Genomic DNA, 230,686 nt, shown 5'->3' with positions numbered 1-230,686 from the left:
TGTCATCCAGCTCGGTTCGATTTTAGCCGTCATCGTCGTCTTTTGGAAACGGCTGTTCAGCTTAATCGGTCTTTACAAAATTGAAGGCGAACACGATGCGTCGGGTACACACAAATTAAAGTTACGCCACGTCCTGATCGGTTTACTTCCGGCAGCCGTTCTCGGTCTGTTGTTCGAAGACTTCATCGATGAAAACCTCTTCTCGATCGATACCGTCATCATCGGTCTTGCAGCCGGCGCTATCTTGATGATTGCGGCTGATAAATTCGGACCAAAAGAACCGAAAACAACGACGCTTGATCAAATTTCGTACCGCCAGGCAGCCCTTGTCGGCCTGTTCCAGTGCATCTCGCTTTGGCCGGGATTCTCACGGTCCGGTTCGACGATTTCCGGAGGGGTCTTCCTCGGGATGAATCACCGGACGGCAGCAGACTTTACGTTCATCATGGCTGTTCCGATCATGTTCGGAGCAAGCTCCTTGTCACTCGTTAAAAACTGGCAATACATCGAAATGGCACATCTCAGTTTCTATGCCGTTGGTTTCATCGCTTCGTTCGGTTTTGCGTTACTGTCGATTCGTTTCTTCCTGAAACTGATCAACAAAATCAAACTTGTTCCGTTTGCGATTTACCGCCTTGTCCTGGCAGCCGTTCTTGCCGTTATTGTCTACCTGTAATTTCAAAAACCATCAGGCCTTCGCTGATGGTTTTTTTATTTCTTGAAACTTATTGCGACAGATTAGGGTATAGATAGTTGAGATACAGAAAAAAGGAGTGGTCATCGGTATGGCTCGTAGAAATCGTGGAGGTTCTAAGTTACCTCTCATCATCGGGATTGCAGTCGTCGTCCTGATTGCCTTTTTAGCAATCGGACAATACAACAGTCTCGTCAATGTCGAAGAAGATGTTTCAAATAAGTGGTCGCAAGTCGATAATCAAATCAAACGCCGGGCGGATTTAATTCCGAATCTCGTCGAAACCGTCAAAGGTGTCGCCGGTCAGGAACAAAAAGTCTACGGTGATATCGCTGAGGCGCAAGCAGGTCTTGCCCGTGCCGCGTCAACCGAACAACGGATTGAAGCCGATCAACAGGTCACGTCTTCGCTTCGCGGATTGATTGCCTTGCAAACGACGTATCCGGAACTGAAATCAAGTGAACGCTTCCAATCGTTGATGGATACACTTGAAGGAACGGAAAATCGTCTCGGTATTGCCCGTAAAGATTATAACGATGCCGTGACAGTCTACAATAAAAAACGTCGCAGTTTCCCAACTTCGCTTTATGCTTCGGCGTTTGGTTTCGAGAAAAAACCATATTATGAAATCTCAGAAAGTGACCGTGAAAATCCAACGGTCGACTTCAATAGTGACTCGAAATGATTTGGCGACGAACGCGCCTGCTTTTTACCGCGTTCCTCGTCTTCTTCCTTCTGACTCCGACTGCCGAAGCCGTGTCAGAACGCACGGGCGCAGCGTTCTTCATCCAAGATGATGCACAGCTGCTGACCGCGTCGGAAGAAGCGGAACTCGCTCGTCTCGGGCAAGAACTCGAACAATATACGACAGCACAGGTTGTGCTCAAGACTGTCCCTGATTTAAAAGGACAAGATTTAAGCACGTATGCCAATGAAACGTTCCGTGCTCAAGGTATCGGGCAGGCCGGAAAAGATAACGGGATTCTCGTCGTCGTAGCTCCAAACGAAAAAGACCGGAATTTCCGGATTGAAGTCGGCTATAAGCTCGAAGGCATTCTGACCGATATCACAGCCGGACGAATTCTCGACAAGTACGCTGTCCCCTACCGTGATCAAGGTGATTATGGGAAGGCAGCGTCAGAAACCTATAAAGCGGTCGTCAGTGTCGTTTCAAAAGAACAGTCGCTTGAATCGCAGGATCCGGTTAAGAAAAGTGCGGACGGCGGTTTGAGTACATGGGCAAAAGTCCTGATTGGTGCCGGTCTTGTTCTCTTATTATTCCTCGACATGAAGTTCACCGGCGGCATGTTCTTCTTTGCCATCATCAACATCTTTTCTGCCATCATGCGTGGTGGTGGAGGCGGTGGCGGTGGGAGCCGGGGTGGAGGCGGAAGTTCCGGCGGCGGCGGCGCGGAAAGGTAAGGACTGACATGACTATTTTTTCAACTATCGTCGTATTTTACGGCATCATGACCGTCATTGGATTTGTTTCGATGTGGCGGGATAAACGCAAGGCGCAGCAACATGCCTGGCGGACTCCGGAAGCCACCTTGTTGACGATTGCTTTTTTAGGCGGTGCACTCGGGACGCTTCTCGCGATGCAACTGGTCCGGCATAAAACAAGGACTGCCAAATTCCAACTTTTTGTCCCACTCGCGATTTTACTCCATGCGACAATCTGGATAGTATCGCTACGGTCTTAATGCTTTAGAATATGTAACAAACAGCCGATAAAAGAGACAGAGGGATTCGTTATTAAACGAATTTGCCTGCCTCTTTTTTTACTTTGGTCAATGGAGAGGTAAATGGTTGATATCAGGTTTATAGATAGATTATCTTTGGGTAAAGATTTTAACTAATTTAATAAATACATCTTTTTCCCGTGTATTTGAAATAAGAGAGGTGGACACCTATTCATGTGGCATCCTTGCGCCGAATGTACAACAACAATCCGTTTTATCGAGACTGGTTCTCTACATATCCAGTCACCTGCATCCGAAGTGTTTTCCTACGCTTCTTTTGAAGAACTGGAACAATTACTGACAGCAACTTTACGAATCGCTGACTTCCCGGTAACATGTCGGGCAGTTGGATCACGCCTTACCACACCGGTTCTCGCTGCTTCTGCTTTACTGGAACAGTTACAGAACCGGCAAACGATCGATTTTATTCAAAATGGAATCATGACGAGTCATCTGCAACCGATTTTTAACATTCAGGACAACACCCTGTTTGCCAACGAAGCTCTGCTTCGGGCGGCGGATGAAAATGTCTCGATGTCACCCGGTCTGCTTTTTTCGACCGCTTCGAAGATGGGACTTCACTCGAGACTCGATCAACGGGCGCGCGAGGAAGCCATCCGCGCTACTCATTTGGTTGGCGGAACGGAGAAGACGTTCATCAACTTCCTTCCCTCGACCATCTACAATCCGGAATATTGTCTGCGCCATACGTTCGAAATCGTCGAACGATACAATGTCGACCCTAGCCGACTGGTGTTCGAAGTTGTTGAGACGGAAAAAATCGAAGACGTCAATCACTTGAAACACGTTTTCGAACAGTATAAAAAACAAGGTATTCAAGTTGCACTTGACGATGTCGGTGCCGGGTTCTCGACGCTTGATATGTTATCGTTGCTTCAACCGGATTACATTAAAATTGACCGTGCTTTCATCTCCCACTGTGATACGGTGGCGGAAAATGAAGCCTTCTTACGAAAAGCACGTCATCTGACAAAAGAGATGGGCATTCAAATTCTTGCAGAAGGCATCGAGCGCCAGGAGGAACTGGATCTCTGCCGTGAACTTGGATTTGACTTAGGACAAGGTTATCTTCTTGGTCGCCCTGCCCCGTATCAACAACTTGCTAAAGCACAATAACAAATCCTGCCCCGACAATCCGGGTGCAGGATTTTTTTAGCGTTTACTCAATGCGAGCGGACAGCTTGTTGATCGTTTTTCATTAAAGTGGCCAGAATCGTACTAGGCGATAAGTCTGTCTCAATCAATTGACAAAGGGGTTCTTGACCAATTCGTTGCGCCAAGTCGGCCCCCTCCGCTTCCGTCAAGCCGAGTTGTACACTTGTCGTCGGTTGTCCGTTCTCAATCAGATATTGTCGCAACTCTTCATAGGACGCTGTTTCACCCAACAGTGATTCCTGAATCAGCAAGCCATATCCGACTTTGCTTCCATGGAGAATTGTTTTGGTTGAAGGGAACGGTGACAATGCGTTGTGGACACCATGCCCAATCGCTCCGCGTGTCGCTGCGTCACCGAATCCACCGACACTTCCGGCAAGGGGAATGACCGTCTCCACCAGATATTGAATCGATGACGGATAGTCCTTAAATTGTTCCGGACTGATCGGCGTCCGCAAAATCAGCTCTTTACAGTGTTCGGCCATCCGCAGTGCGGACTCGACAACGGGGTCATCTGCCGATGTGCCACTGAGAGCGCGTGCCTCATACCACTTGGCTAACGTATCAACGAGTCCGGCAACAAAATAATCATATGGACTGGCTGCTAAAATCCGGTGATCGAGCAATAATGCTTCGATGACGACAGGAATCGTATCGAAACGAAGATATTGCCCCCGTTCGTCGTACATGACACTAAGGGGTGTCCATGGGGCACAGTTCGAGACGATCGTCGGAATGACAATCAACGGACAATTTCGTTTAACAGCAACTTGTTTTGCCGTATCAATGATGGAACCGCCACCGAGAGCAATGATGATTTCATATGCTGCACATCGTTCTGTCAGCTCTGCTACCTGCTGATCGGTACAGTGTCCCGAAAACAACAGCTTCGGCAGTTCCGGCAAATACTGTTCGGACGACTTTAATGCCTGTTCGCCGTGAATCAGCACAGCTTTTCTTCCCCGTAACAATTCCGAAAGTCGATCGACGGCTTGTTCTTCGTGTATGTATTGTAAAACGGCTTGACGAATCATCCTGATCCCTCCCATTATTTGTTAACGCTCAGTATACGGATTTCCATGTACCAATTCAACCCCTCCTGTGATTCGATTTTCGAAAGGGAAAAGCGTAAACTGGGTAAGACAGGACTATCATTTTAAGGGGGAGTTCAAATGGAGTTTGTTACATTGAACAACGGACTGGTCATGCCGCAACTCGGGTATGGTGTGTTTAAAGTCCCGGAACAGGAAGTGTATGAAGCAGTACGGGAGGCTTTACGGGTCGGCTACCGTTCCATTGATACGGCGATGATTTATGAAAACGAAGCTGGTGTCGGACGTGCCTTAAAAGATTCGGGGATTCCACGGGAAGACATCTTTTTGACGACGAAGGTCTGGAACAAGGATCAGGGCTACGACCAGACACTTGCCGCATTTGAAACCAGTCTCCAAAAGCTCGGTGTCGATTATGTCGATTTGTACTTGATTCATTGGCCGATGCCGGACGAGGATTTGTATATCGAGACGTGGCGTGCTTTAGAACAGCTGTATCGAGACGGCAAAACGAAAGCCATCGGTGTATCGAATTTCCACATTCCGCATTTACAACGAGTACTGGAAGAGGGAACAATTGTCCCTGCCGTCAATCAAATCGAGTTGCATCCGTTTTTGAGTCAGGAAGCCATCCGCGAATTTTGTCAAACGAACGGGATTGTCGTCGAAGCGTGGAGTCCGTTGATGAAGGGACGCGATGCCTTAACGGAACCGGTCATCACGGACATCGCAGCACATCACGGCAAGACGCCGGCTCAAGTCGTTCTCCGCTGGCATCTGCAGCATGACATCATTGCGATTCCAAAATCCGTCACACCAAACCGGATTCAGGAAAACTTGGACATCTTTGATTTTGCCTTATCATCGGATGAGATGCGACAAATCGATCAGCTCAATCGGAATGAACGGACCGGATCGAATCCGGATGAAATGCATAAAAAATAAGACGAGGCTCACGTCAACGTGAACATCGTCTTATGTAAAGGTCTGACAATCATGTCAGCCTTTTTTTGTTGATTAACGATCCAAATCATTTCCATGATCTTGTTTCGCTAAATCATCGGAATAGTCCGCTGAACGGTTCGGACGGTGGATTTCGTCTTTTTTCTCGTCATTCTGTTCCTCGTGACGCGCCTTTTGTTCTTCCCACTCCGGACGTTTAAAATCATCATCCCGGCGCATCGCAATATCGGGTTCACGGTTACCGTCCAGTTTGGCGTGATTGATTGCTTTCTCGTCTTGCGGCATCTTGTCAGTGCCAGCACGGTGCAAATCAATCTCCGCGTGTTCTTCTTTAGAGTCTTTATCCACATCGAGCGGGTTGCCCGATCCAAGTTGCGCATTTGAATTGGCATCATCTGATGTATGCGTCTCTTCATAGCTGCCGTAACGTACTTTGACGTCCGGATGTGTATTGTCTGTATTTAGATGGGGATCAAACTGGATGTCCTGAACTTCCAGTAACAGAACGAATCCGCCGCCTTCCACTTCCGTTTTATGGACTTCGACTTGATCCGCTGGTAAATCGAGCGAACCAAACAAATCATTCACTTCTTGATCGCGTCCTTGATTCCCACGAATCCGGTCGATCCATGAAGGTTTTGTCGTCGCAATTTCCGCATCCATTTGACTGCGGACAAGTTGAAGGTTCGATTTCTCTTTAACGATGATATAAAAATCTTCTTCGCGATGACCTTGCTGATGCAACTCATCCATTTTCGAAATCAGCTCTTCTTCTTTATAAAACGTTCCGATATACTGTTTTGTCTTCATACCGATCCATCCCCTTATGCACGATTTTTATGACGTACTTGTCTTATAAGGAGTATTTCCTTTTTTCGGATAAAGTATGCCAACAAGTCGGCTCCGACAGGAAAAGTAATCTAAATGATATGTTTATTCTCCCGTCAGCTTTAAACCGATCGTCGCACTGAGAATTAAACCAATACAGACAATCCGCTTCCAGTCCTTTGCCTCGTTGTAAAAAATCATGCTGAGAATCGTACCGCCGGCTGCTCCAATTCCTGTCCAAACCGCATAGGCTGTTCCCATCGGTAGCCCATTCATCGCCAAGGTCAGGAATAAAAAACTGAGACCAAAACCGGCGAACATTAACAGCAGATTTTTAGCGTTTTTTTGCTGGTTAAACGTATTGATCAAGACGACACCCAGCATTTCAAACAGTCCTGCCAGAATTAAATACAACCAACTCATTGTTTTTCACCCTCCCCACTGACTAACTTCAGACCGATCACACCGATCAGCAGCACTGCAATCAACATCAACTTGATGATCGACGCGGATTGACCAAACAACAGGATGTCGGTCAACACCGTACCGGCTGTCCCCAGTCCGACGAAAACGGCATAGACGGTCCCAACCGGCAGATGATTACTGACCTTGATCAAAACAGTGAAACTGACGATGATGCTGATAATCGTCGCTCCCCACTCGAGTGGTGTCGCGGCATGTTTTAATCCGATGACCCAACCGACCTCAAAAAATGATGCCAAGATGATACTTAACCAATATTTTGTCATGTCACTTCCTCCTCACAGATGCTGGTTCAAACAAAAAAGCCCGGGAGTAAGCGTTAAAAACGCTTTACTCCCGGGCTTTTATCCCTCCGTTGCATGAGGTTCCCCTCATGTTCCTCCCTTGGTCCAGCCGAACGGAACCCTAGAGGATTACTCTTCTTTTCATTCGATACCCCGACTTTAGCACGCTTGATTTTACCTGTCAAACAGGAAAATCGCCAAAAGTAGCTAATAGGTATAGAGAGTCAACCATAGAGGAGGAGTCCATCATGCGCTATAAAATCAATGAGCAACTACGGATCCGTCGTTTCACTCCAGAAGATTTAGAAGCTGTCCATGCCTATGCCTCAAAACCCATCGTCAGTCAGTATCAATCGTGGGGACCCAACTCCGAAAGTGACAGTAAACAATTTATTCATGATGCACTTGAAAGCGAACTTGAAAATCCGCGCCGCCGGTATGTCTTCGCTGTCACCTTCCCAGATGATCGTGTCATCGGAGCCGGTGAACTGGTCATTACCGATACGGAACACAAAACGGCGGAGATCGGCTATATCCTGTCGCCGGATGAATGGGGAAACGGTTATGCGACATCCGTTGCCGCGTTTTTACTTGAATTCGGATTCGAGAAACTGGAGTTACACCGGATTACAGCAACGTGTGATCCGCGAAACGTCGCTTCCGAACGTGTCCTGCAGAAAGTCGGAATGACAAAAGAAGGACAACTTCGGGAAACGGTGTATCTCGAAGATCATTGGCGTGATTCCCTCATTTACGGCATGCTCGATTGGGAATGGCAAGTTGACCATGAAGATAATCCAAATTGAACTACTTCCATCTACGTTTCGCTTAGAGGTGGGAGTATTCAGATAAACCAGACCGGTGCCTCTCACAAAGGAGGGACCGGTTTTTGCGTTTCCACGCTCCTTGTATCATTTGGGTGATGATTGACTTTTTTTGATATCTTTTTACACCATTAAAAATGAACATGGTAAACTTAGTTTTAATTGGATCAAAAATTAATTTTCTATAGAAATGGAGTTTTATATACGATGCCTCTTTCAAAAAAATGGTTCACGACACTTGCCGCTTCCGTCATGCTGTTCAGTTCTTTCCCGATCAATACGCTTGCAGAGGGTAATGTTTCGCAAACAGTCATCAATGAGCAAACGGAAGTTGCGACCGGCAAACAGTTTACCCAAACCGATACTCCGGTCTTCGAAACGACTGAAAGTACAGAAGCGGTCACTACCCTGCCTGCAACAACCGAAGTCGAGACGTTTGGAGTCGAAGGTCTCTTCACGCGGATTTTGCTGGATGGAGTCTATCGCTTTGTAAAGACAGACCAATTGGCAGATACCCCTACCTATCCGAAAATCGACAGTCAGTATACGAATAAGGTTACAGTCCTTTATTCAACGGCGGATTCGTCAACGGCGACAGCTCAGACATTCGCTCAAAATAAGAAGATTGATACGTATGGTCAAGTGGGTCTCTTCACCCGCATCAAACAGGATACCGGCTATCTGTTCGTCCTGACGGCAGATTTGAGTCCAACTCCTGTTTACTCGGCGACAGGAGAACGGTTCGCCCAACAAAAAACGTCTGTTTATCCAACCGCTGATGCAATCGGAACACCGCTTGCCACGTTAAAACAAAATGATTCCATCAAGACGTTCGGGACGTCAGGTGACTTCACCCGGATCGAGTTGAACGGCTCATATGCTTTCGTCTTAACGGCTCACCTTGGAACGAAACCAGTCGTCGCGTATGCAGCAACCGGCAAAAAGTATATTCAACAGCTTGCGACTGTCTACCCAACCGCTGCGACGACCGGGAAACCGCTTGGAACATTGTCACAAAATCAATTAGTCGATATCTACGGCGTATCCGGTGCCTATACACGCGTCCGGTTAAATGACGTCTACGGATTCGTCTTGACAACCCAGTTAGGAGACGTGGAATTTTTTGCACAAACAGCCCGGCTGTATGTCCAGTCCCCTACTCCAATCCGCCAAGCGCCAAACATGTCCAGTCCCGTCTTAAAAGAGCACCAGACGAATACCTTACTGACCGTATACGGAACGAACGGCGCGTACAGCCGGATTTTATTCCGTGGACAATACGCGTACGTCTTGACGAGTACGCTCGCTCCTTTAAAGGTCTATCCACAGACGGCCCGTTTATATGTTCAGACACCGACGGCGATCCGTTCAGCACCTGACACTTCAAGCTCCGTCTTAACACAGCACCAGACGAACACCCTGCTGACGGTCTATGGAACGAGCGGTGCGTACAGCCGGATTTTGTTCCGCGGACAATATGCGTACGTCTTAACGAATACGCTCGCTACAACAAAAGTTTATGCAAAGACAGGCCTCCGGTATGCGAGTAAACCGACATCGATTTTTAAAGACACGACGGCAAAAACGATTGTCCGCACTATGAAACGAGCAGAACAGATTGACATCTATGGAACAAGCGGCTCGTACACACGGGTCAAAACCGGATCGGTATATGGCTACGTCAAGACAACGGATCTCGTGACGAAAAAGCCGGATTTGTATGATATCACCGGAATCCGTTATGTGCTCGATGATAAAGTGGTCGTTCATCCAAAGGCCAGTCTGACGGGAAAAATCGGTACACTCAAAAAGAATACCCAGCTGTCGGTTTACGGCAAAAGCGGCTACTACACCCGGGTCAAGATCGGGACGACGTTTGGCTTTGTCGACTCGAGCAGACTCGGCTTAAACAAACCGGTCGCACCGTCTAAAGTCGGAACGGTCTTTTATGTTCATTTTGATCAGACCCCGCTGTTTTCAGCTGATGTCGCGTACAGCCGTCCTGCCGGCTACTTAAGCAAAGGAACAAAGTTGATTGGTCTGAAGGCGATTGACGATGATTTCTGGCACGTCCGCCTGCCGAACGGGACGACAGGTTATGTCATCAATCCCTACATCGGAACGACAAAACCGGATATGCGCTACACCCAACAAACAATTAACCGTCAAAAAATCTACACAGTCAAAACAACGACGTCTTATTTTGCGACACCGGTCAGTCCGAAAAGTTCCGGGTTGATCGAGCAGGGAAAACGGGTCTATCCCCGGTACCGGGTCGGCAATTTTTATGTCATTCAGTCCGGCTGGTCCCCTGTCTATCTGCCGGTCAGTGCCGTCACGGTAAAAACGGATACACGGATTGCACAGAAAAACACATCGCGCGGTGAAAAGTTGATTCAAGCAGCGGCCAAACACTTAGGAACACCGTATACATGGGGTTCGCAAACAGCAGCCAACGGCGGGTTTGATTGTTCCGGACTGATTCATTACGCTACGAATGAAGCCGGGAAATACGGCGGGCGGACGAATGTCAGTGGCTACTGGTACGGTGCATTCTTTACGAATCGCCGGACGACGATCAGCAGTGGGAAACGGTCGGATATCGTCTTCTTCGAAAATACGTACACAGATGGACCATCACATATCGGTATCATGCTCGACAATGAATATTTCATTCATGCCGGCGGCTCACAGCTGCAAATCAACTCGATTTATGAACCACGCTGGCGGGAACACTTCCTCGGCTTTAAATCGATGTAAAAACGAAAAGAGGCGTATGGAATCCGAGAGGATCCCATACGCCCTTCTTTCCTTGTTTCAGAATGTCATCTCGACGTATTTCGTCACTTGACGGTCCTCAAGGTATAATTCGATTTGTTCGCGATAGGCTTTATAGTGGTCCGATGCAATGTGGGCCTCAAGTGCTGCCTCATCTTGGTAGACTTCATAGAGCATGAACTGATGTTCATTTTCAATTGATTGATGTAATGTATAACGCAAGCAACCCGGCTCGTTTTGCGCTGCTTTGTAGACCGTACTTAGAATCGGAAAGACTTGATCTGCTAACCCTGCTTTGACTGTAAGAACGGCATTGACGATGATTTCACCCATATGTTGATTCCTCCTCTAATTGATTACCTCTATCTGTACCCGTTTTTACTCAAGACATACCGAAAAGGATGATTTCGATGCAAGAAAATTTATTTACTGCTCTTGATCACTACGAATCCGAGATGATTCGTTTACGCCGTGACTTTCACCGCCATCCGGAACTATCGTTTCAAGAAGTCCGGACGCCTGCTAAAATCGCTGCTTTTTACGATGGACTCGGTATTCCTTACCGTACAAACGTCGGTGGCAGCGGCATCGTCGCCACGCTGACCGGCACCCGTCCCGGAAAAACAATCGCCGTTCGGGCCGATTTTGACGCGTTGCCGTTACAGGAAGAAACAGAATTGTCGTTTCGTTCAATCCATCCCGGTGTCATGCATGCCTGCGGACACGACGGGCATACCGCCATCGTTCTTGGACTCGCCGCTGCTTTTCAGGGCATTCAAGATGAATTAACAGGAACTGTCGTCTTTATCCATCAACACGGCGAAGAAGTCTTTCCAGGTGGTGCCATTCAAATGATCGAGGACGGCTGTCTCGACGGCGTTGATGCGATTTTCGGTACTCACCTCGAAAACGAGCTGCCAGTCGGCTCAATCGGTTATCACAGCGGTCATACGTTATGTGCCATCGATGAATTTGAAATCGTTGTTCATGGTCAAGGCGGTCATGCCCAAGCCCCGCACCGGACGCAGGACGCGCTCGTCGCCGGTGCACAGCTTGTCTGCAATCTTCAGCACCTCGTCAGCCGACGTGTTGACCCGTTCGAACCGGCCATCGTTGCGATCGGTTCTTTCCATGCCGGAACAGCACCAAACATCGTGACCGGTGAAGCCCGGATTGTCGGAGAGATCCGGACGTTCAACGAACAACTCCGTCATCAGTTGCGTCAACAGGTGGATCTCGTCGCCCGGACGACCTGCGCCGGCATCGGCGCTGATTATTCGATTGATTTCACGACCGGTTATCCGTCGCTTTGGAATCATCCGGATGAAACACAGCTCGTCCGGGAAGCGGCCAGCTTTTTACCCGAAGCACAGGTTCGTGAGATGAAACCGATGATGGCAGCGGATGATTTTGCCTATTACCTCGAGCAGATCCCGGGCAGTTACTTCTTCACCGGATCTGCGAAAACAGATGGCCGAACAATTTACCCGCAACACCATCCGAAGTACGAAATCGATGAGCGGGCCTTACTGATTGGAGCGAAAACATTAGGAGCCACGGTTCTTCGCGCTCTACAAACATAAGGATTGACTTTCCACTTTTATGAATGGTATTATCATCCCAATGATAACGAACTTACATCAACTTCATATAACACTTATCAAGAGTGGACCGAGAGATCTGGATCGATGACGTCCCAGCAACCTGCGCACAGCAAGGTGCTACGACCAGCAAAGCGAAAGCTTTGGTTGATAAAAAGCGGCGACTCCTTTTGCAACCAAGCAAAGGAGTCGTTTTCGTTTTCTCGCTGTCAGAAATGAGAGCACTACGGTTCAAGGAACCAAGGGAAAGGGAGAGATGACATGGAAAAAGCAACATTTGCAGGAGGATGTTTCTGGTGCATGGTGACACCATTTGAGGAATTACCGGGGATTCACAGTATCGTATCCGGTTATACAGGAGGACACGTCGACAACCCGACATATGAGCAGGTCAAAACAGGAACGACCGGACATTCCGAAGTCGTCGAGATTACATTTGATCCGGCACTGTTTTCGTACGAACGGTTACTCGAACTGTACTGGCCGCAGACGGATCCGACCGATGCCGGCGGACAATTCCAGGACCGCGGTACACAGTATGCACCGGCGATTTTTTATCATACGGAAGAACAGCGACTTGCAGCGATTGCATCACGTGATGCATTAGCCGCGACAAACCGTTTCAAACAACCAATCGTCACACGAATCGAACCGGCACATGCCTTCTATCCGGCGGAAGAGTACCATCAAAACTTCCACAAAAAAAATCCGGCGCACTACAAAAAAGACCGGAAAGCTTCCGGTCGCGACGCCTTTATTGATGTCGCCTGGAAAGAAGAAGTATCCGTCTGATTCAGCTTCAAAAAGAGATCACCCTTTCACGCACTTTACTAGTAGAAGTGGCGTGAAAGAAATGATCTCTTTTTTTAATACCTTTTTTTCTTCAGGAAATGGCTTTAATGCCTTTCTCTTCCTCCACATCCTCCACGACTTGATACCGTTTCAAGACAAAAATGCCACTCAGCATGACGACCAGGCCGATGATCTGACCGAACGACAAATCGACTTTCGGTAAACCGAACCAGCCAAAGACGTCGACACAGAGCGCAAAACTGAGTTGCGAAATCAAGACGACGGAAATCGCAATTGACGGCCCCAGCAGTTGAATGCCGCGCATGACACAAAACACGACGCCGACGCCGACGAACCCGCCAAACAAATAAAGCGGTTTGACCTCGGTAAGTGCCGAGAGCTCCCCGCCCCGAAAGAAGACCAGTGCAAGCAACGAACCGAGCAATCCTACCAAAAAAACTAACGTCGTCGTCGCCCAGGCACCAAACGCATGACTCATCCGTGCATTCAAAACCGTTTGCAAACTGATCATCATCCCTGCGACGATAGCACAAAACATACCTAATCCCATTCTATTTCCTCCTCACAAGTTCGACTCAGGCAAACGAAAAGATCAAGACGCCCGTCAACATCAAACCGATACCGATCCACTGTCCTTTATTACTGCTCTTTTTAATGACTCCAAACCAGCCGTTCAGATCAATCACAAAAGCGCACAAAATCTGTGCGACGAGCAATAGCGACATCGCCCATGTCATCCCGAGCAATTGAATCGACGTCAGTTCCGTGACGACGACTAAGACGCCGAGTAATCCGCCGCTTGCATACACAAGTGGCAACGTGCGAAACCCGCCGATTTTCCGGTCCCGAACAAATCCGTAAATCAATAAACAGCCGATTAAACCGACGAAATGGACGATGGTCACGGATAACCACGGACCTACCGCGTCACCGAGACGGGCATTAAAGATGCCTTGCAGCGCGATGAATAGTCCGCTAAATAAAGCAAAAATGATTCCTTGCATCTTCATCCTCCTTTTTCTCTAGTTATGAGTAGACCCTATTCTGCCATCTTTTTAAAGGACAAATGTCCTGAAATCAAAAAAAGCCGACCTCATCGGTCAGCTATGCTTGCATTCAAGCTACTGAAGTGCCCGGTACGTCCGTTCGATCCGTCCAAAGGCATCGTCCATCATCCGGTTAAACAGTTCCGCAACGGTCGGAACATCATCAATCAAACCGGAAATGAGACCGGCATTGACATATCCTGCTGTTTCGTCGCCTTCGAGTGCCCCTTTGATATGAAACGATTCGTTCGTCTGTTCCTGAAAGGCAACGAGTGATGTCGGCTGCAGCGCAGCGACATACGGCCCGTTCAACACCCGCCGGACTTGTCCGATTTCTCGGCCAATGATTCGTGTCTCGAGGTCATCTGCCTGCACAAGATGTCTTTTATAGTGCTCATGTACACGAGATTCTTGTGTCGCAATCAACCGGGTTCCGAGTTGCACCCCTTCTGCTCCGAGCATCCAGGCAGCCGCAAGACCACGCCCGTCGCCGATACCACCGGCGGCAAGGACGGGGATCGTGACATGATCCGTGATTTGCGGAATCAAGGTCATCGTCGTCAACTCAAGTGGTGAATTGATACCTGCGGCTTCGACTCCTTCCGCTACCAGCACATCCACTCCGGCCTGCTCGGCTTTAATCGCTTGTTTAACGGACGCGACGACACCAATCGTCTGGATTCCCGCCTCCCGTAACTTCGATAAAAAAGGAGCCGGATTACCGGCTGACAAGGACACGACCGAAATGCGTTCCTCAATTGCTAACTCAATCAACTGTTCGGTATGAGGTGAGACCCGGATGGCGATATTCAAAGCAAAAGGACGCGACGTCAACCGGCGTGTCGCTTCAATCAATCGTTTGACTTCAGCAGGCGTCATCGTCCCGCATCCAATCGTTCCGAGTCCCCCGGCATTCGAGACCGCTCCCGTCAGTTCGGCATGGCTGATGTTTCCCATACCACCCTGAATGATCGGCACATCGATCTGTAATTTGGTACATAGACGAGACATGGTCTCCCTCCGTTTCCGTTGTTAAGAATGGTATACTAAGTAAGACTGAATTTTAATTCATTTCCAGAAAAGAGGCGTTTTCATGAATATCCCGTACCGCGATATCTCCCCAAGCTTAGCAGCACATGTTTTTGTCGCCCCCGGTGCTTTTTTGATCGGTGACGTGACAGTCGGCGAAGAATCGACGATTTGGTTCAATGCCGTCCTGCGTGGTGATGAAGGTCCGATTACAATCGGCAAACGTTGCAGTATCCAGGATAATGCGACCATCCATCTCTACGAAGGTGCACCGGTCATTGTCGAAGATGAAGTGACGGTTGGTCACAATGCCATCCTGCACGGTTGTAAAATCGGTCGGCGTTCCATCGTCGGTATGGGTGCGACTGTTCTCGATCATGCTGAAATCGGGGAAGAATGTATCATCGGTGCCAACACATTAATCCCGTCCGGCAAAAAATTCCCGCCTCGTTCGCTCATCATCGGATCACCGGGCAAGGTCGTGCGTGAACTCACGGCAGCGGACCTCGAGATGATTCAAGAATCCATCGATTCATATGTCGATAAAGGATACGCTTTCCGGAAACAACTTGCCGAGAATTGATTCCCGGCATAAAAACGCTCATCTCGCTTCTTCGGGATGAGCGTTTTTGTTTATCGTTCTGCGAATAATGGATGTTCCGATGCATCATAATCAGCACTTTTTTGGGTCACATCATGTGTTTCACGGAAGATGGATTCAAAAAACCGACTCGCCGGTTCTGCGAGCAAGCGGTAGTATTGTTCAAACAATAAGGCCGCATGATGACCGCTCCACTCATCCGGTAACAACTCTTGCGGCAGACCGGGATCGGTGAATAAAAATTTCCGGTATTCATGGACAAGGGTCGTCCGTTCGACAAAACACTGCTCCTCGTCCATCTCGCCAAGCTGAATCCGGCTTTGATGGACGATATAACGCCGGCTGTATTCGGCGATGAACCGTTCATACCGTTCTTGCAGTTCGTCCAGGGGAAAAGCGCGTTCGACCAGCGATTGATCCGGTTGCGGTCCATGGTATTCGCCGACGAAAAAATCGACATACTCGGTGATACCGTACGCGTCAATCAACCGTTCCGCTTCTTTTTCAAGAGGGTTCGGTGAAATCCAGACGCCGTTCGATAAATTACCGAAACCACTCCACGACAACTCTTTCCGTAATTCATCGCGGATTTGCCGTTTGTCTTCCGGAATTGTATACATCAAGGTCCGCCATTTTCCGTCCCAGACATGAGGCGTCGACTTGTAGATTCGTCGTGCGGCTTCTTCCATCCGCTCGACACCACGCGGGGTCAACGAATAAAAACTTTTCGTCCCTTGTTTTTGCGACGTCAACCAACCTTGTTTGACCATCCGGGAAACGGCAACCCGGACGGCCTGTTCATTATGGCCGAATTCTTTGAGCAGACGAATCAGACTGCCGACCCAGATTTGATTGCCGTAATGGCGGATGTAATCTCCGTATACTGTAAAAATCATCGATTGTGTATTCGCACTCATGTCATTCACTCTCTCTTTAATATAACGTTTTTTTGTGTACCGTTAGTATACGTGTTATTTCAGAAGACGACCATCCTCATTTCCCTTGAAACTGCGGTGTCCGTTTTTCAGCGAAGGCACGTAACGCCTCCAGCCGGTCTTCCGTCGGGATGACCACTTCGTAAGCCGTCGTCTCAATTTCCAATCCTTGCGCGAGCGTATGATCCAGTCCTTGATCAATCGCCATTTTCGCCTGCCGGATCGCGACCGGTCCGTTTTGTAGCATCTCGTCAGCGAAAGCCAGACAGACTTCCATCAATTCTTCCCCCGTCGAGACGACACGCGAGACGATTCCGTACTGTTCAGCGGTCTCCGCATCAATTTTCTTAGCGGTGAAAATCAATTCCTTCGCCCGGGTCTCTCCAATCAACCGCGGCAACCGTTGCGTCCCGCCGGCACCGGGAATGATACCGAAGCTCGTTTCTGTCAATCCGACCAGTGCGCCTTTGACGATCACCCGGAAATCACAGGCGAGCATCCATTCGAAGCCGCCACCGAGCGCATGACCATTGACGGCAGCAATCGTCGGTTGCGGAAGACGCGCGATATCGGTGAAGACGTCACGAATCGCTTCAACGTTTCGTCGTACTTCCGTTTCGTTTAACGTCATCCGTTCCTTCAAGTCAGCACCAGCGCTGAACGCCTTACCTGTTCCGGTAAAGACGGCAACCCGGATAGTCGGATCGTGACGGACAGTCGTGACCAGCTGTTGCAGCTCGACCAGCGTCGGATAATCAAAACAATTCATCCGTTCCGGCCGGTCAATCCGAATGATGGCGACATAGCCCACTCGTTCCAAATGAATCATGCGAGTCCCTCCCGTTCGACCACGAGAGCAATGCCTTGTCCGACCCCGACACACATCGTCGCGAGACCATATGTCTGATTCGTACGGCACATCTCGTGGATTAATGTCGTTAAAATCCGTGCCCCGCTTGCGCCCAGTGGATGACCAAACGCGATGGCTCCTCCGTTGACGTTGACTTTTTCCGGCGGTAATCCGAGTTCTTTCATACAGGCGACACTTTGCGCCGCGAACGCTTCGTTCAATTCAATCAAATCCAGTTGCTCCATCGTCAATTTTGCTCGTTCCAGCGCTTTCCGCGTCGCATCGACTGGTCCGATTCCCATGACAGCGGGTTCGACGCCGGCAACGGCACTGGCCCGATAATAGGCAAGCGGCGTCAATCCGAGACGTTCCGCCGTTTCTTCACTCATCAATAACAAGGCGGCTGCCCCGTCGTTGACACCGGAAGCATTTCCCGCCGTGACGGTGCCATTCGGAAACAGGCTTTTGAGCGTTCCGAGTTTTTCCCGGCTGGTGTCGGGACGCGGATGCTCATCCGTATTAACTTCGACGATTTGCCCTTTTCGTGTCGTATACTGCACCGGAATAAGTTCGGATTGAAAACGATGTGTCTCCATCGCCTGTTTGGCCCGTTGCTGACTCAAATAGGCAAAATCATCCTGTGCTTCCCGAGAAATCCCGTAACGGACGGCTACATGTTCCGCCGTTTCCGGCATCGAGTCCGTTCCGTATTTGGCATTTAGTTTTTCATTGACGAATCGCCAGCCGATCGTTGTGTCATAGATCGTCGTGTTCCCGCGGGCGAAACCCGTTTCCGTTTTTCCCATGACGAGTGGTGCCCGGGTCATGCTTTCCGTTCCGCCGGCAATATAGATGTCCCCTTCGTTCATCGCGATTGCCCGAGCCGCCGCAATGACGGCATCAAGTCCGGAACCGCACAGCCGGTTGACCGTTGTTCCGGCGACTTCGACCGGTAGACCGGCAAGCAAGCCGGACATCCGGGCGACATTCCGGTTGTCTTCCCCTGCCTGATTGGCATTTCCAAAAATCACTTCTTCGATTTGCTTCGGATCGACATCCGGATTCCGGTCAATGAGCGCTTGAATGACACATGCTCCTAAATCATCCGGACGGACATCTTTCAAGGCTCCGTTATACCGGCCAATCGGTGTACGGACGGCATCAATGATCGCCACACGTCTCATCGTGTCTTCACCCCGCTGTCGGAATACTCATAGACACCGCGCCCAGTTTTCCGTCCGAGACGTCCTGCTTTGACATACTGTTCAAGCAGTGGTGCCGGACGATATTTTTCACCCAGTTTTTCATGAAGATAACGCAAATTGTTGAGACGGGTATCGAGCCCGACAAGATCGCCAAGTTCAAACGGTCCCATCGGATAGTTCAGTCCGAGCTTGATCGCCTTATCGATTTCTTCCGGTGTTCCGAGTCCTTCCTGTAACATATAAAAAGCCTCGTTTCCGACGAGTGCACTGATTCGTGACGTGACGAACCCGGGAAACTCTTTGATGACGACCGTCTCTTTCCCCATTTGTTGCGCAACGGTTTCGCATATCATTACCGTTTCGTCAGATGTTTCAAGACCCCGCGCCAGTTCGACGAGCGGCATCCGATGCACCGGATTAAAGAAGTGCATCGCCATGACCCGTTCCGGACGCTTCGTAAAGGATGCAATCTCGGTCGGACTCATCGTCGACGTATTGGTCGCAAAAACACAATCGGCCGGCGAAAAGCGGTCCAGTGTCTCAAACACTGCCCGTTTGATCTCGAGCCGTTCCGGAACGGCCTCAATCACAAGATCCGCTCCTTTGGCAGCTTCCCCTAAATCCGTTGAATAACGTAAACGCCCGAACAGTTGCTCGACTTCTTCCGTCGTCATTTTCCCGCGGATGATGGCTTTATCGGCAATTCTTTCTAATTCCTGTTGCGCGGACGTCAGCAACTGTTGCTCGACGTCCACCAATGTCACGTCAAATCCGCTCGCCGCTGCCACGTAAGCAATTCCTCTTCCCATGACCCCCGACCCTACGACAACCATCTGTTGAACCATCATCTGATTTTCCCCCTTTAAAAAAGCGTGCGGACGAACGTCCGCACGCTTGGTTTTTACAGTCCGAACGGATTAAGTGGACGACTGCCGTAATACGACAGGATACTTTTCGTTTCCGTATATAAATCAAGTGTTTCGATACACAGTTCACGACCGAAACCAGATTGTTTGTATCCGCCAAACGGTGTTCCCGGGAAGGCTGAAAACGGACAGTTGATCATGACGATACCAGCTTTGATTTGATTGGCAATCCGTGTCGCCCGTGCCCCGTCTTTTGTCCAAATCGCTGACCCGAGCCCGAATTCCGTATCGTTCGCAAGACGGACAGCTTCTTTTTCATCCTTGAACTTCATCACGACGACGACCGGTCCGAAGATTTCTTCCTGGACAACTTTCATCTCGTGTGTGACATCGGCAATGATGGTTGGTGCATACCAGAAACCTTCTTCAAAACCGGCTACTTTCTCGACTTGACCCCCAGTCAAAATCGTTGCCCCGTCCGCTTTCGCCGACTGGACATAGCCGTCGATGACATCGAGCTGTTGTTGATCGATGATTGCCCCGACGTGTGTGCCCTTGTCAAATGGATTCCCGAGCACCAGTTGTTTCGTTTTTGCGACGAATTGTTCCATGAACGTTTCGTAAATATCTTCATGGACGTACAGGCGCGACCGCGCTTCACACGACTGACCACTGTTGTAAAAGATGCCGAACAGCGAACCGTCGACAGCTGCCGTGATATCGGCATCCTCAAACACGAGGTTCGGTGATTTGCCGCCGAGTTCCAATGTGACGCGTTTTAAGCTTTCCGATGCCCGCCCCATGATGTCTTTTCCGACTGGTGTCGAACCGGTAAAGGCGACTTTATCGACATTCGGGTGTTCCACCAAGTGGTTGCCGATTTCGCGGCCCGATCCCGGAATGACGTTGACGACACCCGCCGGTACACCGGCTTCCAGACAAATCTCGCCAAGGATGATGGCTGTCAAAGGTGTCAGGGTCGCCGGTTTAACGACGACCGAACAACCGACCGCAATCGCTGGTGCGACTTTCCAAGCCGCCATCATCAACGGATAGTTCCACGGAATGATTTGGGCGCAGACGCCGACCGGTTCTTTTTCTGTGTAGTTATGGAACTGCCCCGGCACATTATTGACGGTACCACGGTGACCGACGATCGCACCGGCATAAAATTCAAAGTCTTCAATTGCTTGCGTGATTTGCCCTTGTGCTGCGGCAAGTGATTTTCCCGTATCGAGAATCTCGAGTTCCACGAGTTCATTGAATCGTGAACGCATGATGCCGGCGATTTTGTTCAAAACTTGCGCCCGGCGACCGACCGGCCACATTTTCCATTTCCCGTGATCAAACGCTTCTCGTGCCGCCTGTACCGCACGATCGGCATCGGCTTTTGAAGCTTTCGCGACTTCCGCAATGACTTCGCCCGTTGCCGGATTATAGGTCTTGAATGTCTCCCCTGATGCCCCTTCGACTTGCTCGCCGTTGATGACCAGATGATAAACGGAACGTTTCATCTCGATTGTTTTTTCATGTACCGTTGACATAGCTCCCACTCCTTTTAGTTTCCTTTGAATGTCGGTTGACGTTTGTCTAGAAAGGCTTGCATACCTTCCGTCTGATCACTCGTGCCGAATAGTAAGTAGAAATTTCTTCGTTCATGGTCCATGCCGTCTTGCAGTGACAGATCGCCTGCCTTATCGACGGCATCTTTGATCAGTCGCACGGACATCACGGGTTGTGCCGCAATCCGTCCGGCAACCGCCAAAACGTCTGCTTCGAGTTGGTCCGCTTCCACGATCCGGTTGATGATTCCGAGATGGTGTGCTTCCGACGCCGGCATCCGGTCCCCCGTCCACAACCACTCGAGTGCCCGGGTCCGCCCGATCCGTTTCGTCAATCGTTGGGTCCCGCCAGCTCCCGGCATGACACCGAGTCCAACCTCCGGAAACGCGAACTGGGTCTCGGGTGTCGCATAGATCAAGTCGCAGGCCAGTGCCAGTTCAAATCCGCCGCCGAGTACAAATCCGTGGACAGCCGCAATCAGCGGTTTATGCAGCCGGCTGATCCGGTCCCAATCAGCAAACGGATCAAGAAGTTCCATCGAAATCGGTGTCGCGTCGACCATCTCATCGATGTCTGCTCCGGCTGAAAAGGACTTTCCTTCACCGTTCAGGACGATGACTGCGACCGCCTCATCCTGATCGAATCGTTCCATCGCTTCGACGATTTCCCGAATCATCGTCCGGTTCAGGGCATTGTAACGTTCCGGCCGATTCAGTCGAATCCGGCCGATTCGCCCCTCGATACTTGTCTTAACGTACTGTGGCGTCGGCATGGACTTCCTCACCAATCATTAACGTCACGAGATTTCCTGCAAAGCCCATCAAATCTTTACCGGATGCCTTTCCTTCAAGCGAACGCATGCCGGCTTTCATCGTTTCATGGCTTTCGTAGACCATTTCGCACATCAGATAATATTTACCGTCTCCGCCCATTGGTGAACCGACGATCTTCGTGACCGTCATCTGTTGCAGACCGGGAATCTTTGCCGTCAGTGGACCGTGGACGTTGAAGTAATGCTCGTCAAACTGTTCCTTGTTCTCCGGATGTGTATAAAGCGCGATTAGTTTTACCATGATGATTACCTTCCTTCACATGAGAGTAGAGACGGGTTTCATCGCCTCGAATGGATTTTTGCATGATTTACAATATAAAATGCTGCGACAAGCCGTCGGACCAAACAGATTTTCAATCGAGACGAACGTCGATTCACAGTACGGGCAGTCGATTTCCCAACGACCGTCGACGACCCGCGGCGGAGCGATTCCAAAGGACTTCAGACCGGCAATCCCTTGTTCCGTGATCCGGTCCGATGTCCAAGGCGGATCAAACAGGAAGACGACGTCGACCGTATTGACCCGAGGTACTTGTAACAATGCGGATTCGGTGTTTTTTTGGATGATATCAAGCGCAGGACATCCTAAAAATGTCGGGAGTAATGTAACCCGGACATCATATCCGAACGGTGTCTCTGTCCAGTCCGTCGCTTCGACCATCCCAAGATCGAGGATACTGACCGCATCGATTTCCGGATCCTTGACCGTATCGAGTGCCTGCCGAATCTCCTGTTCTAAACTTGTCGTCATCTGCCGTTCCCCCTTCACCATACCGCTGACTGATCGAGTAGATACACTTCCCCGAGAGTCGATAAGGCATCGTTCAAATCAGAAGAATGTTCTCCGTTTCGTCCGTTATATGCCATTTTCATTTCCGGCAGCGTGACGTTCAGATCGACGAGGACCGGCGTCAGCGCCTGATACCAGCGATCCAGTAAAATCCCCTGTCCTTCAATCAAGCGCATCTCATCAATCGTTTCTGACGCTTCCCCGTAATCAAACAAATCACCGAAATCAGCCAGCACCCGTTCCAGGGCGGCGTCCATTTTTTGACGTGCTGTTTCTGTCGATTGATACAACTGGGTGAACCACGTCTGCCAGTGCAACAGATGGTAATACAACTCCATGTTGACCTTGACGGCGAGTGCTGCGAGTGGTGCATAACTGCTTTTTTTCAACGAATCGACCCGTACCTTTTTCGCGAGTGTATAACAATAATTGCGCACGACGGCATACGCCCAGTCATATTCGGGATTCTCCATATAGTATCCCGGTCCGTTGACCCGTTCGACGAGGACGGAGTTTTTTCGTTCATGGGCGAGTCGTACGTGAGCCAGAGCATCGGCCTTTCCTTCACCGATTTCTTCGAGCAGCTGATAGTACATCGCTGCATGTCCCATCGAATCCTGAGCAATCGAGGACGATGCGACATCTTCTTCGATATGCGGGGCGAGTCCGAGCCACTCCGATCCCCGGTACGCGTATAAAAAGTCGTCATCCGCCAGTTGATAGAGCAGTGAGGCCAAAGCCAACCGTTCTGTTTCCGTCATTTGGAATCGCCTCCTTGCCAGGACATGATTTCTTTTTCGTCGAGCATCTGCTGCTCATAATGACGCCATTTTTTCTTCAGGTAGCCGTACCCTTTCGTCGTTCGGTAATCTTTGTTGTCGAGCCGTTGCAACATCTGCTTTTCATCGGGTGTCATCCCCCGGATATCTTCCCGCTTGACGACCCAGATGTCGACGACCGGCTCGCGGCGCATGAAGTTTTCCTGCGCCATCATTAAGGCCATCTCTTTATTCGGTGCCAGTAGACTGAACTGATGTGTAAAGGCAGCATTCGGCGTCCGTTTACTGAACACCTCGAACTCTTGATAAAACGTTTCCGTCATGGTGGTTCCTCCTTCAGCCGATCGTCTCAGCAAGTGCCTCGCGCACCCACGCATTGTTTTGATACGAAGTTTGACGTAAGGCGAGTCGTTCCTTCGAACGGGGACCGCCGCCTTGAATGATTTTCTTGAATTCCGTCCAGTCCGGCTGGGCGTAAATCCATTGTCCTGTTTCCTCATCAAACCGTAATGTCGGATCCGGAATGACGAGACCAAGCGAGCGGATCCGGGGCACGTATTTCGTAAAGAAGTTTTGACGCAGTTCTTCGTTCGTCTTCGTCCGGATTTTATAAGCGATTGTCACGTCTTGTTTGGACGTCCCTGTCGTCTCTTTTGACGCCGGTCCGAAGAACATCAACAGAGATTCCCACCACTCGTCAAGTGATTCCTGAATCATCGCTTTTTGTTCCGGTGTCCCTTCGGCTAGTGCCATGATGATGGATTCGCCGTGCTGGGCATGGAACACTTCTTCCGCACAAATCCGTTGCAACGCCCGTGCATATGGTCCGTAGGAAGCCCCGAGCATGTTCGTCTGGGTAATGATTGCTGCTCCATCGACGAGCCAGCCGATCGTCCCGGCATCTGCCCAGGAACGGGTCGGCATGTGGAAGACGTTATGGAATTTGAGACGTCCCGTAAACAAGTCGTCCATCAAGTCTGCCCGCGTTTTTCCGTACGGTTTCATCAAGTCCTCGACGACCCGCAGCAGGAGTTGACCGTGACCCATCTCATCCTGGACTTTTGCCATGATGCCGAGCTTCCGGCGTAACGATGGGGCTTTGGGTACCCACTCTTTTTCCGGTAAAGCGCCCATGATTTCACTTATTCCGTGCATCGAAATCAACTTGATCAGCGTGTCGCGATAAAAATCAGGCATCCAGTCGTCAGCTTCGATTTTTTCTCCATTTTCGATTCGTTCTTTAAATCGTTCCAATTTTTCTTCTTCTGTCATGACCGGTGGTTCAAAAAGATGCGTTGCATCGTACATGTCAGTTCCTCCTCTGCTTAAACAAACTTCTTCTCAGACTCTGTGCGACGGTCAATGATCCGGACAGCTTTTCCTTCCGATCGCGGAAGTCCATATGGCGGGTGACAAATCAGATCCACTGATATCAGACATTCTGTTTTCATGGCATGGCAGATGACTCGCTTAATATCTTCAGCAGCTGTCCCCACTTCGAGCTCGATGTGCAGTTCCAGTGCTTCAAGCCCGGCCCGTTGAATCCGGTGAATTTGATAGTGCGGTGTGACACCCGGTTGTTGCAGCAACACCCGTTCAATCTCGGACGGGAAGACATTGACGCCACGGATGATCATCATGTCATCCGTCCGCCCTTTGACCCGCGACATCCGGGTCGTCGTCCGGCCGCAGGCACATACTTTTGTTGTGACGGATGCCAAGTCTCCGGTACGATACCGAATGATTGGAAGCGCTTTCTTTTTTAAACTTGTAAAAACGAGTTCCCCGACCATTCCTTCTGGTAGCGGTTCCCCCGTTACGGGATCAATGACTTCTGTGATGAACAAATCATCCATCAGATGCAATCCATCCTGTTCCTGACACTCCATCGCGACACCGGGACCCATGATTTCGCTGAGACCGTAGATGTCAAACGCCCGGATTCCCCACTTGTCTTCGAGGGTTTGCCGTAATTCTTCCGACCACGGCTCGGCTCCGAAAATCCCGTACTGCAGGCTGCTCGTCTTCGGATTTAGACCCTTTTCTTCCATCCGTTCCGCGAGATGCAACATATAAGAAGGTGTTCCGCAAATTCCACGCGGCTGAAAATCTTCGATCAATGTGATCTGCCGGTCCGTATTGCCGCCGGACACGGGGACAATCGTCATGCCGAGTCGTTCGGCTCCGCTGTGCAGACCCAGTCCGCCGGTGAATAATCCGTAGCCGTAAGCATTGTGCAACAAGTCGGTTTTTTGCGCGCCGATGGCGACCAGACCACGTGCGACAGCTTTCGACCAATCATCCAGATCGCTTTGTGTATAACCGACGACGGTTGGCTTTCCGCTTGTTCCGGAGGAAGCATGGATCCGGACCGCTTCCTGTGGCGGAACCGCAAACAAGCCAAACGGATACTGTTCCCGCAAATCACTTTTGTATGTGAACGGTAGCTTTTGAATATCCGCCATCGTTTGGAACGCCTCCGGATTAAGTCCCCGTTTCATGAAGCGGGTGTGATAAAACGGGACATGTTCCATCACATGGCGAACGGTCTCACGTAAACTTGCAAGCTGTAAGCGGGATCGTTCTTCCGCTTCCATCGTTTCCAGGATTTCGTTATACAAGTGGCACCCCTTCCCGCGTTTATATAACACAATAAATAAACGTCCGTTTTAAAATGGTTATACCCTTAAACTACGATACGTTCACAATGTTGTCAATCCTTCATTTTGTTAAAAGCTCCCAACTTTCTTGTTATCAGGTCTTTATTCGATTAAAAGTCTGAATAAAGAGCCTTCCTATAGAGAAAGTCAGAAAACGATATTTCTTTTTGGAAAATATTCCTGAAAATGTTTGCTCATTTTGTAACTGATTGATAAAATATCGTGTGACAAGTGTTATACTATTTTTGGTAAGACCAGCTGTGGTCACAGGCAAGGGGGAATTGGTGTGAAAAACGGTTTATCGCTCGGAGATTCTGCTGTCATCGAAGCGATCGTAACAGAAGAAATGTTCGCTCAGTTTGAAGGTGTGGTTGTCCATCCGGCCTATTCAACCGTCTCGATGGTCTATCATATGGAATGGGCCGCTCGAAAACTCATCCTCCCCTACCTGGAACAAGAGGAAGAAGGAGTCGGTGGTGCCGTTTCCTTGAAGCATTTAGGAATGGCAACACTTGGATCAAACATCCGGATCGAAGCCACCGTCATCGAACTCACACCTGACCGCGTATTGACAAAAGTAGAAGTCAGACACGGCGACCGTGTCATCGGTCTCGGTGAAGTCAAACAAATCATCTTAACTAAGCAGCGGATTCAGGACAAGTTAACGCCGCGTGTTTTCTAAAGATTAAAATGAAAGCGCTTACTATACGTCAGGAGGATGTTTACTATGAATATGTTGAACCCATCCACGGATCCATCACCATCAATCATGGAGAAAATTTCCGGTCACGAACAAGTCGTTTTTTGTAACGATCCGGTGTCCGGTTTGCAGGCGATCATCGCCATTCACGATACGACACTCGGACCAGCCCTCGGTGGTTGCCGAATGGCACCGTATTCGACTGTCGACGAAGCACTCGATGATGTCTTGCGGCTGTCACGTGGCATGACGTATAAATGTGCAGCAGCTGACGTCGATTTCGGCGGCGGTAAAGCCGTCATCATCGGTAATCCGGCGACGGATAAAACCCCCGAATTGTTCCGGGCCTTCGGACGCTTCGTCGACTCACTCGGCGGACGTTTCTATACCGGGACGGACATGGGAACGACGATGGACGATTTCGTTCATGCCAGCCGGGAAACGTCACGGATCGTCGGAATTCCGGAAGCCTTCGGCGGTAGTGGGGATTCATCAATTCCTACGGCGGAAGGCGTCATTTACGGATTACGGGCAACGGTCGAAACGTTATACGGATCGGATGATTTAAGCCGGGCCAGTTACGCTGTCCAAGGACTGGGAAAGGTCGGCTATAAAGTCGCAGAACAGTTATTGTCTGCCGGTGCCAACCTGTACGTGTCCGATTTGAGCGAATCCGTTCTCGCTTCTCTCGTCGAGCAAGCGGAAAAAACACCTGGAACGGTTCGTGTCATTTCCGCTCATGAAATTCATCTGACGGATGCCGACATCTTTGTCCCTTGTGCCTATGGTGGTGTCATCCAATCGACGAACATCGGACAGCTCCAGTGTAAGGCAATCTGTGGATCGGCCAACAATCAACTCGCCGACGATGCACTTGCGCTCGAATTAAAGCAACGCGGCATTTTATATGCGCCCGATTATATCGTCAACGGTGGCGGTCTGATTCAAGTTGCCGACGAATTATACGGTGCGAATCATGAACGTGTCTTATTAAAAACAAAACATATCTATGATGCCGTCCTCGAAGTATTCCACGAGTCTCATGCGGAATCGATCACGACACTCGAAGCAGCCAATCGGATGTGTAACAAACGGATTCAAATCCGCTCTCGTCATAACAACATCTTTACGAATACGATCAAACCGAAATGGAACATCCGTAACGACTAATGGAGGTGACACTGATGGAAACTGAATTTCCGATTTACCGGATCCTTGATGATGCGGGACACGTAATCGATACATCTAAAACCGATTTGCTGACAAAAGACTTGAGCCTCGCGCTATTCACACATATGAACCGGATCCGGACGTTTGACCGGAAGGCGATCAATCTGCAACGTCAAGGACGGCTCGGTACCTATGCCCCGTTCGAAGGACAGGAAGCGGCACAGGTCGGCAGTGCGTATGCGTTGCAGGACAAAGACTGGGTCTTCCCGACCTACCGGGATCACGGGGCGACGCTGACGTTTGGCGCCGACATGGTCCGGACGTTTTTGTATTGGAATGGCCGCGTCGAAGGCTGTGTCCCGACCGATGAGCTGCATATCTTCCCACCCGCTGTTCCGATTGCCACACAAATCCCGCATGCGGTCGGTGCGGCCTGGGCGGAAAAACGAAAAGGATCGACCCAAGTCGCTGTCGCTTACTTCGGCGACGGGGCAACATCGGAAGGTGATTTCCACGAAGGCATGAACTTTGCCAGCGTCTTCCAGGCTCCGGTCATCTTGTTTAATCAAAACAACGGGTATGCGATTTCCGTCCCGATTCAAAAACAGATGCATTCGGAAACGATTGCTCAAAAAGCATTAGCTTATGGTATGCCGAGCGTCCGGATTGACGGGAATGACGTTTTCGCCGTCTACTTCACGATGCAAAAGGCACTTGAAAGAGCCCGCTCCGGCGGCGGTCCGACCTTAATCGAAGCGGTCACATGGCGATTCGGTGCCCACACGACAGCGGATGATCCATCGAAATACCGGGATCAGGAACGCTCCCGGGACCGGATTGATCCCCTCACCCGCCTGGAAGATTTCATGAAAGAACAGGGATTCTATGACGAGCAGGAAATCGAAGCAATCCGGACCCGTCATCAAGAAGAGGTCGAAGCCGCCGTCAAGACGATGGAAGCCTTCCCGCCTCCTGACGTCAATGATTTATTCGACCATACGTACGCAACATTACCGGACGATTTAGTCCGTCAAAAAACGGACTATCTGACCGCAAGGGGGAATTGACATGGCGACACCTATCAATCGACAAACGGAGATGACGCTCGTCCAGGCTGTCACCGATGCCTTACGGACAAAACTGACGGACGATGAGACGACGCTTGTACTAGGCGAGGATGTCGGAAAAAACGGTGGTGTCTTTCGGGCAACGGACGGTCTACAGGAAGAGTTCGGTGAGAACCGGATCATCGATACGCCGCTGAGCGAAGCGGGAATCGTCGGAACGTCGATCGGTCTCGCGGTCAACGGGTTTAAGCCGATCGTCGAAATCCAATTTCTCGGTTTCATCTACCCTGCTTACGAACAAATCATGACCCACGTCTCCCGCATCCGGATGCGGACGATGGGGCGTTACGGCGTGCCGATGGTCATTCGGGCGCCTTATGGGGCCGGCATTCGGGCGCCGGAAATTCACTCGGACAGTACGGAAGCCCTCTTCACCTCGATGCCCGGCTTGAAAGTCGTCTGCCCCTCCACGCCGTATGATGCCAAAGGTTTATTGATTGCAGCGATTGAAGATCCGGATCCGGTCTTATTCCTTGAGTCGATGCGGAGCTACCGGGCCTTTAAGGAACCGGTTCCGAGTGAAGCGTATACGGTTGAAATCGGGAAAGCGAACTGTGTCACGGAAGGTCAGGACGTGACGCTGATCGCATGGGGCGCGATGGTGCAGGTTGCACAAAAAGCCGCGACGGAAGCTGCAACCCGCGGCATTTCCTGTGAAGTGATTGATTTACGGACTCTCTATCCGCTTGACCGGACGACGATTGCGGCATCCGTCCAAAAAACAGGACGGGCTGTCATCATCCATGAAGCACAAGCCATGGGTGGTCTTGGCAATGATTTGCTTGCGCTGATCAACGATACCTCGTTCTTATATTTACGGGCACCGATTGCCCGGGTCACCGGGTTCGACGTGCCGGTTCCATTATTCGCCCTCGAGGACCATTACATCCCGACGCCGACGCGTGTGCTTGAAGCGGTCCAGCGTACGGTCGATTTTTAAGGAGTGAACGTGATGATTGAAGTAAAGCTGCATGACGTCGGTGAAGGGATGACGGAAGGTGAAATCGCGAACTATCTGGTCCAGGTCGGGGATCGGGTCACGATTGATCAGCCGGTCGTCGAAGTCTCGACGGACAAGATGGTCGCTGAACTGCCGGCTCCGGTATCCGGTGTCGTCACCGACCTGTTAATTCCTGTAGGACAAACGGTTGGCGTCGGAACGGTCTTATTATTGATTGAAGCCCTTGAAACAGAGGCGGCTGTGACGGTGGAACAGACAACCCGGCAGACGCCTGAACGGATTAAAGTACAACCGTCTGTCCTAACACCACCAGTTCCACCGAGTAGTCGACGTGTCTTGGCTACCCCCTACACCCGAAAAATCGCGCGCGAACACGGGATTGATCTGGAACAAGTTCCACCTTCCGATCCGTCCGGTCGCGTGACGGAGGAGGATGTCCGGCGGTTCCTCGATAAAACTGCTTCTGTCGAGAAGGCAGTGGTCGTCGAACAAACAAGTACACCTTCTGTTAAACCGGTCGAAACGATTCAGTTCCGCGGCATCCGGAAACAGATTGCGAAAAAAATGACGCAATCCCTCTTTACGATTCCGCACGTCACGCATTTTGAAGAAGTGGATATGACTCGATTGCTCGCCTTGCGCGAAGAATTAAAGGCGGCCGGTAAACCAATCAGCGTCAATGCCTTTTTCATCAAAGCCTTGATCGTCGCGCTCCAAGACTTCCCGGTCTTTAACGCAAAACTCGATGAAGCAAACGAACAGATTATCCTCGAGCAACAGTATCATATCGGTGTTGCGACCGAGACGACGGATGGACTGATTGTCCCGGTCGTCCGGGACGCCGACCAACTGACGATGCAACAGTTGCATACGCGTGTCGCGGAACTGTCTTCCCGCGCTAAGACGGGAGACTTGCGCGCTGCGGATCTGAAACCAAGCACCTTTACGATGAGTAATGTCGGCCCTCTTGGCAGTACGGGAGCGACCCCGATCATCAATTATCCGGAAACGGCGCTGATCGCCTTCCACAAAACGAAAAAACGGGTCTGTGTCGACGACCAGGATCAAATTGTCATCCGCTCGATGATGAATCTGTCGATGTCCTTTGATCATCGTGTGGCGGACGGCGCGACCGCCGTCGCCTTTACGAACCGGTTTGCCGGACTGATCGAACACCCCACTACTTTATTGATGGAGTTGATCTAAATGGTTGTTGGTGAACTGACCCAAGAACGTGATCTGTTGATTCTCGGCGGCGGTCCGGCCGGCTATACAGCTGCGATTCGCGCCAGTCAATTGGGACGAAAAGTGACCTTAATTGAACAAGCACAGCTCGGAGGACTTTGTCTGAACAAAGGCTGTATCCCGTCCAAAGTTGTCGCGCATGCGGCGGAAGTGAAACAACAAATGAACCATTTGACTGCACTCGGTTTTTCGATCGAACCGACGCATGACTTCAACCAATTGGTAAAGTACCGGGACGGGATCGTCCATCAGTTACGCACCGGCGTCGAAGCTTTATGCCAGGCAAACGCCATCGAATACATCCAAGGGACCGCCTCGTTCTTGGCGGACGACCGGATCGGTGTCGAACAGGGACATCAGTTCGACACGTACCGGTTCAATGATGTCGTGATCGCAACTGGAAGCCATAGTCTTCAGCAGACGTCCCCTCTCATCTTAAATGCAGAACAACTCTACCAGCTGACCGACTTGCCGGACCGGCTCGTCATCATCGGTCAGGACTATATCACGATTGAAGCAGCAATGAGTTTTCAGGCACTCGGCACACAAGTCACATTGATCGCCGACGCGTTTCAGCTCGATCCGAGCCTCGACAAAGAACTGCGGCGGCTCTTTAAAAAACAAAAAATCCGACTCGTAACGGGCATCGTGACCGCCATCGAGACAACGGATGAAGTGACGGTCACCGTCGTCAAAGAAGGACAGGAAACGACCTGGACCGCTCCATTTTTATTCCACTCGTTACCACGGATTCCAAACACACTGGAGTTGGGTCTCGAACGCATCGGTGTGACGATGGCAGAAGACGGCACGATTCCTGTCGATCCGTTCGGGCAAACGAGCCGGCCCCATATTTATGCGCTTGGTGACGTTACACCCGGTCCGCCACTGGCAATCCGGGCCATTCATGAAGCCAAACGAACCGCCGAACAGTTGGCAGGACAATCCCCTGATCCGACGATGCCCTATTATCCAACGGTCATCCGCTCCCTTCCACCGATCGTCTCGATCGGATTGACGGAGCAAGCGGCGACGGATGCCGGTCATGCCGTCCGGGTTGGTCAATTCTCCTTAAACGCCAATGGTGCAACGACGATTGAAGCCGGCAGTGGATTTGTCAAAGTCGTCACGGATGCCACGACGAGTCTGTTATTAGGTGTTCATATGATTGGCGAAGGATCGGTTGAACTCGCCGGCACCTTTGCCCAAGCGCTTGAAATGGCGGCCAAGGAAGAAGATGTCCGTTTCCCGGTCATGCCGCATCCGAGCCGGAATGAAGCCTGGACGGAAGCCATCGAATCTTTGGTTGGACAAGCTATCCACTTATCCCCCCGGCAACAAGCTATCTTGACGAAGTCGTAATCCAAAAACCGGTCAACTGAACAGTGACCGGTTTGTTGTATGAATTTTTTTAGTTGAAGGAGGGACAACGATGGACTTGTACTTTACGATGCTGAACTGGAACGGTACATCATTCCCGATTGCTGCGACGACGGATGGACTGTGTTACGTCGGCGCCTTAAACGAACCGGCTGACCTGTTTCCCGACTGGGCTCGGAAACAGTTGCCGCGTGCGGATCTCATCGAAGACACCCGGATGATGCAACCGTATCAGGAACAGTTGATGGAATACTTAAACGGCACACGGACCCATTTTTCGTTTCCGCTGCACTTGATCGGAACCCCTTTTCAACTGGAGGTCTGGAACGCCTTACGTCACGTGCCATATGGCGTGACGGCGACCTATTCGGATATCGCGGAACGGATTTACCGACCGAATGCGACACGCGCCGTCGGTACGGCAATCGGCAAGAATCGTGTCTTGATCGTCGTCCCCTGTCATCGAATCATCGGCAAAAAAGGTGGTTTGACCGGCTACTGGGGTGGATTGAATATGAAGCGGCAACTATTAGCATTGGAACAGTTAACCGGCTGATTCGCGTCCGTTTTCGGAGTACTCCAAAACGAAAGTGACCCCAAAAGGATCCGTCACTTGAGCATATAACCCACCGAAACTCGGCACGCCCAACGCTTCCATGATCTGACCGTCTTCTGCCAGTGCCGTGTAGGCGGCTGAAATTTCTTCGGTCGTCTCAAATGACAGCAGCAGCAGGATGTGCGAAGCCGCCGGAAGCGCTGACGAGACGTCCCACAGCATCAATTCAAAAGCACCATTCGCCAAATGGGCATGAAAGATTTCCTGTTGACCTAGCGCATTTGTTTCCGATAAGATGCGGCGTGGTTTTAACCCCAATGTCCGGTCATAATACGCAATGGCCTCTGCCGCTGTGCCATTCAAGGTAATGCAAGGTGTCGCTGGGTAACGCATATTCTCTCCTCCTCTTCGTGTCCATCCCTTTCTCTAATCCGACGGTCGTTCCCTGCTTGATGCTCCGGAATAATTAGTTCTGATAAGCGGGTTCAAAAATCGCTGATAAACAAACAAGAGGCTGACTCAAAAGTCAGTCTCTACAAAGATAAGGGTGGCAGAATGATAATCTGCCACCCTTATCTCGTAAAAAAAGAATTACTCGCTACACACGGTTCACGGTTCTTGTTTGACTGGTCCCCATGTTGCCTGAAATCCATCTGTCCGTCCTTTACGAACCATCTGTCCCGAAGCGATATGTCGTTTCCCAGCGGTATGTCTCGCCCGGTCGTACTAACACGTCCGGGAAAGATGCCTCTTTGACGGCATTCGGATGGACCTGTGTCTCAAGACACAGACCGAGTGACGGACGTGAAGCGACACCGCGAATCGTATAGTTTGTTTCGAGTTGTGTCCCCGTATAGAGGATGACGACCGGTTGATTCGTCGTCACTTCTACATAGCGGCCATTTAACGCGTCTTCCAACCGGATTGGCTGCCCTGATAAGAGAAACGGATGATCATATCCATTTCCAGCGGCTACCGTTTCCGGATGATCGGATTCTGCTCCGCTTCGAATCCGTCGCCCGGTTTGAAAATCAAGAGGTGTTCCTGACACGTCCTGCAATTTACCGGTCGGCAGCAAATCGTCTCCAACAGGTAAATACGTTTTACTCGGGATCGTCAATTGATGATCAAGTATATCCCGTTGTAAGTTCCCGGACAGGTTCCAGTACGTATGATTCGTCAGATTCAACGGCGTCGTCTGATCCGTCGTCGCATGCATCGTCAACTTCAAGGCAAGACCGTCGAGTTGATAAATCGCATCCAGCGTGACAGTACCGGGATAACCTTCCGCTCCATCCGGACTGACGTGCCGTAAATGGAGCTGCGTTTCCGTCATCTCCATGACTTCAAACAGTGCTTGATCAAATCCGTGAATCCCGCCATGAAGATGGTGCTCTCCGTCATTGGCTGCCAACGGATAAACGGTGCCCTCGACTTCCATCCGCGCTTGGCCGATGCGTCCGGCGACCCGTCCGACGATTGCCCCGAAGTACGGGGAATGATCCTGGTATTCCTTTAATGTATCAAAACCCAAGACGACACTCTCGATCCGGCCGTCCCGATCCGCAACACGGATATCATTGATAATACCGCCATAGTTCCAAATCTCGACTTCAATTCCCGGTTGCGTCAGCGTATGACGAATGAGATCCGTTTCCTGAATCAACTGCGTCTGTTCCGTCATCGCCGATCACCTGCCACTTGGCGGCTGACTGTCTCAAGAAACCGACCGAGTCCGGCTTGTCCGTGCTCCGTCTGCTTGAAGACACCACAATCTTCGAGACCGCGAACGAATTTTGCTGCGACAGCCTGGCGGACATAGTCTGATACGTCTTGTCCGGCATAGGTTGCCTTCAGTTCTTCCGCCCAAGCTTGGTGCGACGGAGCGACCTGGCTTGTGCCGGTGATGAACTGTTCGACTTCTTTCAGTTCACTGAGCAGACGGGCCGGCAGAACAGCGAGTCCCATCACTTCAATCAAACCGATGTTCTCGCGTTTAATATGGTGAATATCCGCATGCGTATGGAAAATGCCGTCCGGATGTTCCGCCGACGTTCGGTTATTGCGCAAAACCAAATCCAGTTCAAATCGTTCTCCGCGCATCCGGGCAATCGGTGTCACCGTGTTATGGCGGACACCGTCCGTTGCCGCAATGATCTCATGCTCGGTATCTTCGTACGTCAACCAAGTCTGATACACCTCGTCTGCTGCATCGAGCAAGGCCGACGCATCGGAACTGCTCAAGCGCACGACCGTCAGCGGCCAGTGCAGCGTTTCGCCGGTGACATCCGGATGATCCGGTAAAACAAACTCGTGCAACGCCTGTGCCCGGTCCATCGCAAATTCATAACGACCACCCTGATAATGGTCATGCGTCAAAATCGAACCGCCGACGATCGGCAAGTCGGCATTCGACCCGGCAAAATAATGCGGAAACTGAGCAACGAATTCAAGCAACCGCGCAAAGGCTTGACGGTTAATCACCATGTCCCGGTGCTCCTGCGACAAGATGATGCTGTGTTCGTTGTAATAGACGTATGGGGAGTATTGCAACGCCCACGCTTCGCCTTCAAGGGAAAGCGGAACAATCCGGTGGTTGGCTCGGGCCGGATGATTGATGCGGCCGGCATAACCGACGTTTTCAACACATAGCAGACACGTCGGATAGCTCGAATCAACGATTTCCATTTGCGCCGCCGCAATTTCACGCGGATCTTTTTCCGGTTTCGAGAGATTGATCGTAATATCGATTTCACCATACACCGTATCCGCCTGGTATTGAATATTCTTAGCGATTCGTTTTGTTTGAATATAGTTGTTCGCTTGACTGAGTTGATAGAAGTAATCGGTCGCCTGTTGCGGACTTTCCGCATACAACCGACGGAAGGTCGAAGTGATGGTCGACGGACGATCGACGAACACATCCATCAGTTCCGCTGCCAACCGTTCTTTCTCGTCAAGACGCGCTGCCAATTGTCCGGCAGCAATCTGTTGTTCAATCATCGCATCCAGGATGTCGGGAATCGACGCGGTGTCGACAGTACCCGGATCCGTGTAAGCTGCTTCGCCCAGCAACGCCAATAATCGGTTTCGTGCATACACCGCGTCTTCCGGTTGAATTAACTGGTGACGGATTGCCTGCTCTACTAATTGTTTGATGAGTTCGTTCATCGCCTTCACTCCCCTAAATCCATTCTCTCTTTATCGTACCGGTGTCTTGTAGCCTTGCGGACGTTGTTCGTGCCAGCGCCACGCATCTTGAATGATCGTTTCGATGTCCGTCCGGCTTGGCTTCCAGCCTAAGACTGTTTTCGCCTTATCCGATCCGGCAATCAACGTACTTGGATCGCCGGCACGTCTTGCGACGACTTGTTCCGGAATCGCATGTCCCGTCACGCGGCGTGCGGCTTCAATGATTTCCCGGACTGAAAAACCGCGGCTTGAGCCAAGATTAAAGACATCACTCGGATTGCCCTGTTTTAAATACTCAAGCGCAAGCAGATGGGCATTGATTAAATCCTCGACATGGATATAGTCACGGATACATGTCCCGTCCTCCGTCGCATAATCATCGCCGTAAATCGAAATCACCGGACGTTGATTGTTTGCAACTTCGAGAACGAGCGGGACAAGGTGGGTTTCCGGTGTATGGTCTTCCCCGATTTCACCCGTCGCGCGTGCTCCTGCAACATTAAAGTAGCGGAGTGCGACATAGTTCAGACCATATGCCGTTTCACACCAACGCATCATCTTCTCCATCATCAGCTTCGTTTCACCGTAAGCATTCGTCGGATTTGTCGTGGCCGTCTCAAGAATCGGCATCTGTTCCTGCTCCCCGTACGTGGCGGCGGTCGATGAGAAGACAATCTGTTTGACATCATGCGCCATCATCGCTTCGAGCAATACCTGTGTACCGTAGACGTTGTTATCAAAATAAGCGAGCGGATGCTCCATCGATTCACCGACTAACGAGAAGGCGGCGAAATGGACGACCTGATCGATTGTTTCCGTCTCAAACACCGTATCAAGGAAGGCACGATCCCGGATATCCCCTTCGTAAAAACGGGCTTCCGGATGAACGGCTTCCCGGTGACCGGATTTTAAATGATCGATGACGACAACTTCCTGTCCGGCATCCACCAGTTGATAAACTGCATGTGATCCGATATATCCTGCTCCACCTACTACGAGTACTGCCATTTAGATGACCTCCTGTTCGACTTCTCGTGCTCCATCACCAACCGTTGCCGTGTAGAACGATGCCGGATAACCGATTGCGGTCTCGTATGCTTGACCGACTGCCGTCATGAATGTATCGACCGTTTCGGCTTTAACGATTGCAATCGCACAACCACCAAAACCGGCACCCGTCATTCGGGCGCCAAGGACTCCCGGTTGCGCCCAAGCTGCTTCGACCAATGTATCCAGTTCTTTCCCCGTCACTTCGTAATCCACTCGCAAAGAATGATGTGAGGCATTCATCAGTTGACCGAATGCTTCGAGTCTCTCTTCTTTTAGCGCATCGAGCGCCTGCAATGTCCGCTCGTTTTCAGAAATCGCGTGACGCGCCCGGCGTTGTAATCGTTCGTCCTCAAAAGACACTGTTTCGAATTCATCCATCGACCATTGGCCGAGTGACGCATACGGTCGGTACTGTTGCAGATACGTCAGTGCCGCTTCACATTCCGAGCGGCGCTCGTTGTATTTCGAATCCGCCAGCTCACGGCGCTTATTCGTATTCATGATGATGATCGTATAACCGGACAAATCAAGTGGGGCATACGTATAGTCAAGCGTCTCACAATCAAGTAACAGACCGGATCCCGCTTTGCCCATCCCGATTGCAAATTGATCCATGATGCCGCTGTTGACACCGATGTACTGGTTTTCGACCTGTTGACCATATTTGACGAGTTCGATCCGATTAACATTCAGATTGTACAGTTTGTCGAGCAAAACACCGATGACCAGTTCAAGCGAAGCGGACGAAGACAGTCCGGCACCATTCGGGATATCACCTTTGATCAAGATGTCGCATCCTGTATCAATCCGGTAACCGGCTTCCCGTAAGATATGAATCATCCCTTTGGCATAGTTGGCCCAGCCATCGGCAGATCGATGCGTTAAGTCATCCCCTGCGACTTCGATGATGCCGTCGGCTTCAAAGTTCAGCGAATAAAACCGGAACACCGCATCGTCCCGCTTGCGGACGACCGCATGAGTTCCAAGCGTCAAGGCACACGGAAAGACATGTCCACCGTTGTAGTCTGTATGTTCTCCGATCAAATTGATCCGCCCCGGCGCAAAAAAGCGGTGGGTCGACGGTTGACCGAATTGTTGTTCAAAAATATGTTCTAATGTCTGGTCTGTCATGCGATCGGCTCCTTTGACTCTGATGTAGGGATGCTGCGGTGAACCGGCTGAATGTGTAGACAACAAGCTTCATAATCTGTCGTATAGGTGATCGTCAATCCTTGTTGCATCAAGTACGCACCGCTGAGCTGACGCCCGTCGACCTGATACACACCTGTTTTCTCAAGTCCGTGCAGACGGAAGTGGTACTGGTTTGAGCCGTGCTGACGCATCGGTGCTACTGCCAGGACAACCGTTTGATCGTTTGACGTATATTGCATGAGGGAAGACGCCACGTGGTCTGCCGACAGCCGGTACTGACGTCCGAATTGAACGGTTTCCCGAATTGTTTTATACGTCGCAATCCACTCGGTTGCTTCCTTTAACTCTTCAGCTGTCCATTCGCTTAAGTTGCCGCCGATGCCAAGTGTTCCTTGCATCGATGAGACGAAGCGGGTCGCAAGCGGTAAGTTCCGGCCGTTCAGCCAGTTTGGACCATCCGTCACCCAACAACTCATCATTTTCGCATTATAGGCAAACGAAAAATCATGTTGGATCGTCAAACGGTCCAGTGGATCCGTGTTATCACTCGTCCAGACCTGTTCCGTCCGTTTGAGAATCCCAAGATCAATCCGTCCGCCGCCTCCGGCACAGGCTTCAAAATCCACTTCCGGGTGACGTGTCCGCAACTCGTCAAAGATCCGGTACAATGCATCGACATGACGCTTCCATAATTCTTGCTGCGCTGCTGGTGTAGCGTCTTTTAGACCCGGTTCTGAAAAAGCGCGGTTCATGTCCCATTTGATGTAATCAATCGCGTGTGTCTCAAGCAACTCATCCATCATCTCGAACACGAATTGTTCGACTTGCGGTAAACCAAGGTTCAGAACAAACTGATTGCGCGATGTCGTCCGGCGTGCACCGGGACTATGGTAAATCCAGTCCGGATGTGTCCGGTAAAGATTTGAATCGGGATTAACCATTTCCGGTTCCACCCACAAGCCAAACTGCATGTTTTGTTGTTTCACGTACTCGATCAACGGTGTTAAACCGTTTGGGAATTTTTCCGGATTCACGACCCAGTCACCGAGACCGGCCTGATCGGAGTTTCGTTCACCGAACCAGCCGTCATCAACGACGAACAGTTCGCAGCCGATTGCGGCCGCTTGATCGACGAGCGCCCGTTGTCCGTGTTCCGTCACGTCAAAATAGGTCGCTTCCCAGGAATTATAGAGGACGGGCCGGACCTTGTTTCGGTCTGATTCCGGCATGATGACGTCACGCTGGAAATCATGCGCCCGGGCACTCATCCCGGCAAAGCCGTCTGCCGCGTATCCGATATAAAAGTCCGGTGTCGTCATCTGTTGACCGGCTTCGAGTTTCCAACTGAAATCAAATTCATTCATCCCGCCCGATATTTGAACAAATCCAAAGGCATCCTGTTCGAAGTGCATCGACCAGTTACCGGAATAGGCAAAATGTCCGTAAATGACTTCACCGGTTGATTCGGTCGCCCCTTGTTCAAGTGCAAACCAGGGATTCGCCTGATGACTCGTCACACCCCGGCGGCTGTCAATCGTCTTACGTCCCGACGTTAGTGGCGTCACCTGTTTTTGGAATTCACCGGTCCATGTCCCGGCGAAGTGGTGCACGTTCAAGTTCGGCCGTTGCAGAATTCCCATCGCAAAGGATTGGGCTGTCGTCAACCGGATTGATTGTGTTCCGGTATTCTCAATCACGAGGGACCGTCCGATCATATCGTACGCTTCGTACACGTCATATTTGATGCCGACCCGGAGTTCTTGTAACGAATCAAACAACCATAACGTCAATCCACTGTCGGATTGCTCGGCGCGTTCAAACACGAACTGACTGATTCGTTGTCCGTCCTCCCGTTCTGATTTCAAAGTCGGTTCTGTGTAGACCATCTCACCAAATGGAATGAAGTCGTAAACCGCGACACCATCCGGTGATTCAAATGAGCTATGCGCAAGAACCGGATTCGGTAATGCTTCATAGTCGGATGGATACGGCAGACGTGCTCCAAAATACGTATGCAACACCTTGCCGTGCTGTCCGATCGTCACGACATGCGCGACATGTTGTCCTTCGAGGACGAACCGCTGATTCGGCAGTTCAAGAATGGCCATGGTCGTTCTCCTCCTTACGTTGTCAGAATCAGCGTCTCGAGTGGGGCGAGTGTCACTGTTCCACTATATGTCTCGTTCGTATTCAACTCTTTATAGGAAGCATCGAGCACCACGTCCCGGCTTGCTTTTGTATCATGGTTCATGAAGAAGACGAAATCACGTGTTTCCCCGTGACGGCGGACGACCTCGACTTGATCCGGTGCTTCAAACATCTGAACGCCGGCATCAAGAAACGCTTGCCGGTAAATCGTATCGATCATCGCATCATCAATCGATGCACCAATGTACGTGATTGTTCCTTTATAGACATTCCGTGTCACGGCAGCGACTCCGTCATAAAACGTATCGCGGTAGACAGCAAGCGGTTCAGCGGTCGTCGGTGTAATCAAATCACACCAGAGCCGGGCCGGTGAACCTTGGCCTTCAAAGGCACCAATGCCTTCCACCCGGTTTTCCTGCACGGCTTGCAACGATTCGTACTCATCGATTTCGATTCCGGCATACGGTGCGAACTTGCCTGGTAACGTTAACGGCAAGACATTGTTGTGCGGGTCCTTGACGCCGGTCCGATACGTGAAGATGACGTGTCCGCCCTGCTCCATGTAATCAATCAGTGATTGGTCAAATGTCGGGTTCGTTAAAAAATAGAGTGGAACGATGATCAGTTTGTATTGATCGAGCCGGTCACCCGGGAAGACGATATCCGTCGACGCTTGACGCCGGACGGCACCGCCGTAGAAACGGACGAACTCGGTCCGGAAATCAAACGCATCACTGTGCGGCTGATGGGTCCAGGCCCAGACGTTCTCCTGATCAAAATAGACGCCGACTTCCGCTTGATAGCTGCTTGCGTTGATTTCGTCACCAAACGTATTCAGTTCGGTCATGATTTGTTTGACTTCGTTGAATTTACGCTTCGGTTTTCCATCGTGATCGATGATACCGTGGCAAAACTCTTCCGTTCCGAACAATGCTGCCCGGAAGCGGAAGTAGACGATGGCTTCCGCACCGCGTGCGACCGCCTGATACGTCCACAAACGGATATGACCGGGGCGCGGCAGGTAACCGATTTTACTCCAGCCCTGCGCTCCACTGAGTTGCTCCATCACCCAAAATCCTTTTCCTTGTTTCGAAGAGCGGCAGAGGTCATGATCGCTCGCCATTTTCTCGAAACGGTTCGGTTCCGGCAAACCGCCCCAGACCGGATAGTTATCAAAAGCAACGTAATCGAGATCCTGTGCCATCTGTTGTTGATTGACGGCCATATCACTGTACACGAGGTTATGTGTAATGAACGCATCCGGATGAATGTGTTCCCGGAGTGCATCGACCTGCAGTTTGTTGTAATAGTTGTAACCGTCGGCACAGAAGCGATCGAAGTCGACGAGTAATGACGGGTTATGTTCCTGATAGACTTTCCGCGGCACCGGGATCTGCTCCCACGCCGTGTAGGTCTGACTCCAGAAGATGGTTCCCCATGTTTCATTTAACGCATCGAGCGTGCCGTAACGGTTTTTGAGCCAAATCTGGAAAGCAGCCCGGTCGACGTCGCTGTATGAACGATCTGATTTTTCATGGCCGTATTCGTTGTCAGTCTGCCAACCGATCACACGCGGATGTTTCCCGTACCGTTTCGCCATCTCAGTCGTGATGGCAACCGAAAACTGTTGATACGTCTCGCTGTGAACTGTATAGTGGCGACGGGCTCCAAAGCTGATGGTCACGCCGTGTTCGTCTGCCGGAAGAATCTCCGGATACTTGTGACACATCCATGCCGGTGGTGTTGCGGTCGGTGTCCCGAGGACGATGTCAAAACCGGCGGCACTCAAGCGTTCGATGATATCGTCCCAAAACCGGAAATCGTAGATTCCTTCTTCCGGCTCCATCATCGTCCAGGCAAATTCCGCCAACCGAACGACGTTGACACCAAGTTCTTTCATCAATCGGAAGTCTTCCTCCCATAACGTACGTGGAGTTTGTTCCGGGTAATAATCGACGCCTAAATACATTGTGCTCCCCCTGACTCAAAACAAATTATTTTACTGCACCTGCCGTCATTCCTTTTTGGAAGAAACGTTGGAAGAAGATATAGAAGACCATTGTCGGTAAACTGATCAAGACGAGTGACGCATAGATTTTCCCCGGGTCACCGCCGAGCGCATCTTTGAAGAAGCTTGGTGCCATCGTGACCGTTTGATAAGCCGGATCCGTCATGAACGTCAAGACCATCAAATACTCATTCCACGAGTTGAGGAACGCATAGATCAACGCTGTCGCAAGGGCTGGTTTCGCAAGCGGCAACATGACTTTAAAGAAGACTTCAAGAATCGTCGCGCCGTCAATGTACGCGGCTTCCATTAATTCGTTTGGTAACTCGTCAAAATATCCTTTGATCAGCATCAGACCGAACGGGAGGAAAAAGGCGACCTCCGCCCCGATCAAGCCCCAGTGGTTGTTCAGACCGTCAAACGACCGTAATGTGAAGAACAACGGCACGATCATCGAAGCGACCGGTAACATCAGACCGGCGAGCACCATGTTGAACAGAAGACGTTTTCCGGCAAATTCGAGTTTCGAGAACGCGAATGCGGCAAACGCAAGAATCGTGATTGAGATGATGATCATGAAGAAAGCGACGAAGAAACTGTTAAAGACGAATGTCGGGAAATTCGGATTTTGCAGCGTTGCGATATAGTTTTCAAATCCGTTGACACGTAAGCTCTCCTTGAACATGACGAAGATCGGGAACAGCCAGACGATCGAAGCAAGCATCAGGACGAGGTTGATGACCCAACGGCTTTTTTTAGATTCTACATTCATGGGACGTTCCTCCTTAGTTATCCATTTTCTTTTGAACACGTAACTGGATGTACGTAATCAGTAAAGCGATTGTCAGCAAGATGATGGCAACAGCACTTGAAAAGCCGACTTCTTGTTGCAGCATTGATTTACGGAACAGGTACGTCGAGATGAATTCTGTTGAAGAACCGGGCCCGCCGGCTGTTGTGATCCAGACCAGGTCAAACGTCTTCAGACCACCGATTACACCGAGAATCGATAACGTGAACGTCGTTCCTTTTAAGTTCGGGAAGACGATGCTCCAAAGCGTCCGGAAGAATCCGGCACCATCGATTTTAGCGGCTTCAAAGATTTCTTTTTCAATCGTCAGCATCGCCATGTAGTACATGACCATCGATGAACCGGTCCACTGGAAGATGTTGATGGCAATGACCGAGTACAACGCGATATCCGGATCACCCAGCCAGTTTTGTTCTAAGCTGCCGAGACCAATCGCCCGGAGGAATTCGTTGATGTAACCGAATTGGAAGTCGTAAATTTGTGAGAATGCGGCACCAAGGACAACCGGACTCAGGACAACCGGGAAGAAGAAAACCGATTTCATGGCGGTCCGTAGCGGTCCCTGTGTGTGCAGGAAATACGCGAGAACAAGACCGATAAAGGCTTGAATCGTAACGGTTAAGATCGTGAAGATGAACGTATTTTTAAGCGAGAGGTAGAAATCCGGATCCCGGAACATTTCCGCGTAGTTTTCAAACCCGACGAAGACTTTATCAAATGAAATGCCGTCCCATGAGAAGAAGGAGTTATAGGCGTTATAGAAAATCCCGTAATAGATAAACGCGACGACAAACAGGACGATGGGTCCGACGAACGCCCAACCGACCATGTTTTGTTTCATTTTGCCTTTTCTTTTCTTTTTCGGAACATTTGAACGGGGTGCCGGTTTCAGCGGCTCGGCTTTTGGTTTGATCGGCAATTCTTGTTGCTCTGTCTGCATAACGATTTCCCCACTTTCTTGATCTTTAAAAATCAGGAAGTGGCACGCAGAGCGCACCACTTCACTGTATCGTTCTTATTTTTTCGATTGATCGGCTGCATCCTGAACACGTTGGAGTGCTTCTTTCGGATTTTGACCCGTCGCGATGTTTTGAAGTTCCTTACCGAGGATATCGTTAAGTTTTGTATCACGGATACCACGGCTTGCTACAGCTTTAGAAAGTGTTTCGTTCAGCATTTTGTATGACTCTTTTTCCCCTTCAGATGTGAAGGCTGCATCTGAATCAATTTTGACATCCTTGATTCCAGGTGCCATTTCGAACTCACCCATGTAGACTTCCTGTCCTTCACCTTGGCTCATGAAGGCAACAAACTCAGCTGCACCTTCTTGTTGTTTTGATTCTTTATTGACGGCAAGCGCCATATCGATTGATGCGATGATTGGTTGTTCTGTTCCACCTGCAAGGTTTGGAAGCGGTGTGAAGCCAAGCTCATCTTTGATTTTCCATTTGTCTTTTTTCTCAGCTGTCGTCATCGAGTGAGCTTCCCATGAACCGATAACCCACATCGCTGCTTTTTTATCGAAGAACTGGTTCATCCCGTCATTGTATGTCGCAAGTCCGAGTGCTCCTTCTTGGAAGACTTTATCTTTGAAGAGATCCTGCCAAACTTGAGCTGTCTTGACCATCTCGTCGTCTGTCCATTTCGCTTCGCCGGACAAGACTTTTTGAATGTAACCCGGTGCGACCTGGTGGCTTAAAACGTTGTAGACATCGATATCGATCCACGCATCTTTTGCTCCAAGCATCAATGGAATGACTTTATCGCCCGACGCTTTGATCTTTTTGACAGCGTCGACTGTTTCTTTGTAGTTCTTCGGTGGTGTGACACCGTATTTATCAAGCATCGTTTTGTTGTACATCAAGTAGGCTTGACCCGTAAAGCCGATTGGGACCGCATATTGTTTACCGTCAATCGTCGTTTGATCGATGCCGAGCTCGACGAATTTGTCTTTCCATCCTTTGCCGGCTGCTTTATCCATGTAAGAATCGACTGGCACGACACGGTCTTTGTACTGCTGGATCATTGGTTCTTTCAGACCGATGATGTCTGGTCCCTTACCAGATAACATCGCGACTTGAAGTTGTTTTTCATAGTCTTCGCTGTAACGTTTGAACTCGACGACATATTTGTCTTGTGATTTGTTGAAGGCATCGACGACTTCCTTACCGGCTTCAGGCTGAGGTGCCCAACCCCACCAGGAAATGACGGTTTTTCCGTCTTTTGTTGTCGCCTGTTTTTCATCTTCGCCACCACAAGCGGCAAGTAATGCCGATAATGTCAGAACTGATGCAGCTGCGAGTACTTTGGTTTTTTTGAATTTCATGTGAGTGATCCCCTTTGTATGTGAGTGGTCAAGCGTACTTTCTAAGCTGTTGCCCTTCAAGCTGTGCGTGTTGACACCATTGTTCGATGACTTCCATGCCAATCGGCATCCGTTGGAGTTGAATCAAGACTCGTGCAATCAGTCGCAGACGGTAGTCTAACGTGTCCACTTCCGGTGTCACGAACAGATAAAATTCTCCACCGAGCGTCAAACAACCGGCTGTGCGCATGTGTTGCATCAAAACCCGTAATTCAATGTATCCGTTCTCATTTTTTCGAAGATGAAGTTCTGAAGATCGAATCGTCAGTACCCCTTGTACGGACGACATTCGAAATTGAAAGACTCCATCTTGTCGTGGCCGAACGAGAACGCCGTCTTGATCTGCAGACCGCTTATCTCCCGGCTGTTGTTCCGTCATATCTCCTGTCAAACGGTTCACGTAAAAGCCACGGATTGCTCCGTAACGCCCGAAAGCTTCACGGTAGGAAACCCATAAATCCTCTGTTTCCATCTGCGCGACGCCCCCTTCTTTCTGTTTCAGCTTAACCGGTCCCTGCCGGTCTGCATCCACCTCCACTGGTTGATGAAAACTTAGTAAATTAAATTTATTATCTAACTTTAAGAAAACTATAGCACATGCTGTTTTGTTTTGTAAACGGTTTCAAAAAATATTTTTTCTTCGTTCTTTTCACACAAAAAGCTTGCCGGATCTGGTGAAAACACCATCATCCAGCAAGCTGCATTTTAAATGGTTTGAAAAATACTGTTTGTTGCGAGTGCCGCTGCACTGAGTGCCCCTTGTTTTTCACTCCAGGGAACCATCTTAACATCGGTTTCACGTGAAGCCGTCGTCAAGGCCGTGTGTTCGACCCGTTCTTTTATTTGATCGACGATGGAAGGAGCCAGTTCAAACATCGGTCCTCCAAGTAAAATCCGCTTCGGATTGATCAGATGAATCGTATTCAGGACACCGATTCCGATGTATTCACCCGCCCGGTGGTACGCGGCTTTCGCGTACGGATCCCCGTCCGTCAGACGTTTTCTCAGTTCCGCCAGTGTCTTGACTTGCGGGTCAATGGCTTCAAAATCACGCAACAACGCTTTTTCCCCAGCCAATGCTTCGAGACATCCCCGATTCCCGCAGGAGCAAATCGGGCCATCCAAATCAAGTCGCATATGCCCGACCTCACCTGTAATGTGATTTTCGCCGTCAATCAGCTTCCCGTCCAGGACATACGCCCCTCCGATTCCTTCTCCGGCATACAGATAGAAAAATTGGTCGACCCCGACGCCTTCTCCGAATAACAATTCGAATGAAGCGAGAGCCCGGACATCGTTTTCGATAAAAACAGGATACGCAAACCGATTTTCCAAATGTTCCTTTAATGCCACATCATGGAGATGAAAACGAGGGGCAAACAGAATCACTCCGGTCTCCGGATTGACCATCCCGTGAACGGATATTCCGATGCCGTGAATCGTTCCGACCTGCTCCGTCGCCTCAATCAGTTCTTCACACAACAGAACCACAGCCTGCATTAATTCTTCGTTTGTATCAAATTTACCCATCGTTTCCACTTCGTGAATCGTATTTCCGCTTAAATCCGCGATGACTCCGATGAAGCGGTGACTTGTCGCATCAATCCCGATGACATATTGTTCTTTCGCCACGAGTTCGAGCAGAATCGGCTTTCGTCCACCGTTTGAAACACCGAGTTCACGCTCTGTCACGAGTTGATCCGCAATCAGTTCTCCGACGATGTTCGAAACGGTCGGTTTCGTCAGTTTTGTTTGTTGTGCCAGTTCCACTCGTGAAATCGGTTGATGCATCCGAATCAAACGTAATACAAGTGCCCGATTGTAGGAACGCATCCACTTTGAATTTCGTGGCATCTCTTTAACCATGTTCGTCCCGCATCCCTTCCATTCTTGTCTCTATATCTATTCTCGCATATTTTGTAAGGGATTTCATGGTTACCCAAAGATTCGTTGCGATTTAACTTTTCCGAAAACGCTCGGTGAATTCACACGGCCTCATCCTGTTTTTAGTCACGCTTCATCATACGGCTGTTCAATGACTAAGACACGACTTCCGTCTGCATTTTCGGTCAGTTCCATTTCGATGATGGCTTCTCCGACCAACAGCACAATCGGTAATGCTGGATCGGTGTTCCGGAAAAAACCGACCCGTCCCTGATAAACATCCATATAGTCGGCAAATAAAAACGTTCCGTTGACATGCAGTTCATCTTGATTCGGTTTAAATTCAAGTCGCGGCACGCCAAACCATGCCTCACCGTTCAAATACAGCAATGGCTTTTTCCCCATCACTTCACTCGATTCCCGCCGCATCTCGATTGCTCCTTCGGTGTCATAATACAACCGGTCTGTTCCTCTGGTTGCAATGACGATTGGATTCCCTTGATACAACACAATTTCTAAAATTTCATCCGCCTGTTCCACGTAGTAACCGGATGCGTCAGAGATCGCAAAACTAATCGTGTACAGTTGCATCCACGATACGATATCTGCTACCTCGACCGGTTTTAAAAACAAAGCCGAAACGAGCCGGACCTCACTTTTTGTCATCGCTAAATTAACATAAATATCAGCCAGTTGAATCGTTCGGATCTCGTTTGACTGATACACCTCATCATAGTCGGGAACAAACATCGTTTCATAATAATCGTCCATTTCACGTAATTCAAGCGGCGGCATACGACGGTCAAAGTCGGCAATCTGGATGCGTTTCATGGGGAAGTGCCTCCTTTTCGTAAAGTTCATTTTGTCCTTTGTATTGAATTACCCAATATTTGGTTCCGTTGCACTCCCCTAAAACGAAAAAAATCACCCTGGGCTACAGGATGATCTGTCATTTCACAAAAAATTGATACAGCAGATATAAGGCAAAGCCAATCACTACAAGGACCGTGAAAATATTAGCTGTTCCAAAAAACACACGATTGGCCGTTTCATTCCGGTCTTCAGGCTTACGATCCATTACGAGAACTCCTTTGCTAAAATCCATTTTTTTCTATCTTGTACATAAGGAATTCTCGAATGATCTGTTCAGCACCTGCTGTTTTAATTATTTTTTCGCACCATTTGCAAAAAATACGAGTGTTTCTTCTTCGTCTGTCGTCAGTTCCCGTCCGACCAGCTCCCGGTACAGCTGCTGCATCTCCGGTAGATGCCCTGCTGCTCGTTGCGTCACTTCAATGATTTGGCGTAAGACGTGTACCTCTTGCTCAAACGCGGCTTTCGCCATCGCTTCGCCATGCGACCAGACGTAATAGTCAGCGTCGTACTCGGCGATGACATCCAGTAACCGGGTCGTCTGCCCCACCGTGTAGTTCCACTTGGCAGAAAAGATGTCGGCATACATCGCATCTCCTAAAAATAAAACCCGTTCTTCCGGAATATAGACAAGAGCACTCCCTGGTGAGTGGTCATTCTCGACCTGCCGTAACAGACACGTCACGCCTCCAAGGTCGATTTCAAGTTCTCCCGAGAAACGAATCGTCGGCAAGATGACTTCAATCTCCCGGTCCTTCCCGAACTCGAGTTTGATCGCATCGGCACAAAACGGAATTTCAATCCCCTGTTGGATCCGCTCCGCAAGCGCCTCGTCCGACCAGTCATAGTCCATCATCTTCCGCATCTCGTCGACTGTCCGGTTCGTCGCAATCGTCGGTACAGCCATCTGCTTCATCCCGAAAACATGATCCCAGTGCCAATGGGTCAACGCGACGAGATCCGGCCGTCTCAACCCGTGTTTCTCTATCTCGTCCAAAAAGAGTGTCGCGTGCTGACTGGAGTTACCGGCATCAATCACAAGACTCCGCTCGTCACCCGTAATGACGGCAACGATTGGCCGATCCGTTTCACTGACGGGCGTTTGATACCAAATCCGGCTCGTTAATTGTTTAAACTGTTGCATCTTGATCGCCTCCTGTTTGTAGTATAACGAAAAAGTCCATCCGGATGATGTCCGGATGGACCAGTCGAATCAACTTACTTCTTATTTTGCTTTTGACGGAACGGCCACCAGACACCTTTTCCGAACGATACCGTGATCGCTGGGATCAGGAGCGGTAAGACAATCAATCCGTACAGGAGCAGACCTGTGATGACGATCGTCGCAATTTGAACCAGACTCAGAACACCCGACGGCATCATCGCACCAAATGTTCCGGCAAGGATGATGGCAGCCGTAATGATGACGGAGCCCATTTTCTTCATCGAGACATACATCGCTTCATTTGTCTCGAGTCCATTAATCGTTTCTTCCCGGAACCGGTCGAGCAGGAAGATTGAATAATCGATTCCTAAGGCAACGAGCATGACGAATCCGAAGAATGGAACCGCCCAGCTGATGCCGTCATAACCGAGACCGTTGACGAAAATCAGTTCAGCAATCGATACCGACGTATAGTACGTCAACAGGAGCGAACCGATCATAAACAACGGCATGATCAATGAGCGGAACATGATTGCAAGAACGATGAACAAACTGATGATCATGATGACGACAGTCCGTGAGAAATCGGCTTTTGACGTATCATTTAAATCACTGTTGATGCTCGAGATACCGCCATACGCAACTTGTGCCTGTTCAAGCGGTGTATCTTTCAGTGTACTCGCTGTCGTTTTCTTGATGGCAGCGACCGTTTCGATTGCCTCCGGTGAATACGGATCATTGTCCAGGATGACTTCGAATTTCAGACCGGTTTTGTCATCAATCGTATAGCGTTCGATGACAGGCTCGAAGTCTTTACTCGATAAGGTGTCTTTTGGAATGAACATCCCGGTACCACGAATCGTTTTGGAGTTGCCCATCTCTTTTAGGAAATCGGCTGCTTCTTTCAAACCGTCTTCGATTTTACCAAGCCCATTATTAGCAGATCCGACACCATCAGCCAGTTGGGTTAATCCGCTACCGAGTTGACCGGCTTGTGCGCCTTGCGTTTCAATTCCGGTTGCCGCTTGTGCGATTCCCGTTTGAATTTGTGTCAATTGACCGGATAACGCTGTCAATGTTCCGACAGTTTGCGGAATGTTTTCTGCTGACTGCAATCCTTGGCCGACAAGCGCCAACTGCTGATTGATTTGACCAAGACCATCTGCAGCTTGTTGCAATTGTGCTGCACCCGCTGACGCCTGGTCACCGGCCGGAATCTGACCACTGATATTCTGTAAATTGTCTTCCACAGTCTGAAGACCTTGACCGACTTTACCAAGTCCATCTTTTGCATCCGTCAGACCAGATGCAACTTGTTTCAATTGTTGATCGACATATAAATCGTCAATGACATCGCCTGTCGGACGCGAAATCGACCGGACAGCTTTGACACCATCGAGTTTGACCAGTTCACGGCTCAACTGTTCTGCATACGGAACCGTTTTTTCAGTCACGATGTTTTGGTCGTCCTTCAGAATAATATTGACCGGTAACGACTCACCGGCACCAAATCCGTCTGAAATGGCATTTAATCCTTTAACCGTCTCATACTTTGCACCAATCTCATCGACGGTGTTGAACGATAGATCGTCATCGTATGTGAACAAGGTCGGGATTGTTACGACAGCGACGATGGCCATCGCAAGCAATGGACGACGAATCGATAAACCACCGTATCGGGCCCATAAACGACTGTCCTGATGACTTGCCGCATTTTTTGACGGCCAGAACAATTTCTCTTTTAACGTCGCCATGAAAAACGGGACGAGTGTAAAGAGAACCAGTAACAAGACCGCGATTCCGACTGCAACGGCGACCGACGATTTAAAGATCGGGAAATCAGCGAAACCAATCGCCGAGAAGCCGACGAGGACGGCAAGACCACTGATGAGAAGGGTCCGTCCCGCTGTTTTATAGGTATTGACGATGGCTGTCTCGACATCATGTCCGGCAGTCAATTCTTCTTTATACCGGCTCAGAAGCAGGATACAGTAATCCGTCCCGATCCCGAAGAGAATCGCTACCAGGAAAATCTGCGTGAAGTTCGAGACCGGGAATCCGAACCAATCAACGAAAAAGGCGACAAATGATTGACTCATTAAATAAGTTACACCAACCGCAAATAATGGAACGAATGGTGTGACGATCGAACGGAAGACAATCAACAACAGACCAAAAATCAGACCGACGGTGATTAATTCCGTTCGTTTCAATCCTTCTTGTGAACTTTTGTTCACATCGGCATTGATGAGTGATTCACCCGTCAGATAAATCGTCCGATCGTCCGGTAAGAGGTCACTTCGGATATCTTCAGCGAGTGCCGTGATTTCTTCTTGCGTACCATCAACGGTAATCGGAACGAGAACTGTTTTTTTGTCTTTTGAAATCAATTGTCCTTCCGTTTCCTTACTCTCAAACGGATTCAGGACTCCTGTCACCGGTTTATCCAGCTTCTCTAAATCTTTGACGATTTGACCGATTTCCGTCCGGTCTTCTTTCGTAACGGCTTCCTTTAATGGAATGACCAGCGAAATCGTTTCTTCACTTGCACCGGCTGCTTTTAAAATATCCGCTGCCCGTTGTGAATCTGTATCACTCGCGAGCTGAATGGCACCTGCATCTTCTGCTTGTTTCGATAAGTTTGGTGCTGCTAAAAATAATCCGACTGTCGCAAGCAACAAGACGATTACGATCGGCCAACGCCATTTGACGATTTGTCGCATTCCCGTTCCACCTCTTCTGTGTCTATTTTTCTAAATTAATCTTCAATCTTTAAAATGGCTTTGACTTTCCGGAATGTCTCGATGAATTGTTTGATTTCGTCATCATCGACCTTTCCATCAATCAATTGTTCCAAATAACTATAAATCGCTTGATCCGAGGCCTCGACGACTTCTTTTCCCGCTTCCGTCAAAATGATCCGTTTTGTCCGGTGATCATCTTCCGAACGTTCGACTTCGACCAAGCCGTGTTCATTTAACTTTTTCAGACGATTTGAAATCGCACTTTTGTGAACACCTTGGATGACGGCAATCCGTCCGGAAGCGATTGGTCCATATTTATCGACTAGCTTCAACAAATGCAGTTGTTCTGGTGAGTAGAGACGCCAAACCGGTGAATCCACTGATTTCAAGACACGTTCTGTCCCATGAATCATCACTTCTTCAAATAACTGAACGGCTTCCCGAAGATTTTCCTTCATGATTAGTTTACCCCCTAAACTCATACCAGTAGTTTAGCCCCTAAACCAGATAGCGTCAACTCCAAACTGTCACAAAATATCCTGACATACAATTCCAATCTTCGTTATGATGGAAGAGCATACATCATACCTAAAGGGGGACTGACACATGACCGCATTATTTTGGATTGCACTCGTGATCTGTGTACTTGGACTTATTTTTACAGTGATGGTCGGACAGAGTCGGAACGAAGAAACTTACAGCAACAGCCAAACGGCGAAAAACATGTCCTGGATGTACTTGGTATTGTTGCCCGTCATCTTGATTATTCTAGGCGTGTTTTATTATTTATTGACATAAGTCGAAAGAATGAACAAAAAAAAGCTGCCTCGATTAACCATCGAAGTAGCTTTTTGGCACTTATTTGAGTGTTTTCGGGCGAACGATATAGATGTCACATTTGGCGTAACGGGAGATGTTTTCAGAGACACTCCCAATCATGATTCGTTCCATCGCATTCATCCCGACGGCTCCACAAACGATCAGTCCCGCTCCGACACGCGGTGCGATAACTTTCGGAATCAAGGTCTTAGGTGACCCGCTTTCAATGACCAGTTCGACCTCTGCTACGCCTTCTTCAATCGCCCGTTTTTGATATTTATCAAGAAGTTCCTGTGCGTACTCCGTAACGTTTTGATCGATGAATCGTTGGTTGGCACGGACGTTGGCAAAGGTTTGGATATCAATGACATGTGCGATAACGAGCTTTGCTTGATCGAGTTTTGCGAACTGGACGGCTTTTTCGAAAGCTAAGTCTGCCGTCTTTGATCCATCGACCGCGACTAAAATTGTATGATAGTGACTCTCCATCGTTGTTCACCCTTTCCACTCAGGCACGTTTACAACATCCGATCGTTTTCATTCTCAAGTGCCCGGTTCTCGTGATCAAGCTTCCGCTCCGCCTCAATGCCTTCCGGTTCACTCTCTAAAATACTCTTCGGCTCAGGTGCCGGGCGTTTCGCCCCTTCTTCGTCCGCAAGCAGGACATAGGCACCGTTTTTAACGCTCGCCACATGCTTGTCGACCTCTCCGTCCGCTAAACCAAGTGAATCAAAAGCGGCACGTGTTTCCTCGTCCGTTACCGGTTTTCCGGTAAAGCGTTCGAACAATGTCCGTTTCCCGGCAACGAGTTGTGCGGCCGATTGCCCCCGTAACATCGCCATATCGGTTTTATCCTGCAGGACGACGTATAAATCTTCTTCTAAATATCCTGCAAAATGCAGATCTTCAATCTGGCGAATTAAATCCGTCTCATTTTCGTACGTACCGATCAACTGTTTTTTCCCCATTGGTCATTTCCCCCTTTTATACTTCTATAAGGGATATACCCCAAAAAACCAAAAGCAACGTCATCAACTGTTGTTTTCTTACGAAACCGGTCTTTTTTCTTCCGCAAACAATTTTTCACGTTTCCGAAAGACGATAATCACCGCTACAGTCACAATGATGACACTGAAGATCGTGATGCCCTGTTGAAAGTCTGTCAATCGTCCATTAAAGAACAGACCAATGTAATACCAGATCATGACGAGTCCGAATACCCAATCGGTATGAACGAAAATAAAGAATGCGGCTCCAAGCGCAAAAAGAATCAGCATCACCGTGACCCATTCCGACGTCGTCAATCCGAATAGATCGTCAAATCGAAAGTCCCGCAAAATCCGAAAGGGCAGAATTAAAATCTGAATGCTCGACCAGGCGAGAAAGACTGAAAACGGTGAGCGCATCCAGGGGGAACGGTTCGGGTGATGCTGAATTTTCATATAAATGATGCATAAAGCAATAAAAGAAATCGTCGTCAAGACAAGCTCCCATGGCGGACCGATGATGCTGCTGGCACCATAGCCGATCATCGTCAGCATGAACCACCCGCTCATATCAAAAATCAATGTCCGGTCGGCCGGGTAAGCCTGAACCGGTCGAATACACCAAATCAATAAGGTCGTATAGACAACGCCAAAAATCGCATCAATGAACGGTGCCGGCATGATTGCGAGACGTTCTCCTGCCGGTGCATCATACCAGACGACACGGGCCAAGAGGACAAATAAAAAACTGATCAAGTTCAACAAACGAAGTCCGGTTAACGGTTGCATGATCGGACACCTCCTCAGGTATTCATTTCCCGCCTGTCGAATGACGGAAACAAGGAAAATGTCGTTTTGACAAAAGAGATTCAGTGAATAGAGGACTACAAAGGAGCGATGTCATATGGAACCCTTCATTAAGCCGTTTCAATACAATTTCATCCGGAGCCAAGTCGATTTATTGACCCAACAGCTGACGACAGTCCATGATCCGGATGTGTTGGATGCTGTTATCTACAGTGCCGCCCAAAAGATTTTTGACCTGATTCCGGTTCTGACTGCGGAGCAAGAAGCATTGCTGATGCTCGTGCGAAATGTAAAGTCGGAAGCTGATTTAATCCGGTATATCGAGAAGATACAACCGCTCGTCGCGTCTTTTCCGTCCATTACGGAATCACAACTTCAACAACTATTTCGAAAAACAAAGAAGTTACGGCATCCGCCGCTTCATTCCTTCGATTTTTTCAAGACGACCTATTTAAGCTGGAATGATACCGGAAACAAAAAGAAGTTTTTTGTCTATCCTCTTCAAGGAGAATGGATCGGCGTCGAAGGTCATTACGTTCCCACCATAAAAAAAGGCATCTGTACGGTCTGTCATCAATATAGCGATGTCACTTTGGTCTCTGCTCGTACGCATCAGTCAGCTGACCACTACCGGGCTGTCGGCAACTATATTTGTATCGACAGTGACCATTGTAATGAGCAAGTGACGGATCCCACGTCTCTTGAAAAATTATTGGCTAAAATGAAGTAACAACAACAAAAGAGGAGCGGACCGAGTTGAATCGGCGCTCCTCTTTTGATGGATCAGACTTCCACATGAAACTGATTTTTCCCGCGGCGTTTTGCTTCATACATCGCGACATCTGCTTGCTCAATCAGGGCTGTGCGCGACGTGGCGTGGGTCGGATAAATCGCACCGCCGATGCTAGCGGTCATGAAGACCGGTGTCTCCTGGAGAATGAACGGCCGCTCGAACAAGTCAATCAACTGTTGACCGCATGCTTCGATGTCCGACTCCTCTTTCACATCAAATAATAACACCACAAATTCATCCCCACCCTGTCTCGAGATGACCGTGTTATGCGGTAATCGTTTTTCAAGACGGTTGGCAATGTCGATGATCAGTTGGTCTCCGACATGATGGCCGTATGTATCATTCACTTGTTTAAAATGATCGATATCAATGAAATACAAGCCGACGAAACGTTGATGGATTTCTGCCCGCCGCAACTCTTCCTTAAACAAACGGGCAAATAAATACCGGTTCGGTAAATTGGTCAGGGCATCATGGTAGGCCATATGCTCCATCTCTTCGAGCGCCTGTTCGAGAGCGGCCGTCCGCTCCTCGACCTTTGCCTCCAGATTTTCACGCAGACGCTGATTATCCATCACAATCCGTACCTGTCTTGAAATCAGCAACGGAACCGCAATCATCAGACCAATCGTCAACCCATTCCAACTGACGGCCTGCCGCGCCATTGTCACGAATAAAATCAAAAGGAAAACATAGGGCATAACGAGACGAATCCCATCGAGAATCTGACGATTGATCTTTAATCCAATTGACCGTTCATCGACATCAAACAGGATAGCCGCCCCGCCAATCAACAAGACCGTTGCTAACCAGATGGGATCGAGCCACATCACAGAAATCGGAAAACCTGACCGGTATAATGCGACATATAGTAAATCAGCAATGAGTTGTAGATGAAATCCAACTAAAATCATCAACAAGGGAATGCTGTTTCCACGTTTCATGACGCCAAAAAATAAGATGATCATTCCTCCGAGCAACAACAAGTCACCGAGTGGATACCGAAGCAACAAAAAGGTCTCAAAGCTGAGTAACTCCGCCTGTTCCAAGTAAGGAGTGACAAGATAATGCCAGGAAATCGCCCCCGTCACGATCAAGATAATCAATTCATCAAACAAAAAGAACCGTAAATTCACCTGCGAACGACGACTGATTAAAAAATAACAAAACGCCAGCAAATAAAAACCAATTTGCAGGCTGAATACTAAATCAATGCCGTCAAAAGATCCCGATCGTTCAAGGTTGCGCCTTTCAACAATCAATTGTGCTGTCTCACCAATTGCTAACGATACATTTCCGAACAACAACAGTAAAAACAGACGTTGCGTAAAGGGACGAGTCGGATGACGGCGCACCGCGATCACTAGCAAGACCGTCGAGACGACAGCACCCAAAATCATAAACAGGCTGTTGCCTATTTTTGAAAGTTCCGAAGACGTGCCGATGATTCCTAACCATAACGTATGAGACAAGACCCATCCGCCAATGATTCCAAAGATTAGTTTATACATCGTTCACGCCCTTCCCTTTTTTTTGACTAGTTCGTTTGTCCTATATGATTATCGGCAAAACTTTTGGTTTTTTAACTATCTTTCCATTATATTTAAATATTCTTGACCTGTCCTGTTTTTTCTTCGAAGCAGGGCACACGATTTTCACTTGATTAGAAAAAAAACAAGCACCGTTGCCGAAGCAAAGCGGTACTTGTTTTGACTTTAGACATTCTCGGTAATGTGTAACGGCAACTGGACCGTAAACGTACTGCCTTGTCCTTCTTTTGACTCGACATGAATCACACCGTCGTGTTCTTTGACGATTTCCTTGCAAATCGATAATCCAAGACCCGTTCCACCAATCCGGCGTGTATCTGAGTTATCGACCCGATAAAATTTATCGAACAGTTGGGAGAAGGCATAATGTGGAATGCCAATCCCGTGATCCGTGATCCGAATTGTGGCATTTTCTTCATCGGTGCCGATACTGACTTCAATTAATCCACCTTCTGGTGAATACTTAATCGCGTTATTCACCAAGTTGTTCAGTAATTGTTTAATGCGCGCTTCATCACCAATGATTGCCGGACGTTCCGTCCCTAACATTCGGACACGAATGTCATGTTGTCCATTCGACACATCATATAAGTCGACGACCTGCTGAACGATTGTACATAAATCAAGATGCGCCATTTGGTACAGTTGTCCTCCGGACTGCATCCGCTGAACATCCAAGAAATCGGTCACCAAATTCGACAACCGTTCCGTTTCCGTATGAATCGTCGCTAAATACTTCCGTTGCTTCATCGTATCGATCTCACGGTTCAACATCAGCTCCGTAAATCCATAAATCGACGAGAGTGGTGTGCGCAATTCATGCGATACGGTTGAGACCAGTTCAGTTTTTAATCGATCGGCCTCTGTTTCCCGGGTAATATCCCGAATGACCAGGATGACACCTTTCCAGCCACCCTCAATATCAATCCGCTCTGCATAGACTTCTAAATGGGCCGTATTGTTTCGAACATCAAATTGAACTTTATCCGGAGAGACATCTCCTGCCCGAATCAAGGTCAAATAATCATTAAAACGATCGACATCATCCACGATATTACGCATCACTTCAATCACATAACTGCCGGATGGTAACGTCCGGTCTTTCGTGAACTCTGACTGGAGTTCCGGTACAAGTTCAAACAAGGGACGGTTCACGTATAATTCATCATTTCCGTCTTCCAGATAAATGATGGCTTCTCGAATCGAATCAAGAACTTGTTCCGTTTTTTGTTTCTCTTGTTTCATCTCGTCATAAGAACGTGTCCGAAGCAATGATAACGTCATCTGTTGGGAAAACTCACGCATATCGGCTAATTGTTGCGCTTTATACGTCGACTGGTAACGTACCATGTAAACCGCCGCCATTAACTGATTTGTTGATGGATCGTAAATCGGCAGTGCGACTTCATGGGTACTGAAGCTGTAAGGAACATCATCCTTCCGGGAAACCCGTTTCTCTGACTGGACAACTTGATTGCGAAGCATCATCCGATTGAGGACAGATGTTTCATCTTCTAATAATGCCTCGACTTGTTGAATCTTCATCCCGTTTGTCGTAGCTCCGATATACTGTCCATCCTCATATAATAGTAAGGAACCATACTCAGAGGACGTGATTTCTAACATCTTCCGCACGATGGCCGGATACGACTCCACCGTCTCACGGACCGCAAGTGCTTCTGTCAACTCACTTCGCATTTTCAGCTTTTCCTCGTTTTGCTTGGTCGTTTGATATGCTTCTTCCAATTCTTCCTGTTGTGCTTGGAGCTCTTCCTGTTGTGCAAGCAATTCCTCACTTTGCGCCTGTAACTCTTCGTTTTTCCCTTGTATTGCTTCTGTATGGGAGCTGGTTGTCACTGCCATTTGATTAAAGGATGACCGAAGCATTCCAATTTCATCGGTGCGTTGCTCATTTAAGTCCATTTCAATCGGTTCGTTCCGCGATAACTTTTGATTGTCATCAATCAGACGCAACAGTTGTTTCGTCATACGTCGGATAAATGGATGCACGAACAATAAAATAAACCCAACCAACACTAAGATGCTCGAAATCCAAATCCACTGTGTTTTTGCGACTTCACTCCGCAGATTCATGACGGCATTTTCCTGTTGAGCTTGTAAATTATCTCGGTAATCCTCAAGTGCCACTGATGCCCGTTCGATATCCGGTGTAATATCAATTGATCCGTCCGCTGAAGGTTTCAATTGTCCCTGCTCGACAAGCCGTTTTGCAATCGGCAATGAAAACAGACTGTCACCTTGTAAAAAATCTTCATTAATCTTATTGTCTTTTTTTCCATTGACGTATGATTGCGTGACCGGGAAAAGCGCTCCGTAATACAAGTCATATAAATTCATCATCTGTGCAGCAAATTCTTCTTCTTCATCTGTTTTTGCTTTACGGGAAAACCAATCGGTCTCACTCTTGATTTCGGTTCGTAAATCCTCGACTTCATCAAACCGGTCTTGATCTCCGAAAATGACGAATCCCCGAAGCCCGAATTGAACGGTCTGCCAGTTATCCCACAGCGTATCTGCCCGTCGGTTTTGCTCGCTGATAATCTCCAGATTGTTACGCGATGACTCGATCCTGCCCTCCATATAATCGTAGACAAAAAACGAGGTGACTGAAACCAACACGAGTACGGTATAAAAAACTGCCAACAATTGCCTTCCGATCCGCCTCCGAATCCATTTGATCATGAAATATCCTCCTCATCATCCTCGTAGAATGATGCTTTTTTGAAATAAATGTAATCACTTAAAAGTATCATAATTCTAAAAAAAATACTTTAAAAATAAGATATCTGGTAAAAAAAACAAGCCTTTTCCGTTTTACCCGAAAAAGGCTTGTCTGAAGACTTATTTTTTAGCTTTTTTGACGACGATTGACGTGCTCGTACTTTTTTGTTTAAAGCTGTTTTCAACATAAACAGAGAGCTTTGCTCCTGCTTTTTGTTTGGCAATCTTGACTGTGAACGTACCTTTTGAAGTGACCGTTCCTTTACCGATTACTTTTTGCTTTGCGTTTTGAACATAGACACGCGCTTTTTTCTCACCTGTCCCGGTTACTTTCGTTTGACCGGCTGTGACTGTTTTGACTTTTGGTGCCACTGGAGGAGCAACAACTGTAATCACTGTCGCTTTACTCGAACGGTTCGCAATGTCTTTCACTGTGACAGCAAGGCGGGCATTCGGTGCTTGTTTTTTGACCTTCACCGTGAACTTCCCTTTGCTGTCGACAGTTGCTGTACCGACGACTTTATTTTTTGCATCTTTGATCGTGATTTTACCTTTGGCAATCGCTGTCCCTGTTACGGTTGTAGCACCGGCGAGGACACGATTGACTTTCGGAGCAGCCGGAGCCTTTCCTGGTAAAACTTCTGTCCGTTCCGATGTTACATCAAGACCATTCGCATAACGAATCGTCAAGACGGATGCTTTTTCCTGACGGGGAATCGTCACACTGTATTTACCGGCTGTTGCTGTTGTTTTTGCTAACATTTTTGCTGTGTCTTTTGTATCCGTCAACTTTTTCGTCGACCAGATTTCAACTTTTGTACCCGTTTTGACTTGTCCACTGACAACGAGTTTGTTGTCATAGACCGGATTTACTTTTCCGTTTAAGTGCAGTTGAGAGATGGCACGTGTGATGTTGACTTTTCCATATCCCGAGACCGGGCTGACGAATGCCGGGAAGTCCGGAGTGCTGTCCTTCTCGTATCCTGGTGGATATTCATCTTCCATATCTTCGTCTTCATCGTACCAATCATTCGGATTCTCAAAGGCGAGTGGTTCCGCACTCGTCCGTAAGATTGTCTCGATTTGTTTTGGTGTCAGTTTGGAATCGAGTGACGCAAGAATTCCAGCGACTGCTGCGACATGTGGTGACGCCATGCTTGTTCCGTCCATGTAGACTGTATTACCGTCCGGGACAAGACTTGCGATTTTCGAACCTGGTGCAACTACATCGAGTCCGATGCCGTAGTTCGAGTAATCGGCAACCATGCCGAGCGGGTTAGTTGCGCCGACCGAGATCGCATACTCAGAGCTCGCCGGGAAACCAACAGACATATCATATTCGTTACCTGACGCTGCGACGACCGTTACACCATGATTTGCCGCATATTTCATCATATACGCCATCGTCCGGCTTTCACCGCCGCCAAGACTCATGTTGATGATTTTCGCCCCGTGATCGACTGCATATTTAATTCCGAGTGCAATTGCATCGGTTTCACCTTCACCGTTAGCGTTCAAAACCTTAACGGGAAGAATTTTTGCTGACTGATGGATACCGCGAATCCCGTAATTATTTTCGAGAGCCGCTGCGATCACACCTGAGACGTGTGTTCCGTGACCGTTATCGTCGAGTGCATTTCCGTTACCATTCACATCGACGTAGTTCTTTTCCTGGGCAATATCAACTTTTCCTTGTAAGTCCTTGAGGCGATAATCGACCCCTGTATCAATAACTGCAATCGTGACTGGTTTTAACTTTTGACCTGCATTGTTTTTCAAGAATTTTTCGAATCCGATTCCCGCATCCGGGAACTGTTCGACGCTCGATTTTTGGTTGAGCGACCATTGATAGTCGTAGTTGATGTCTCCTGTTGCACGGTATGTCTGGACTTCTTCGACATACTCGACAGCATTTGATTTCTTTAACGATTGTTTGAGAACGGCTGCCGACTGATTTTTAACTGTCGGATCTTCCGTGACGATGACAAACTCACCGGTTTTACCAAGCGACAACTTCTCAACGTCTGTTGCCTGTGTGCCGGCGATTTTCATCGTCCGCTGCGTGTGACCCGGTTTCAACTTAACGATGAACCGTGTTTTCGCTTCTGACTTCACTCGAATCCCGAACGGTTTGAATGCTTCTGTTAAATCTGAACCGCCGATGCTTTCAATGTTCGCCGTTTTTGCGACTTGATTGATTTCCGTTGCGATGACTTCCGGTGACGCGTCACGTGTCAAGGCATATAAACGGTTGACCGCTGCTTGGTCGGTTTTCGTCAATGTGTACGCTGTCCCGTTGACAAGAGCTGTCATGGCCGGCTTCAGTGATTTTAAATCTTCGTAAGCTTGTGTCCGTTTATCCTTGTTAAATAATAATGTTTTAACGACATAAGGTGATGCCTTGTAATACAACGAGGTTAAGCTGCGTCCTTGTTCCGATTGGCTCAACACTTGTTTTTGAATCGCATGCATCAAGGCAAGCATCGGTTTTTCGTCCGACGTTTGTTTGAGTGCTTCTTCCGCCATACAGCTCATATCGCTGATCGGCTCGTATTCAACCGCCAGCTTAACATCGTTGTACGTCAACTTGACGTTTGCTGGTTTGACCGTTTTAACTTCTTCCGTCTCCGGATAATAATCGACTTTGACGTAGTACGGTCCGTCCCATGCATAAGGAACAGCCAGCTTCGTGATGTCTTTGTCACTTGGTTCCGCGTATGCGCGGTAACGGTCAAAGGTCTCATCCTTCGAAGCCATCTCTTCACTTGGGTAAGCCGTTACTTCAATCGGCTGATCCGTATCAATCGATAATTCAAAGTGTGTCGCCGTTTTTTCAATTCCGGCCTGGTGTTCGACCTTATACCAGTATGTATTCTTTTTCTCTACTCCGGTTTCAAGAACTGTTTCCTGTCCGGCTTTTAATAAGACAGCTTCCGACAATTCACTTGCCGCTGCCGTTTTCACAGCTGACGGTCCAATTCCGAGTGTCAGAATCAAACAGCTCAGCATGAGCCAAATCGTTAACTTTTTCACGACGTTCCTCCTCAAGATATGATCTTACATTGTTTATAGTATAAACAATATTTGGATAAAATGGATAGTTATTTTTAGAATGTCTACCTTACATTTTCGAAAGAAAAAGGATTTTTCACGAAAGTGAAAAATCCCATTTAGCTAATTATTTAAATTCAGAAACATACTGACCGTAACCTTCTTTTTTAAGATCGGCTTTCGGTACAAATCGTAAAGCGGCTGAGTTCATACAGTATCGTAAGCCTGTCGGTTCAGGACCATCGTTAAAGACATGACCAAGATGGGCATTCCCGTGCCGGCTTCTGACTTCCATCCGCTTCATCCCTAATGCAAAATCACTTTTCTCAATGATATTTCCTTTTTCTAACGGTCGAATGAAACTCGGCCATCCGGTTTTCGAATCAAATTTATCATTAGAAGAAAATAACGGTTCGCCGGAAATCAGATCGACGTAAATCCCGTCCGCCTTCAAATCATGGTACGGATTGTCGAATGCCGGTTCTGTCCCATCTTCCTGGGTCACTTTATACTGAATATCCGTCAACTTCGCTTTGATTTGTTCGTCGGTCAATTTCGAATACTTGGGTAAATCCAGTTTTGGTTGATCATTCCAATATCGATTGATGAAGTCATCACGTCCTGATGCAGCCCGGTAAAATTTATATTTCTTTTCGCTCTTCAAATAATAGTCTTGATGATACGCTTCTGCCTCATAGAACGGACCGGCTTCAATTAACGGCGTGACGATTTTTTTGTCAAAGATGCCGCTTGCTGCCAAATCTTTCTTCGATTGTTCCGCAATCTGCTTTTGTTCCGCATTCGTATAGAAAATCGCTGTCGTATAGGATTCGCCTTGATCGACAAACTGACCGTTTGGATCGGTCGGATCGATTTGACGCCAGTAGACATCAAGCAATTGTTTATACGAGATGACCGATGGATCAAACGTGATCAGGACTGCTTCCCGGTGACCGGTCGTCTCCGCCGACACTTGGTTATACGTCGGATTTTCAACATCTCCACCGGTATAACCGGAGATGACTGATTTGACTCCTTTTAACTCTTCAAACGGCGGTTCCATACACCAGAAACATCCTCCGGCAAGAATTGCCGTCTCTTCTTTTGTATACGACAGCTCTTTGCTTCCGCTCGATTTTGCCTGTTGTTGCTGGAAAATAAAGTAGCCGCCAATCATAATCGCAATCAATGCTACGACCGATAGAATCGTCAACATCCGTTTCTTCATCTCCCCTCACCCTCCTTTTTTAAGCTTACGTCCCCCACTGTCTGATGGATGTCTTTTTTCTAATGTACCTTGATTTCCCACAGTTTGTCGCCCAGTCTGCTTTCATTTGGCATATTCAAAAAATACGATTCATCCTCTTGAAAGAGGGAAATACATCTAAGACACTAAAAAACCGGGAGGGGTATTCATGTTTGACTATACAGTCAACTCGAATCATTCAACGGAGAAAACAATCGAACGTCTGAAGACAGAACTTGCCGAGATTTCGTTTGGCGTCTTATGGGAGTTTGATTTAGCGAAAAAATTTGCCGAAAAAGAGTTACCGTTTGACGACCAATATCATATCCTTGAAGTCTGCAATCCGAAAGAAGCCCACCGTGTCTTATCGGCTGAACGACGGGCCGGCTACTTTTTGCCGTGTAAGCTCGCTGTCTATACAGAAGGCGGACAAACGAAAATCGGAATGCCGCGCCCGACCTCACTGATCGGTTTGGTCGAAGACGACGAACTGAAGCAAGTCGCACTCGATGTCGAACGACAACTCGTTGACGTCATCGAAAAAAGTCGCCTGTAACTTCATCAGAAAAAGCGATACTTTGCTGACGTACAAGCAAAGTATCGCTTTTTTGAATTCTTTCATAAATCCCAATTTCTATCCAGTTCACTCCTTTAAAAAAAGAGGACTGTCGCCAGCCCTCCTTCAACTTGAATTACCCTTTTTGGATCCAGAATTTTAAGACGCTGGTCTCTTCTTCGTGTTTCACAAGCTCATGACCACCTGATTTTGCCCACGCTTGCAAATCATTTTTAGCCCCTTTGTCTGTTGCATGGATTTCAAGAACCTGTCCTGATTCAAGTTCTGCGATGGCTTTTTTTGTTTTGACAATGGGCATTGGGCAGGCAAGCCCTTTTGCGTCGAGTACGAGTTCTGATTTCATAATGATAATTCCTCCTGAAATAAGTTATTTTTTAATTTAACGAACGGCGCAACGGTTTGGTCCGACTTCCATTTCGCGTTGTGCTTCGAGACCCGGTGTCTGTTTCCCCATGTTTGTCTCACGAATTTCTTGATAGGCATTTGGTTGCGGTGGCAGATTTTCGGTCACCATCTTCCGGAATGTTTCTTCATCTTCGATGTTCAAGCCGTGATTGTTTGCGAGTAAGATATCGAGTTTTTCTGCGACACTGCCGTCTTCATTTAACTCTTCGATCAGCATGAAGTGGGCCGGTAACACGATGAGATCTTTTGAAAGTTCACGGTACGTCTTGTACAGCGACTCCCGCAGGTCGCCGACCCAGTCTTCTGCAAGACCGGCTAAATCCGGACGTCCGATTGAATCAATGAACAGAATGTCACCCGTTAAGAGATACCGATTGTCGACAACAAAAGACGTGGAGCCGATTGTATGTCCCGGGGAATAAAGAGCCCGGACATCAATTTTTGTATCGCCTACCTGAACGTGGCTCCCATCTTCGAGCGCAGCGTAGTCAAACGTGACATCCGTCGCGTCTTTTGGTGGCAACCAATATGTCGCACCTGTTTTTTCCGCAATCTCACGGCCACCTGAAATGTGATCAGCATGAAGATGTGTGTCGAAAACATGCGTGATTTCAAGCTGACGTTCTTTTGCATAGTCGAGATAGACATCTGTCATCCGTGTTGCATCCACGAGGACGGCTTCGCCTTCTGAGATGATCATGTAAGACAGGCAGCCTTTCCCGATCCGGACGAATTGAACGACTTCACCTTGATCGACTCCAGTTTCATTTAATGATCCAAGTGAAATCGGCTCCAAGTGTTCGCTCCAGGCTTTCATCCCGCCTGCAAGATATGAGACCGTCCGTCCTGCTTCTTCCAGTAAGTCCGCGACGAAAATTGAAGATCCTTCTTTTGCACAGACGACGAGAACAGGTTGATCTGTCGGTAGTTGATCTAAAATATCTTCGACACCGTCGAGTAAATCAAAGTACGGAACATTCAAATAAGAAAACTGTTCGCCTTCAATTTTCCAGTCTTGAAACGCGTCTTCATTCCGGACGTCCAAAATAAATAATTTTTCGCGGCGAATGATTTTTTGTGTCACTTCTTTTGTAGTCATTGCTTGTGCCATCTTTGTCTTTCCTCCTGACCGTAATTTACGGATTACACGTTTTTTTCTGTATCAAATGCCCAGTCACTCATACCGGGAACTACGTTTTTTACACTAAATCCTTTAGCCGCAAGTTGTTGGCAAGCTAAGTCACTCCGGCTTCCCGTCCGACAGACGACGTAAATCGTTTTCGACGAATCGAGTTCTTCACTTCGTGCATCCAGTTCACCTAACGGAATATGAAGAGCGTTCGGAATGTGCGCAAAAGCATACTCTGCAGTTTCCCGAACATCGAGAACAAGTGTATCCGCGTTCTGACGAACGGCTTCGACCGTCTCGTTATTGACGACTTGTTCGAACGCCGGCGCTTCTTGATCATTACCGGAAGCTTTCCGGACGTAATGACGCAGGACATCACCGTCTTCAATCGTTCCGAGGTATTGATTGCCTGTACTGTTCGCCCAGGCCCGTAAATCAGCCGTCGATCCCTTATCTGTCGCTTGAACTTCCACGACTTGGCCCGGCTCAAGCGTCTTCATCGTTTTTTTCGTCCGTACGATCGGCATCGGACAAGCTAAACCACGTGCATCAAGTACGATATCTGTTTTGATGGTCTGCAAAAGTATTCGCTCCTTTTACCTCTAGGGGTATAATTAAGATTAAAAAAATTAGTTTGTTTTACCTTCGTACGACATCATGCCGCCATCCATATTGATGACATCAAATCCTTGTCCTTCAAGATAGGTTGCTGCGCGGCCACTGCGGGCACCTGAACGGCAGACCATGACATACTGTTTTTTCTTATCCAGTTCATTCATTTTGAATTCGACGAGACCGAGTGGAATATGAATCGCTTCCGGAATTTTTCCTTCTTTGACTTCATCCACTTCACGGACGTCAATGATGTTCAACTGTTCCCCGTTCTCAAGCTTTTCCTGTACTTCTTTTGCTGTGAATCGTTTCATCTGTATTTCCTCCTCGTGTTTTATTTAACGCCACGCGTTCATTCCGCCTGACACTTCTGTAACGCGTGCATAACCCGCTTTTTTTAATTGTTTGACCGCCTGTTTACTGCGCATGCCGCTCTGACAGATTACGATGACTTCTTTGTCTTTCGGAATCTTGTCGAGTTGTGTCGTTAACGTCTGGAGCGGAATGTTTTTAAAACCTTTGATGTGATTCCCTTTAAATTCGCCCGGTGTCCGGACGTCTAAATAAAACCGGTTCCGGTCACCTAACTGCTGCTTCAAGTCGGACGTCGACAATTTGTTGACACCTTTCGTTGGCGCAAACATCCGGTAAGCAAGAAACGCAACGATGATCAGAAATACGATATTCAAGATATCCACTTGCATCATGCCTCCTTGAGATTAGATAAACAGGTTGACGTTTCCGTCTTCAGCATCAGCGAGATACGCGGCGACACCGGCATATTCAATCCCGTCATGCAATTCTTCTTGTTTTAAGCCGAGCAGATCCATTGTCATCGTACAAGCGACCAGTTTTACATCCTGCTCTTTCGCCAGTTCGATTAAATCGGGAAGCGACATCGCGTTGTGTTTTTTCATGACGTTTTTGATCATCTTTTGACCTGCACCACCGAAGTTCATTTTAGAGAGCGGCATTTTATCGGCACCGCGCGGCATGAATTTACCGAACATTTTTTCAAGGAATGTTTTATCCGGTTGAATCGGCTCGTCTTTACGCATCGCGTTTAATCCCCAGAATGTATGGAAAATCGTCACCTCATGGTCGTAGGCAGCTGCTCCGTTGGCGATGATATATGCTGCCATGACTTTATCGTAATCTCCACTGAACAATACAATCGTTGTTTTTTTAATCTCTGACATCTGAAAAATTCCTCCATCTATTTTACCCCAATGGGTATTAATCATTGTAAATTTTTTTATCTGCTCTTCAGTAACAGTTGAACAGCTTCTGCTACAGCCTGTTCATGGTTATCGGCTGTTTCGTCATTCGTGACACAGTCAATGAGATTTCCACTCACGACAAGTCCAATGACGCGATCAATCGCGCTCCGGGTCGCACTCAGTTGAGTGACAACATCTTTGCAGGACGCTTCTTCTTTCATCATCCGGGTAATACCGTGAAGCTGACCTTCAATCCGGTTCATCCGATGAATGATTTTGTCTTCGTATACTTTTTCCATGCGAAGAACACTCTCCTTTTTCTCCGTGTGACCTGTCTCATACCTAATGGCTACATTCCATACAATAATACCTATAGGGGTATATGTCAACGAAAAAGTTTTCCTGATTACCGTGTCTTAAAAAATTCATCCATCCACTTTTGAGAAAGACGAGGTACTTCTCCCTTTAATGTGATGAACTGAAATGTCCGTTCCTTCATAATGACACCTTCGTGGATTTTAAAATCAGTTGAATCCAGCAAAGGTCCTGCCAGGCGTTCCGAGAGGATTGAAATACCTGTCCCATTCAGGATTAATTGTTTGATCAATCGATTGGAATGAACCGTAATCACCCGCTTCGGAGTAATTTGCTGATGCTGTAACCAGGATTCCAATGCTAAGCGGGACACTGATCCCTCTTCTCTGTAAATCCACGTCGCTTGATCAAGTGTCAAATCACGATGGCCGATGATTTGTAAGCAATCCGAGGCAAACGGGGTTGGTTCAATTTGCGGCAGATGAATCGGTCCTTCTACTAAACCTAAATCAATTTCATAATGGAGCAAGGCCTGCTCGACCTGTTCCTGATTCATCACCTGCACATCGATTGAGACATCCGGATAAGCGGTCAGAAATCGATGAATCATCTCTTCTAACATCGTTTCGTAAATCGTATGCGTCGCAGCAATCCGTAACGTCCCTTTTGTGATTCCAATCCGTTCATCCATCTCCTGATCGAGCCGGGTTACCTGGTGCAGCAGTTCCTTGGCATGACGGTAAACGACTTCTCCGGCTTCTGAAACTTTGACGGTCTTGTTGAAAGAGTGCCGGTGAATCAGTTGTTGGCCAAATCGTTCCTCAAGATGCTTTAAATGAAGACTGACAGTTGGTTGTGAAATGTAGAGTTCCTCTGCGGTTTTTGTAAAATGTTTCGTTTCAACTAATGTGACAAACGTTTTCAGCTCGTTAAAGTTCATTTTTCCACCTCATCTATTTTTCTGATCGTTAATATCAGTATAATTCATTTTTCTAATGAATAGCTTTTCCATTACAGTCGGAAGTAGCCATTACGCTAGAAAGAAGGGTTTATTTTGACGATTGGATTATTTGTTTTACTTGGTGCCGTCATCGGTATCTTATCCGGATTTTTCGGAATTGGTGGTGGTATCATTTTGACACCCCTGTTATTGATTCTTGGTTATGCCCCCAGCACGGCGATTGTTTTAAGCCTGTTGTTAACACTTGCTTCTACGATGACAGGAACCGTTTCACATCTCCGGCTCAAAAATGTTCATCTGCGCGACGCCTTGACGGTCGGGATTTCCGGGATCATTGGCTCGGCCGTCATCACGCCGGTCATCTTTTGGATGGAACAGCATACTGGCGCAGATGCCGTCATTTCCGGTCTGTACATCGTATTGCTGGTTTGGTTCGCCATTCAGTTTTTAAAACCGGCTAAACGCACTGAAAGTGAACATCACGTACTCGATGCTCCCCTTTTGAAATTAGTTCTGATTGGTTTTGCTGCCGGGATTTTATCCTCATTGATGGGTGTCAGCGGTGGATTTTTACTGACACCGCTTTTGATTGGATGGGTCGGTTTCCCGCTCAAACAAGCGATTGGAACGAGTATCGCTTCTGCGACACTGATTGTGCTCGGTGGGGTCACCAGTTATTTTGTTTCAGGTACAGACGCCCCGCTTTATCTCGGTGGTGCTTTGATCATCGGTGCTTTCATTGGCTCTCCGATTGGCGCCTCGTTCCTCAATCTGTTTGACAATGCGTTTGTTCGAAAAAATCTGGGCCGTTTTTATGCCGTCGTCGCCCTGAGCGTCATCACAAAAGTATTCGGTTTTCCGACTCTCTCTTTGATTCTTTTAGGCGTATTCACGTTCAGCCTACTCGGAATGTTTCTTTATCGAAAACTGATTCAACGTCAAACAAAAGACTGCCCTTAACGGACAGTCTCCTGTTTGATTTTTTCAGGTTTTAAGACCTTCGCTTCTTTCTTTTGACGCATCCGTTCAGCGTTCATCAAGCCACCGAGCATCAGGACGACCGACGACAGATAAAACCATGTCATCAAAACGATAATTCCGGCCAACTGCCCATACAGGCGGTCGTAACTACCGAATTCCGCGTAGTAGGAGAAAAATTCCGATACCGCCTGCCAGGCAATCGTCGCAAATAAGGCACCCGGCAAGACTTGACGGACGGTCAGCCGAACACTCGGCAGGACACGGTACAACAGGATAAAGAAGACCAGCAGGAACAGTGATCCGAGTCCCCAACGGAATAAAAACCAGATCCATGAGTAGTTCGTGACGACATCATTGACGATGGCAAAATGCGTAATAAAACGCCGGGTTAATTTTTCGGCAACCGGAACGAGAAGCGACATCGGTAAGATGACCATCATGCCGACCGTAAAACCGAAGTCCTGCAGTAACCCTCTCCAAAACGGCACTTTCCGCGTGACTTCCAGCGCATCGTTCAATGAACGGACCAATGACTGGACCGACATCGAAGCAAGCCAAAAAGCTGCCAGGAAACTGATCGAGGCGAGTTTTAATCCACCATCATCAAAGATTCCGACGACGTTCTTTCGAATCAGATCATACGTTTCGGCTGGAGCAAACGGACGAATCAAATCGAGTACGTCACCCGATGTGAACGGTAAAAAGGAGACTAATCCAACTACAAATAATAAAAATGGAAATAAGGACAACATCAGATAATAGGCGAGTTGAGCCGATTTATCAAAAAAGGCTTCGCCGAAAAAACGGGCAAATACAGGTTTTAATAATGACATAACAATTTCCTCACTTTCAAATAGTTCTTTCCTCTATCCCCCTTTTAGTACATTTTCTAAACTTTTAACGTCTTTTGAACTCATAAGTAAGCGTTTAACGATTATCGATTGGCAGAAAGCTGAAGCAGGCGGTACACTGAAACAAGAACAATCGTCGTGTTGGATAAAAGAAAGGATTCTATGCCGTGCCCACTTTACTTGCCGAAGCCGAACGCTTCTTAACTGACTATATAGAACAATACCCGCAGGACAGTAATCGCCTGCATGAAGTCCGTGAAGAAGTTTCACGGACAGGGACATATGAACAAACGTCCCAAGAGTTAGCATACGGGGCAAAACTCGCCTGGCGTAACAGCAACCGCTGTATTGGCCGCCTCTTTTGGGATCAGCTCCATGTCATCGACGCACGCGATGCTTTAACCATCGAGACAATACGCGATGCTTTATTTGAGCATATCGAGTATGCGACGAATGATGGGCGTGTCCGTTCGACGATCACGATTTTTCACCCGGACCGTGTCCGCGTCTTGAATCATCAGTTGATTCGTTATGCCGGATATGAGACCGCGGAGGGCATCACCGGGGACCCGAACTCAATTATTTTCACTAAACAGTGCCAGTCACTCGGCTGGTCCGGTCAAGGAACTGCATTCGATATCTTACCGTTGTTGATTGAACTCGACGGGCAGGTCAGCCTGCATCCGCTGCCGGACGAGCTGGTGCTTGAAGTCACGATTCAACATCCTGACTATGATTTATTCGGCGAACAAATCGTCAAGTGGTACGCTGTTCCGATGATTTCAGATATGCGGCTCGAAATCGGCGGCATCTCCTATCCGTGTGCGCCGTTTAACGGCTGGTACATGGGAACGGAAATCGGCGCCCGTAATCTAGCGGATACCGATCGTTATGACCTCTTGCCCCTTGTTGCCAGACAACTCGGGCTCAATACGTCACGGGAACGTTCCTTATGGAAAGACCGTGCCCTCGTCGAGTTGAATCTGGCCGTTCTCGATTCGTTTGAACGGGCTGGAGTGACAATCGTCGATCACCATACGGCTGCCAAACAGTTTGCCCGATTCGAAAAAAATGAAGCCGCGTGTGAACGGGATGTCACCGGCGACTGGTCCTGGCTTGTACCGCCGATGAGCGGTGCCGCGACGCACCTGTTCCATAAAGACTTTGATCCGACAATTAAACGGCCTAACTTCTTTCCCGGTATTGCTCCGGTGGAAAAAACAACTGCCCCCACCGGTTGTCCGTTCCATCAGGAGGTCTCCCGATGAATTACGTTAAAACGCTCCGGGATCAAGTCGGACAAACGCCGTTGATCTTGGTCGGTGCCGTAGTGCTTGTCATCAACAATGGGCACATCCTGCTCGAACAACGCAATGAATCGCAGGCGCGGTTTGGACTGCCCGGCGGATTGATGGAATGGGCCGAATCCACGGAAGAAACAGCCCGTCGTGAGCTGTTAGAAGAGACCGGTCTCGTCGCGGAACAGCTGACATTGCTTGGTGTTTATTCCGGAAAAAATTACGTCACGACGCTTGCAAACGGGGATGTCTTTCAAAGCGTAACCCTCGCTTACGTGACAACTGAAACGTCCGGTACGTTACGGATCAGCGAGGAAAGTTTTGCGTTGACGTACTTCCCGTTAACGGAATTACCGGACAACATCGTCGGCTCGCATCGTGTGATGATTGAAGACTACTTACGCCTTCAACATGGAGCAATCACGCCATAACAGGCTTGTTCTTTTTAGTAAACGAAAGCAAAGCAACTTTGGTTTTACATTTTTTAATGATAGGCTAGAAAAAAAACGTAGTTTTCTACAGATTTGAGGCTGCTTTATGATGAACAAAATCATGCTAATCATGCTTGGTGGCACCGGAATCCTGTTTGTGATTTTTGCCATTATCGTCATGATCAGTTTATGGACCTGACAAAAAGCCGTGATGTGTGGCGTTCCCTCCGTGGGACTTCCACACATCATGGCTTTTTTGTATCAGATGGCTTGACTCATGACGAATTGCTTCAATTCCCGCTGCTTCCAACCGGCTTGCCGTAAATCTTCCCACACTTGTTGATTGGTCGACTGCAACTGATAGTGTTTGCCTGCCAACCGGCGTGTCGCTTCGGTCGCAACTCGGGCAACTTCTTCTTCATCCGTCAGAATCGCAAAAATTGATTCATTGGCTGTAGCAATAAAAGCGCCATCCAGTTCATAATAGTGGGCCTCTTTCTGCTTCATGACCGTATGATCCTGTTGCCAAATATATTCGCCCTGCTGTATGTACCGTCGTTCAAAAGCCACTTGATCAATTTCAACAAGCGGTTCGTCCTGTCCCGGTTCTTCTTTTAGAAAATATCCGAGTTCGCTTACAGTGTGGTACCCGAAGCTTTTGTATAAGGCAATCGCCGGCTCATTTCCCTGAATGACTTCAAGCATCAGACAGTCGACGTTCAAGGACTTGGCATAACTGAGTTGTGCTTCATACAAAGCTTTGGCAATTCCAAGTCGCCGGTACTGCGGATCAACCGCCAGTCCGCCGCAGCGCATGACAGATTGCTTTTTGATGTTTTTTAATCCATTGAGCCAAATCGCGACCGGCCGTTCACCGTGGTAAGCGATAAAGGAATGCTCCAGTTGGTTCCAATCCCGTTTTAGAATCCGTTCTTCGAATACTTCGCGTGACAAACCCAGTGGAATTATGTAATCGCTGAAACCTTCCTTCATGACTAAATATGCCGTCTCTGTATCAGGTGCCCGTTTAATATGGATCATCTCGGATCGCCCCTTTCCTTACAACCGTTCGCCTTTTCCGGTGTTCATTCCTGCCAGAAGTAAACAAAAAAGCCATCCAGAAACGGTCCTGGATGGCGTGAATGTTATTGGTGTAATTTCGAGCGTGTTCTTCCATATCCGAAATAGACGAGTAAGCCAATCCCTGTCCAGATGAAGAAAGCAATCCATGTGAAGGTTTGAAGGTTCAACATCAACATGATACAAGCGAGGACCGAAAGAATTGGTAAGAATGGGACCAATGGCACTTTGAATGCACGTTTTAGATCAGGACGTGTTTTCCGTAAGATGACGACGGCAATTGAAATCAGGGCGAATGCTGCGAGTGTCCCGATGTTGATCAATTCTGCCAGTGTACCGAGTGGAACAAATCCAGCAATCAAACCAGCTGTCGTTCCAAGAATCCATGTTGCTTTCACAGGCGTATGTGATTTCTCATTCACGTCTGAGAAGATTTTCGGCAATAATCCGTCACGGCTCATCGCGAACAAGAGACGAACTAGACCAAATGTCATGACGAGGATAACCGTCGTCATACCGACGATCGCACCTAAGTCAACGAAACCTGCGACCCAGTCTTGACCTGCTACTTTTAAGGCTAACGAAACCGGGCTGTCGACCCCTTCAAATTGTTTGAACGGGACGATTCCGACCATGATCGCCGATACGACAACGTATAATACTGTAACGATGGCAAGTGATCCTAAGATTCCAATCGGCAAGTTACGACCCGGATCTTTAACTTCTTCTGCGGCTGACGTAACAGCATCAAAACCGAGGTAGGCGAAGAAGGCAATCGCTGAAGCCTGTAAGACACCACTGATACCGAACGGTGCGAATGGCGTGTAGTTGCCCGGCTCGACATACCAGATGCCGACGACGATGAACAAGACAACGACGGCGACTTTAACAAGAACCATGATATTGTTGACACGTTTTGTTTCTTTAATACCCATTGAGAGCAACAGCGTGATGACCATCAAGATCAAGAACGCCGGTAAGTTGAAGAATGTTTCGCTTCCCGGTACAGCACCTGGTGCTGCCGTTAATGCTGTCGGCAAGCTGATGCCGAATCCGGATAATAATGACTGGAAATAACCGGACCACCCTGTGGCAACGGCACTTGAAGCTAAACCGTATTCCAAGATGAGACACCAACCGATGATCCAAGCCACCAGTTCCCCAATCGTGGCATACGTGTACGTGTAGACACTACCTGAGACGGGAATCATCGATGAAAACTCAGCGTAACAGAGCGCTGCTAATGCACAGACGATAGCAGAAATAATAAAGGCAACCGGTAATGCGGGTCCTGCATACAACGCTCCTGTTCCGGTCAGGACGAAGATCCCCGTCCCGATAATCGCACCAATCCCAAGTAAAACTAAATCAAAGCCTGATAAATGCCGCGCCAGTTTGGAATGGCTTTTTTGATCCATCATCACACTGACATCTTTCTTACGAAGCAAACTCATAAAACACCCTCCGAACTTTCTCTTTTTTCTGAATATTCAAATCATTTTTCTAATTGACCTTTTTATCATAACAAACGATGTCAGCTTTTATAAGCAAAAGTTTCTGTTTTTTTTCACAAATTGGTCAAACCAGCTTTGTTATTTTACTACAATACAAACACGTACATACGCGTTAATGCACTAAAAAAACTCCTCCACCGGCTGGTGAAGGAGTTTTACTGATGTTACGGACGATCATTTGGGTGATCTAAGTTCGGACCACGGTTTGCGTCCGGATCAATCGGATAATCGTCTTGCTGTGCTAAATCATTTTCAGGAAGTGCACCCTTTGGCGTACCATGTGTCGGGTTTACGTTCGTAGAAGATGATGGTTTAGAAGCTTTTGGTGCTTGATCTGGCGTGACATCATCTGCTGCTTTTGACGCTGCACCTTTTGCTGCTTCTTTTAAGCTTGGCTTCGTCGAAGCAGACGGTGTGTTGTTTGACGGCAGGTTCGATGTGTCGATATCTGTATTTTCGGCTTTTTTCTGGAGACGATCGAGGTAACGTGATGCATTATCACGGCCACCTAAACCAAACGCGAGTCCGAAAGCAAGAGCAACAGCACCAAGGATCAAGATGAACGCTGAGTTGACGATTGTAGCGGCAACACCAAGTTGATCAAGTGCCATGAAGACAGCAAGAGCAAGGATGGCATATTTCGCGACGCTTGAAAGAACTTTTAAATCCGAGTTAGCAAACAGGCTGTCCATTGTACGTTTCACCAAGTTGCTGATGATGATACCGATGGCCAAGATGATGATCGCTGTCAAGACGCTTGGAAGGAAAGCAAGAACCGCGCGACCGAGATCGACCATGAAGTTGAGACCAATCAAGTTGAAGGCTTCAACGACGAACAAGACGACGATGACGATTTCAACGAGTGATCCGACGATTGATGATGGTGATGTCGATGCATTGTTTGCATCCCAGTTACCGATTTTCAAGTGGCGTGTTAAGTTGTTAAACCCGAGGCGTGACAAGAGGTCTGCAACGAATTTCTTAACGAAACGACCGACATAAAGACCGACAAGAATCAAGACGATTCCGACGATGATGTTTGGAATCATGCCAAGAACATCATTTAACATGTTGATGGCTGGTCCTGTGATTCCTTTGATATTGAGTTGGTCAAGTGCCGAAATCGTGATCGGGATTAAGATCAAGATGAAGACGACTGTACCTAGGATTGAAGAAAGTGATTTTGTATCTTTTTGTTCGTTTGTACCAATGTTGAAGCGTGAAGCAAATTTGTCTGTACCGACTGCATGCAGGAAGTTCGTGACGATATCGCGAACGATTTTCGCAACGAGGAATCCGACGAAGAAGATCGCTGCTGCAGCAATCAGACGCGGGATGAAACCAAGGAACGACGAGAGTAATTGGCTGAACGGCTCAGAAACACTTTCGATGTTGAGCGCACCAAGTACACCTGGTAGGAACAAAAGTAAAACAAGATAGAAGACGATTTCGCCTGCAATCTTCGGATAGTTTGAAAGATCCGTTTGACCTTGAAGCATTTTGTTCGAACGGACTTTTTCGTTCGACATCAACTTCGTTCCGCCTTTGACGATGACCATGCGGAGTACAACCGCGATGACGTAAGCGAGAAGAAGAATCAGTGCTGCTTTTAGGATATTCGGGATCGCTGCGAGCAATGTGCCCATCGTATCCGCAAGTGGTCCTGCGATGATGTTCAAGTTCAAGATGTTAAAGACTAGGATAAGAACAAATACCATCAAGACCCAGAAAATCACAGTTCCGATGATTTTTTCAGGTGTCCACTTTTTCTTTTGTGGTGGTGTACCTTCTTTTTGTGGTGACAACTTATGAACGACACCCGATTTTTCTAATGCTTTTTGAATGCCGTTTGCGATCAGCTTCGCAATCAGCCATCCGATCAGGAAGACGATAAGTGCTCCTAAAATATTTCCGAGAGTTCCTAGAATCCCGTTGACGTCAAATGACGTCGTGTTCCAAAAGTTGTTCATCCTGCCACACTCCTTCATCTCTAAATAATATATTTCCGACACTTCTTTAATTTCCCCAGCTAAAGGAATTACTAAACCACATTTAACCTGAAAGTGGCAGTTTGTGAATAGTATTTAAAAAAATGGATGATTCTGATTAGAACCATCCATTTTGGAAAAACTATTTATTTTTAGTATTCCGTCGTCATGATTTGACCGCACCTATCTTAAACTACTTCTTTTTCCGAGAACTGACTGTTGTAAAGGTCGGCATAAAAACCGTTTGCTTCGAGCAAGGTTTCGTGCGTTCCCTGTTCGATGACCTGTCCTTGATCCATGACCAAAATCAAATCCGCATCTTTAATCGTCGACAGACGGTGGGCGATGACGAAACTTGTCCGCCCTTCCATCAAGCGTTTCATCGCCTGCTGAATAAAGATTTCCGTCCGCGTATCGACGCTTGACGTTGCTTCATCGAGAATCATGATTGGTGGATCGGCGAGGACCGCTCGGGCAATCGTCAACAATTGCTTTTGTCCCTGTGAAATATTCGATGCTTCTTCGTTTAACACGGTATCGTAGCCGTCTGGCAATGTCCGGATAAAGTGATCCGCATGGGCTGTTTTCGCGGCTTCGACGATTTCATCTTCCGTCGCACCGGTCTTTCCGTAAGCAAGATTGTCACGAATCGTACCGTTAAAGAGCCACGTATCTTGCAACACCATCCCGAATGTCGTCCGCAAATCCTCGCGTGACATCTTCCGGGTATCGATGCCGTCAATCCGGATGACACCACGATTCAATTCGTAAAAGCGCATCAATAAATTAATCAACGTCGTTTTCCCGGCACCGGTCGGACCAACGATTGCCACCGTTTGCCCCGGTTCGACGTCGATGTTCATGTCTTCAATCAACAACTGTTCGTCGTAACCGAAGTCGACATGCTCGAAAGCAACCGCTCCGTCGGCTTTCGTCAGTTGATGAGTCGTCACTTCCTTGACTTCCTCTTCTTCATCCAACAGTTCAAAGACCCGTTCGGCAGCAGCAACCGTCGACTGGACGATGTTCGCAATGTTCGCCGTCTGGGTGATCGGTTGCGTGAACTGACGTGTATAGGTGATGAACGCTTGAATGTCCCCGATCGAGATGCTGCGCTGGGTGACGAGAATTCCGCCGACGACACTGATCAGGACATAACTGATATTTCCGATGAACATCATCATCGGCATGATGATCCCGGAGATGAACTGGGCTTTTCGTCCCGCTTCATATAACTCTTCATTAACCGCATCAAATTGTTCGACCGCTCTGCGTTCATGACCAAATGCTTTGACGACCGGATGACCGGTATACATCTCTTCAACATGACCGTTCAGTTGTCCGAGCGTCCGTTGTTGATCGGCAAAGTATTTTTGCGACCGTTTCAGAATCGGACGAATCGCGAAAATCGAGATCGGTAACGAGACGAGTGAGATCAATGTTAGCAACGGACTGATCGTCAGCATCATGATTAAAATCCCGACAATCGTCACGATCGATGTGATGAACGAGGTCACACTTTGTTGCAACGTACTGCCGATCGTATCGATGTCATTCGTGACCCGACTGAGCGTCTCCCCGTTCGGACGACCGTCATAATACTTGAGTGGTAACCGCTCGAGCTTCTGATTTACATCTTCGCGTAAATCATAGACGGTTTTTTGCGCAATCCCAGACATCAGATACTGTTGCAGGTAACTGAACAGACTGCTGATGACATACAGTCCGGCGAGTAACAGCAAAATCTGTCCGATTTTCGTAAAGTCGATTTCTGCTCCCGGTACCCCCTGGAACTTGGCGTATGCTCCTTCAAACAGTTCCGTGATCGCCGTTCCCATGATTTTTGGTCCGGCAATCATAAAGATCGTACTGAGAATGGCTGCGACAAAGACAGCTATGAGAGCGTTTCGACGCGGTTTCAGATAACCGAGCAAACGCCGGAATGTCGCTTTGAAGTTTTTTGGTTTTTCGCCCATCATCATCATGTTCCCGCCGCCGGGACCACCACCCGGTCCACCTGGAGGACCACCGGCAGGACGTTTTGTTGTACTTGTACTCATGCGATCTCCTCCTCTGACAGTTGGGATTTGACGATTTCCTGATAGACGTCGTTTGTTTCATACAGTTCGTCATGCGTTCCGATCCCGGCAATTTTACCTTCTTCGAGGACAATGATCTGATCGGCATCCATGACCGTGCTGACACGCTGGGCGACGATCAGGACGGTTGCATCCTCGGTTTCCTGCTTCAAGGCTTTCCGTAACGTTGCATCGGTTTTAAAATCGAGAGCGGAGAAGCTGTCGTCAAAGACATAGATGTCCGGTTTACGGACAAGCGCCCGGGCAATCGACAATCGTTGTTTTTGACCACCGGAAACGTTTGATCCGCCTTGTTCAATCATTGATTCATACTGCTTTGGCATCCGTTCAATAAAATCTGTTGCCTGAGCGACACGCGCCGCATGTTTGATTTCCTCGTCCGTTGCGTCCTCTTTCCCGAAGCGGATATTATCCGCGATCGTTCCTGTGAACAATAACGCTTTTTGCGGGACAAAACCGATTTTCGAACGTAATTCTTCCTGCGGGACAGCTTGGCTGTCAACACCGTTGACTTGGATGCTACCGTCCGTCACATCATAAAATCGCGGAATCAGATTAACGAGCGTTGATTTTCCGGAACCCGTTCCGCCAATGACGGCCGTGATTTCACCCGGTCGGGCGGTAAAGCTGATATCTGATAAGACCGGTGCCTCTGCTCCCGGATAACTGAATGTCACCCGGTCAAAGACAAGGGTCCCGCGTTCGCGGTCAGCGGATGCTGTTCCGGCATCGACCATCGTCGGTTCCATCTCGAGCACTTCATTAATCCGTTTCGCCGAGACCGCTGCCCGGGGAATCATGACGAACATGACGGACGCCATGACGAGGGCAAACATGATCTGCATGACGTATTGAATGAAGGCCATCAAGTCTCCGATTTGCATCCCGCCGTTGTTGATCCGGATGCCACCGAACCAAATGACACCGACGACCGTCAAGTTCATCACGAGCATCATGACCGGCATCAAAAAGGCCATGATTTTATTGACCTTGATCGAGACATCCGTTAAATCAGCGTTCGCTTTTGTTAAACGGACCTTTTCCTGCGATTCCCGGTTGAAAGCGCGGATGACACGAATCCCGGTCAGGTTTTCCCGTAAGACGAGATTCAAGCGGTCAAGCCGTTTTTGGACTTGCCCAAACAACGGGACCCCTTTCCAGAGAATCAACAGAATCGAGACGACCAAGACCGGCATCGCGGCAACGATGACGAGTGACAGTTTGGCATCTTTCGAGACAGCCATGATCAGTCCACCGACAAACATGATTGGCGCACTGACGACCATCCGAAGCATCATGATAACGACCTGCTGGACTTGCGTGATATCGTTTGTCGTCCGTGTAATCAACGAGGCCGTTCCGACCTGATCAAACTCCTGTAACGTAAACCGTTCGACATGGTTAAAGACTTTTCGGCGGATGTCGCGTCCGAGTCCCATCGCGGCTTTTGAGGAGTAGTAACTGGCAGCAATCGCCGCAAGTGCCCCAAGCCCCGTAATCCCAAGCATGACCGCGCCGATTTTCCAAATGTACGCTGTATCCCCTGTTACGACCCCTTTATCAATGATGTCCGCCATCAAGGTCGGTAAGTATAAATCCGACATCGACTGGGCGAAGACCAGAATCAAGACAGCAAAGACGGCCCATTTATAGGTCGTCAGATTTTTGAGTAACTTAATCATCTGTACAGCCTCCGTTTCCTGGTGACAAAATCTCCTTTAATCCTTCCGCAATTTGCGCGTGCGTCTGCAACATCTGTTCAAAGACGGCAGGATCGATTTGATCGAGAACCTGTTCGAGCCGTTGTTGCATCCCGGCTTCCTGTTGTTTGATTGTCTCGACGAACTGCCGACCGTGATCACTCAAACGTAAGACGACTTCCCGCCGGTTGTCCGGATTCGTTTCCCGGATCACCCAGCCCGATTGAACAAGTCCTTCAATCGATTGACTGAGGGTGCTTTTCGGTAAATGCGTATGCGCGGCAAGGTCCTTTTGCGTAATCGGACTTCTTGGCGCAATCGTCATCAAGCTGTGAAATTGCGGTAAACTGAGTCCATTTTCCTGCGCTGTCTGATGCGCTGCCCGGACAAGATGGCGTTGTACATTCCAAAACGACTGCATCATGGCCGTTGAACGAACCGGCTCCCGTTGCTCTGTTTCCATTCTTCCACCTCCGTGTTCCATTTCGAATCGTTCCATATCGAACGATTATCTATGTAAACTAAATTACGCTCATTTATCTCAAATGTCAACGCAGAAACAATGTGAAAATGCACATATTTGCAACGAGGATATGATTCATCTCACGTATAATGAAAGAAACGTACAATTAAAGGATTCATTAAAAAGGAGAACTTACTTTGTTACATCAAATGGGGTTATATCAGGAACCTTTTCAATCCATCGTTTCCGGAAGAAAAGTGGTCGAAATTCGCTTGAACGACCAAAAGCGCCAAGCGATTCAAGTGGCGGATCAAATCGAATTCACGAACCTGTCAACGAATGAACAAGTGATTGTCCAAGTCACTGCACGCCAATCATTCAAAAATTTTCGAGAACTGTACGAACAGATTCCACTCGAACAAATCGATTGTGTCGGTTGGTCCATGGATGAGTTATTAAACGCAACCTATGCCATTTACTCAAGCGAATCCGAAAAACAATTCGGGGCACTGGCTTTAACGATTGAACGGAATTTCTAAGCGGAAGGAGCGGATCACCATCATTGCAACCATTAAACGTTTCATTGATCAGCAATATGCACATCCTACAGGACGGTTTGGCACATACATCGGGGAAAAAATGGTCAGGCAACACCAACCTGAAACGGAATGGACAATTAATTTGTTGGCAGTTCAAAAAGAGGACAGCATCTTGGAATTAGGTTGCGGCGCAGGTTATGCCATCAAACGACTTGTCCATCAAACAGACGCAAAACAGATTACCGGTATCGATTCTTCTTCTGCCATGCTGCGTTCGGTACAAAAAAGAAACAACGTGGCGATCCAATCCAATCGGGTCAAGGTACTGTATGGAGATTTAAATCAATTGGCGTTTCAAAATGAACAGTTCGATAAGGTATTTACGATACATACACTCTATTTTTGGGAAAACATCTCCGGTACCTTAACAGCTCTCTATCATGCATTAAAGCCAGGCGGTCATTTTGTTATCACCTTTTGTGATGGTAAGAATGATGTCATTTGGACCGGCGTGAGAGATCTAGTCCAAGACGAACTCCTTCCTGCAGCAAGAAAACACGGATTTTCCGATATCTCATTCATTGAAGGTCCTGTTTCAAGGCAATTCCGTAACGTTGCAGTGATGGGCTATAAACCTTTCCATTAAATAAAAAAAGGAACGGTCGTCAGATGACGATCGTTCCTTTTATCTGCTTCACTCCGGCTCAACATGGACATGAATATCGTAGACACCATATTCATCCGTCAGCGTATCTTCGACTTTCGTCGCAATATCATGTGCTTGGTTGACGTTTAATTGCGAGTTGACGAGAATCACGACATCCACGACTTCATTATTCCCATAATTCCGTCCCTTGATCGACTTGATTCCTTTGACACCCTCTAAATCAAAAATCACATCTTCATACATCTTCAGCTTCTGTTCATCAAATCCATCCGACAATTCATGGGACGCTTCCGAGAAAATATCCCAAGCCGTTTTACAGATCAAGAATCCGACGATGATCGCTGTTGCGATATCAAGCCACGGCATCCCGAACTGGGACCCAATAATCCCGATCGTCGTCCCGATACTGACCCAGGCATCGGATAAGTTGTCTTTCGCAGCCGCCATGACGGCCTTGCTGTCAATTTTCCGTGATAGGTTCCGGTTGTAACGATAAACGAAATACATCACGATGGCGGAACCAATCCCGACGTAAGCCGCGACGATATCCGGCGACTCCTGCTTTCCTTCGAACAACGTCGAAACCGTATCGATCAAGACCTGTAGTCCAACTGCCATCATAATGAAGGAAGCGACCATCGAGGCAATCGTCTCACTTTTCCAGTGTCCGTATTTATGATTATCATCTGCCGGACGTCTTGAGATTCGTAATCCGATCAAAACCGCAATTGAGGCGATGATATCCGTCGTATTGTTTAAACCGTCTGCCCGTAACGCCGCTGAATCCGCCGTGTAGCCGACAATCAATTTGATGACCGATAAGACAATATAGGCAATGATGCTGATCATGGCACCACGCTCACCAAGCTTTAAATTATCATATTTTTGTTGATCCATTTTTGTCGCCCCCACTCGCTCTGTCGATTAGCAAACCTCATCGTAACAGGTCGAAATCAAGTGGGTCTATAGAAATCATTTTGCTTAAAACTAGTTAATTAACAAAAGACCAATAGTGTTTCCTCAAGGCAAATCATATTTTATTGTGGATTGATGCTTCTTGTGCAATTTGCGCATACTTTTGCTATTTTCTTCTACAACACTTTTGCAGAACATGGCTACCCTTCAATCATAATCCGTGCATCTTGCGCCTGGAATCAGTAGACTAAAGATATACACCAACAACAGGGGGACTAACACATGAGTAACTACATTAAGAGTGAAGATACATTCAAAGAATTAATCGCAAGCGACACACCGGTCATCATCAAGTTCGAAGCCGACTGGTGCCCAGACTGCAAACGGATGGACTATTTCATGCCGGATGTCGAATCACAATTCAGCGAACTGCCGATCTATACGATCGACAAAGATGAATTCCCGGAAATCGCATCAGACAACGTCGTCATGGGCATTCCAAGCTTACTCGTCTTCCAAAACAACGAGAAACTCGGTCACTTGCACAGTGCCAACGCAAAAACACCGGAAGAAGTAACGGACTTCCTCAAGAAAAACTTCAACTAAACGCGCGAAGACCCACTTTCCAAATTGGAAGTGGGTCTTTTTTTTAACGTTCGCAGGCGATGCCGTCTTTGTCACGGTCACTTTTTGTATTGAGGTTATACGTCGCTAAGCTGACGTGTGCAGCATACTGTGTCTTTTTATAAATGGCTTTTCCGTTTTTATCGTAACCGGTCCGGTTTTTAAGCCCCTTTTTCTTCGCGACGCCACCTTTGTATTTATCATGCATCTCTGTACAGTTTTTGAAGGCCTTCGCTTTAGTCGCGGCGTGGCTTTCTGCTGATGTCACACTGATCAACGAGAGACTCAGTACACCGGTCATGATGATTTTTACTGCCTTGTTCATGTCAATTCCTCCTCAATTTTAAAATTCCAAATTTTAGTGATAATTTGATTATAGAGGATTTTTTTAGAATGTGTTTTGACTTTTTGATTTTTACAGGGATGATTTGTCAGAAAGTTTTTATGAACTCAAAAAAAAGATCCATCGCTTCGCGACAGACCTCTCTTGAATATAAGATTGAATTATCGTGTTCCTGCCAAATACATGACGACAAACATCAAGATTAACGGGGATACCAAGAGGACCAAAAGCGTCAACCACAACCCTAATGCAAAAGCACCCGAGTCGCGTAATCGAATCGTCTTCCGGGACTTTGCTTTTCGTTCTCCGCTTTTTTCCTCACGTTCACTGACTGGACTAAACATCGCTTCTCTCCTTTTGAATCGGATGAATGAAATCATCTGCCCGGCAAAGAATTGTCACCGACCAGTTCGGGTGAATCCGAAATCCTTGGACAGGACGTGAAGAATCAAGAGAAGAAATAGATGTCGATTCAATCAAATTCAACGTAACAAACTGATCACGAATTCTCCGGATTATCTGACGCATATAGTTGTAAGAAATCCTTTGTCCCCCTAATTCAGACAAGGCATCCTGTAAAACCGGATACGGTTGAAATGATTTTTGATTCAGTAACACGAGGGTCAAGAACATATGTAGGTTTAATGATTCAGCTGGTTTTCCGAACACCTGCAATGTTTTCCCATCATCCGAACTTCGGAGTAACAGCTCTCCTTTATCCGGACGGATGTCGTAAAACTGTTCTTCATTGATAATCGTTTCATGGCCTGCCGTGATTTTCCGATAATACAAACGGTCTAACATATTTTCTTCCTGGACAAGCATTTCAGCCCGGTAGCGTTCAATGCGTTCCTGGTCTATCTCTCCTTCGATCCGAAGTTCCAAGTCCTCTAACTCACGCAAGGCCTCCCGTGTAATCGCCATTCCGCAATTAACGAGAAAGGTATTCGCTAAAATTAACTGTGTCTCACTCAAGACATCGGTCTCCGTTCCGTCAAGCGCCGTCTTAAAATGATAAACTGCCAGTTCGTACTGGTGCTCACGATAAAGAAGATATCCCAGTCGATAATTGGCGATTGGATGATTCTTTTCTATACGTAGTGCCTGTAACAACCACTTCTTTGCTTGAACAAAATCCGGTTTTTCCGACAGCTTAAAAAACTCGGCTTGCCGAATAAAATGGTTAAGTCTCATCTTACGTTGGAATTCCATCTCTTCAACTGTCCTTCTCGGAAATCTGTGTCCAGGCCGTTTTTCTTTGAGATGTTCGGATTGTTCCATGCTTTTCCTCCTATTTTTGACGTGTGACAGCCTGTCACAGCTCCCTTGCTACACTGAAAACAACTTATCCAACAAGGAGCTGTTTTTATATGACAAACGCAACGATTCTGTTAGCACGACATGGTCTGAGCCGGGACGATCAATTCAATAAAACACACGTCGCTTGTTTGACTGACTCCATTTTACAATATCCGGTAGTAGACTGGAACGACCGCCGGCTGATGGAGTGGATTCAGCAGGTCCCTTTCAAAGACTTACCCGGTCGTGAAGCGATACTTGATCCCTCGACGAATGACTTACCTTATCAATCCTTTGATCCGTATATCCGGGGAATCGTCCGTTGGCTGAACGCTCTCGACATCGCGACGTTGTCTTGTTGTGACGGCCATGGTCGGGGGCGGGCATCAGTTGTGTTGAAACAAGCCCCGTCGCTTGAGCAGTGGCAACTTCTTCAGCTTGCCCTGCCCTATCAGATGACGATGGGATTAACGCAACTGACGTTACATCTTGACTACCGGAAAAGCGGATTTCCTTCTTTATTGTTGTTGGCTGAACGTCTTTACCGGTTGACCGAAGACCGGACTTATCTCGAAACCTTACGACTCGAACAATTTAAGCACCGTTTGTTGACATGGCTCGATATCCCGGGCGTCAGCAAACGGGAGCGATTGGTCGCGATGTGTCTTCGTAATGAATTGAAATCAAAGACCGACTTTTTGTATACCGATAAACGGGGAAATGTATTGGCAACCATCCAGTGTGGCGTCGGTCCGACCGTGCTGTTGTCCGCTCATATGGATACGGTCGAACTGATCGAGGAAGGTCGGGTCATTCTAGAGGACGGGACGACCCTCCGAAGTTCCAGCGGCATCCTTGGAGCTGATGATCGTGCCGGGATCACGACCATTCTGGAAGTACTTGACCGCGTCCGGAACACGAACTTCTCCGGTACGCTGAAACTCGCCTTCACAGTACAAGAAGAGATCGGTTGTCGGGGTGCCGTGGGCATCGATCCCGCTTTTCTCAAGGATGTGGATGCCGCCATCGTCGTCGACCGCCGCGGAACACGGGAGATTGTCACGGCCTGCCGAAATCAAATACCGTTCTGCACACAAGAGTTTGGTCAGCTATTCGAGGAAGCCGGTCGTCTCGTCGGGATGCCGGACTGGCAGACGACGACAAATGGTGGATCAAGCGACACGAACGTATTTGCCGGCTTCGGAATTCCTTCCGTCAATCTGTCGGTCGGCTATAGACACGAACATACGGAGCACGAAACGGTCGACTACGCCGCGACGTTCGAGACTGTTGCTTTGATTGAATCGGTTTTCCACCATCAGCTCATTCCGATTCGTTCTTAAATTTCATACACCTCTTCGACACGAAAAGCGCGCCAAGGCGCGCTGTCCGAAGAAAACGATGGATTAGGCAAATCCGCTTGTCAGTACCTCAATCGCTTCGCCTCTAGTCTTTTGTATCGGACGCTTACGCCAATCGCCAGCAAGATGTAAGCAAACCCAGCAAACAGTGCAAACTGTCCATATAAGACGTCAAACCAGGCATTGAACCCAAACAGCGGGACCGCAAACAGATAATAAAACGGATATTGAATAGCTGATACGATATCAAACCAAAGTTCCCCTAACCAGTAGCGCTCAAAAAACGTGACTAAATAGACAATAATGCCGGCTAATAACCCGAGACGCAGGTAATTGAAGACAAACAAGATTGTCTTTTCTTCGCGGACCAGTATCACAGAACCGATTAAAAAGATCAGCCAAACGATGGATGCTGCGATTTGCAGCAGACCAATCGAACCGTCCGGATAAAGACTCGCCGGCCAGGCATTGATGCCGATCGCTGCAGACAAAAGTACGACAAATAAAGCGATATACTGTTTCGTCGAACGAACCATGATGGTGTTCCTCCTCTAAAATTACATGGTATATCCTTTCTCCAAATTGGATTTAAATTCCTTTTTTACATAAAAACAAAAACGTCCAGAATTCTCTTCCCCTTCAACAAGCGAGGAAGTTATTCTGGACGTTTTGTATAAAGCAATTTAATTCGTGTTATTTCACTTCCAGTTTTACATCATCAATCGTTACGTCATGGGCCGCAAACGGAGAACCGGCTGCTTTCCCAAGCAGGAATTTCAGTCCGACTGTATCGTCTTGACCGAGCGTAAAGTCAAACTGATACGTTTTCGCTTCCGTTCCGAGTTCAACGATTTGACTGAAGTAACGTGTGTACGCTGCATTTTCGACAGTGACTTCGAGTGGTCGTGCGACCGTCGACGATGCCTTAAACGTCAACTGATACGTCTGCCCTTTGACGAGCTGCAAGTTACCTTGCTCCAACAGAACGCTCCATGGTTCCTGTCCTTCTGATGCGATGGCGAGTTTCGCGGCGTCATTGACCGTTGAAACGACCGCTTGCGCGTCATAATGGACGTATGAACTCCAGAAGTTCAGTCCGTCCGTGAACGAACCATTTTTGAGCGGTGACCGATCGACTTCGATCGGTGTGACATCCATCAATTCGACGTCATCGAGTGTCACTTCACCTTTCGCCGTTCCGAAGTTGAACTGGAGTAAACTATTTAAATCTGTCGCTTTCGTCATCGTAAATGGTACTTCGACTGTCGTTGCGGATTTCGTCAACGGCACGTCACGCGTCGGCAGATAAGAAACCGTTCCGTCCGCATTCGTCAACTTGACTTGCAGTTGTTTGATCCGTTCGGCTTTCGTTTTAAAACGTAAGATATACTGATGGTTTTCCTGCAGTTGGACACCACGTTGCGTCAGCGTCGCCGGTTGTCCCTTTTTCATCTGTGCCTTGGTTTTGAATATAAAGTCACGTGTCACCGGGTCGACCGATCCGGTTCCTTTTGTCTGACCGGCATCAAACTGCCAGTATGTCAGGCGGTCCATTGCGCCCTGGTCAAACGTGCCGTTGTAAATCTGATTGCCGTCCGGTAATGCCGGTTTTGTTGCGGTTTCATCAATTTCACCGCGTGGCACTTGTTCGACGCGGACGTTACCAATTTTGACCCCTGCTTTAGCCAGACCGAGGTTGAACTCAAGTCGTGCCGCAAGATCCGTTTCTGCTGCCATATCGAATGTGAACGTATGGCGTTTGACGGTTGGTGTCAAATCGATGACTTCTTCATTCGAGTACTTCGTGTAGCCGCGTTCTGCCCCGCCACCGACTTTCGCGACGATTGCCCGTGCTTGTTCACTGCTGGCGTCAAAGCTGACTTCATACCGTCCGCCTTGGGCGAGCGAAATCTTTTGAATCAACTGGTGGGCATAGTTTTGAGCACCCGGTTGGTCGATCGTGACACTCGCAAAGCGGGTTCCGTCCTGCTCCGTCACGTTAACCGATCCTTTGCCGCCAAAGTCCGGTAACGTCACGTAGTTCCAGTACGTCGGATCAAGGACTTGCGCGCCGTCTGTGATCGTCTTAATTGCTTTTTCGTACGCTTGGTCATAGACGAGGTTGCCGTCTACTAAAGGTTGTTTTGCCCCATCCGGTAACGTCGCGTCTTCATAAACCGGCTCGACCGGTTCGCGGTAGTCACGGTTCTTCAGATCATAGACGCGGACATAATCAACTTCCATCTCGCCCGGGAACTTCGTTGTCGCATCGACTTCGCCGTCAAACCAGCCGCCGACCGCGAGGTTCATCACGAGATAAAAGTTTTGGTCGAACGGTGCCGGATAACTGTAGTTGGTTGCTGTGCTTTTACCTTTGCTGTACCAGTCGTTTTGCGTTTGATAGAGGTTGCCGTCGACATACCAGCGGAGTTCGCCCGGCTCCCACTCGACGGCATACGTATGCCATTGGTCAATCCGTTCGCCGTCCGGGAAGTTGTAGTCCTTACCGGTGTATTTATTGTTCGGCCAGTTCTCGCCGTAGTGAATCGTTCCGGCAACTTTGTCCGGCTGACTACCCCATGCTTCCATGACGTCGATTTCACCGGACGATGCCCAGGCACCGTACTTGTCCTGTTCCGGCAACATCCAAAATGCCGGCCATAATCCTTTGCCGGTCGGCAGTTTCGCTTTGATTTCATAACGTCCGTATGTCTTGCTGAATAAGCCTTTGGTTTTCAGTTTTGCTGATGTATAGTCGTACGTTCCGAGGGCATCCGTTGTTTTTTCTTCTTTTGCCCGGATGACGAGTTTGCCGTCCCGGATAAAGGAATTATCTTTTTTCGTCGTATAGTATTGTTTTTCATTATTGCCCCAACCCGGAGTGATAGCGCTCCCATTTTGATCCACAACCCAGTTTCCGATATCATAGGTCCACTTCGTCCGGTCAAGCTGTTGTTTCGTGAATTCATCGGACCAGACCATCTTCCATTTCGTCTTGTCTTTTTTGTCCGTCTTCTCAGCATGACCGGTCCCGGCATAGGACAGGACAAGTCCCGTTCCGAGGGCAATTGCGAGCCACTTCTTCATCTGTAATTCCTCCTTGTTAATGAAAAAACAGGCAAGACGATCAATTCGACCTTGCCTGTTCGACGACGTTACGCTTCTTGCGGAAGTGCTGCCTTATGCGTATGGATGACATTCGCATACCAATGCGCGCTGTCTTTCCAGATTCGTTCCTGTGTATCGAAATCGACATAGATGATGCCGAATCGTTTGTCGTAGCCGAAGCTCCACTCGAAGTTGTCGAGTAACGACCAGAGGTAATAACCGGCGATGTTCATGCCTTCCTCATTCAGATCAGACACGGCTTGCAGATGCTGCGCGACGTAATCGATCCGGTTTTGATCGTGAATCTTGCCGTCAACGAGCTGGTCGTCAAACGCAGCCCCGTTTTCTGTGATGAAGATCGGCAGGTCCGTATACTCGGCCCGCAAGCGGCGGATCAAGTCCTTGAATTCACTTGGAGCGATATCCCAGCCCATGCCGGTTTTGTCGTAATCCGAGTACGCGTCTTTGTGTAAGAAGTCACTCGCGGCACTGAACTCAACCAGGTTCCGGCTGTAGAAGTTGATCCCGAAGAAATCACATGGTGTCGAAATCGTCGCGAGGTCTCCCGCGTGGATGAAGTCGTACGTATGGACGTATTTCGAGAACAGATTCATCATGTCGACCGGATACTGTCCTTTGAAGATCGGATCAAGGAACCAACGATTCGCATAGCCGTCGGCATTGTTCATCGCGATCTGATCGTTGACGGAATCCGTTTTCGCGTACTTCGGTGCCAAATTCAATGTGATGCCGATCGGCGTCGCTGAATTGAACTCCCCTTTCAGCATCTCGACCGCTTTTCCGTGTGACAACAGCATATGGTGAACGGCCCGGACGGCTTCATTCATGTCCGTGTGACCCGGTGCATGCTGACCGAGGTGGTAGCTCAAGAAGCCGGCACACCATGGTTCGTTGTGCGTAATCCACGAGTCGACGATATCGTCGAGTTCTTCGAAGCAGACACGGGCGAAGTCGAGGAACCAGTCGACCGACTCACGGTTGACCCAGCCGCCTTCTTCGTGCGCCCACATCGGGAGATCCCAGTGGTAGAGGGTGACAGCCGGCTTGATGCCTTCTTCCTGCAAACGTGTTGCCAGTGTCTTGTAGAAGGCCATCCCTTCCGGATTGAACTGCCCTTTACTCGGGAAGATCCGTGGCCAGGCAATCGAGAAGCGGTACGTGTCGACGCCTAACTGTTTGATGTGTTGAATATCTTCTTCAAAACGGTGGTAATGATCGCAGGCGACATCCCCGTTATGTTTTTCAAAAACTTTTCCGTCCGTATCGCAGAACGTATCCCAGATTGACGGCGTACGACCACCCTCGTCGTGTGCGCCTTCGATTTGGTACGAGGACGTCGCCGTCCCGAAGACGAAGTTCGGTGTAAATTTCATAGATGTAAGCCCCTTTACCAGTTTATTCTTTGACGGCACCAGCTGAGATGCTGCTGACGATGTATTTCGAGAGGAACAGGAATGCGATCATGATCGGTACGACGGAAATCGCGATTCCGAGATAGAGCGAACCGAGGTTTTCCGCGACTTGTGATCCTTTGAGGAAGCCCATCAAGACCGGTAACGTGTACTTTTCCGGTGAGAAAAGCAACACGAGCGGCATGATGTAGTTGTTCCATGAACCGATGAACGTAAAGATCGACATCGTGGCAATTGCCGGCATCATCATCGGTAACGCAATCGTGTGGAAGATCCGCCATTCACTGGCGCCATCCATCCGTGCCGCTTCCAGCAAACTCGGGTGCATGACCGTCTGTAAGTACTGACGGACAAAGAACACCGTAAACGGACTGGCAATCGCCGGAACGATCAACGGGATGAAGCTGTCGAGCAGACCTAAGTTCTTGCTGAGTTCGTAAAACCCAATCAAGCCGAGTTGTCCCGGGATCATCATCATGACAAGCATGAAGACGAACAGGACGTTTTTTCCTTTGAACTGGTAGAAGGCAAATCCGAACGCGGTCATCGCCGAGAAGTAACCCGATAAGACGGTGACGAGGACGGCGATGATCAGACTGTTCTTGAAGCCGGACCAGATGTTGACGTAAGAGCTTAAGGCGGCGTAGTTTTCAGCGAGCGAGTTCCCTGGAATCAATGAGAAACCGGATAACACTTCTTCGTTTGAGCGGGTCGCGTTGATGATCATCATCAAAAACGGAATGATACAGGCGATCGTCAAGGCAATCAGTCCGACGTAGATCAGACTTTTCCCGAACCAGGCTTTTTTCTGTTTCGGTGGTGGTGTCAACTTCAGTGGACGTTCTGAACGCTCCGGTTGATCTTCCGTTTGTGGCACGATCCGACGTGCTTCTGCATTTCGTTCCATCGGTCAGGCTCCTTTCGGTGAACGTTCTTTTCGGAACATCCCTTTGAAGACGATGATTGAAAAGACGAGTGTAATGGCAAACAATCCGTATGCAACAGCAGCGGCGTAGCCATAGTTGTTGTATTTAAAGGCTTGGTTGTACAGATAAAGCACCATCGTGTTCAGGGCACCATCCGGCGCACCGACACCATCCGTGATCAACATCGGTAAGTCGAACAATTGTAGTCCGCCGATCAGTGACGTGATCATGATATAGAGCAGAATTGGTTTTAAAAGCGGTAACGTGATCCGCGAGAAGATTTGCCAGCGTGTCGCACCGTCAATCAGTGCCGCTTCGAAATAATCCTTCGAGATGCCCGATACGCCGGCCATGACGACGATGAACGAGTGACCGAGCCACATCCAGGTCAGGATGAGCGAGACGGAAATCTGTGCTGTGACCGGTTGCGTCAACCAGTTGATCGGCTCTGAGATCAAACCGATTTTGAGTAACATCATGTTGAGTGAACCGTGCTGCCAGTCGAGCAGGATGCCGAACAATAAGGCAACCGAGCTGATTGTGATCAAGTTCGGCAAGTAGAATGTCGCACGGAAAAACGCGAGCCCTTTCATCTTGAGCTGTAAATCCGAGAACAGTAAAGCGAGCATCAAAGCTCCCCCGATTTGCAGGATGAAGTTCAGTCCCCAAATCTTGATGGTATTGAAGAACGCTTCAATGAAGTACGTATCTCCGAGCAAACGCGTATAGTTCGCGAGTCCGACGAGTTGTTCGCCTTCTGCGCCTGTGTAGTTGGTGAAACTGTAATAGAACGTCAAGGCAACCGGATAGATGCTGAAGATCAAGAAGACGATCCAAAACGGTGCGATGAACAGATAACCATGGCGATCAAGTTTTTTCACAGGTCAAACCCCTTTCTTAAATAAGAAAAGGTGAAGCGAGGATCGCCCCACCTAGACTCCTTATTCCGGTACTTTTACGTCCGGATACGCATTTTTAACTTTTTTGTAGAATTCAGCAAGTGCTTCATCTTTCGACTTTTTGCCTTGGACATATTCCATGACCGACGCACCGTACAATGTGTCAAGCTGTTGGTCGTACTTCGTCACGATTCCCGGTGTGATCTTGTCTGCTTGATCGAGGAAGAACTCGTAGTTGTTCTGTCCGCCGAGGAACTCATCTTTGAAGTCGGTTTTGATTTTGTCCGTAACCGGTTTGTAAGCGAGGACGTCGCCTGTTTCTTTCGCCCAATCCGTCAGGAATTCTTCGTCTTGCGTCATCATTTTAACGAAATCATACGCAAGCTTTTGTTTCTTCGAATCTTTGTAGACACCTAACCAAGTACCGCCCCAGAAGTACGGGCTTGGTCCGCTTGTAACCGCCCAGTCACCGGCTGATTTCTTCGCGTTTTCTTTTAAGACACTATGTAAGCCCCATGTTGGAAGGACATACGAGAAGATTTCGGTTTCAGTTTCTTTGCCGTTTTCTTTGACTTTGACCGGCTTATCCATTCCTGCGAACCATGATGGTGACCACTCCGGCGCAAGTGCCGTGTATTGTTTTGTCCGTAATTCTTTTGCATAATCCATGTAGTTTTTCTTGTCTTCCGTCACGACGAGTTCCTGTTTGTCGTTGACCCAGGCTTGCGGCTCATTTCCTTGTGCGAACCAACGGATCGATCCTTCATCCGGGAACATTTTGTAGCCTTTGCCTTTCATCTTCTCAGCGACTTCGAAGACGCCGTCCATCGAGTTCATCATCGCACCGATTTCTTTTGGATCATCTGTGCCGAGAACTTTTTTCGCGATGCTGCGTTTGTAGTAGACGCCACCTGGTGTCGTTTGCCATGAAAGGGCACGAACGTTACCGTCTTTGTCTTTCCCCATGTCATAGACATACGGGATATAGTCATCTTTGACGTCACCTGCGTTAAACGGTTTTTCCGACAGGTTCGCCCAATAGCCCGCGTCGACCCATTGTTTCAAGAAGGCGATTTCACCGGTGAAGATATCCGGTGCTCCGACGCCGCTCTCAAGTGCCGGCTTTAACTTCGTCGGGTAGTCAGCGATTGGAACGATCGTCAATTCGACTTTGACGCCGTTTTTCTCTTCGAACTTTTTGATTGGTTCTTTTAACTCATCCGTGAACGACCAGATTTTAAGAACTTCCTTGCCGCCGCTCGTTTTTTCCTCTTCGCCGCCTGAACATCCTGCTAAAACGCTTGCTGTTAATGCGCCGACTGTTAATACGCTGACTAACTTCTTCTTCATGTCATCCCATCCTTCTCGTCTGTTGGTAGTCCCCTAAGTAAGCGGTCTCATTTATTATCCAAAAATATCGAAAGCGCTTTCGTAAATGGTCTGAAAAAAGTTCCGAAAGCCCTTTCGGAAACGTACAAAAAAATATCATGTATTTCGAAACCGCTCTCGCGTTTTCTCGAAGACAACCTGCGAGAGCGATTCCGAAAAGGATTATGGTTTTACGGGTCCTGTCGACTGACGGACGATCAAGTCGACTGGAATGATATCCGTCGTCATGACACGTCGTTTGTTGACGATTTGTTCGATTAACAGTTCTGCTGCATGTTGGCCGATTGTTTCCGTATCTTGCCGGACCGTCGTCAGCTTAGGTGTAATAAACTTAGCCAGTTCGATGTCATCATATCCAACAACCGAAAGATCTTCCGGAATCCGTAAGCCGGCTTCATGAATCGCATCAATCGCACCAATCGCCATTTGGTCACCTGCGACGAAGACAGCCGTCGGTTGTTCCGGTAGTGCTAATAACTCTTGCATGGCCTGTTTTCCTTCTTCAACCGAAAAGAATCCTCCGCTGACGATATACCCGTCAGGAATCGGTAGTGCTAAACGTTCCATTGCTTGCTTATACCCTTCAATCCTGGCAGATCCTGCGTCAGTCGTCGTATCCCCTGCGATATGGGCGATTAATCGATGACCCAATTGGTATAAGTGATTAACTGCCAATTCGCCGCCGGTAAGGTTATCCGAGAAGACGACACTGCAATCGGTACTGTCCATGTCGACGACAACGATTGGAATCGAACTTTGAATCAGTTCCTGGACATGCTTGTCCATTTGATCGGAACAGATGACGACGATGCCGTCGACGGCCCGATGCTGGAAATGCTCGAGGTAACTCATGTCCCGATTCCGTAGATTCCGCGAGGCGAAGATCAAGTCATAACCTTGTTGCTCTGTTGCTTTCCGGAAGCTTTCGATGATCGCATTGAAGAACGGATGCATCATCCCGACTCCATGTGCTTCCGAGAACATGACGCCGATCGTCCAGGATCGTTTCGTCGAGAGCGACTGGGCGTGGGCGTTCGGTAAGTAGCCCATATCGGCTGCCGCCTGAACGATTTTCGCTTTTGTCTTCTCACTGACGTCGGAATAATTATTTAAGGCTTTTGAGACCGTCGTGATCGAAAAACCAGTTATTTTCGCTAAATCATAAATTGTACCCATATAACCACTCCATTTCACCGAAAGCGCTTTCGATAAATTTAGTATAGGTGGGAATCTGGAAAGACGCAACCATTATTTGCGAATTTATTTGGAATTTAAAAAATAAATGATATCGCTTTCATTTTTAATCAGAAAGCCCTTTAAACAAGAACAAACGTTTGGTATACTATAAGTATCAGCCAACCGTGCTTAAAATGGAGAGGAGCATCTATATGCCGATTACCCCCTACCTTGTGTTCAACGGCAATACCCGTGAGGCGATCCATTACTATGCCAACATCTTTGGTCAAGACATCCCCGACATCATGGAGTTTGGTCCTGGCAATGGTCCCGACGGTCAACCGTTCGAAAAAGGCATCCAGTCGCTTGTCTTGCATTCGCAATTAATTATTCACGGGACACGCATCATGTTTTCCGATGCGATGCCGCATGATCCCGTGACGATTGGACAAAATGTCACGCTGGCTCTGCATCTGTCAGACGTTCCACTCATTCATGAGACATTCGATAAGCTGGCGAAAGACGGCAACGTCATCATGCCGATTCAAAAAACGTTTTGGAGTGAAGCCTACGGCATCGTCGAAGATCCGTTTGGTGTTCAATGGCAGCTGAATCACGAGGTGAGTGAAGTACCTACCACTTAATATTCTCAGGCGACTTTTATTCTAAAAGTCGCCTTTTTAATGCAATTAAATCAATGCAAAGTGACCTTTTAACGTGACGTTATGGTTCAACGTCTAATTGTTAAATAATACAATTCAATTACTGTAAAATTAAGCATTTAATTCAATTGTTTTGTATCTGTTAAAGAATAGTAGTAAAAATTTGCTACTGTTATATCAACTACAAAGGAGGGCTTATTTTGAAAAAAATTGCGTTCATCCTAGTCATGAGTTTACTAATTTCAACTTTGTCACCATCCATTTTAGTCAAAAACAATGCCACAAATCCTGGATATGATCGAGAACCGAACAAAGAATACACAACACAAACTAATTCACTGAGCATTGGATATCATACTGCTGATGCTTGGGCGGTGTTAGTTGGTAGATTAATCATAAAAAGTGCTACACGATTAGCTAAAATAGGATCAAAAACGTATAAAAAAGTTCCTAAAAGCAAGGTCGTTAATGCACTAAAAAATTATAAAGGAACTGCTTATTCGACGGGTTCGAAAAAATATGTCATTACTAAAACAGATATGAAGTATGAAGCATATGCTAGAAAGACATCATCCAAGATATTGGACTTATAGTAAAAAAAATGTGAAAAAGCAGACTTTTTTTGATTCGAAACTATCGATTAAAGATGTAGAATCTATTGCCATAAATGTAGCCAAACAAAATAGAAGTGGTCTTTCAAAAGTTTCTTCTACAGGTTCGAAGCAATTTACAGGAACAGTCGATGGCGTAAAATATGTCATGGGAGTTGAAAAAGGACATATACGCCAACTTTATCCATTATTAAAATAAGGAGCGTGCTTTATGGATATCCAAACTTTTATCTTTTTGGAGAATGAACAAAAACATGTAAATATTACAGAACGAGAGCGCATTCAAGCATATATTCAGCAAAAAGAGGATTGGTTAGACGATGGCTTTTTAAATCTAGACGGTAAAATTTCTTTCACCAAAAATGGAATCATACAAGGAGCCGATTATTCAGACGAACTTGGACCACTGTGGCAATACTATGCAGATGCTTTGAGAAACTTTCTAGAGAATGGCTCTGCTACATTTTATTATCCGAACACTCCAATAGAAGTTAGCTTTAAAAAAGTGAGCACAAGCCAACTATTATTAACCATCGATCAAGAAGAGGTTATATATCAAACGGCAGACTTCATTCAGACTTTCAAACAAGCAGCTTTATCTTTTCATCAGCTCATCGAAATCATTTCTGATCGAAAATACGAGGACGATTTACTCCAAAAAATAGTGACCTTGCCGCAATGATAAAGGGCGATTCCGTAATAGGGAATCGCCTTTTGATTAGCTTTTGCTTAAGGAAATCGAATGCACAGTCGATTGAATAAACTGCTTCAACCACGCTTGTCTTGCTTCTACTGAAAAATCTTCATTTCCGAACTTCTCTACTCTGAAAGGAAGCATTTCTAAAAACTGATGCTCTAGTGCTTGCCGTGCCTATAAAATACCAATTGTCCCTTCTATTTCTGATAACGATCGATTCATACCATAGGCTTGTTCAGTGTGATACGATATAAACCCGTTCGCCCATTCTGTCGGACGTTCTTGAAGCACCTTGCGGAAACTCCATTCAAGGACATACATAGTATCAGCCGCTAAAGCTTCCGTTACAAACAGTTTCCATTTCTTCAATATTATTGGCTGATGCAGTTCAAACGGTAAGTTCATAAATATTTCGTGCTCGTAGAAACTCAAATATTACTTCTGAAACGTCCTGTTCTGATTATCACTGGCGATACAATAACAGAACGTAGTCATTAAACGTTTCAGCAAACTGCATTATATCTGCCGAAGCGTATTTTTCTTGAAAGTCTGCCCATTCATTGATTGTTAAGTAAGCGATACTTTCATAATCCGTGGGATGTATATCTACCTCGATATGAAGATGCGTGTCGCTTTGTCGTGCTTTTAATAGACGTGTGTTGGTGCTTCAACTGTTGTCGTGTTTCCGAAACCTAGAAGTCCTTCGACCAAAAAGAGCTTCGTTGGTATTGAATCATATCCTGGTTAAAGAATCGGTATTCCAGAGCACATTTTACAATTAAATACATTTTTTATTCATTATAGTTATCAATAATCGAAATTGTTTTATTTGCCACTTCACTACCAAGTGACTCATATAAATCCTTATCACCAATGATATAAAATTCCTCTTTTGCTCGTGTAGCAGCTACATTCATCATATTTGGATCAGAAACAGCCCACCTTGCTGCACTACTGCTATTTGAGTCCGCTCCAAGAACAAAGTAGACAATTTTCGCTTCTTTCCCTTGAAAAGTATGCACTGTACCAACATTTGATGCTTTTCCATTTTCTCGTTTCGTGAAGTCAATCTCATCTAAAGTTTGCGTAAGTTTATGCGCCACATTTCTAAATGGAGATATGACGTATATTTCATTGGCTAAATCAGGATTTTCTTGCATCCGTTTTTCAATTAGATTTTTTAGTAATTCGGCTTGTTCCTTAACAAATTTGTCGTTTGCTTTTCCTGTCGAGACATACCACTGCGATTTTCCTTCTGAGTCTTCTAATTTACCTTGCACCATTAGACCACCATATGATATCTCATTCGCAATTGTAAACATTGGATAGTTAGAACGCCTATGAACCCAAAGTGGTATACCAATCCATTCATCAGCATTTTTTTGAAAGCCATATTGACTTGTATCATCCACGATTGTTTGAGTAGATGCATCGGAAGATACAAATTTTTCATCAACATTGAAATGCCTACCAATCAAGTTCAGAACATTTGAATCTATTGTTACTACGGGTTTTATTTGTGATGGATCTCCAACAACCATAACCTTTTTACTTCTAAAAATGGCGCCAACACTAGCTTGCGGTAGTGCCTGCCCCGCCTCATCGATGAATACATTACCTATTGAATTTTCATTAAGATTTTTAAACATCCTACCAAAACTAGCAAAAGTAGTACTGATAATAGGAATAGTGAAATTCAACCATTGCCATGATTCTGAAATCAACTGATATCCATTCTCTTTTCCAATATATTTAGACTGGCTACTCCAAATAATTCTTGCAGCTTTTAAATGTTTCTTGTTTTCATATAAAAACTGTTTTCTGACTTGTAATGCTAAAATGAATAACTTTGATTGCAATTTGCGGAACTCTTCTGTCGACCATGGATTAGACTTTTGAAGTTCACCGTATGATAATGAAAAATCCAACCCCATGGCGCCATTTTTAGATATAATGTTTTCCAACACTTCAATTTCTTTTTTTAATTTTTCCAAATGATTTTTCTCTTTAATTGTCCATTGGTCAAAGTCAACTTGTTTGTTTTGAACTTGCTTACGAGAATACTCATCTAGTTCAGTATTTTTCTTTAATTTATTTTCAAGCAGCATAACATCACTTAACAATTTAGTTTTTTGTTGAGATATGCGATTTAAATGATCATTTGCATGATTAAGAGCTTTAAAGTATTTCTCAACTTTTGGTTTATTAAATACTTTCTGAAACCACAAAAAACTTGGTTTCTGCGAAATGACTACAGTATAATTCCTTTCAGCTTGAGCTTTTACATCAGTCAAATTATTAATTTCAAAGGTAAGATTTGATAAATCTTTATTTAGTTGTATATTTTCTTGCATCAGTTTCTCATGCTCAAGCTTTGCTTCTTTTTGATCTAATTCTAAAGTTGTTTTTTTCTTCATCTCTTCTTGTTCAGAAGTATTGAGTTTCTTAGCATGTTCAATCTTTAATTTTCGAAGAGAAGATATTTGTTCACTACATTGTTGAATTTCATTTCTTTTAATTTTTACTTGACTATAAAGAAATAAAAATTCTTGAAAAATATCTACATTTTTTTGATAGTTTTCTTCAAGTTCTTTTTCGATTGCTTCAACAGTTAAGAGGAATGTATTGATGTTTCTTGATGCTCCACCTTCCAATGAAAATGTTCCCCAGTTTTCTTCAAACAAAAGCTCACTTTCAATTTCACGATTCTTTCCAAAACCTTTGCCTTTTAGGTTGGAATTAGAAATATCTTTAAAGTAGTGCACTTCCGCTAGCAGATTTTGAAATTCGTCAGCAATCTCTGATTTCTTCGGTAATTCTTTCACAATATTTTGGACTGCTCCATTGTTTGAACTTGCAACAATAATATTTTTTTCTGAAATAGATAACGGTAAAATACCGAGTTTAGCCTTTTGCCAATAAATTAAGCTTCCTTTAATATTTTTATCAGAAAGTTGAGCTATTTCCACTGCTTGTTGTACTACTAGATCAGCGAAGATATCTTTTAACAATGTCGTCTTCCCTGTACCTGGTGGTCCATTAACACTTCGAATATCATTTCTATCATTCAACGCTAAATTTACAGCAACCTGTTGCATGAACGAGAGTGAATGTTTGGGATTGCTCGGAAATCGTCCTAACGGATAAAATTTAGGTTGTAAAATATTTTCTTTGAAAATATGAGGGTTAAAATTAGTCGACTCTTTTTTCCCATCTAGATTTTGTCGAGCTCCTGAGAATCCGTTAAAATAACGATCTAAATTTTCATTAGTCATTTTCTTTGCTTTGTTCAAGTCTTCGATAAAGAATGAATGTAAGTTTGTATCTCCATTATCCAAGTTTTTCATAAATGCATAGCGAAAGTTTTCTTCAGAAGCATTGTATTCTTGTAAAAGCCGCGAAATTGTAAAGTTAAAATCTTCACTAAATTCTCTGTTCAATTTTTCTCTAAAGGAGTTTTCGACTTTTAAAAAATCTTGTGGGAAATCACCATATCGGTGGATATATCCGCTCATCGTATAGAATAATTTGTCTGCTATAAAATTTAATTGATTATCAAAACATAAAGTAAATGTGAATTTGTTAGAATTACTAATTTCTTCTTCCGTTTTAGTAATCTTGTATTTTGCTCTCAATATATCCACGACTTCTTGAAAATTAAAAATATTAAAGTATAATACCAGGCCTGACTTCTTGAATAACTTATCTGATACTTCTTTTTCTTCTTTTTGTTTGGTTAAAAAATCTAAAAAAAACATTTTCCAATCTTCCACTTTTTTATATGTATATAAAGGGGTTAATGATTTGTCTCTCTTATTAATAGAACCTTCGGATAGTTGCTCTATAGTAATCCAAGCATCTAAAATATTTTCTCTTTTGTTCATACATTCTCTCCTAATACTATTCTTGTATTTCAAAACTTTGATAATAGAAGATATAAAATCTATTTTTTCGTCGTCAGTCGTTCATTAAAAAATATAGATTAATTCTAAACAATATAGTGTCAGTCACCATTTTATATAAGTATTGTAAACTTTTATTTTTTATTTTTATATATAAAGTATCATTATCAAATATAAATGGCTTTCCCATCCTTGGAAACGGCATATTCTTTAATAATCGCTCTACTTTCATAGTATCAAACGGTACTTTTAGTTCCACTGTTTGCGCATCTTTGATTTCTCGATACTTCTCCGCATGCAAATATTCATAAAAGAACGGCGCCACTTCTTCAGCCGTAATCGGCTCCATCCAATGTTCTTCACCCCGCTCGAGCATCGCCAGCAACACAACCATCTTATAGCTCCGGTTCATCACCGTCTTTTCGACCTGTTCAATCAGTTCACGGTTAGCATCGTAAGTCTTTACTTCTTCATCCGTCAATTCACCTTGTTCCTTCAGGAAACCAACGTACGAGCCCCACTCTTGTTTATAACCAGTCGGCACGGCTGTCAGTTGACCAATCTCAACGTAGGTTGGACGACGCCCGATATCGAGCTTCAATTGTTCGTAGCTCTCAATCAATCGGAGTTTCCGCTGATTCGGTTGACGCATCCGATGAATGATATTCAATGCTTGTGTATCAAACTCGATGATGCATCCTTTCGGTGGCGTAATTGGCTCCGTATCCCCACGCTTGAACTTGTCTTTTACTGTTCCAAGTAACATCAGCTTCGTTTCAACGTTGTTATAGTTGCCGATCAGATCGATGATGACACAATGTGATTTATCGCTCGCTAAACGTAACCCTCGTCCAATTTGCTGCGTGTAGATTGCAATCGATTCTGTCGGCCGACAGAATAGAAGTGTATCCACTTTTGGGATGTCGACTCCTTCATTAAACAAATCGACCGTAAAGACGATCTCTAACGCCCCCTGCTCAAACTCTTGAATCCGTTCCCGTCGATTGACGGTCTGTCCGGTTAAGGCAATCGCCTGATGTCCCATTTCCCGGAATGTCTGCGCTAAATATTCAGCTTGGCGGATCGACGAACAAAAGCCAATCGTCTTCGTCTGCCTGTGCTTCGACCAAGCGGCATAGATATTTTCTGAGACTGCCCGATCAATCTGTGCCTGTTCCAGTTCCATCGCATCATATTTCCGTCCCATCCGCCGTAGTTGCGAATAGTCGATGACGTCATGAATCCCGTAATAATGGAACGGTGTCAGAAATCCTTCGTTGATCGCTGACGTGAAGTGCATTTGAAACGCAACGTGATTGTCGCACAGTGCATAGACGTCCGCCCCGTCCATGCGGTCCGGCGTCGCTGTCAGTCCCAGCAAAAACCGGGGTTCGAAATGCGCCAGGACCTTTTGATAACTTTTAGCTGCTGCATGGTGGAACTCATCGATGATGATCAAATCAAAATAGTCTTTTGCAAACCGTTCAAGATGCCGGTTTTGGGATAACGTCTGGACTGAGCCAAACAGCACGTCCGTCTGTTCATCGTTCGTACGGTCTGATCCGATATACAAAGCCGTTTGCCAATTGGGTTCGACCTTTTGAAACGAACGTTCCGCTTGTTCCAGTAATTCACGCTGGTGTGCAAGGAACAGAATTCGTTTAAAACCACGTGCAAAGAATGCACTGAGATACGTTTTCCCAAGCCCGGTTGCAAGTACGGTCAAAGCACGCGTCCGTCCTTCTTCCATCGTTTCCCGAAGTGCCCGTAAGGCTTCCTCCTGCACCCGGTGCGGCAGAATCTCCTCGGACATGACGAGCTGTTGCTCCGCATAGTCAACTTCCGGTTCTGCGACATATTGCCGTGCGTCATGTTCCTGCCGGTATGCTTCAAGGACAATCGGATTCAGGTCTTGAGCTGCTTCACTTAAGTAAAAGTCCATGAATGCTTCAATCGCATCATCTAAAATATGCGGCGCGACAGCTTGAGGCAAATGGAGATTCCACTCGACACCGGTTCGAAATGCACTTTTGGAGATATTCGATGAGCCGACAATCGACAGACCCGTCTCCGCATTGCGGAACAAATAAGCTTTCGGATGAAACGCCCGTCCGCCGGAGCGATAAAACCGGATTGACAGACCGTCTAGTTTCAATAATTCGGCCAACGCCTCAGGGTCCGTGATATGTAAGTAGTCGCCGATCAAAAAGTGAACATCAGCGCCCCGTTCGACGGCACGACGTAACGACGGTAACAACAGTTCGACACCCGAACGTTGCGCAAAGGCAGCGACGATATAGACTTCATCAGCTTGGTCAATGGCATCGACCAACGACGCATACAGGTCATGTGTCGTCAGTTTTGCTGCCGGAATCAATCTTCGACCTCAATCAGATACAGCTTGTCATCAAAGCCGCCCCGCTTATCGTGTTTCGTCAGCCGGATTGCTTCAAGTTGTTCCGGTGTTGTCCCGTGCGTCCGAGCCAGCGCGTGAATTAGTTCCAATAAATCAGCCAGTTCTTCGACCGCTTCTTCGGTCGTCGTTGCTTCTTCATATTCGGCTACTTCTTCATGCAATTTCCGTTTCGCTTCGACAAGGAATTCTTCCTCGTTAAGTGTCCGGAACGTTGCTTTTTTTCCGTTCCGAGCAATGATAGTTGGAATCTGATCCCGGACTAATTTATGATAAAGAGGCATTGGATTCACTCCTTGTAAGTATGGTGATGGTGTTGTAAAAATTATCCTATAGTTCAAGGCAGATAGCACGTTCTACATACGATTTATTTTAGATTAGAGGAGGAGTTTTCATGAGTTCATTCCAGAAAATCGAAACAACTAACGCCCCGGCTGCCATCGGTCCTTATTCACAAGGTTTCATCGCTAACGGTACGTTTTATGCCTCAGGTCAAATCCCGATCAATCCTGCGACCGGTGAAATGGTCGTCGGTGGCATTACGGAGCAGACGGAACAGGTCATGAAAAACGTCGATGCCATCTTAAAAGAAGCCGGTCTGACACCGGACCGTGTCGTCAAGACGACGTGTTACTTAACGAGCATGGATCATTTCGCTGCGTTTAATGACATCTACTCGGACTACTTTGCTCCGCATAATCACTTCCCGGCACGATCTTGTATCGCCGTCAAAGAGTTGCCGAAAGGTGCTTTGGTCGAGGTTGAGATTTTAGGATTAGTTTAATTTCTTAAAGCACGTCACTTTTGGTGGCGTGTTTTTATTACTTTTTTATTTTCTTCATCCGCTTTTTCGCTTCCAGTGACATCGCCCCCACTATCGCAATCAACTGTGGAATGAGCATCAAGAGACTGACGAGCAAAATCAGTTGTTCCGCCGTCAACGGTTTGAAGTAGCCGTCAAAGCCATAGGCATCTGTTTGACCTGCAAAATAAACAGAGATGAAGTAAGACAGAACATTGCCGGCCATCACAAACAGCAGATGACCCCATCGCTGACCGATGGAAGCGAGAACCGTGAATCCGACAAGTAACAGTAGATAACCGAGTAATGTCCCTGTCTTGAAGTCTTCGAGCAACGCCAGGTAGACGAATGGAATACAATAGCCGGCTAAGACAGCTAACCCGATCCACCACTTCTTCATCTAAACTCCTCCTTTTCAAACTGACGGTACAGCCAATCCCGAAGCAGTTCCCAGCGTTCCGGATAGGCGTTACTGCCCTGAGACGCTCTGTTTCCCTCCGATTCGGTCCAACTGATTTCCCAATATGTCCCGTCGAGAATCAGCCATTCCGTCGTGTATTCCGGTTGCCAGTCGATGACCCCGGCCTTCTCTAAACGTCGTGTCAGCTCCTGCTGTTGCTGTCGGGACAAGAGAACGATCGTTTCTTCTCCCGTTCCCTCTTCCAGCCGCAATTCCCGGGTCGCGGCCGTCCATGTAAATAGTTGTTCTTCTCCCATGCCGGACTCCCGGTAACGGAATTGTTGGATTGGATTGTCGCTCATTTTTCATCTATCCTTCCTTGTTCACTCCTGTTATTTCCAGTATAATTCATTTTCCGTTTTCTACCTATATCAAAAAATAATCAGGTTCTGCTGATGGACTTATTTCCAATCGGCAGTTGCTTTTTCATCTTTTCGATTCTATACTGTCAATAACAGTTAAGTGTTATTGACAGTTATAAACCATGATAGATCAGGAGGGATTTACGTTGAAACATACCGGTCGCCACACAGGCGCTTTTTTACTCTTATTCCTTGCGAAAGGTCCCACCTATGGCGGGGATCTGCTCCAACGCTGCGAGCAGGAATTGCCGTTTAACCCGATTGATAGTGCGATTCTCTACCGGACACTCAAAAAGCTTGAAGAAGAAGGGTTCGTCACCTCCATCGTCACTACGTCTCCCCAAAACAAGATGGTGAAAATGTATCAGATGACATCGTCCGGTCGGGCACAGCTCGACCGCTTTCATGAGGACATCGAACAAAAGCTCCAAAATCTGCTGTATTTCCAGACGCATTATGCAAAACAGGTAAAATCCGATGGTTAACAGCATCGTGCTGTACGGAATTGTCATTCTTCTGTCCAGTTTTTCCTTCTACAAGGACAAACAAAAGACGCAGGCGGCATTTGCGAAAGCCTGGAAAATCTTTACGAACCTGTTGCCGGATCTCCTGGCCATCCTGTTGTTCGTCGGTTTGTCGTTATCGATTCTGTCGCCTGCTCAAATCTCAGCCTTACTCGGACAGGATGCCGGATTTCTTGGTATCATACTGTCACTCGTCATCGGGGCGATTGCTTTGATTCCGAGCTTCGTTGTCTTTCCGCTCGGAGCGACCTTGCTTGAGAATGGTGCCGGACTGGCGCAAGTCTCAGCTTTAATGGCCTCACTGATGGCCGTCGGAATCATGACGATCCCGTTAGAGAGCCGCCTGTTCGGCAAACGGTTTGCTTACGTGCGCAACCTGTCCGCCCTTATGATGTGTCTGTTCTTTTCGTTACTCGTCATGGAGGTGCTTGGATGAAACGGATCAAAACATATGGCTTCTTCCTCACAATGTCCGTCCTCTTGCTCGGACTTCTGCTTATTGATCCTGTACGCGGTCAGCATGCCGCCCGGCTCAGTTTTAAGAGTCTGCTTGATATGCTGCTTCTGTTGCCACCGATTTTGGTACTGGTCGGTCTACTTGATCAATGGATAAAAAAAGACACCCTGCTAAAATACATGGGACTAGATGCAGGGTTTCAAGGGTATTTGTATGTCTTATTACTGGCTGCCATCGCAGCCGGTCCGCTCTATGTCGCTTTTCCCGTCGCCGTTCTCTTGCTCGAAAAAGGCGCCAGCGTCCGGTATGTCGTCTTTTTCCTCGGAGCGTTCACGACGGTCAAGTTACCGGTCCTGCTGTATGAAATTTCTTCGTTTGGTCTTGTCTATACAGCGCTTCACATCGGTTTTGGTCTGCTGTTCTTTTTCATGACAGCCCAACTTTTTGAACGGTATCAGACCGCTTTGCAGATGAAATCATTTTAAAAACAGGAGGTTTTTCATGATGGATCAACAGCTGTTTCTCTTCGGTGGCGGTCCGCCGTTCACGCCAATGCTTTGCGAACAATTCGTCTCTTGTCTCGACCAGTCAGGACCGGTTGCTTTACTGTATGTCCCGCGTCCTGGCTCAAACTGGGACGATTATGCCCCGATTTATACAGATGCCTTAACAGCAAATGGCGCGACAAATTTCTTCCACTTTCCGTTGTCTGCACGTCCGACACCTGAACAACTCGAACAGTTAGCTGGAAGTGTCGGAATCATCATCTCGGGCGGGGAAACGGAACGGTATCAACAGTTCATCGTCGGCACACCAATCGGTACCATCATTCAAGAACGGTTTCAGCACGGCGTTCCTGTCGCCGGATTTTCAGCCGGTGCCTTATTGACACCAAACGAATGCCGGATTCCGGCGATTGATCAACGGGACGGGAACGCACTTGTCTTGAATGGGCTCGGACTGCTTACGGATGCTGTAGTTTCCGTCCATTACGATACATGGCAGGAAGAGACGAACTTGTACGAGGCGTTTATAAAAACGGAGAGTACTTTCGGCTACGGTTTACCGGAACGAAGCGGTATTTATCTGAAGAATGGTCGGCTGATGCAACAGGAAAGACCGGAAGCAGTTCTTCTCAGGCAAAAGGGGGAAAACATATGACAACGATTGTAACAGCCGTCAAAGGCATCGTGCAGTACGACAACCGAATCTTAATCGTTCAACGCGCCGCTGCCGACTCCGGTGGCGGAACGTGGGAATGTCCGGGTGGAAAAATCGATTTTGGCGAGTTGCGGAAGACAGTCTGATCCGGGAAATCGAGGAAGAGACCGGACTGACGGTCACCGTCGACCGGATTGCGTATGCTTCGAGTCTGATGACCCACCCGGACCGCCAAGTCATTTTGCTAGTTTACTTCTGCACCGCTACGACCCGGACCGTCGAATTGTCCGACGAGCACGACGCCTATCTATGGGCAGATGAATCGACACTCCGCCAACAGATTGCACCGAATATCCTAGCTGATTTTGAACGGTATCAGATTTTTCCGCAATTGGTTTCCTCTTAAAGACAATTCTTCCTATAGTACTACGCGATTTTAATTCAAGTCACCAGCTCGGACACGTCACTTTTAGTGGCGTGTTTTTTGTTATGAAATGTCTGTCTGTTGAAACACTACTTTTGATAAATTACCTGCCAATATATCTCTCATTTAGTTAGATATTTAAAATCCGCTTGTATTCAGGATAAAAGATTCCTAAAATGAACAAGTATGTCATGCCATTTAAGGAGTCTACCTATGAAACTATCCTTTACTTACTTTGCGTTACCACTAGCTGCCCTTCTCTTAACGGGATGTGCCGGTGAAGAAACAACTTCGCAAGAACCAAAGATTGATCAAGCAACCATTCAACAGGATTCATCGAAGCAGGCAGAAACAGAAACTAAACCGGTCGAATCAGACAAGACGTCTGAGAAACCCGTTACGAAAAAACCTGCGAACACCGAAACGGCCATTGCTGACGCGACAGCCAAGTCTTCGAAGAACTCCGTTTTTTCGGGCTATACAAAACTGACCGTCGACGGGGGCGATATGTCGGGTGACCGGGAACCAAATGTCGTCGTCAACATCGGTTTTGGCGACCGCGAGTACTGGGCCTTTACGAACGAACACGCGCAACTGGTCAAAGTCGTTGCCAAAAAAATCACCTTACAAAATGATGCCGAGGAGACGACATCATCCGGCCGTTACTATTCGGATGAAGCGAAGGTCCCCGGTGTCGAGAGTCCGCAGCTTGACGAGGGACACGTCATTGCCGACTCGCTCGGCGGTGTCTCAAACGCCTATAACATCACGCCACAGGACAGCACTCTCAATCGCCACGGCGATCAAGCTTATATGGAAAACACCATCCGCAAGGCCGGTGAGGTGACAGACTTTGAAGCGACCATTACGTATCCCGATACGACGACACAAATCCCGTCGCATTATCACTATACGTATACGCTACGTGGAAATAAAATCGTTGATGATTTCGATAACGTCAACCCGGATGAAGTGAATGCCGAACTCGGTCTGACTGAAGACAAAGAAGAACCGACACAAGCCCCTGCCGATCCGGAACCAGCTTCCGACACAACGGGTGATGTCTCAACTGTCGATACCGACGGCAACGGACAAGTCACGATCCAAGAAGCCAAAGACGCCGGTTTCGCTATGCCGATTACAGAGGACCATTGGCTCTATCCCCATATGCGGGACAATGACCATGACGGGATGGTCGGCGAATAAGTTTTACGTGCAGCATGAAACAAACGGACTCCGAGGAGCCCGCCTGTTTGTGTTGGATTATTCTTCGCTGTAGCCGACGACCTTGTTCCGTCCCGTCTGCTTCGCTTGATAAAGGGACTGATCGGCCTTTTGGACGACTTCAAACGATGTCTCGCCTTGATCCGACGAGGCCGCCCCGATCGATAACGTGACATGGAATGCCGGATACGTGCTGAAAACAAAATGTTGATCGGCGCAGGCCAAGCGAATCGTTTCCCCGAGGCGGACGGCTTCTTTGAGCGGCATGTCCGGCAATAACAAGACAAACTCTTCCCCGCCGTAACGCCCAACGAGTGCTTCGTCAGGACAACAGTGTTGCAACAGATGGCTCAGCTGTCGTAACACGACGTCGCCCCCGTCATGGCCGTATGTATCATTGACCGACTTGAAGAAATCGATGTCGACGATCAAGACAGAAAAGGCAAAACCATCTTTGTCATAAGACGCAAGGGTCTCGTCCAGTTTCCGCCGGTTGGCGAGATTCGTCAGTCCGTCGGTCAATGCCAGTTCCTGTTGCATCTGAACGAACTGGAAGTGTTTGCGTAATTCCTGCAGGAAACGGTATGTGACATAACCGCCCAGTAAAATGAAAACAATATAGACCAAGGCGATTTCAAGAAATCGGTCAAACGTTGCCGTCAATAAATAGAGGGCCGGTAAACTGTATCCGATACCGATGCCAATCAAGATCAAATAATCTTTGAGCGTGTGTGAAGCAAAACGACGATAAATGCTTGCCGTGACGAGTAAAGCGATACAAATCAAGCCGGTCAGAATCAATCCTTCGTAAGCACCCGGCGGCGTAATCGCAAACCGTGCCCCAAGAATCGCGAGCGTCGTAATCCCGCCACTGACCCAGCCGCCGTAATAATATGCCGTGACAAGAGCGACGAGCCGTAAATCAATTTTTGCCCCATCATACGTAATGCTGTTGAGAACAAGCAATACACTGATAAAACCGGCAATTACCCCTACCAGGATGCGAATTTTGACCGGCGAAGCCGGTGAAATTCGTTTGACGTGTCGGAGTGGTAAAAATGCAAATAAGAGTGATGTAATCAACAATGAAAAATTCAACAGGAACTGATTAAACTGACTCAACATGGCACACGGACACCCCTTCGACTGACAAACTTCATACTCTGTACAGTTCTCTATCGGATGGTCTGCTTCCTGTCTTGAGCTTCTTTGCAGGTTTCCATTTTTTTCATCAGGGAAACACTTCAAAGAGACCGTTTCCACTTAAATAAGGGGGTATTCAATCATGGATATGAAAGAGGAAAAAAAGAAAAGTAAGATGCCGTTCTTCGTCATTCTCGTCGTCATTATTTTTGTTGCCGTCGCCGCTGCCCTGATTATTTACGTTACCTCAGAACCAAAAGAAGAAACACAACAGCTCTTACAGATGACGACGAGTTTCGTCTCGACTTACCTGCCACATGCCAGCTGACAGTGGACATCCTCGGATGTCCTTTTTTGTGCGCTCAACCTTTACAAGAACGCTACGATTCCTTCATAAAATTATCGTCTTTCCTTCCCGATAGGAAACATGGAGGCGATAAAACGAATGAAGCAACCTACACAGAAAAAAAGATTATTGGCCCAACAATTAAACAACTGGCTGATCCCGATCGTCGCGATGGGTCTGTTACTGATCAGTGCTTTAAGCGTCGAAGAACTCTACCGCGCGTCGACAAAGTCCGTCAGTGAACGGCTCGAACGGGAAATGACGATGCTCGATGCCAATATCCGTTCGATCTACTTAGCCTATCCGGAAGACGAACAGGAACGGACACGCGCCATCAAACGCTTAAAAAATCAGCAGCTCGCCGATATGGCACGGGACGAGTACGATGCGGCCATTCAGTCGCTCGCAACTAAAAACGTAGCCATCCAACCGTTGACGTTGACGGCACAACAGAAAAAAGATGTGATGCAACAATTGAAGCAAACACGGGTGACAACGTTTACGAGCAACAACCGGTTCGTTCTCGCGATGTCGATTCAAGAAGTGAATGATGTCCTGTTCTTATCGGTCGATCAAGCACGATTGGTCGCACCCGCTAAGGCACTCGCCTTGAAACTCGGTGTGCTCGGAATCATCGTCCTCTGTTTCGTCAGTCTGTTGATTCGGGCCCGCATCAAAAAGCAATTGGCTCCACTGTCCGTCTTGTCCTTAAAGATTGAAGAGGCGTACGCGAGGCGGACCTATCAGCCGATCAGCATCAAGACGACGACGTTTGAATTACAGCAATTGACGCACCAATACAACCAACTGATGCAGCAAGTCGGTAGTTTGACACAAGAAATTTCGATTGCGAGCGAACGACTGGAGGCGACTCAACCCGGTTTTTCGTCCCAACTCGCCTCGATTGATGAATCCGTCCTCGCTGTCCATCAAGTGGCGACGTCGTTGACAAACCAGTCGACGCAGATGGAACAGATCATCACGGAATCCGGGCAACTGTTGACGACCTCAATCGAGGCACTCGCGACGATGGACGAGTCGATCCAAACGAGCCATCAACGGGTCAGCTCCTTTAATGACGAAGCGACGACGAGTCACCGGATTCTAGACTCATTGCAACAGGATACAACGTTGTTACGGACCCTGTCTGTCAACACGTCACAGTCACTGGAAGAAGCGACAGAGCGCAATCAACAAATGCATGCCTCGATCCGCTACATCCAACAGGTCGCGGAAGCGACACGCCGCTTATCGTTGAATGCCTTGATCGAAGCAACACGCGCAGGCGAAGAAGGCCGTGGTTTCGTCATCGTCGCAAAAGAAGTCGAATCACTCGCACTCGACATCAAGCGGAGTATCGATCACATCAACCAGGCGAACCGGGATTTGACGGCAAGCTTCGGACAAATCGAACAAGATGTTGTCCAGATGACGAATCAAATCGAGACAACACACGAACAACTTGAACAGAGCACCCGCCGGATTGCTTCCGTCCTCAATCATGCCCAACAGATTGAAGCTGCACTCATCCAGGTCGAGACGGACCGGACGCTCGTCTATTCGGTCCAACCGCGGATTCGGGAACACTTCCAACTGATCGAAACGATTCTGTTTGAGCTGACCCACTACAGCCAATCCCTTGAAGCAAACATTCAGGCCAACAGTGCCCGGCAACAGGAACTGAAACAGCATGGTCACATCATCGGTGAACAAATCGAGTCCCTCAACCGGACGATTGTCGGTCCGTCCCATTAAAGATAAACAGACCCTGTGCTGAGGCACAGGGTCTGTTTATTGCTTAACTAGTATACTGGGCTTCCTTTTTGTCGATGATATTGCGAATCCGGTTTTCCGTCACCTGATAGGTCAACGCCAACCGGCGAATCGAAAGCTCGGTTTGATACCGAAGCCGAATCTCCCGGATTTGCCGCGGCGACAATTCGATATGCTGCATCAATAACAGGTCGAACTCGTCAAGGAGCGATGCGTACGCTTGAGTTGTCGACGGTTTGACGGTCAGATTATCAATCTGATCGTTTACGCGATCACCGTCTGCCCGGATAATCCGGTCGTGCGTGGCCTCGGAATCGAGAAATGCCTTGGCGACGAGCTCAGCGACATAAAACCGTTCCCCGCGTCCTTGTTTGTACAACGTCACTTTCCGGTAGCCTTCCTGATTGATCCATGGGCGCAACACGACACCTTGCCGCCGTTGTTTGACACCACGACTCGTCTCGATGATCCGGTCGAGCGACCGAACGTTCCCTGCTGTTGAGACTTGATACATGCCTGCATAGCCCTGTACTGCCTTCCAATGTTCCATATAATCAACGACCTCCATTCGGTCCTAAAACGACGACATGTCTTACTGTTATTATATCATTTTACGAACAAACGTTCTAATAGGAACACTCTGTTTTTCTGTGCTAGTATTAACAAAAAAAGGAAGATGTGTCAGGATGAAGTTTGTACTATTACTCGGTCCGCAAGCGGTCGGCAAGATGACGATTGGTCAGGAACTCGAGCAAAAAACGGGCATGAAATTATTCCACAACCATCAGACGATCGACTTGTTGCATCCGTATTTTGATTTCACGAAACCGGCGCATCATAAGCTAAAGGACTTGATCCGGCGGGAGATGTTTAAGGAAATGGCGGTCAGTGATCTCGAAGGCGTCATCTTTACATTTTTGTGCCTGTTTGGCGTCGAGGGCGGCGGTATCGAATTCATCGAAGAGACCGTTCAACTGTTTGAAGAAGCCGGTGCCGAAGTCTTCATCGTTGAACTGGAAGCCGCTCTGTCGACCCGTCTTGCCCGGAATCAGACGGAAAATCGTTTACTACATAAGTTCACGAAACGGGACATCGCCGCGTCGGAAGCCAACTTGCTTGAAACCGCTGAACAGTACCGGACGCATTCGCTTCCGGGGGAACTGCCGTATCCGAACTACTTACGGCTTGATACCGAGGGCCGTTCAGCCGGCGAAAGTGCCGAAACGATTTGCCGACACTTTAATTGGTCGACGAATCTGGTCGAACGATGAACCGATCCAAGCAGACGTATTTTCCAGTGTTCTTGACGCTCGGTTTGCTGCTGTTTAACATGTTGACGTCCTACTTACTGAGCGGACGGTTTTTCCCGAATCTCAGCCTGTGGGTGCCGATCGGTCTCAACATCTTGGTCGGACTCGGGTATATCGTTTCGCTGGTGCTTGGTCTCCGATCGACAAATAACTACGTTCAATGGTTCAGTATGTTGGCGAACACTGCCTTTTTACTGTCGTTATCGGTCATCACCTTTATGTTGTTGCTCGCAAACGGCATCTCAGAACCGTAATCCGGACACGAAAAACCGTCTCTTCAGAAGCACGTTTTCTGAGGAGACGGTTTTATTTTTTTCCTATTCAGAAAAATCGTCGACTCCACTCGACTTCTACAGGAAAAGGAAGCGTGTTTCCGTCAGGAACAGGCGAGACCCGGTCGTCAGGGGACGACCGCGGCTTGCGTTCCGCCTGAGAAAAGCGAGTGGAGGAAAGACGATTCTTGGTTCACTTTGTTTAATGATTTTCCCCACTTCTAATGCGTCAAGTCACGCCGGAAAATGGGTCCGTCAGCATGAAATCCATTCCTAATCCAAACTTCTGCTTCTCCGTCCTGTCCTGTCACGAACGGCAATAACAACGTCCGGGCGAGATACGCGACGATGACCGTCAACGCTTCTTCGATGTAGCCCGCTCGATCGGTCGGATCAATTGCGTCATAACTGAGGTGCTGACCGCTGAACTGAATCGTCGCAATCTGTTGTCTATCCCGTGTCTGCAGTGTCCAGACACAACCGTCCGTCGTATCTGCTGCTTCAATATGCAAGCGGGACGTCGTAAAGTTCGGATGGCGACCGTTCATTCTGTTTCCTCCTCTACGTCAAAAGCTGCTGTCGCGTATGCTTCACCGTTAATCAGAATCGTCAGCTGGTGCGTACCCGGATAATGGACGCGCGTCGTCAAGTTCCGGAACGACTGCCGTTTCGTAAAGGTCTCCTGTTCACTGACCTGCCGTTCACTGATCCGAAAGACCTTTTGACTCGTCCCCCGCTTTTTGACATAGTCGATTGCATATTCGATTCTGAGGATTTGCGGCTCTGTTGTCGTCACCTGAAACGAAAAAGCCAGTTCCCCGCCGATCGGCAACGTGGGTGTGACCGTCAGTTCGTCGACCGTCACCGTTCCGCGCGTGACGAGACCAAACGCCTTCAAGACGTCCGGATGTCCTTGTTTCAGGAGTGTCCGTGAGGCATGCCGTAAAATCCAGTCCGTATGCGGATGGTTCCCGAGCTGTTCCAATCGTTCAATGACGAGTTCCGGATGGGTCTTCGCGATATCGTTTAAATGATTGGCGACACTTTTGCGGACGTAAAGCGCCTCGTCCTGCAGCAAGTCATCTAAAATCGGCAGGACCGGACGTGGATCAGCAATCAACGCCGGAATCCGTTGTCCCCATGGTAAGCGTGGACGGGTTCCTTCTGACGCCAAGCGCCGGACGTGCTCGTCACTCGACTGACTCCACCGGACCGCGACTTCTAAAAATCGATCTTGATCATCGAGCAGGAACCGCCGGACGGCAAACTCCGACGTCGAGTGCCGGGTCAACCGTTCCAGTGCTACCATTGCCCGGCCCCAGGCATCACTCGGCGCATAGACTTCAATGTAATCCGGGAAAACAATACCCGGTAACCCGGGAAACTCCAGGGCGATCGTTTCGAGGTGCGTCGCCGCCTGGTCAAAGTCAGCCGGTAAATAACGGTTAAGCTCAATCGCAATTCGGCGGACCCGTTGCTTAAACGCCAACTCTTCCCAGTCCCCTTGTTGCACGACGTCTCTAAAGTCCGGTGCCTGCATCGCTTCCCCCAATCGATTCAACCAGTCTGGTGTAAACACATCTTTAATCAAACTCATACATGATTCAATCCCCTCTTCGTCCGCTCCAATTTTAATAAGGCGGCTTTTCGTGCCAAGCCGCCGGCATATCCGCCGAGATCGCCCGTCAAGCGGATGACCCGGTGACACGGAATGATCAGTGCCAGTTGATTGGCGCCGTTTGCCCGGGCGACAGCACGGACGGCTGCCGGATTCCCGACGCGGACGGCAAGTTCCTGATAGGAAATCGTCTCACCCGCCGGAATCTGTTGTAGCTGTTCCCAGACCTGTCTCTGAAACGGTGTCCCGTACAGGACAAGCGGAACCTCGAACCGGTCAAGCGTTCCCGCAAAGTACGCCTCCAGTTCAGCCGTCACCTGCTCAAACACCGGTGTCTCACCGGGAATGATGACGGCGCGGGCTGCGAGCCGTAAACGTTCCACTTCCCGCTCCAGCCCCCGACGATCCACGAACTCGAGTAAGTGCAGTCCTTGTTCGTCGGCAATCGCCAGCATTGGACCAAGCGGCGTATCAAGCCACTTCGCCTGAAGGTACGTTCCATCCCATCGTTTCGGCGTCTCGCCCATGATGCGGGCAAACGCGTCGCGAAAGCCGCTGCTCGATTCATAACCGCTTGCCAGTTGTGCCTCGATGACCGGTTGTCCGTTGCGGATTTCCTTCATCGCAAGGCCCATCCGCCGGGACCGGGCGTATTCGACGAACGTCATGCCAAACCGTTTTTTGAACTGCCGCCGGGCGGTCGAGGCATCGAGTCCCAGTTCCCGGAAGTCGGCATCTTTGAACCGTTTTTCGGGACTCGCTTCGACGGCGGCAACCAAGCGGCTGATGACGTCACTATCCCCGGGATAGGCGAGCGGTTTACAGCGCAAACACGGTCGGTAAGACGCAAGCAATGCCTCTTTCGCCGTCTCAAAAAATTCACAGTTCTCCTGCTTCGGTTTCCGCGCGGGACAGGTCGGCCGGCAAAAGATTCCCGTCGTCTTGACCCCGACAAAAAATGTCCCTTCGTACGAGCTGTCGCGGCGGACGAGTGCTGCATAATAATCCGTTTCCGGTAAGGTATTCATCATGTGTCCCCTCCCCTTCTTTTCCTCAGTATACCGAGTTTACCGTCCTGCATGTCGCCGAAAATCAGGCATGGATGTTTTCTTAAGACAAACTTAAGAAATCTCTCCTTTTTGTGAAAGATATGCCCTGTATCATCGATGGTATACTCAAGAAGAAAGTAGGTTTCGCATGTTTGATTTTTTAAAAGAAGCGATTCAATCACCGAAAACGATTGGCGCGATTGCGCCAAGCAGTCCGCGTTTAGCAAAAATGATGGCACAGCGGGCAGTGGCTGATCGACCGGCCGTCATCATCGAAGTCGGAGCCGGTGATGGGGCGATCACGCAAGCCTTATTGCGTGCGCGACACCCGGAAACGACTTTATGGATCTGTGAACAAAATCTGGTGTTTCAAGAAGCCTTGGCGAAGCTGTTAGCCGATGAGACGAACGTCGAACTGTTCATCGGCGACATTCAAAACTGTCCGGAAGACTGGCATCATCAGGCCGGTGTCCTGGTCAGCGGTTTACCGTTCGCTTCGTTCCCGCTTCCGTTACGCCATGAATTGCTCGAAACCTTCCAGACCCTGCTGCAACCAGGCGGTCATTTCATCGCCTTTCAATATACCAAACTCCATTTCAAGACATTCCGCCGGTATTTCTTTGAGCACAGTTATTCTTATACGCTGCAAAACATGCCGCCTGCCTATGTCTTCGAAGGCGTCCAAAAGGAGGAACTGCCGTGCCCACAATCTTAATCGTCGATGATGAAGCCGATATCCGGCAATTGTTGCGACTGTATCTCCAAAACGAAAATTATCTGATTCTCGAAGCCGCAAACGGCGAAGAGGCCCTTGAGCTTGTTCAGCAACAGCCGATCGACCTGATGGTCCTCGATGTCATGATGCCGGTCCGTGACGGCTTTTCGACCGTCCAGGCCCTTCGGCAAGCAAACTATACCTTCCCCGTCCTGATGCTGACGGCAAAACAGGAGGACCTCGACAAAATCCAAGGGTTGACGTTCGGTGCCGATGACTACATCGGTAAACCGTTTAACCCACTCGAAGTCATCGCCCGGATCAAGGCGATGCTCCGCCGGGTCGCCCAGTATCAAGTGCCGCTATCGGCAAGCAGCCTGCAAGTCGGTCCGTTCACCTTACGTCAGGAGGAACGGGTCATTTTAAAAGAGACAACCCCGCTTCCTTTGACACGCCGGGAATTTGACTGTCTGGCGCTCTTACTGAATCATCCGCGCCGTGTCTTTTCCGCCGACGAATTATATGAGCGGATTTGGCAGGAGGAGGCGCTCGGTTCCGCCACCAACGCCGTTATGGTCCTGATTCATAAATTACGTGACAAAATCGAGGACGTACCTAAAGAGCCGCGTTACCTGCAAACCGTTTGGGGTGTCGGCTACAAGGTCGAGCCATGAGGCGCTTCCGCTTTAAACTGACCTCCTGGATGACGGTCCTGTTATTGGCCGCAGCGTTTCTGAGTACCGCGTTCGCCTGGTTGATCGCGAGCCAGATTCCGCTCGGAACGAAAAACGTTCCCCGTTATTATTATCCGACGGAACAGGACATCACGCAGCGGGTCGAGCATGATATCAAACGGTACGAATCCGGTCAGACCCCGAACGGTGACTATGCCTGGGCCGTCTATCGGTCGAACGGATCACGGGTCGACGCCTCACCCGATTTTCCGCGGACGATGACACCCAGTCGGTTATTAGCCGCGCAAACTCCGGATGAACGGGAACCGTCTGACGAATCGGACGTACGGACGTTGCATCACCTGCAGGCGATTGATCTTGGCGAGAGTGCACCCGGTTATTTCCTTTCCATTGAAACGGTCACCCCCCGTCTGAATGAATATCAGGTCGGTAATTCGACGGCGTTTTTCATTTTACAGTTGGCGTTGTTCCTCTTATTTTTATTTGGCATGACCCGCTGGATTGCCGGGTTGTTCCGCCAACTCGAGACGCGGCTGGAACGGCTCGTCGAACCGGACCGAGCTGTCAGCCCGCTTGTTCCGGTCAAGGGTCCACGTGAGTTCAAAGCATTTGCCCATTCGATTGAACGGATCGGGGATGAGCTCGATGTCCTCAGACGAAACGAGCGGGAACGTTTTACGGAACAACTCCGGCTCATTACCAGTCTCTCGCATGATTTACGGACACCCCTGACATCGATTCAAGGATTCGTCCAGTGGCTGTCCGAACACCACACGACCTTGTCCGACCAGGAACGGACCGATGTACTGGCAATCGTCAGCCGCCAGTCGGAAACGCTCGCCTCACGAATCGAGGAGCTGTTCATGCTCGCGAAACTGTCGAATAAAGATTATCCGGTGCACATGACATCACTTGATTTCGTGACGCTGTTGCATCAGGTCGCCGAACAACACCCGGAAACGGCTTATCGGTACGCAGGACCGGCTCATTTGAGCGTTCAAGCTGACCCGAACCTGTTGCGGCGCTTGATTGAAAATCTTGTGCGCAATGCGACGCTTCACGGAACAGGTGACTTGTCGTTTGACGTGGCTCAAGAAAACGGTCGCTTGACCTTCCGTTGTTCCAATACCGTCCCGGAAACCTTGACGCCCAATCAACTGACGGAACTGGCAACCCCTTTCGTCACGTCCGACATCTCACGGTCCAACGGCGGCTCCGGCATCGGTCTGTCGATCATCGAACAAATCGTTGCCCGGCACAACGGGACGATGCAGTTAGCGTCGGAACAGAACCGGTTTATCGTCTCGATTGTGTTACCGGATGCTTTTAAAAATTGAGTACGGAACAGGATGAACTCAAAAAATTTTGAGTTCATCTTTTTTTGTTGTTACTGGTTCGACACTCCTTCTGAAATGGAATTCGATACACTAGAGAATGTCATTCTTTAGGCACAGCTGTGAAGGAGTTTTTTACTTATGAAATCATCAAACCGTTCGACTACATATATGCCCGGACTCGATGGTCTGCGCGCGTTCGCCGTCATCGCTGTCATTTTGTACCATCTGTCGGTACCCATGCTGACCGGCGGATTTCTCGGCGTCGATTTGTTTTTTGTCCTGTCGGGTTACTTGATTACCGGCTTGTTGCTCAGTGAGTGGCAACAGACCGGTCGCATCGACTTAAAACGGTTTTGGGTGCACCGGTTCCGCCGGTTATTCCCGCCGCTGTTCGTCCTGCTCGTTCTTGTCCTCAGTTATGTCACACTGTTTGAGCGGGACTTGTTACATGTGCTTCGCCAGGACATCATGGCTGCCCTCGTCTACATGACGAACTGGTGGTATATCGTCCATGACGTCTCTTATTTCGAATCGTTCGGCAAACCGTCACCGATTCAAAACCTGTGGTCGCTTGCGATCGAAGAGCAGTTTTACTTGATATTTCCGATCGTGCTCAGTTTTGGACTCGGATCAAAACGGCTGTTGCTCCGGGGAATCGGACTCCTTGCCCTGCTGTCCGCACTCCTGATGGCGATTTTATTTACACCGGGCGCGGATCCAAGCCGTGTCTACTACGGGACCGACACCCGGTTGTTTGCTTTGTTGACCGGCAGTCTGCTTGCCTTCGCTTGGCGACCGGAACGGTTTAAGAAAGAGATTCCGTCACGGGGTGTCCGGTTATTGAACGTGACCGGTGCCGTGATCGTCCCACTGCTTGTTTTGCTGATGCTCGTGACAAGTGAGTACGGTCGTTTTCTGTATTATGGCGGATTTGTGTTCGTCGCTGTTCTTGCGGCGTTACTGATCGCCGTTGTTGCTCATCCGGCGTCTTTTTGGAGCCGGTTGTTCGCAGCACAGTGGCTGATCGCCGTCGGCAAACGGTCGTACGGTCTGTATTTGTGGCATTTTCCGCTGATTACCTTGATGACGCCCATTGAACAAACCGGAACATTTTCCTGGCTCCGAAGTCTCGGGATTCTCGGAATCCTGGTCGTCGTGACCGAACTGTCCTATCAGTTCGTCGAACGTCCGGTCCGCCGGCTTGGTGTTTTCGGATACATCCGGCAATTTCAGATTCACCCGCGGACCTTCCGGCAGTTTTCCCGGACGAAGTGGGTCTCTGTTTCCCTTGCCAGTCTGCTTCTCCTCAGCTTCATCGGAAATTTATCTATTCTTGCCGTGTCGGACGAATCGGCTCAACAATCGATTCCGAAAGTCGCGGCGCCGCATAAAAAACCGGCATCGCTTATCAAAAAACCGACGAATCCGGTGCCTGAGAAACGCACACGCTCGATGTGCCGCCCGACCCTTGCGATCGGCGATTCGGTGCTGCTCGGGGTCGAAGATTATCTCGGCAGTACACTTCAACACGTGACAGTCGATGCCAAGCTCGGACGTCAGCTCCGGGAAGCCATTCCGCTCAGCACGAAGTATGCGGCGTACAATCAACCAGAACATCAAGTTCTCCTGCACCTCGGGACAAACGGAAGTTTCCGTCCCGATCAATTAGAGGAACTGCTCAACCGGTTCGCACATGCCGATCAGGTGTACCTCGTGACGACGCGGGTGCCGCGTCCGTGGGAACAGGAGGTCAACACGATGCTGAAGCAAGCAGCCGAACGTAAACGGGTATCACTCATTGACTGGCATGCCGTCGCCGTCAAGCATCCGTCGTACTTTGAACAGGACGGTGTCCACTTGAACATCAAAGGTGCCCGGGCCTACTCGAAGCTGCTTGCCAAAGCGACCGGGTGCGCGACCACCACAAAATGACAGAACACAGCCACCATTCTCCGATCGTTGAGAAGGTGGCTGTTTTAGAGCGTATACACGAGTCCGATGTAGAGCAGGCTGACGCCAAGGAGACAGAACAGACTGCCGAGCAAAAACGGCAGGCGTTTTTGATAGGTCAACAGCAATAATCCGATACTGCCACCACCTGTTAAGAGGAGAACGATGTTCGACCAAAGAATCGGCTTGACTGCTCCAAGAGTTTGCAAATCCGCCGGTTCCAGATTACTGAGTGCTGCTGTCGCAAGAAACACACAACAGAGGATCAGACTCTCAAAGCGCAGACCACGCCGCGGATCAAAGGCCGATTCCTTCTGTAACTGCCGTTTAACGAGTATCCCGTTGATGAACGCATAACCAAGTACCGGAATCAGCAATAAGTGTTTCCATAATAAGGCCTGTCCGTACGGAACGTTCCAGGCATTGCGGTACTCGCTTAACGGAACACTTTGACGCATCAGGAAGAAGCCGGTCACGATGACCCCTAAAAACGTCAATTGGGCGAACGGACTGAACCAGCGTAAAAACGACAACCAGTGGTTAGAGTCCCGGGCACACCAACCGATGACGAATACGACTCCAACCCACAACGCCATCAGGCTAAAATGACTGGTCTGTAACACAAGCCCCAGCAGGCCATGCTTCGATGCGGCGTGACTGGTTCCGGAAATTCCAAGAAACAGCGGGATTGTCACACCAAGCAGCAACCACCGTTTGATGAGCAGGATTCGTTTCATGAATACGATGATGAGTGCCATCAGTGCTGAAAAATACACCATCAAAAAATACTGCCCGATTCGTACTTCAAACAGACTCACCCGTAACGCTTCACGGAAGGATAAGTCCATCTCCTGCTGAAAATAAGAATATACACGCCATAATGGAAGGCCGGCTCCTGCAACGATGCTGACGAGTGCTGCACACGCAAGACCATCCAATTTACCGACTGCCGGTTTTTTATCTTCTGAAATAAACAAAAGCAACAGCCGCCCTACCCAAAGTGCCCCACCGATATAGATGAGCAGTTCACTGACGATGCCACTCATGGTCGTTTTTGGCGACGGAGTAGGAACAGCGTGATGACAATCGCAAGTACAAGGACAGTCACAAGCCAGGGTAAGAAGGTCGGGAACAGTCCCGGTTCGACGGTTTCTGCTGATTCGGTCGGAACGATGCTCGCCTGTTGCGGTTCCGGCGCCGCCGGCTCGACGTCTTGATCGTCAGCAGGATCGGTCGAAGAAACCGTTTCTTTCAAGTCGAATCGAATCGTTCCTTCGACCGGGTGTCCGTCTTCTGAAATCAATTTCCAGCGAATGAGATAGGTTCCGCTTTCGAGTTTTTGTTGAACGGCTGCACTCCATTCATTGCCGATGATCAGGGGCTTCTCAAGCGGAACCACGTCACCTTGAGCTGTTTTCAATTCGACCGTACTGGTTTTTTCAATCGCTGTATCGAAATTCAAACGAATTTTTTCCAAGTCGCCTTGTATGACTTCACCTTCTGACGGATTTGAATTCTTTAGACTCGTGTGAGCTGAGACTGAAAACGGCTGAACGACGAACAAGACCAGAATAAACAGCACAAACCATTTGATCTTCATCGTAAACTCCTCCTTTGACCGAAAATGTGTAGAAAAAGACCCGCTGTTTCCAGCGGGTTCGGTTGTCCGATTATTGTTGTGAGCGGCGTCCGCGGAGTCCAAAGAATCCGAGGATTGAAGCTGCTGCGATTCCGAGTAATGACCAAAGGATACCGGTTGATGATTGCGATTCCGCCGTTCCACCAAGACCAGTGTTCGGCATACCGGCCGGTTCGCCTTTGAATTTATCCGGGAACTGATCGACGATTGCTGTCGCTGTTCCTTCACCGACTCCGTACATGTGACCGTAAGCTTCACGGATCGCCGGGTACGTTTTGTCGTAGTCTTTTTCATTGTAGCTGTTGAACGCCAGTAACAATTGATCGATGTGGACCTTCAGTCCTTCTTCCAGATCTTTTGATTTCAAACGGCCTTCGGTGGCAGCATCAAGGAAAGCCGCTTGTTCGACGCGGTACTCATCGAGTTCTTTTACTGCCATATCGCGCGCTTGATCGTCTTTCGCACCTGTCGCCTTCACGTAATCCACGAAATAACCGATATGACTCGACCAGATTTTCTTGAATTGTTGCGCTGCTTCACTGCCGTAGACCGAGCCGATGGAAGCGGAAAGATCGTCTGTATTTTCGTTCAACGCACCTGCTGCCGCGTCAAAGTCCTTCGCCCCGTCGATTCCTTTTTGCATCGTCAGAATCGCAAGCGCTGCGTGTTCCGAGAAGTTCCGGTTCAGTCCGGCACGGAGATCTGCTGCCGGTGTATCGACTTTCGTATTTTTGAATTTATCCGGGTATTGATCGACGATGGCACCGGATAAGCCTTCTCCTACCATGTACATATGCTCGATGGCGATGCGGAGATTGCTGTAGGCGGCGTCATAATCACCGGCAACATAGCTGTCAAATGACGTTAACAATTGCGTGATATGAACTTTTAATCCACCTTCTAGATCTGCTGCTTTCAAGCGGCCTTCTGTCGCTTTATCGAGGAAAGCAGCCTGTTCGACACGATACTCATCCAGTTCTTTCAACGCTTTTTGTTTGGCGTCCTCATCTTTGGCTCCTGTTGCTTTGACATAATCAACGAAGTAACCGATATGACTCGACCAAATCTTCTTGAACGCTTCGCCGGCTTCATCCCCGTAGACGGATCCGACAGCGGCCGATAAGTCATCCGTGTTTTGGTTTAAGGCAGCGGCGGCTTGATCAAAATCTTTTTTGCCGTCAATCCCTTTTTGCATCGTGACGACTGCTAAATACGCATGTTCAGATAAAAGCTGATCAAGCGTCGCTCGCAAATCCGATGCGGGAGACGAGACATCTAAGGAAACTTTTCCCGAGCTGTGGGACATCTTGCTGTGATCTTCATGACCATGGGCACTGACGCCTGCTGCCGGAATCAATAATGCGGCACTGAGTGGAACGGCGAGATACGACTTTTTCATCTTCATCTTATAAACACCCCTTTGTTTTTTTGGACTACACACAGATAACGTAAACAGTTCACAAATAGTTTTCTTTTTTTACATTTTTTATTAAAAATATTTTTTACAGAAAAATATAAGGCGTTTTGAAAGCTTTTCTCTTTAACTATTTTGTTTTTTACTGACTCGTTTTTCGAAAGAGCGTCCTTATGTTAGAACAATTTGATTAAACTCTTCTTAAGATCACTTTTTAAACTATTTTTTATCAGGAACAGGAGTGAACGTATGAAACGAATCATCATTGGAGCGTTACTCGCCTCCGTCTGTCTCTCTCAGTCGGTCGTATCTGTCGACGCCAAGACAAAACCAAAGAAAAAGGCAGTGACTCAAGTCGATCGGGATCAAAATAAGATTCCGGATTCTTGGCAGAGTAAGTATCATTTAGGGTATGGAAAAACCGTAGCGACGGCCGATCGTGACCGTGACCGTCTGACCAATCTCCAGGAGTATCAATTGCAGTTGAATCCGACCAAAAAAGATACAGACGATGACCGGCTGGCTGATGGACAAGAAGATGCGGACCGTGATCGCGTGACGAATCAACAGGAGTATCTTGCCAAGCTCAATCCCTTGAAAAAAGATACGGATCAAGACGGGATTTCAGACGCGGCGGAAGATCAAGATGCTGACAGCCTGACGACGGAAGAAGAATTCATTGTCGGCACACAACCAATCCAAGCCGATTCTGATCGGGACGGTCTAAAAGACGGGGAAGAAGATCGAGACAAAGATCAACTGAATAACGAGGACGAATTCGAACTGGGATCAGATCCGACCCATGCCGATAGCGATCATGACGGCATTCGCGATGATCAGGAAGATGCAGATCATGACGGTGTCCAAAACAGTCAAGAAATCAAACGAATTACGATCAAGTTGACTAATACGAACAAACAAAAATTCGAATGGCGTTACAGCAGTGAACATCATCGGAACGAGTTACGAGTCAAGGATGAAATCGGAATCAAAGATATTGCCACTTTACGTGAACGGTTAACTCTTACTGCCTCGATGACGAAAGAAGAACTTTTAGTACAGGTCTCTCAAGCCTTACAGCTTGCGACGCCCATCAAAAGTCTTCAGGTCGAAGTCAAGTTCGTGAATGGACACGAAATGGAATCAGAAGATGAATCCTCGGATGATGATGGACAATCCGATGATTCTGGAGATGACGACGAATCGGATGATGATTCAGACGATCAAGGGGATGACCACGGATCTCATGGAGATGATGATTAATTTAATCCATTGCACATGAAAACAGGACGACGGATTTTTATCCATCGTCCTGTTTTGCTGTCTTATTTTTTAATGATGATGCCCACTGCTTCCACCGGCAGGTTTGGCACCGCCCTGTAAGATTTTCAAATCGTCGTCAGAAAGCTCGCCGACAATGAATTGTTGTGTCGGCATAATCATCGCCCCGTTATTGCTTGCGTGAACCTTGATGTAATACAAACCACTTTTCGGTAATGTCTTTTTAATCGAATACATACCCGGTTTCGTTTCATCTGCCGGTTCCATACTGTACCGAAGTGTTCCGTCCGCTTTCCAGATTTCAAAATGAACATACTCTGCTTGTTTCACTGCTTTTTGATCCTGCCAGAGCGTCGCTCCGAAGCGGTACTGTTTCTTCTGGTCGGCGTTCAGTACTTTCGGAATCTCAAACTTTACAGATAAGGGCGCGGCGACCGCATAGTGCTCTGCCGCGTCCGATGTGACCGCACACCCTGCAAGACCGCTACTTGTCACAATCAGCCCACTTAGTAAAATGCCTTTGATTGATTTACGCATTTAAAAACCTCCTGACGGCCGGAATCCGTCGAATGATCAAGAAATCGGCCAACCAAACGATGATCAACGACAGACCGACGAGCGGGAACAAAATCCCTAGCAGAATCAACACGAGGATAAACCACTTAATCGATTTCGCCGGCGGTCCTTTCGGTGCGCCCATCCCTTTGCCCGGTTTTCGTTTGAACCACAGATAAAAGCCGCTGACGGCGACTAAGATGATTCCAAGACAAATCGCTAAACTGATCAATTGATTGATCAAACCAAATTCCGTTCCTTTGTGCAAGGTAATCCCGAGCGCAACGACTTTACCGACAAGACCATAGTTATCAAAACGATAATCTGCCAAGACGGCTCCGGAATATTGATCGAGATGGATTGTGGCTTCATTTTCTGCTTTCGCAGGATACGCCGACAGTGTGTAGACGCCTGTCGGATCGCTTGGAATACTGATCGCATAACTCGGATCCATCCCTTGTTGTTTCGCAATCGACACGATGTCGTCAATCGACGCCGGCACCAGCCCTTCGACGTTTGATTTCGGCACGTCGAGCGTCTCGGCCACCCAAGGAACTTCCGCCACATCTTTTGTTTGAACAGCTGATACCGGTGCCTCGCCTCCCCAGATGGATGGCGGATAACCGAGTCCTTGGTTTGTAGCGACAGATTGAAAACTTGTTCCCCAAAAACCGGACCACGGTAAGCCCGTCAAAATCAGGAATAACATTCCGGCTGTAATCCAAAATGCCGGTACGGCATGCAAATCACGACGGAAGATCTTTTTCCCTTGACGCAGTCGTGGAATCAAGACACCGGACCAGCCGGTCGATTTTTTGCGCGGGAACCATAAAAATAACCCGGTTACGATCAAAACGATTGCCCAACAGGCAACGAGTTCGACGATCCGGTCGCCAATCGTCCCGGCCATCAGTTCGCCGTGAATCTCTTCGATTTTATTCATGATTCGATCGTCATCCGACAGTTCCCCGATGATTTTTCCGGTATACGGATTGATGAAGACAGTCGATGAGGCCTCTGCCGTCGCAATCTTCACTTCACTCGACCGCGCATCGGTTTCTCCGGGACGGTACTTCGTAATACTTGCGTCCGGATAGTTTGCTTTGACAGCATTGATTTGTGCCGTTGCTGAAATCCGGTCGTCTTGCGGTGTCACTTCATAATACTTCTGATATAAAACATTCTCGATTTGTGGTTTGAATAAGTAAATTGATCCCGTCACGGCAAGCATGACGAGAAATGGTGCAAAAATCAGTCCGGCATAAAAATGCCAGCGCCAAACCGTCCGGTAAAATGATGATGCGGAACGATTCTCCGCTTTCTGTTCTGTTCCCCTCGTCTCGAGTTGATTCATGTACAATCCCCGCTTCTTCGTTAAGTAGATGTTCTCACGACAGTATGTAGGATGAGCTATGATGGCACACGTGTTGTCATGAGCCTGCTGTCTTATTCTACGTTTTCTTTTCTCTCCCCACCCCTTCAGTGATTTCAGTTTGCCGTACATCCGCAAAAAATATGTCCAGCTTGTGAACGCTCATTAAGTATAAGCGGTTACACAATTCCCAGACCGTTGACACTATGGCGATTTTTTGGCAATCCGGTGATATCTCTGCGTGTTAATTAAGTGACGATGCGAGTTATTTTTCCACAGTTATTTCATAGCTTCTATATGATAGTACTTACTTTTTCTACAAGTTCTCTAAATGATTTTGAAATCTTTTCATATTTTTTAATCTTTTTTAAATCCAATTCCAATCCGGGCACGTATGCTGTTCAGAACGATGAAGAAATGAATTACCAAATTGGATAAAATACACACCCAAATTTGAGAGGATGAGACAAAATGAAAAACACGAAAAAATTCGCAGCAACAGCAATGGCAGCAGCACTCGTATTACCAGGAACGGCAGCATTCGCTTCCGGTGGCGGGGACGACATGAAACATGAGGACAGCGCGAAAAACGTCACGGTCAAAACAAAAGCCGCTGACCTCCGTGCAACACTTGATCAGTTACTCTCGGAGCACTTCGTGCTTGCCGTCATGGACATGAAAAAACAATATGACGGATCAAAAGATGCCCAGTATTATGAAGCAGCACTTAAACAGAACGCACTCGACATGACACCGGCGATCGCTTCTGTCTACGGCGACGAAGGCGCAAAACAATTCGAAAAAATCTTCGTTGACCACAACAAATACACAACCGATCTCGTCAAAGCCGTGAAAGCGGACGACCAAGACGGCATCAACGCGTCAAAAGCGGAAACAGAAGAGTTCGTCCAGGACCTCTCGAGCTTCCTTGATACAGCAACAGAAGGTAAACTGCCGAAGGCAGCAGCGGAAGAAGTTCTCCGTGCCCATGAAGCAGACGTCTATAAAACATTCCAACAATATGCAGCCGGTGACTACGAAGGATCGTACAACACGTTCCGTGAAGGCTACAGCCGCATGTATGATATCTCGAAAGCACTCTCAGTCGCGATCACAACACAGATGCCTGAGAAGTTCGACAACACGAAAGCCGATACAAAAGCAGCTGACCTCCGGTCAACACTCAACAGCCTCGCAGCTGAGCACGTCGCACTGGCTAACATCAGCATGACGGCAGGCGTCGATCAAGCGAAAGACTATGATGCAGCGAACTGGGCAGAAGACATGCACACAGCTGACTTCAAAGCGGCAATGAAATCGGTTTACGGTCAAGCGGGTGCGGATCAGTTCGAGCAAGTCTGGACAAAAAACCACATCGAAGCGCAAGCAAACCTCGTCACAGCAGCCATCAACGACGACAAGAAATTGATGGGTGACGCACAAGACATGCTCAAAATGTTCTCGAATGACTTCGGTGCGTTCCTTGGCGCAGCAACGGAAGAAAACCTTCCGACAAAAGCGGCACAAGAAGCCGTATCTGGCCACGAGACTTACGTCCAAGATACGTTCATGCAGTATGTCGAAGGCGACTACAAAGGATCAGCTGACACATTCCGTGAGTCGTATGCTTACATGTACGGTGTCGGTGAAAACCTCGGTGAAGCGATCGTCAAACAATCACCTGAGAAATTCATGGATGGTACACCAGGCTCAATGCCGAACACAGGTAACGGCGGCATGAGCGACAACAATGCAGCTGGAACGACTGGTGCCATCGCACTCTTCGGTCTCGCACTTGGTGCAGCCGGAATCGTCCTCGCACGCAAACGTCAAAACGCATAAGACTAAATTATTAATAAAAATCCCTCTCAGAAACAAATTCTGAGAGGGATTTTTTTGTTATGTAGAATAAGACAACCCTTGTGTTCAGTTGTCTTATTCTGTTATATACTCTTCCTGTTTTTTGATACGCTGACGACGTTTCGCATGTAACGTACTTGATACGACCACCGTTAACAAAACGGCTAAAATCACCATCACCATACTCGGATTTTGACTTAACCACATCCAAAGCTCGGACCATGTGACGGCTTCTCCAATCCGAACGATTAAAAATGTCCATAAACCGGTGTAGAGACCGGCCGCAGCAAATGTCATCGCCAAATAACGCGGTAACGGATAACCAAGTAATCCGGCGACATAATGAATGGGATGTCGGACACCCGGTAAGAAAAACGACAACCCGATGGCCCATAAACCACGGCGCTCTAAAATCGATTCGGCCTGCTCGAGGAATTTCGATTTCATCAATCGTTTGACAAGCGGAATTTCCCGGAAGAACCGTGCAAGCAGATAAAACCAAGTAAATGCAATAAAGAAGACCGGCCATGCTGCAAGCCAAATCAAGATCGGATGAATGCCTTCCCGTAACCGTAACCCAATGTGCCCCATCATCAGTACATCATCCGATAAAGGAGTAAACATAATCCCGCCTGCCAATCGAATCAAAGCCATTATATCCATGGTTTACTCACTTCCCTCTCCTGCTCTCTATATGTAAAGTATGCCCGTTTTTTATAGACTTGAGCCCTGTTCTTTTCTTAACTAATTCTTATCTTTTACACTGGTGACAGTGCCGTCGTCCAAAATGGTGCATGCGATGAAACAGAATACGTCGATTCTTGCTGAAAAAAAACTGCGTGAAATAGCTTAAATTAACGCAGTTGAAAAAAAGAGAGCTCCTTCATATGAAAAAAGATTTTACCACCCGCACAGTCGTATTTTTCGTATCGAATCAGGCAGAAAAGCAGGGATAGTCTATCCCATGCGAGAAGGTAGTCTAAGAACATAACTGCTGAAACGATAGAGGAGGAATTTCCATGTTACATCGCCGGAAGACCTATACGATCCGCCCGGAACGACTGCAGGAATTTACCGAGTTCTTTCACACGTATCTCTACCCTTTACAAATCAGCCATGGCGCCCGTCTTGTCGGTCGCTGGGTGAATGAAGCAGAAGATGAAGTCATCGCCATCTGGGAATATCGTGATCGCGAACATTACGAACAAGTCGACCGGGACGTCCGTGGCAGCACGTTACGCCGCGAAGCGATGAAAAAACGCGCCCGTCTCGGGAAAAACCTTTATATTAAATCAACGGAAGACTTTTTGACGGCAACCGGCGTCTATGCTCCGCCACGGGCCATCGTCAGTGTCACCGCTTATATCACGAACGGAGCCGGAGAAGTCCTGCTCGTCCGTAATCTCCATCGTGGTGACACGTATGAAATGCCGGGTGGTCAGGTCGAGAATCACGAATCGATTCTCGATGCTGTGAAACGGGAAGTCAAAGAGGAAACGGGAGCGGATGTCGCAATCGAAGGCATTACCGGTATTTATCAAAATATCTCAAGTCACGTTCTTTGTGTCGCCTTCCGCGGCACATATACCGGCGGCGATCTCCGTCCGCAAGAAGGTGAAACGGCAGAAGTCGGTTTCTTCGACTTGAACCGGGAGAACATCGAAACGTACATCAAACGGGAACATTTCCAGTTGCGGACGCTTGATGCGATGGATCCGCATTACTTCCCGCATGCCCTTTATAAAGTCCGTCCTTATGAATTGATCAGCCGTTATGACGGTAATGCACCGTCAGCTTTATCTGGTCAAAATTAAGAGACGTCAAAAAAGCGATTTCAATTACGAAATCGCTTTTTTCTATGGTGATTATCCTTTAGAGAGTAGACGGGCGGTAATGCCGGCATCATCCGTGACGTAGACTGCATCCTCTTGCCGGTTGACTTCGTAAGGAGATTGTTCGAGTGCTGCGACTGCCGTTTCATAAGAAGCCGCGTCTGGATAAATTAACGTCCAGTATTTTAAGCCAACCGCATCAGCCGGTGTTTTCGGTGCATCAACCCCTGACCAGACGTTCGTTCCGATATGGTGGTGGTAGCCGCCGGCAGCAAGGAACAACGCCCGCATCCGGGAAGCGTCCGCTGCGACATCAAACCCGAGTGTCTCCACATAAAACTTCCGCGCTGCTTCAAGTGACTTCACATGAAAATGAACATGTCCCATGACGGTATCTACCGGCATGCCGTACCAGTCTTCCTCACCCGCCTCGACGAGCATACTTTGCCAGTCAACCGGATCCGTCGTCATTTTAACATCACCGTTTGCTTCATACGTCCAGGTATCACGCGGACGATCGGCATAAATCTCAATCCCGTTTCCGTCCGGATCTGATAAATAAAACGCTTCGCTGACGAGATGATCCCCTTGCCCGAGTTCAATTCCTTGGGCAATCAAGTTACGAATGACGAATCCGAGTTCTTTCCGGTTCGGTAATAAAATCGCGAAATGATACAGACCCGCCACTGAATTTTTCGGGAGTTGTTTTGCCGTACTGTGTTGCTCCAGAATGACGAGCGGTGTCGTCTTCGCACCAAGTGTTGCCGTCTGTTCGTCTTGTCTTAAAACCGTTAAGCCCAGTGCATCCCGGTAAAACGCAATCGATTGTTCCAGATTGGTAATCCGTAAGCTGACCGGTCCGAGTGTAATGTTTGGATTGATGTTCATTTTGCTTCCTCCTCATAAGTTCGCTTCGTATCTTCATTATCAATCAGAAGTGACAGGAACGGAAGTAGGCACAAAGAAGTGGTATAGTATCCTAAACGATACCATGAAGGAGGAACCGCCATGGAAGAGACACCAAGCTGCCGCGTCGAGACGGCACTCGAAATTCTGACCGGGAAATGGAAACCCTCGATTTTGCTCGAACTGATCACGCATGACACGCTCCGATTCAGTGAACTGAAACGGAATCTCCCGAACATCACGCAAAAAATGCTGACAGCCCAGCTTCGGGAACTCGAGCTGAACGATATCGTCCATCGCGAAATCTATCAGGTGGTCCCGCCGCGAGTTGAATACTCGCTGACGGATTACGGAAAAACATTGATTCCTGTTCTGAACGCTATCAATGCCTGGGGCAAAAAACACGTAGAACATTTGGCGCAGAAAGACATGCTTCAAGATACGACACCAACACTTGCTTCTAGTACGAGCGATTCATTTTAATGGAATCGCTCTTTTTTATGGAATAATATCCCTTATTTCACGTATACTGACGGAATAGACTATATAAGGGAGCGAGCCCCATGCATCAACTTCATGCGATTGAACAGTTAGTAGCACGCTTAAAGCAAGATCCGGCTGTCGAAGCGATTTTTTTGAAAGGTTCATTTGGACGCGGTGAAGAAGATGTCTATTCGGATATCGATCTTTACTGTTTAGTATCCGAAGAACGGATGGCGAAATTTCTAACCCGTCGACTGACGCATCTGTCCGTCTATCGCCCGATCATCTGGAAAGACGATATCTTCATTGTCGCACCGCAACTAATTGTCGTGTACGATGATCTCCTGCATGTCGACCTGTTTACGGTGACGCGCGAATCGTTGAACCATTCCGATACGATTCGTGTCTTGTATGATCCGAAAAGACAACTCGATGCGTACGTCGAGACTTCTTCTTTGGCACTCGGGACACAAGAAGCTGCGGATGAAGCGATTGATTCCGTCTGGTTTCTGTTCCAGTATCAAAAAGCAGCCGGTCGCGGGAATGGATTATGGGCGGTCGAGATGTTACGGAGTGCACTAATCAAATTTGCCAAAGTCCTGTTGCACCGGTATGTTCCTGACCGGGCGCAACTCGGTTTAAAAACGGTTCCTGACTATTTACCGGAATCTCCACGTCTACGTCTTGAAGCGATTTATAACGTCCTCGTCCCGGCAACGCATATCGAAGCGGCACGTCTCTACCGGGAATTCTTACAGGAAGAACGGTCGCACTTGCAACAGATGCTGATTAATCAACCGGACACGTTACAGTTACTCGACCGACTGTTGGCATCCGAACAGGTGTATTGAGACCATCAAAATCCAGCTTTATGCAAAAAGCCGATCCCTCTTCTTTTGAAAAAAAGGGATCGGCTTTCTTGTGTGATTTTCAATAGCTTGTTAGAGAAGCAGGCAAAACGAAGACTCCTACGGGAAAAGCGGAACCGGTGAGACCCCGCAAGTCGCGCATGCGACGAGGAGGCTCACGTTTCGCCCGAGGAAAGCGAAGTCTTGCCTGTGTATCTCATAGATTACGTAAGCTATTGACTTTCGTCTATTTGAAAGCGCGTTCTGTTTTCTTGCTCACTTCACTTTAATGACGATTTTCCCTTTCGCATGACCTTCTTCTCCGTAATCATGCGCTTCTTTAATTTGATCTAAATCAAAAATCCGATCGACAACCGGTTTCAACTCTCCCCGTTCCACTGCTTGAGCGATATGTTGCAGCCGCTCGCCTGTCGGTTGCATGAAGACATAGGCGACGCGTGCCTGTGCTTCCTTCGCCTGATCTTCGTCCGGTGGTGTTGAAATCGAGACGAGCATTCCGTTTGGTTTAAGCATCTGGTACAGCTTTGCTTGTCCGTCGCCGCCCATCGTATCAAACACAAAATCAAGATCACGGACACGATCTGCCGGATCTTCCTGTTTGTAATCGATGACTTCGTCTGCTCCGAGCGCTTTGACCCAGTCGACGTTTTTTGTGCTCGTCGAGGTGATGACATGCAGCCCGTGCGCTTTCGCGAGTTGAATCGCGACTGTTCCGACACCGCCTGAACCGGCACCGATAAAGATTTTATCCCCTGCTTTCGCGTCCATCACTTCAAACATGACCTGCCATGCCGTGTGGGCGACGAGCGGCAGTGATGCTGCCTCCTCAAACGTCAACGCTTCCGGTTTCTTGACGACAAGATGGGCGTCGACGGCGACATATTCCGCATAAGTCCCTTGACGGGCAATATCCGGACGGCTGAACACTTCATCACCGACCTTCAAGTCTGTCACGTTCTCTCCGACTTCTTCGATGACACCGGAGACATCCCAACCAATGACGAGCGGCATATCGTAACTGAGCATTTCTTTTAAGTACCCTTCACGCAACTTCCAATCAACGGGATTAACACTTGCTGCATGCACCGCAATCAATATGTCATCTGCTCCGACGATCGGACGATCCAGTTCCCCCACTTTAAATTGTTCCGATCCACCGTACTGTTCAATATAGGCTGCTTTCATGTGATTTCCTCCTCTGATTGTTGTACCTCTTAGTTGTTCCCGTTCACCACTTGTGACAAACGAAAAAAGTGCACCGACTCTTAAGAATCGGTACACAGGTATCAGGCATGGGCCGTCTGTTGAAGGGTTAATGCGGTCTCGTTTAGTGTATGAATCGCTTGCTGTAAATCACCAATTTGTTCGACTTGCGAACGCGTCAGACCGGACAGTTGATCACTGCTCGTCAGTAACAGATCCATGAAGGCATCAAGCTGTTCCGTCGCCTGTGCGATGTTCGTCAGACTGTTTGTGATTGTCACGAATTGCTGTTGTGCACCGCTGATTGCCTGAACGGAATCGTTCGAATCAGTCGCAATCGTCTGCAACGCGGTTTGACTCCGTTGCATCCGCGCTTCCTGCTCCCGCAGTAAGTTGGTGCTGGCATCAATCGAATTACCGGTCTGCATGACATCACGATCAACCCGTTCGATGATCTGATTGATTTCCGTCGAAGCCGCTGCCGTCTGCGCGGACAAATTCCGGATTTCCTGGGCGACGACGGTGAACCCTTTACCGAATTCACCGGCACGTGCCGCTTCGATTGAGGCATTTAAGCTCAATAGATTGGTTTGTGTCGCAATCGCATTGATGCTCGAGGTGATGCTGACGATCTCTTTGAAGCGTCCGGCGAGCTGTCCAAAGGCGGTGACCGATTCATCCATACTTTCGGTTAATTGCTGTAACGACTCGCCGGCCTCGCTGATCGTAGCCTGGCTTTGCTCGGCCGTGACTTTTGATGACGAACTGAGGGCAAGTGCCCGGTCGACGGCTGTCGCGACATCCGTCATCAACTCGACGTTATCAGTGTTCATCTGTTTAATCTGTCGGACGGATTGGGCATTTTTCGAAGAATTATCAGCCAGCATCTGCATCGCCTGATCAATTTTCTCGAACGAGGCTTTTGCCGTATCGACCGTTTCACTCATCTCTTCCGTGAACGTCGTGACATCCGTTGCGGTCGCCGCTGACTGACGAAGCGTCAGTTGAGACGTCTCCGCGTAATGTTCCGCTTTTTCTTGTTGACGTTTGACTTCCCGCATGACGTTTCGCCCAAATACGGCGACGAACGTCGCTGCCGAAAAGACCATCAAGTAGATAACGAAAGCGACGATCATGTCAAACGTGTTCGTAAACACGATGGTTCCGAGCAGCGTAAAGAGAACCAGTTCAAACAATCCGAGGACACCTGCGAGCACGACCAGGTGCGGGATGAGATAGACAATCGAGATCGTCAGATAGAGATAGGCAATCGTCCAGATGCTTTGGGACGGTAAGGTGACGAGCACCAGTGCAAGGACAAGGTACGTCAAGACGATTTGAATGTATTTCCCACTTGGCTTTTCACCAAAAAACTGATTTCCGGCAAGCAACGCGATTGTTAATAACAGTCCGCCGGCTAAAAATTGGTAAAAGACGCTCATCGGGACATAGCCGATTTGAGCAAAAATAAAAATCAAGGGATGGGCAACTGTGATCAATACAGGAATCAGACGAGAGAGTATTTTTGTACTCAATCGTTCAAGCGGTGAGACCATCTGCAAAACTCCTTCTGTTGGATTCGTACACTTTTCTTATCGTCCAATTTTAAGATGACGTTTAGTCTCTATGAAAATTTTCATGACTTGACGCATGATTTCTGAAAAGCGTATGTTGAATACAAAAATGAGTGGAAGGGGGCTCCTTATGCTCTATCTATTAGTCGGGCTCGCCGGCATACTCGGCGCCTCTGCCCGGTATGGTCTTGGTCTTCTCATCGGAAATGTGGTGGTGGGTGCGTTCCCGTGGACGACGTTAACCATCAATTTAATCGGTTGCTTCGTATTAGGTTACGCGACACATTTTTTATTTAAGACGACCTTACTGCATCAGTATGCAATGACGGCACTCGGAACCGGTTTTGTCGGTTCCTTCACGACCTTCTCGACGTTCAGTGTCGAATCGGTTGAATTGTTGCGGGCTGGCGTCTACAGTTATGCGTTCGCCTATATCAGTCTCAGTTTGTTTGGGGGCTTATTGTTGTCTTACGTTGGTTATCTACTTGGAACACGCCGGTTACGCCGCTTTCAAAAGGAGGAGGTCTCATGAATTTCCTCGCGCTTGCGACCGGTGCCTTTTTTGGGGCAATCAGCCGCTTCGCCTTAAGCCAATGGACCAAAACGGTTTGGAAAAAGGATTTTCCGCTGGCGACATTCATCATCAATGTGCTCGGTTCGTTTTTACTCGGTCTTGTCATCGGCTCCCACCTCGATTCGACCTGGACGTTGTTGCTCGGGACAGGATTTCTCGGCTCATTTACGACGTTTTCGACCTTTAAGCTGGAAACGTTACAGCTCGTCCAGAATCAAAATCGAAAGACACTGGTCCTGTATCTCGGACTCAGTTACCTCTGCGGAATTGGTGCCGCTTTTTTAGGAATTATTCTTGCCTGAAATACAAGAAAAAAACCAGAATCTGTTCCCTGTCTCAAGGAATCGATTCTGGTTTTTCATTGTTTTTTAGTCATTCAGCCAGAACAAGCCGACTGTTTCTGCTCCGGCGTGTGTTCCGATTGCCGGACCGAACGTGCCGTCGAGCACCGTCAGTTCCGGGAATTTTGCTGCGACTTGTGTCCGTAAATCAGCCGCCATCTCTGGTGCCATCGTCGTCGCGACATAAATCCGGTTTTTATAAAACGTATGCTGACGCATCGCTTCTTCGACCTGTTTGATGATTTCGATGTACGCCTTTTTCAGCGACCGCGCTTTTTTAAACGGGACGATTTTTCCCGCTTCATCCGTCGTGATGATCGGTTTGATGCTGAGCAGGTTAGCAAGGAACAAATCACCGGACGAGACACGTCCACCCCGGCGCATCGTCTCCATGTTCCCTACGATCATATAAAAATGTGTCTTCTTTGCCAATGCATGCAAGGCAGCCGTAATTTCTTCGACTGATTTACCTGCTGCTTCAAGCGCCATCCCGAAACGGATGAACTCCTGCTGGTTTTCAAATGCTGTATGTGAATCGATGATGTGGACCGGGAAGCTCGCCGCTTCCGCTGCTGATGCTGAACTTTGGACCGTACTCGACAAACCGTTTGTACAGTGGACGGCAATCGCACAGTCGTATCCTTCTTCTTTTAACCGTTCATACGTCCCTACGAACTCCCCAAAAATCGGTTGCGAGGTCTTGGCGACTAACTTCTTGTCTGCCTCAAGCGCTCGGAATAACCGTTCGACAGTAATCGTATCTTCGTTGTATGCTGTCTCACCGAGCATGATTTGAATCGGTACGACATTGACGCCGATTGCTTCTGCCTCTTCCTTTTTGAAATAGGCCATACTATCGGTCACCCATGCTATTTTAGTCATTTTCCTATGCCTCCGTTAGATTCTTCTCGCTTTATCCTACCACATTCGCTTCGGATGTTAGCAAAAAAACGTTACTGCACTCGACTAAATTGGAAGGTTGTCCGCTTTTCATAGACCTCGCCTGCCCGCAAAACGACAGACGGAAAATCCGGTTGATTGATCGCGTCCGGCAATCCTTGTGTCTCAAGACAAATCCCGAGATAGGGTGTCGCCCGGCGCCCGGCGATTGTAAAGTCTCCTGCCAAATGATTTCCCGTATAGACGACGACACCCGGTTGATCGGTTTCCACACGTAAAATCCGGCCACTGACCGGTTCCTCTAAGACGATTTCTCCGCCTTCTTTCAGTAAAAACGGGTGGTCAACACCACTGCCGGCCTGGCGCAACGCTTCGTCACTCGCATGCGTCACTTCATACAGAGAACGCGCTTTGCGGAAGTCAAAGACGGTCTCGTTGACGGATAAAATATCGCCCGTCGGAACCGACTCTTCATTTAGCGGTACGTAAAACGGCGCATCCATCCGGAGACGATGTTGCTCAATCGTCGTTTTCGCATTTCCTGTCAAATTAAAATACGTATGATTCGTCGGACTGAATGGTGTCGATGCCGTCGTCGTCGCGTGATACGTCAAAATCAGTACATCTTCGTCCGTCCAGTCAATCGTCAACCGGACATCCAGTTGACCCGGATAGCCGTTTTCTCCATCCGGACTCGTCAAGAGCAGATGTAACAGCTCACCGTCGATTTCATAATCAAAAAAACGATTCGACCAGTTGACGCTCCCTCCATGAAGGTGATGCTCTCCTTCGTTTTGCTCCAGGATATAGTTCATCCCTTCTAATGCAAACGCTCCGTTGGCGATCCGCCCGCCGACCCGTCCGATTGTTGCCCCTAAATGGTGGGGATCTTCTAAATATTCTTCCATATCATCAAAGGCTAAGACGACATTCTCAATTGTCCCGTGTTGATCCGGAACACGGATTGCCGTGATTTTCCCGCCCAAATTGAGTAATTCCACGCTGTGTCCGTTACGATTCATCAATGTAAAAGCGATGATCGGCTGCTCGCCGGAAAAACCGACTTCTTTTGTTGTAATCATGCGCTTATCCTCCTGTATCGATCTACTCTTGCTTTCATTTTTACCCAGGATTGGCTAAAAAAAAACAATCGTTCGATTCCGGTAATCCGAATCGAACGATTGTTACATCTGATCGGTCGTAAGGGGCAACGTCAGTTTCAGGCGTGTTCCACCCGGTCGGGAATAAATCGTACACCCCGCCTGCTCACCGTATCGCCGGTGAAGAGCACGTCGTAATAAAAACAAATTACTCGTTTCCGTCTTTTTATCCTGCTCCCAGCGTTTTAAGAATTCGGCCGGTATGCCGACTCCGTTGTCCGACACTTCAAGCACCCAGTGTGTCTCTTCCTGAAATGCCCGGACATCAATCCGGTGATACGGACCGCTTTGGGGAAAAGCATGGCGTAACGCATTATCGACAAGCTGTGTCACGAGCAACGGAAAGACAAAATGTTCTTCAACGGCCGTTTCGATATCTAAATCAATCGTAACCGCAGCCGGTGTCAATGGATGATGCCGGCGGATTCCTTCCAGCGACAAGTAAGATTTTAAGGTCAGTAATTCTTCACGTAAGGGATACATGTCGAGTCGTCGTGCTGTCGTAAGCAGTTGTCGCAAAGCTCCGAGCTGTTGTTTGACCGGGGTATCCGGATCAGCCGTCTGATGGATTTCATCGACGATCCCGAGGAGGTAGTTCGGACTCAGGATCGGTTTAATACTGGTGTTCGGAAATTGATTCAGTTGTTCCTCTTGGTGAACGACGAGTTCGCGTGCCAAAAGATCCACCAACTGTTCCATCGTTCGCTCCATCGTATCATCGAACAGATAGACCGGAAACCAACAGACAATGCCAGCTTTCTTCCCCTCGACCTGTAAAGGATGAAACGAGATGATTTGACGCGTCAGCTCATCTTCCGACCGGTAAACGGCAGCCGTCTCCACCCATTCCAAAATCGTCTGATGCTGGAATAAATCCGCTGTATCGTGTCCCGTCCGGACATCGGCCAAAATCCCATCCGGTCCAAGTAAAACGACACGGTTGATTTTCGTTTCTTCCAAGATTGTCGATCCGATTTTCCGGGCGACATCAACCGTCATGCCATTTTTACGCAACGGACGAATCGCATCCAATAAACGATAGGAACGTGCGGATTCGCGAACGAACAATTCATTCTCAATTTTCAACTGCGTCCGTAAGATCGCAATGAAGACACTGATTCCGACTGCATTCGTAAACAACATCGGAAAGACGGCTTGACGTGTCAATTCCAGTACACGGGCTTGGTCCGGCGCCAACATCAATGCTACACCAATGTCGAGGATGACAGCAGTTAAGACGATACCAATCGGTTGGAGCAAGGAATAGCCGTCTTTCCTGCGCCACTGGCGACTGTACAACCCACTCAACAATCCTGTTCCAACCGCAATGATCCCAGCCGATTCCGCACCGAATGCACCGAGGTAATACCGGTGAAATCCGACCAGTAACCCGGTCAAACCGCCGACGAGCGGACCACCAAGCAGACCACTCGTGACGATAATCGTCAATCGGGTGTCGACGATCCACTGGTCCGGTGAAACGGCTAATCCAAGTAACGGATCAATCGTTTTATCCGGCGAAAGACCAATTCCGGCATAGTTCATCAAAATACCCGATACGACAAAAACACTCAGCAAAATGAAACGATGACTACGGCGCGACGACGTTTGAAACAAATGGCGCGATATCCGCCATTGCGACAATAAAAAAGCCAGTAAGGCTAACATGCCTAAGCGGCTGAGTAAAAACGGGATTTGCTCAAGCACTGGACGTCTCCCTTCTCAAAAAAAAATAATCTCTCGTCTCTTTACTCTTTCCCGCTTCCTCCCTCGTTTCCCTACTACGATTTGTCTTCTTTACACAATCAGTCGGATTTTCAATTTTTGACTGATGACTTGTCCTAAAAAAAAAGCACCTTTCGTACAGGACGAAAGATGCTGTCGGTTATTCCGCTTGTTCAAGCGGATGTAACCATAATTTGATCTGATTGATTTGATAGTTCTCCATCTCGATCACTTCGACCGAGAAGGCTTCCGTATCAATGTGTTCTCCCGGTTGCAGGTCGATGTTATGCATTTGGATCCAACCGCCGATCGTATCGACGTCTTCGTCGTTCGTAAACGTCATACCGAACCGGGCTTCGAGATCTTCAAGCAAAACGGTTCCCGCGACCAAATACTCATTGTTCGGCAACTCTTGAATTTCTTCGACTTCATCCGTATCAAACTCGTCCCGAATCTCACCGACGATTTCTTCGAGTAAGTCTTCCATCGCGACGATGCCGGCTGTTCCGCCATACTCATCAACGACGAGGACGATATGTGACCGCGTCTTTTTCATCTTCCGTAACGTGTCCTGGAGCGAAGTGACTTCCGAGACGACCGGTAAATCCTTCACGTAATGTGTGACCGGATGATGGTTTCCATTGGCGAAGTCCGTCAACATCTCCTTGACGTTGACATAACCGAGAATCCGGTCCTTATCATTTTCTTCCGTGACCGGATAACGGGTAAACGGATTATCCATGAATATTTCCATCAGCTCGTCTTTTGACAATCGTTCTGAGATCGTCGCCATTCGCATCCGTGGAACCATCAAATCTTTGACGATATGCTCGTCAAATGCAAAAACATTCTGCATCAGTGCGAGTTCCGTCTGATTGATTTCTCCGCTTTGAAAACTTTGTGCCATGATGATTTTCAATTCATCTTCTGAGTGGGCTTGTTCGTGACCAGCCGGTTTGACACCGAATAATCCAAGGAAAAAGCGGGCTGAACCATTGAGTAACCAAATGAACGGATACAGGATTTTCCCGAAGATATACAGGGGACGGGCAAACAATAAGGTCATTTTTTCCGCATATTGAATCGCTAACGTCTTCGGAGCAAGTTCTCCGATGACGACGTGTAGGAACGTCACGGAAACAAAGGCAATCCCGAATGACAACAAAGTCGAGACGGCAGCCGAGACGCCGAATTCATCAAACACCGGGTGCAGGATTTTTTCGACGGTCGGTTCACCGAGTGCACCAAGACCAAGTGCCGTTACCGTGATGCCAAGCTGACAGGCAGACAAGTAATAGTCCAGGTCCCCGGCAATCTTCTTCGCCAGGACGGCACTCTTATTTCCTTCCTGAATCATTTGATCCAGACGCGACATCCGTACCTTGACGACCGCAAACTCTGATCCAACAAAAAACGCGGTCAACACGATCAATAACACCACTAAAAATAAATTGATAAATAATATAGTATCCAAAATCCCCTAAACAGGGGTCACCTCCATTTTGTTGTTACAGCTGCGCAATCAGGGAAGCAATCAATGTCAGACGTTGAGACAGTTCGAGACGAATCTCCTGTTTCTCATAGTCGGTCGATTGCAATAAACGCTGTTCGAGACCGTTGACGCTTTCTTGAAGCTGCTGTACTTCTTGATAAATGGCATCACCCGTTTTGACTTCACGCTCGGTGAAGAAAGCAAGAATCTCTTGCAGGGACAGCCGTTGTGTCTTTAAATACTCAATCTTTTGAATATGCTGGACGACATCTTCCGTATACAAACGATAACCAGCTGGTGTCCGCTCTGTTGTTAATAAACCGAGCGATGTATAGTAGTCGATGGTCCGTTTTGATAAGCCGGTGGCCTCCGCGACCTGACCGATTTTAAGCAACGCCTTCCCAAAGATCCTCACCTCCCTCTCATTAAATAATGCTTTTATCATACCACGGTTAAACCGTACACAACAACGTTATGCTTATTAGGCACCTTTAAAAAACGCCCCCTCTTTCTTAGAGGAGACGTTCCGTTTGCTCAAGCTATTTTTTAAACTTAGTTTGTTACCGCTTCCTTCATTGGTGTTCCGACGATTGACCGTTCGAGCAGTTCGACGACATCATAGGTCGCGACTTGCTCGTCGACCTCTTTCGCCTTCGTTCCGTCGCTGAGCATCGTCAGGCAGTACGGACAAGCTGATCCGATGACGGATGGTTGCACCGTCAACAACTGTTCGGTCCGTGCGACGTTGACCCGTGCGCCGACTTTTTCTTCCTGCCACATCATCCCACCGCCGGCTCCACAACACATTCCTTTTTCCCGGTTGCGTTCCGTTTCGACAAGCGTGATACCCGGAATTTTCTCTAAGATATAACGTGGTGCATCATAAATGTCATTGTAACGCCCGAGGTAACACGAATCATGGTAGACGACCCGTTCACTAACCTCATGAACCGGTTTGATCCGTTGATCGTCAATCAACCGGGCGAGCAGCTCTGTATGGTGATACACTTCGACGTCCGGGCTGAGACCAAAGTCCGGGTACTCGTTTTTGAACGTATTGTACGCATGCGGATCAATCGTGACGATTTTTTTAACATCGTATTTCTCAAACGATTTGATGTTTGCTTCCGCGAGTTCTTGGAACAGAACTTCATTCCCGATGCGGCGTGGTGTATCACCGGAGTTTTTCTCATCGTTACCGAGAATCGCAAACGAGATGTCCGCTTCATTCAAGATTCGTGCAAACGCCATCGCGATTTTTTGACTGCGGCTGTCATATGAGCCCATCGCTCCAACCCAGAAGAGGTACTCGAACTCTTCGCCGGCTTTTTTCTTTTCTTTTGCAGTCGGGACGACCAGCTCTTCGCGCGTTTTGCGCCAGTTTTCGCGTTCTTTCCGGTTCATCCCCCATGGATTCCCCTGGCGTTCGATGTTCGCCATCGTCCGTTGCATCTCGGGATCCATTTTCCCTTCCATCATCACAAGGTGACGACGGAGGTCGATGATTTTATCAACGTGTTCGTTCATGACCGGACATTGGTCTTCACAATTTCGGCATGTCGTGCAGGCCCAAATCTCTTCTTCAGTGATGACGTTACCGATCAACGAATCCGGGACGACATCCATCTGACCCGCTGCAGCAAGTGACGCAATCTGATTTCCCTGTGACCCTTCAAAGGCAAACGCTGGTGCCCACGGAGATTTTTGGGTGATCGCCGCCGTCTTCATATTCAGGTGATCACGCAGTTTAACAATCAAGTCCATCGGTGACAGCATTTTTCCGGTTCCGCTGGCCGGACACATGTTGGTACAGCGGCCGCATTCGACACAGGCATATAAATCAACGAGTTGCTTTTGATTAAAATCTTCAATCCGGTTAACACCAAAGCTGAATTCTGCCTCGTCGTCTTCTGCTTCTTCCATGACTGACAGATCAATCGGTGCGAGGCGTCCGACTTTTGACGTCCGGCCGAGCCAAACGTTGGCTGTTCCGGCAATCAGGTGGGCGTGTTTGCCTTGCGGGATATAGACCATGAAGCTGAGTAAGAACAGCAAGTGCGCCCACCAGAAGAAGACAAACAATCCAAAGGCGACTTGTTGCGGCACCCAGCTGAATAGGAAGGCAATCGCCGACGCGACCGGTTCACCGAACGTGGAATGATTTTCATAGACTAAGAAAAATCCGTTTCCGAACAGAACAGCGACCATCAGACCGCCGATGAAAATCAAGGCAAGACCGGCCATGAAGTTCCGTTTCAGACGGACCAATTTTTCAACATAGCGGCGGTAGAATCCCCAAACGACAGCCACTAAGATGACGAGCATGACGATTTCCTGGAAAAATGTAAAAATCGGATAAAGTGGACCGAGCGGAATATGTGGAAAACGTTGTCCGACCGCGAGCCCCTTCCAGATAAAATCAATCGCTCCAAATTGAACGAGTAAAAATCCGTAAAACATCATGACGTGAATCGTACCGCTTTTCTTATCCTTCAACAGTTTCTTTTGTCCAAATACGTTGACGAGAACCGCATTGAGCCGTTCTTTGTTCGTCAGCGTCCATTCCGCTTTTTTCCCCCTGCGAATCGCCTCGTACCGACTTTTGACAAGCGTGACGAATAAATAACCCGCGTATCCTGCGATGAGCAGGAAAGCGATCCAGTTAATCAGTAAAAATGTCCCCATGAAATAAGCCCCTTTCCCCCTAAAGCCATTATTTGATATGAGTATAGCATATAATGAATGGCTATTCATTCATTATTTTGATGTTTATTCTCTTTAATAAATTATTGACTTGAACTTACAAAAAATAATTTAAATTGAAAAATAAGTAGGTTAAAATTAAAAAGTTCTAATATATGTATATTTTGTAGGAGGTAATTGGCTTTGAACGGAATTTTACAACATTCAAGTGGCTTAATTAAAGAGGTAAAAGCGGGATTCTCATGGACAACGTTCTTTTTTGGATTCTTTCCAGCATTTTTCCGGGGAGATATGAAGTGGGGATTGATTCAATTGATCGTCGGTATCGTCACTACACTTTTGACTGCCGGTTTCGGGGGATGGATTGTCAATATCGTTTTTTCTTTCTTGTACAATAAAATTTATATTAATGATTTAATCGAAAAAGGATATCGTCCGATTGATCATTCCTTCCAACAAGCATTAAAACAACGTGGAATTCATGCAAAATTGTTATCTGAAACTCCCACTTCACAATCAGCAATTTAATACCATTACATGTAGATATCTCTAAAAAGTGAGTTTGACTTGAATGTCATCCTTCATAATTAAAAGAGGACACCGGATTTCAAATTCCAGTGTCCTCTTTTACTTACCGGGAAATCATTTGATTCACGAGACTCCTACAAAAAAACACCTTTCTTTAATCCATATCCGGTATTAACACGATTTTCCCAAGCTTTCCTGTTTCTTTAAAGTAGGACTGAGCTGCCGCTGCCTCTTCAAGCGGGAACATCTGGTCGATGACCGGTTCCAGTTTTCCGGCGGCAATCGCGTCAAGCATCTGTGCGTATTCCGCCCGTGTTCCAAGAACGGAACCGTAAAACGTTAAGTGCTTCAGGTACAACGTCCGGAAATCAAGATTCGTCTGTTGTCCACCGGCAGAACCGGAAATACAGAACTTACCGCCGTTTTTCAGGACGTTCAGAGTCGTCTTGAATAATGCATCTCCAACGACATCGAGGACGGCGTCAATTGGTCCGGCATTCACGGAAAGAATCTCTTCCGCTAATTTGTCCGACCGATAGGACAAAACATGTGTTGCCCCCAGACGTTTCAACTCTTGTTCCATTTTCATGTCGCCGACCACTGCAATCACAGTTGCTCCAAAGACGCGGGCAGCAATTTGAACGTTCAACGAACCGACACCGCCGCTTGCCCCCGTCACGAGGACGGTTTGCCCCGGTTGTAACTGGAGTTGTTCGTTCATATGCCAGGCCGTTAATCCACTGACCGAGAAAACAGCACTTTTGACATAATCATCAAGCGGCATCGCATAACACAGTTCTGCCGGCCAGACGACATACTCGGCATATCCCCCGTCATACTCCGATCCGATGAACGACATATCTTCACTGATGTGTTCCGTTCCAAGCTGACCGCCTGAGGTGAACGGAAACAAGACGACGTCTTGACCGTTGCGTGCTTCGTCGACCCCGCTTCCGACTTGCACGATCCGTCCACTGATGTCGGAACCCGGGACACGGGGAAACTGAACGCCTTCCGGTTTCCAGCCTGATTTGCTGTCCGATCCGTAGGCCCCTTCGCGCATCCAGATTTCCGTGTTGTTGATGCCGCATGCTTTCACTTCGACCAGGACTTCCCCAGCACGCGGTGTCGGGACCGGACGTTCCACGACTTCGAGTTGCTCGACACCACCATATCCATTGACTTGAACAGCTTTCATCTCATCGCCTCCATCGCTTAACTTTTCTATCTCTTTTACCCGATTACCAGACCATCTGTTCATACAAATAATAAGATTTAGATGCTTTATTCAAATAATCCTGCAACGGTTCAAGCACATCACGATTCAGGAGATAGTCCCCCAACTGTTCGATCGGCACCCACTGACTGTCGACGACTTCTCGGTCAGGATCATTTGGTAACAATTCGCCTCTGATCGTACATTCAAAATAGGTAACGAGACTGTGGGCGTCAAACTGTTCGATGAAGTTTTCTGTCACGTATGCCAGTTCGAACGTCTCGACGGACAGTCCGGTTTCTTCTGCCATCTCCCGTTTTAAAGCGTCCGCCAGCGTCTCGCCGGCTTCAATCACACCAACCGGCAGACTCCACACCGCTCTTTCCCCATCTGCCTGATTTTTGACCAACAGCAACTGATCCCCCTGTCTGACAATCCCGACGACAATCCGGTATAACGTTCTCATGCTGATTCCCCCTTTGTCATGAACATCAAAAAAAAGCAGCCCGTTCAAATATCCTTTGAATGGAACTGCTCTGGCACGTACTTATTCTAATCCAAGCGATTGCGGTAATTTAACGGCACGTGCATATGCTGTTTTGTAATCTTTTTTCGACACGGCCTGTTCGACTTCACGGAGCGCCGGATGATTTTCTTCTGAAAACGCCCCTAAAATCGTCAAGTAACGTTCGTAGACCGAATCATCTTCCTTGCGTGCATGAAGTAACGCTGTGTAGAGCATGACCGTATCTTCTCCGTACAAGACCGGTAAATCTTCGTTGATCAATAATAACGAATCAATCGCATCGGAATCGACTTTCGAATTGTATTCCGTCATGACCTGTTCTGCCAGTGCTTCGAGTTGATCGCGCCATTCATTGTATTTCGGCTCGTCATTCTCTAACCATTCAAACCAATCTTCTTCGAGCATCTGTTCCATTTCTTTTACTGTTTGTTCAAACGCCATGTGTTTCACTCCGTTCCCAAGTTAATTCAATCGTATACAGACCGACCGGCTGATGATTCATCATCAGATCGTATTGGAATTGCATACGTTGTTCTGTCATTTCAATCGTTGCCGTTTCCGTCTCCATCACCATCTGACCAAACTGACTCTCATAACCACTTTTGGTTTTTTGACCCAAAATGAAGACATGGTGCATTGAGACCGGACCTTTCCGGTTCAGGGCAACTTGATCGTGCGACCACTTGATGGTCGTATCAATCGGTTGTTCATCTTCTTGCATGAACTTCAGGGCAAACCCGTCTTTTGTTTCAAACAAAGTCCCGTCTGCTTCTAATTCAACGGACTCCCGCATCGCGTCATCCTGAATCGATGTCACTTGTCGCAGGCGGACCGGATAACGTACTGGTTTCACTTCTATCACCTCATCGTCTAGCGTACACGATTTTCTTCTGTCCTGCATCTTCTTGATTTCTTTTTTAGCGACAGCAAAAGCTGGATTCGGCATCTGCCAAATCCAGCCTTGTTTTAACGTACGCGGTACAGGCGTGCTTCAAAAGGTTGAAGCGTGAGTTCGGTTCCTTCATGATACGTTGTCTCATAGTTCGCAAGCATGATGTTATCCGAATGGAGGATGATGTCGGTGTCGACTTCCGCCACTTCGTCTTTCAGGTTCGTCACAATCAGGAACTGTTCGTTTCCGAGCGTCCGCGTGTAACCATAGACTTTTGTATCTTCCGGAAGAATGAGATCGTATTCTCCGTAAATCAACGTCTCTTCCATCTTCCGGATTTGAATCATCCGTTTATAGAAGTTCAGGATCGAATCCTCATCGGCTTGCTGCGCCGCCACGTTGATGTCGGCAAAGTTCGGATTGACACCGAACCATGGGGATTGTTCCGAGAAACCGCCGTTTTGTTCATTTGTCCACTGCATTGGTGTCCGGGAGTTATCACGCGACGAGTTCCAGATGACTTCCATGATCTCTTCGTGTGTTTTCCCTGATGCCAGTTGCATGTTGTACATGTTTTTCGTCGCGACATCATCGTAGTCGGAGATATCCGGGAACTGGACGTTCGTCATCCCGATTTCTTGTCCTTGATAGATGAACGGTGTTCCTTGCATGAAGAAATACATCATCGCAAGTGACTTCGCGCTTTGTTTCCAGTACTGTCCTTCATCACCCCAAAGGGAGACGGAGCGGACCTTATCGTGGTTTTCAAGATACAGTGCGTTCCAGCCTGTTTCTTCAAGTCCTTTTTGCCATTTCGTCAAAACTTGTTTCAGTTTAACAACGTCGACGCCTTTTTCGGCATCTGCCCGCCACAGGTCCATGTGTTCAAACTGGAAGACCATGTTCATCTTGCCGTTTTCTTCTCCGACCCAAAGATCTGCTTCTTCCGGCGTTACACCGTTCGCTTCACCGACTGTCATGATGTCGTATTTTGAGAACGTCTCGTTTTTCAATTCTTCGAGATATTCGTGAATCCCTTCGACATTCATGTGCATCTCAAACGATGGCACGTGCGGCATGCCGAGTGGATTAGGAAGATCTGCGTATGACTGATCTTTATTAATGTGGCTGATGGCATCAATCCGGAAACCATCGACCCCTTTGTCGAGCCACCAGTTGATCATCGTGTAGACCGCTTGGCGCATGTCTTTATTCCGCCAGTTCAAATCTGGCTGACGACGTGAGAAGACGTGCAGGAAATACTGCTCGGTCTTTTCATCGTATTCCCAAGCAGAACCGCCAAAGATACTTTCCCAGTTGTTTGGCTCCCCACCGTTGACGGCATCCTTCCAGATGTACCAGTCGCGTTTGTCATTATCTTTTGACGAACGGGATTCGAGGAACCACGGGTGTTCATCCGACGTGTGGTTGACGACCAAATCGAGTAATACTTTAATGTCACGTTTATGTGCTTCTTCCATTAATAAATCAAAATCGGCCATCGTTCCGAATTCGTCCATGATGTCTTCATAATCACTGATGTCATATCCATTGTCATCATTCGGTGATTTGAACATTGGGCAAATCCATAATACATCGACTCCGAGATCTTTTAGATAATCCAACTTGGCAATGATACCCGGGATATCGCCGATTCCATCATTGTTTGCATCATAAAAGCTGCGCGGATAGATTTGGTAAGCAACTGCCTCTTTCCACCAAGCTCGTGTGAGTGTTTTTTGTGCCGTTTCCGGACGCGGTATCATTTGTGTCATTATGGATAAATCCTCTCGTATTTCAGTCTTTGTTGTCCGTTTTTTTATACTAATTCTTGATATTTTATAGTAATCATCGGTTCATTCTAATTAAGCGCAACCGATTGCGCAAATACCCTATATTCATCTTATCAAACCCAGTTGGAATGTCAATGATTCGGGACATTCTTCATTACTTCACACATGTATGAAATTTGATTCTTTACGAATTGTTATTGAAAAAATACATTACATTTACTGAATTATCCTACACTGTTTATCGGTCAATTTCTAGCCTTTTGCACAACCTTTTTCGGAAAAGCGAATCTTTTTTTCAATCTTCGGGTATATCTTTAACAATGCGAATAAAAAAGGGGGATTTTGTAAATGAAGGGGCAGTTTTTAATCAATGGGCAGTGGCTCGATCAGGGACGTGAACGGACGGATGTGAAAAATCCGGCGACAGGTGAAATCGTCGGAAGTGTGCCAAACGGAACGAAATCCGATGTTAATGAAGCGGTTGAAGCAGCTCACAAGGCTTTTCCGGAATGGTCGAAACGGACGGTTTATGAACGCGCGGCGCTTCTTGAAAAATTGTATGCGAAAATGCTTGAGAAAAAAGATGAATTGGCCAGACTGATGACACTTGAGATGGGTAAACCGCTCGCAGAATCAGAAGGTGAAGTCGAATACGCGGCGAACTTCGTCAAGTGGTTCGCGGAAGAAGGAAAGCGGGCATACGGGCGGATTATCCCGTCACATGATGCCACTAAACGCCTCCATGTCATCAAACAGCCGGTCGGGGTCGTCGCTGCGATTACTCCATGGAACTTCCCGGCTGCCATGATCACCCGGAAATTGGCACCGGCGCTCGTCGCAGGCTGTACGTTCGTCCTAAAACCGCCCACCGCCACTCCGTTGACAGCACTCCGGTTACTCGAACTCTGTCAGGAAATCGGCATTCCGGACGGTGTCGTCAATGCGGTGACCGGAAGCGGGAAAGACTTAGGTGAATCCCTCGCCACTCATCCACACGTTGCTAAAATCACGTTCACGGGGTCGACGGAAGTCGGTCGGACGTTGATGGCACAAGGTGCGGAAACCATCAAAGCGATGTCACTCGAACTTGGTGGACATGCCCCGATTCTTGTCTTTGACGACTGCGATCTCGATCTTGCCGTCAGAGAAACGATCAAATCGAAGTTCCGTAACGGTGGACAGACATGTGTCTGCGGCAATCGCATCTATGTCTCGGATTCGATTTATGATACGTTCGTTGAAAAGCTCGGTCAGGAAACAGCCAAACTCAAAACCGGCAACGGACTCGATAGTGACACGAAAATCGGTCCGATGATCAACAAGGCCGGCTACGATAAAGTCAAAAAACATGTCGATGATGCGACATCGGCTGGCGCCCGTGTTGTCACCGGCGGATCAGGACAAACAGATGACGAAAACGAGATCTACTATTATGAAGCAACCGTTCTCGCCGATGTCACCCCGCAGATGCTGATCATGAATGAAGAGACATTTGGTCCGGTTGCGCCTGTCCAACGTGTCAGTTCAGATGAAGAAGCTGTCCATTATGCCAATCAAACGCCGTTTGGTCTTGCTTCGTATGTCTTTACGAACAATTATGCCCGGGCATTCCGCGCAATCGAAAGTCTCGACTACGGGATCGTCGGGTGGAATGACGGTGTTCCTTCAGCCGCCCAGGCTCCGTTCGGCGGAATGAAACAATCCGGCGTCGGTCGTGAAGGCGGATCAGAAGGTCTCGAAGCTTATCTCGAGACGAAGTATGTATCGATTGGCGGACTCGATCAATGAACGCGGCCGAACGATTTGTCCAGTGTCTGGAAGCGGAGGGCGTCACGCATATCTTCGGAGTTCCCGGTGAAGAAAACATCACCTTACTTGAAGCAATCAGTAAATCGGATATCACGTTCATCACGACACGCCATGAAACGAACGCTGCCTTCATGGCATCGATGTTCGGCCGGTTAAGTGGACGCCCCGGCGTCTGCCTGTCGACGCTTGGTCCCGGAGCGACCAACATGATGACGGGAATCGCCAGTGCGACGATGGATCATTCGCCTGTCGTCGCCATTACCGGACAAGGTGCAACGTGGCGTCAACATAAGGCATCCCATCAAATGTTTGATTTAGTCGAGATGTATCGACCAATTACCAAGTCTAGTACGTCGATTGTTTCAGGAGAAGTCATTTCAGAAGTCGTCCGCCAAGCATTTGCTCAAGCTGCTTCCGAAAAACCAGGCGCGACACACATTTCCTTTCCGGAAGACATCGCAAAAGCCGATGTCGATGCCAAGACACCGATTTTACGGGATAGTATTCCGACCTTCCTGCATCCGACATCTGTTACGGACAGCGATGTCCTGTTGCAAATCGAACAGGCAGAACGTCCAGTCGTGATTGCCGGATTCGGAATCAACCGAAGTGGTGCTACGGATGCTTTCCATGCTTTCGTCGATCAATTGGGTGCTCCTGTCGTCGAGACAATGATGGGGAAAGGCACGATCTCATCTTTTCATGAGCTCGCTGCCCACACCATCGGCTTACCAAATGCCGATTATAACCAACGGATTCTTGATCAAAGTGATTTAATTATTGCTGTCGGCTACGACATTACAGAATTGCCGCCTTCAAAATGGAATCCGAATCAGACACCCGTTTTGCATATCGATACCAATCAACATGAAATCGATCAGTTCTATCCTGTTGTCGCGAATCTGATCGGCTCGTTACCCGATATCTTGCATCTGCTCTCGGAAAGTATTCCGAACCGATCCTGGACCGGATGGCAACAGGACCGTGACCGGCTGCGTCAAGAAATCCAGGCGACGTATTCCCTCGCCCTTCCGCTCCATCCTCAAAGCATCGTGCGTGAGCTCGAACAGGCAACAGGTGAGGACGGGATGATTTTTTCGGATGTCGGTGCCCACAAAGTATGGCTCGGACGGCATTTTCAGACGACACGTCCTAATCAATTGTTCATCTCCAACGGTTTTTCTTCGATGGGATATGGCTTGTCGAGTGCGATTGCCGCTAAACTGTTGCATCCGGAACAACGTGTCCTCTGTGCTTCAGGAGACGGTGCCTTCTTAATGAATGGTCAGGATCTCGAAACCGCGGTTCGGTTGAAATTGCCGATCGTCGTCATCATCTGGCGCGATGGCACATACGGACTGATTGAATGGAAACAACAGCAAGCGTACGGTCGTGCACCTTATATTGAATTCGATAATCCGGACCTTGTACAACTGGCTGTCGCCTTTGGGGCACTCGGGTTGCGTGTCGGAGAACACGGTACCCTGTCCAGTTGTCTCGAACAAGCTTTTCTGAGTGACGGACCCGTTTTAATTGACTGTCCGGTCGATTACAGGGAAAATCTGAAGTTAAGTGACCGTTTACGGACTTATGGAGGCTGATAAAGATGACCCAACTCAGAAAATTACAATCGATTTCCGATTTTGATCAATTCGTTTCAGAACATGCAACATTCGTGATTTGTAAACACAGTACGACCTGTCCGATCAGTTCAGCCGGTTTTTCCGCCTATACGAAATATGCGGATACAACAGCAATTCCGACTGCTTATTTATTGATTCAGGAAGCTCGGACATTGTCGAATCATATCGCAGAACAGTACAACGTCCGGCATGAATCACCGCAAGTCCTGTTCATTCAAGATGGAAAAGCGGTCTGGACGACCTCCCATTATGACATCACGACAGATGCCTTACACACACACGTCGGATAATTGTCTCAGCTTTGCAAAAACGTGCGCCTTCTCCTGTTGCATTTGATACAGGAGAAAGCGCACGTTTTTTAATGATTCCAAGTTAGGTTACAGCCCTTCTCCTTCATAACAAATAAAATTACCTTTCTTAGCTATTAATATTTGTAATTCAAGCTAATTCAGATTAAGATAGACAACAGATATAACGACCGTATAGAATTGTGTACTGTTAGTTCATTAAGGAGGAAAACCATGTCACACGAAAAATCTGCTACCGCTCGTCCCCCTTACGGCATACTTGCCGTATTGATGATTGGTGCCTTTATTGCTTTTTTAAATAACACCTTACTCAACATCGCTTTGCCGTCTATCATGAAGGATCTGGAGATTGAAACGTCAACGGTCCAGTGGTTATCGACCGGTTTCATGCTCGTCAACGGGATTTTGATTCCGACTTCTGCTTTCCTGATTCAAAAATTCTCGGTCCGCCGTCTGTTCCTGCTCGCGATGACACTGTTCTCTGCGGGTACGATTCTTGCCGGATTTGCGGACGCTTTCCCGGTCCTGCTTGCCGGACGAATGATCCAGGCTTCCGGATCTGCGATCATGATGCCGCTTCTGATGAACGTCATGCTCGTCAGCTTCCCGATTGAAAAACGTGGAACGGCGATGGGCTTCTTCGGACTCATCATGATGGGGGCTCCTGCGATTGGACCAACCCTTTCCGGTTGGATCATCGAACATTACGATTGGCGGATGTTGTTCCACTTTATTACGCCAATCGCCCTGATCGTGCTCGCTGCCGGTTTCTTCCTGCTTCGTGACGTCAAAGAACGCTCTAACGCAAAACTCGACTTTATGTCCGTCGTCTTGTCTTCTTTCGGATTCGGTGGTCTCCTGTACGGTTTCAGCTCTGCCGGTTCAAAGGGTTGGGATAGTCTCCAAGTCATTTTAGCGTTAGTCATCGGGGTCGTTGCACTGGTAACATTTATCATGCGTCAATTGAGAATGGAACGTCCGATGCTCAACTTCAAGATTTACCGTTATCCGATGTTTGCTTTATCGTCCGCCATCTCGATAGTCGTGACGATTGCCATGTTCTCCGGGATGTTACTGTTACCGATTTATGTTCAGACGATTCGCGGGATTTCTCCGCTTGATGCCGGTCTGATGTTACTGCCGGGTGCCATCCTTATGGCTGTCATGTCACCAATCAACGGGAAACTATTTGATAAGATTGGCGGTCGTCCACTCGCCATCACCGGCTTGTTCATCACGGTTGTCACAACCTACTATTTCAGCCAACTTAAAATGGATACGACTTATACCCATTTAATCGTCCTTTATTCTCTCCGGATGTTCGGGATGTCGATGGTTATGATGCCGGTCTCGACGAATGGTCTGAACCAATTGCCGACCCGTTACTATCCACACGGGACAGCGATGAATAATACGTTACAACAAGTTTCCGGTGCGATCGGAACGGCGCTCCTCGTTACGATCATGTCCACCCACGCGAAAACACGTGGAGCGGAACTCGCGCAAGAAGCAGCGAAAAACATGACAAGCCAACCAACAGCGGAAGCTGCTGCAGCGATGAAACAACAAATCGTGATGCAGGCAACGCTTGACGGCATTAACTATGCTTTCTTCATCTCAACGTTCATTGCCGGTCTCGCCTTTGCCCTCTCGTTCTTTATCAAACGGGCGACACAAGCGGAAGACATCATCAGCAACCGTTCGTTGAACGAACAAATCATTAAACCGCAAGTTTCCAATCAGTAACACCACTCGTTGTTGATCTAACAGCGGACCAGAGCTAGGGGCTGACTTTTGAGTCAGCCCCTTTTTCGTTTGGTTTTTTAAACTCCAGTCTCTATACTGGTACCCCCTATACCTATATGATATACTCGACGTATCAACTACTCCGGAAAAGAGGTGTACTTATGACTCATGATCATCCCCTTGTTCCCCGTTCCACTGAAGAACAAGATGCCTTATTAAAACGTTTAAAACGAATTGAAGGTCAAGTCCGCGGCATTGCCAACATGGTCGAGGAAGACCGGTATTGTATCGATATCCTGACTCAGACCGCATCGATTCAAGCCGCACTCCGGCAAGTCGAGTTGCAGGTCATCGAACGTCACGTCAAGATGTGTATGCACGATGCAGCGACCGGTGAACAGGATACCGGTGTCTACGTCGACGAATTGATGGCCGTTATTGCCCGTCTCAAGAAGTAAGGAGGGATTTCGATGTCAAAAACGATGGAACTGAATATCGAAGGCATGACGTGTGCAGCCTGCTCGGCTCGGATTGAAAAGGTGTTGAACCGGATGGACGGAGTCGAAGCCACCGTCAACCTGCCGCTCGAAACAGCACGGATTGCTGTTCCGGAAGAGATGGATGAACAACTGATTTTAGATAAGATTAAAAAAATCGGATATGGTGCCACCATTAAGACGGCACCACACGAACAGGTACAGAACCGCCGGATGCTCTACCGCTTTTGGATTGCCGCTTTCTTGTCCCTGCCGTTACTGCTCAGTATGATCTCGCACATTCCGAACAGTCCGATCCACTTCCCGTGGCTTATGAATCCGTGGATTCAGTTCGCCCTGGCGACGCCAGTCCAGTTCATCATCGGTGCCCCCTTCTATGTCGGCGCCTATAAAAGTCTCCGGAGCGGAAGTGCCAACATGGACGTCCTGGTCGTACTCGGTACTTCCGCAGCCTACTTCTATTCTGTTGCCGAAATGATGGTTCATCCCTTGATGCCGAATCTCTACTTTGAGACGAGTGCGGTTCTGATTACCCTCGTCCTGCTCGGGAAAGTACTGGAGGATCGTGCCAAACAACAAACAACCGGTGCGATCAAAAGTCTTCTTTCCTTACAGGCGACGGATGCCGTCGTCCTGGAGCATGGCGTCGAGCGGATGGTTTCGCTTGATCAGGTCCAACCCGGTATGCAATTAATCGTCAAACCCGGTCAAAAAATTCCGGTCGATGGTGTCATCACAGCTGGTGATGCCTATCTGGATGAATCGATGTTGACCGGCGAACCGCTCCCGGCTCATAAAGGGATCGAGGATGTTGTAATCGGCGGGACCTTGAACACGAACGGTCACCTGACGATTCAAGCCACGAAAGTCGGTCAGGAGACGATGCTTGCAAGCATCATCCGTGTCGTCGAACAAGCCCAAACAGAAAAAGCCCCTATTCAACGTCAGGCGGACCGGATTTCCGGTATCTTTGTTCCGATCGTCGTCGCCATCGCGCTCGTGACGCTTGCCGTCTGGTGGTGGACGACCGGTTCATTCGCTGAAGCGATTCGTCCGGCGATTGCCGTTCTCGTCATTGCCTGTCCCTGTGCTCTCGGGCTCGCGACTCCGACGTCGATCATGGTCGGAACCGGTAAAGGGGCAGAACACGGGGTACTGTTCAAGGGCGGGGCCCAACTCGAATCGTTACAACACGTGGACGCTGTTGTCTTTGACAAGACGGGAACGTTGACGATCGGACGCCCGGTCGTGATCGAGACGTTTGGACAAGAACAGGCCCTGGATTTTGCAGCTGCCCTTGAAAAAAAATCGGAACATCCTCTCGCTCATGCTATTACCGAAGAGCGGGACGTCGTCTTTGATATCGAACACTTTACAGTCGATCCCGGTCGCGGTGTCCGGGGATTGATTATGAAACAAGACATCATGGTCGGGTCGGCACGGATGATGGAAGAACACGGCTTATCCTTACCCGACTGGACATCCATCGGAGCAACGGTTGTGTATGTCACGGTAAACGGGACGATCGAAGCGGGTTATGCCATCCGGGATGAATTGAAACCGACTACCAAACAGGTCATTCAGGAGATTCAGCAGACCAAAGCGGTTTATTTGTTGACCGGAGACCGGCGAGAAGTCGCCTTACAACTCGCAACGGAACTTCAGATTCCAAAGACCCATGTCTTTTCCGATGTCCTGCCGATTGAAAAAGCCGATCACATCAAAGCACTTCAATCGAATGGGCAACGGGTCGCGATGGTCGGAGATGGTATCAATGATGCGCCGGCCCTTGCGACAGCAAATGTCGGGATTGCCCTCGGCAGCGGGACGGATGTCGCTCTCGAAGCAGCAGACGTCACATTGCTGGGACATGATCTGCAACAAGTCATCACCGCCATTCGACTGAGTGAACAAACGATGAAGAACATTCGGCAAAACCTGTTTTTCGCACTCGGCTATAATGCGATCGGGATTCCGATTGCCTGTCTCGGTCTGCTCGCCCCTTGGGTCGCAGGAGCCGCAATGGCATTCAGCTCTGTCTCTGTCGTCACAAATGCGTTACGCTTAAAACGTATTCCACTATCCAAAGGAGGAAACTAATCATGAAAGAAACAACTTTAACTGTCGTCGGAATGACATGTAATCACTGTAAAGCAAGCGTTGAATCCGCGTTGAACGAACTCAACGGGGTAACGAATGCAACCGTCTCCCTTGCAGAAAACAATGTCACAGTGACACACGAAGACGTCGCGACAGAACGTCTCGTCGAAGCGATTGAAGAAATCGGATATGACGTTCCGACTGCCTAATTTTTTAGCCAAACTGCGTGAAACATGCAGTTTGGCTTTTTTATTTTGAAAAAAACGGGAATGGTTCTACAAGGAGGGGTTCGTATGGTACCGAAAATCGAATTCGTAGAACACTTCGATGACAACAAAGGAAAACGATTTAAAATCGAACTTTGGAATCTCGGAACCTTCACATTCAGTGCCGAATCAGCTAAAGGACCTGTCACCCGGTTTACGTCCATCGACATTCAATTCGTCCAGACTTGTGTTAGTCGGATGCGATCGATTGTCGATGCCAAAAAAGCTTTCCAAGAAGATCAACCCGTCTAAATGATTCTCCGACACATATAGCATGAACCCGGATTTTCGAAAGGGTTATTACACTCATAGTCCAAGACTGTGAGTTTTTTGTTTTCAGGTCAATACTTTCCATGCAAACATTAAATTCTTAAAAAAAGGATTACCGGTTTTCAAAAAACAGCCGATAACAATAAGACACCAAAAATCTTAATTTTGAGAAAATCGGGGGCATAACGTGCGTAATCCATTTAAAACTAAAGCATCGATGTCGACTTATCAGGCGACAATCGGATTTCCTGACAAACGACTTATTACAAAAACAAGTGATCCAAGCTTAACAGGACGCTTGGAATACATGGGCTATACAGAAGAACATCTGCAAACCTTAAAAGCGATGGCGCCTGTCGTCAACAGCATCTTGGACGAAGTGCTCGAGCAAGTCCTCGATCACCTGCTTTTGCATCCAGAGATGGTTCAGATTGCTCAAAATTCATCGACTCGCGAACGTTTGAAAAAAGTCTTTGCGGATTATTTCGGCAGTTTATTGACTGGTAACATGGATGATAAGTTCCTGGCGATGCGGACACGGATGGGAAAAACCCATAATCGTAACTTCGTCCCGGTCACTTGGTTCATCGCATCTTACGCAGCATTCAATACCTTATTGGTTCCAAAAATCGTCGAACATTTCCAACACGATCCGGCTCAGTTAGCGAATGCGATTCTGGCGCTCAACCACGCGATGAATCTAGATGCGCAAATCGTGACAAGTCAATACGTGGATGCCCGCTTACATGAAGTCAGTGCCGCAAACGAATCACGGAGTCGCCTGTTGCAGGATGTCGTGCGTGTCAGTCAAGAAGTCGCAAGCACCGTCGAGCAGACGGAAGAAGCCATTTCTGAGACGAGCCGTCGGGCAACACAAATCTTATCCGAAACCGATCAAACGGAAAAAACAAGTCGTAATTTGGTCGGATTGACGTCAGAAAATGAGACTAAAATGGATAAAATGGAACAACAGTTTGTACAGGCAACGGAACAAGTCAGTACTTCATTAACAAGTATCCAGCAACTGAAAACAACTTCAGACGAAATCGTCAAGATGACACAAGGCATCGAAGATATTGCCAATCAGACGAACTTACTTGCCTTGAATGCTTCGATTGAAGCGGCTCGTGCCGGTGAACACGGTAAAGGATTCTCTGTCGTCGCAATCGAAGTCCGGAACTTGGCGGAAAACGCGAAATTACTCAGCAGCAGCATCAACAGCCTGATTCAAAAAAATAACGGGAACATCAATGAACTCGTTTCCCAAATGGATGACATTACCCGTTCAAACTCCGCTTCCCGTAACGAACTGCAACAAGTGAAGAGCGGCATTCACACCGTGAAACAGGAAATGGAAAACTATTTGGAGATGTTCGGTCGTAACAAAAACGACTTAAGCCAAATCGTTCAAACGATTCAAGGCATCAGCCAGACGACACAAGGATTGTCCGCCTTAACGACGGATCTTGTTGCGGCTTCTGAAGTCAATGCTTGAGCAAACTGAATAAACAAAGGGACCTCTCCATTGACGGAAAGGTCCCTTTGTTTATTTTTCCTGTTCGGCGGTCACAACCAATCGTTGATCGTATCCTTTCGATTGGGTGAACGTTCCGACACAGGTGATTAACGTTAAACGTTGCGCAAGTGTCGCACCAAAAATGGATCCGACAGGTGCCTGGTCAACGGGATAAGACATCACGTTCGTCACCACGTATGAAACCTGTTCTCCCGTTTTAGAATTGACTTCAATCCGTTGTCCCCGTTTCACTTTTGCCAAGTCATAAAAGACAGCCGGACCATTCGTATCATCTAAATGCCCTGCCAGAATGACATTGCCGGTCTGATTGGCTTTTGCTCCGTATTGGTACCAACCGACTTGATCTGTCTGCTTCGGAACATCCATCCGCCCTTTGTCATCTCTTCCAACGACTTCGACTTTTGCATCCACATCGATGGTCGGAATCTTTAGACGGTTCGGTACAAATGTTGCCACTGCTTCTGCTTCAGACTTTGGTGCCGGTGATTCGACGACAGGTGTTGCCGGTTCCTCAGAGCGTGGAGGAGGAGAAGTTTCCTCTGCTCCTCCACATCCTGCAAGCAACACGGTAATGAATAACAAGAGGTTACGCGTTTTGTTTACGACGGACGACATAAGCTGTCCCAACAAGTGCAGCTCCAGCAAGTGCTACAAGTGCCCAAGTTGTTGCCATCGATGACGTTTCAGTTGTTCCGCCAAGACCTGTGTCCGGCATTGCTGCCATTTCACCGCCGTCCGGAATCAAGAGGACGTCAAAGGCTGGTTCGCCTTCAAGTAGCCCGATTGCGAGTGCTGTATAGTTTTTACCGCTGTCGAGTTTGATGCCGTCGAGTGCCTTAACGACATCCGTTGCACCGGCAGGTCGTACTTCAAGATCGTACGTACCGGCATCCAGTGTACCGTAATCCGAGACTTTCGAGAATTCGAGGTCGCTGAAGAGTGGGTCTCCACCTTTTGGTGCGACATCAACGGCTGGTGCATCCGGTGCAAAGTGAGCGACACGGACCATTGATTTTCCATCTTCACCTTTGCCGTTATCTTCCATGACAGCAAGTTTAATGTCTGCCAATTTACCGATTGCCGCAACAGAATAGAATTTTCCGGCTTCGATGTTGAGTGTTTGAGAAAGTACAGGATCTTTTGTTGTACCGGCTGCGAAGACTTCTACTTTATGTTCTCCGGCTGGGAGAGTGAGATAATCTGTGACGGCTTTAAATTCTGCTCCTGAGACTGCTTTTTTGCCATCGACGGCGATGTCCACTGCTGGAGCATCAGGTGAAGCGTGAATCACACGAACCATTGCATCGTCCGCTGCACCTACCGGGAGCACAAATAGTGCGAATAGCAGAGCAGCTGTGACGAAAGATAAGAGTTTCTTCATCTTTTTTCCACCTCTCATGTCATGATGTATTTCGCTCTCAAACCAACAAATCTTTTTTACGCTTTACTTTACTGAAAGAAACTTTTTTGTGGTGACACAGAAAATATTTCCCTCGTGGTGACATCTTAAACTTAAAGTAATTTCACCCACCTGTAAATGTTTCAATATGCTTTTTCCGGCAAAAATTGCACATTGCACTTTATTTAAAAATGAAATAAATTAAAGTTAAAAACATTAGAAAAGAAGGTTTTTGATTATGAATTCATTAGATTTGAAGATAATTAAGTCACTTATGCAAGATGCCCGCATCAAGTGGTCGACGCTTGCCAAACAGGTTGGTTTATCCGCTCCTGCTACGGCTGATCGTGTTCAACGCCTGCAAGATCAAGGAATCATCCGGCGGTTCGAGACAGTTCTCGATCCGGCTCTTCTCGGTTACGACCTTGGTGCATTCGTCGCCGTCTCCTTGGAGCGTCCCGAACACCGTGATCCATTTTTGCAACGAGTCCAAGAGTTGCCCTATATCCTCGAATGTCATCACATCGCCGGCGAAGATGACTACCTGCTCAAAATCCGTTGTCGCAATACAGAAGAACTGGACGACATCATCACGAACCACATCAAAAGTTTACATGGCATCTCCCGGACGAAAACGACGATCATCATGCGGACATTAAAAGAATCGACGGCTTTGCCGCTGCTTCCGGAGGATTGATCCATGGTAATGAACGGTTTTCTGATCGGCTTCGCCATCGCAGCTCCAGTTGGACCAATCGGGTTACTCTGTATCCAACGGACGCTTCAATTCGGTAGACGCTTCGGATTCGTTTCCGGTTTAGGCGCTGCCACAGCGGATTTAATTTATGGACTGATTGCCTTATCCGGCTTATCACTGATTCAGCTGTTTGTGACACATACCGTTCCGCTTCAATTCGCCGGCAGTCTGTTTCTCTGTTATTTCGGTGTGAAAACACTTAAACAGACACATGAGGTTCCGTTATCCAGGCCAACTACCTCATTAGCAGTAGCATATGGATCGACCTTACTGCTCACGTTGATGAATCCGATGACGATTCTTGCATTTTTAGCCATTCTTGCCCGTTTTCAGGATACAGCAGTATCGCCACTCAGCTTACTGATTGGAATTTTTCTCGGTTCAGCCAGTTGGTGGTTATTTTTAAGTCAGTTGATGCATCTTCTAAAAAAACAACTTTCTCCTGCTCTCTCCCGTTCCATTCAATACTTGTCGGCTTTCTTGTTGCTGGGTTTTGGTGGATACGGATTATATGAACTTCTGATATGACGAAAAAAGGTCAGATTCCGCAAAACGGATCTGACCTTTTCGTTTTTACTTGATAAATCCAATCATCATTTCACGCAAGACCTTGGCAGCCGCGATTGCTGTCATGTCAGACTGATCATACGCCGGACAAACTTCGACGAGATCGGCTCCGATGACGTCGACATCCGCCCGTGCAATCATATGGACGACTTCAAGTAATTCCTTTGTCGTCACGCCGCCGATTTCCTGCGTCCCGGTTCCCGGTGCCGCCGACGGATCGAGCACATCGATATCGATCGTCACGTAAACCTTTTTACCGGCAAGCTTCGGTAAAACAGCTTTTAACGGTTCGACGATTTCGTATTTAAACAAGTTGTAACCAGACGTCTTAGCCCATTCAAACTCTTCTTTCATTCCTGAACGAATGCCGAACGAATAACAGTTTTCCGGTCCAATCAAGTTCGCGATTTTTTTGAGTGGTGTCGAGTGCGACAACGGCTCTCCTTCATACGAATCGCGTAAATCCGTATGTGCATCAAAGTGCAACACAACAAAATCATCATAATGTTTATCGAACGCTTTGACGACCGGCCATGTGACGAGGTGTTCTCCCCCCATACCAAGCGGGAACTTTCCTGCCGTCAGCAACGAATCAACGTATTCTTCGATCATGTCGAGCGACTTTTGGGCATTGCCGAATGGCAACGGGATATCACCGGCATCAAACAATTTCGCATCCGCAATGTCACCATCGAGATACGGACTGTATTCTTCGAGTCCGAGTGACACTTCACGGATCCGGGCTGGACCAAATCGTGAACCGGGACGGAAACTGACCGTCCAGTCCATCGGCATACCGTACAATACACCTTTTGCATCTTCGTGAGTCGGTTGACTCGCGATAAACACCTTACCTGAGTAAGCTTCATCAAATCGCATCATTATTCCTCCATTCATAGAAAGGAGTGCCCCTAAAAAACGGAACACTCCTGGCGTTTAATTAAATCGTTAAATCTTTGACGAACTTCGGTAGCGCGAATGCAGCTGTATGAAGTTCCGGTGTATAGTATTTCGTTTCGATATCGTGGAAACGTTCTGGTGCGACAGCGAGAGGATCATGTTTTTTCGATCCAATCGTAAATGTCCACAGACCGCTCGGATACGTCGGAACGTTGGCAATGTAAAGTTTTGTGATCGGGAAGATTTCTTTGACGTCGCGTTGAACATCACGGATCAAGTCCGGTGTGAACCATGGGTTATCCGACTGTGCGACGAAAATACCGTCTTCTTTTAATGCTTTCGAGATTCCAGAGTAGAATCCTTTTGTGAACAGGTTGACCGCTGGACCGACCGGTTCTGTCGAATCGACCATGATGACATCATATTCATTAACAGCTTCTGCGATATGCATGAACCCGTCTCCCACGATGACTTCAACACGTGCGTCGTCAAGACCGCCTGCAATGTTCGGTAGATATTTTTTCGAGTATTCGATGACTTTTCCGTCGATTTCGACAAGAACCGCCTTCTCAACTGATGGGTGTTTTAAGACTTCACGGATGACTCCGCCGTCTCCTCCACCGACGACCAAAACTGATTTTGGGTTCGGGTGCGTAAAGAGTGGAACGTGTGCGACCATTTCGTGATAGACAAACTCATCACGATCTGTCGTCATGACCATTCCGTCAAGTAACAACATCGTACCGAACTCGTCCGTCTCAACCATCTCCAGGCGTTGAAACTCCGTTTGTTCGCTCTCATAAACGTGGTTGACACGGAATGTGATACCGTAATCTTCCGTTTGGTGTTCCGTGAACCATAACTTTAATTTTTGTTCCATTTGCGATAGAACCCCTTTCTTTCATCAAGACAAAAGTTGTTCGTATGCGAGTGGCGTTTACGGCGCTTCTTAATCATACAAATGCGAGTATACCGAACTTTGAAAGAAACTTCTATATAATTCGAAAAGATTCGCCTGTTTTTTTAGTCGACGACCGTGACGATTTCACCCAGGCACCGACGCTGTTTCGCTCGTTTCGGTTCATCCGCCCGATAGCCAAATGCAACCATGACAGGTACGGTGAAAACCGATCGGTCGAGCACACCGTGCCGTTCCAGAATTTGTTCCACTGCCTGTTGATCAAATCCTTCAATCGGACAAGAGTCGATTCCGATTTGCGCTGCGGTCGACATCATGTTTCCAAGTGCGATATAGGCCTGTTTCGCAGACCAATCCGCCATCGCCTTTTCATTATCCCCAATCTTGAAATCTTCTTCGAGGAACAGACCGTATCGTTTTGTGCGACCGGCTTTTGCTTCCTCCGACAGACCTAACAGATCCATCATGTGCGTCACATGTTCCCCGTCCGGTTGCATCTGTTTCCCTGTCCGGGCAAGGAAAATGACATAGTGGCTCGCCGTTGGCAATTGACCTTGTGCTCCCCAGGCAACGTCCCGAATTTCATTTCGAACGGCTTCGTTTTGAATGACGAGCAGATTCCACGGTTCGTATCCGAAAGAGCTCGGTGAAAGACGTGCCGTCTCTAAAATAAATGAAAAATCTTCTTCTGTTATTTTTTTTGTTGGATCAAATGATTTGGTCGCATGACGGAACTGAAAAGCATCGATAATCTGTTGTTTTGTTTGATCGTGATTCATGAGTGATTCCCCCTACGTAATATAATGACTACCTGATACGATATCAAACCCGTTTCACTTCGTCTGTTTTTTTGCTTCATCAATGTATCTGAAATGCATGTTACAAAACAGAAGAACCGGGAAATAATAAATAATTCAACTTTTTCATTCTGTCTGTTCCATCAATTCAAAGGCTTCATTCCAGGGTTTTTCTAGATTACACCGTTTTGTTTCTCGCCCCCTCACTTTCCATCATTACCCATTTTCGTTTGCCAGTCCGTTCCATCTTTGTTACGGTTAGAACTTGCGTGATTAGGTTTTGTTTTCAAATGACGCGGGTATTACTAATGTCGTTGTCTAAACGAGTTACAAAACTACATGTAAAATTCGAAAGAAGGTGTTGAACACGATGGAAAATAAACGAAAAAGTAAGATCACGAATGTCTTTATTGTCTCCGTCATTTTCTGTGTGCTCTTTACCATATGGGGAATCTTGCCTGAGTCACTGATTGGTGCTGCAAATCTCGGAAATGTCACAGGCATTGCTCAAAACTTTATCTCAAACGGTTTTGGTTGGCTCTACCTTCTCGGGATGAGTGCCTTTTTGTTAATTGCCATCTTTCTCATTTTTTCCCGTTTCGGTTCAATCCGACTCGGTAAGGACTCCGATCGTCCGGAGTACGGACTCATTTCCTGGTTCGCGATGCTGTTTAGCGCCGGCATGGGAATTGGTCTTGTGTTTTGGGGTGTTTCGGAACCACTAACTCACTTCCATACGCCGCCGGTTGCAACCGACGACCCGACAGAAGCAGCGCGCCTCGCGATGCGTTATTCATTTTTCCACTGGGGTCTTCATCCATGGGCTCTTTATGCCATTGTTGGTCTTGCCATCGCCTACTCGACGTTCCGCAAAGGACGTCCTGCAACGATTGGGGATACCGTCGCTTCACTCATGAAACCAAAATACCAAACTGCCGGTAAGGGGACGGTTGAAGTTCTCGCAATCGTTGCAACCGCTTTTGGTGTCGCAACTTCACTTGGTCTTGGCGCACAACAAATTTCGGGTGGACTTCATTTCCTAGTCGACAGTATTCCGAACTCATTCTTGACGCAATTGATTATCATACTGGTCGTATCTGTCCTCTATATGATGAGTGCCGCTTCCGGTCTTGATAAAGGAATCGTCCGCTTGAGCAACGCCAACATTGTCTTGGCGATTCTCTTGATGGTTGGGGTTCTGTTCCTCGGACCGTTCAGCTTCATCATGGATCTATTTGTTCAAACGACAGGTGCTTACTTGCAAAACCTACCGACCATGAGCTTCCGGGCATCTGCCTTTAATCCGGATGAACGCGGCTGGATCAACGCCTGGACGATCTTCTACTGGGCATGGTGGATTTCTTGGTCACCATTCGTCGGAACGTTTATCGCCCGTGTCTCAAAAGGACGGACGATTCGTGAATTTGTTCTTGGAATCGTTTTGATTCCGACGATTTTCGGATTGCTGTGGTTCTCTGTTTTCGGTGGATCGGCGATTTGGAATGAACTGTTCAACAGCGTCGATCTCATTTCAACGGTCAACGATAAAGGGGTCGAAACCGGTATGTTCGCCTTGTTCGAAACATTCGGTGGTCTCGGAACGTTCCTCAGCATCATTGCTGTCTTCTTGATCACGACGTTCTTCATCACGTCTGCCGACTCCGCGACGTACGTCCTCGGGATGTTGTCTTCCGGCGGTAGTCTATTGCCGAGTCTCCGAATCAAATTGACGTGGGGAATCATCCAGTCGTCAATCGCAGCTGTTCTCTTGTACGCAGGCGGACTCAGCGCCTTGCAGGCCGCAGCTGTCCTTGCCGCCTTCCCGTTCATCTTTGTCGTCGGGATGATGGTGATTGCCCTGTTCATGGATCTTTCCAAGGAACCGGATGCTGCTAAATCAGCAGAAGATTTGAAAAAAGAAGCGTAACTGCAGTCAGCCCCTGCCTTCCATCATGCGGAAGACAGGGGCTTTTTGGTATGCTGAAGATAAGAAAAGAGGTGAGGACTTGCGGCTCAGAAAAAAATGGTTCATTCCACTCGGAATTATCGCTCTCAGCAGCTGGTTTTTGTACCGGGAAAACAATCAAATCGACACGACGGCAGTAACAGTCCAATCGGATAAACTACCTGCCGCGTTTAATGATTATACGATTTTACAGATCGCCGATCTCCATGGTAAATCATTTGGTTCCCGTCAAAAGGTTCTTTTGAAAAAAGTAAATAAACTAAAGCCGGATCTCATCTTAATGACGGGTGACTTGATTGATTCCAGACGGAACGGAGAAGAAGAAGCCCTCCTGCTGATGAAACAACTGACTCCTGACTATCCGGTTTATTTCGTGACAGGCAATCATGAAGTCCGTCTGAATTTGACGATTTTACCGAAGCTTGAACGCCTCGGCGTCACCGTCCTTCGAAATACGTCTGTTCCGCTCGAACGAAGCGGTCAGTTCATTGAGTTACTTGGAATTGATGATCCGACGACGACCCGTTGGAGTGAAGGTCTGCAGGAGCCGGACGGTATCCGAAAGAGCCTCGATCAAGCCCAGTCGACCGCCGATACCCGTGCTTTCCAATTGTTGATGGCACATCGTCCGGAGTATTTGCCGTTGTATGCGGAACGGAAAGTTGATTTGGTATTATCCGGTCATGCCCATGGCGGACAGATCCGTCTACCGTTCACGGACGGGATGTATGCACCGGGTCAAGGATTTTTCCCTGAGTTGACAGCCGGACAGCATGTGATGGAGAACACACGGCTGATCATCAGTCGCGGGCTCGGCAACAGCTTATTTCCGTTTCGAATTTTTAATCATCCCGAGTTGATTGTCGTGACGTTACGCACGTGATCAATCAAAAAAAGTGCCAACTCTTTCACAGAGTCGGCACTTTTTTTTAAGCGAGTGCTTCATGCAATTCCGGTTCAGCATTTTCCCACATCTCCGGTTTGTGTGTCTGCAGGAAATCACGCAACAAGTGTTTTGATGTCTCATCCATATGATCGACGACAATCCGTCCTTTTAACGATTTATCCATCTTATTGACATGGTCCGCTAAAATCTTAAAGCCGCGCCGTGCTTCGACATCGACTAACAGGTCACATGCTGCAACGCCACCGTAATAAAAGCCTTCCGGTTTCCGTCCAACCGTCACCCAAACGATCCAGTACAGCTTTCCGTTTGGGGAATCTTCCTTGTCCGTCGTGAATTTAATCCGTTTCTCGATTGCCGCCTTCGCATGCATGGCGCCCATATCGATGTAGGCTTCGCCGTCTTCCGGCGAGATGATGACAGGTGACATGCTGTTCAGACTAAGTGTACCGACACCAAATCCACCATGCCCGTCCGTTGAGTTATCTGAAATGATATTGAAGTTGATTTTCTTTTCCATCGTTTACTTGTCCCCTTTTACTACTGTTGTCTCTATCATACCGCATCCAACAGTCGGTGCAAGCCTTCGTTTACCGCTTGAGCGTCTCCAGCTGCTCCCGGGTGACACGACGGATTGTCGGTAAGCGCAGACACTCGAGGGACGTAAGTTCTTCATGTGCGGGTGGATTCAACTCCTCCAGTTGCACTAACGCCTGGTCATACAACGTTTGCGATGCGCGACCGAATAAAATAATCCGCTCCAGTGATGAACATTTTGAACGGATGGCCCGCAATTGCTTGGCCAGTTCCCGAATCCGCTCTGCCAACTCGTCTTCAATCTCAGGTGTTGGTTTACGATTTTGAAAAATCGGCTTAAAACGGATATCATCACGTAACAATGTCAACATCCCGTAGCGCTTTGCTTCTTCATTTCCGACAAGAGCCGCCAAGTCCTTGTCCGTCACAAGACGTCCGAATGGAATGTTTTCATTAAACAAGACATCTGCGACTTCGAGACCTTTTGCGCCTGATAACGGGTATGTGTTGTCTTCTGGTAAAGCGCGGTCAAAAATCAGTAGCGTATGGATTTTTTTTCGAATCACTGGTTCCATTTCCATGCCTTCACCTCATCCTCATCATTTCTTAATATAAGTACTTCTTGCTTACGACAGGCTACTCCTGTCTATACCCTTCTTTTTCGATTTCCATGTACCGTTTGACGGAACCAGTGTGACATACGGTATACTGATGGCGTATTGTACTTATGCTAGAAGGAGGAATCTGATATGCCTTACGTTACAGTCAAGATGTTAGCCGGACGTACCGTTGAACAAAAACGTGCTTTGATCGAAAAAGTCACAGCAGCCGTGTCCGAATCTGTTGATGCTCCAAAAGAAAACGTCACTGTCTTCATCGAAGAGATGGAGAAAACCGATTATGGTCAAGCTGGCGTCATGTTCGCGGATAAATAAACACTTTTCAGGAGGAACGATCTAACCCGTCGTTCCTCCTGTTCCATATACTTATCACAGGAAGGATGAATCATCATGGCAACAGTAAGCTTACTTGGAGCAACAGGACGTACAGGACGCCCTTTACTGGATCGTTTATTGGAGAAAGGACATGAAGTCCGGGTCCTCGTTCGATCGGAACAACATGGACTGCCTGACCATCCCCACTTGACGATTCTCAAAGGAGATGCGACTAATGCAGACGATCTCGAACGGGTCATCGAGGGGACGACTGCCGTCTTCAGCTGTTTAGGAACCGATCAAAAACAAATTCTTTCCGTTGCAGTTCCCCATCTCATCATTAAGATGAAGGAACAACAGATCGAACGGATTGTTTTCGTAGGAACGGCCGGCATCCTTGATGCTTCAGAAGAACCGGGAAAATATCGTTTCCAGTCCAGTGAATCCCGCCGCCGCTCGACCATCGCGGCTGAAGATCATCTCAAAGCCTACTTGACGTTAAAAGACGCGGATGTCGACTATACCATTATTTGTCCGACACAACTCGTCGAAGAAGACGCGATTGAGGACGTCTTGATTGAATCCAATCGATTCACCCACGAAACCGGTCCAATCCCACGGATCAATGTCGCCCGCTTCGCTTACGAAGTTTACGATGAAGGGCTGTTCCATCGCGAACGGGTTGGAATTGCTTCACGCGGCTAAAAGTATCGGAAACAAAAAGAAGGACCTGATTTTTTACAATCAGGTCCTTCTTTGTTTTAAGGAATGACATGTCCGTCATTCTTATACGATTTAGAGTAAAATACTGACGACGATTGCCGTCAAGACACTGACAAGTGTTGCTCCGTAAAGCAACTTCAGACCGAAGCTCGCTGCGACACTTCCTTGACGATCGTCCAGTCCTTTGACAGCACCAGCGATGATCCCGATTGACGAGAAGTTAGCGAATGAGATCAGGAAGACAGAAACGATTCCAAGTGTCCGTGCTGAGAATTCTTTTGCATATTCAGGCAGGCTGAGCATCGCGACGAATTCGTTTGTAATCAATTTCGTTGCCATGACACTACCGGCACTGACCGCTTCCGCCCATGGAACACCCATGATAAAGGCGAACGGCGCAAAGATGTAACCGAGAATTTCCTGGAACGAGATTCCGAGAACCATTAAGAAGATATCGTTGACCATGCCGATTAAGGCGTTATATCCGATCAACATCGCTCCGACGATGATCGCGACTTTGAATCCATCCAGGATGTATTCGCCGAGCATTTCGAAGAACGTTTGTTTTTCTTCAACGATTTCTAAAATGTCTTCTTTTGGATCAACTGTGTACGGATTGATGATGGAAACAATCATGAATCCACCAAACAAGTTTAAGACGATTGCTGTGACAACATATTTTGGTTCGACCATCGTCATGTATGCACCGACAATTGACATCGAAACCGTCGACATCGCAGACGCACACAATGTATACAAACGGTTCGGCGGTAATTTACCGATTTGTTTTTTAACAGTGATGAAAACTTCTGATTGACCGATCGCAGCTGACGCTACGGCATTATATGACTCAAGTTGTCCCATTCCGTTAATTTTCGAAAGGACAAACCCGATCCCGCGCATCAAGAGCGGCAGGATTTTTGTGAACTGTAAAATCCCGATTAAAGCCGAGATGAAAACGATTGGTAACAGGACATTGATGAAGAACGGCTGCGCGCCTTCGTTCGCTAATCCACCGAATACGAAGTTGATTCCGATTGCGGCATAACTGAGCAATTTCTCGAACACTCGAGCGACACCTTTAATGACGATATAGCCGAATGACGTATTCAACAGGATGTATCCAAGTACAAGCTGAAGCACTAGCATGACCGCAAGCGGTTTCAATTTGATGCCTTTACGGTTGCTACTGACAAGGTATGCCAAACCAAACACGATGACAAGTCCCAGTATTGCGATTAAATATTTCACGAACTATCCCTCAATCCATAGTTTATTTTATCAGTTGTACATAAGTACGAGGTCTGACGTTCAATCTCTTTCCCAAGTACTAGAATAATCAACATTCGGAAGAACTGCAAGGGGTAAAGTTCATTTAGTAACCGCTTTCGTCATTTTCATAAACTTTCAATACAATGTTTTCCATCCGTTCCCGAACATTGCCCTGACTGATGTTCGTCTTCCCATATGCTTTCCAACCGGCATAAACATCGACGGTGTCCGGTTCAAAATCAAAAACAGCCGTTAAATCCCATTTTCGATCGTACGAAAATCCACTGCAGGCAATATATTCAGCTAAAAATTGATCTGCTGCCTCCATTGATTCAAGCAATGCCAAATTTAATCGGCAATGGGCGACGTCTGCTTCAATTGGTCCGACACAGGCATTAATCCAATCAACTACGTTATACTTTTCAACTGATTCGTATAACACATTGACTGGATGGAAATCACGATGGATGAATCGAATTTGCTGACTCGTCGCCGGTGGTTCTGCCACGGCCCGTTGCCAGACTTCTGTTTGAACTGTCCAGGAAGGAACTGTTCGCTTCGTCACGTATGGTGCATACCGATACCGGGCTTCCGGAACCGGCAGTTGATGAATCGCCGCTAACGTTTTTGCCAATTGTCTGAGATACGCTCGATTTAACGGCTCAAGTCGGACGTCGCCCGGTAAATGCGTCATTTGAATCCAGGGCGGAATCTGACCGTCCCACATCAATTGATAATTTTCGACATCCGGTCCTAACATCCCAGTCGCCTGTAACGCAAAGACCTCGTGCGCGACGAGGTCCGGTTCCTGCTTCAGCCAGGCAGCATTTGTATGGATTCGAAAGACACTATCTCCTGCTCGAAACACATGCGAGGAAGTCGCACCCTTTAAGGGGATAACAGTTTCCCCTTCCAATCCGACACGTTGCAAAATCGTTGCGATGATCTTGTTCACGCTTCTTCTCCAAGTAACAATTGATCGATTTGCATCTTCTCGTTCGCAAATTCCCGTAAGTCATGCAGGATTTCCTGCGGATAAAACAGCTTCTCGTCCGTCTGACGCGAATTGGCAATCGCTTGAACGAGGGGCGAGACTTGCGAGATCTCTTTCATCTGACCGTTTTTCATCTGCAGCATAATCGGTTGTTTGCTGATTTCTCCATTGTCACCGTACAAGTCATACGGCAGGCGGCTGAGCTTGTCTTCGAGTAGATAATAGGTCGGATCAAGACTGATCTGTTCAAATAATGAACAGAGTTTTTTATGAACACGCGCCCGTTTATCGGCCGGGTAATCGACATATTTAAATAATTTCCGGTCGACGAACCGACGTGCCAGATCGCTTAATACAACGTCCTTCTCCTCCGCCCACTGTTGGAAGTAGAAGTAGACGATTGTCTCGTCGAGTGCCAAATAGTTTTTTAAGGACATCTGTTGTGTAAAGAGTGGACTTAAATGAATCGGATCAATCGCAAATTCGTAATCGCCCGTATACAGTTCTTTGGCCCGTTCAAGGATCGCTTTTAATAAATAATCACTCGATCGCGTGACAGGATGGAGGTAGACTTGCCAGTACATCTGATAACGTCGCATGATGTAATCTTCGATCGAGTGCATGCCGGACTGCTTGACGACCATCTGATTCGGTGCCGGACGCAGGACACGCAACATCCGTTCGAGGTCAAACTTCCCGTAACTGACACCGGCGAAATGGGCATCCCGCAACAGGTAGTCCATCCGGTCGACATCGAGCTGGGAACTGATCATCGTCACGAGCAATTGGTTCGGATGGGTTTTATTGATGATTGACGCGACTTCTTCTGCAAATCCTTCGCCGACTTGATCGAGGACCTGCTTGATTTCTGTATCCCCCAAAATGATCCGTTCCGTCCATTCCTCGTGATCAACGCCAAAGACATTCTCAAAGGCATGGGAAAATGGTCCGTGTCCGACGTCGTGCAGCAGTGCCGCGACCAGTGTCAATTCACGGTACTGATCGTCCCAGTCAGCCCGACCGTTAAAGACGTCAATCAACTGCCGCGTAATCTCGTACACGCCGAGCGAATGGTGGAAACGGGTGTGCTCGGCTCCATGGAACGTCAAAAACGATGTTCCGAGTTGTTTGATCCGGCGCAAGCGTTGAAATTCCTTTGTTCCGATCAATTGCCAGATCAATTGGTCACTGACGTAGATGTAACGATGAACGGGATCCTTAAATACCTTTGTTTCTTTTAATTGCCCCAGTGACTGATACATACACTCTCTCCTTTAATGGTTCGTTCTCGATCGTTATAGTTCATATTTCGGTTTAAAACGGTCCGTTCCTGTTGCTTGCCTTGCTTCTTACAGAAAGTTTACATTGCCCTATGCTATAATGGTGTCGCAAATCCAGAAAAAAAGGAACGAGCCTATGGGAATCGAACTCTTAAAACAAGAACATTATCGTATTTTTGATCAAACGTCACTCGGAAACACCTTTCATGCCACACAATCGTTTGCGATGGACGATACATTGTGCGCCTCCGTCGCTACAGAAGGTGCCGCCATCCGCTCCTGGGTCCACCACGAAACGGTTGTCCTCGGTATTCAGGATGCGCGTCTCCCTCACCTCGATGACGGCATCGACGTCTTACACGCCCGTGGTTTTCAACCGGTCATCCGCAATTCCGGCGGTCTTGCCGTCGTGCTCGATGCCGGTGTCCTGAACATCTCGCTTGTGCTTCCGGAACGCGGCGGAATCGATATCGACAGCGGTTATGAAGCGATGCTCGCCCTTGTCCGTCGCATGTTCGCCGAAGAAACGGATGCCATCGTCGCCGGCGAAGTCGTCGGATCATATTGCCCCGGATCGTATGATTTATCGATTGCCGGCAAAAAGTTCGCCGGGATTTCACAGCGGCGTGTCCGTGGAGGCGTCGCGGTTCAAATTTATCTCTGCGTGAAGGGCAGTGGCAGTGCCCGGGCGCAACTTGTCCGTGATTTTTATGTTGCCGCCCTTCAAGGAGAAACGACGAAGTTCGTCTATCCGACAGTCGTTCCGGAAACAATGGCGTCTTTGGAAGAACTGTTGCAACGTCCTTTGACGGTCGAAGACTGCTTGATACGTGTTTATCGCTCCTTGATGGAACTTGGCGCCACACTCACACCGTCCGTCTTGAGCGAGGTCGAAAACGAACGCTTCGGTGTAAACCTGGGTCGGATGTTGGATCGAAATGAAAAAGTCCTAGGTGAATAAAGGAGAGAACGCACATGGTACGTTTTATTACAGACAGCGGTGCCGATGCACCCAAAGAATTACTCGATGCTTACGGCTTCACCGTCATGCCGTTCGGCGTGTTGATTGACGAAGAGACATTTTTCGACGGTGAATCGATTTCACCGGTCGAATTATATGAAAAAATGCGGAACGGGGCGGCACCAAAGACGTTTCAAGTAGAAGTGTCACGGATGGTCGAAGTCTTTACAGAACACTTTAAACAAGGTGAACCGTTCCTCTATCTGGCATTTTCCAGTGAATTGTCCGGGACGTATCAAACGGCAACGATGCTTGCAGCAGAGCTTGCTGAAACGTATCCGGATGTCCCGTATGCCATCATCAACACAAAAACAGCCTCGACCGGTCAGGGACTGTTCGTGTTGGACGTCGCTGCATTTGCGAAAACCCATTCGTTTGAGGAAACAAAAACGTATGCCGAGCAAAAAGTAAATACTATTCGGCACTTGTTTACGGTCGAATCTTTGGAATACTTGATGCGCGGCGGCCGGGTTTCGCGGGCAAGTGCCTTTATCGGTGGCCTGCTGTCAATCCTGCCGCTCTTGACGGTCGAAGACGGGAAACTGATTCCAAAAGAAAAAATCCGCGGACAGAAAAAAGTCATGAACCGGATTGTCGAATGGATGGAAGAAGCACGTCCTGCCATTGATGGACACCGGATCATCATCGGTCACGGCGATTCAATCGAACGGGCGGAACAACTGAAACAGTTGATTGAAGCCCAGTTCTCACCAAGTGAAATCCTGATTACAGTCGCTGGAGCCGCGATTGGTTCTCACACCGGTCCCGGATTAATCGTCATCGGCTATGATTTACCGGCCTGATTCGTCATTTAAAAAATCCGAATGTCCCCACCTCTTGTTTTTGACAGAGGGATGGGAGCATTCGGATTTTTTTCAGTTATTTTAAGAAGACCGTTAAAATCATGTTCGGTTTCATTCAGGTTTGCCGGACGCTACCGGTTCTCCTTGATTCAAGTTGACCGTCAATGGTTTCGCCGTTCCTTTACCCGAGAAGTTTTCAATCAAGTCTTTGACATCGATACCGGATGACGCTTTAAGCGTCTCCTGCAACGAAGCCATCAAGTCGGTTGCGTATCCGGTCACCCGGTTTGCACCGCCGCCCTCACCGCTTCCCGTATCGACGACCGTAATCTTGTCGATGTTGCCGAGTGGTGCTGCGACCTGTTTCGCATATTCCGGCATCATCCGGACGACCATGTCGAGGATTGCCGCTTGTCCGAACTGTTCGAACGCCTGAGCGATTTTTTCTTTGGCTTCCGCTTCCGCGAGACCTTTCAGACGGATGATATCCGCTTCCGTCTCCCCTTGCGCCCGTTCGGCTTCCGCTTTCGCCAAACCGTCGAGACGAATCCGTTCGGCGTCGGCTTTCGCAGAGGCTTCAATCCGGTACTTCGTCGCATCGGCTTCCGCATATTGTTTCGCACGATCGGCTTGGGCCGCCTGCTCAATCGAATAACGGTCGGCGTCGGCCCGTTTTTTGACTTCCGCATCGTATTGTTTCTCACGACGGAGAATCTCACGTTCTTCAAGCTCGATTTGTTTCTGACGTTCGATGATTTTAATTTGCATCTGTTGTTCCGTGACTTCCTGCTGAGCGCGGGCATTTTCAAGATCATACGCCTGGTCGGCTTTCGCTTTCGCGATATCCTGTTCACGGCGGTAATCAGCCATCTTCAGCTGATTTTCTTTTTCCGCTTCCGCAATTTCCGTCGCCCGTTCAAGTTCAGCTTTTTTCGCATCTTTTGACGCTTCTGCCCGTTTGATTCGTGTTTCTTTTTCTGCATCGGCTGTTGCGATATCAGCATCTCTTCGGACCTGGGCAATCCGCGGTTTTCCGAGTGATTCGAGGTAACCGTTCTTATCGCGTACGTCTTTGATTGTAAACGATACGATGATCAGTCCCATTTTCGCTAAATCCTGCGAGGCGACCCGTTGCACTTCTTGCGAGAATTTATCCCGGTTCTTATAAATCTCTTCGACCGTCATCGAACCGAGGATCGACCGCAAATGACCTTCGAGTACTTCACGTGCTTCGCCTTCCCGGTCTTCCTTTGATTTACCAAGGAATTGTTCGGCTGCCGTTGCGATTTCGGAAATCGAGCTGCCGATTTTGATGATGGCTGTCCCGTCTGCCATGACCGGAACACCTTGCTCCGTATAGACTTCCGGTGTCGTTACTTCGAGCTTGCTTGACAGCAGGCTGAGCGGGGATGCTTGTTGAAAGACCGGTAAGATGAATGCTCCGCCACCGCGAATGATTTTGACCCGATTGCCGGATTCATCGGTGTTGACGGTCGGACTATTTCCAAGATAACTTCCGGAAACGATTAACGCTTCCTCCGGTCCAACTGTGCGGTACTTTGTCACGAATAAGGCAATCAGCGCTAAGATCAACGCACCAGCAATAATAGCCACGATAATAATCGGGTTCATGAAAACATCTCCTCTTTCCACCTTGTGGGATAGGTCATGACATGGGCCACGCCTTGTTTAATTTCAATGATGATGACTTTTGTTCCTTGTTCTAACGCCGGCCCTTCAAAAAGAACAGCAGATTTGGCAATTCGTCCCGAGACATCGTCGACGAGAATTTCGCCGTACCCGTTTTCAGGAATCGGGGTGATGACGAGAGCACTGCGTCCTTCGAGTGTCTGTTCCGAAAAACTGATTGACTGCTCTGCTTTAGCAAGCGGAACAAAAATAAATAAGTGCAGTAAAGACGTCAAAATGAGACTGATGCCGGCACTGATCAGCAAAACAACAAGCGAACCGAGCGACGTCAGGTGTTCCAGTCCAAATCCAAAAGCAGATGTCAAAATAACAAAGGATAGGATTAACGTCGGATGAAAGATTTGATCGATGCCGGGAATCAAGTCTGAAAAAATAACAGACAATAAAACACCACAGGCTGCGGCGGCAAGGGCATACAGATAAAGCGTACTAACGTCCATCTTCTATCACCTCGATAAACGAATTCGATCCGTACAGTTGCCGATAGGCTTGAAGATATGCGTGTCGATTTTCTTCATATAATAATTCGGCTAATTCTTTTTCCCGTGGACTGCCTGCTTCTTCACATCGGCGGGCATACTTTTTTTGTGCCGCGTAATGTCGCGCCAACAAACTCTCCAGTGTTCTCTGATTCTTTGGTTCAGATACCGGCCGTGTATCCGAAAGAGATCGTTTTTTCATCCGACTGCTCCTCTCTTCTGTGCTGAGCTCTTCTTTATTTACGATTTATTTTTGGAAATAGTTTCAAAATCCTCTGATTTTTTTCTGGAATTTACAGACATAATCAACAAAAAAGGACCAACTTAAAAGTCGGTCCTAACAAAACATCATTTGAGTCATTTTTAAAGCAGTTTCTCCTGTAAAAAAAATCTTATGCTTTTTTTCGCACAATCAATAAGGTATAGACAAGTAAAGCCAAACAATCAAGTGTCATGATGATTAACCCCATCGGCAAAGCCGAATCTTCCCCCATCACACCAACAAGCGGTGACACAAGTGAGCCGACAAGCATCGGCAACAGACCAAGCAATGCCGAGGCACTTCCGGCCGTTGAACCGTAGTTTTGCATCGCGAGCGTAAAACCGAGTGTCGAAATCATACCGACACTCGAAACGACGAAGAACAACGGAATCATGACGAGAATCAGGGAGCTGGATAAAGTCAGAGCAAGAAACAGACAGATCCCGGCTAAGGCGACGACCGTCAAGGCAATCCGCATCATTTTTTGACTATCGACGCGTCCTGCCAACCGTCCTGCTGTTTGGGCAGCAAGAATGATCCCGATACCGTTCAGACCAAATAAGAAACTGAATTGCTGCGGACTTGCGCCGTAGATATTCTGTAACACGAATGGGGATCCGGAAATATACGCAAACATCGCGCCCATGGCAAACGCTTGGGCAAAAGCATAACCGATGAAGGTCCGGTCCGATAACAGCCTTCCAAACGTTTGAAATGTCGTCTTCAAATTCCCTTCGACCCGGTGATGGACAGGTAGTGTTTCCGGCAACCGGAATGCGACTGCAATCAGCATTAACGTACTTAAGATGGCGAGCAGATAAAACACGACGCGCCAGTCGCCGAACCGTAAAATTTGTCCACCGATGATCGGCGCCAAAATCGGTGCGGTTCCGTTGACCAGTGATAACGCTGCAAAAAACTTCGTCAGTTCTGGTCCTTCAAACAAATCCCGGACGATGGCCCGCGAGATAACGATTCCGGATGCACCGGCTGCTCCCTGAACAAAACGTAAAGCGATCAAAACCTCAATCGTCGGTGCAAAGGCACAGGCGAGTGATGCCAGTAAATAGGCAAACAGGGCCAGTATCAAAGGACGTTTTCGCCCCCGGACATCACTGAGCGGACCGACGATAATCTGTCCAAGTGCCATCCCGAGCATACAGGCAGTCAAGCTGAGCTGAATCGAGGAAGCACTGGCACCAAAAGAACGGGACATGTCCGGAAACGCCGGTAAATACATATCAATGGAAAGCGGGCCAAGTGCAGCGAGTGATCCTAAAATCAGGATTAAGGTCAATCGTTTGGTTTGAATCGGTGAGGCGTTCGTCATGATCTTCCTCCTTTGTTTTAAGATGTCACGTAGTCCAAATCATGTAAGACATAAGCCAGGAAGAAGACGACGGATGGGTTTTCATAAACCGTTTGGACTTTCTTCAACTGTGCACGGTAACCCGTCTCATATTCCACGCCGTTTAATTTCCGTTCCATGTTCATCTTGATCAGCGCATCGAGCTTATCGACGACATCGACCATCTGTCCTTCGTACGTCTCATCTTTTGCCTCGACGACGAACCGGTGAAATTCTTTTCGCATTGAAGACGGCAACAGATTAATCAACGCTTCGCCTTCCGTTCGCTCATAGGCTCCAAAAGCCGCCGCCGTGACCGGCGTCGCATGTTTGACGGGACCGAGGACATCGCCTGTCGTTCCTTCGACCAGATCATGGCACAGCAGACGTGAGACGACTTCTGCCGTATTGATCTTCACACCGTATTTTTTGGACTCAATCAATCCGTTGAACAAGCCGAGTGATGCCGCACGGAACGCATGTGTCGCATCATTGTCGTCAATCGTATTGAACCGTCCTTTCCAGCGACGGATCGTATCCATCATCAAGACATTGTCAATGAAACGCGACATGTCGTCCTCTGCCCAAACCGACTCCGTCAACGTCCGGATGGATGACAACGGATGAGTCGACAGTGCTGCTTTGAGTTCATTCGTCTTCTCGCGGAAAAACGTCGATCCCGTCACTTCCGCTTCTCGTTTCGCAAACAGCATCGCATCAAACGTGTCGATTGCTTCGACCAGCTTTCCTTCTGTCGAGTCATCTTCTGCGAACACCAGATAATTCGTGAAATCCGGTTGAAGGGACTTCGACAGTAACGCTACGAGTTTTTCACTCGCCTGCCGCTCCATCGCCTGGATGTGGGCATGCAAAGTCGGTTCTTTTTTCGTCCGGTGTTTAATCGGTCCCGTGATGACCTCATTCATATCGTGGAACAAGGCTTTCCCAAGCAACGTCAATCGATCGTATTTAGTATCTGCTACCTCTTCTTCAATATAACTCGCCATCAAACTGAATAAAGCGACACGGAAGCTGTGACTCGCCGCATTATCCGGAAAACGAGGGGCATATTCGTCCCAGCGCGGGACATTCTGCATCCGTGTCAACATACGGATAAAATTACCGTTTTGCATCGTCATCTCTCCTCATAAAAAACGGACAGAGGAATGATGACCCTGTCCGTTTCTAGTTATTATTTGTCTGTTTTCGGACCACTTCTGAACCAACCTAACACTAAAATCAAGACGAGGACAATCCAGAAGATTGATTGCCAAAGCGTACTTTCCGGAAATTCATGCGGTAAGACGTGAATCGACGGATGCGCCAGTGTCATGACGACTAGCTTGACCCCGACCCACGCAACGAGCCAAAAGGCAGCTTCTTCGATACCTGGCCGTTTTTGTAACAAGACGACAAACCAGCTGGCGAAGTAACGCATGATGACGAGTCCAATGATTCCGCTGAAGAAGACGACCCAGAATTGTCCTGTGTTCAAGCCGCCGATCGTTCCGCCGATCATCGGTAACGTCGTTGCCATCGCAACGGCTGCGAGCGTCGAATCGACCGCAAACGCCAAGTCAGAGAACTCGACCTTGACGACCGTCCACCAAAAATTCGGTGACGCCTTTTTAGAGGAAGCTGACTCCGGAATCTGGTGTTTGTTCGATCGTGCCTCGACAATCCCTTTGAAGGCAACATAGAATAAATAAATTGCTCCGAGTGCCTGTAACTCCCAAATCGTCGCCAAGTAAGACGCAAAGAAAATCGCGACGAAGCGTAAGACAAGTGCTCCGATCAATCCGTAAAACAATGCTTTTTTTCGTTGATCGTCCGGCAACGGACGTACGAGAACAGCCATAACCATGGCGTTATCGGCTGACAGCAGACCTTGTAAGATGATTAAAACAAGTCCGACCGTCGCATACTGTGTAATTAATCCAATATCCATAAAAACGAATCCCCTTTTTGTTCAGTAAGTTTATTATAAGGCCGCTTATCTAAAAGCAAAAGACTGAACACTTGAATCTGACTGTTCTTTTTACCCGAACTTCCGGATGATTAGACAAAAAAAGACTCTCCATGATGGAGAGCCTGAGTGTGATTAAAGATTTTTTTCGACTTTCTTTTCGGCATCCGGATTTGATTTCGTCTTCGGAGAAGAGAACCAACCCCAAAGTGCGAGACCAACCATGACGGTCCAGAAGAAGATTTGCCACGGTGTGCTGTGGGCGAATCCTTCAGGAAGTTTCAACGCTTCGAAAATCGTACCTTCGATTGAAACATGGTATTTCGGATGTTCCAGTGCGAGAACCGCAAGTTTCACCCCGACCCAGGCAACAATTGCGAATGCTGCTGTTTCAAGACCCGGACGCTCTGCCAGTAACTTAACGAAGACGCGGGCTGCGAAACGCATCAAGACGACACCCATCAGTCCACCTGTCAAAATGACGACGAAGTGACCGGTGTTCAAGCCACCAATTTCACCTGTTCCCCAGTTCGGAAGAGCAACGGCAAGTGCGACGGCTGCCAAAATCGAATCGACAGCAAATGCGAGGTCAGCGAATTCAATTTTTGCGACTGTTTTCCAAAACTCTGCTTTAGAAACCGGCTCATCTGATTTTGGTTCTGCGTCGAGCTCGTTTTCTGCTCCATGATTCTCACCGATCCGCCGGGCTTTAATGGTTTTATAAATATGCCGTAGTCCCATGATCAATAGGTAAGCGGCACCAAGTGCTTGGATCTGCCAGATATCGACGAGGAATGAGATTGCAAATAATGCTGCAAATCGAAGAACGAATGCTCCTGCTAATCCATAAAATAAAGCCTTTTTCTGCTGTTCGCCCGGTAAATGCTTTACCATGACCGCCAAGACGAGTGCGTTATCTGCCGAAAGTAGTCCTTCTAACGCGATTAAGACAAGGACGACCCAGGCATATTGAAGTACTAACTGCCAATCCATCTACTTCATTCCTTCCTAGTTTACGATTTTAAATTGAAAATCAAGTTTTCATTAGACACATCGTTTATGCGTTCATATGAACATATACTATAGGATACTATACCCGATTGCAAGCAACTTATGCCTGCGAATCAGCAAACTGTTTCTTCCGAGTCTTGTAAGTTTTATTTTTAGGAAGGTTCGTGATAAAATTCATAGCAACGATACGTCGCGACAACACATTCACGGAATCACCAGACTTGCTCGTCTCTAGCATTCCTGTCATGTTATTACTACTTGCACTACTACAAAAGGACAAAGGGGCCGATATAAATGTCTACTTACCCGGTTACACTGCCAACCAAAGAAGAGCGCCACAAGCTGTTTGGTTCTGTTCCTCCTATTAAAGGGACAAAGCCGACTGAAAAAGATAAAATGATCGACTTGCAGAACACACCGAAGAATTTCCTCTTTGCACTGGATGCTGTAGGAATTTCAAACGTGAAACATCCGGTCGTCATCCAAGACGGCGAAACGACACAGGCAACCGTTGCGACATTCGAACTGTCCACTTCGCTTGTTCAAGACCGTAAAGGGATCAACATGAGCCGTTTGACGGAACAACTCGATCAGTATCATAACGAGGGTTGGGTCGTCACGAATGAATCCCTCATCCAATTTGCACGCGATCTTGCTGAGCGGATGGAACAAACGGAAGGACAATTGACAATCCGTTACCCATGGTTCTTCACACGTAAAGCACCTGCAACAGGACTCGGCGGATTGATGAATGCCGAAGTCTGGCAGACCGTCAGTGTCAACACGGAAACAAACGAAGCGACATTGTCTGTCGGTCTGACGATCAATGTGACGACACTTTGCCCATGTTCAAAGGAAATCAGTGAGTATAGTGCGCATAACCAACGCGGTTACGTGACGATGGAAGCTTCATTACGCGATGAAGCAGATGATTTCAACTGGAAACAAGAACTTCTCGATGCAGCGGAATCCAATGCATCGGCACCTTTGCACCCGGTCCTCAAACGTCCGGATGAAAAACGTGTCACAGAGATGGCATATGAAAACCCGCGTTTCGTCGAAGATATGGTGCGCTTAATCGCTGCTGATCTTTACGAAATGGATCCAATCGCGTCGTTCTTCGTCGAATGTCGCAATGAAGAAACAATTCACCAGCATGATGCGATCGCACGCATCACGTTTGATAAAGATGCACAGTAATACGCAAGGAAACTCCAACCGACCCTAGGGTCGGTTGGAGTTTTTTTTCGTTGTCCTCCTTTTCGGTAACGTTTACACTTAGGACGAATGGAGGGATGTCATGTTTGAACTCATACCTTTTTTACTGGAACGACTCGGAATCATGATCATTTTAGCGTTCATCCTCGCCCAGTGGGGACCGACACGCCGCTTGCTGAAACAGCCTGAAGCCGGCTGGCAGTTCGGATTGTTGATTCTGTTTTTCGCCACATACGGGATTTTGAGTAACTACACCGGTGTCAAAGTCGATTTGGCCAAGTTTTTACCGCACACCTGGCTCGAACAGGTCGATGGCACATCGGCAATCGCGAACACACGGACGATGATTGTCGTCATCAGCGGATTACTTGCCGGTCCAATCGGCGGAACGATCACCGGTCTGCTCGTCGGTATCCATAGATATACACTCGGTGGTTTTACCGCCTTCGCTTGTGCTTTATCGACCGTTGTTGCAGGCGGCGTCAGCGGCTTGTTGCGTCCTTACTGGCGCGATCGTCTCGGCAGCCAAGCATTGTTGCCAATTTGTCTGACCGGTTTTTTAATGGTTTTCGAAATGTCCCTGATTCTTCTGTTGTCTGATCCGTTTCCTGCTGCCCTTGAACTGGTCCAGTTCATCTTCCTTCCGATGACCGTCGTCAACGTCCTTGGAGTGTGGTTGTTCTTATCGATCATCCGCCTCGCAGCGCGCGAGGAAGAACATGTCCGGGCTCGGGAAGCGGAACGTTCGTTGCATATCGCTGATTTAACATTACCGTACTTAACACGCGGTCTGAATATCCAAACTGCTGAAGCCGTTGCCGATATTTTGTTACAACAAACGCGAGCTGATGCCGTCTCCTTAACGGATCAGTCCGTCATTTTGGCGCATATTGGTGTCGGCAGTGACCATCATCGGTCCGGCGGGCACTGGACGACGCGTCCGACGGAACATGTCCTGACAGACGGACAACTTCGACTCGTCACCGACCGTGATGAGATTGGTTGTCCGAAAGCAGACTGTCCGCTCCAAGCCGGAATCATTGCTCCGTTGACGATCGGCGAGACGACGATCGGGACGTTGAAGGTTTACTATCCCCACCCTGAATTACTCGACGCGGTCGAGGTGGAATTGATTGAAGGACTCGCGAAGCTCTTTTCGACCCAACTCGCCCTCGGCAAAGCGGAACGGCAAGCCGGTCTATTGAAGGATGCTGAAATCCGGGCACTCGAAGCGCAAATTCATCCGCACTTTTTGTTTAATGCCATCAATACGATTTATGCTTCGTGCCGGACCGATATCGAACAAGCCCGCACGTTACTGCTTGAACTGTCGACCTTTTTCCGGAGTAATCTGCAGGGTGCCCGCTCGACGAAAATTCCGCTGCAAAAGGAACTGGAACATATCGAAGCCTATATCTCGCTTGAAGCTGCCCGTTTCCCGAACCGTCCATTCGTTGATATTGATTTAGAGGAAGGCACGGAACAACTACTCGTTCCTCCCTTTGTTCTCCAACCGTTAATCGAAAATGCTTTCCAGCATGCGTTCAGTCCCGGGCAGACCGGATACGTCGGCGTCACTGCCTGGTTGACCGCGGATCAATTGGTGTTGGAAGTCGTCGATAATGGACGCGGGATTGAAGAGGAGCGGCTTGCACGCCTCGGCCGGGAAGTCATTGAATCCAGTGGTACCGGAACCGCCCTTTTCAATACAGCGGAACGAATCAAAAGCCTGTATGCCGAAAACGGTTCTTTCCGATTGACCAGTCAACCTGGAGAAGGTACAAGCATTACCATCCATCTGCCGATTGAAACAGGAAAGGAGGCGCCGCATGCGCACGATCTTAATTGAAGATGAACCGCTCGCCCGCGACGAACTGCGTTATCATGTTGTCCGGGCCGGACTCGAAGTCATCGCCGAGACCGGACACGTCGGTGAAGCCGAGCAACTCGTTCGGACATTACAGCCGGATCTCGTTTTTTTAGATGTCGAACTGACTGACGGAAGTGGTCTGGACGTCGCGAAACGATTACAATCGATGCCTCATCCACCTGCGATTTTATTCGTGACGGCTTATGATGCCCATGCACTCGAAGCTTTCGAACTGAATGCTTACGATTACATCTTGAAACCGTACGATCCGTCACGGATTATTCGGGCTATTGAAAAAATCATGCGGAAACCGGCGCTGAAAACACCGCGGATTGAACGATTGGCCGTCGAATCCGGAGAGCAGTTAAAATTGCTTTCCCCGCAGGATGTCGACTACATTGTCGCTGAAAACGGTAAAACGAAAATCGTAACCCGTTCCGAATCCTATCCGTCGAACGACACGTTACAGGAACTTGAACGAAAATTATCCGGTCACCGCTTTCTGCGGGTCCACCGTTCCTACCTCGTCAACCTCGCTGCCATTGAAGCGATCGAACCCTGGTTCAACGGTGCCTATACGATCAAAATCCAACAGATTGATGTGCCGGTCAGCCGGACGTATGTCAAAGTCTTAAAGGAAGCTCTCGGTATCTGAGGGTTTCTTTTTTCCGTTCATCCCCCTTTTTCGACATGTCATCGGTTAAAACAAACCATTCATCCGCCAAACAAAAGAAAGCGCTTCCAAATAAAGTACACTTTTCTCATACCAGTTTATGAGGAGGTTCACGCATGAGTGCTACACCAATTGTTATTGCCGTCATTTGTATTTTATTGATCGTTTATCGTCTCTATGGCACATTCATGGCTGTCAAAGTCTTAAAAATCAAAGAGGACCGGGAAACACCGGCCCATAAATTTGCGGATGGAAAAGATTATGTCCCGACCAACAAATGGGTGTCGTTCGGTCACCATTTCGCAGCAATCGCCGCTGCCGGCCCGCTTGTCGGTCCTGTACTTGCTGCCCAGTTCGGCTATTTACCGGGACTTTTATGGTTGCTGATTGGTGCCGTCATCGGTGGCGCCGTCCACGATATGGTCGTCTTGTTCGCTTCGATGCGTCAAGATGGACAGTCGTTATCGGAAGTCGCTAAAAAAGAGCTCGGACCTGTCGCCGGTTTTTGTGCCGGTCTCGCGATGCTCTTCATCATCACAATCACAATGGCCGGATTATCAATGGTCGTTCTGCATGCACTGGAGCACAATCCATGGGGAACATTCGCTGTCTTCTCGACGATTCCGATTGCCATGGGTGTCGGCATCTACTTACGAAAAGGCGGTAACCTCGCCTTGGCTTCAGTCGTCGGTTTCCTATTAATTCTTGCTGCGATTGGTTTCGGTCCCCAGTTGACTGACACGTTCATCGGAACATGGTTCGACCTGTCGTCACGTCAACTCGCGATTGCTTTACCAATCTACGCCTTCTTCGCTGCAGCACTTCCGGTCTGGCTGTTGCTTGCACCGCGTGATTACTTATCAAGCTTCATGAAAATCGGTGTATTCTTTGCCTTGATCGTCGGTGTCTTCATCATCAACCCTGACATCCGCTTCCCGGCCTTCACGAAATTCGTCAACGGCGGCGGTCCCATCATTGCCGGTCCGGTCTGGCCGTTCATCTCGATCACGATTGCCTGTGGTGCGATTTCCGGCTTCCATGCCTTCGTTGGCTCCGGAACGACACCAAAGATGATCAATCGTTGGAGCGATATCAAACCGGTCGCCTTCGGTGCGATGCTCGTTGAGTGTCTGGTCGCTGTCATGGCTTTGATTGCCGCGACTTCCCTTGAAGTCGGGGATTACTTCGCCATCAACTCGACACCGGAAGTCTTTGCGACACTCGGGATGAGTACGGTCTATCTCGATGAATTGTCGCGGGAAATCGGTCTCGATCTCGCTGGGCGGACCGGTGGAGCTGTTTCACTTGCCGTCGGTATGACGTTCATCTTCCGGGCCATCCCTTGGTTCCGTGAAATTGCCGGCTTCTTCTTCCAATTCGTGATTCTTTTCGAAGCGGTCTTCATCCTGACGGCAATCGATGCCGGAACACGAGTGGCCCGCTACCTGATCCAAGATTTCTTCGGTGAATTCTACAAACCGTTGAAACGGGTCGACTGGATCCCGGGTGCGATTTTCGCCAGTGCGCTTGGAACGTTCTTTTGGGGTTACCTGCTCTTCTCAGGCGATATCGGTTCGATTTGGGCCTTGTTCGGTGTCTCGAATCAATTGATGGCTTCGATCGGCTTGATCATCGGAACAACGATTATCCTGAAGATTGCCGATAAAAAAGTTTATGCGTTGACGACGTTCATTCCACTTGTCTATCTGCTCGTAACGGTCACGTTCGCCGACATCTGGATGGTCGCTAACGTCTATGCCAACCCAGCCTCTGCCGGCTTCAGTATTCTGAATACGATCCTGTCGGTCACGATGGGTGTTTTAGCCATCGTCATCACGATTTCAGCTGTGCGGAAATGGATCGAATTGCTCAATTCACCTCGTTGGGAAAAAGTGAAAAAATCAGCTTGATGGATGGAAATCCATCAAATGGGTTGACTCAAAAGTCAGTCTCTATAAAAGCAGGGGTGGCAGATTACAATTCTGTCACCCCTGCTTTGTTCTGAAAGAACTATTTTTCATATCTTCATCTGCTTTTAGCGAAAAGGATTATAAAACCGGTTCCCATCATAAAAAGTGATGAAACAAGACAACAGTACAAGTAACCCGACACAGGCAATCGCTGTAAAGTCGGCTTTGGTCATGGGACGTTGATTGTACCAGGTCCGCTTTTTGCCTGCTCCGAACCCTCGCAAATCCATCGCGTTACTGACAGTCTCAATCCGTTCAAGACTTGTAAAAACAAGTGGCAACAGAATGTTTAAACTGTTACGGATTCGTTTGAACAACGGCGCATTGGATAAAGCGACGCCTCTCGCTTCCTGTGCATCTTTAATCGTTCGAAAGTCTCGCTGAACATCCGGAATGTAGCGTAAGGCTAAGGACACGGCAAAGGCAATTTTATAAGGAATACCGATCCGGTTCAAAGACGCCGCAAATTCTGTCGGATGAGTGGTCACCAAAAACAAGACAGCAATCGGCACAATCGCACTGTATTTTAAAATTAAATTCAGCAGGTAAAACAGTTGTTCCGATGTCACGGTGAAACGACCGATTCCTTCTGCCAATACATGACGCGTTCCATAGATGGCAACTCCCTGCTCAGGAGCAAACAGGTAGACGGCAATCGAATTTAACAAGATAAATGACAGTGTAAACAAAAGGACGAATCGAACTTCTTTAAAAGAAATCTTTGAAACAGAAAATAAGCCGACACTTGCCAACAATAAAACAATGAGGACGCGTGTATCGTATGTGACAATCGTCGCAATCGTCCATAATAAAAAACAAATCAACTTTGTTGCTCCCGTCAGACGATGGACAGGAGATTTTCGTTCGATGTACCCTAGCATATCTACTGCCATCCTGCTCGCTCCTTCCGTTCTGCCTCAATCACCTGTGTCACGAGTCCTGCAGGATCAAGTTCAAACTGCTGTGCTACTGTAAATAACGAAGTCTGCTTTAGGTGCGCTTGTTGTAACAATTCTTTTTGTGACAATAGTGCAAGTGGGGTTCCTTCAAACTGAACCTGACCATTCTGGATGAGACAGACATGATCACTGTATTCCAAAACGAGATGCATATCGTGGGTAATGACGAGCAGCGTCATTCCCTCATGCTTCAATCGTTCCAAAAAGTCCATGATATCCGAATAATGCCGGTAATCTTGACCCGCAGTCGGCTCATCCAAAATTAGCACATCCGGTTGACGGACCAGAATCGATGCAATCGTCACCCGTTTCTTTTGTCCAAAACTCAAAGCATCGATTGGCCAATTGCGGAACGGATACAATCCGCATCGACGAAGCGTTTCCTCAACCCGTCGATTTTCTTCTTCCTCACTCAGCGCAAGAACCTGCATGCCGTAGCGTATTTCTTCCTGCACAATTTGTTTTGAAATCATATGGTTGGGATTTTGCAGGACAAATCCTACTCGATCGGCCCGTTGACCAATTGATTGGTTTGTCACATCCGAACCGGCGAGATGAATTGTTCCGCTTCCCGCCCGGCGATAACCGCTCAAAATTTTAGCCAGTGTCGATTTTCCGGCACCGTTCTGTCCGACGATACTCGTTAACGTACCTTTGGCGAAAGAAGTCGATACTTGATTTAAAATCAATCGCTCTGCATCATAACGGAAATTCAGCTGTTTGACATCCAGCAATGGTTCACGACGTTGAACCGGCTCAATAGACTGTCTTTGCAACAGAGTATGCAGAAGCCCCCTGTCAAATCGGGTGATAAACGTCTCCATTCGACTTGGTTGCATCTGTGGATGAATCGGCATTCCGGCAAAACGGGCCAGACTCAAATATAACGGTTCACGCAACGCAGACGCGCTAAGAATGCCTCCACTCAACACTTCATCCGGACTTGCATCCGCGACGATTGTGCCTTCTTTCATCACGATCATCCGGTCAAATGGAATCGAAAGCACATCTTCAATTCGGTGCTCGATCACAATCAACGTCTGTTCCGTCCGTCGTTGCAACTGATCAATCAATTCCATCGCTTCCATGCCGGCAATCGGATCCAAATTAGCCAACGGTTCATCAAATAACAGCACTTCCGCTTCTTCGACGAGGACACCCGCTAACGCAACCCGTTGCCGTTCCCCACCGGACAGTGCCTCCAAACGGGACCCCAACAAAGAGTCGACATCGACCAGACGGGCTGTTTTTTCTACCAAATGTCGCATGTCCTGCTGTTCGACTTGCTTATTTTCCAAAGCAAACGCAATATCTTCTGCTACTGACAATCCGACAAACTGAGTATCCGGATCCTGCATAACGGTTCCGACAATACTTGAACGGTCAAACAAAGAGAGCGTTCGGGCATCGATTCCGGTAATTTCGACAGACCCTTTCCACGTACCGGGATAAGAAAATGGAATTAAACCGTTGATACACTGGGCGAGTGTACTTTTTCCTGAACCGGATGGTCCAACGATTAATACACGCTCACCTTTAGAAATTGACAGGTTAATCTTCTGTAAAGTTGGTTCCGACTGGCTCCGGTACGTAAACGAAAATTCATTGAATGCTACACTTACCTGCTTCATGTTAATCCCCCCGACTAAAAAGACTGCCCCCTTGAGGGGACAGTCCTGGTTCATGCTTCTCGCTTCAGACTGCCTGCCTTGCTTCTCGTTTTAGCATACGCCACTAAGAGAAGACTTCCGATAACACCAACTGTAATGATGTTGGATGCGGCCGCGACCGCTCCTTGAACGAATACTTTATTGGCAGGTTCCGCATAAATTAAAATATCTAAAACAGGTGCTAGAATGACCCAACCAATCAGTTGAACAAGTGCTTGTGTGCCGTTAAACAGCACTAATTTTTTTGTCGTCAAACCGCCTTCTTCAATCCGGATCCGACGGGCAATCAGACCGATTGAAAAACCGACAAATCCGGAGACGATGACCCAACTCCACCAAGGTGCACCATAAAAGATGGCATCTTTTAAAGCATGACCGATTAATCCAATTAATCCCGCTGCAATCGGTCCAAACAGGATAGCCATGAATGCTAAAAAGGCATAAGCCGTCTCAATCGATGTATTCGGAATTCCCGTCGGTAATGCAGCAAACCGTCCTAAGATGACGAATACTGCTGCCCCAACGCCTGTCGCCACAATTTGTTTTGTCGTTAATCCATTCATGTCACTTCTCTCCTCTACTTTTTTGAATACGAACCTGCCATGCGTTTCCGATACCGACCTGATACCGCTCAGCAAACGAATCTTGATTTAATGCGAGCGCCAGATGATCCAGTGAATTGACATAGACCAGTCCCTTTCCCAGTTCAACGTTGGCAAATGAATGTCCCCACGTCAGTTCATCTGAAAATACGATATTCCCGTCATGCACCACTTCCACTTGCACCGAACATCCGATTTCCAGGCCGATATGCCGTATGAAAGTAGAAGGAATGTTGGTCCAGACGTTCCCAAACCGGACATCTAAAATTTCAATAATCCCTTCCAGCCGTTCATCTTGCTGACGAGCCGGCTCCCGGTTCAGCAAAATCAGCGACTCCAAGTCAATCAACGGACCAATATCAGAGTACGTGATGGTTCGACTCGATAACCGGGCGCCTGTGTAAGCGTAAATATCACGACCATGGAACGTATACGATTCACCCATGACCGGCAGACGGTGGATTGTATCGTCCAACAAACGGGCATCCGCTAATAAGTTCCCTTGCACCAAATGTGTTAATGTCCCATTATCCGGTGTGATGATGAATTGATTCGTATGGGTCCGGGCGACGACACTCTTCCGATTCGATCCGACTCCGGGATCAACGACAGAAACAAATACCGTCTGTTCTTTCCAGTACGGAACCGTCTGAATGAGTCGATACGAGGCTTCCCAAATCTGAAACGGCGGGATATCATGCGTTAAATCAAAAATACGGATTTCGGGATTAATACTATGTGCGACACCATACATGGCACTTACCGCCCCATCACTCATTCCAAAATCGGATTGTAACACCAATGCCTCTGCCATCTTTCCGACTCCTTTCTTATCTCATAAAAAAAGACATCCCGCCCTTATCAGATAAGGACGTGATGTCTCACGTGGTACCACCTTCGTTCATCATCTGACTCGCATCAAATGACCTCATAGAGTCGAGGACTCCCAAGAATAATAACGGTATCCGTTCGTACCGGTCGATTCTACTTACGAAGTTCGTGTTCTATCGACAGCTCAAGGACCATCTTCCGACAGACTGTTTCACTTCATTCCCACCAACAGAAGCTCTCTGTTCAAACAGTCGCGTCGTACTCTTCCTATCAACGCCAGTATATTTAATTAGTCTGAAAATTTAAACTTATCTTACAACCCTTTTTTTATTTACGCAAGTCTTTTATTTACGAACACTCAAATCAGTTGCCCGAACCGTACCCCATGGCGAGACGTCGGCTCTGACTTCTAATTTTTTCGCATCCTCATATCCTTTTCCTGTTCCCTGCGCCACATAATACTGATTCAATTGGGGGATGGTGACGTATTTGTCGTAATAATCTCCGGCAACTGAACCGAAAAAGCGTTCATTCGAGATCTGGTCGATCTTGGCATAACCATCAGAATCCGTCGTAAACGTAACGTAGACCAATCCTTTTTTGACGGAATCCGCCGGCTTCAGGTCAGGATACTGCAACATGACATATTCACCGAAGACCGGGCTAAACGGATCGTACGGTTCCGCCCGAAAACGATAGCTGTCACCGAACCAGGAAATGGAATAAAAACTGAGGATCACACCGAGGACAACGATGATTTGCAGGACTGGAAACAGATACCGTTTCATGACGGAACCCCTCCTTCATGACGTTTTCGAATCCACCATAAGACACCGGCAATCAGGAAGACGAGCAGTGCTCCGACGAGGAAGAACAATGACATATCGAGACGATCCCAGGCATAGATGAAATAAATCGTCAGTTGGACCGCGATGAAGTAGATGAATGGAATCGTCAGACGACGACCTTGACGCTCTTGCTCAATCAAATAGACAAAGGCAATGAGTTCGACGAGCGCAGCAATCAAGATGGCTTGTTCATCAAACCAAAGGAATCCGAACAAACCGAGCGGTAAAATCCAAAACAACGGACGAAATTTTCGATACATCAAGTATCCGATTGCGAGACCGAAAACAGCAAGCGCGATTGCTTCTCCCAAAGGAATGACGGAGTCCGTCGTTTCCGCACGTATCGTTAAATAGATCAGTGAATTGATTGCGGCGACAATCAAATACAGATGGTATAAAAAATGACGGTCCTGTTCCTGTTTGACGACGAGTAACAGCGGGACAAGGGCAAACAAGGTCCAAATCGGCCAAAGGAGACCGTCATAAGAGACAAGGGCAAACAACTCAAGTCCCGATAGATAAAGAAATAACCAACTGAGAATGAGGGACGGAAAAGACTGGCTGAAATAGAACCAGGCAAGCGAAACAATCACGACGAAGACAATCGATGTCCAGTCGAGAAACGTGGCGTGCTCACTTCCGAATCCGCCGACTCCGGTAAAGATATTCAAACCCGAGATGAATGCAAGAATGGCATAGGCCGGATGACGCCACGTGAAGAAGTGGGCCAGCGCGGCAAGAAAGACGGCCCAACCGATGAAGGAACCTTGCATCGACATATGGAAGCTCTGAACGGTGACGATGAGGGCTCCGGCAAAAGCGATCAGTCCAAGGATCCGGAAAGCGACGGGATTCCAAATGGTTCGACGTTCCGATACATCTGCCAAGACATAACAACCGACCATGATGACTAAAACCAAACCAATCTTAATGAGGGCAGGAATCGCCTGCCAATTCGCAGCTAAAAAACTGAGTAAGGCTAAACCGACAAAGGTCAGTCCGACAATCAACAACAATGGGACACGCTTTTTGTTTTTCCGATGAGCTTCATACTCCTTAATGCGTTGAATCGTCTCTGCATCAATCAAACCGGCCTGTTGCCACTCCATTAACTTCGTCAGTCGCGCCATCATTGACACCTCCCGATTACAAGTTGCTAGGCTACATTTATATTTTCCCGTTTGTCGTCGAATCTATGCGGACATTAACAGAAATACAAGTCACCACCATGACTTTTCCCGACACAAAAACGACCGCCTCCGTAAAGGGGACGGTCGTCTGCTGAATTAGACTTTGAAACGTGAAACCAGCACTTGCAATTCTTCCGCCATATCAGACAATGTTTTCGCCGATTGCGAAATATCTTCCATCGAGCCGAGTTGTTCTTCCGTCGTTGCTGCGACGCGCTCTGATGCGGCAGAATTTTCATCTGCGATATGGGCGATTTCCGTTGCGGATGCCGAGACTTCCTGGACGTTGGCAGCAATCTCTTCGACCGTTGCCGTGACATCCTCGATCCGCGGTGTCATCTCTTGGGTCCGCAACATGATTTGTTTGAAACGAACGGCCGAATCTTCCGTCGTTTCCAGTCCCGCTTTCGTATGATGCGATACTTCTTTCATCAGGAAGACCGAACGTTCCGTTTCCTGTTTGATATTTTGAATCAGATGGGAGATTTGTTTCGTCGATTCCTGCGACTGTTCCGCAAGCTTCCGCACTTCACTGGCAACGACGGCAAATCCTTTTCCGTTTTCCCCCGCCCGTGCGGCTTCAATCGCTGCGTTTAAGGCAAGTAAATTTGTCTGGGTGGCAATGCCGTTGATGACATCGACAATCTTTCCAATCTCGTTCGAGCGGTGTGCGAGTGATTGGATGACCTCACCAAAATTCTCGACCGATGTATCAATTGCCTTCATCTGCTCCACGTTTTTAGTAACAGCGGCCGTACCGTCTTCTGCTTCTGAAGCCGTCGCACGCGACAATTCCGAGACGTTGGTTGAACTTTCGGCAATCCGCATGACACCTGACGTAATGGCTTGAAGTGATATAGCATTGCCGTCCAGCTGACGTTTCGATTGACCGGCGCCTGCCGCCATCTCTTGAATCGAACCGGCAATTTGTTCCGAGGCTGCCGTCGTCTGCGCCGCATTTGCCATTAATTCTTCTGAAGAGGCTGCGACCTGTCCAATCGATTGATCAAGATTCGAGATGATGCCGCGCAACGACAGAATCATCGTATTGAAGCTTTCTGCGACTTGTCCGATTTCATCATCCGACTCGACGACGACCTCTTCCGTCAAATCGCCTTCTTGAATCCGTTCCGCACTTTTCGTCAATCGATTCAGCGGGCTGATGATCGAACGTAAGATAAAGAATAACAGGAGTGCAGCCAGGAGGAACGTACCAGCAATGACACCTAATGTCGTCCATAAAATACTGGATGTTTCATCCGTGATTTCATGATCGTATAATGTCCCGGCGACTTTCCAACCGGTCAGACTGTTCGTCATGAAATCCATCTGCTTTTCTTCATCTTCAAATAAGTAGGAAAAGCGTCCTTCCTTACCCGCATAAAGGGAACCAACCCAACTGCCGGACGCTTTTTCACCCGGTTTCAACGTCGGATGGGTAACGAATTTTTTTTTCGAATCCAAAATCGTGACGTAACCTTCTTTTCCGATTTTGATTTTTTTGGCGATTTCTGCAATCCGGTCGACATCAACGTCGACTGCAATGACACCGCGTCCGTTTCCACCCGTCTGCGAGAGCGTGACCATCATCTTGCCCGATGCCGCATCCACATACGGATCCGTGATGACGACTTTCCCACCAGCGTCTTCTGCTGCTTTGTACCAAGGACGGTCCCGAGGATCATAATCATCCGGCATCGACTGTTCCGGATAGATTGTCATCTCTCCTGATGTCGTCGCATAATAAATATTAGCGGCTTGTGGATGGGTATCTAAGTATTCGGTCATTTTTTCTTTTAAGTCGAGGTTCTGTTTACCTGATTGATAAAGTGTCCCGTCAATCCGGTCCGCGAAAAAGGCGACATCGCGTCGCATCGGATCGATGATATTCATGATTTCATCGTTCATCCGGTCGACTCCGGCATGAGCCGACTGCAGGATTTCATTCGTAATTTTTTGTTTGGCCTGGCTGTAAGAAACAAAGCCAATCAATAAAGACGGAATCAATAATAAGAGCATCGATGTCAGGATCAACTTCTGTTTAATACTCAACGTACGCTTTTTCTTCTGTTTCATATCCAACTCCCATTCTCGAGCTAAGTACTCGTCGTTCTAGTTTCTTTATCGGTTAAAATGTATGTTTTTTCACAGAAAATCAAAAAAAAGAAACGGATCCTTTTAGGAATCCGCTTCCATTTTTTAAACACTTACGCTTCTTGATCGCCCTTCCAGTTCATCATGCCGCCTTCGACGTTGACGACGTCATAGCCGTACTGTTCGAGGAACCGTCCGACGTTTTCACTTCGTCCGCCTGCCTTACAAATCAGATAATAGGTCTCGCCTTCTTGCAGCTCTGTATACCGCTCACCGATCTCAGACATCGGCAGAAAACGGACATTCGGAATGTGGCCGGCATCGTATTCGTCTTGTTCCCGGACATCCACAACGTGTAACGCTTCACCAGCTTCAAGCTTTTCTTGCAGTTCATCAACATGAATCGTTTTCATAATTAATCCTCCTCTGACGTATCTGTGTCCAGTGTAGCAAAACTGACGTCGAAACAGAACAAAAGAGACCAGCCGAAGCTGATCTCTCCTGTTGTTATTCCCCGGACGCTTGATCCAGTGGCTGACGCTTTTGTTTATGCATTCCCCGTGCATAATACACAGCAATCAAAATCACATACCAGAGTGGTCCGACAATCAGTGCAATCCGTGTTCCGGCATCAAATGCCATCAGGACAATGACCCCCGCGAGAGCGGCTAACGCAAGATAGTTCGCAATCGGGAAGAATGGAACGGCGAATTCAGCCGTACCATGCACTTTCCGTGCCCGCATTTGAGCAATCAAAATCATCGCCCACGTCCAGACTGCTCCGAATGTCGCGATACTTGTGACAATCGCAAAGACATCGTCCGGCAAGAAGTAGTTGAGTGCGACACCGACTAACAACGCAACGCCAGAAAGAATCGTCGCGAGTGCCGGTACACCATTTTTCGAAATTTTTGCGAAACGTTTTGGTGCTTCCTGATTTTGTGACAAGTTCATCATCATCCGAGCTGTCGAGAAGATCCCGGAATTACATGATGATAACGCTGCCGTCAAGACAACGAAGTTGATGATTCCGGCAGCTGATGGAATACCAAGTGATTCAAATAATAACACGAATGGACTGCTGTTATTCTGCCCGACTTGATCCCATGGATAAATCGAAAGAATGACGAACAGAGCACCGATGTAGAAGACTAATATCCGTAAGAAGACATTGTTGACCGCTTTGCGAATCGTTTTCTTCGGATTTTTCGCTTCTCCTGCTGTGACCCCGATCACTTCAATCCCTAAGAAGGCAAACATGACCATTTGCATCGCCAGTAAGACACCACCGAACCCATTCGGCAGGAATCCGCCATGCGACCAAAGATTTGAAATCCCGACCGGCGTACCGCCGTTCCCGAATCCGATGACGATCGTCAACGTTCCAAGGATAATCATTGCGACGATGGCAACGATTTTGATCAATGCAAACCAGAATTCAAATTCCCCATAAAACTTAACCGCAATGAAGTTGATGCTTGTCATCAAAATCAGTGCACCAAGCGCCCACATCCAAGTGGGTGAATTCGGGAACCATTCTTGCATATAAATCCCGACGGCCGTAATTTCGGCCATACATGTGAAAATCCAGAGTAACCAATAATTCCACCCTGTCAGAAAACCGGCTAGCGGACTGACATATTTTCGGGCATACTCGGCAAAACTGCCTGCTACCGGTTCACGGACCGCGAGTTCCCCAAGAGCCCGCATGATAATGAAGATAATAAGACCACCGATTAAGTACCCGATCAGTATTCCTGGTCCAGCTAATTGAATCGCTTTTGCGGACCCCAAGAACAGTCCGACACCGATCGCCGCCCCCAGCGACATCAATGTAATGTGACGTTCTTCTAATCCCCGATTCAGTTCTGTCTGTTGTTTCATCTGTACGACGTCCTTCCCGTCTCTGTTTGTTTCCTAGCAGTTCCCCTAACCGCTACGTTGTCAGTATAAAGAAATTGTGTCCGTTTTGTAAACGTTTTCAAGAGATATTTTCTCCGAATCCCACATACTCGAAATATTCTGATTTATGTAACGGTACATAAAAGGAGCAACCACCTATACCGAATAGTATACATGACTGCTCCTTTCATAAAGGTTACAAATCTTATTCAACCTTTGCCAAAGGTGATTTTTTCATTGTGGTTTTCTTTTCCGTCAATCGGAATAAACCGTTTAAGAGCAACGCCGTTACTGATCCGGCAACGATCGGGCTATCTGTCAAGACACGGACCTGATCCGGAAGTGACGCGACAATCGCCGGATTCATGCTGATACCGAGTCCGACACCAAGCGCAAGAGCCACCGTGATGACATGGTCATTTTTAGAAAAATCGACGCGGGATAAAATCCGGATTCCGCTCGCTGCGACCGTTCCGAACATGACGAGCATCGCTCCACCGAGAACCGGTTTTGGAATCAGCGTCGTGAATGTTGCGACTTTCGGCAAGAAACCAAGCACAATCAAAAAGAACCCGGCAAAAATAATGACTTTTCGTGTTTTCACACCCGTCAACTGAACGAGACCAACGTTTTGACTGTACGTCGTATACGGGAAACTGTTGAAAATCCCGCCAATGATCGTTGCGGCCCCTTCCGCCCGGTAGCCGCGGGCCAAATCCTGATCCGTCAACTTCTTATCGGTGATTTCCCCAAGCGTCAAGAAGACCCCTGTCGACTCGACCATCGAAACGAGCCCGACCAGCGTCATCGTCAAAATGGCCGTCGCATTGAACGTGGGTACACCAAAATAAAACGGTGTCACCATCTGGAACCACGACGCTTCAGCAACCGGGCTGAAATCAATCATCCCCATACCGAATGCAACGAACGTGCCGATCAAGACGGCAATCAAAACAGCTGCCGCCTTTGAAAAGACCGTTCCGTAACGGTTAAAGATTAAAATCAAGACGATGGTCAGTCCGGCAAGTGCCAAGTACCGCATGTCACCAAAATCCTTCGCCCCTTGTCCGCCGCCGATATCGTTAATGGCAGCCGGAATCAACGAGATTCCGATGATTGTCACGACAGAACCGAGCACGACCGGTGGAAATAAAATCGCAATCCGGCTGAACCAACCGGAAATCACTAAGATGATTAATCCACTGGCAATCAATGCTCCGTAAATCGCGGTAATGCCTTGCAGACTGCCGATTGCAATCATCGGACCAACGGCTGTAAATGTACAACCGAGGACGACCGGCAAACCGACACCCGTGTACTTCGTCACGAAGACCTGCAACAATGTCGCCACACCGCACATGAATAAATCGATCGCGACGAGATACGCCAGTTCCTCACCGGATAAACCAATCGCACTACCGACAATCAACGGAACAATCGCTGCTCCCGTATACATCGCGAGGACATGTTGCAGACCAAGACTCGCCGCTTTAACGTTGGATAGCGTCTTCATGTCGTCACCGGGTCAACAAATGTCGCTTGTCCGGCTTCGAGCTTTTCGATGCGGGCAAGGGATTCAACACGGAAACCGGCATCAAGTAACTTTTGACGTCCGGGTTGGAAAGATTTTTCAATGACGATGCCGAAGCCTGCGACTTCCGCTCCTGCCTGTTCGACGAGTTTCGCGAGACCAAATGCCGCTTCCCCGTTCGCTAGGAAATCATCGATGATCAAGACTCGTTCTCCCGCCTGCAAATACTTTTCCGCGACCGTAATCGTACTCGTCTGTTGTTTTGTAAACGAGTAGACTTCCGCTGAAATCGTGCCTTCGTTTAACGTCAACGACTTCGTTTTCCGGGCATAGACCATCGGTACACCAAGGCGCAGGGCTGTCATCATCGCCGGTGCGATTCCGCCTGCTTCAATCGTCAAAATCCGGGTGATTCCGGCATCTTTGAACCGGTCCATGAATTCATAAGCAATTTCCCACATTAAAGTCGGATCGACCTGGTGGTTTAAAAAGGAATCGACTTTTAAAACTTGATCCGATAAGACTAATCCTTCTTGTGTAATCATTTCTTCCAAACGTTTCATAACTGATTTCTCCTTTTTGAACGAAAAAAAACGTACAGCCGCTACCCGGGGGCAGCCACTGTACGCTAAAAAGAGAGCAGTAACTCACCACCCGTAGTCGGACCGTTACGGCGATCCGGTAGAGACTCGTGGGCCAATTCCCACTATTATACGAGCGTTGCTATACGTTTATTCGTTGATGCGTGATGTGTTCCATTTTACGGAGTTCGCTGAAAAAGTAAAGTCTTTTTCGAAAATGGCTTACGCTTGGCGTTCTTCAACAGCTTGTGCTGCCGTGATGATTGCCAATTTGTAGACGTCTTCTTCGTTACATCCGCGTGAAAGATCGTTAACCGGTTTGTTAAGTCCTTGGAGAATCGGACCAATCGCTTCGAAACCACCAAGACGCTGGGCAATTTTGTAGCCGATGTTTCCAGACTCAAGGCTTGGGAAGATGAAGACGTTCGCTTGACCGGCAACATCTGACTCCGGTGCTTTTGATTTCGCGACACTTGGAACGAAAGCTGCATCAAATTGTAATTCTCCGTCGATTGCGAGTTCCGGCGCCCGTTCTTTCGCGAGACGTGTTGCTTCGACGACACGTTCTGTTTCCGGTGATTTCGCCGAACCTTTTGTCGAGAAGCTGAGCAAAGCAACTTTCGGCTCGATGCCGAATGTTTTTGCCGTTTTGGCAGATGCGATCGCATTTTCAGCTAAATCGTTAGCATCCGGTGCAATGTTGATTGCACAGTCAGCAAACACATACTGCTCGTCGTCACGGACCATGATGAAGACACCTGATGTCTTTTTATAACCTTCTTGCATTTTGATGATTTGAAGTGCCGGACGAACCGTATCACCTGTTGCATGCATCGCGCCGGAAACAAGACCTTCTGCTTTTCCCGTATGAACGAGCATCGTACCGAACGTGTTGACATCTTTAAGGATGACTTCACGTGCCTGCTCGGCTGTTGCTTTTCCTTTACGACGCTCGACGAATGAGGCAACCAGTTCTTCGATTCCTTCATATGAAGCCGGGTCAATCGTTTCGAGATCTGCAACGTCGATGTTATTCGTTGCTGCTGTTTCTTCGATTTGACCACGTGGTCCGATAACGATTGGTGTGACTAAACCGTCTTTTTTCAAACGTACAGCTGCACCAAGAACACGGGCATCGATTCCTTCAGGGAAAACGATTGTTGGTTGATGGGCTTTGACTTTTGTCTCAAGCATTTCGAATAATTGCATGGTATTGGCTCCTTTTGTGGCGAATAAGTGTCGGTTTCTATTGTTATTCCATTCCATTGTTCATTATACACAGTTCTGTTTCGTTGTTAAAACAATTTGCAAAAAAGTGTGTTTTTCATTCTGATGCCTGACTTTTCGAATACTATTACAGTATTTTTTTCAATATAGTACAGGTAAAAAGAGAGACTGTTCCTCACACCCTTTTACCTCATACCCCGCTTTCCGTTTTTGTATGTCGGTCCCACTTCAAAATCAAACCCGTTTTCTTACGGGGAAGACAAAAAGATATGGTAAGATTGAACATGGATTAACACGTTTAACATTACAGATTCAGGAGGTTTTCTTATGCAACATCAATCATCCGAACCAACCGTTACGCAACAAGCTGCCGAAACACTTGATGGCTGGTATACATTCCATGATTTCCGCCGGATTGACTGGTCCCGTTTAAAACAAGTCGACGCTTCTGTCCGGACTAAGATGGTGCAAGAGTTCCAGGCGTTCTTAGGAGAACTCGCACAAGTCGAAGAACAAAAAGAAGGCAGTCACGCCCTCTATACGATCATCGGTCAAAAAGCGGATCTCGTCCTGATGGTCCTTCGTCCGACAATGGAAGACATTCAAGACGTCGAAGTGAAGATGCAAAAACTTGATTTATACGACTACTTGATTCCAACGTATTCATACGTCTCTGTTGTCGAACTTGGAACATACCGTGGGTCAGGAGAAGGCAACCCGTACGAAAATCCGTATGTCCGCGACCGTCTCTATCCGATCCTGCCGAAATCGAAGCACATCTGTTTCTATCCGATGAGCAAGTCACGCCGCGACGGCGACAACTGGTACACACTCTCGATGGAGAAACGCAAAGAACTGATGTACCGTCACGGGATGATCGGTCGGAGCTACGCCGGGAAGATTCAGCAAATCATTGGCGGATCAACTGGATTTGACGACTGGGAATGGGGCGTCACATTGTTCGCAAACGATATTCTGCAGTTCAAGAAAATCGTCTACGAAATGCGTTTTGATGAAGTCAGTGCCAAATACGGTGAGTTTGGCGAGTTCTTTATCGGTAATCGCCTTGAAACTACGGATCTCGAAGCACATTTCGCACTTTAATCTGCTAAATCACGTTTCATAGGAAAACCCTACGGGAATATACTCTTTGCGGCCACAAAAACTGTCAGATTTGTACCTGAAGGAGGAATTACCATGGGGAATGCTATGAACCGATCAACGCGATCGCGTGAATTGCAATTCGCTGTGCTTTCAAAAGAGCTAAAGCCAGTCGCGGAACGTGTACTGGATCGCTATGAGCAAGCATTATCGAAGTTAAATAAAACACAACCTGCCAAGCGCTAAAGCAATTGCTTTTGTCGCTCTATCGTACCGGTGAACAGACAGTCGTCTGTTTACCGGTTTTTTGCGTCCATCAAAAAAGGATCTATCCGCTTCATGTTTCTCTGTCAGAGTCACGTGAAGCGAGTAGATCCTTATTGTCTTTACAGTCCTTTATAAGCCCCAATGGCAACAAAAATCCATGCTGCGATGAACAAGACGCCACCAATTGGTGTAATCGCACCAAGTTTTGTTACACCCGTCAGCGCCATCACATACAGGCTGCCTGAGAAGAAGACGATTCCGGCAAGCATCAACCAGCCGGCCAATGAGAACTGAGAAATCGATACTTTCAATAAAATCCCGCCAAGTGCGAGGATTCCAAGCGAGTGAACCATTTGATATAACACACCCGTCTGCCAGTTCGCGAGCATCCGCTCCGACAACATATCTTTTAAGGCATGGGCACCGAACGCACCCAGTGCTACGGCGAGCATCATCGATAATGCTCCGATCATAATGAAAATTTTCATTCTTTTTCTCCCCCTAAGCGTCGTGCTGGTAAATTCCATTCATAATAATAGGATAGCATACGTAAAATCGTGATCAGCCCTAGTAATGTGAACAAATGGAGTGGATTCGTCAATTCAAACCTGTCGATGACGAGCGCTGCCATGACGGCCCACATCGCATAGATTTCTTTATGCAGGACAAGTGGTTTACGTCCGGCGAGTAGATCGCGGATGACACCCCCACCGACTCCCGTAAGAACGGCTGCCGAGATTGTTGCGGATAACGGCAACCCTTTAGCGGAAGCCATCAAGGCACCTTGAATCGCAAATGCTGCTAGACCAAGCGCATCAGCGAGAACACCCCATCGCGTCCAATGCGGTAAAAATAATTGCGGTAAAATGAAAATCAACAAAGCGACTAAAATCGCGATTAAAAACAGTCCGCCTTGCGACCAGAGTGCAGAAACCGGGACACCAATCAACAGGTTACGGATAGCACCGCCACCAAAGGCCGTAATCAAAGCGAGCAGCCAAACGCCAAACAGATCATACTTTTCTTCCATCGCGACAATCGCGCCACTCATCGCAAATGCTACCGTGCCGATGATATTTAATAAGTCCCAGGACATACGCACATTTCACCTTTCTCAATAGAAATTCCAATACTTACTATACGCTCTTTTTCAATTCCGGCAAGCTTATTTTTTCTGTCACCGATTCGACCGTTTGTAAGTGTCGTTTTTAGGTAAAGTAACCTATACTGAAACAAACTGTACAGGAAGCTAGGTGACCGTATGAAACGTTGGGCGCTTTATCGGATTTTCATCATCGTAACGATGTTCGCTCGTTACATTTGGACGATTTATCGATTCACCCGGAAGAACCGACCCGGTACGAATAATGAAGAATTTGAGCGCATCATGATTACGATTGCGCGTGACTATAAGAAAAAAGCCCTTCGTCTCGAAGGACTCCTCATTAAACTCGGGCAGTTTCTCTCGATTCGGGCCGATCTGTTTCCTCCGTCCGTTTTGATGGAACTGACGGAGCTCGTTGATAAGGTCCCATCAAGCAAGCTCGGCGAATCCCGTAAAATCATCGAAGAAGACTGGGGAACGACGATTGAAGACATCGTCGACGATATCTCCCCCCGACCGGTTGCCTCTGCTTCGATTGGAGAAGTCTACAGCGCGACGCTTAAATCCAACGGACGGAAAGTGGCAATCAAAGTCCAACGGCCGAATATTGAACAAATCATCAAAACCGATTTCCGGGCAATGCGACTCGTCATTGCGATGCTCCGCCGGACGTCACTTAATAAATCAACCGATTTACAGAGTCTATACCGCCAAATGGTCTTCGTCATCGGAGATGAGCTGAACTACCGGACAGAGTTGAAAAACGGTTTGTATTTCAAAAAGATGTACGAAACGAATCCTGTCATCTATATTCCGGATTACTTTGAAGAACACTGTACCAACCGTGTTCTCGTCATGGAATGGATTGAAGGGACACGCATCACGGATCTTGATTACTTAGCGGAACATAACATCGACCGCGATGAACTGGCCCGGAACCTGTTCCTGAATGCCGGAGAACAGTTATTGTTCGGCGGAAAATTCCATGCCGATCCCCATCCGGGTAATGTCCTTGTCCAAAGTGACGGCCGGATCGTCCTGCTCGATTTCGGGATGATCGGTGCGACGACAGCTGACGATATGCGGGCTATCCAACGCATCCTCCAGTCGTTTGTTACGCTCGACTATGATGCCATCGTCGATGGACTCGAAGATTTACGCTTTTTATTACCAAACGCCAACAAGCAAAACATCCGTCAAGCGATCGAAAAAGCCGTTACTTTCTATCTTGAAAGTGACATGGAAAACGTCGATACGAAGTTGATTGAAAAAGTATTATCTGATATTGAATTACTCGTTCGAAACGAACCGATTCAACTCCCGGCAGAGTTTGCCTTTTTTGGGCGTGCTGCCTCGACAATTCTCGGTATCCTGCAAATCTTATCACCTAAAATCAATTTGCTGGATCTTGCCAAGCCGATGGTTCGGAGATGGCTCGACGACGAAGGAAAAAACCAAAATCGTTACTTGCAAATCGCCGCTTCCTACGGAGCACGATTACTTGCCTTCCCCCGTCTTGTCAACGATGCCTTAAGTGAACCGACCCGGTGGCGATTGTTTGAACAACAGAAGTTTTCCCGTGTCGCTAATATGGAGTCATTGAAAATCCGCCAGTGGACGAGTTCTCTCGTCGGTATCGTCAGCCTTCCGGTCAGCTACACCGGCTATTTTCTCGCCCATTATGATTTGATGGGCATTTCGCTGACCATCGCCGTCATCGCTTTATGGAACGGACGACGCATCGGACGACAGATTGTCCGGATTGCCGATGAACCGTTTAAATAAAAAAACGTCCTGTTTCCAGGACGTTTTTTTATTTTGAAATAATGTTTTTTCATTCTTCTATGTTTTTTGTATCTATTCCCGGGGTACATCTTCAAGTAGATAGAAAGAAAATTAGAAGAGGTGAAACACTTGATTGATATCTTAATCGCGCTCGTACCCGCCTTGATGTGGGGGACACTTCCGTTAGTCGTCTCTAAAATCGGTGGTACGACGGAACAACAAATTATCGGAACGACACTCGGTGCGTTGATTTTCGCCATCATCACGTTCTTTTTCGTCAGTCCTGAGTTGTCGGCAACGGCTTGGATCGCCGGATTCTTCTCCGGGGCTTTTTGGGCGCTTGGACAAATGAATCAGTTCGCGGCCTTTAAACAGATGGGGGTCTCGAAGACGATGCCGATCTCAACCGGGATGCAGCTCGTCGGTACGTCATTGTTCGGTGTCCTCGCTTTTGGTGAATGGTCGAACCGGACTGCCTTGATCCTCGGTATCAGTGCGCTCGTCTTGATCGTGGCCGGTGCTGCTTTCACTTCTTATAAAGAAGATAAAAGCAAACAGGATGAAAATATCGGAAAAGGTTTACTGTTGCTCCTGATTTCGACTGTCGGTTATGTCGGTTATGTCGTCATCGCCCGTTGGTTCAACATCAACGGTTGGGAAGCCGTCTTGCCGCAGGCAATCGGTATGGTCATCAGTGCCCTCCTTCTGTCGTTACGTAAAGGCAACCTGTTCACGAAAAAAACAGCCGGCAACACGATTGGTGGTCTCATGTGGGCAGTCGGTAACATCGCTCTATTGTTTGCTACCGCCAAAGTAGGTGTCGCAACAAGCTTCTCACTGTCGCAAACCGGTGTCGTCATCTCGACAATCGGCGGTGTCGTGTTGTTAAAAGAAGCAAAAACAAAAAAAGAAATGACGTTCGTCGTCATCGGCTGTATCCTGGTAGTCGTCGGTGGCATCATGATTGGATTTACGAAGCAATAATAAGGAGGAGTTCATCTTATGTACAACAGTCTAAAAGGTAAAGTTGCAATTGTCACCGGTGGATCAATGGGAATCGGAGAAGCCATCATTCGCCGTTATGCCGAAGAAGGAATGCGTGTTGTCATCAATTACCGGAGTCACCCGGAAGAAGCGAAGAAAATTGCAGAAGACATCAAACAAGCGGGCGGCGAAGCCATCACTGTCCAAGGTGATGTCTCAAAAGAGGACGATATGATCAATCTCGTCAAGGAAACGGTCGATCATTTTGGTCAACTCGATGTCTTCGTCAATAATGCCGGTGTCGAGATGCCGTCTCCTTCGCACGAAATGTCACTTGAAGACTGGCAAAAAGTCATCGATATCAATTTGACCGGTGCTTTCCTCGGTGCCCGCGAAGCACTGAAGTACTTTGTTGAGCATGATGTGAAAGGAAATATCATCAACATGTCGAGTGTCCACGAAATCATTCCATGGCCGACATTCGTCCACTATGCCGCGAGTAAGGGCGGCGTCAAACTGATGACCCAAACGCTCGCCATGGAATATGCGCCAAAAGGTATCCGGATCAATGCCATCGGACCGGGTGCTATCAATACACCAATCAATGCCAAGAAATTCGAGGATCCAAAACAACGTGCTGATGTCGAAAGCATGATTCCGATGGGCAATATCGGAAAACCGGAAGAAATTTCTGCAGTCGCAGCATGGCTTGCTTCAGATGAAGCGAGTTATGTAACGGGGATTACCCTGTTTGCTGACGGCGGTATGACACTTTATCCATCATTCCAAGCCGGACGCGGGTAATCCCCGCGTTTCTGCTATCTAAAGGGAGGAACCCTCATGTCGAATTTCTTCACGCTGCTCAGGCGCGGAAATAAATCTGCTCTCGCTGCTGCCATCGTCAATACCATTATCGCCATTATAAAATTCGTCGCTTACATCCTGACGGGAAATATCGCCATGTTTGCAGAAATGATGCATACCATCGGTGACGCAGCCAACCAGTTTTTTGTTTATGTCGGATCAGCATTAAGTAAAAAAGCACCTACCAAACGATTCCCAAATGGATTCGGTCGACTCGTCAACCTTGTTTTACTTGCCGCCATTCTTGTCGTCGCCATTTTGGCCTACGAAACGATTCGTGAAGGTATCCTGCATATCCTTCATGCACCAGGTGAGAAGACAAGCGGTCTTTGGATCATCCTGACCGTGCTTGGAATCGGTGTCGTGCTTGAAGTCGGTGTCTTTTACAAAGCAATGATCGAGATTGCCCATGAGACCGGATTAAAATCCCGCGGTCTGACGCTGGTCGGTCAAAGCTTTGCTAACTTGTCGCAGGCCAAGCCGGCGACACGACTCGTCTTCATGGAAGATTTGGTTGCGACACTCGGTGGCCTCATTGCCATCATCGCCGTCTTGATTTCGCATTATACGTCGTTTTATCAGGCAGAAGGGATTGCTTCGATTTTGATCGGCTTGATGATGTTCTACGTCGTCTATAATGTCTTCATCCAAAATGCTGCCGGTGCCCTTGGTGAGATTGATGAAGTCCTGACGGCAAAAATCGGAGAAATCCTGATGCGCGATCCAGACGTTCGTGACATCGAAAAACTCGAAGTCATCAAAGAAGGAGACCACTTCCACGTCGAAATTGAGATTGAAGTGGATCCGGGACTGACGATCGCTCAAGCAGATGATATTAAAGACCGTCTTGAATTGCAGATTCGGATTCTAAAAGGGATCACGGATGTTACGATTTCTTTTGATGAAGATGATAAGATTCAACACTATCAACCACCGACACAACCCTAACACATAAAAGCAGGAACGTCCTTTTGGGGATGTTCCTGCTTTTTTAGTCAATTCGCCGCCCGGACGAATCCGGCTTCTCTCGCTTCCCGTTCACTGCAAAACATCTCTTCCGGGTTCACTTCATCATATGAACGTCCCCCTTGGATGTGATAGATTTTCTTTCCTTGGCGGTTGATATTGCCTTTGATGTCGGCGCAGCCTGTTGCCTCTGCCGATGTTCCCTTCATGACCGAAGTATCGAATCCACGATCCGTCGCATATCCGTTTGTCTGCCAGATTCCTAACTGTTTCCCTTTTGCTTCGTCTTCGATTTCCTGAAATGTCTCGACGTACCGGGTGTCCGGCTCATAAATATAGGCGACCCGGGCCAAGCCTTTTCGCAACAGTTCCTGATTGATCATCTTGCCGTCTGACCAGACATAAGCGAGCAATCGCCCATAGCGGTCTGTCTTTGACTGATCCCGTTCAAGCAGGATGTCGCTCCCTGTCGGTAATGCCTCTTTCGTAAAACGGGAGGCTTCCGGACCATACGGTTGAACCGGCTTTTCCGGATTTACGGTTTCCGGTGTATCGACTAATAAAAAACGGACATCTTCCGTTTGACCGTTTTGCAGCCGGACTTTCACCGTATCCCCGTCAATGACACGCTCGACGGTGGCTTCCGTCACCTTTGCTTCATCCGGTTGTGTGATGCCTGTCTGTTGATCACCCGGTTCTGAATCCAGTGCGCATCCGCTCAAAAATAGGATAGTCATTACTAAAAACAGTTGAGATAACACCCGTCTCATAGGTTTTCCCCTCTCATTGGATTCAAAAAGGCGCCGACATCAGACGCGTCGACGCTTTCCAGTCTAAATCGTATCTCATGTTACTTGTGCTGATTCCCGGTTACTTCGCTTCGAGCACCTTTTCGACATCAGTGCGATTCGTATATAGCGTATAGAAGGCTTCAGCAACATTTTTCGGATCCAATGCCGTTCCGCGTTTGACTTCACCGGCAATCGTCACTGTCCCGACGTAGACATTGTCGTCTTTCAACGTATCATGCAACATATGCGTCAGTTGACGGACACCGGCTTTCCCGATCGACAGACCCGGTAAAGATTTAATCGCATGGAGTGCTGCTCCGCCGCCTGTGATTAAGATGGCTCCGTCTTTCCGTGCCACCATATCCGGTGCGACGATTTGTGCGGCATGCAACGCTCCGAGAACATCAATTTCAAATTCTTTCGTGATTTGTTCAGCTGATACCTCAAGTACAGACGCTTGATGCAGGATTGAGGCATTATAGACAAGGACATCAATTTGTCCGTATTGTTCTTTTGTCCATTCTACAAGTGATTCGAGATCTGCGCGGCGTGAGGCATCACATTCAACTCCAACGGCTTCAATGCCTTGCTCTTTCAGTTCTGTGATGACGGCTGCCAGTGTTTCCTGTGTCCGTGCGGCACAGACGACCTGGAATCCTTCTTTGCCGAACCGTTTGCTGATTTCGGCTCCGTTCCCCGGACCTGCTCCGATGACGATGACTGTTTTCATGTTGTACTCCCCCTTATTTTTTCCTTTTACTCTATTCCCACAATTGATTTGATTTACTCAAAAATCGAGTAAGGAAGGTCCTTTTTCTTCTTTTTCCTGGGCGACTCCCATAAAACGTGCCAGCATCGGATCTACTTCCGGCGTTTTTTTCTCCGTTACCGGAGTTATAACCGAACGAGTCGTCGATTCTGTCATCGGTTGTTCGAGCAGCAACTCACAATAGGCTTTCATTGCGGCCACATATTCGACCTGTACTGTACCGTTCGACTGTTCGATTTTTGACATCGTCTGACGCATTTTTTCAATGACTTGTTGTTCTGTAATCATCTTGCTCACCTCATATGATAGATTGAATGTATTAACTGAAAAGGAAGTGTCCTCCATGATTCGTACTGCTTTAATTGGTTTTGGACTTGCCGGCGAACATCTGCATGCCCCGTATCTCACAGCACCTGATTATCAACTTGTTGCGGTTCAATCCAGTCGTCCGGAAGCAGTCGCCACCCGTTATCCTGATGTGCCGGTTTATTCTTCGCTTGAAGCATTATTAGCTGCTGAAACGGTTGAACTGGTCGTGATCGCGACACCGAATGCCGAACATTATCCCCTCGCCAAGACAGCATTGCTCGCTGGCTGTCATGTCCTGGTCGAGAAACCGTTTACGGTCACGTTGACGGAAGCCGAACAACTGACGGATCTTGCACATCAGCAAAATCGATTACTGACAGTTTACCATAACCGCCGTTATACAAAAGACTTCCGTACGCTGCTCGAACTGGTGCAAGCCGACGAACTGGGAGTTGTTCAAACGTTCGAAGCACACTATGACCGCTATCGTCCGACCGTCCGGGCGCGGTGGCGGGAACAGGATGTCCCGGGCGCTGGCCTGCTTTACGATTTAGGCTCCCATTTAATTGATCAGGCGTTGATGTTATTCGGTGAACGACCGGACCGTGTTTTTTGTGATCAGACGATCCAGCGTCCGGATGGTCCGGTCGAAGACTATACGCATCTGATTCTCGCTTTCGGAACACGACGCGCCGTTCTGCATATCGGCTCACTTGTTCCGGCTCCAGGTCCTTCGCTTGCCGTCCACGGTACGAAAGCGAGTTATTTCGTCGACAGCGTCGATACGAAACGCTCGACCTATACATGGGGAAGACCCGAACAGCCGCTTGAGGAGCGTCCTTTCGTCGATTCCGGTTTTGCCGACTACTATCATGAGTTAGCGCAAGCCTTACGTCACGAGTCCCCTCTTGCCGTCACGACGGAACAAGCCCTGCTCGTCATGAAAATTATTGATTGTGCTCAAAAAAGTGTAAAAGAGGGTACATGGATAGAAGTAGAATAAAATAATCCACTTCAGACGAACAGGGGGAAAAATGCATGTTTTCAAGTACGGAACGAACCGCATGGTTAGAAGAGATGGGACAAGAATTGCTCGATGTATTGGTCATTGGTGGTGGCATTACAGGTGCAGGGATTTTACTCGATGCTCAAAGCCGGGGTATGCGGACCGGGTTGATTGAGATGCAGGATTTCGCAGAAGGCACATCAAGCCGCTCGACGAAACTCGTTCACGGGGGCTTACGTTATTTGAAGCAATTTGAAATTAAGTTAGTCGCAGAAGTCGGGAAAGAACGGGCCATCGTTTATGAAAATGCGCCTCACGTCACGACACCTGAATGGATGATGTTACCGCTTGTCGAAGGTGGGACATTCGGCAACTTTTCGACGTCGATTGGTCTGCGGGTTTACGATCAACTGGCAGGCGTCCGACGCCATGAACGACGGACGATGTTATCTAAAGAAGAAACGCTTCGTTATGAACCGCTTTTACGGTCAGAACATCTGGTCGGAGGCGGCCGTTATGTCGAATACAAAACGGATGACGCCCGATTGACGGTCGAAGTCTTAAAAGCTGCAGTCGGATACGGTGGACGCGCCGTCAACTATACGAAGGCACAATCACTTGTCTATCACAACGGAAAAGTCGTCGGGGTTGAAGTTCAGGATGTCTTAACTGGAAAGACCTATACGATTCGCGCGAAAAAAATCATCAATGCGACCGGTCCTTGGGTCGATGAATTACGCGAAAAAGACGGCTCAAAATCAGGTAAGTCGCTTCATTTGACGAAGGGAATCCATCTCGTCATCGACCAAGCCCACTTCCCACTGCAACAAGCTGTCTACTTTGATGTAGCGGATGGACGGATGATTTTTGCGATTCCACGCGAAGGAAAAACGTACGTCGGCACGACGGACACGAATTACCAAGGCGACATTCTAGAACCCGGTGTGACGGAAGAAGACCGGGACTATATCCTGGATGCGACGAATCAGATGTTCAACGTCGATTTGCACGCGGACCACGTCGAATCGACATGGTCCGGCTTACGTCCGTTGATTCATGAAGACGGCAAAGATCCGAGTGAATTATCGCGCAAAGATGAAATCTTTGTCTCGAAATCCGGATTGATGTCGATTGCCGGCGGAAAATTGACGGGCTACCGGAAGATGGCGGAACGAATCATCGATATGGTCGCCAATCAGTTCAAGGAGGAGGAGAACCGGATTTATCTCGCTTCCCGGACACACGACATTTTACTGGGCGGTGGTCATCCTGACGGCAGTAAAGGATTTGTCCGTTACTTGAAAGAACAGCAACCTAAAGGTGAAGCACTTGGACTGTCTCCAAAGGAAGCAACCTGGCTGATTCAACGTTATGGCACGGATGTCGAACGTGTCTTTGAATTGATTCGCTCGCGTGGCAGTGAAGCAGAGCGTTATCAACTTCCCCTCCACTGGTTCGGAGGACTGTTATACGGACTCGAAGCAGAACTCGTCATGCAACCGGGTGATTTCTTGAATCGACGTGCCTCTGCCGTCTTCTTTGATTATCCTAATGCTGAAAAACATGCCGACGGCGTCCTCGCTTTGATGCGAAGCGAACTCGGTTGGTCGGCAGAAGAAGAAGCTAAAGCCAACGCCAGCATCCAACGTGAGTTTGATGCGGTTCGAATCAAAACGTCTTTACCGTCTTAACCTAGTATCAGTTATCTCCTATCACTACAAAAAAATGCGACCCCTTAACGGGATCGCATTTTTTTATTTTTCGTCTGAAGCTGCGATTTCAGTAGCCGGCATATTTCCCGGTTCCAGATTTGAGTTCTTCCGGGCAAAGGCGAAGTAAAGGACAAGTCCAATCGCAAGCCAGATGAAGAAAGCAATCCATGTTTCGAGTTTCAAGTTGAACATCAAGAAGAGACAAGAAGCGATCGCTGCAATCGGCACGTACGGCATTCCCGGACATTTAAATGCACGTGGAAGATCCGGTTGTGTTTTACGAAGGATCAAGACAGCAACAGAGATTAAAACGAATGCTGCGAGTGTCCCCATGTTGACGAGGTTTGCGATGACATCGAGTGGAACGAGTCCTGCGACTGTCGCACTACCAAGACCAATCATCCATGTTGCTTTGAACGGCGTTTTGTATTTCGGATGTACTTCTGAAAATACTTTCGGGAACATTCCGTCACGTGAGATGGCGAACGCTAAACGTACCATTCCGTATGTCATGACGAGGATGACTGTTGTGATTCCGAGAATCGCACCTAAATCGATGAAACCTGCGACCCAGTTTTGTCCTGCCATTTGAATGGCGAGTGAGACCGGGTGATCGACGCCCGCAAATTTTTGGTACGGGACGATTCCTGTCATGATGGCTGCCACGATAACGTAAAGGACTGTACAGACAGCAAGAGAACCGATGATACCACGTGGTAAGTTCTTTTGTGGCTCACGTACTTCTTCTGCTGCCGATGTGACGGCATCAAAACCGATGTAAGCAAAGAAGACGATGGCTGCTCCAGAGAAGACGCCGCCCCATCCGAATGGTGTAAATGGTGCCCAGTTCGTTGGTTCAACATAGCCGACACCGACGACGATGAACAAGACAACGACTGCTAACTTAATGATAACCATGATGTTGTTGACACGTTTTGTTTCCTTGATTCCCATCGATAACAAGCCTGTGATTGCAAGTAAAATCAGGAAGGCCGGTAAGTTGAAGAATGTTTTTGCACCTTCTACCGCACCTGGAGCTGCTGAGATTGCTGTCGGAAGATGGATCCCAAATCCGCCGAGTAAGGACTGGAAGTAACCGGACCACCCTGCCGCAACGGCACTGGAGGCGAGTCCATATTCCAAAATTAAGTTCCATCCGATGATCCAGGCAAAGATTTCTCCCATCGTGGCATACGTGTACGTGTAGACGGAACCACTGACTGGAATCGTCGAAGCGAATTCCGCATAAGCGAGTGCCGCTAACCCACAGGCAATGGCAGATAAAATGAATGAGACGATAAGACCAGGTCCTGCTGTCAATGCTCCTGTTCCGGTTAGGACGAAAATCCCCGTACCAATGATGGCGCCAATTCCTAAAAACGTTAAATCCATCGCGCCAAGATTTCGAGCAAGTCCGTTATTACGCTGACTCGCAGCAATCATAGCGGAAACATCTTTTTTCCGCGTCAAACTCATGATGATACTCCCCCTGTTGTGTGTTTAGTTCGAATTACAAAAAATGTTTTGCAATTACTTAATCCAAAATTTACGAAGTTTTCAGATAAATTGATATAGGTCATTAGACCCATTTGTGAATTGCGTTCCGCTTACATGATTTTCAAACCATCAAAAAATCCCTTCTTAAACCAGTATGAACTGGTATTCAGAAGGAATCTTTGTCTAAAAAAAGGTCTTCGAAAATAGTGTTTAACGCGTAGCTAACCAACTTAAAAACACTTGGAAATCAAGCGTTGTCCGTGCTGCATAGGCACTCGACCACCGATGAATTTGACGGGTGAATTCTGCATCCGATACCCCAATCGATTCGATGATGACGACGTCCGCATGATGGTTTAAAACTTCCATATCAATTCCTGCATCCATATCGGCCCGTGCATGGATTTTGGCGGTAATTTGACCTTGAATCGAAAGGACGTTTTCGAGGTCATACTGGCTTTTAATGTGTTTTGCTTTCAACTTTTTTTTGTATGGAGAACGTTCCCGTACATAATATTCTTTCCCCTGCATCGTTACGTAACCGAGATACGGATCTTCATGTGCCTGCATCGCCTTTTGTGAAGTGATGATACGACGACCTTGGTGAACCGTCTCCACCTCCTGCAAATAAACCGGTACAAACAAAGACGGCACAGAAGACTGGGCTTGCTTCATCTCAAGAATCAAGTCTTCATGCTCTCCGCCTTTTCCTTCGACCAAAATATAATACCGCTCAAGGCCGATCGAAGCTGTCCCGCTGTCGAGTTTATAGACGATATCCTTAATGTCGTAGAATCCGTCCTCTTGCCGATCTTCAGGATCAATCGATGCGATGTACTCCGGCCAAACGGCTTCAATGGCTGCGTAAGTCGAGGTATCGAGCCGCTTCATATCCGGTAAATCGGTGAACTGGCGTTGCCCATCGACGACCGTCGTCCGTTCTCCGAGTAATTCAGCCTTCTTTTTCTCCGCTTTTTTGATCAGCTTACGGATTGGTCCTTTCGTGTTGTCGATCGTAAAACAGACCTTGCTTGGATTTTTACCTTTGGCATATTGGCGTAAGTCATCTAAGTAATGTTGAATATAGGCGGCAATCGCCGGCTCTGCATCATACCCTGCTTCTTCCGCGAATAATTGAACGGAGACCGCCATCCGGATCAAATCATACAAATAAGAGCCGAGATAACCTTCATCAAAGTCATTGACATCATAAATGATTTCGCCCTTGGCATTGCCATGAACCCCAAAGTTTTCGAAGTGGAGATCTCCTTGAATCCAGGTTGGTGTCTCAGCCGGCGTATCAAATCCGAGCGGAATGCGTGTCAAATCATAATAAAACAAATGGGAACTGCCGCGGAAAAAGAGAAACGGACTTGCACTCATCTTTTGATACTTCGTTTGCCGTGCGGCTTCATCCAGTCCACGGACTTCATGATCGTAAAAATCCAATACTTTCGCAATTGTCAGCTGCCGAATTTCTTCATAGACTTGTGTGAACATGCAAAACCCTCCTTTTTCTAGAAAAAAGACAGCAAAACGAATCCGCTTTGCTGTCTGACTGTTACCTTCATTCGAAGTGTTTTTTATATTCCCCATATCCTGCCGAATCAAGCTCTTCTACCGGAATAAACCGGAGTGCTGCTGAATTGATGCAGTAGCGGAGACCGCCAAGTTCGGTCGGACCGTCATCAAAGATGTGACCAAGATGACTGTCCGCATTAGCAGAACGGACTTCTGTCCGTGTCATACCGTGTGTCGTATCGAGTTCAACTTCCATCTTGTCCTCTGAAATCGGTTTGGCGAAACTCGGCCATCCGCAATTCGAGTTAAACTTATCTTTTGACGTAAAAAGTGGAGTTCCGTCGACGATATCAACATAAAGACCCGGTCGTTCCTCATCCCAATATTCATTGCGGAAAGCCGGCTCAGTTCCGTTTTCCTGTGTGACTTTGTACTGGATCGGTGTCAGACGTTGTTTTAGTTCCTGTTCCTTGCCTTGATCCTTCCAGGCTTCCTTGACGAATTTAGCACGTCCCGATCCGACACTGTACATCTGATAACGGAACGGATTTTTTTTGTAATAATCCTGATGGTAGTCTTCCGCCGGCCAAAACGGTTTTGCCGGACGGATGTCGACGGCTACCGGACGTGAGAAACGCCCGGAGGCATCAAGCGCCGCTTTCGAACGTTCTGCCGCTTGTTTTTGTTCTTCATCGATATAAAAGATTGCCGGTTCGTACGATTGACCGCGGTCGTTGAACTGCCCGCCGCCATCCGTCGGATCGATTTGCCGCCAAAAAATTTCAAGTAACTCATCGTATGTGATGACAGACGGATCATACGTGACTTCGACCGCTTCTAAATGTCCTGTTGTTTCCGAACAGACCTCTTTGTAAGTCGGGTTTTCTGTATGACCACCTGTATAACCGGAAATGACTTGTTCGACGCCATCATATTTATGAAATGGCTTAACCATGCACCAAAAACAGCCACCTGCGAATATTGCTTTTGCCATCTAGCTTCCCCTCCTCTGTATATGCCTATTTTAACGCGTTCCGTGCCGCTACCCTACTATCTTGCTCAGTCAATCTTCGGGATTCGCTTTTAAGCGGCGCATGACAAAATAAATCGCCGCAAACACTAAAATCAATCCACCAAGCGAATACCACATGTTATTCATGCGGTACAGCATCTGATAGATCGCTAACGTTACAAGCAAAATCGCAATCGGGATGAATGCCCGTTTAAAGTGATACCAATAGTTCACTGAGGTCGCCTCCATTTTTCTTTTATCTTAAACGATTTTTTACTACTTGATACGTTTTAAGAATTATTTCTTTTTTTAACATACATCAAAAAAGTCGACTCCGTTTGAAACGGAATCGACTTTTAACTTACGGACGCGGATGTTTCGGGAATTCCATTTCTGAATAAGGAACGACTGATGTCCGATTTTTAAATTTATGACCTAACCAGAAAGCAAGGAATAACGGAATACCAACATATGTCGCGGCGATTCCAACCCAATCAATTTGATCTGCGAGGAACGCGGCATAGTTTTGACCTACGATGACAAGGAAACAAAGTCCGAAGGCAAAGAGCGGTCCAAACGGGAAAGCAGGTGCAACGTATGGCAGGTCGCTTAACGAATGACCTTGCGCGAGGAACCCTTTACGGAAACGGTAATGGCTGATGGCGATTCCGAGCCACGCGATGAAGCCGGTCATACCGGAAGCATTCAACAACCACAGGTAGACTTGACCGCCAAACATCGAAGTCAGGAAGCAAAGTGCGCCGATTGCGCCTGTTGCGAGCAAGGCATTACGGGGTACACCGTTTTTCGAGACTTGTGCGAATAATTTCGGGGCATCACCTTGGCGTGCCAATGTATACAGCATCCGTGTCGATGCGTACATCCCAGAGTTTCCTGCTGATAAAACAGACGTCAAGATGACGGCGTTCATCAAGGCTGCCGAGAAAGCGAGACCGGCTTTTTCAAAGACGAGTGTAAACGGGCTGACTGCTACATCGGTAATATCGTTTGAAACCAGGTTCGGACTTGTATACGGAATCAACATTCCGATGACAAAAATCGCAAACACATAAAAGAGAAGAATCCGCCAAAAGACTTGTTTAACAGCTTTCGGGACATTTTTTTCCGGATCTTCTGATTCACCTGCCGCGATTCCGACAAGTTCTGTTCCCTGAAAACTGAAACCGGCAACTAAGATGATACCGATGACGGCTGGAATGCCTCCGACGAACGGTGCGTCACCTAGTGCAAAGTTTTTAAAGCCGACCGGTGCTTCTGATGTGAAGACACCAAAGATCATGGCGACTCCGACAATCAAGAAGATAATGACTGTGACAACTTTAATCATGGCGAACCAGTATTCTGCTTCACCAAATCCTTTAACGGAGAAGTAGTTCAAACCAATCATCAGTAACAAGAAGATGGCGCTGAAATAAAAACCTGGAACATCAGGGAACCAGTATGTCATGACGATTTGTGCTGCAACGAGTTCAACGGCAATCGTCACTGCCCAGTTGTACCAGTAGTTCCAACCTAACGCAAAACCAAACGACGGATCAACGAATTTTGCACCGTATGTGGAAAATGAACCGGCGACCGGCATATAAGCTGCCATCTCACCAAGACTTGTCATTAAAAAGTACACCATTAATCCGACGACGGCATACGACAACAAGGCACCGCCCGGACCGGCAGCGGCAACAGATGCACCGGATGCGATGAAGAGTCCGGTTCCGATAGCACCGCCAATCGCAATCATCGACATGTGACGGGCTTGCAGGCCACGTTTTAATCCTTCTTCGGTTGAATCGAGTTTTCTTTGGGGTTGTAAAGTATTCATCTTATTCGCTTCTCTCTTTTTTAAATTTTTGAGAGGACACTTTTTGAATCAAAAAAAACAAAAAGCGCCCTCACCTTCCAGAAGGAAGATGAGAACGCAACATAGTAAAAGGATGCGCCCCATTCTACCGTCGTGAAAGATAGCTCCCCACAAGTCATATCTGACCTGTGACAGTATTAGACCTGTTCGATCTAATCCCAATCGATCATCTTCAAAGCGATGATTGATTTCGGCAATTCTTCCTTTTCAATCACCTCATCTGCCGCTTGACGACATCCGTGACTGTACTTATAAGAACTGCAACCTCCATCCCACTGGTTGAGTGAGAACTAATTAAGTTAATTATAATTTCGTTATTACATCGTCATATTACACAAAACGTCTTTAAATTGTCAATTCTTTTTTTGAAACACCCTCTATTCATGGTAAAATTCCGTAATTTTTAGTACACTAAACTATAGAAGTTAACCGAGAGAAAGGATGTTGCTTGAATGCCACAAGAACGTGATCAACTGACCTATCGATTAGAGGAACAAATGCGGGTCATTCTCCGGACATTACGCCGTGAACTCAACCGACTATTTGAAGGAACCGCGACGCGGAGTGAATTTTTCATTTTGCGCAGTCTGTCCGAAAATGGTCCCCAACGTCCGACTCTACTCGCAGAACAGTTTGAGCTTGCGACAAGTCAGGTAACAGCTTTGACTGATCGTCTGTTCAAAGCCGGATTCGTCACACGGACGCGCTCGACAGACGACAGAAGATCGATTGTTTTAGCATTGACGGACGAAGGCGAAGCCGCTTTCCGCGAACTTGAAGTCGTACGCCGTAAATATCTCCAAGACCGTTTTGGTACACTTACGGAAGAAGAACTCCATGCGATGGTTCATGTCTTCGATAAGATCCTTTTAACGATGGATGAAGAGGCGATTTCTTCCTAAAAATTATTTTCAAAAAAATATTTATTTTTCCTCTGACAAAGTTCACTTGACTGTGTACTTTGTCTTTTTTGTCGACTTATCATGTTTCTCTAAACATTTTTCCATTTCTTGCCGTTAGTAAAATGAGTATACTGGAAATATGTTACGGAAATGCGTTTACGAGGAGCTGGGAGGATTTGTTGTCCATCATGAATAATTTCATCATCAATTTTTGTCTACTGTTCACAACGATCACTCTTTTGTTTCTACCCTTTCGAAACCAACCGAGGATCACCCCTAAAACACATGTAAAAACGCGACTTTTCTTAGGAGGAGCAGCCGGTCTCATCGCTGTTCTCTTGATGTTCAACAGCATTCAGATCGATGTAGCGCGGGTTGACTTACGGATTATCCCGGTCGCCATCGCTATGATGTTCGGTGGATTACCGAGCGCCATCGTAACCGGTCTGATGATCATCGGAACTCGTTTTGCGATCACACCGCTCGACCAAATCGATGCGGCGATTCTTTCGGCGATCGTCATCAGCCTGTTCATCCTCACGATTAGTGTCGTCAGACGCTACGTCCACATGACATTTTGGAATTTTGAGTTGATGATTGGCATCGGAATCTTGTGTTCTTTACCCGCCATCTATCTGTTGACCCATAGTTGGTCGACATTCTTTAAAGTATCGGTGGCATATATCTTCTTTAATTTGATTGCTGGTTTTGTAACCTATCATTTATTGACAGAACTCCGTCGCCACTTTGAGAACATTCAGTATCAACAAAAACTCGCGATGACGGATGCCTTGACCGGTCTCGCCAACCGGCGCCGGCTGGATGACTCCTTATCCCTTGTCGGATCTGCGGAAGACGGCTATTCCCTCGTCTTGATTGATATCGACTTCTTTAAACATGTCAACGATACATATGGTCACGATGCAGGCGATGATGTCTTGCGCCAACTCGGTACGACTCTTGCTTCTCTCGCCCGTCCGGACGATTTAGTCGGTCGGTATGGCGGTGAAGAGTTTTTAATCATCTTGCCGGATACGTCCGTTGATGAAGCGAAAAAAATCTCCGAGCTCGCCCGGATGACTGTCGCCCGGAATCTTTTCCCGACGACAGCGGTTCCTGATTTACAAATTACGATTTCCCTTGGTATCGCACATTCGAGCAGTTCCCACTCATCTCTTGAAGCCTTACAGCAGGCAGATAAGGCGCTATACCATTCGAAAGGCAGCGGACGAAACCGGAGTACGATTTACACCAAACAACTGGAACTCGAACAAGCCTGATCCCCGCCCTTTCGCGTCGTTCGGCGAAAGGGCGTCTTTTTTAGAGATTCTTTTGCGCTTTTCAAGTCGATTGTTCCGGAAAACCGATACTCTTGACCGTTCCAAAAACAATCATCCGGCTGAGTTGATCCGCCATATATGCCGCTGAATAAGGACGGCCGTTTCGTAACCAGGAAATCAATAATCCGAGCTGTCCGCCGATCACGTAATTCAATAGTAAATCACGATCGACCAGTTGGGTTTCATTCACCGCATGTGCTTCAAACACACGTTGATAATTTTCTTTTAATGTATCCAAAAAGCGCGAAATGAACGTTTTTACCGGACCATTCAACAACATCGTCCGGTAAAATTGTTCATGTTGTTCAATATGGATAAAAAGGCGTTCGAAATAACGGCTGACCCGATCGAGCGATGGATAATCTGGTGATCCGGTCCCCTGAATCCGGATTGCTTCCACAAGAAGCCGCATATGATCGTCTACGATCTGATTCATCAAATCATATTTATCTGTAAAGTGCGCATAGAAGGTCGATCGATTGACTGCCGCCCCATCCGTCAACATCTTGACTGTGATCGTCGAAAAAGGATGATGGTCAAGCAAACGAAACAATTCTTTTGTAATACGGTCACGTGACCGTTTTGGTCGTGGATCTTGTCCTGGATTCATCTACTAGAACCACCTTTTTTTGATATTGTATCCGCTATCATCGACTTTTCCAACACTTTGTCGGAAATTGTCGGTTGTATGTTGATTCCTTCTCCATATAATTAACTATATTAACTACTCCTCCCCCAGAGGAGTATTTTTTATGTTACGACTGGGGAACTCAGAGTATACGGAAGAAAGGATGCATTTCATATCATGAACATGAAAAAAGTATTACTGATTAACATTTTGACACTGGTTGTTTTAATCGGCGGAGGCGCGATCGGCTATTACTATTACGATCAAGCGACAAGCTATGTGAAAACAGACAACGCAAAGATTGACGGAAAAATGATTACGATTGCCAGCCCCGGTGCCGGTAAACTGACAGACTGGACAGCAAAAACAGGTCAAACGCTCGACAGTGACGCGACACTTGGTCACGTCATGATGGCGCAAGCCGGTCAAAAACCGGTCAGTACAGCGGTCTCTATGCCAACAAAAGCAACAGTCGTTCAGTCGATGGCGACAGAAAACGGCGTCGTTGGAGCAGGAACACCGCTCGCTTACGGTTTTAACTTAAATGAGCTTTGGGTAACAGCAAACGTCGAAGAAACTGATATCGATGAAGTCAAAGTCGGACAGACTGTTGATGTTTATGTGGACAGCTATCCGGACACGACGTTATCCGGTGAAGTCGAACAAATCGGTATGACGACGGCTGGAACATTTTCGATGATGCCGTCTTCAAACGGAACTGCCAACTATACGAAAGTTGCGCAAGTCATTCCCGTCAAAGTCTCACTGTCACAAGAAAAATCACTCGACATTCGACCTGGTATGAATGTGACCGTCCGCATTCATAAGGATTAAGGAGGGACGTCTATGTCTACGACCTTCCTTTTTGGATACATCGCCTTTATGGTTGTCACGATCATCGGTGTCAACCTGATTGTCCGGCGTGCACGTCCAGCCGTGGCTGGTGATGTTCCTCTTGACGAGATGCAGCTCGACCATCTCGATAGCGTTCCTGTACCACCTGCACCGCAAGTGCAAGAACGGCCGCCGCTCGCGACGGCAGATATCAGTATTCCAAAAGTCTTGACGGTTCTCTTGATTGGGATGTTTATCGCGATTTTGAATCAAACGCTGATCAATGTCGCTTTACCTGTCTTAATCAACGATTTTAACGTCTCGACCTCGACAGCACAATGGTTGACGACCGGTTTCATGCTCGTCAATGGTATCTTGATTCCGATCAGTGCCTTTTTAATGCGGAGTTATACGTTCCGCCAATTGTTCCTCGTTTCCATGACGTTGTTCTTCTTCGGCTCCATCATTTGTTCGATGGCGATGAACTTTCCCGTCATGATGATCGGACGAGTCGTGCAAGCAGCCGGTGCCGGTATTTTGATGCCACTCGGTTCGAATGTCTTCATGACTCTGTTCCCGCCGCATAAACGCGGCGCGGCGATGGGGATGCTCGGAATCGCGATGATTCTTGCTCCCGCAATCGGTCCGACGATTACCGGCTATGTTATTCAGAATTACGATTGGCATGTCATGTTTTACGGAATGGCCTTTTTCGGTCTTTTGACACTGTTACTTGGTGTCGCCTGGTTCAAACTCGTGCAGCCTTTATCGAAACCGAAATTCGATGCGCTCGGTGTTGTCTTCAGTACGATCGGTTTCGGAAGCCTGTTGTACGGATTCAGTGAAGCCGGCAATGACGGTTGGGATAGCCCGCTCGTCATCAGCACGATTTTGATCGGTATCTTAGGGATTGCAGCGTTTGCCCTTCGCGAACTTTCAATGGATGATCCGATGTTGAATATCCGTGTGTTGAAAGTGCCGGAGTTTTCGTTCACTTTATTCATCAATATCATCGTCACGATGGCGTTGTTTGGCGGGATGCTCCTGCTTCCGATTTACTTGCAGAGTATTCGCGGTTTCTCACCGATTGATTCCGGTCTCTTGTTGTTACCCGGATCACTGATCATGGGAATCACGGGACCGATTGCCGGTCGACTGTTTGACCGGTTCGGTATCCGACCGCTCGCGATTTTCGGATTAACGTTAATGACCTACGGAACGTGGGAATTGACACAACTCGATATGGACACGTCTTACAATTCAATCATGGGCATTTATATGCTTCGGTCGTTCGGAATGGCTTTCATCATGATGCCGATCATGACAGCCGGTATGAACGCCTTACCGATGAAGATGATTCCACACGGTAATGCGACACAAAATACGTTGCGTCAGGTCGCAGGTTCGATTGGGACAGCGATTCTCGTCACGGTCATGACACGACAAACAACGGCTCACCTCGCCGATGACGCCAATCAATTTACGACACTTGATCCAACACTTTCACAGCATTTGAATGAGCTTGGACAACAGTTGGGCAGTCCGCAAGCCGCATCCGTCAGTTGGATGACGCAGTTGACGAAACAAGCCACGATCAGCGGAATCACGGATGCCTTTTGGGTTGCGACGGTCTTATCTGCACTCGCTTTGATCTTGTCGCTTTTCATGCATGGAAAAAAAGAACCAAATCTCGATTAAGACTTTTCTTGGACCCGTTGGCGGCACATCGTCAACGGGTTTTTAGTTGTTTGCCTTTGCACTTCCTTCATAAAATCGCTACACTAGGGTCATTGAGTTTCATATCTAAAAGGAGTTGCTTTATGGTTGCCTTTCTGCAGTTCTATGCGTTCATTTTCGCCTGTTGTTTCGCCTGGCAAGTCGGACGACCTTCATCCTGGTCTCAAAAGGTCACACGTGCCTTTCTAATCAGTATCAACAGTCTGTTCATCTTTTTTCGAGCGTCCGTGTCTATCTTTCTGTTGATCGGACCGTTACTGCTCGTTTCTTACGTCTTATTTCCGAACTTATTATACTTCGCAGGGCCTTTGTCCATCATCATCAGCATACTTGTCATCGGCCTGCTCGACCGGCTCGTCAGCTTCGTCATCCTGCCGATTGTCCGTTCGTTCTTCCTCAAAAAAAATCGGATGATGCCGCAGATACTTGAAGCTGCACTTTATACCTTCTCGATGGGTGTGCTCCTTTATGTGAATTTGACGGTCGTACCCGGCGTGCAGATTAACGTGATGATGGCGGTTTTCTTTGGCTTCACTCTCTATTTTGCACACTACTTGTTTGCCTTGTTTCGGATTCGCCAACTTAAGAAAAAAATAGCTTCCACACCTGAAAAACGCTGATTTGAACCAGCGTTTTTTTAATTAATCATTGACAATGATAATCGTTATCAATTATATTCTAAGAGTACTTACGTCAGGAGATGATTACTATGAACGCCCGACAACTGATTTTAGAACGACGGTCTGTGCGTGCTTATACGAATCAACCGATTCCAAACGAGATGATTGAAGAAATTCTCGAAGCCGCTATTTATGCACCAACTCATAAATTGCGTGAACCTTGGCGATTCGTCCTGGCAAACGAAGAAAGCCAAGTACGGTATGTCGATCAATTGATGACGTTGCTTGCTGAGCGTGGTCAACTGGATCAAAAAACAGACGAACAACGTCAGATGATGCGTCAAAAATTTGCTGATGTCCCTGTTTACTTGACTGTTTTATATGAAGTAAAAGGAACAGAAGATCAGCAGATGGAAGATTTACTCGCGACCGCTGCCATGATTCAAAATATTCAACTCCTCGCGACTGAACTGGGTTTAGGCTGTTGTTGGAAAAGTGGAAAACATTGGTTCACGGATGAATATGCCGACATGATCGGTGCTTCAGAAAATGAACGTGTCGCAGGAGTCATTCAATTCGGATGGCCTGCCTTGGTTCCCCCGCTGAAAAAACGAACGGCTGCACGTGACAAGTTAACGCACTTCTAAACCGGTGCGCATTCTGCGGGCTACCCCTGCTCGCGCCAATCAAGCCCCATAAAATCAGTTAAAGCGCCCATCTTCTCATTCCCTCCCCAAACGGAATCGTGAAAGATGGACGCTTTTTTGATGCCTGATTCTGAACGACAAACAGAGGTGGCGGATTTAATATCCACTACCTCTGTTCTGGTTCATCCGCTTCGATTAAATCAAACGGTCTTCAGTTCTTCCGGACGCATCGGCGCATCAGGAAGCGCTCCCGTCAAAATATGATCGACAATTCGGTTCGTCGCCTGTCCATCTTGATACGTAAAGAACCGGCCCGCAAACTCTTCAATCTGTTCCGGTTCGAACTGGTTCGCCTTGATCCAGGAAATGACGTCATTGAATGACGAGACAACAGGTCCCGGTACAAACGATTCGTACGGGAAGTAAAAATCACGTTCTTCCTTATATGAGTTCAAATCGTTAACGAGGAAGATGATCGGTTTCTTCAGCAAAGCAAATTCAAAAATAACAGAAGAATAATCCGTCACTAAAATATCCGCCACCTGCATCAAGTCATTGATGTCCGGATAATCCGTCATATCGATGATTTGATTCGAAAACTCTGCCGGCACGACCGGTCGGTTCAAGACAAACGGGTGCATCCGTAACAACAGAATATGATCCGGTCCCAGTTGTTCACGGAACTGCCGGAAATCCAGCTCCTGATCGTAATGGGCGGTTGTTTGCCCATTCCCACGGAACGTCGGTGCCAGTAGAATCAGCTTTTTCGACCGCCATTCTGGATACTGATCATACAGTTTATGCTCAATTTGAACTTGCCGCTCCCGATTTAACAACTGATCCGTCCGCGGAACACCAAATGGATGAATCCGGGTTGAATCCATGCCAAAAGCTTCTGCAAACGGCGCGATGCAAGCTTCTCCCGAAACATAGACTTTCGAATAGTTGCGGTGGATAGCTACCATCTTCAAATAATCGTCATCCGGTGAATAAGACTTATCGAGGACACTGTAACCAAACTTCTTGAATGCCCCACAGGCGTGCCACAGCTGGATGACTTCTGTTCCTTTACGTAACGTCGAGACATAAACGGGATAATAATAGTCATCAATGATAAAGTACCGGGCCGTCGCCAGCTCGTATGTCGCACGCATCATATGGAAGACGTATTTGATTTGTCCCATTAAATTTTGCGGGAACCGTTTCAATAAAAACACATACTGAAATCCGAGTTCCCGGCTTTCAAGTTCATCATAAACAGCGCGGAAGTTATCGACGAGCTTATCGGAACGATACGTCGCGAAGACGACTTTTTTTGTCTGTACCGGAAAAAACTTCGAGATCCAATACGTCACCACAAGCAAATAATGGACCGTTCGTCGCTGAATCAAACGTAATTTCTGTTTCATAACGTGATCCCTTCTCTTCCTACTTTCATTGTTACATGCACCATTCCATGACGGTTTTACCGAAACGATTCGTCAAATCACTTTCAAACGCTTGATGAATATCTTCGATTTGGCGAATCTGGAATACACCGGACACGAGGTTCGACAAATAGGCCGGAATATCTGGATACAGCTGATACAATTCCATCGTCCGTGCGAAATCAGCCGGGGTGCTCCGACTTGATCCATAGACACGTAAACCTTTTTCAAGAATCATCCGTGTGTTGACAGCGACCGGTTCTTCCGAAACACCAAGCAATGCCATCGTCCCTTCAGGAATGATGTAATCAATCATCTGATTGATCGCATATTGACTGCCGATTCCACCGACACATTCAAATCCATGATTAAACGAGACATCGTCTGGAATTTGATCGATATGATACGTCTCATCCGCAAACGAGAAGTAATCCAGCTTAGATTGCGTTTTTCCGAAAACAAGCAATTTCGCTTCCGGATATAATTTACGTAACATCAACGCGGTGATGAACCCGAGGTTTCCGTCTCCCCAGACGCCGAATGTTTCACGACGGCTGTGGGCGATCTGATCGAAACGTGTCATGGCATGAACGGACACACTGACAAGCTCCGTGAATGCTGCGACTTCCGGATCCAGATCAGCAGGTACTTCGACGAGACGATCAGGCTTGATGAACACATAATCCTGCATATAACCGTCATAACCACTCGAGCGGAAACGGCTTGTCCGCAAGTAGTTTTCCCCGATGATGTCATCCGTTTCCGCTGGTGTGTTCGGAACCATCGCCACCAATGTACCGATTTTAAACGTTCCGGACGGATCATGGACTACCTTACCAATGCCTTCATGAATCATCGCCATTGGTAACTTCTTCGCTAACACTTCCGCACTGCGGCTTCCCGTAAAGTAGCGTTGATCCGCATGACAAATCGATAAGAACGTCGGGCGAACGACGACCCGGTCTGAATTGAGTGACCGTTCGTCATACGTCACCTCGATTTGGCGTGGCGCCACGAGTTGGTAGACTTGGTTAATCATTGGTGAATCCGCTCCTTCAAAATAGCATTGGCGATGCGGAGATCGTACGGCGTCGTTACTTTGATGTTGAACAATTCACCTGTGA

General features: G+C 47.9%; 234 protein-coding genes, 3 riboswitches and 1 other annotated feature (2 of these 238 only partly in view). Of the genes, 91 read left to right on the top strand and 143 right to left on the bottom strand.

The genetic code is table 11. From position 1 onward, the window contains the following. The 5 genes from MUN34_RS12475 to MUN34_RS12455 form a co-directional block, all read left to right on the top strand. Positions 1-676 carry the 3' portion of an undecaprenyl-diphosphate phosphatase gene (locus tag MUN34_RS12475; protein WP_247857953.1) on the top strand. It extends 161 nt beyond the left edge of the window, so only the last 676 of its 837 coding nucleotides appear in the window; its start codon lies beyond the left edge, outside the window; the stop codon is at positions 674-676. Positions 677-785: 109 nt separating this feature from the next. After that, the gene (locus MUN34_RS12470) at positions 786-1,379 is read left to right on the top strand and encodes a LemA family protein (protein WP_012369324.1); all 594 of its coding nucleotides are present in this window, start codon (positions 786-788) and stop codon (positions 1,377-1,379) included. After that, positions 1,376-2,116, top strand: coding sequence for a TPM domain-containing protein (locus tag MUN34_RS12465; RefSeq protein WP_247857952.1), 741 nt, complete (start codon positions 1,376-1,378; stop codon positions 2,114-2,116). Before MUN34_RS12470 ends, MUN34_RS12465 begins: the two co-directional genes overlap by 4 nt. Positions 2,117-2,124: 8 nt before the next feature. Further along, complete coding sequence (locus MUN34_RS12460) at positions 2,125-2,397, top strand: DUF1294 domain-containing protein (RefSeq protein WP_247857951.1); 273 nt, start codon at positions 2,125-2,127, stop codon at positions 2,395-2,397. Between the two features lie 213 nt (positions 2,398-2,610). Further along, entirely contained in the window at positions 2,611-3,573 is a 963-nt protein-coding gene (locus tag MUN34_RS12455; RefSeq protein WP_247857950.1) for an EAL domain-containing protein, read from the top strand. Positions 3,574-3,620: 47 nt separating this feature from the next. Here MUN34_RS12455 and MUN34_RS12450 read toward each other — a convergent pair whose 3' ends face one another. Beyond that, complete coding sequence (locus MUN34_RS12450) at positions 3,621-4,646, bottom strand: iron-containing alcohol dehydrogenase family protein (RefSeq protein WP_247857949.1); 1,026 nt, start codon at positions 4,644-4,646, stop codon at positions 3,621-3,623. Between the two features lie 138 nt (positions 4,647-4,784). Between MUN34_RS12450 and MUN34_RS12445 the strand changes: the two genes are divergently transcribed. After that, the gene (locus MUN34_RS12445) at positions 4,785-5,609 is read left to right on the top strand and encodes an aldo/keto reductase (RefSeq protein WP_026829342.1); all 825 of its coding nucleotides are present in this window, start codon (positions 4,785-4,787) and stop codon (positions 5,607-5,609) included. A gap of 72 nt (positions 5,610-5,681) precedes the next feature. Here the strand turns inward: MUN34_RS12445 and MUN34_RS12440 are convergent, their stop codons facing one another. The 3 genes from MUN34_RS12440 to MUN34_RS12430 form a co-directional block, all read right to left on the bottom strand. Next, positions 5,682-6,437: a general stress protein gene (locus MUN34_RS12440; RefSeq protein ID WP_247857948.1), complete on the bottom strand. Its 756-nt coding sequence runs from the start codon at positions 6,435-6,437 to the stop codon at positions 5,682-5,684. 123 nt (positions 6,438-6,560) lie between these two features. Then, positions 6,561-6,878, bottom strand: coding sequence for a DMT family transporter (locus tag MUN34_RS12435; RefSeq protein WP_026829344.1), 318 nt, complete (start codon positions 6,876-6,878; stop codon positions 6,561-6,563). After that, on the bottom strand, positions 6,875-7,204 hold the full coding sequence (locus MUN34_RS12430; protein WP_026829345.1) for a DMT family transporter: 330 nt from the start codon (positions 7,202-7,204) through the stop codon (positions 6,875-6,877). Before MUN34_RS12430 ends, MUN34_RS12435 begins: the two co-directional genes overlap by 4 nt. Positions 7,205-7,470: 266 nt before the next feature. On the opposite strand from MUN34_RS12430, the gene MUN34_RS12425 reads away from it, so the two are divergent. Together MUN34_RS12425 and MUN34_RS12420 are read left to right on the top strand one after the other, a co-directional pair. Then, positions 7,471-8,028 (top strand): GNAT family N-acetyltransferase, encoded by a 558-nt coding sequence (locus MUN34_RS12425; RefSeq protein ID WP_026829346.1) that lies wholly within the window; start codon positions 7,471-7,473, stop codon positions 8,026-8,028. Between the two features lie 225 nt (positions 8,029-8,253). Continuing rightward, entirely contained in the window at positions 8,254-10,806 is a 2,553-nt protein-coding gene (locus tag MUN34_RS12420) for an SH3 domain-containing C40 family peptidase (protein ID WP_247857947.1), read from the top strand. Positions 10,807-10,863: 57 nt separating this feature from the next. Here MUN34_RS12420 and MUN34_RS12415 read toward each other — a convergent pair whose 3' ends face one another. Next, positions 10,864-11,157 (bottom strand): putative quinol monooxygenase, encoded by a 294-nt coding sequence (locus MUN34_RS12415; protein WP_026829347.1) that lies wholly within the window; start codon positions 11,155-11,157, stop codon positions 10,864-10,866. 77 nt (positions 11,158-11,234) lie between these two features. Here MUN34_RS12415 and MUN34_RS12410 point away from each other — a divergent pair, with 77 nt between their 5' ends. Continuing rightward, complete coding sequence (locus MUN34_RS12410; RefSeq protein WP_247857946.1) at positions 11,235-12,407, top strand: M20 metallopeptidase family protein; 1,173 nt, start codon at positions 11,235-11,237, stop codon at positions 12,405-12,407. 71 nt (positions 12,408-12,478) lie between these two features. Then, a riboswitch (SAM riboswitch) is annotated at positions 12,479-12,582 on the top strand. A gap of 104 nt (positions 12,583-12,686) precedes the next feature. Continuing rightward, complete coding sequence (gene msrA / locus MUN34_RS12405) at positions 12,687-13,217, top strand: peptide-methionine (S)-S-oxide reductase MsrA (RefSeq protein ID WP_026829349.1); 531 nt, start codon at positions 12,687-12,689, stop codon at positions 13,215-13,217. 91 nt (positions 13,218-13,308) lie between these two features. On the opposite strand, the gene MUN34_RS12400 is transcribed toward msrA (MUN34_RS12405), so the two are convergent. From MUN34_RS12400 to MUN34_RS12390, 3 genes are all read right to left on the bottom strand, one after another. Further along, on the bottom strand, positions 13,309-13,788 hold the full coding sequence (locus MUN34_RS12400) for a DMT family transporter (protein WP_247857945.1): 480 nt from the start codon (positions 13,786-13,788) through the stop codon (positions 13,309-13,311). 25 nt (positions 13,789-13,813) lie between these two features. Continuing rightward, entirely contained in the window at positions 13,814-14,242 is a 429-nt protein-coding gene (locus MUN34_RS12395) for a DMT family transporter (RefSeq protein ID WP_026829351.1), read from the bottom strand. A 117-nt stretch (positions 14,243-14,359) separates the two neighbouring features. Further along, positions 14,360-15,295 (bottom strand): NAD(P)H-dependent flavin oxidoreductase, encoded by a 936-nt coding sequence (locus tag MUN34_RS12390; RefSeq protein WP_247857944.1) that lies wholly within the window; start codon positions 15,293-15,295, stop codon positions 14,360-14,362. A gap of 82 nt (positions 15,296-15,377) precedes the next feature. On the opposite strand from MUN34_RS12390, the gene MUN34_RS12385 reads away from it, so the two are divergent. Beyond that, a complete protein-coding gene (locus MUN34_RS12385; RefSeq protein WP_026829353.1) occupies positions 15,378-15,896 on the top strand; it encodes a gamma carbonic anhydrase family protein in 519 nt (172 codons plus the stop codon). A gap of 50 nt (positions 15,897-15,946) precedes the next feature. Here the strand turns inward: MUN34_RS12385 and paaX are convergent, their stop codons facing one another. From paaX to MUN34_RS12325, 12 genes are all read right to left on the bottom strand, one after another. Continuing rightward, positions 15,947-16,831 (bottom strand): phenylacetic acid degradation operon negative regulatory protein PaaX, encoded by an 885-nt coding sequence (gene paaX / locus MUN34_RS12380; RefSeq protein ID WP_026829354.1) that lies wholly within the window; start codon positions 16,829-16,831, stop codon positions 15,947-15,949. 76 nt (positions 16,832-16,907) lie between these two features. Then, complete coding sequence (locus tag MUN34_RS12375) at positions 16,908-17,678, bottom strand: enoyl-CoA hydratase-related protein (RefSeq protein ID WP_247857943.1); 771 nt, start codon at positions 17,676-17,678, stop codon at positions 16,908-16,910. Then, positions 17,675-18,883 (bottom strand): acetyl-CoA C-acyltransferase, encoded by a 1,209-nt coding sequence (locus MUN34_RS12370; protein ID WP_247857942.1) that lies wholly within the window; start codon positions 18,881-18,883, stop codon positions 17,675-17,677. Before MUN34_RS12370 ends, MUN34_RS12375 begins: the two co-directional genes overlap by 4 nt. Further along, positions 18,880-19,749, bottom strand: a complete 870-nt coding sequence (locus MUN34_RS12365; RefSeq protein ID WP_247857976.1) for a 3-hydroxyacyl-CoA dehydrogenase — start codon at positions 19,747-19,749, stop codon at positions 18,880-18,882. The genes MUN34_RS12370 and MUN34_RS12365 overlap by 4 nt, the downstream gene beginning before the upstream one ends. Before the next feature lie 56 nt (positions 19,750-19,805). After that, positions 19,806-21,314 (bottom strand): aldehyde dehydrogenase family protein, encoded by a 1,509-nt coding sequence (locus MUN34_RS12360; protein WP_026829358.1) that lies wholly within the window; start codon positions 21,312-21,314, stop codon positions 19,806-19,808. Between the two features lie 14 nt (positions 21,315-21,328). After that, entirely contained in the window at positions 21,329-22,105 is a 777-nt protein-coding gene (locus MUN34_RS12355) for an enoyl-CoA hydratase/isomerase family protein (protein WP_026829359.1), read from the bottom strand. Beyond that, positions 22,083-22,406: an EthD family reductase gene (locus tag MUN34_RS12350; protein WP_247857941.1), complete on the bottom strand. Its 324-nt coding sequence runs from the start codon at positions 22,404-22,406 to the stop codon at positions 22,083-22,085. Before MUN34_RS12350 ends, MUN34_RS12355 begins: the two co-directional genes overlap by 23 nt. A gap of 15 nt (positions 22,407-22,421) precedes the next feature. After that, on the bottom strand, positions 22,422-22,916 hold the full coding sequence (gene paaD, locus MUN34_RS12345) for a 1,2-phenylacetyl-CoA epoxidase subunit PaaD (protein ID WP_247857940.1): 495 nt from the start codon (positions 22,914-22,916) through the stop codon (positions 22,422-22,424). 14 nt (positions 22,917-22,930) lie between these two features. Next, on the bottom strand, positions 22,931-23,716 hold the full coding sequence (gene paaC, locus MUN34_RS12340; protein ID WP_247857939.1) for a 1,2-phenylacetyl-CoA epoxidase subunit PaaC: 786 nt from the start codon (positions 23,714-23,716) through the stop codon (positions 22,931-22,933). Then, positions 23,713-24,057 carry a 1,2-phenylacetyl-CoA epoxidase subunit PaaB gene (gene paaB / locus MUN34_RS12335; RefSeq protein ID WP_026829362.1) on the bottom strand — a complete coding sequence of 115 codons (345 nt, stop codon included), beginning with the start codon at positions 24,055-24,057 and terminating at the stop codon, positions 23,713-23,715. The genes paaC and paaB overlap by 4 nt, the downstream gene beginning before the upstream one ends. A gap of 13 nt (positions 24,058-24,070) precedes the next feature. After that, the gene (gene paaA, locus MUN34_RS12330) at positions 24,071-25,042 is read right to left on the bottom strand and encodes a 1,2-phenylacetyl-CoA epoxidase subunit PaaA (RefSeq protein ID WP_071499513.1); all 972 of its coding nucleotides are present in this window, start codon (positions 25,040-25,042) and stop codon (positions 24,071-24,073) included. 17 nt (positions 25,043-25,059) lie between these two features. Beyond that, on the bottom strand, positions 25,060-26,355 hold the full coding sequence (locus tag MUN34_RS12325; protein ID WP_481804380.1) for a phenylacetate--CoA ligase family protein: 1,296 nt from the start codon (positions 26,353-26,355) through the stop codon (positions 25,060-25,062). A 325-nt stretch (positions 26,356-26,680) separates the two neighbouring features. Between MUN34_RS12325 and MUN34_RS12320 the strand changes: the two genes are divergently transcribed. From MUN34_RS12320 to MUN34_RS12290, 7 genes are all read left to right on the top strand, one after another. Next, positions 26,681-27,076 carry a thioesterase family protein gene (locus MUN34_RS12320; RefSeq protein ID WP_247857938.1) on the top strand — a complete coding sequence of 132 codons (396 nt, stop codon included), beginning with the start codon at positions 26,681-26,683 and terminating at the stop codon, positions 27,074-27,076. A gap of 45 nt (positions 27,077-27,121) precedes the next feature. Then, a complete protein-coding gene (locus MUN34_RS12315) occupies positions 27,122-28,264 on the top strand; it encodes a Glu/Leu/Phe/Val family dehydrogenase (RefSeq protein WP_026829366.1) in 1,143 nt (380 codons plus the stop codon). A gap of 14 nt (positions 28,265-28,278) precedes the next feature. Next, complete coding sequence (pdhA, locus tag MUN34_RS12310) at positions 28,279-29,331, top strand: pyruvate dehydrogenase (acetyl-transferring) E1 component subunit alpha (protein WP_247857937.1); 1,053 nt, start codon at positions 28,279-28,281, stop codon at positions 29,329-29,331. Between the two features lies 1 nt (position 29,332). Next, complete coding sequence (locus MUN34_RS12305; RefSeq protein WP_247857936.1) at positions 29,333-30,331, top strand: alpha-ketoacid dehydrogenase subunit beta; 999 nt, start codon at positions 29,333-29,335, stop codon at positions 30,329-30,331. A gap of 12 nt (positions 30,332-30,343) precedes the next feature. Further along, on the top strand, positions 30,344-31,558 hold the full coding sequence (locus MUN34_RS12300) for a dihydrolipoamide acetyltransferase family protein (protein WP_247857935.1): 1,215 nt from the start codon (positions 30,344-30,346) through the stop codon (positions 31,556-31,558). Beyond that, entirely contained in the window at positions 31,559-32,959 is a 1,401-nt protein-coding gene (locus MUN34_RS12295) for a dihydrolipoyl dehydrogenase family protein (protein ID WP_247857934.1), read from the top strand. Positions 32,960-33,029: 70 nt separating this feature from the next. Beyond that, a complete protein-coding gene (locus tag MUN34_RS12290) occupies positions 33,030-33,533 on the top strand; it encodes a methylated-DNA--[protein]-cysteine S-methyltransferase (protein WP_026829371.1) in 504 nt (167 codons plus the stop codon). Here MUN34_RS12290 and MUN34_RS12285 read toward each other — a convergent pair. The 17 genes from MUN34_RS12285 to MUN34_RS12210 all read right to left on the bottom strand — a co-directional run bounded on the left by MUN34_RS12285 (position 33,522) and on the right by MUN34_RS12210 (position 53,383). Further along, on the bottom strand, positions 33,522-33,926 hold the full coding sequence (locus MUN34_RS12285) for a VOC family protein (protein ID WP_247857933.1): 405 nt from the start codon (positions 33,924-33,926) through the stop codon (positions 33,522-33,524). The two genes, MUN34_RS12290 and MUN34_RS12285, sit on opposite strands and share 12 nt — an antisense overlap. 271 nt (positions 33,927-34,197) lie before the next feature. After that, complete coding sequence (locus MUN34_RS12280; protein WP_247857932.1) at positions 34,198-35,217, bottom strand: aldose epimerase family protein; 1,020 nt, start codon at positions 35,215-35,217, stop codon at positions 34,198-34,200. Beyond that, on the bottom strand, positions 35,214-36,704 hold the full coding sequence (locus tag MUN34_RS12275) for a UDP-glucose--hexose-1-phosphate uridylyltransferase (RefSeq protein WP_247857931.1): 1,491 nt from the start codon (positions 36,702-36,704) through the stop codon (positions 35,214-35,216). The genes MUN34_RS12280 and MUN34_RS12275 overlap by 4 nt, the downstream gene beginning before the upstream one ends. A gap of 30 nt (positions 36,705-36,734) precedes the next feature. Beyond that, entirely contained in the window at positions 36,735-37,733 is a 999-nt protein-coding gene (gene galE / locus MUN34_RS12270) for a UDP-glucose 4-epimerase GalE (RefSeq protein WP_247857930.1), read from the bottom strand. Continuing rightward, positions 37,734-38,906, bottom strand: coding sequence for a galactokinase (locus MUN34_RS12265; protein ID WP_247857929.1), 1,173 nt, complete (start codon positions 38,904-38,906; stop codon positions 37,734-37,736). Next, positions 38,903-41,035 carry an alpha-galactosidase gene (locus MUN34_RS12260; protein ID WP_247857928.1) on the bottom strand — a complete coding sequence of 711 codons (2,133 nt, stop codon included), beginning with the start codon at positions 41,033-41,035 and terminating at the stop codon, positions 38,903-38,905. Before MUN34_RS12260 ends, MUN34_RS12265 begins: the two co-directional genes overlap by 4 nt. 14 nt (positions 41,036-41,049) lie before the next feature. Next, on the bottom strand, positions 41,050-43,044 hold the full coding sequence (locus tag MUN34_RS12255; protein ID WP_247857927.1) for a beta-galactosidase: 1,995 nt from the start codon (positions 43,042-43,044) through the stop codon (positions 41,050-41,052). A gap of 25 nt (positions 43,045-43,069) precedes the next feature. Then, positions 43,070-43,855: a carbohydrate ABC transporter permease gene (locus MUN34_RS12250; RefSeq protein WP_026829378.1), complete on the bottom strand. Its 786-nt coding sequence runs from the start codon at positions 43,853-43,855 to the stop codon at positions 43,070-43,072. A gap of 13 nt (positions 43,856-43,868) precedes the next feature. After that, positions 43,869-44,834, bottom strand: coding sequence for a carbohydrate ABC transporter permease (locus MUN34_RS12245; RefSeq protein WP_026829379.1), 966 nt, complete (start codon positions 44,832-44,834; stop codon positions 43,869-43,871). Between the two features lie 75 nt (positions 44,835-44,909). Next, the gene (locus tag MUN34_RS12240) at positions 44,910-46,220 is read right to left on the bottom strand and encodes an ABC transporter substrate-binding protein (protein ID WP_026829380.1); all 1,311 of its coding nucleotides are present in this window, start codon (positions 46,218-46,220) and stop codon (positions 44,910-44,912) included. 28 nt (positions 46,221-46,248) lie between these two features. Continuing rightward, the gene (locus tag MUN34_RS12235; protein ID WP_026829381.1) at positions 46,249-46,731 is read right to left on the bottom strand and encodes a hypothetical protein; all 483 of its coding nucleotides are present in this window, start codon (positions 46,729-46,731) and stop codon (positions 46,249-46,251) included. A gap of 233 nt (positions 46,732-46,964) precedes the next feature. Continuing rightward, complete coding sequence (locus MUN34_RS12230) at positions 46,965-48,125, bottom strand: ROK family transcriptional regulator (protein WP_247857926.1); 1,161 nt, start codon at positions 48,123-48,125, stop codon at positions 46,965-46,967. A gap of 144 nt (positions 48,126-48,269) precedes the next feature. Further along, positions 48,270-48,974 carry a hypothetical protein gene (locus MUN34_RS12225; RefSeq protein WP_247857925.1) on the bottom strand — a complete coding sequence of 235 codons (705 nt, stop codon included), beginning with the start codon at positions 48,972-48,974 and terminating at the stop codon, positions 48,270-48,272. Between the two features lie 118 nt (positions 48,975-49,092). After that, a complete protein-coding gene (locus MUN34_RS15925) occupies positions 49,093-49,221 on the bottom strand; it encodes a hypothetical protein (RefSeq protein WP_268745046.1) in 129 nt (42 codons plus the stop codon). Positions 49,222-49,308: 87 nt separating this feature from the next. Next, entirely contained in the window at positions 49,309-50,160 is an 852-nt protein-coding gene (locus MUN34_RS12220) for an MBL fold metallo-hydrolase (protein ID WP_247857924.1), read from the bottom strand. A 74-nt stretch (positions 50,161-50,234) separates the two neighbouring features. Further along, the gene (locus MUN34_RS12215; RefSeq protein WP_247857923.1) at positions 50,235-52,904 is read right to left on the bottom strand and encodes an MMPL family transporter; all 2,670 of its coding nucleotides are present in this window, start codon (positions 52,902-52,904) and stop codon (positions 50,235-50,237) included. Positions 52,905-52,939: 35 nt separating this feature from the next. Beyond that, positions 52,940-53,383: a MarR family winged helix-turn-helix transcriptional regulator gene (locus MUN34_RS12210; protein WP_026829386.1), complete on the bottom strand. Its 444-nt coding sequence runs from the start codon at positions 53,381-53,383 to the stop codon at positions 52,940-52,942. Positions 53,384-53,531: 148 nt separating this feature from the next. Here MUN34_RS12210 and MUN34_RS12205 point away from each other — a divergent pair, with 148 nt between their 5' ends. Next, positions 53,532-53,723, top strand: a complete 192-nt coding sequence (locus MUN34_RS12205) for a hypothetical protein (RefSeq protein WP_026834052.1) — start codon at positions 53,532-53,534, stop codon at positions 53,721-53,723. Positions 53,724-53,783: 60 nt separating this feature from the next. Here the strand turns inward: MUN34_RS12205 and MUN34_RS12200 are convergent, their stop codons facing one another. From MUN34_RS12200 to MUN34_RS12190, 3 genes are all read right to left on the bottom strand, one after another. Then, a complete protein-coding gene (locus tag MUN34_RS12200) occupies positions 53,784-54,233 on the bottom strand; it encodes a universal stress protein (protein WP_026829388.1) in 450 nt (149 codons plus the stop codon). A gap of 29 nt (positions 54,234-54,262) precedes the next feature. Next, complete coding sequence (locus MUN34_RS12195) at positions 54,263-54,712, bottom strand: general stress protein (protein ID WP_026829389.1); 450 nt, start codon at positions 54,710-54,712, stop codon at positions 54,263-54,265. A gap of 78 nt (positions 54,713-54,790) precedes the next feature. After that, positions 54,791-55,519: a hypothetical protein gene (locus tag MUN34_RS12190; protein ID WP_026829390.1), complete on the bottom strand. Its 729-nt coding sequence runs from the start codon at positions 55,517-55,519 to the stop codon at positions 54,791-54,793. 115 nt (positions 55,520-55,634) lie between these two features. Between MUN34_RS12190 and MUN34_RS12185 the strand changes: the two genes are divergently transcribed. Then, the gene (locus MUN34_RS12185; protein WP_026829391.1) at positions 55,635-56,267 is read left to right on the top strand and encodes a FusB/FusC family EF-G-binding protein; all 633 of its coding nucleotides are present in this window, start codon (positions 55,635-55,637) and stop codon (positions 56,265-56,267) included. Between the two features lie 53 nt (positions 56,268-56,320). Here MUN34_RS12185 and MUN34_RS12180 read toward each other — a convergent pair whose 3' ends face one another. From MUN34_RS12180 to msrB, 4 genes are all read right to left on the bottom strand, one after another. Beyond that, on the bottom strand, positions 56,321-57,841 hold the full coding sequence (locus tag MUN34_RS12180) for a GGDEF domain-containing protein (protein ID WP_247857922.1): 1,521 nt from the start codon (positions 57,839-57,841) through the stop codon (positions 56,321-56,323). Positions 57,842-58,045: 204 nt separating this feature from the next. Beyond that, the gene (locus tag MUN34_RS12175; RefSeq protein ID WP_247857921.1) at positions 58,046-60,583 is read right to left on the bottom strand and encodes a HAMP domain-containing sensor histidine kinase; all 2,538 of its coding nucleotides are present in this window, start codon (positions 60,581-60,583) and stop codon (positions 58,046-58,048) included. Between the two features lie 159 nt (positions 60,584-60,742). Then, positions 60,743-63,655 carry a S8 family peptidase gene (locus MUN34_RS12170; RefSeq protein WP_247857920.1) on the bottom strand — a complete coding sequence of 971 codons (2,913 nt, stop codon included), beginning with the start codon at positions 63,653-63,655 and terminating at the stop codon, positions 60,743-60,745. A 145-nt stretch (positions 63,656-63,800) separates the two neighbouring features. Further along, entirely contained in the window at positions 63,801-64,901 is a 1,101-nt protein-coding gene (gene msrB, locus MUN34_RS12165; RefSeq protein ID WP_026829395.1) for a peptide-methionine (R)-S-oxide reductase MsrB, read from the bottom strand. A gap of 187 nt (positions 64,902-65,088) precedes the next feature. Here msrB and MUN34_RS12160 point away from each other — a divergent pair, with 187 nt between their 5' ends. Further along, positions 65,089-65,475: a DUF302 domain-containing protein gene (locus MUN34_RS12160; RefSeq protein ID WP_247857919.1), complete on the top strand. Its 387-nt coding sequence runs from the start codon at positions 65,089-65,091 to the stop codon at positions 65,473-65,475. 136 nt (positions 65,476-65,611) lie between these two features. Here the strand turns inward: MUN34_RS12160 and MUN34_RS12155 are convergent, their stop codons facing one another. From MUN34_RS12155 to MUN34_RS12120, 8 genes are all read right to left on the bottom strand, one after another. Then, on the bottom strand, positions 65,612-65,839 hold the full coding sequence (locus MUN34_RS12155) for a sulfurtransferase TusA family protein (RefSeq protein ID WP_247857918.1): 228 nt from the start codon (positions 65,837-65,839) through the stop codon (positions 65,612-65,614). A gap of 36 nt (positions 65,840-65,875) precedes the next feature. After that, positions 65,876-67,012, bottom strand: a complete 1,137-nt coding sequence (locus MUN34_RS12150; protein ID WP_247857917.1) for an MBL fold metallo-hydrolase — start codon at positions 67,010-67,012, stop codon at positions 65,876-65,878. A 32-nt stretch (positions 67,013-67,044) separates the two neighbouring features. Further along, positions 67,045-67,611 (bottom strand): sulfurtransferase TusA family protein, encoded by a 567-nt coding sequence (locus tag MUN34_RS12145; RefSeq protein ID WP_247857916.1) that lies wholly within the window; start codon positions 67,609-67,611, stop codon positions 67,045-67,047. Positions 67,612-67,659: 48 nt separating this feature from the next. Further along, on the bottom strand, positions 67,660-67,956 hold the full coding sequence (locus tag MUN34_RS12140; RefSeq protein WP_026829400.1) for a rhodanese-like domain-containing protein: 297 nt from the start codon (positions 67,954-67,956) through the stop codon (positions 67,660-67,662). 24 nt (positions 67,957-67,980) lie between these two features. Further along, a complete protein-coding gene (locus MUN34_RS12135) occupies positions 67,981-68,346 on the bottom strand; it encodes a rhodanese-like domain-containing protein (protein WP_282104395.1) in 366 nt (121 codons plus the stop codon). Positions 68,347-68,361: 15 nt separating this feature from the next. Then, positions 68,362-68,841 (bottom strand): DsrE/DsrF/DrsH-like family protein, encoded by a 480-nt coding sequence (locus MUN34_RS12130; RefSeq protein WP_247857914.1) that lies wholly within the window; start codon positions 68,839-68,841, stop codon positions 68,362-68,364. 56 nt (positions 68,842-68,897) lie between these two features. Continuing rightward, a complete protein-coding gene (locus MUN34_RS12125) occupies positions 68,898-69,161 on the bottom strand; it encodes a metal-sensitive transcriptional regulator (RefSeq protein ID WP_247857913.1) in 264 nt (87 codons plus the stop codon). 107 nt (positions 69,162-69,268) lie between these two features. Further along, positions 69,269-70,117, bottom strand: coding sequence for a LysR family transcriptional regulator (locus tag MUN34_RS12120; protein WP_247857912.1), 849 nt, complete (start codon positions 70,115-70,117; stop codon positions 69,269-69,271). 114 nt (positions 70,118-70,231) lie between these two features. Between MUN34_RS12120 and MUN34_RS12115 the strand changes: the two genes are divergently transcribed. Next, positions 70,232-71,098, top strand: coding sequence for a sulfite exporter TauE/SafE family protein (locus MUN34_RS12115; RefSeq protein WP_247857911.1), 867 nt, complete (start codon positions 70,232-70,234; stop codon positions 71,096-71,098). Here the strand turns inward: MUN34_RS12115 and MUN34_RS12110 are convergent. Beyond that, positions 71,095-71,952, bottom strand: a complete 858-nt coding sequence (locus MUN34_RS12110; protein ID WP_247857910.1) for a YihY/virulence factor BrkB family protein — start codon at positions 71,950-71,952, stop codon at positions 71,095-71,097. The two genes, MUN34_RS12115 and MUN34_RS12110, sit on opposite strands and share 4 nt — an antisense overlap. Before the next feature lie 185 nt (positions 71,953-72,137). Here MUN34_RS12110 and MUN34_RS12105 point away from each other — a divergent pair, with 185 nt between their 5' ends. After that, positions 72,138-73,238 carry a nitric oxide synthase oxygenase gene (locus MUN34_RS12105; protein WP_247857909.1) on the top strand — a complete coding sequence of 367 codons (1,101 nt, stop codon included), beginning with the start codon at positions 72,138-72,140 and terminating at the stop codon, positions 73,236-73,238. Further along, on the top strand, positions 73,235-73,699 hold the full coding sequence (locus tag MUN34_RS12100) for an NUDIX hydrolase (protein WP_028107063.1): 465 nt from the start codon (positions 73,235-73,237) through the stop codon (positions 73,697-73,699). Before MUN34_RS12105 ends, MUN34_RS12100 begins: the two co-directional genes overlap by 4 nt. A gap of 261 nt (positions 73,700-73,960) precedes the next feature. Here MUN34_RS12100 and MUN34_RS12095 read toward each other — a convergent pair whose 3' ends face one another. From MUN34_RS12095 to MUN34_RS12070, 6 genes are all read right to left on the bottom strand, one after another. Continuing rightward, entirely contained in the window at positions 73,961-74,740 is a 780-nt protein-coding gene (locus MUN34_RS12095) for a GNAT family N-acetyltransferase (protein WP_247857908.1), read from the bottom strand. Between the two features lie 104 nt (positions 74,741-74,844). After that, on the bottom strand, positions 74,845-76,233 hold the full coding sequence (bcaP, locus tag MUN34_RS12090; protein WP_282104387.1) for a branched-chain amino acid transporter BcaP: 1,389 nt from the start codon (positions 76,231-76,233) through the stop codon (positions 74,845-74,847). 224 nt (positions 76,234-76,457) lie between these two features. After that, positions 76,458-78,263 carry a mechanosensitive ion channel gene (locus tag MUN34_RS12085; RefSeq protein ID WP_247857907.1) on the bottom strand — a complete coding sequence of 602 codons (1,806 nt, stop codon included), beginning with the start codon at positions 78,261-78,263 and terminating at the stop codon, positions 76,458-76,460. A gap of 206 nt (positions 78,264-78,469) precedes the next feature. Next, the gene (locus MUN34_RS12080; protein WP_282104386.1) at positions 78,470-80,341 is read right to left on the bottom strand and encodes an ABC transporter ATP-binding protein; all 1,872 of its coding nucleotides are present in this window, start codon (positions 80,339-80,341) and stop codon (positions 78,470-78,472) included. Next, on the bottom strand, positions 80,338-82,062 hold the full coding sequence (locus tag MUN34_RS12075; protein WP_247857906.1) for an ABC transporter ATP-binding protein: 1,725 nt from the start codon (positions 82,060-82,062) through the stop codon (positions 80,338-80,340). Before MUN34_RS12075 ends, MUN34_RS12080 begins: the two co-directional genes overlap by 4 nt. After that, a complete protein-coding gene (locus tag MUN34_RS12070) occupies positions 82,055-82,543 on the bottom strand; it encodes a MarR family winged helix-turn-helix transcriptional regulator (protein ID WP_026829413.1) in 489 nt (162 codons plus the stop codon). Before MUN34_RS12070 ends, MUN34_RS12075 begins: the two co-directional genes overlap by 8 nt. 197 nt (positions 82,544-82,740) lie before the next feature. Between MUN34_RS12070 and MUN34_RS12065 the strand changes: the two genes are divergently transcribed. After that, positions 82,741-83,082 (top strand): ASCH domain-containing protein, encoded by a 342-nt coding sequence (locus tag MUN34_RS12065; RefSeq protein ID WP_247857905.1) that lies wholly within the window; start codon positions 82,741-82,743, stop codon positions 83,080-83,082. Then, entirely contained in the window at positions 83,066-83,728 is a 663-nt protein-coding gene (locus MUN34_RS12060; protein ID WP_247857904.1) for a class I SAM-dependent methyltransferase, read from the top strand. Before MUN34_RS12065 ends, MUN34_RS12060 begins: the two co-directional genes overlap by 17 nt. A gap of 48 nt (positions 83,729-83,776) precedes the next feature. Here the strand turns inward: MUN34_RS12060 and MUN34_RS12055 are convergent, their stop codons facing one another. Beyond that, positions 83,777-84,646, bottom strand: coding sequence for a cation diffusion facilitator family transporter (locus MUN34_RS12055; protein WP_214766345.1), 870 nt, complete (start codon positions 84,644-84,646; stop codon positions 83,777-83,779). A 300-nt stretch (positions 84,647-84,946) separates the two neighbouring features. Between MUN34_RS12055 and MUN34_RS12050 the strand changes: the two genes are divergently transcribed. After that, positions 84,947-85,270: a thioredoxin family protein gene (locus tag MUN34_RS12050; protein WP_026829418.1), complete on the top strand. Its 324-nt coding sequence runs from the start codon at positions 84,947-84,949 to the stop codon at positions 85,268-85,270. A gap of 43 nt (positions 85,271-85,313) precedes the next feature. On the opposite strand, the gene MUN34_RS12045 is transcribed toward MUN34_RS12050, so the two are convergent. The 3 genes from MUN34_RS12045 to MUN34_RS12035 form a co-directional block, all read right to left on the bottom strand. After that, positions 85,314-85,613: an excalibur calcium-binding domain-containing protein gene (locus MUN34_RS12045; protein ID WP_026829419.1), complete on the bottom strand. Its 300-nt coding sequence runs from the start codon at positions 85,611-85,613 to the stop codon at positions 85,314-85,316. Positions 85,614-85,792: 179 nt separating this feature from the next. After that, complete coding sequence (locus MUN34_RS12040) at positions 85,793-85,975, bottom strand: hypothetical protein (protein WP_026829420.1); 183 nt, start codon at positions 85,973-85,975, stop codon at positions 85,793-85,795. Next, positions 85,968-86,912, bottom strand: a complete 945-nt coding sequence (locus MUN34_RS12035) for a tetratricopeptide repeat protein (protein ID WP_026829421.1) — start codon at positions 86,910-86,912, stop codon at positions 85,968-85,970. The genes MUN34_RS12040 and MUN34_RS12035 overlap by 8 nt, the downstream gene beginning before the upstream one ends. A gap of 89 nt (positions 86,913-87,001) precedes the next feature. Here MUN34_RS12035 and MUN34_RS12030 point away from each other — a divergent pair, with 89 nt between their 5' ends. Then, complete coding sequence (locus MUN34_RS12030; RefSeq protein ID WP_247857903.1) at positions 87,002-88,273, top strand: M20/M25/M40 family metallo-hydrolase; 1,272 nt, start codon at positions 87,002-87,004, stop codon at positions 88,271-88,273. A gap of 80 nt (positions 88,274-88,353) precedes the next feature. On the opposite strand, the gene MUN34_RS12025 is transcribed toward MUN34_RS12030, so the two are convergent. From MUN34_RS12025 to MUN34_RS11995, 7 genes are all read right to left on the bottom strand, one after another. After that, positions 88,354-88,827, bottom strand: a complete 474-nt coding sequence (locus MUN34_RS12025; protein WP_247857902.1) for a hypothetical protein — start codon at positions 88,825-88,827, stop codon at positions 88,354-88,356. 157 nt (positions 88,828-88,984) lie between these two features. Next, a complete protein-coding gene (locus MUN34_RS12020) occupies positions 88,985-91,378 on the bottom strand; it encodes a carbohydrate binding domain-containing protein (RefSeq protein WP_247857901.1) in 2,394 nt (797 codons plus the stop codon). Between the two features lie 68 nt (positions 91,379-91,446). Then, positions 91,447-92,793 (bottom strand): GH1 family beta-glucosidase, encoded by a 1,347-nt coding sequence (locus MUN34_RS12015; RefSeq protein ID WP_247857900.1) that lies wholly within the window; start codon positions 92,791-92,793, stop codon positions 91,447-91,449. Positions 92,794-92,815: 22 nt separating this feature from the next. After that, complete coding sequence (locus MUN34_RS12010; RefSeq protein ID WP_247857899.1) at positions 92,816-93,739, bottom strand: carbohydrate ABC transporter permease; 924 nt, start codon at positions 93,737-93,739, stop codon at positions 92,816-92,818. A gap of 3 nt (positions 93,740-93,742) precedes the next feature. Then, positions 93,743-94,639, bottom strand: a complete 897-nt coding sequence (locus MUN34_RS12005; protein ID WP_247857898.1) for a carbohydrate ABC transporter permease — start codon at positions 94,637-94,639, stop codon at positions 93,743-93,745. Between the two features lie 60 nt (positions 94,640-94,699). Continuing rightward, positions 94,700-96,007, bottom strand: a complete 1,308-nt coding sequence (locus MUN34_RS12000; protein ID WP_071499455.1) for an ABC transporter substrate-binding protein — start codon at positions 96,005-96,007, stop codon at positions 94,700-94,702. Between the two features lie 201 nt (positions 96,008-96,208). After that, entirely contained in the window at positions 96,209-97,222 is a 1,014-nt protein-coding gene (locus MUN34_RS11995) for a LacI family DNA-binding transcriptional regulator (protein WP_247857897.1), read from the bottom strand. Between the two features lie 212 nt (positions 97,223-97,434). Between MUN34_RS11995 and MUN34_RS11990 the strand changes: the two genes are divergently transcribed. The 4 genes from MUN34_RS11990 (at position 97,435) to MUN34_RS11975 (ending at position 99,177) form a co-directional block, all read left to right on the top strand. Continuing rightward, positions 97,435-97,866, top strand: coding sequence for a VOC family protein (locus tag MUN34_RS11990; RefSeq protein WP_247857896.1), 432 nt, complete (start codon positions 97,435-97,437; stop codon positions 97,864-97,866). Between the two features lie 218 nt (positions 97,867-98,084). Then, positions 98,085-98,477, top strand: coding sequence for a hypothetical protein (locus MUN34_RS11985; RefSeq protein ID WP_247857895.1), 393 nt, complete (start codon positions 98,085-98,087; stop codon positions 98,475-98,477). Further along, entirely contained in the window at positions 98,440-98,694 is a 255-nt protein-coding gene (locus tag MUN34_RS11980; protein ID WP_247857894.1) for an EndoU domain-containing protein, read from the top strand. Before MUN34_RS11985 ends, MUN34_RS11980 begins: the two co-directional genes overlap by 38 nt. Before the next feature lie 12 nt (positions 98,695-98,706). After that, positions 98,707-99,177: a hypothetical protein gene (locus MUN34_RS11975; protein ID WP_247857893.1), complete on the top strand. Its 471-nt coding sequence runs from the start codon at positions 98,707-98,709 to the stop codon at positions 99,175-99,177. A gap of 806 nt (positions 99,178-99,983) precedes the next feature. On the opposite strand, the gene MUN34_RS11970 is transcribed toward MUN34_RS11975, so the two are convergent. The 3 genes from MUN34_RS11970 to MUN34_RS11960 form a co-directional block, all read right to left on the bottom strand. Continuing rightward, positions 99,984-103,076 (bottom strand): DEAD/DEAH box helicase, encoded by a 3,093-nt coding sequence (locus tag MUN34_RS11970; protein ID WP_247857892.1) that lies wholly within the window; start codon positions 103,074-103,076, stop codon positions 99,984-99,986. 73 nt (positions 103,077-103,149) lie between these two features. Further along, entirely contained in the window at positions 103,150-105,471 is a 2,322-nt protein-coding gene (locus tag MUN34_RS11965; protein WP_247857891.1) for a DEAD/DEAH box helicase family protein, read from the bottom strand. Beyond that, a complete protein-coding gene (locus tag MUN34_RS11960; RefSeq protein ID WP_247857890.1) occupies positions 105,468-105,791 on the bottom strand; it encodes a nucleoside triphosphate pyrophosphohydrolase in 324 nt (107 codons plus the stop codon). The genes MUN34_RS11965 and MUN34_RS11960 overlap by 4 nt, the downstream gene beginning before the upstream one ends. A 110-nt stretch (positions 105,792-105,901) precedes the next feature. On the opposite strand from MUN34_RS11960, the gene MUN34_RS11955 reads away from it, so the two are divergent. Continuing rightward, positions 105,902-106,291 (top strand): RidA family protein, encoded by a 390-nt coding sequence (locus tag MUN34_RS11955; RefSeq protein ID WP_014969327.1) that lies wholly within the window; start codon positions 105,902-105,904, stop codon positions 106,289-106,291. 37 nt (positions 106,292-106,328) lie between these two features. On the opposite strand, the gene MUN34_RS11950 is transcribed toward MUN34_RS11955, so the two are convergent. Further along, positions 106,329-106,709 carry a hypothetical protein gene (locus tag MUN34_RS11950; protein WP_247857889.1) on the bottom strand — a complete coding sequence of 127 codons (381 nt, stop codon included), beginning with the start codon at positions 106,707-106,709 and terminating at the stop codon, positions 106,329-106,331. Beyond that, positions 106,706-107,071: a hypothetical protein gene (locus MUN34_RS11945; RefSeq protein WP_247857888.1), complete on the bottom strand. Its 366-nt coding sequence runs from the start codon at positions 107,069-107,071 to the stop codon at positions 106,706-106,708. Before MUN34_RS11945 ends, MUN34_RS11950 begins: the two co-directional genes overlap by 4 nt. 206 nt (positions 107,072-107,277) lie before the next feature. Here MUN34_RS11945 and MUN34_RS11940 point away from each other — a divergent pair, with 206 nt between their 5' ends. The 7 genes from MUN34_RS11940 (at position 107,278) to MUN34_RS11910 (ending at position 110,903) form a co-directional block, all read left to right on the top strand. Next, a complete protein-coding gene (locus MUN34_RS11940) occupies positions 107,278-107,616 on the top strand; it encodes a PadR family transcriptional regulator (protein ID WP_247857887.1) in 339 nt (112 codons plus the stop codon). Continuing rightward, a complete protein-coding gene (locus MUN34_RS11935) occupies positions 107,609-108,091 on the top strand; it encodes a hypothetical protein (protein ID WP_114596986.1) in 483 nt (160 codons plus the stop codon). Before MUN34_RS11940 ends, MUN34_RS11935 begins: the two co-directional genes overlap by 8 nt. After that, positions 108,088-108,597, top strand: coding sequence for a permease (locus MUN34_RS11930; protein ID WP_247857886.1), 510 nt, complete (start codon positions 108,088-108,090; stop codon positions 108,595-108,597). The genes MUN34_RS11935 and MUN34_RS11930 overlap by 4 nt, the downstream gene beginning before the upstream one ends. 16 nt (positions 108,598-108,613) lie before the next feature. Continuing rightward, positions 108,614-109,273, top strand: coding sequence for a Type 1 glutamine amidotransferase-like domain-containing protein (locus MUN34_RS11925; protein ID WP_247857885.1), 660 nt, complete (start codon positions 108,614-108,616; stop codon positions 109,271-109,273). Beyond that, positions 109,270-109,419 carry an NUDIX hydrolase gene (locus tag MUN34_RS11920; RefSeq protein WP_247857884.1) on the top strand — a complete coding sequence of 50 codons (150 nt, stop codon included), beginning with the start codon at positions 109,270-109,272 and terminating at the stop codon, positions 109,417-109,419. Before MUN34_RS11925 ends, MUN34_RS11920 begins: the two co-directional genes overlap by 4 nt. After that, positions 109,365-109,679 (top strand): NUDIX domain-containing protein, encoded by a 315-nt coding sequence (locus tag MUN34_RS11915; protein WP_247857883.1) that lies wholly within the window; start codon positions 109,365-109,367, stop codon positions 109,677-109,679. Before MUN34_RS11920 ends, MUN34_RS11915 begins: the two co-directional genes overlap by 55 nt. A 231-nt stretch (positions 109,680-109,910) precedes the next feature. Further along, the gene (locus MUN34_RS11910; protein ID WP_247857882.1) at positions 109,911-110,903 is read left to right on the top strand and encodes a DNA/RNA non-specific endonuclease; all 993 of its coding nucleotides are present in this window, start codon (positions 109,911-109,913) and stop codon (positions 110,901-110,903) included. 57 nt (positions 110,904-110,960) lie between these two features. On the opposite strand, the gene MUN34_RS11905 is transcribed toward MUN34_RS11910, so the two are convergent. Further along, the gene (locus MUN34_RS11905) at positions 110,961-112,046 is read right to left on the bottom strand and encodes a GGDEF domain-containing protein (RefSeq protein WP_026829452.1); all 1,086 of its coding nucleotides are present in this window, start codon (positions 112,044-112,046) and stop codon (positions 110,961-110,963) included. Between the two features lie 160 nt (positions 112,047-112,206). Here MUN34_RS11905 and MUN34_RS11900 point away from each other — a divergent pair, with 160 nt between their 5' ends. Both MUN34_RS11900 and MUN34_RS11895 read left to right on the top strand, forming a co-directional pair. Beyond that, positions 112,207-112,392 carry a hypothetical protein gene (locus tag MUN34_RS11900; RefSeq protein WP_247857881.1) on the top strand — a complete coding sequence of 62 codons (186 nt, stop codon included), beginning with the start codon at positions 112,207-112,209 and terminating at the stop codon, positions 112,390-112,392. Between the two features lie 117 nt (positions 112,393-112,509). Next, positions 112,510-114,165 carry a methyl-accepting chemotaxis protein gene (locus MUN34_RS11895; protein WP_247857880.1) on the top strand — a complete coding sequence of 552 codons (1,656 nt, stop codon included), beginning with the start codon at positions 112,510-112,512 and terminating at the stop codon, positions 114,163-114,165. A 43-nt stretch (positions 114,166-114,208) separates the two neighbouring features. On the opposite strand, the gene MUN34_RS11890 is transcribed toward MUN34_RS11895, so the two are convergent. Continuing rightward, positions 114,209-114,733, bottom strand: coding sequence for an NUMOD4 domain-containing protein (locus MUN34_RS11890; protein ID WP_247857879.1), 525 nt, complete (start codon positions 114,731-114,733; stop codon positions 114,209-114,211). 136 nt (positions 114,734-114,869) lie between these two features. On the opposite strand from MUN34_RS11890, the gene MUN34_RS11885 reads away from it, so the two are divergent. Continuing rightward, complete coding sequence (locus tag MUN34_RS11885) at positions 114,870-115,454, top strand: DEAD/DEAH box helicase family protein (protein WP_247857878.1); 585 nt, start codon at positions 114,870-114,872, stop codon at positions 115,452-115,454. Continuing rightward, positions 115,451-115,747, top strand: coding sequence for a hypothetical protein (locus tag MUN34_RS11880; RefSeq protein WP_247857877.1), 297 nt, complete (start codon positions 115,451-115,453; stop codon positions 115,745-115,747). Before MUN34_RS11885 ends, MUN34_RS11880 begins: the two co-directional genes overlap by 4 nt. A 239-nt stretch (positions 115,748-115,986) precedes the next feature. Here the strand turns inward: MUN34_RS11880 and MUN34_RS11875 are convergent, their stop codons facing one another. From MUN34_RS11875 to MUN34_RS11865, 3 genes are read right to left on the bottom strand one after another with little or no spacing between them, the layout of a single operon-like run. Continuing rightward, positions 115,987-116,313, bottom strand: a complete 327-nt coding sequence (locus MUN34_RS11875; protein ID WP_247857876.1) for a hypothetical protein — start codon at positions 116,311-116,313, stop codon at positions 115,987-115,989. Further along, complete coding sequence (locus MUN34_RS11870; protein ID WP_247857875.1) at positions 116,310-117,362, bottom strand: DNA alkylation repair protein; 1,053 nt, start codon at positions 117,360-117,362, stop codon at positions 116,310-116,312. The genes MUN34_RS11875 and MUN34_RS11870 overlap by 4 nt, the downstream gene beginning before the upstream one ends. Next, on the bottom strand, positions 117,359-118,414 hold the full coding sequence (locus MUN34_RS11865) for a bifunctional transcriptional activator/DNA repair enzyme AdaA (RefSeq protein WP_247857874.1): 1,056 nt from the start codon (positions 118,412-118,414) through the stop codon (positions 117,359-117,361). Before MUN34_RS11865 ends, MUN34_RS11870 begins: the two co-directional genes overlap by 4 nt. 166 nt (positions 118,415-118,580) lie before the next feature. Here MUN34_RS11865 and MUN34_RS11860 point away from each other — a divergent pair, with 166 nt between their 5' ends. The 4 genes from MUN34_RS11860 (at position 118,581) to MUN34_RS11845 (ending at position 123,111) form a co-directional block, all read left to right on the top strand. Continuing rightward, the gene (locus tag MUN34_RS11860; RefSeq protein ID WP_247857873.1) at positions 118,581-119,147 is read left to right on the top strand and encodes a class I SAM-dependent methyltransferase; all 567 of its coding nucleotides are present in this window, start codon (positions 118,581-118,583) and stop codon (positions 119,145-119,147) included. Then, positions 119,132-119,821, top strand: coding sequence for a response regulator transcription factor (locus MUN34_RS11855; protein ID WP_247857872.1), 690 nt, complete (start codon positions 119,132-119,134; stop codon positions 119,819-119,821). The genes MUN34_RS11860 and MUN34_RS11855 overlap by 16 nt, the downstream gene beginning before the upstream one ends. Beyond that, complete coding sequence (locus MUN34_RS11850) at positions 119,818-121,179, top strand: sensor histidine kinase (RefSeq protein WP_247857871.1); 1,362 nt, start codon at positions 119,818-119,820, stop codon at positions 121,177-121,179. The genes MUN34_RS11855 and MUN34_RS11850 overlap by 4 nt, the downstream gene beginning before the upstream one ends. 138 nt (positions 121,180-121,317) lie before the next feature. Continuing rightward, entirely contained in the window at positions 121,318-123,111 is a 1,794-nt protein-coding gene (locus tag MUN34_RS11845) for an acyltransferase family protein (RefSeq protein WP_247857870.1), read from the top strand. Between the two features lie 44 nt (positions 123,112-123,155). On the opposite strand, the gene MUN34_RS11840 is transcribed toward MUN34_RS11845, so the two are convergent. From MUN34_RS11840 to MUN34_RS11830, 3 genes are all read right to left on the bottom strand, one after another. Next, positions 123,156-124,175: a copper resistance D family protein gene (locus tag MUN34_RS11840; RefSeq protein WP_247857869.1), complete on the bottom strand. Its 1,020-nt coding sequence runs from the start codon at positions 124,173-124,175 to the stop codon at positions 123,156-123,158. Further along, the gene (locus MUN34_RS11835; protein ID WP_026829463.1) at positions 124,172-124,729 is read right to left on the bottom strand and encodes a copper resistance CopC family protein; all 558 of its coding nucleotides are present in this window, start codon (positions 124,727-124,729) and stop codon (positions 124,172-124,174) included. The genes MUN34_RS11840 and MUN34_RS11835 overlap by 4 nt, the downstream gene beginning before the upstream one ends. Before the next feature lie 70 nt (positions 124,730-124,799). Next, complete coding sequence (locus tag MUN34_RS11830) at positions 124,800-126,173, bottom strand: hypothetical protein (RefSeq protein WP_026829464.1); 1,374 nt, start codon at positions 126,171-126,173, stop codon at positions 124,800-124,802. 258 nt (positions 126,174-126,431) lie between these two features. On the opposite strand from MUN34_RS11830, the gene MUN34_RS11825 reads away from it, so the two are divergent. Next, on the top strand, positions 126,432-127,445 hold the full coding sequence (locus MUN34_RS11825; protein ID WP_051525181.1) for a hypothetical protein: 1,014 nt from the start codon (positions 126,432-126,434) through the stop codon (positions 127,443-127,445). A gap of 69 nt (positions 127,446-127,514) precedes the next feature. Here MUN34_RS11825 and MUN34_RS11820 read toward each other — a convergent pair whose 3' ends face one another. Both MUN34_RS11820 and MUN34_RS11815 read right to left on the bottom strand, forming a co-directional pair. After that, positions 127,515-128,000, bottom strand: coding sequence for a FixH family protein (locus MUN34_RS11820; protein WP_247857868.1), 486 nt, complete (start codon positions 127,998-128,000; stop codon positions 127,515-127,517). Beyond that, positions 127,993-129,372 (bottom strand): PepSY-associated TM helix domain-containing protein, encoded by a 1,380-nt coding sequence (locus MUN34_RS11815; RefSeq protein WP_247857867.1) that lies wholly within the window; start codon positions 129,370-129,372, stop codon positions 127,993-127,995. Before MUN34_RS11815 ends, MUN34_RS11820 begins: the two co-directional genes overlap by 8 nt. A 489-nt stretch (positions 129,373-129,861) precedes the next feature. Between MUN34_RS11815 and MUN34_RS11810 the strand changes: the two genes are divergently transcribed. Then, positions 129,862-131,232: a copper amine oxidase gene (locus MUN34_RS11810; RefSeq protein ID WP_247857866.1), complete on the top strand. Its 1,371-nt coding sequence runs from the start codon at positions 129,862-129,864 to the stop codon at positions 131,230-131,232. 93 nt (positions 131,233-131,325) lie between these two features. Here the strand turns inward: MUN34_RS11810 and MUN34_RS11805 are convergent, their stop codons facing one another. After that, a complete protein-coding gene (locus MUN34_RS11805) occupies positions 131,326-131,913 on the bottom strand; it encodes a DedA family protein (RefSeq protein WP_247857865.1) in 588 nt (195 codons plus the stop codon). A 356-nt stretch (positions 131,914-132,269) separates the two neighbouring features. On the opposite strand from MUN34_RS11805, the gene MUN34_RS11800 reads away from it, so the two are divergent. Further along, the gene (locus MUN34_RS11800) at positions 132,270-133,064 is read left to right on the top strand and encodes an NUDIX domain-containing protein (protein WP_247857864.1); all 795 of its coding nucleotides are present in this window, start codon (positions 132,270-132,272) and stop codon (positions 133,062-133,064) included. Positions 133,065-133,115: 51 nt separating this feature from the next. Here MUN34_RS11800 and MUN34_RS11795 read toward each other — a convergent pair whose 3' ends face one another. Then, on the bottom strand, positions 133,116-133,970 hold the full coding sequence (locus MUN34_RS11795; protein WP_247857863.1) for a VOC family protein: 855 nt from the start codon (positions 133,968-133,970) through the stop codon (positions 133,116-133,118). A 120-nt stretch (positions 133,971-134,090) separates the two neighbouring features. Here MUN34_RS11795 and MUN34_RS11790 point away from each other — a divergent pair, with 120 nt between their 5' ends. Further along, positions 134,091-134,471, top strand: coding sequence for a winged helix-turn-helix transcriptional regulator (locus MUN34_RS11790; RefSeq protein ID WP_247857862.1), 381 nt, complete (start codon positions 134,091-134,093; stop codon positions 134,469-134,471). 80 nt (positions 134,472-134,551) lie between these two features. Further along, positions 134,552-135,322 carry a nucleotidyltransferase domain-containing protein gene (locus tag MUN34_RS11785; RefSeq protein ID WP_247857861.1) on the top strand — a complete coding sequence of 257 codons (771 nt, stop codon included), beginning with the start codon at positions 134,552-134,554 and terminating at the stop codon, positions 135,320-135,322. Between the two features lie 273 nt (positions 135,323-135,595). Here the strand turns inward: MUN34_RS11785 and MUN34_RS11780 are convergent, their stop codons facing one another. Then, positions 135,596-136,525 (bottom strand): NADP-dependent oxidoreductase, encoded by a 930-nt coding sequence (locus tag MUN34_RS11780; protein WP_247857860.1) that lies wholly within the window; start codon positions 136,523-136,525, stop codon positions 135,596-135,598. Positions 136,526-136,626: 101 nt separating this feature from the next. Further along, positions 136,627-138,099 (bottom strand): methyl-accepting chemotaxis protein, encoded by a 1,473-nt coding sequence (locus MUN34_RS11775; RefSeq protein WP_247857859.1) that lies wholly within the window; start codon positions 138,097-138,099, stop codon positions 136,627-136,629. A 148-nt stretch (positions 138,100-138,247) separates the two neighbouring features. Between MUN34_RS11775 and crcB (MUN34_RS11770) the strand changes: the two genes are divergently transcribed. Next, positions 138,248-138,649: a fluoride efflux transporter CrcB gene (crcB, locus tag MUN34_RS11770; RefSeq protein ID WP_012369189.1), complete on the top strand. Its 402-nt coding sequence runs from the start codon at positions 138,248-138,250 to the stop codon at positions 138,647-138,649. Further along, positions 138,646-138,993 (top strand): fluoride efflux transporter CrcB, encoded by a 348-nt coding sequence (gene crcB, locus MUN34_RS11765; RefSeq protein WP_026829473.1) that lies wholly within the window; start codon positions 138,646-138,648, stop codon positions 138,991-138,993. Before crcB (MUN34_RS11770) ends, crcB (MUN34_RS11765) begins: the two co-directional genes overlap by 4 nt. Positions 138,994-139,059: 66 nt before the next feature. Here crcB (MUN34_RS11765) and MUN34_RS11760 read toward each other — a convergent pair whose 3' ends face one another. The 6 genes from MUN34_RS11760 to MUN34_RS11735 all read right to left on the bottom strand — a co-directional run bounded on the left by MUN34_RS11760 (position 139,060) and on the right by MUN34_RS11735 (position 146,994). Beyond that, positions 139,060-139,914: a DegV family protein gene (locus MUN34_RS11760; protein WP_026829474.1), complete on the bottom strand. Its 855-nt coding sequence runs from the start codon at positions 139,912-139,914 to the stop codon at positions 139,060-139,062. Positions 139,915-139,985: 71 nt separating this feature from the next. Beyond that, complete coding sequence (locus MUN34_RS11755) at positions 139,986-141,014, bottom strand: aldose epimerase family protein (protein WP_247857858.1); 1,029 nt, start codon at positions 141,012-141,014, stop codon at positions 139,986-139,988. A 102-nt stretch (positions 141,015-141,116) separates the two neighbouring features. Next, positions 141,117-142,799, bottom strand: coding sequence for a LytS/YhcK type 5TM receptor domain-containing protein (locus MUN34_RS11750; RefSeq protein ID WP_247857857.1), 1,683 nt, complete (start codon positions 142,797-142,799; stop codon positions 141,117-141,119). A 178-nt stretch (positions 142,800-142,977) separates the two neighbouring features. Further along, on the bottom strand, positions 142,978-144,291 hold the full coding sequence (locus MUN34_RS11745; protein ID WP_012369184.1) for a hemolysin family protein: 1,314 nt from the start codon (positions 144,289-144,291) through the stop codon (positions 142,978-142,980). A gap of 34 nt (positions 144,292-144,325) precedes the next feature. Beyond that, positions 144,326-144,724, bottom strand: coding sequence for a MerR family transcriptional regulator (locus MUN34_RS11740; protein WP_012369183.1), 399 nt, complete (start codon positions 144,722-144,724; stop codon positions 144,326-144,328). 137 nt (positions 144,725-144,861) lie between these two features. Beyond that, the gene (locus MUN34_RS11735; RefSeq protein WP_247857856.1) at positions 144,862-146,994 is read right to left on the bottom strand and encodes a (Fe-S)-binding protein; all 2,133 of its coding nucleotides are present in this window, start codon (positions 146,992-146,994) and stop codon (positions 144,862-144,864) included. A gap of 201 nt (positions 146,995-147,195) precedes the next feature. Here MUN34_RS11735 and MUN34_RS11730 point away from each other — a divergent pair, with 201 nt between their 5' ends. Continuing rightward, a complete protein-coding gene (locus tag MUN34_RS11730; protein ID WP_247857855.1) occupies positions 147,196-147,540 on the top strand; it encodes a DUF2628 domain-containing protein in 345 nt (114 codons plus the stop codon). Between the two features lie 154 nt (positions 147,541-147,694). On the opposite strand, the gene MUN34_RS11725 is transcribed toward MUN34_RS11730, so the two are convergent. The 5 genes from MUN34_RS11725 to MUN34_RS11705 all read right to left on the bottom strand — a co-directional run bounded on the left by MUN34_RS11725 (position 147,695) and on the right by MUN34_RS11705 (position 151,949). After that, the gene (locus tag MUN34_RS11725) at positions 147,695-148,738 is read right to left on the bottom strand and encodes a zinc-binding dehydrogenase (protein WP_247857854.1); all 1,044 of its coding nucleotides are present in this window, start codon (positions 148,736-148,738) and stop codon (positions 147,695-147,697) included. A 43-nt stretch (positions 148,739-148,781) separates the two neighbouring features. Further along, positions 148,782-149,222, bottom strand: a complete 441-nt coding sequence (locus MUN34_RS11720) for an NUDIX domain-containing protein (RefSeq protein WP_247857853.1) — start codon at positions 149,220-149,222, stop codon at positions 148,782-148,784. A gap of 81 nt (positions 149,223-149,303) precedes the next feature. Beyond that, complete coding sequence (locus tag MUN34_RS11715) at positions 149,304-149,723, bottom strand: hypothetical protein (RefSeq protein WP_012369178.1); 420 nt, start codon at positions 149,721-149,723, stop codon at positions 149,304-149,306. Further along, positions 149,713-150,228, bottom strand: a complete 516-nt coding sequence (locus tag MUN34_RS11710; protein ID WP_012369177.1) for a YwiB family protein — start codon at positions 150,226-150,228, stop codon at positions 149,713-149,715. The genes MUN34_RS11715 and MUN34_RS11710 overlap by 11 nt, the downstream gene beginning before the upstream one ends. Positions 150,229-150,248: 20 nt before the next feature. Further along, positions 150,249-151,949 carry a glycoside hydrolase family 13 protein gene (locus MUN34_RS11705; RefSeq protein ID WP_012369176.1) on the bottom strand — a complete coding sequence of 567 codons (1,701 nt, stop codon included), beginning with the start codon at positions 151,947-151,949 and terminating at the stop codon, positions 150,249-150,251. A gap of 366 nt (positions 151,950-152,315) precedes the next feature. Here MUN34_RS11705 and MUN34_RS11700 point away from each other — a divergent pair, with 366 nt between their 5' ends. The 9 genes from MUN34_RS11700 (at position 152,316) to MUN34_RS11660 (ending at position 162,101) form a co-directional block, all read left to right on the top strand. Further along, on the top strand, positions 152,316-153,755 hold the full coding sequence (locus MUN34_RS11700) for an NAD-dependent succinate-semialdehyde dehydrogenase (protein ID WP_247857852.1): 1,440 nt from the start codon (positions 152,316-152,318) through the stop codon (positions 153,753-153,755). After that, positions 153,752-155,377 carry an acetolactate synthase large subunit gene (locus tag MUN34_RS11695; RefSeq protein ID WP_026829481.1) on the top strand — a complete coding sequence of 542 codons (1,626 nt, stop codon included), beginning with the start codon at positions 153,752-153,754 and terminating at the stop codon, positions 155,375-155,377. Before MUN34_RS11700 ends, MUN34_RS11695 begins: the two co-directional genes overlap by 4 nt. 5 nt (positions 155,378-155,382) lie before the next feature. Further along, positions 155,383-155,709 (top strand): bacillithiol system redox-active protein YtxJ, encoded by a 327-nt coding sequence (gene ytxJ / locus MUN34_RS11690; RefSeq protein ID WP_026829482.1) that lies wholly within the window; start codon positions 155,383-155,385, stop codon positions 155,707-155,709. Positions 155,710-155,940: 231 nt separating this feature from the next. Continuing rightward, positions 155,941-157,473, top strand: a complete 1,533-nt coding sequence (locus tag MUN34_RS11685) for a DHA2 family efflux MFS transporter permease subunit (RefSeq protein ID WP_026829483.1) — start codon at positions 155,941-155,943, stop codon at positions 157,471-157,473. A 161-nt stretch (positions 157,474-157,634) separates the two neighbouring features. Further along, entirely contained in the window at positions 157,635-157,931 is a 297-nt protein-coding gene (locus MUN34_RS11680; protein ID WP_026829484.1) for a metal-sensitive transcriptional regulator, read from the top strand. A gap of 12 nt (positions 157,932-157,943) precedes the next feature. Further along, positions 157,944-160,070 carry a heavy metal translocating P-type ATPase gene (locus MUN34_RS11675; RefSeq protein WP_247857851.1) on the top strand — a complete coding sequence of 709 codons (2,127 nt, stop codon included), beginning with the start codon at positions 157,944-157,946 and terminating at the stop codon, positions 160,068-160,070. A gap of 2 nt (positions 160,071-160,072) precedes the next feature. Continuing rightward, complete coding sequence (locus MUN34_RS11670; RefSeq protein WP_247857850.1) at positions 160,073-160,279, top strand: cation transporter; 207 nt, start codon at positions 160,073-160,075, stop codon at positions 160,277-160,279. 84 nt (positions 160,280-160,363) lie between these two features. Then, positions 160,364-160,588: a hypothetical protein gene (locus tag MUN34_RS11665; protein WP_026829487.1), complete on the top strand. Its 225-nt coding sequence runs from the start codon at positions 160,364-160,366 to the stop codon at positions 160,586-160,588. 205 nt (positions 160,589-160,793) lie between these two features. After that, the gene (locus MUN34_RS11660; RefSeq protein WP_247857849.1) at positions 160,794-162,101 is read left to right on the top strand and encodes a protoglobin domain-containing protein; all 1,308 of its coding nucleotides are present in this window, start codon (positions 160,794-160,796) and stop codon (positions 162,099-162,101) included. 51 nt (positions 162,102-162,152) lie between these two features. Here the strand turns inward: MUN34_RS11660 and MUN34_RS11655 are convergent, their stop codons facing one another. Next, a complete protein-coding gene (locus MUN34_RS11655) occupies positions 162,153-162,770 on the bottom strand; it encodes a class F sortase (protein WP_235188894.1) in 618 nt (205 codons plus the stop codon). Continuing rightward, complete coding sequence (locus MUN34_RS11650; protein ID WP_026829490.1) at positions 162,730-163,524, bottom strand: DUF4397 domain-containing protein; 795 nt, start codon at positions 163,522-163,524, stop codon at positions 162,730-162,732. The genes MUN34_RS11655 and MUN34_RS11650 overlap by 41 nt, the downstream gene beginning before the upstream one ends. Positions 163,525-163,780: 256 nt before the next feature. On the opposite strand from MUN34_RS11650, the gene MUN34_RS11645 reads away from it, so the two are divergent. Together MUN34_RS11645 and MUN34_RS11640 are read left to right on the top strand one after the other, a co-directional pair. Beyond that, a complete protein-coding gene (locus MUN34_RS11645) occupies positions 163,781-164,239 on the top strand; it encodes an Lrp/AsnC family transcriptional regulator (protein ID WP_026829491.1) in 459 nt (152 codons plus the stop codon). A gap of 3 nt (positions 164,240-164,242) precedes the next feature. Further along, the gene (locus MUN34_RS11640; RefSeq protein ID WP_247857848.1) at positions 164,243-164,827 is read left to right on the top strand and encodes a LysE family translocator; all 585 of its coding nucleotides are present in this window, start codon (positions 164,243-164,245) and stop codon (positions 164,825-164,827) included. A gap of 45 nt (positions 164,828-164,872) precedes the next feature. On the opposite strand, the gene speB is transcribed toward MUN34_RS11640, so the two are convergent. From speB to MUN34_RS11625, 3 genes are all read right to left on the bottom strand, one after another. Then, positions 164,873-165,745, bottom strand: a complete 873-nt coding sequence (gene speB / locus MUN34_RS11635) for an agmatinase (RefSeq protein ID WP_028107152.1) — start codon at positions 165,743-165,745, stop codon at positions 164,873-164,875. A 61-nt stretch (positions 165,746-165,806) separates the two neighbouring features. After that, on the bottom strand, positions 165,807-166,646 hold the full coding sequence (gene speE / locus MUN34_RS11630) for a polyamine aminopropyltransferase (protein WP_026829494.1): 840 nt from the start codon (positions 166,644-166,646) through the stop codon (positions 165,807-165,809). Positions 166,647-166,789: 143 nt separating this feature from the next. Beyond that, a complete protein-coding gene (locus MUN34_RS11625) occupies positions 166,790-167,464 on the bottom strand; it encodes an NAD(P)H-dependent oxidoreductase (RefSeq protein WP_247857847.1) in 675 nt (224 codons plus the stop codon). 388 nt (positions 167,465-167,852) lie between these two features. Between MUN34_RS11625 and MUN34_RS11620 the strand changes: the two genes are divergently transcribed. Continuing rightward, on the top strand, positions 167,853-169,409 hold the full coding sequence (locus MUN34_RS11620) for a BCCT family transporter (RefSeq protein WP_247857846.1): 1,557 nt from the start codon (positions 167,853-167,855) through the stop codon (positions 169,407-169,409). Between the two features lie 79 nt (positions 169,410-169,488). Further along, on the top strand, positions 169,489-170,331 hold the full coding sequence (locus tag MUN34_RS11615) for a metallophosphoesterase (RefSeq protein ID WP_247857845.1): 843 nt from the start codon (positions 169,489-169,491) through the stop codon (positions 170,329-170,331). 46 nt (positions 170,332-170,377) lie between these two features. On the opposite strand, the gene MUN34_RS11610 is transcribed toward MUN34_RS11615, so the two are convergent. After that, positions 170,378-170,872 (bottom strand): YwhD family protein, encoded by a 495-nt coding sequence (locus MUN34_RS11610; protein ID WP_247857844.1) that lies wholly within the window; start codon positions 170,870-170,872, stop codon positions 170,378-170,380. 70 nt (positions 170,873-170,942) lie between these two features. Continuing rightward, positions 170,943-171,470 (bottom strand): hypothetical protein, encoded by a 528-nt coding sequence (locus MUN34_RS11605; RefSeq protein ID WP_247857843.1) that lies wholly within the window; start codon positions 171,468-171,470, stop codon positions 170,943-170,945. A 168-nt stretch (positions 171,471-171,638) separates the two neighbouring features. Between MUN34_RS11605 and MUN34_RS11600 the strand changes: the two genes are divergently transcribed. After that, positions 171,639-171,824, top strand: coding sequence for a 2-hydroxymuconate tautomerase (locus tag MUN34_RS11600; protein WP_014969267.1), 186 nt, complete (start codon positions 171,639-171,641; stop codon positions 171,822-171,824). A gap of 75 nt (positions 171,825-171,899) precedes the next feature. Beyond that, complete coding sequence (locus MUN34_RS11595) at positions 171,900-172,529, top strand: NAD(P)-dependent oxidoreductase (protein ID WP_247857842.1); 630 nt, start codon at positions 171,900-171,902, stop codon at positions 172,527-172,529. 90 nt (positions 172,530-172,619) lie between these two features. On the opposite strand, the gene MUN34_RS11590 is transcribed toward MUN34_RS11595, so the two are convergent. From MUN34_RS11590 to MUN34_RS11580, 3 genes are all read right to left on the bottom strand, one after another. Further along, on the bottom strand, positions 172,620-173,798 hold the full coding sequence (locus MUN34_RS11590; RefSeq protein WP_026829500.1) for a NupC/NupG family nucleoside CNT transporter: 1,179 nt from the start codon (positions 173,796-173,798) through the stop codon (positions 172,620-172,622). 124 nt (positions 173,799-173,922) lie between these two features. Further along, the gene (locus MUN34_RS11585) at positions 173,923-174,774 is read right to left on the bottom strand and encodes a phosphotransferase family protein (RefSeq protein ID WP_247857841.1); all 852 of its coding nucleotides are present in this window, start codon (positions 174,772-174,774) and stop codon (positions 173,923-173,925) included. After that, on the bottom strand, positions 174,771-176,075 hold the full coding sequence (locus MUN34_RS11580; protein ID WP_247857840.1) for an HD domain-containing protein: 1,305 nt from the start codon (positions 176,073-176,075) through the stop codon (positions 174,771-174,773). The genes MUN34_RS11585 and MUN34_RS11580 overlap by 4 nt, the downstream gene beginning before the upstream one ends. Positions 176,076-176,229: 154 nt before the next feature. On the opposite strand from MUN34_RS11580, the gene lipL reads away from it, so the two are divergent. Both lipL and MUN34_RS11570 read left to right on the top strand, forming a co-directional pair. After that, positions 176,230-177,054, top strand: coding sequence for an octanoyl-[GcvH]:protein N-octanoyltransferase (gene lipL, locus MUN34_RS11575; protein WP_026829503.1), 825 nt, complete (start codon positions 176,230-176,232; stop codon positions 177,052-177,054). Between the two features lie 14 nt (positions 177,055-177,068). Then, positions 177,069-177,917, top strand: coding sequence for a DegV family protein (locus tag MUN34_RS11570; protein ID WP_247857839.1), 849 nt, complete (start codon positions 177,069-177,071; stop codon positions 177,915-177,917). Between the two features lie 111 nt (positions 177,918-178,028). Here the strand turns inward: MUN34_RS11570 and MUN34_RS11565 are convergent, their stop codons facing one another. From MUN34_RS11565 to MUN34_RS11535, 7 genes are all read right to left on the bottom strand, one after another. Then, a complete protein-coding gene (locus MUN34_RS11565) occupies positions 178,029-179,549 on the bottom strand; it encodes a flotillin family protein (protein WP_026829506.1) in 1,521 nt (506 codons plus the stop codon). Further along, a complete protein-coding gene (locus MUN34_RS11560; protein WP_026829507.1) occupies positions 179,546-180,067 on the bottom strand; it encodes an NfeD family protein in 522 nt (173 codons plus the stop codon). Before MUN34_RS11560 ends, MUN34_RS11565 begins: the two co-directional genes overlap by 4 nt. Continuing rightward, positions 180,057-180,308: a hypothetical protein gene (locus tag MUN34_RS11555; protein ID WP_247857838.1), complete on the bottom strand. Its 252-nt coding sequence runs from the start codon at positions 180,306-180,308 to the stop codon at positions 180,057-180,059. Before MUN34_RS11555 ends, MUN34_RS11560 begins: the two co-directional genes overlap by 11 nt. Positions 180,309-180,498: 190 nt before the next feature. Then, complete coding sequence (locus MUN34_RS11550) at positions 180,499-181,698, bottom strand: Bcr/CflA family multidrug efflux MFS transporter (protein WP_026829509.1); 1,200 nt, start codon at positions 181,696-181,698, stop codon at positions 180,499-180,501. A 17-nt stretch (positions 181,699-181,715) separates the two neighbouring features. Continuing rightward, positions 181,716-182,849 carry a YfbR-like 5'-deoxynucleotidase gene (locus MUN34_RS11545; RefSeq protein WP_247857837.1) on the bottom strand — a complete coding sequence of 378 codons (1,134 nt, stop codon included), beginning with the start codon at positions 182,847-182,849 and terminating at the stop codon, positions 181,716-181,718. A 59-nt stretch (positions 182,850-182,908) separates the two neighbouring features. After that, positions 182,909-183,664: a TerC family protein gene (locus MUN34_RS11540; RefSeq protein ID WP_026829511.1), complete on the bottom strand. Its 756-nt coding sequence runs from the start codon at positions 183,662-183,664 to the stop codon at positions 182,909-182,911. A 153-nt stretch (positions 183,665-183,817) separates the two neighbouring features. After that, entirely contained in the window at positions 183,818-184,675 is an 858-nt protein-coding gene (locus tag MUN34_RS11535) for a TerC family protein (protein WP_026829512.1), read from the bottom strand. 312 nt (positions 184,676-184,987) lie between these two features. On the opposite strand from MUN34_RS11535, the gene folE2 reads away from it, so the two are divergent. From folE2 to MUN34_RS11515, 4 genes are all read left to right on the top strand, one after another. Continuing rightward, a complete protein-coding gene (gene folE2 / locus MUN34_RS11530) occupies positions 184,988-185,893 on the top strand; it encodes a GTP cyclohydrolase FolE2 (protein ID WP_247857836.1) in 906 nt (301 codons plus the stop codon). Between the two features lie 100 nt (positions 185,894-185,993). Continuing rightward, positions 185,994-187,760: a LytS/YhcK type 5TM receptor domain-containing protein gene (locus tag MUN34_RS11525; protein WP_247857835.1), complete on the top strand. Its 1,767-nt coding sequence runs from the start codon at positions 185,994-185,996 to the stop codon at positions 187,758-187,760. Then, the gene (locus MUN34_RS11520) at positions 187,741-188,436 is read left to right on the top strand and encodes a LytR/AlgR family response regulator transcription factor (protein WP_026829515.1); all 696 of its coding nucleotides are present in this window, start codon (positions 187,741-187,743) and stop codon (positions 188,434-188,436) included. Before MUN34_RS11525 ends, MUN34_RS11520 begins: the two co-directional genes overlap by 20 nt. A 134-nt stretch (positions 188,437-188,570) precedes the next feature. Beyond that, positions 188,571-190,364, top strand: a complete 1,794-nt coding sequence (locus MUN34_RS11515; RefSeq protein WP_026829516.1) for a carbon starvation CstA family protein — start codon at positions 188,571-188,573, stop codon at positions 190,362-190,364. Between the two features lie 125 nt (positions 190,365-190,489). Here the strand turns inward: MUN34_RS11515 and MUN34_RS11510 are convergent, their stop codons facing one another. The 12 genes from MUN34_RS11510 to pta form a co-directional block, all read right to left on the bottom strand. Then, positions 190,490-191,317 carry an energy-coupling factor transporter transmembrane component T family protein gene (locus MUN34_RS11510; RefSeq protein ID WP_247857834.1) on the bottom strand — a complete coding sequence of 276 codons (828 nt, stop codon included), beginning with the start codon at positions 191,315-191,317 and terminating at the stop codon, positions 190,490-190,492. After that, entirely contained in the window at positions 191,308-193,014 is a 1,707-nt protein-coding gene (locus tag MUN34_RS11505) for an ABC transporter ATP-binding protein (protein WP_247857833.1), read from the bottom strand. Before MUN34_RS11505 ends, MUN34_RS11510 begins: the two co-directional genes overlap by 10 nt. A gap of 50 nt (positions 193,015-193,064) precedes the next feature. Next, the gene (locus tag MUN34_RS11500) at positions 193,065-193,616 is read right to left on the bottom strand and encodes an ECF-type riboflavin transporter substrate-binding protein (RefSeq protein WP_026829519.1); all 552 of its coding nucleotides are present in this window, start codon (positions 193,614-193,616) and stop codon (positions 193,065-193,067) included. Between the two features lies 1 nt (position 193,617). Continuing rightward, positions 193,618-194,469, bottom strand: coding sequence for an SAM hydrolase/SAM-dependent halogenase family protein (locus MUN34_RS11495; RefSeq protein WP_247857832.1), 852 nt, complete (start codon positions 194,467-194,469; stop codon positions 193,618-193,620). Between the two features lie 50 nt (positions 194,470-194,519). Beyond that, positions 194,520-194,769 (bottom strand) — a binding site (T-box leader). A 61-nt stretch (positions 194,770-194,830) separates the two neighbouring features. Continuing rightward, positions 194,831-195,274 carry a GDYXXLXY domain-containing protein gene (locus MUN34_RS11490; RefSeq protein ID WP_247857831.1) on the bottom strand — a complete coding sequence of 148 codons (444 nt, stop codon included), beginning with the start codon at positions 195,272-195,274 and terminating at the stop codon, positions 194,831-194,833. Next, positions 195,271-196,464 carry a DUF2157 domain-containing protein gene (locus tag MUN34_RS11485; RefSeq protein WP_247857830.1) on the bottom strand — a complete coding sequence of 398 codons (1,194 nt, stop codon included), beginning with the start codon at positions 196,462-196,464 and terminating at the stop codon, positions 195,271-195,273. The genes MUN34_RS11490 and MUN34_RS11485 overlap by 4 nt, the downstream gene beginning before the upstream one ends. A gap of 156 nt (positions 196,465-196,620) precedes the next feature. Continuing rightward, on the bottom strand, positions 196,621-198,600 hold the full coding sequence (locus MUN34_RS11480) for a methyl-accepting chemotaxis protein (protein ID WP_247857829.1): 1,980 nt from the start codon (positions 198,598-198,600) through the stop codon (positions 196,621-196,623). A 131-nt stretch (positions 198,601-198,731) separates the two neighbouring features. Then, a complete protein-coding gene (locus tag MUN34_RS11475) occupies positions 198,732-199,031 on the bottom strand; it encodes a rhodanese-like domain-containing protein (protein WP_026829524.1) in 300 nt (99 codons plus the stop codon). Between the two features lie 94 nt (positions 199,032-199,125). Beyond that, the gene (locus MUN34_RS11470) at positions 199,126-200,502 is read right to left on the bottom strand and encodes an amino acid permease (RefSeq protein ID WP_026829525.1); all 1,377 of its coding nucleotides are present in this window, start codon (positions 200,500-200,502) and stop codon (positions 199,126-199,128) included. A 223-nt stretch (positions 200,503-200,725) separates the two neighbouring features. Then, positions 200,726-202,033, bottom strand: coding sequence for a nucleobase:cation symporter-2 family protein (locus MUN34_RS11465; protein WP_247857828.1), 1,308 nt, complete (start codon positions 202,031-202,033; stop codon positions 200,726-200,728). Beyond that, complete coding sequence (locus tag MUN34_RS11460) at positions 202,030-202,614, bottom strand: xanthine phosphoribosyltransferase (protein WP_026829527.1); 585 nt, start codon at positions 202,612-202,614, stop codon at positions 202,030-202,032. The genes MUN34_RS11465 and MUN34_RS11460 overlap by 4 nt, the downstream gene beginning before the upstream one ends. Positions 202,615-202,688: 74 nt before the next feature. Then, a riboswitch (purine riboswitch) is annotated at positions 202,689-202,788 on the bottom strand. A gap of 66 nt (positions 202,789-202,854) precedes the next feature. Then, on the bottom strand, positions 202,855-203,841 hold the full coding sequence (gene pta / locus MUN34_RS11455; protein WP_026829528.1) for a phosphate acetyltransferase: 987 nt from the start codon (positions 203,839-203,841) through the stop codon (positions 202,855-202,857). 345 nt (positions 203,842-204,186) lie between these two features. Here pta and hemQ point away from each other — a divergent pair, with 345 nt between their 5' ends. Continuing rightward, positions 204,187-204,963: a hydrogen peroxide-dependent heme synthase gene (gene hemQ / locus MUN34_RS11450; RefSeq protein WP_026829529.1), complete on the top strand. Its 777-nt coding sequence runs from the start codon at positions 204,187-204,189 to the stop codon at positions 204,961-204,963. Positions 204,964-205,056: 93 nt separating this feature from the next. Beyond that, the gene (locus MUN34_RS11445; RefSeq protein ID WP_012369127.1) at positions 205,057-205,206 is read left to right on the top strand and encodes a hypothetical protein; all 150 of its coding nucleotides are present in this window, start codon (positions 205,057-205,059) and stop codon (positions 205,204-205,206) included. A 140-nt stretch (positions 205,207-205,346) separates the two neighbouring features. On the opposite strand, the gene MUN34_RS11440 is transcribed toward MUN34_RS11445, so the two are convergent. Together MUN34_RS11440 and MUN34_RS11435 are read right to left on the bottom strand one after the other, a co-directional pair. Next, on the bottom strand, positions 205,347-205,715 hold the full coding sequence (locus MUN34_RS11440) for a DUF423 domain-containing protein (protein WP_247857827.1): 369 nt from the start codon (positions 205,713-205,715) through the stop codon (positions 205,347-205,349). Further along, positions 205,712-206,323 (bottom strand): trimeric intracellular cation channel family protein, encoded by a 612-nt coding sequence (locus tag MUN34_RS11435; RefSeq protein WP_247857826.1) that lies wholly within the window; start codon positions 206,321-206,323, stop codon positions 205,712-205,714. The genes MUN34_RS11440 and MUN34_RS11435 overlap by 4 nt, the downstream gene beginning before the upstream one ends. A 165-nt stretch (positions 206,324-206,488) precedes the next feature. On the opposite strand from MUN34_RS11435, the gene MUN34_RS11430 reads away from it, so the two are divergent. The 4 genes from MUN34_RS11430 to MUN34_RS11415 all read left to right on the top strand — a co-directional run bounded on the left by MUN34_RS11430 (position 206,489) and on the right by MUN34_RS11415 (position 210,913). Continuing rightward, positions 206,489-208,117 (top strand): ABC1 kinase family protein, encoded by a 1,629-nt coding sequence (locus MUN34_RS11430; RefSeq protein ID WP_026829532.1) that lies wholly within the window; start codon positions 206,489-206,491, stop codon positions 208,115-208,117. A gap of 132 nt (positions 208,118-208,249) precedes the next feature. Then, positions 208,250-209,101 carry a GRP family sugar transporter gene (locus MUN34_RS11425; RefSeq protein ID WP_247857972.1) on the top strand — a complete coding sequence of 284 codons (852 nt, stop codon included), beginning with the start codon at positions 208,250-208,252 and terminating at the stop codon, positions 209,099-209,101. 18 nt (positions 209,102-209,119) lie between these two features. Then, complete coding sequence (locus tag MUN34_RS11420; RefSeq protein ID WP_026829534.1) at positions 209,120-209,905, top strand: glucose 1-dehydrogenase; 786 nt, start codon at positions 209,120-209,122, stop codon at positions 209,903-209,905. 36 nt (positions 209,906-209,941) lie between these two features. After that, positions 209,942-210,913 carry a cation diffusion facilitator family transporter gene (locus MUN34_RS11415; RefSeq protein ID WP_026829535.1) on the top strand — a complete coding sequence of 324 codons (972 nt, stop codon included), beginning with the start codon at positions 209,942-209,944 and terminating at the stop codon, positions 210,911-210,913. Between the two features lie 47 nt (positions 210,914-210,960). Here MUN34_RS11415 and MUN34_RS11410 read toward each other — a convergent pair whose 3' ends face one another. The 3 genes from MUN34_RS11410 to MUN34_RS11400 form a co-directional block, all read right to left on the bottom strand. Beyond that, positions 210,961-211,701, bottom strand: a complete 741-nt coding sequence (locus MUN34_RS11410) for a thermonuclease family protein (RefSeq protein ID WP_026829536.1) — start codon at positions 211,699-211,701, stop codon at positions 210,961-210,963. Positions 211,702-211,801: 100 nt separating this feature from the next. Next, positions 211,802-212,452 carry an SDR family NAD(P)-dependent oxidoreductase gene (locus MUN34_RS11405; protein WP_026829537.1) on the bottom strand — a complete coding sequence of 217 codons (651 nt, stop codon included), beginning with the start codon at positions 212,450-212,452 and terminating at the stop codon, positions 211,802-211,804. A gap of 57 nt (positions 212,453-212,509) precedes the next feature. Next, on the bottom strand, positions 212,510-212,779 hold the full coding sequence (locus MUN34_RS11400) for a DUF5327 family protein (protein WP_247857825.1): 270 nt from the start codon (positions 212,777-212,779) through the stop codon (positions 212,510-212,512). 55 nt (positions 212,780-212,834) lie between these two features. Between MUN34_RS11400 and MUN34_RS11395 the strand changes: the two genes are divergently transcribed. After that, positions 212,835-213,803 carry a Gfo/Idh/MocA family oxidoreductase gene (locus tag MUN34_RS11395; RefSeq protein ID WP_247857824.1) on the top strand — a complete coding sequence of 323 codons (969 nt, stop codon included), beginning with the start codon at positions 212,835-212,837 and terminating at the stop codon, positions 213,801-213,803. 35 nt (positions 213,804-213,838) lie between these two features. Further along, entirely contained in the window at positions 213,839-215,497 is a 1,659-nt protein-coding gene (locus MUN34_RS11390) for a glycerol-3-phosphate dehydrogenase/oxidase (protein ID WP_026829540.1), read from the top strand. A gap of 63 nt (positions 215,498-215,560) precedes the next feature. Here the strand turns inward: MUN34_RS11390 and bcaP (MUN34_RS11385) are convergent, their stop codons facing one another. From bcaP (MUN34_RS11385) to MUN34_RS11365, 5 genes are all read right to left on the bottom strand, one after another. Continuing rightward, positions 215,561-216,994: a branched-chain amino acid transporter BcaP gene (gene bcaP / locus MUN34_RS11385; RefSeq protein ID WP_026829541.1), complete on the bottom strand. Its 1,434-nt coding sequence runs from the start codon at positions 216,992-216,994 to the stop codon at positions 215,561-215,563. 231 nt (positions 216,995-217,225) lie between these two features. Beyond that, entirely contained in the window at positions 217,226-218,515 is a 1,290-nt protein-coding gene (locus tag MUN34_RS11380) for a DUF2252 domain-containing protein (RefSeq protein WP_247857823.1), read from the bottom strand. A gap of 67 nt (positions 218,516-218,582) precedes the next feature. Next, entirely contained in the window at positions 218,583-219,530 is a 948-nt protein-coding gene (msrA, locus tag MUN34_RS11375) for a peptide-methionine (S)-S-oxide reductase MsrA (RefSeq protein WP_247857822.1), read from the bottom strand. Between the two features lie 69 nt (positions 219,531-219,599). Beyond that, positions 219,600-219,782 carry a SoxR reducing system RseC family protein gene (locus MUN34_RS11370; RefSeq protein WP_247857821.1) on the bottom strand — a complete coding sequence of 61 codons (183 nt, stop codon included), beginning with the start codon at positions 219,780-219,782 and terminating at the stop codon, positions 219,600-219,602. A 127-nt stretch (positions 219,783-219,909) separates the two neighbouring features. Next, a complete protein-coding gene (locus MUN34_RS11365; RefSeq protein ID WP_026829545.1) occupies positions 219,910-221,388 on the bottom strand; it encodes an amino acid permease in 1,479 nt (492 codons plus the stop codon). 132 nt (positions 221,389-221,520) lie between these two features. Then, positions 221,521-221,705, bottom strand: a riboswitch (Lysine riboswitch). A gap of 174 nt (positions 221,706-221,879) precedes the next feature. On the opposite strand from MUN34_RS11365, the gene MUN34_RS11360 reads away from it, so the two are divergent. After that, positions 221,880-222,329, top strand: coding sequence for a MarR family winged helix-turn-helix transcriptional regulator (locus tag MUN34_RS11360; RefSeq protein WP_247857820.1), 450 nt, complete (start codon positions 221,880-221,882; stop codon positions 222,327-222,329). Between the two features lie 188 nt (positions 222,330-222,517). Further along, the gene (locus MUN34_RS11355) at positions 222,518-223,609 is read left to right on the top strand and encodes a diguanylate cyclase (RefSeq protein WP_247857819.1); all 1,092 of its coding nucleotides are present in this window, start codon (positions 222,518-222,520) and stop codon (positions 223,607-223,609) included. Between the two features lie 61 nt (positions 223,610-223,670). Here the strand turns inward: MUN34_RS11355 and MUN34_RS11350 are convergent, their stop codons facing one another. Next, positions 223,671-224,279, bottom strand: a complete 609-nt coding sequence (locus tag MUN34_RS11350) for a TetR/AcrR family transcriptional regulator (RefSeq protein WP_247857818.1) — start codon at positions 224,277-224,279, stop codon at positions 223,671-223,673. A gap of 195 nt (positions 224,280-224,474) precedes the next feature. Here MUN34_RS11350 and MUN34_RS11345 point away from each other — a divergent pair, with 195 nt between their 5' ends. The 4 genes from MUN34_RS11345 (at position 224,475) to MUN34_RS11330 (ending at position 228,135) form a co-directional block, all read left to right on the top strand. Then, positions 224,475-225,131: an HlyD family secretion protein gene (locus MUN34_RS11345; RefSeq protein ID WP_026829549.1), complete on the top strand. Its 657-nt coding sequence runs from the start codon at positions 224,475-224,477 to the stop codon at positions 225,129-225,131. A gap of 12 nt (positions 225,132-225,143) precedes the next feature. Then, positions 225,144-226,829: a DHA2 family efflux MFS transporter permease subunit gene (locus MUN34_RS11340; protein WP_247857817.1), complete on the top strand. Its 1,686-nt coding sequence runs from the start codon at positions 225,144-225,146 to the stop codon at positions 226,827-226,829. 122 nt (positions 226,830-226,951) lie between these two features. Next, complete coding sequence (locus MUN34_RS11335; protein ID WP_026829551.1) at positions 226,952-227,488, top strand: hypothetical protein; 537 nt, start codon at positions 226,952-226,954, stop codon at positions 227,486-227,488. An 89-nt stretch (positions 227,489-227,577) separates the two neighbouring features. Beyond that, complete coding sequence (locus MUN34_RS11330; RefSeq protein ID WP_247857816.1) at positions 227,578-228,135, top strand: nitroreductase family protein; 558 nt, start codon at positions 227,578-227,580, stop codon at positions 228,133-228,135. Between the two features lie 200 nt (positions 228,136-228,335). Here the strand turns inward: MUN34_RS11330 and MUN34_RS11325 are convergent, their stop codons facing one another. The 3 genes in view from MUN34_RS11325 to MUN34_RS11315 are tightly spaced (at most 31 nt apart) and all read right to left on the bottom strand, a layout consistent with a single transcriptional unit that may run on beyond the window. Beyond that, positions 228,336-229,544, bottom strand: coding sequence for a CDP-glycerol glycerophosphotransferase family protein (locus tag MUN34_RS11325; RefSeq protein ID WP_247857815.1), 1,209 nt, complete (start codon positions 229,542-229,544; stop codon positions 228,336-228,338). 31 nt (positions 229,545-229,575) lie between these two features. Continuing rightward, complete coding sequence (locus tag MUN34_RS11320; RefSeq protein ID WP_026829554.1) at positions 229,576-230,601, bottom strand: ribitol-5-phosphate dehydrogenase; 1,026 nt, start codon at positions 230,599-230,601, stop codon at positions 229,576-229,578. After that, positions 230,598-230,686, bottom strand: the 3' end of a protein-coding gene (locus tag MUN34_RS11315; protein WP_026829555.1) for an IspD/TarI family cytidylyltransferase. It continues 625 nt past the right edge of the window; only the last 89 of its 714 coding nucleotides appear in the window; its start codon lies beyond the right edge, outside the window; it ends in the stop codon at positions 230,598-230,600. The genes MUN34_RS11320 and MUN34_RS11315 overlap by 4 nt, the downstream gene beginning before the upstream one ends.

The organism is Exiguobacterium sp. 17-1 (assembly GCF_023096305.1).
Lineage (GTDB): Bacteria > Bacillota > Bacilli > Exiguobacteriales > Exiguobacteriaceae > Exiguobacterium_A > Exiguobacterium_A sibiricum_A.
The sequence above is the reverse complement of the archived record's forward strand: the minus strand, read 5'-3'. Positions and strand labels throughout refer to the sequence as shown.

Bases quoted from the DNA above. Each gene is read 5' to 3' on its own strand.
- MUN34_RS12470 (WP_012369324.1), top strand. From the start codon at position 786: ATGGCTCGTAGAAATCGTGGAGGTTCTAAGTTACCTCTCATCATCGGG.
- MUN34_RS12465 (WP_247857952.1), top strand. From the start codon at position 1,376: ATGATTTGGCGACGAACGCGCCTGCTTTTTACCGCGTTCCTCGTCTTC.
- MUN34_RS12460 (WP_247857951.1), top strand. From the start codon at position 2,125: ATGACTATTTTTTCAACTATCGTCGTATTTTACGGCATCATGACCGTC.
- MUN34_RS12455 (WP_247857950.1), top strand. From the start codon at position 2,611: ATGTGGCATCCTTGCGCCGAATGTACAACAACAATCCGTTTTATCGAG.
- MUN34_RS12450 (WP_247857949.1), bottom strand. From the start codon at position 4,646: ATGATTCGTCAAGCCGTTTTACAATACATACACGAAGAACAAGCCGTC.
- MUN34_RS12445 (WP_026829342.1), top strand. From the start codon at position 4,785: ATGGAGTTTGTTACATTGAACAACGGACTGGTCATGCCGCAACTCGGG.
- MUN34_RS12440 (WP_247857948.1), bottom strand. From the start codon at position 6,437: ATGAAGACAAAACAGTATATCGGAACGTTTTATAAAGAAGAAGAGCTG.
- MUN34_RS12435 (WP_026829344.1), bottom strand. From the start codon at position 6,878: ATGAGTTGGTTGTATTTAATTCTGGCAGGACTGTTTGAAATGCTGGGT.
- MUN34_RS12430 (WP_026829345.1), bottom strand. From the start codon at position 7,204: ATGACAAAATATTGGTTAAGTATCATCTTGGCATCATTTTTTGAGGTC.
- MUN34_RS12425 (WP_026829346.1), top strand. From the start codon at position 7,471: ATGCGCTATAAAATCAATGAGCAACTACGGATCCGTCGTTTCACTCCA.
- MUN34_RS12420 (WP_247857947.1), top strand. From the start codon at position 8,254: ATGCCTCTTTCAAAAAAATGGTTCACGACACTTGCCGCTTCCGTCATG.
- MUN34_RS12415 (WP_026829347.1), bottom strand. From the start codon at position 11,157: ATGGGTGAAATCATCGTCAATGCCGTTCTTACAGTCAAAGCAGGGTTA.
- MUN34_RS12410 (WP_247857946.1), top strand. From the start codon at position 11,235: ATGCAAGAAAATTTATTTACTGCTCTTGATCACTACGAATCCGAGATG.
- msrA (WP_026829349.1), top strand. From the start codon at position 12,687: ATGGAAAAAGCAACATTTGCAGGAGGATGTTTCTGGTGCATGGTGACA.
- MUN34_RS12400 (WP_247857945.1), bottom strand. From the start codon at position 13,788: ATGGGATTAGGTATGTTTTGTGCTATCGTCGCAGGGATGATGATCAGT.
- MUN34_RS12395 (WP_026829351.1), bottom strand. From the start codon at position 14,242: ATGCAAGGAATCATTTTTGCTTTATTTAGCGGACTATTCATCGCGCTG.
- MUN34_RS12390 (WP_247857944.1), bottom strand. From the start codon at position 15,295: ATGTCTCGTCTATGTACCAAATTACAGATCGATGTGCCGATCATTCAG.
- MUN34_RS12385 (WP_026829353.1), top strand. From the start codon at position 15,378: ATGAATATCCCGTACCGCGATATCTCCCCAAGCTTAGCAGCACATGTT.
- paaX (WP_026829354.1), bottom strand. From the start codon at position 16,831: ATGAGTGCGAATACACAATCGATGATTTTTACAGTATACGGAGATTAC.
- MUN34_RS12375 (WP_247857943.1), bottom strand. From the start codon at position 17,678: ATGATTCATTTGGAACGAGTGGGCTATGTCGCCATCATTCGGATTGAC.
- MUN34_RS12370 (WP_247857942.1), bottom strand. From the start codon at position 18,883: ATGAGACGTGTGGCGATCATTGATGCCGTCCGTACACCGATTGGCCGG.
- MUN34_RS12365 (WP_247857976.1), bottom strand. From the start codon at position 19,749: ATGGTTCAACAGATGGTTGTCGTAGGGTCGGGGGTCATGGGAAGAGGA.
- MUN34_RS12360 (WP_026829358.1), bottom strand. From the start codon at position 21,314: ATGTCAACGGTACATGAAAAAACAATCGAGATGAAACGTTCCGTTTAT.
- MUN34_RS12355 (WP_026829359.1), bottom strand. From the start codon at position 22,105: ATGCCGACGCCACAGTACGTTAAGACAAGTATCGAGGGGCGAATCGGC.
- MUN34_RS12350 (WP_247857941.1), bottom strand. From the start codon at position 22,406: ATGGTAAAACTAATCGCGCTTTATACACATCCGGAGAACAAGGAACAG.
- paaD (WP_247857940.1), bottom strand. From the start codon at position 22,916: ATGACGACAAGTTTAGAACAGGAGATTCGGCAGGCACTCGATACGGTC.
- paaC (WP_247857939.1), bottom strand. From the start codon at position 23,716: ATGACGGAAACAGAACGGTTGGCTTTGGCCTCACTGCTCTATCAACTG.
- paaB (WP_026829362.1), bottom strand. From the start codon at position 24,057: ATGACGGAAACGTTTTATCAAGAGTTCGAGGTGTTCAGTAAACGGACG.
- paaA (WP_071499513.1), bottom strand. From the start codon at position 25,042: ATGTACGATGCAACGCATCTTTTTGAACCACCGGTCATGACAGAAGAA.
- MUN34_RS12315 (WP_026829366.1), top strand. From the start codon at position 27,122: ATGAATATGTTGAACCCATCCACGGATCCATCACCATCAATCATGGAG.
- pdhA (WP_247857937.1), top strand. From the start codon at position 28,279: ATGGAAACTGAATTTCCGATTTACCGGATCCTTGATGATGCGGGACAC.
- MUN34_RS12305 (WP_247857936.1), top strand. From the start codon at position 29,333: ATGGCGACACCTATCAATCGACAAACGGAGATGACGCTCGTCCAGGCT.
- MUN34_RS12300 (WP_247857935.1), top strand. From the start codon at position 30,344: ATGATTGAAGTAAAGCTGCATGACGTCGGTGAAGGGATGACGGAAGGT.
- MUN34_RS12295 (WP_247857934.1), top strand. From the start codon at position 31,559: ATGGTTGTTGGTGAACTGACCCAAGAACGTGATCTGTTGATTCTCGGC.
- MUN34_RS12290 (WP_026829371.1), top strand. From the start codon at position 33,030: ATGGACTTGTACTTTACGATGCTGAACTGGAACGGTACATCATTCCCG.
- MUN34_RS12285 (WP_247857933.1), bottom strand. From the start codon at position 33,926: ATGCGTTACCCAGCGACACCTTGCATTACCTTGAATGGCACAGCGGCA.
- MUN34_RS12280 (WP_247857932.1), bottom strand. From the start codon at position 35,217: ATGACGGAACAGACGCAGTTGATTCAGGAAACGGATCTCATTCGTCAT.
- MUN34_RS12275 (WP_247857931.1), bottom strand. From the start codon at position 36,704: ATGAACGAACTCATCAAACAATTAGTAGAGCAGGCAATCCGTCACCAG.
- galE (WP_247857930.1), bottom strand. From the start codon at position 37,733: ATGGCAGTACTCGTAGTAGGTGGAGCAGGATATATCGGATCACATGCA.
- MUN34_RS12265 (WP_247857929.1), bottom strand. From the start codon at position 38,906: ATGACAGACCAGACATTAGAACATATTTTTGAACAACAATTCGGTCAA.
- MUN34_RS12260 (WP_247857928.1), bottom strand. From the start codon at position 41,035: ATGGCCATTCTTGAACTGCCGAATCAGCGGTTCGTCCTCGAAGGACAA.
- MUN34_RS12255 (WP_247857927.1), bottom strand. From the start codon at position 43,044: ATGTATTTAGGCGTCGATTATTACCCGGAACAAACTCCACGTACGTTA.
- MUN34_RS12250 (WP_026829378.1), bottom strand. From the start codon at position 43,855: ATGAATGTAGAATCTAAAAAAAGCCGTTGGGTCATCAACCTCGTCCTG.
- MUN34_RS12245 (WP_026829379.1), bottom strand. From the start codon at position 44,834: ATGCAGACAGAGCAACAAGAATTGCCGATCAAACCAAAAGCCGAGCCG.
- MUN34_RS12240 (WP_026829380.1), bottom strand. From the start codon at position 46,220: ATGAAATTCAAAAAAACCAAAGTACTCGCAGCTGCATCAGTTCTGACA.
- MUN34_RS12235 (WP_026829381.1), bottom strand. From the start codon at position 46,731: ATGGAAACAGAGGATTTATGGGTTTCCTACCGTGAAGCTTTCGGGCGT.
- MUN34_RS12230 (WP_247857926.1), bottom strand. From the start codon at position 48,125: ATGGTTAAAGAGATGCCACGAAATTCAAAGTGGATGCGTTCCTACAAT.
- MUN34_RS12225 (WP_247857925.1), bottom strand. From the start codon at position 48,974: ATGAAACGCATCCAGATTGCCGACTTTGACCGTCGTATGCCGCCGCTT.
- MUN34_RS15925 (WP_268745046.1), bottom strand. From the start codon at position 49,221: ATGGATCGTAAGCCTGAAGACCGGAATGAAACGGCCAATCGTGTGTTT.
- MUN34_RS12220 (WP_247857924.1), bottom strand. From the start codon at position 50,160: ATGCAACAGTTTAAACAATTAACGAGCCGGATTTGGTATCAAACGCCC.
- MUN34_RS12215 (WP_247857923.1), bottom strand. From the start codon at position 52,904: ATGCGACAAATCGTCAAATGGCGTTGGCCGATCGTAATCGTCTTGTTG.
- MUN34_RS12210 (WP_026829386.1), bottom strand. From the start codon at position 53,383: ATGAAGGAAAATCTTCGGGAAGCCGTTCAGTTATTTGAAGAAGTGATG.
- MUN34_RS12205 (WP_026834052.1), top strand. From the start codon at position 53,532: ATGACCGCATTATTTTGGATTGCACTCGTGATCTGTGTACTTGGACTT.
- MUN34_RS12200 (WP_026829388.1), bottom strand. From the start codon at position 54,233: ATGGAGAGTCACTATCATACAATTTTAGTCGCGGTCGATGGATCAAAG.
- MUN34_RS12195 (WP_026829389.1), bottom strand. From the start codon at position 54,712: ATGGGGAAAAAACAGTTGATCGGTACGTACGAAAATGAGACGGATTTA.
- MUN34_RS12190 (WP_026829390.1), bottom strand. From the start codon at position 55,519: ATGCAACCGTTAACCGGACTTCGTTTGTTGAACTTGATCAGTTTTTTA.
- MUN34_RS12185 (WP_026829391.1), top strand. From the start codon at position 55,635: ATGGAACCCTTCATTAAGCCGTTTCAATACAATTTCATCCGGAGCCAA.
- MUN34_RS12180 (WP_247857922.1), bottom strand. From the start codon at position 57,841: ATGTATAAACTAATCTTTGGAATCATTGGCGGATGGGTCTTGTCTCAT.
- MUN34_RS12175 (WP_247857921.1), bottom strand. From the start codon at position 60,583: ATGATCAAATGGATTCGGAGGCGGATCGGAAGGCAATTGTTGGCAGTT.
- msrB (WP_026829395.1), bottom strand. From the start codon at position 64,901: ATGAAGAAACGGATGTTGACGATTCTATCGGTCGTAGCATTGATTGCG.
- MUN34_RS12160 (WP_247857919.1), top strand. From the start codon at position 65,089: ATGTTTGACTATACAGTCAACTCGAATCATTCAACGGAGAAAACAATC.
- MUN34_RS12155 (WP_247857918.1), bottom strand. From the start codon at position 65,839: ATGAAATCAGAACTCGTACTCGACGCAAAAGGGCTTGCCTGCCCAATG.
- MUN34_RS12150 (WP_247857917.1), bottom strand. From the start codon at position 67,012: ATGGCACAAGCAATGACTACAAAAGAAGTGACACAAAAAATCATTCGC.
- MUN34_RS12140 (WP_026829400.1), bottom strand. From the start codon at position 67,956: ATGAAACGATTCACAGCAAAAGAAGTACAGGAAAAGCTTGAGAACGGG.
- MUN34_RS12135 (WP_282104395.1), bottom strand. From the start codon at position 68,346: ATGCAAGTGGATATCTTGAATATCGTATTTCTGATCATCGTTGCGTTT.
- MUN34_RS12130 (WP_247857914.1), bottom strand. From the start codon at position 68,841: ATGTCAGAGATTAAAAAAACAACGATTGTATTGTTCAGTGGAGATTAC.
- MUN34_RS12125 (WP_247857913.1), bottom strand. From the start codon at position 69,161: ATGGAAAAAGTATACGAAGACAAAATCATTCATCGGATGAACCGGATT.
- MUN34_RS12120 (WP_247857912.1), bottom strand. From the start codon at position 70,117: ATGAACTTTAACGAGCTGAAAACGTTTGTCACATTAGTTGAAACGAAA.
- MUN34_RS12110 (WP_247857910.1), bottom strand. From the start codon at position 71,952: ATGTCATTATTAAAACCTGTATTTGCCCGTTTTTTCGGCGAAGCCTTT.
- MUN34_RS12100 (WP_028107063.1), top strand. From the start codon at position 73,235: ATGAATTACGTTAAAACGCTCCGGGATCAAGTCGGACAAACGCCGTTG.
- MUN34_RS12095 (WP_247857908.1), bottom strand. From the start codon at position 74,740: ATGATCCATATTAAACGGGCACCTGATACAGAGACGGCATATTTAGTC.
- bcaP (WP_282104387.1), bottom strand. From the start codon at position 76,233: ATGAGTTTGCTTCGTAAGAAAGATGTCAGTGTGATGATGGATCAAAAA.
- MUN34_RS12085 (WP_247857907.1), bottom strand. From the start codon at position 78,263: ATGAACAACTTTTGGAACACGACGTCATTTGACGTCAACGGGATTCTA.
- MUN34_RS12080 (WP_282104386.1), bottom strand. From the start codon at position 80,341: ATGAGTACAAGTACAACAAAACGTCCTGCCGGTGGTCCTCCAGGTGGA.
- MUN34_RS12075 (WP_247857906.1), bottom strand. From the start codon at position 82,062: ATGATTAAGTTACTCAAAAATCTGACGACCTATAAATGGGCCGTCTTT.
- MUN34_RS12070 (WP_026829413.1), bottom strand. From the start codon at position 82,543: ATGGAAACAGAGCAACGGGAGCCGGTTCGTTCAACGGCCATGATGCAG.
- MUN34_RS12055 (WP_214766345.1), bottom strand. From the start codon at position 84,646: ATGGATCAACAAAAATATGATAATTTAAAGCTTGGTGAGCGTGGTGCC.
- MUN34_RS12050 (WP_026829418.1), top strand. From the start codon at position 84,947: ATGAGTAACTACATTAAGAGTGAAGATACATTCAAAGAATTAATCGCA.
- MUN34_RS12045 (WP_026829419.1), bottom strand. From the start codon at position 85,613: ATGAACAAGGCAGTAAAAATCATCATGACCGGTGTACTGAGTCTCTCG.
- MUN34_RS12040 (WP_026829420.1), bottom strand. From the start codon at position 85,975: ATGTTTAGTCCAGTCAGTGAACGTGAGGAAAAAAGCGGAGAACGAAAA.
- MUN34_RS12035 (WP_026829421.1), bottom strand. From the start codon at position 86,912: ATGGAACAATCCGAACATCTCAAAGAAAAACGGCCTGGACACAGATTT.
- MUN34_RS12030 (WP_247857903.1), top strand. From the start codon at position 87,002: ATGACAAACGCAACGATTCTGTTAGCACGACATGGTCTGAGCCGGGAC.
- MUN34_RS12025 (WP_247857902.1), bottom strand. From the start codon at position 88,827: ATGGTTCGTTCGACGAAACAGTATATCGCTTTATTTGTCGTACTTTTG.
- MUN34_RS12020 (WP_247857901.1), bottom strand. From the start codon at position 91,378: ATGAAGAAGTGGCTCGCAATTGCCCTCGGAACGGGACTTGTCCTGTCC.
- MUN34_RS12015 (WP_247857900.1), bottom strand. From the start codon at position 92,793: ATGAAATTTACACCGAACTTCGTCTTCGGGACGGCGACGTCCTCGTAC.
- MUN34_RS12010 (WP_247857899.1), bottom strand. From the start codon at position 93,739: ATGGAACGAAATGCAGAAGCACGTCGGATCGTGCCACAAACGGAAGAT.
- MUN34_RS12000 (WP_071499455.1), bottom strand. From the start codon at position 96,007: ATGAAGAAGAAGTTAGTCAGCGTATTAACAGTCGGCGCATTAACAGCA.
- MUN34_RS11995 (WP_247857897.1), bottom strand. From the start codon at position 97,222: ATGGGTACAATTTATGATTTAGCGAAAATAACTGGTTTTTCGATCACG.
- MUN34_RS11990 (WP_247857896.1), top strand. From the start codon at position 97,435: ATGCCGATTACCCCCTACCTTGTGTTCAACGGCAATACCCGTGAGGCG.
- MUN34_RS11980 (WP_247857894.1), top strand. From the start codon at position 98,440: ATGCTAGAAAGACATCATCCAAGATATTGGACTTATAGTAAAAAAAAT.
- MUN34_RS11975 (WP_247857893.1), top strand. From the start codon at position 98,707: ATGGATATCCAAACTTTTATCTTTTTGGAGAATGAACAAAAACATGTA.
- MUN34_RS11970 (WP_247857892.1), bottom strand. From the start codon at position 103,076: ATGAACAAAAGAGAAAATATTTTAGATGCTTGGATTACTATAGAGCAA.
- MUN34_RS11960 (WP_247857890.1), bottom strand. From the start codon at position 105,791: ATGCCTCTTTATCATAAATTAGTCCGGGATCAGATTCCAACTATCATT.
- MUN34_RS11955 (WP_014969327.1), top strand. From the start codon at position 105,902: ATGAGTTCATTCCAGAAAATCGAAACAACTAACGCCCCGGCTGCCATC.
- MUN34_RS11950 (WP_247857889.1), bottom strand. From the start codon at position 106,709: ATGAAGAAGTGGTGGATCGGGTTAGCTGTCTTAGCCGGCTATTGTATT.
- MUN34_RS11945 (WP_247857888.1), bottom strand. From the start codon at position 107,071: ATGAGCGACAATCCAATCCAACAATTCCGTTACCGGGAGTCCGGCATG.
- MUN34_RS11935 (WP_114596986.1), top strand. From the start codon at position 107,609: ATGGTTAACAGCATCGTGCTGTACGGAATTGTCATTCTTCTGTCCAGT.
- MUN34_RS11930 (WP_247857886.1), top strand. From the start codon at position 108,088: ATGAAACGGATCAAAACATATGGCTTCTTCCTCACAATGTCCGTCCTC.
- MUN34_RS11925 (WP_247857885.1), top strand. From the start codon at position 108,614: ATGATGGATCAACAGCTGTTTCTCTTCGGTGGCGGTCCGCCGTTCACG.
- MUN34_RS11920 (WP_247857884.1), top strand. From the start codon at position 109,270: ATGACAACGATTGTAACAGCCGTCAAAGGCATCGTGCAGTACGACAAC.
- MUN34_RS11910 (WP_247857882.1), top strand. From the start codon at position 109,911: ATGAAACTATCCTTTACTTACTTTGCGTTACCACTAGCTGCCCTTCTC.
- MUN34_RS11905 (WP_026829452.1), bottom strand. From the start codon at position 112,046: ATGTTGAGTCAGTTTAATCAGTTCCTGTTGAATTTTTCATTGTTGATT.
- MUN34_RS11900 (WP_247857881.1), top strand. From the start codon at position 112,207: ATGGATATGAAAGAGGAAAAAAAGAAAAGTAAGATGCCGTTCTTCGTC.
- MUN34_RS11895 (WP_247857880.1), top strand. From the start codon at position 112,510: ATGAAGCAACCTACACAGAAAAAAAGATTATTGGCCCAACAATTAAAC.
- MUN34_RS11890 (WP_247857879.1), bottom strand. From the start codon at position 114,733: ATGGAACATTGGAAGGCAGTACAGGGCTATGCAGGCATGTATCAAGTC.
- MUN34_RS11885 (WP_247857878.1), top strand. From the start codon at position 114,870: ATGAAGTTTGTACTATTACTCGGTCCGCAAGCGGTCGGCAAGATGACG.
- MUN34_RS11880 (WP_247857877.1), top strand. From the start codon at position 115,451: ATGAACCGATCCAAGCAGACGTATTTTCCAGTGTTCTTGACGCTCGGT.
- MUN34_RS11875 (WP_247857876.1), bottom strand. From the start codon at position 116,313: ATGAACGGTCGCCATCCGAACTTTACGACGTCCCGCTTGCATATTGAA.
- MUN34_RS11870 (WP_247857875.1), bottom strand. From the start codon at position 117,362: ATGAGTTTGATTAAAGATGTGTTTACACCAGACTGGTTGAATCGATTG.
- MUN34_RS11865 (WP_247857874.1), bottom strand. From the start codon at position 118,414: ATGATGAATACCTTACCGGAAACGGATTATTATGCAGCACTCGTCCGC.
- MUN34_RS11860 (WP_247857873.1), top strand. From the start codon at position 118,581: ATGTTTGATTTTTTAAAAGAAGCGATTCAATCACCGAAAACGATTGGC.
- MUN34_RS11850 (WP_247857871.1), top strand. From the start codon at position 119,818: ATGAGGCGCTTCCGCTTTAAACTGACCTCCTGGATGACGGTCCTGTTA.
- MUN34_RS11845 (WP_247857870.1), top strand. From the start codon at position 121,318: ATGAAATCATCAAACCGTTCGACTACATATATGCCCGGACTCGATGGT.
- MUN34_RS11840 (WP_247857869.1), bottom strand. From the start codon at position 124,175: ATGAGTGGCATCGTCAGTGAACTGCTCATCTATATCGGTGGGGCACTT.
- MUN34_RS11835 (WP_026829463.1), bottom strand. From the start codon at position 124,729: ATGAAGATCAAATGGTTTGTGCTGTTTATTCTGGTCTTGTTCGTCGTT.
- MUN34_RS11830 (WP_026829464.1), bottom strand. From the start codon at position 126,173: ATGAAGATGAAAAAGTCGTATCTCGCCGTTCCACTCAGTGCCGCATTA.
- MUN34_RS11825 (WP_051525181.1), top strand. From the start codon at position 126,432: ATGAAACGAATCATCATTGGAGCGTTACTCGCCTCCGTCTGTCTCTCT.
- MUN34_RS11820 (WP_247857868.1), bottom strand. From the start codon at position 128,000: ATGCGTAAATCAATCAAAGGCATTTTACTAAGTGGGCTGATTGTGACA.
- MUN34_RS11815 (WP_247857867.1), bottom strand. From the start codon at position 129,372: ATGAATCAACTCGAGACGAGGGGAACAGAACAGAAAGCGGAGAATCGT.
- MUN34_RS11810 (WP_247857866.1), top strand. From the start codon at position 129,862: ATGAAAAACACGAAAAAATTCGCAGCAACAGCAATGGCAGCAGCACTC.
- MUN34_RS11805 (WP_247857865.1), bottom strand. From the start codon at position 131,913: ATGGATATAATGGCTTTGATTCGATTGGCAGGCGGGATTATGTTTACT.
- MUN34_RS11800 (WP_247857864.1), top strand. From the start codon at position 132,270: ATGTTACATCGCCGGAAGACCTATACGATCCGCCCGGAACGACTGCAG.
- MUN34_RS11795 (WP_247857863.1), bottom strand. From the start codon at position 133,970: ATGAACATCAATCCAAACATTACACTCGGACCGGTCAGCTTACGGATT.
- MUN34_RS11790 (WP_247857862.1), top strand. From the start codon at position 134,091: ATGGAAGAGACACCAAGCTGCCGCGTCGAGACGGCACTCGAAATTCTG.
- MUN34_RS11785 (WP_247857861.1), top strand. From the start codon at position 134,552: ATGCATCAACTTCATGCGATTGAACAGTTAGTAGCACGCTTAAAGCAA.
- MUN34_RS11780 (WP_247857860.1), bottom strand. From the start codon at position 136,525: ATGAAAGCAGCCTATATTGAACAGTACGGTGGATCGGAACAATTTAAA.
- MUN34_RS11775 (WP_247857859.1), bottom strand. From the start codon at position 138,099: ATGGTCTCACCGCTTGAACGATTGAGTACAAAAATACTCTCTCGTCTG.
- crcB (WP_012369189.1), top strand. From the start codon at position 138,248: ATGCTCTATCTATTAGTCGGGCTCGCCGGCATACTCGGCGCCTCTGCC.
- crcB (WP_026829473.1), top strand. From the start codon at position 138,646: ATGAATTTCCTCGCGCTTGCGACCGGTGCCTTTTTTGGGGCAATCAGC.
- MUN34_RS11760 (WP_026829474.1), bottom strand. From the start codon at position 139,914: ATGACTAAAATAGCATGGGTGACCGATAGTATGGCCTATTTCAAAAAG.
- MUN34_RS11755 (WP_247857858.1), bottom strand. From the start codon at position 141,014: ATGATTACAACAAAAGAAGTCGGTTTTTCCGGCGAGCAGCCGATCATC.
- MUN34_RS11735 (WP_247857856.1), bottom strand. From the start codon at position 146,994: ATGGGGACATTTTTACTGATTAACTGGATCGCTTTCCTGCTCATCGCA.
- MUN34_RS11725 (WP_247857854.1), bottom strand. From the start codon at position 148,738: ATGAAAGCTGTTCAAGTCAATGGATATGGTGGTGTCGAGCAACTCGAA.
- MUN34_RS11720 (WP_247857853.1), bottom strand. From the start codon at position 149,222: ATGAGAACGTTATACCGGATTGTCGTCGGGATTGTCAGACAGGGGGAT.
- MUN34_RS11715 (WP_012369178.1), bottom strand. From the start codon at position 149,723: ATGGCGTTTGAACAAACAGTAAAAGAAATGGAACAGATGCTCGAAGAA.
- MUN34_RS11710 (WP_012369177.1), bottom strand. From the start codon at position 150,228: ATGCCGAATCCAGCTTTTGCTGTCGCTAAAAAAGAAATCAAGAAGATG.
- MUN34_RS11705 (WP_012369176.1), bottom strand. From the start codon at position 151,949: ATGACACAAATGATACCGCGTCCGGAAACGGCACAAAAAACACTCACA.
- MUN34_RS11700 (WP_247857852.1), top strand. From the start codon at position 152,316: ATGAAGGGGCAGTTTTTAATCAATGGGCAGTGGCTCGATCAGGGACGT.
- MUN34_RS11695 (WP_026829481.1), top strand. From the start codon at position 153,752: ATGAACGCGGCCGAACGATTTGTCCAGTGTCTGGAAGCGGAGGGCGTC.
- ytxJ (WP_026829482.1), top strand. From the start codon at position 155,383: ATGACCCAACTCAGAAAATTACAATCGATTTCCGATTTTGATCAATTC.
- MUN34_RS11685 (WP_026829483.1), top strand. From the start codon at position 155,941: ATGTCACACGAAAAATCTGCTACCGCTCGTCCCCCTTACGGCATACTT.
- MUN34_RS11680 (WP_026829484.1), top strand. From the start codon at position 157,635: ATGACTCATGATCATCCCCTTGTTCCCCGTTCCACTGAAGAACAAGAT.
- MUN34_RS11675 (WP_247857851.1), top strand. From the start codon at position 157,944: ATGTCAAAAACGATGGAACTGAATATCGAAGGCATGACGTGTGCAGCC.
- MUN34_RS11670 (WP_247857850.1), top strand. From the start codon at position 160,073: ATGAAAGAAACAACTTTAACTGTCGTCGGAATGACATGTAATCACTGT.
- MUN34_RS11665 (WP_026829487.1), top strand. From the start codon at position 160,364: ATGGTACCGAAAATCGAATTCGTAGAACACTTCGATGACAACAAAGGA.
- MUN34_RS11650 (WP_026829490.1), bottom strand. From the start codon at position 163,524: ATGAAGAAACTCTTATCTTTCGTCACAGCTGCTCTGCTATTCGCACTA.
- MUN34_RS11645 (WP_026829491.1), top strand. From the start codon at position 163,781: ATGAATTCATTAGATTTGAAGATAATTAAGTCACTTATGCAAGATGCC.
- MUN34_RS11640 (WP_247857848.1), top strand. From the start codon at position 164,243: ATGGTAATGAACGGTTTTCTGATCGGCTTCGCCATCGCAGCTCCAGTT.
- speB (WP_028107152.1), bottom strand. From the start codon at position 165,745: ATGCGATTTGATGAAGCTTACTCAGGTAAGGTGTTTATCGCGAGTCAA.
- speE (WP_026829494.1), bottom strand. From the start codon at position 166,646: ATGGAACAAAAATTAAAGTTATGGTTCACGGAACACCAAACGGAAGAT.
- MUN34_RS11625 (WP_247857847.1), bottom strand. From the start codon at position 167,464: ATGAATCACGATCAAACAAAACAACAGATTATCGATGCTTTTCAGTTC.
- MUN34_RS11620 (WP_247857846.1), top strand. From the start codon at position 167,853: ATGGAAAATAAACGAAAAAGTAAGATCACGAATGTCTTTATTGTCTCC.
- MUN34_RS11610 (WP_247857844.1), bottom strand. From the start codon at position 170,872: ATGGAAAAGAAAATCAACTTCAATATCATTTCAGATAACTCAACGGAC.
- MUN34_RS11605 (WP_247857843.1), bottom strand. From the start codon at position 171,470: ATGGAAATGGAACCAGTGATTCGAAAAAAAATCCATACGCTACTGATT.
- MUN34_RS11600 (WP_014969267.1), top strand. From the start codon at position 171,639: ATGCCTTACGTTACAGTCAAGATGTTAGCCGGACGTACCGTTGAACAA.
- MUN34_RS11595 (WP_247857842.1), top strand. From the start codon at position 171,900: ATGGCAACAGTAAGCTTACTTGGAGCAACAGGACGTACAGGACGCCCT.
- MUN34_RS11580 (WP_247857840.1), bottom strand. From the start codon at position 176,075: ATGTATCAGTCACTGGGGCAATTAAAAGAAACAAAGGTATTTAAGGAT.
- lipL (WP_026829503.1), top strand. From the start codon at position 176,230: ATGGGAATCGAACTCTTAAAACAAGAACATTATCGTATTTTTGATCAA.
- MUN34_RS11570 (WP_247857839.1), top strand. From the start codon at position 177,069: ATGGTACGTTTTATTACAGACAGCGGTGCCGATGCACCCAAAGAATTA.
- MUN34_RS11565 (WP_026829506.1), bottom strand. From the start codon at position 179,549: ATGAACCCGATTATTATCGTGGCTATTATTGCTGGTGCGTTGATCTTA.
- MUN34_RS11560 (WP_026829507.1), bottom strand. From the start codon at position 180,067: ATGGACGTTAGTACGCTTTATCTGTATGCCCTTGCCGCCGCAGCCTGT.
- MUN34_RS11555 (WP_247857838.1), bottom strand. From the start codon at position 180,308: ATGAAAAAACGATCTCTTTCGGATACACGGCCGGTATCTGAACCAAAG.
- MUN34_RS11550 (WP_026829509.1), bottom strand. From the start codon at position 181,698: ATGACGAACGCCTCACCGATTCAAACCAAACGATTGACCTTAATCCTG.
- MUN34_RS11545 (WP_247857837.1), bottom strand. From the start codon at position 182,849: ATGCAAAACGGTAATTTTATCCGTATGTTGACACGGATGCAGAATGTC.
- MUN34_RS11540 (WP_026829511.1), bottom strand. From the start codon at position 183,664: ATGGATATTGGATTAATTACACAGTATGCGACGGTCGGACTTGTTTTA.
- MUN34_RS11535 (WP_026829512.1), bottom strand. From the start codon at position 184,675: ATGGATTGGCAGTTAGTACTTCAATATGCCTGGGTCGTCCTTGTCTTA.
- folE2 (WP_247857836.1), top strand. From the start codon at position 184,988: ATGTCTACTTACCCGGTTACACTGCCAACCAAAGAAGAGCGCCACAAG.
- MUN34_RS11525 (WP_247857835.1), top strand. From the start codon at position 185,994: ATGTTTGAACTCATACCTTTTTTACTGGAACGACTCGGAATCATGATC.
- MUN34_RS11520 (WP_026829515.1), top strand. From the start codon at position 187,741: ATGCGCACGATCTTAATTGAAGATGAACCGCTCGCCCGCGACGAACTG.
- MUN34_RS11515 (WP_026829516.1), top strand. From the start codon at position 188,571: ATGAGTGCTACACCAATTGTTATTGCCGTCATTTGTATTTTATTGATC.
- MUN34_RS11510 (WP_247857834.1), bottom strand. From the start codon at position 191,317: ATGGCAGTAGATATGCTAGGGTACATCGAACGAAAATCTCCTGTCCAT.
- MUN34_RS11505 (WP_247857833.1), bottom strand. From the start codon at position 193,014: ATGAAGCAGGTAAGTGTAGCATTCAATGAATTTTCGTTTACGTACCGG.
- MUN34_RS11500 (WP_026829519.1), bottom strand. From the start codon at position 193,616: ATGAATGGATTAACGACAAAACAAATTGTGGCGACAGGCGTTGGGGCA.
- MUN34_RS11495 (WP_247857832.1), bottom strand. From the start codon at position 194,469: ATGGCAGAGGCATTGGTGTTACAATCCGATTTTGGAATGAGTGATGGG.
- MUN34_RS11490 (WP_247857831.1), bottom strand. From the start codon at position 195,274: ATGAAACGGTATCTGTTTCCAGTCCTGCAAATCATCGTTGTCCTCGGT.
- MUN34_RS11485 (WP_247857830.1), bottom strand. From the start codon at position 196,464: ATGGCGCGACTGACGAAGTTAATGGAGTGGCAACAGGCCGGTTTGATT.
- MUN34_RS11480 (WP_247857829.1), bottom strand. From the start codon at position 198,600: ATGAAACAGAAGAAAAAGCGTACGTTGAGTATTAAACAGAAGTTGATC.
- MUN34_RS11475 (WP_026829524.1), bottom strand. From the start codon at position 199,031: ATGAAAACGATTCATGTTGATGAACTGCAAGAAAAGCTTGAAGCTGGT.
- MUN34_RS11470 (WP_026829525.1), bottom strand. From the start codon at position 200,502: ATGAAACAACAGACAGAACTGAATCGGGGATTAGAAGAACGTCACATT.
- MUN34_RS11465 (WP_247857828.1), bottom strand. From the start codon at position 202,033: ATGAAGACGCTATCCAACGTTAAAGCGGCGAGTCTTGGTCTGCAACAT.
- MUN34_RS11460 (WP_026829527.1), bottom strand. From the start codon at position 202,614: ATGAAACGTTTGGAAGAAATGATTACACAAGAAGGATTAGTCTTATCG.
- pta (WP_026829528.1), bottom strand. From the start codon at position 203,841: ATGCAATTATTCGAAATGCTTGAGACAAAAGTCAAAGCCCATCAACCA.
- hemQ (WP_026829529.1), top strand. From the start codon at position 204,187: ATGCAACATCAATCATCCGAACCAACCGTTACGCAACAAGCTGCCGAA.
- MUN34_RS11445 (WP_012369127.1), top strand. From the start codon at position 205,057: ATGGGGAATGCTATGAACCGATCAACGCGATCGCGTGAATTGCAATTC.
- MUN34_RS11440 (WP_247857827.1), bottom strand. From the start codon at position 205,715: ATGAAAATTTTCATTATGATCGGAGCATTATCGATGATGCTCGCCGTA.
- MUN34_RS11435 (WP_247857826.1), bottom strand. From the start codon at position 206,323: ATGTCCTGGGACTTATTAAATATCATCGGCACGGTAGCATTTGCGATG.
- MUN34_RS11430 (WP_026829532.1), top strand. From the start codon at position 206,489: ATGAAACGTTGGGCGCTTTATCGGATTTTCATCATCGTAACGATGTTC.
- MUN34_RS11420 (WP_026829534.1), top strand. From the start codon at position 209,120: ATGTACAACAGTCTAAAAGGTAAAGTTGCAATTGTCACCGGTGGATCA.
- MUN34_RS11415 (WP_026829535.1), top strand. From the start codon at position 209,942: ATGTCGAATTTCTTCACGCTGCTCAGGCGCGGAAATAAATCTGCTCTC.
- MUN34_RS11410 (WP_026829536.1), bottom strand. From the start codon at position 211,701: ATGAGACGGGTGTTATCTCAACTGTTTTTAGTAATGACTATCCTATTT.
- MUN34_RS11405 (WP_026829537.1), bottom strand. From the start codon at position 212,452: ATGAAAACAGTCATCGTCATCGGAGCAGGTCCGGGGAACGGAGCCGAA.
- MUN34_RS11400 (WP_247857825.1), bottom strand. From the start codon at position 212,779: ATGATTACAGAACAACAAGTCATTGAAAAAATGCGTCAGACGATGTCA.
- MUN34_RS11395 (WP_247857824.1), top strand. From the start codon at position 212,835: ATGATTCGTACTGCTTTAATTGGTTTTGGACTTGCCGGCGAACATCTG.
- MUN34_RS11390 (WP_026829540.1), top strand. From the start codon at position 213,839: ATGTTTTCAAGTACGGAACGAACCGCATGGTTAGAAGAGATGGGACAA.
- bcaP (WP_026829541.1), bottom strand. From the start codon at position 216,994: ATGAGTTTGACGCGGAAAAAAGATGTTTCCGCTATGATTGCTGCGAGT.
- MUN34_RS11380 (WP_247857823.1), bottom strand. From the start codon at position 218,515: ATGTTCACACAAGTCTATGAAGAAATTCGGCAGCTGACAATTGCGAAA.
- msrA (WP_247857822.1), bottom strand. From the start codon at position 219,530: ATGGCAAAAGCAATATTCGCAGGTGGCTGTTTTTGGTGCATGGTTAAG.
- MUN34_RS11365 (WP_026829545.1), bottom strand. From the start codon at position 221,388: ATGAATACTTTACAACCCCAAAGAAAACTCGATTCAACCGAAGAAGGA.
- MUN34_RS11360 (WP_247857820.1), top strand. From the start codon at position 221,880: ATGCCACAAGAACGTGATCAACTGACCTATCGATTAGAGGAACAAATG.
- MUN34_RS11355 (WP_247857819.1), top strand. From the start codon at position 222,518: ATGAATAATTTCATCATCAATTTTTGTCTACTGTTCACAACGATCACT.
- MUN34_RS11350 (WP_247857818.1), bottom strand. From the start codon at position 224,279: ATGAATCCAGGACAAGATCCACGACCAAAACGGTCACGTGACCGTATT.
- MUN34_RS11345 (WP_026829549.1), top strand. From the start codon at position 224,475: ATGAACATGAAAAAAGTATTACTGATTAACATTTTGACACTGGTTGTT.
- MUN34_RS11340 (WP_247857817.1), top strand. From the start codon at position 225,144: ATGTCTACGACCTTCCTTTTTGGATACATCGCCTTTATGGTTGTCACG.
- MUN34_RS11335 (WP_026829551.1), top strand. From the start codon at position 226,952: ATGGTTGCCTTTCTGCAGTTCTATGCGTTCATTTTCGCCTGTTGTTTC.
- MUN34_RS11330 (WP_247857816.1), top strand. From the start codon at position 227,578: ATGAACGCCCGACAACTGATTTTAGAACGACGGTCTGTGCGTGCTTAT.
- MUN34_RS11325 (WP_247857815.1), bottom strand. From the start codon at position 229,544: ATGAAACAGAAATTACGTTTGATTCAGCGACGAACGGTCCATTATTTG.
- MUN34_RS11320 (WP_026829554.1), bottom strand. From the start codon at position 230,601: ATGATTAACCAAGTCTACCAACTCGTGGCGCCACGCCAAATCGAGGTG.